This is a genomic window from Streptococcus sp. HCA-5024, from assembly GCF_037890265.1.
GTDB classification, from domain to species: domain Bacteria; phylum Bacillota; class Bacilli; order Lactobacillales; family Streptococcaceae; genus Streptococcus; species Streptococcus lingualis.
Map to the genome: position 1 here is coordinate 230687 of NZ_JBBKBR010000002.1, position 216462 is coordinate 447148.

General features: G+C 41.0%; 215 protein-coding genes, 5 tRNA genes, 1 other RNA gene, 3 pseudogenes, 1 CRISPR repeat array, 1 riboswitch and 1 other annotated feature (1 of these 227 running past the window's edge). Of the genes and pseudogenes, 197 read left to right on the top strand and 27 right to left on the bottom strand.

Going from position 1 to position 216462, the window contains the following annotated elements; translation table 11 throughout:
- The 5 genes from WKT08_RS04705 to WKT08_RS04725 form a co-directional block, all read left to right on the top strand.
- Positions 1-3, top strand: partial view of a M57 family metalloprotease gene (locus WKT08_RS04705; RefSeq protein ID WP_009732560.1) — the 3' end only. Its footprint begins 720 nt before the window's first position; the window shows 3 of its 723 coding nt (coding positions 721-723); its start codon lies off the left edge, out of view; its stop codon occupies positions 1-3.
- A gap of 103 nt (positions 4-106) precedes the next feature.
- Entirely contained in the window at positions 107-2014 is a 1908-nt protein-coding gene (locus WKT08_RS04710; RefSeq protein ID WP_287293712.1) for an ABC-F family ATP-binding cassette domain-containing protein, read from the top strand.
- Positions 2015-2890 carry an XRE/MutR family transcriptional regulator gene (locus tag WKT08_RS04715; RefSeq protein ID WP_223141206.1) on the top strand — a complete coding sequence of 292 codons (876 nt, stop codon included), beginning with the start codon at positions 2015-2017 and terminating at the stop codon, positions 2888-2890.
- A gap of 21 nt (positions 2891-2911) precedes the next feature.
- Positions 2912-4090, top strand: a complete 1179-nt coding sequence (locus WKT08_RS04720; protein ID WP_340280418.1) for an MFS transporter — start codon at positions 2912-2914, stop codon at positions 4088-4090.
- Positions 4091-4198: 108 nt separating this feature from the next.
- A complete protein-coding gene (locus tag WKT08_RS04725) occupies positions 4199-5377 on the top strand; it encodes an MFS transporter (RefSeq protein WP_070673846.1) in 1179 nt (392 codons plus the stop codon).
- 33 nt (positions 5378-5410) lie between these two features.
- Here WKT08_RS04725 and WKT08_RS04730 read toward each other — a convergent pair whose 3' ends face one another.
- Genes WKT08_RS04730 through murT form a run of 3 tightly spaced genes read right to left on the bottom strand, consistent with a single transcriptional unit; the run spans position 5411 to position 7837 of the window.
- The gene (locus WKT08_RS04730; RefSeq protein ID WP_024056107.1) at positions 5411-5695 is read right to left on the bottom strand and encodes a lipopolysaccharide assembly protein LapA domain-containing protein; all 285 of its coding nucleotides are present in this window, start codon (positions 5693-5695) and stop codon (positions 5411-5413) included.
- Between the two features lie 10 nt (positions 5696-5705).
- A complete protein-coding gene (gene gatD, locus WKT08_RS04735) occupies positions 5706-6494 on the bottom strand; it encodes a lipid II isoglutaminyl synthase subunit GatD (protein ID WP_070673847.1) in 789 nt (262 codons plus the stop codon).
- Positions 6494-7837, bottom strand: a complete 1344-nt coding sequence (murT, locus tag WKT08_RS04740) for a lipid II isoglutaminyl synthase subunit MurT (RefSeq protein ID WP_340280422.1) — start codon at positions 7835-7837, stop codon at positions 6494-6496. The genes gatD and murT overlap by 1 nt, the downstream gene beginning before the upstream one ends.
- A gap of 103 nt (positions 7838-7940) precedes the next feature.
- Between murT and cdaA the strand changes: the two genes are divergently transcribed.
- The 11 genes from cdaA to whiA all read left to right on the top strand — a co-directional run bounded on the left by cdaA (position 7941) and on the right by whiA (position 17350).
- Entirely contained in the window at positions 7941-8789 is an 849-nt protein-coding gene (cdaA, locus tag WKT08_RS04745; protein WP_061455438.1) for a diadenylate cyclase CdaA, read from the top strand.
- Positions 8786-9535 carry a CdaR family protein gene (locus WKT08_RS04750; protein WP_340280425.1) on the top strand — a complete coding sequence of 250 codons (750 nt, stop codon included), beginning with the start codon at positions 8786-8788 and terminating at the stop codon, positions 9533-9535. Before cdaA ends, WKT08_RS04750 begins: the two co-directional genes overlap by 4 nt.
- 22 nt (positions 9536-9557) lie before the next feature.
- The gene (glmM, locus tag WKT08_RS04755) at positions 9558-10907 is read left to right on the top strand and encodes a phosphoglucosamine mutase (protein WP_340280427.1); all 1350 of its coding nucleotides are present in this window, start codon (positions 9558-9560) and stop codon (positions 10905-10907) included.
- Between the two features lie 47 nt (positions 10908-10954).
- Positions 10955-12280 (top strand): Ig-like domain-containing protein, encoded by a 1326-nt coding sequence (locus WKT08_RS04760; protein ID WP_340280429.1) that lies wholly within the window; start codon positions 10955-10957, stop codon positions 12278-12280.
- A 117-nt stretch (positions 12281-12397) separates the two neighbouring features.
- Positions 12398-12529, top strand: a complete 132-nt coding sequence (locus WKT08_RS04765) for a DUF4044 domain-containing protein (protein ID WP_003011566.1) — start codon at positions 12398-12400, stop codon at positions 12527-12529.
- Between the two features lie 33 nt (positions 12530-12562).
- Positions 12563-13876 carry a GTPase ObgE gene (gene obgE, locus WKT08_RS04770; RefSeq protein ID WP_340280432.1) on the top strand — a complete coding sequence of 438 codons (1314 nt, stop codon included), beginning with the start codon at positions 12563-12565 and terminating at the stop codon, positions 13874-13876.
- 51 nt (positions 13877-13927) lie between these two features.
- Positions 13928-14092, top strand: coding sequence for a hypothetical protein (locus WKT08_RS04775; RefSeq protein WP_003006512.1), 165 nt, complete (start codon positions 13928-13930; stop codon positions 14090-14092).
- Between the two features lie 18 nt (positions 14093-14110).
- Positions 14111-14494, top strand: coding sequence for a RidA family protein (locus WKT08_RS04780; RefSeq protein ID WP_003006514.1), 384 nt, complete (start codon positions 14111-14113; stop codon positions 14492-14494).
- Between the two features lie 77 nt (positions 14495-14571).
- On the top strand, positions 14572-15462 hold the full coding sequence (gene rapZ, locus WKT08_RS04785) for an RNase adapter RapZ (protein WP_070660232.1): 891 nt from the start codon (positions 14572-14574) through the stop codon (positions 15460-15462).
- Positions 15459-16436, top strand: a complete 978-nt coding sequence (locus WKT08_RS04790; RefSeq protein WP_003017791.1) for a YvcK family protein — start codon at positions 15459-15461, stop codon at positions 16434-16436. The genes rapZ and WKT08_RS04790 overlap by 4 nt, the downstream gene beginning before the upstream one ends.
- Positions 16433-17350, top strand: coding sequence for a DNA-binding protein WhiA (gene whiA / locus WKT08_RS04795; RefSeq protein ID WP_003006525.1), 918 nt, complete (start codon positions 16433-16435; stop codon positions 17348-17350). The genes WKT08_RS04790 and whiA overlap by 4 nt, the downstream gene beginning before the upstream one ends.
- Positions 17351-17640: 290 nt before the next feature.
- On the opposite strand, the gene WKT08_RS04800 is transcribed toward whiA, so the two are convergent.
- Complete coding sequence (locus WKT08_RS04800; protein ID WP_151190988.1) at positions 17641-18609, bottom strand: NAD(P)/FAD-dependent oxidoreductase; 969 nt, start codon at positions 18607-18609, stop codon at positions 17641-17643.
- Between the two features lie 179 nt (positions 18610-18788).
- On the opposite strand from WKT08_RS04800, the gene rpsU reads away from it, so the two are divergent.
- Positions 18789-18965 carry a 30S ribosomal protein S21 gene (gene rpsU / locus WKT08_RS04805; protein WP_000048054.1) on the top strand — a complete coding sequence of 59 codons (177 nt, stop codon included), beginning with the start codon at positions 18789-18791 and terminating at the stop codon, positions 18963-18965.
- Between the two features lie 101 nt (positions 18966-19066).
- Here the strand turns inward: rpsU and mscL are convergent, their stop codons facing one another.
- A complete protein-coding gene (gene mscL / locus WKT08_RS04810) occupies positions 19067-19447 on the bottom strand; it encodes a large conductance mechanosensitive channel protein MscL (protein ID WP_031573326.1) in 381 nt (126 codons plus the stop codon).
- A 214-nt stretch (positions 19448-19661) separates the two neighbouring features.
- On the opposite strand from mscL, the gene dnaG reads away from it, so the two are divergent.
- The 12 genes and pseudogenes from dnaG to WKT08_RS04870 all read left to right on the top strand — a co-directional run.
- Complete coding sequence (dnaG, locus tag WKT08_RS04815) at positions 19662-21440, top strand: DNA primase (RefSeq protein ID WP_340280442.1); 1779 nt, start codon at positions 19662-19664, stop codon at positions 21438-21440.
- Between the two features lie 2 nt (positions 21441-21442).
- The gene (rpoD, locus tag WKT08_RS04820) at positions 21443-22552 is read left to right on the top strand and encodes an RNA polymerase sigma factor RpoD (protein ID WP_003003251.1); all 1110 of its coding nucleotides are present in this window, start codon (positions 21443-21445) and stop codon (positions 22550-22552) included.
- 171 nt (positions 22553-22723) lie between these two features.
- A complete protein-coding gene (locus WKT08_RS04825) occupies positions 22724-23053 on the top strand; it encodes a metal-sulfur cluster assembly factor (RefSeq protein ID WP_049486316.1) in 330 nt (109 codons plus the stop codon).
- A gap of 171 nt (positions 23054-23224) precedes the next feature.
- Entirely contained in the window at positions 23225-23932 is a 708-nt protein-coding gene (locus WKT08_RS04830; RefSeq protein ID WP_061455441.1) for an ABC transporter ATP-binding protein, read from the top strand.
- A 9-nt stretch (positions 23933-23941) separates the two neighbouring features.
- Positions 23942-24736, top strand: a complete 795-nt coding sequence (locus WKT08_RS04835) for a hypothetical protein (protein ID WP_340280446.1) — start codon at positions 23942-23944, stop codon at positions 24734-24736.
- 103 nt (positions 24737-24839) lie between these two features.
- Positions 24840-25188: a transfer-messenger RNA gene (ssrA, locus tag WKT08_RS04840) on the top strand.
- 10 nt (positions 25189-25198) lie between these two features.
- A tRNA-Ser gene (locus WKT08_RS04845) sits at positions 25199-25286 on the top strand.
- An 83-nt stretch (positions 25287-25369) separates the two neighbouring features.
- Positions 25370-28471 carry a DNA polymerase III subunit alpha gene (locus WKT08_RS04850; RefSeq protein ID WP_340280448.1) on the top strand — a complete coding sequence of 1034 codons (3102 nt, stop codon included), beginning with the start codon at positions 25370-25372 and terminating at the stop codon, positions 28469-28471.
- Between the two features lie 84 nt (positions 28472-28555).
- Complete coding sequence (gene pfkA, locus WKT08_RS04855) at positions 28556-29569, top strand: 6-phosphofructokinase (protein ID WP_021152956.1); 1014 nt, start codon at positions 28556-28558, stop codon at positions 29567-29569.
- 69 nt (positions 29570-29638) lie between these two features.
- Positions 29639-31144: a pyruvate kinase gene (pyk, locus tag WKT08_RS04860; RefSeq protein WP_013903352.1), complete on the top strand. Its 1506-nt coding sequence runs from the start codon at positions 29639-29641 to the stop codon at positions 31142-31144.
- Positions 31145-31309: 165 nt separating this feature from the next.
- Positions 31310-31870 carry a signal peptidase I gene (lepB, locus tag WKT08_RS04865; protein ID WP_003006560.1) on the top strand — a complete coding sequence of 187 codons (561 nt, stop codon included), beginning with the start codon at positions 31310-31312 and terminating at the stop codon, positions 31868-31870.
- A gap of 28 nt (positions 31871-31898) precedes the next feature.
- A pseudogene (locus WKT08_RS04870) lies at positions 31899-32297 on the top strand (transporter substrate-binding domain-containing protein); the annotation flags it as partial.
- Positions 32298-32478: 181 nt separating this feature from the next.
- Here WKT08_RS04870 and WKT08_RS04875 read toward each other — a convergent pair.
- A complete protein-coding gene (locus WKT08_RS04875) occupies positions 32479-33669 on the bottom strand; it encodes a cation diffusion facilitator family transporter (protein WP_340280452.1) in 1191 nt (396 codons plus the stop codon).
- A gap of 287 nt (positions 33670-33956) precedes the next feature.
- Here WKT08_RS04875 and WKT08_RS04880 point away from each other — a divergent pair, with 287 nt between their 5' ends.
- The 4 genes from WKT08_RS04880 to WKT08_RS04895 all read left to right on the top strand — a co-directional run bounded on the left by WKT08_RS04880 (position 33957) and on the right by WKT08_RS04895 (position 39187).
- Positions 33957-34268 carry a hypothetical protein gene (locus WKT08_RS04880; RefSeq protein ID WP_340280454.1) on the top strand — a complete coding sequence of 104 codons (312 nt, stop codon included), beginning with the start codon at positions 33957-33959 and terminating at the stop codon, positions 34266-34268.
- A gap of 66 nt (positions 34269-34334) precedes the next feature.
- Positions 34335-36620: a DNA helicase PcrA gene (gene pcrA / locus WKT08_RS04885; RefSeq protein WP_340280456.1), complete on the top strand. Its 2286-nt coding sequence runs from the start codon at positions 34335-34337 to the stop codon at positions 36618-36620.
- A gap of 488 nt (positions 36621-37108) precedes the next feature.
- On the top strand, positions 37109-38383 hold the full coding sequence (locus WKT08_RS04890) for a DUF2130 domain-containing protein (RefSeq protein WP_340280457.1): 1275 nt from the start codon (positions 37109-37111) through the stop codon (positions 38381-38383).
- 3 nt (positions 38384-38386) lie between these two features.
- Positions 38387-39187 carry an alpha/beta fold hydrolase gene (locus WKT08_RS04895; RefSeq protein WP_445330260.1) on the top strand — a complete coding sequence of 267 codons (801 nt, stop codon included), beginning with the start codon at positions 38387-38389 and terminating at the stop codon, positions 39185-39187.
- A gap of 192 nt (positions 39188-39379) precedes the next feature.
- Here the strand turns inward: WKT08_RS04895 and WKT08_RS04900 are convergent, their stop codons facing one another.
- A complete protein-coding gene (locus WKT08_RS04900) occupies positions 39380-40696 on the bottom strand; it encodes an FAD-containing oxidoreductase (protein WP_340280458.1) in 1317 nt (438 codons plus the stop codon).
- Between the two features lie 181 nt (positions 40697-40877).
- On the opposite strand from WKT08_RS04900, the gene truB reads away from it, so the two are divergent.
- From truB to WKT08_RS04965, 13 genes are all read left to right on the top strand, one after another.
- The gene (gene truB / locus WKT08_RS04905; protein WP_320909309.1) at positions 40878-41774 is read left to right on the top strand and encodes a tRNA pseudouridine(55) synthase TruB; all 897 of its coding nucleotides are present in this window, start codon (positions 40878-40880) and stop codon (positions 41772-41774) included.
- A gap of 4 nt (positions 41775-41778) precedes the next feature.
- Entirely contained in the window at positions 41779-42714 is a 936-nt protein-coding gene (locus WKT08_RS04910) for a bifunctional riboflavin kinase/FAD synthetase (RefSeq protein ID WP_340280461.1), read from the top strand.
- Between the two features lie 309 nt (positions 42715-43023).
- Entirely contained in the window at positions 43024-43425 is a 402-nt protein-coding gene (locus WKT08_RS04915; RefSeq protein WP_009732658.1) for a Spx/MgsR family RNA polymerase-binding regulatory protein, read from the top strand.
- A gap of 12 nt (positions 43426-43437) precedes the next feature.
- Positions 43438-43716 carry a UPF0223 family protein gene (locus WKT08_RS04920; protein WP_340280464.1) on the top strand — a complete coding sequence of 93 codons (279 nt, stop codon included), beginning with the start codon at positions 43438-43440 and terminating at the stop codon, positions 43714-43716.
- The gene (locus WKT08_RS04925) at positions 43706-44476 is read left to right on the top strand and encodes an inositol monophosphatase family protein (RefSeq protein ID WP_340280466.1); all 771 of its coding nucleotides are present in this window, start codon (positions 43706-43708) and stop codon (positions 44474-44476) included. The genes WKT08_RS04920 and WKT08_RS04925 overlap by 11 nt, the downstream gene beginning before the upstream one ends.
- Positions 44477-45781 carry an RsmF rRNA methyltransferase first C-terminal domain-containing protein gene (locus tag WKT08_RS04930; RefSeq protein WP_340280468.1) on the top strand — a complete coding sequence of 435 codons (1305 nt, stop codon included), beginning with the start codon at positions 44477-44479 and terminating at the stop codon, positions 45779-45781. It begins immediately after the preceding gene.
- Positions 45782-45888: 107 nt separating this feature from the next.
- Entirely contained in the window at positions 45889-46755 is an 867-nt protein-coding gene (locus WKT08_RS04935; protein ID WP_003017442.1) for a phosphate ABC transporter substrate-binding protein PstS family protein, read from the top strand.
- Positions 46756-46771: 16 nt separating this feature from the next.
- The gene (pstC, locus tag WKT08_RS04940) at positions 46772-47683 is read left to right on the top strand and encodes a phosphate ABC transporter permease subunit PstC (protein ID WP_340280470.1); all 912 of its coding nucleotides are present in this window, start codon (positions 46772-46774) and stop codon (positions 47681-47683) included.
- Positions 47673-48557: a phosphate ABC transporter permease PstA gene (gene pstA / locus WKT08_RS04945; RefSeq protein WP_003006597.1), complete on the top strand. Its 885-nt coding sequence runs from the start codon at positions 47673-47675 to the stop codon at positions 48555-48557. The genes pstC and pstA overlap by 11 nt, the downstream gene beginning before the upstream one ends.
- A 10-nt stretch (positions 48558-48567) precedes the next feature.
- On the top strand, positions 48568-49371 hold the full coding sequence (pstB, locus tag WKT08_RS04950; protein WP_003006600.1) for a phosphate ABC transporter ATP-binding protein PstB: 804 nt from the start codon (positions 48568-48570) through the stop codon (positions 49369-49371).
- Positions 49372-49400: 29 nt separating this feature from the next.
- Positions 49401-50159 carry a phosphate ABC transporter ATP-binding protein PstB gene (pstB, locus tag WKT08_RS04955; RefSeq protein ID WP_003003393.1) on the top strand — a complete coding sequence of 253 codons (759 nt, stop codon included), beginning with the start codon at positions 49401-49403 and terminating at the stop codon, positions 50157-50159.
- A 12-nt stretch (positions 50160-50171) separates the two neighbouring features.
- Positions 50172-50825: a phosphate signaling complex protein PhoU gene (gene phoU / locus WKT08_RS04960; protein ID WP_003006603.1), complete on the top strand. Its 654-nt coding sequence runs from the start codon at positions 50172-50174 to the stop codon at positions 50823-50825.
- Between the two features lie 130 nt (positions 50826-50955).
- Positions 50956-53499 (top strand): M1 family metallopeptidase, encoded by a 2544-nt coding sequence (locus tag WKT08_RS04965; RefSeq protein ID WP_340280475.1) that lies wholly within the window; start codon positions 50956-50958, stop codon positions 53497-53499.
- Between the two features lie 56 nt (positions 53500-53555).
- On the opposite strand, the gene WKT08_RS04970 is transcribed toward WKT08_RS04965, so the two are convergent.
- Positions 53556-54089: a biotin transporter BioY gene (locus WKT08_RS04970; protein ID WP_003006609.1), complete on the bottom strand. Its 534-nt coding sequence runs from the start codon at positions 54087-54089 to the stop codon at positions 53556-53558.
- Between the two features lie 205 nt (positions 54090-54294).
- Between WKT08_RS04970 and WKT08_RS04975 the strand changes: the two genes are divergently transcribed.
- From WKT08_RS04975 to WKT08_RS04995, 5 genes are all read left to right on the top strand, one after another.
- A complete protein-coding gene (locus WKT08_RS04975) occupies positions 54295-54801 on the top strand; it encodes a hypothetical protein (RefSeq protein ID WP_340280478.1) in 507 nt (168 codons plus the stop codon).
- A gap of 135 nt (positions 54802-54936) precedes the next feature.
- Positions 54937-55617 carry a response regulator transcription factor gene (locus WKT08_RS04980; protein WP_021152983.1) on the top strand — a complete coding sequence of 227 codons (681 nt, stop codon included), beginning with the start codon at positions 54937-54939 and terminating at the stop codon, positions 55615-55617.
- Positions 55601-56962 carry a sensor histidine kinase gene (locus WKT08_RS04985; protein WP_049482522.1) on the top strand — a complete coding sequence of 454 codons (1362 nt, stop codon included), beginning with the start codon at positions 55601-55603 and terminating at the stop codon, positions 56960-56962. Before WKT08_RS04980 ends, WKT08_RS04985 begins: the two co-directional genes overlap by 17 nt.
- Before the next feature lie 29 nt (positions 56963-56991).
- The gene (gene gloA / locus WKT08_RS04990) at positions 56992-57372 is read left to right on the top strand and encodes a lactoylglutathione lyase (protein ID WP_003006623.1); all 381 of its coding nucleotides are present in this window, start codon (positions 56992-56994) and stop codon (positions 57370-57372) included.
- 110 nt (positions 57373-57482) lie between these two features.
- A complete protein-coding gene (locus WKT08_RS04995; RefSeq protein WP_340280482.1) occupies positions 57483-58865 on the top strand; it encodes a polysaccharide deacetylase family protein in 1383 nt (460 codons plus the stop codon).
- Positions 58866-58907: 42 nt separating this feature from the next.
- Here the strand turns inward: WKT08_RS04995 and WKT08_RS05000 are convergent, their stop codons facing one another.
- Positions 58908-59993, bottom strand: coding sequence for a DEAD/DEAH box helicase (locus tag WKT08_RS05000; protein WP_340280484.1), 1086 nt, complete (start codon positions 59991-59993; stop codon positions 58908-58910).
- Positions 59990-60970, bottom strand: a complete 981-nt coding sequence (locus tag WKT08_RS05005) for a Gfo/Idh/MocA family protein (protein ID WP_254732587.1) — start codon at positions 60968-60970, stop codon at positions 59990-59992. Before WKT08_RS05005 ends, WKT08_RS05000 begins: the two co-directional genes overlap by 4 nt.
- Positions 60971-61091: 121 nt before the next feature.
- Between WKT08_RS05005 and WKT08_RS05010 the strand changes: the two genes are divergently transcribed.
- The 19 genes from WKT08_RS05010 to WKT08_RS05100 all read left to right on the top strand — a co-directional run bounded on the left by WKT08_RS05010 (position 61092) and on the right by WKT08_RS05100 (position 83423).
- The gene (locus tag WKT08_RS05010; protein WP_340280489.1) at positions 61092-62015 is read left to right on the top strand and encodes a glycosyltransferase family 2 protein; all 924 of its coding nucleotides are present in this window, start codon (positions 61092-61094) and stop codon (positions 62013-62015) included.
- 3 nt (positions 62016-62018) lie between these two features.
- Positions 62019-63494, top strand: a complete 1476-nt coding sequence (locus WKT08_RS05015) for a glucosyltransferase domain-containing protein (RefSeq protein ID WP_340280491.1) — start codon at positions 62019-62021, stop codon at positions 63492-63494.
- Between the two features lie 76 nt (positions 63495-63570).
- On the top strand, positions 63571-64422 hold the full coding sequence (gene rfbD / locus WKT08_RS05020; RefSeq protein ID WP_340280493.1) for a dTDP-4-dehydrorhamnose reductase: 852 nt from the start codon (positions 63571-63573) through the stop codon (positions 64420-64422).
- Between the two features lie 76 nt (positions 64423-64498).
- Complete coding sequence (locus WKT08_RS05025; RefSeq protein WP_340280495.1) at positions 64499-65785, top strand: oligosaccharide flippase family protein; 1287 nt, start codon at positions 64499-64501, stop codon at positions 65783-65785.
- Between the two features lie 5 nt (positions 65786-65790).
- Complete coding sequence (locus WKT08_RS05030) at positions 65791-66735, top strand: glycosyltransferase family 2 protein (RefSeq protein ID WP_340280497.1); 945 nt, start codon at positions 65791-65793, stop codon at positions 66733-66735.
- A 23-nt stretch (positions 66736-66758) separates the two neighbouring features.
- Positions 66759-67727 carry a glycosyltransferase family 2 protein gene (locus tag WKT08_RS05035; protein ID WP_340280499.1) on the top strand — a complete coding sequence of 323 codons (969 nt, stop codon included), beginning with the start codon at positions 66759-66761 and terminating at the stop codon, positions 67725-67727.
- Entirely contained in the window at positions 67728-68444 is a 717-nt protein-coding gene (locus WKT08_RS05040; RefSeq protein WP_070450529.1) for a glycosyltransferase family 2 protein, read from the top strand. It abuts the gene before it with no gap.
- Positions 68444-68800, top strand: a complete 357-nt coding sequence (locus tag WKT08_RS05045) for a DUF2304 domain-containing protein (RefSeq protein ID WP_070450533.1) — start codon at positions 68444-68446, stop codon at positions 68798-68800. The genes WKT08_RS05040 and WKT08_RS05045 overlap by 1 nt, the downstream gene beginning before the upstream one ends.
- Complete coding sequence (locus WKT08_RS05050; protein WP_129824188.1) at positions 68790-69566, top strand: glycosyltransferase family 2 protein; 777 nt, start codon at positions 68790-68792, stop codon at positions 69564-69566. Before WKT08_RS05045 ends, WKT08_RS05050 begins: the two co-directional genes overlap by 11 nt.
- 179 nt (positions 69567-69745) lie before the next feature.
- Entirely contained in the window at positions 69746-72697 is a 2952-nt protein-coding gene (locus WKT08_RS05055; RefSeq protein WP_340280501.1) for a rhamnan synthesis F family protein, read from the top strand.
- Positions 72684-73982, top strand: coding sequence for a DUF2142 domain-containing protein (locus tag WKT08_RS05060; RefSeq protein ID WP_129299368.1), 1299 nt, complete (start codon positions 72684-72686; stop codon positions 73980-73982). Before WKT08_RS05055 ends, WKT08_RS05060 begins: the two co-directional genes overlap by 14 nt.
- A gap of 9 nt (positions 73983-73991) precedes the next feature.
- Positions 73992-75239, top strand: coding sequence for a glycosyltransferase family 4 protein (locus WKT08_RS05065; protein WP_340280502.1), 1248 nt, complete (start codon positions 73992-73994; stop codon positions 75237-75239).
- Positions 75240-75382: 143 nt separating this feature from the next.
- Positions 75383-76531 (top strand): beta 1-4 rhamnosyltransferase Cps2T, encoded by a 1149-nt coding sequence (gene cps2T, locus WKT08_RS05070; RefSeq protein ID WP_340280503.1) that lies wholly within the window; start codon positions 75383-75385, stop codon positions 76529-76531.
- A complete protein-coding gene (locus WKT08_RS05075) occupies positions 76528-77469 on the top strand; it encodes a glycosyltransferase family 2 protein (protein WP_070673908.1) in 942 nt (313 codons plus the stop codon). The genes cps2T and WKT08_RS05075 overlap by 4 nt, the downstream gene beginning before the upstream one ends.
- The gene (locus WKT08_RS05080; RefSeq protein WP_340280504.1) at positions 77469-78278 is read left to right on the top strand and encodes an ABC transporter permease; all 810 of its coding nucleotides are present in this window, start codon (positions 77469-77471) and stop codon (positions 78276-78278) included. Before WKT08_RS05075 ends, WKT08_RS05080 begins: the two co-directional genes overlap by 1 nt.
- Positions 78278-79486: an ABC transporter ATP-binding protein gene (locus WKT08_RS05085; protein ID WP_340280505.1), complete on the top strand. Its 1209-nt coding sequence runs from the start codon at positions 78278-78280 to the stop codon at positions 79484-79486. The genes WKT08_RS05080 and WKT08_RS05085 overlap by 1 nt, the downstream gene beginning before the upstream one ends.
- A complete protein-coding gene (locus WKT08_RS05090; RefSeq protein WP_340280507.1) occupies positions 79479-80348 on the top strand; it encodes a rhamnan synthesis F family protein in 870 nt (289 codons plus the stop codon). The genes WKT08_RS05085 and WKT08_RS05090 overlap by 8 nt, the downstream gene beginning before the upstream one ends.
- Positions 80348-82852, top strand: coding sequence for an LTA synthase family protein (locus WKT08_RS05095; protein ID WP_445330261.1), 2505 nt, complete (start codon positions 80348-80350; stop codon positions 82850-82852). The genes WKT08_RS05090 and WKT08_RS05095 overlap by 1 nt, the downstream gene beginning before the upstream one ends.
- Positions 82853-82946: 94 nt before the next feature.
- Positions 82947-83423: an EbsA family protein gene (locus WKT08_RS05100; RefSeq protein ID WP_003003650.1), complete on the top strand. Its 477-nt coding sequence runs from the start codon at positions 82947-82949 to the stop codon at positions 83421-83423.
- Positions 83424-83432: 9 nt separating this feature from the next.
- Here WKT08_RS05100 and WKT08_RS05105 read toward each other — a convergent pair whose 3' ends face one another.
- Positions 83433-83633, bottom strand: a complete 201-nt coding sequence (locus WKT08_RS05105; protein ID WP_340280509.1) for a ferredoxin — start codon at positions 83631-83633, stop codon at positions 83433-83435.
- Positions 83634-83678: 45 nt separating this feature from the next.
- Between WKT08_RS05105 and WKT08_RS05110 the strand changes: the two genes are divergently transcribed.
- From WKT08_RS05110 to WKT08_RS05190, 17 genes are all read left to right on the top strand, one after another.
- Positions 83679-84134, top strand: coding sequence for an SAG1386/EF1546 family surface-associated protein (locus tag WKT08_RS05110; protein ID WP_003006692.1), 456 nt, complete (start codon positions 83679-83681; stop codon positions 84132-84134).
- 14 nt (positions 84135-84148) lie between these two features.
- Positions 84149-84829, top strand: coding sequence for a (d)CMP kinase (gene cmk, locus WKT08_RS05115; protein WP_340280512.1), 681 nt, complete (start codon positions 84149-84151; stop codon positions 84827-84829).
- Between the two features lie 23 nt (positions 84830-84852).
- Positions 84853-84981, top strand: a sequence feature (ribosomal protein L20 leader region).
- Between the two features lie 16 nt (positions 84982-84997).
- Positions 84998-85528 carry a translation initiation factor IF-3 gene (gene infC, locus WKT08_RS05120; protein WP_003003721.1) on the top strand — a complete coding sequence of 177 codons (531 nt, stop codon included), beginning with the start codon at positions 84998-85000 and terminating at the stop codon, positions 85526-85528.
- Between the two features lie 33 nt (positions 85529-85561).
- Positions 85562-85762 carry a 50S ribosomal protein L35 gene (gene rpmI / locus WKT08_RS05125; RefSeq protein ID WP_001125942.1) on the top strand — a complete coding sequence of 67 codons (201 nt, stop codon included), beginning with the start codon at positions 85562-85564 and terminating at the stop codon, positions 85760-85762.
- A 49-nt stretch (positions 85763-85811) separates the two neighbouring features.
- Positions 85812-86171 (top strand): 50S ribosomal protein L20, encoded by a 360-nt coding sequence (rplT, locus tag WKT08_RS05130; protein ID WP_000124830.1) that lies wholly within the window; start codon positions 85812-85814, stop codon positions 86169-86171.
- A 104-nt stretch (positions 86172-86275) separates the two neighbouring features.
- On the top strand, positions 86276-86743 hold the full coding sequence (locus WKT08_RS05135; protein WP_049490930.1) for a deoxycytidylate deaminase: 468 nt from the start codon (positions 86276-86278) through the stop codon (positions 86741-86743).
- A 168-nt stretch (positions 86744-86911) separates the two neighbouring features.
- Positions 86912-87346 carry a hypothetical protein gene (locus WKT08_RS05140; RefSeq protein ID WP_340280516.1) on the top strand — a complete coding sequence of 145 codons (435 nt, stop codon included), beginning with the start codon at positions 86912-86914 and terminating at the stop codon, positions 87344-87346.
- A 216-nt stretch (positions 87347-87562) separates the two neighbouring features.
- Positions 87563-87910, top strand: coding sequence for a hypothetical protein (locus WKT08_RS05145; protein ID WP_340280518.1), 348 nt, complete (start codon positions 87563-87565; stop codon positions 87908-87910).
- A 139-nt stretch (positions 87911-88049) separates the two neighbouring features.
- Positions 88050-89276 (top strand): ABC transporter permease, encoded by a 1227-nt coding sequence (locus WKT08_RS05150; protein ID WP_340280520.1) that lies wholly within the window; start codon positions 88050-88052, stop codon positions 89274-89276.
- A 399-nt stretch (positions 89277-89675) separates the two neighbouring features.
- The gene (gene metK / locus WKT08_RS05155; protein WP_340280522.1) at positions 89676-90866 is read left to right on the top strand and encodes a methionine adenosyltransferase; all 1191 of its coding nucleotides are present in this window, start codon (positions 89676-89678) and stop codon (positions 90864-90866) included.
- A gap of 192 nt (positions 90867-91058) precedes the next feature.
- Positions 91059-92318: a UDP-N-acetylglucosamine 1-carboxyvinyltransferase gene (locus tag WKT08_RS05160; RefSeq protein ID WP_340280524.1), complete on the top strand. Its 1260-nt coding sequence runs from the start codon at positions 91059-91061 to the stop codon at positions 92316-92318.
- Positions 92319-92374: 56 nt separating this feature from the next.
- A complete protein-coding gene (locus tag WKT08_RS05165; protein ID WP_003003737.1) occupies positions 92375-92926 on the top strand; it encodes a GNAT family N-acetyltransferase in 552 nt (183 codons plus the stop codon).
- Positions 92919-94196: a CBS-HotDog domain-containing transcription factor SpxR gene (gene spxR, locus WKT08_RS05170; RefSeq protein WP_340280526.1), complete on the top strand. Its 1278-nt coding sequence runs from the start codon at positions 92919-92921 to the stop codon at positions 94194-94196. The genes WKT08_RS05165 and spxR overlap by 8 nt, the downstream gene beginning before the upstream one ends.
- 21 nt (positions 94197-94217) lie before the next feature.
- Positions 94218-95078 carry a methionyl aminopeptidase gene (locus WKT08_RS05175; RefSeq protein ID WP_003015764.1) on the top strand — a complete coding sequence of 287 codons (861 nt, stop codon included), beginning with the start codon at positions 94218-94220 and terminating at the stop codon, positions 95076-95078.
- Positions 95079-95161: 83 nt separating this feature from the next.
- Positions 95162-96133: a YihY/virulence factor BrkB family protein gene (locus WKT08_RS05180; protein WP_155167791.1), complete on the top strand. Its 972-nt coding sequence runs from the start codon at positions 95162-95164 to the stop codon at positions 96131-96133.
- A 253-nt stretch (positions 96134-96386) separates the two neighbouring features.
- Complete coding sequence (locus tag WKT08_RS05185; RefSeq protein ID WP_070660317.1) at positions 96387-96851, top strand: MarR family winged helix-turn-helix transcriptional regulator; 465 nt, start codon at positions 96387-96389, stop codon at positions 96849-96851.
- Positions 96848-97555: a B3/B4 domain-containing protein gene (locus WKT08_RS05190; RefSeq protein WP_014713165.1), complete on the top strand. Its 708-nt coding sequence runs from the start codon at positions 96848-96850 to the stop codon at positions 97553-97555. The genes WKT08_RS05185 and WKT08_RS05190 overlap by 4 nt, the downstream gene beginning before the upstream one ends.
- A 24-nt stretch (positions 97556-97579) precedes the next feature.
- Here the strand turns inward: WKT08_RS05190 and WKT08_RS05195 are convergent, their stop codons facing one another.
- Complete coding sequence (locus WKT08_RS05195; protein WP_021153029.1) at positions 97580-98023, bottom strand: GtrA family protein; 444 nt, start codon at positions 98021-98023, stop codon at positions 97580-97582.
- 28 nt (positions 98024-98051) lie between these two features.
- Positions 98052-98158, top strand: a riboswitch (PreQ1 riboswitch).
- On the opposite strand from WKT08_RS05195, the gene WKT08_RS05200 reads away from it, so the two are divergent.
- From WKT08_RS05200 to pulA, 4 genes are all read left to right on the top strand, one after another.
- Complete coding sequence (locus WKT08_RS05200; protein ID WP_003006740.1) at positions 98156-98665, top strand: QueT transporter family protein; 510 nt, start codon at positions 98156-98158, stop codon at positions 98663-98665. (Overlaps the previous riboswitch by 3 nt.)
- A gap of 243 nt (positions 98666-98908) precedes the next feature.
- On the top strand, positions 98909-100867 hold the full coding sequence (gene ligA / locus WKT08_RS05205) for an NAD-dependent DNA ligase LigA (protein WP_340280533.1): 1959 nt from the start codon (positions 98909-98911) through the stop codon (positions 100865-100867).
- 9 nt (positions 100868-100876) lie between these two features.
- Entirely contained in the window at positions 100877-101839 is a 963-nt protein-coding gene (locus WKT08_RS05210; protein ID WP_003006748.1) for a diacylglycerol kinase family lipid kinase, read from the top strand.
- Positions 101840-101917: 78 nt separating this feature from the next.
- On the top strand, positions 101918-104227 hold the full coding sequence (gene pulA, locus WKT08_RS05215) for a type I pullulanase (protein WP_340280536.1): 2310 nt from the start codon (positions 101918-101920) through the stop codon (positions 104225-104227).
- Positions 104228-104278: 51 nt separating this feature from the next.
- Here the strand turns inward: pulA and WKT08_RS05220 are convergent, their stop codons facing one another.
- Positions 104279-106438, bottom strand: coding sequence for an LTA synthase family protein (locus WKT08_RS05220; protein WP_070586093.1), 2160 nt, complete (start codon positions 106436-106438; stop codon positions 104279-104281).
- Between the two features lie 230 nt (positions 106439-106668).
- Here WKT08_RS05220 and WKT08_RS05225 point away from each other — a divergent pair, with 230 nt between their 5' ends.
- The 15 genes from WKT08_RS05225 to msr(D) all read left to right on the top strand — a co-directional run bounded on the left by WKT08_RS05225 (position 106669) and on the right by msr(D) (position 122714).
- Positions 106669-107832 (top strand): class I SAM-dependent rRNA methyltransferase, encoded by a 1164-nt coding sequence (locus WKT08_RS05225; protein ID WP_340280538.1) that lies wholly within the window; start codon positions 106669-106671, stop codon positions 107830-107832.
- A complete protein-coding gene (aroD, locus tag WKT08_RS05230; RefSeq protein WP_003014374.1) occupies positions 107829-108506 on the top strand; it encodes a type I 3-dehydroquinate dehydratase in 678 nt (225 codons plus the stop codon). The genes WKT08_RS05225 and aroD overlap by 4 nt, the downstream gene beginning before the upstream one ends.
- Positions 108496-109368, top strand: a complete 873-nt coding sequence (gene aroE, locus WKT08_RS05235) for a shikimate dehydrogenase (protein ID WP_340280541.1) — start codon at positions 108496-108498, stop codon at positions 109366-109368. Before aroD ends, aroE begins: the two co-directional genes overlap by 11 nt.
- Positions 109369-109529: 161 nt before the next feature.
- A complete protein-coding gene (aroB, locus tag WKT08_RS05240) occupies positions 109530-110603 on the top strand; it encodes a 3-dehydroquinate synthase (protein ID WP_340280543.1) in 1074 nt (357 codons plus the stop codon).
- A 6-nt stretch (positions 110604-110609) separates the two neighbouring features.
- Positions 110610-111776, top strand: a complete 1167-nt coding sequence (gene aroC, locus WKT08_RS05245) for a chorismate synthase (protein WP_340280545.1) — start codon at positions 110610-110612, stop codon at positions 111774-111776.
- Between the two features lie 16 nt (positions 111777-111792).
- The gene (locus WKT08_RS05250; RefSeq protein ID WP_340280547.1) at positions 111793-112899 is read left to right on the top strand and encodes a prephenate dehydrogenase; all 1107 of its coding nucleotides are present in this window, start codon (positions 111793-111795) and stop codon (positions 112897-112899) included.
- A 100-nt stretch (positions 112900-112999) separates the two neighbouring features.
- Entirely contained in the window at positions 113000-113338 is a 339-nt protein-coding gene (locus WKT08_RS05255; RefSeq protein WP_003014453.1) for a YlbF/YmcA family competence regulator, read from the top strand.
- A 170-nt stretch (positions 113339-113508) separates the two neighbouring features.
- Entirely contained in the window at positions 113509-114792 is a 1284-nt protein-coding gene (gene aroA, locus WKT08_RS05260) for a 3-phosphoshikimate 1-carboxyvinyltransferase (RefSeq protein ID WP_340280549.1), read from the top strand.
- Complete coding sequence (locus WKT08_RS05265; RefSeq protein ID WP_340280551.1) at positions 114785-115270, top strand: shikimate kinase; 486 nt, start codon at positions 114785-114787, stop codon at positions 115268-115270. Before aroA ends, WKT08_RS05265 begins: the two co-directional genes overlap by 8 nt.
- Positions 115261-116115 carry a prephenate dehydratase gene (gene pheA / locus WKT08_RS05270; protein WP_340280553.1) on the top strand — a complete coding sequence of 285 codons (855 nt, stop codon included), beginning with the start codon at positions 115261-115263 and terminating at the stop codon, positions 116113-116115. The genes WKT08_RS05265 and pheA overlap by 10 nt, the downstream gene beginning before the upstream one ends.
- Positions 116112-117425: an LCP family protein gene (locus WKT08_RS05275; protein ID WP_049490723.1), complete on the top strand. Its 1314-nt coding sequence runs from the start codon at positions 116112-116114 to the stop codon at positions 117423-117425. The genes pheA and WKT08_RS05275 overlap by 4 nt, the downstream gene beginning before the upstream one ends.
- A 62-nt stretch (positions 117426-117487) precedes the next feature.
- The gene (gene rlmD / locus WKT08_RS05280; RefSeq protein ID WP_340280556.1) at positions 117488-118843 is read left to right on the top strand and encodes a 23S rRNA (uracil(1939)-C(5))-methyltransferase RlmD; all 1356 of its coding nucleotides are present in this window, start codon (positions 117488-117490) and stop codon (positions 118841-118843) included.
- A 514-nt stretch (positions 118844-119357) separates the two neighbouring features.
- A complete protein-coding gene (locus WKT08_RS05285; RefSeq protein ID WP_000873143.1) occupies positions 119358-119528 on the top strand; it encodes a hypothetical protein in 171 nt (56 codons plus the stop codon).
- 385 nt (positions 119529-119913) lie between these two features.
- Positions 119914-121131 (top strand): macrolide efflux MFS transporter Mef(A), encoded by a 1218-nt coding sequence (gene mef(A) / locus WKT08_RS05290; RefSeq protein WP_340280559.1) that lies wholly within the window; start codon positions 119914-119916, stop codon positions 121129-121131.
- A gap of 119 nt (positions 121132-121250) precedes the next feature.
- Positions 121251-122714 carry an ABC-F type ribosomal protection protein Msr(D) gene (gene msr(D) / locus WKT08_RS05295; RefSeq protein WP_000420313.1) on the top strand — a complete coding sequence of 488 codons (1464 nt, stop codon included), beginning with the start codon at positions 121251-121253 and terminating at the stop codon, positions 122712-122714.
- A 117-nt stretch (positions 122715-122831) separates the two neighbouring features.
- Here msr(D) and WKT08_RS05300 read toward each other — a convergent pair whose 3' ends face one another.
- From WKT08_RS05300 to WKT08_RS05315, 4 genes are read right to left on the bottom strand one after another with little or no spacing between them, the layout of a single operon-like run.
- On the bottom strand, positions 122832-123131 hold the full coding sequence (locus tag WKT08_RS05300) for a DUF5960 family protein (protein WP_001072467.1): 300 nt from the start codon (positions 123129-123131) through the stop codon (positions 122832-122834).
- Positions 123118-123486 (bottom strand): hypothetical protein, encoded by a 369-nt coding sequence (locus tag WKT08_RS05305; protein WP_000567222.1) that lies wholly within the window; start codon positions 123484-123486, stop codon positions 123118-123120. The genes WKT08_RS05300 and WKT08_RS05305 overlap by 14 nt, the downstream gene beginning before the upstream one ends.
- Before the next feature lie 12 nt (positions 123487-123498).
- Positions 123499-123834: a DinB/UmuC family translesion DNA polymerase gene (locus WKT08_RS05310; RefSeq protein ID WP_000806926.1), complete on the bottom strand. Its 336-nt coding sequence runs from the start codon at positions 123832-123834 to the stop codon at positions 123499-123501.
- A complete protein-coding gene (locus tag WKT08_RS05315; protein ID WP_001813542.1) occupies positions 123831-124076 on the bottom strand; it encodes a hypothetical protein in 246 nt (81 codons plus the stop codon). Before WKT08_RS05315 ends, WKT08_RS05310 begins: the two co-directional genes overlap by 4 nt.
- Before the next feature lie 423 nt (positions 124077-124499).
- Here WKT08_RS05315 and WKT08_RS05320 point away from each other — a divergent pair, with 423 nt between their 5' ends.
- From WKT08_RS05320 to WKT08_RS05355, 8 genes and pseudogenes are all read left to right on the top strand, one after another.
- Entirely contained in the window at positions 124500-125252 is a 753-nt protein-coding gene (locus WKT08_RS05320) for a CPBP family intramembrane glutamic endopeptidase (protein ID WP_340280567.1), read from the top strand.
- 88 nt (positions 125253-125340) lie between these two features.
- Positions 125341-125832, top strand: a complete 492-nt coding sequence (locus WKT08_RS05325) for a nucleotidyltransferase (RefSeq protein ID WP_340280569.1) — start codon at positions 125341-125343, stop codon at positions 125830-125832.
- A 93-nt stretch (positions 125833-125925) separates the two neighbouring features.
- Positions 125926-126087, top strand: a pseudogene (locus WKT08_RS05330) (VOC family protein); the annotation flags it as partial.
- A 21-nt stretch (positions 126088-126108) separates the two neighbouring features.
- Entirely contained in the window at positions 126109-126432 is a 324-nt protein-coding gene (locus WKT08_RS05335) for a TfoX/Sxy family protein (RefSeq protein ID WP_070665998.1), read from the top strand.
- 245 nt (positions 126433-126677) lie between these two features.
- On the top strand, positions 126678-127106 hold the full coding sequence (aac(6'), locus tag WKT08_RS05340) for an aminoglycoside 6'-N-acetyltransferase (RefSeq protein ID WP_340280572.1): 429 nt from the start codon (positions 126678-126680) through the stop codon (positions 127104-127106).
- 120 nt (positions 127107-127226) lie between these two features.
- On the top strand, positions 127227-128105 hold the full coding sequence (locus tag WKT08_RS05345; protein WP_340280574.1) for an aminoglycoside phosphotransferase family protein: 879 nt from the start codon (positions 127227-127229) through the stop codon (positions 128103-128105).
- A gap of 132 nt (positions 128106-128237) precedes the next feature.
- A complete protein-coding gene (locus tag WKT08_RS05350; RefSeq protein ID WP_340280576.1) occupies positions 128238-129023 on the top strand; it encodes an alpha/beta fold hydrolase in 786 nt (261 codons plus the stop codon).
- 21 nt (positions 129024-129044) lie between these two features.
- Positions 129045-129898 (top strand): annotated as a pseudogene (locus WKT08_RS05355) (ADP-ribosylglycohydrolase family protein).
- Positions 129899-130002: 104 nt separating this feature from the next.
- Here WKT08_RS05355 and WKT08_RS05360 read toward each other — a convergent pair.
- From WKT08_RS05360 to WKT08_RS05370, 3 genes are read right to left on the bottom strand one after another with little or no spacing between them, the layout of a single operon-like run.
- On the bottom strand, positions 130003-130719 hold the full coding sequence (locus WKT08_RS05360; RefSeq protein WP_340280578.1) for an ABC transporter permease: 717 nt from the start codon (positions 130717-130719) through the stop codon (positions 130003-130005).
- Complete coding sequence (locus WKT08_RS05365) at positions 130716-131531, bottom strand: ABC transporter ATP-binding protein (RefSeq protein ID WP_340280580.1); 816 nt, start codon at positions 131529-131531, stop codon at positions 130716-130718. The genes WKT08_RS05360 and WKT08_RS05365 overlap by 4 nt, the downstream gene beginning before the upstream one ends.
- Entirely contained in the window at positions 131528-132331 is an 804-nt protein-coding gene (locus tag WKT08_RS05370; protein ID WP_340280582.1) for a MerR family transcriptional regulator, read from the bottom strand. The genes WKT08_RS05365 and WKT08_RS05370 overlap by 4 nt, the downstream gene beginning before the upstream one ends.
- 435 nt (positions 132332-132766) lie before the next feature.
- Between WKT08_RS05370 and relB the strand changes: the two genes are divergently transcribed.
- From relB to WKT08_RS05470, 20 genes are all read left to right on the top strand, one after another.
- Positions 132767-133060 carry a type II toxin-antitoxin system RelB/ParD family antitoxin gene (gene relB, locus WKT08_RS05375; protein WP_049474732.1) on the top strand — a complete coding sequence of 98 codons (294 nt, stop codon included), beginning with the start codon at positions 132767-132769 and terminating at the stop codon, positions 133058-133060.
- Entirely contained in the window at positions 133053-133391 is a 339-nt protein-coding gene (locus WKT08_RS05380) for a type II toxin-antitoxin system RelE/ParE family toxin (RefSeq protein WP_070594508.1), read from the top strand. The genes relB and WKT08_RS05380 overlap by 8 nt, the downstream gene beginning before the upstream one ends.
- Before the next feature lie 12 nt (positions 133392-133403).
- The gene (locus WKT08_RS05385; protein WP_340280587.1) at positions 133404-133841 is read left to right on the top strand and encodes a hypothetical protein; all 438 of its coding nucleotides are present in this window, start codon (positions 133404-133406) and stop codon (positions 133839-133841) included.
- A 15-nt stretch (positions 133842-133856) separates the two neighbouring features.
- On the top strand, positions 133857-134300 hold the full coding sequence (locus WKT08_RS05390; RefSeq protein ID WP_445330262.1) for a GNAT family N-acetyltransferase: 444 nt from the start codon (positions 133857-133859) through the stop codon (positions 134298-134300).
- A 261-nt stretch (positions 134301-134561) separates the two neighbouring features.
- Complete coding sequence (locus WKT08_RS05395; RefSeq protein WP_129299338.1) at positions 134562-135581, top strand: DNA/RNA non-specific endonuclease; 1020 nt, start codon at positions 134562-134564, stop codon at positions 135579-135581.
- Between the two features lie 119 nt (positions 135582-135700).
- Positions 135701-135877, top strand: a complete 177-nt coding sequence (locus tag WKT08_RS05400; protein WP_003017298.1) for a hypothetical protein — start codon at positions 135701-135703, stop codon at positions 135875-135877.
- Positions 135877-136488 (top strand): Fic/DOC family protein, encoded by a 612-nt coding sequence (locus tag WKT08_RS05405; RefSeq protein WP_049474729.1) that lies wholly within the window; start codon positions 135877-135879, stop codon positions 136486-136488. Before WKT08_RS05400 ends, WKT08_RS05405 begins: the two co-directional genes overlap by 1 nt.
- A 254-nt stretch (positions 136489-136742) precedes the next feature.
- On the top strand, positions 136743-138491 hold the full coding sequence (locus tag WKT08_RS05410) for a glycoside hydrolase family 13 protein (RefSeq protein WP_340280593.1): 1749 nt from the start codon (positions 136743-136745) through the stop codon (positions 138489-138491).
- An 84-nt stretch (positions 138492-138575) separates the two neighbouring features.
- A complete protein-coding gene (locus WKT08_RS05415; protein ID WP_340280595.1) occupies positions 138576-139115 on the top strand; it encodes an RDD family protein in 540 nt (179 codons plus the stop codon).
- A gap of 391 nt (positions 139116-139506) precedes the next feature.
- Positions 139507-140094, top strand: a complete 588-nt coding sequence (locus tag WKT08_RS05420; protein WP_340280597.1) for an Ltp family lipoprotein — start codon at positions 139507-139509, stop codon at positions 140092-140094.
- The gene (locus tag WKT08_RS05425; RefSeq protein ID WP_003006842.1) at positions 140082-140417 is read left to right on the top strand and encodes a hypothetical protein; all 336 of its coding nucleotides are present in this window, start codon (positions 140082-140084) and stop codon (positions 140415-140417) included. The genes WKT08_RS05420 and WKT08_RS05425 overlap by 13 nt, the downstream gene beginning before the upstream one ends.
- Before the next feature lie 159 nt (positions 140418-140576).
- A complete protein-coding gene (locus WKT08_RS05430) occupies positions 140577-140888 on the top strand; it encodes a hypothetical protein (protein WP_277839351.1) in 312 nt (103 codons plus the stop codon).
- A 199-nt stretch (positions 140889-141087) separates the two neighbouring features.
- Complete coding sequence (locus WKT08_RS05435; RefSeq protein ID WP_340280604.1) at positions 141088-141864, top strand: Ltp family lipoprotein; 777 nt, start codon at positions 141088-141090, stop codon at positions 141862-141864.
- A gap of 201 nt (positions 141865-142065) precedes the next feature.
- Positions 142066-142953: a DUF4300 family protein gene (locus WKT08_RS05440; RefSeq protein ID WP_272143608.1), complete on the top strand. Its 888-nt coding sequence runs from the start codon at positions 142066-142068 to the stop codon at positions 142951-142953.
- 3 nt (positions 142954-142956) lie between these two features.
- Positions 142957-143373, top strand: coding sequence for a hypothetical protein (locus WKT08_RS05445; protein ID WP_272143606.1), 417 nt, complete (start codon positions 142957-142959; stop codon positions 143371-143373).
- Between the two features lie 22 nt (positions 143374-143395).
- Positions 143396-144151 (top strand): CPBP family intramembrane glutamic endopeptidase, encoded by a 756-nt coding sequence (locus WKT08_RS05450; RefSeq protein ID WP_272143604.1) that lies wholly within the window; start codon positions 143396-143398, stop codon positions 144149-144151.
- On the top strand, positions 144148-144903 hold the full coding sequence (locus WKT08_RS05455; RefSeq protein ID WP_272143602.1) for a CPBP family intramembrane glutamic endopeptidase: 756 nt from the start codon (positions 144148-144150) through the stop codon (positions 144901-144903). Before WKT08_RS05450 ends, WKT08_RS05455 begins: the two co-directional genes overlap by 4 nt.
- A gap of 157 nt (positions 144904-145060) precedes the next feature.
- A complete protein-coding gene (locus WKT08_RS05460) occupies positions 145061-145732 on the top strand; it encodes a hypothetical protein (RefSeq protein WP_070665947.1) in 672 nt (223 codons plus the stop codon).
- A 186-nt stretch (positions 145733-145918) separates the two neighbouring features.
- Positions 145919-147427 carry a glycerol kinase GlpK gene (gene glpK / locus WKT08_RS05465; protein WP_340280615.1) on the top strand — a complete coding sequence of 503 codons (1509 nt, stop codon included), beginning with the start codon at positions 145919-145921 and terminating at the stop codon, positions 147425-147427.
- A 483-nt stretch (positions 147428-147910) separates the two neighbouring features.
- The gene (locus tag WKT08_RS05470; RefSeq protein WP_021153076.1) at positions 147911-148675 is read left to right on the top strand and encodes a (S)-acetoin forming diacetyl reductase; all 765 of its coding nucleotides are present in this window, start codon (positions 147911-147913) and stop codon (positions 148673-148675) included.
- 114 nt (positions 148676-148789) lie between these two features.
- Here WKT08_RS05470 and WKT08_RS05475 read toward each other — a convergent pair whose 3' ends face one another.
- The 3 genes from WKT08_RS05475 to WKT08_RS05485 form a co-directional block, all read right to left on the bottom strand.
- A complete protein-coding gene (locus tag WKT08_RS05475) occupies positions 148790-149032 on the bottom strand; it encodes a type B 50S ribosomal protein L31 (protein ID WP_003016441.1) in 243 nt (80 codons plus the stop codon).
- Between the two features lie 161 nt (positions 149033-149193).
- The gene (locus WKT08_RS05480) at positions 149194-149778 is read right to left on the bottom strand and encodes a DUF5336 domain-containing protein (protein WP_049491167.1); all 585 of its coding nucleotides are present in this window, start codon (positions 149776-149778) and stop codon (positions 149194-149196) included.
- Between the two features lie 94 nt (positions 149779-149872).
- A complete protein-coding gene (locus WKT08_RS05485; RefSeq protein ID WP_049491165.1) occupies positions 149873-150817 on the bottom strand; it encodes a DHH family phosphoesterase in 945 nt (314 codons plus the stop codon).
- A gap of 76 nt (positions 150818-150893) precedes the next feature.
- On the opposite strand from WKT08_RS05485, the gene WKT08_RS05490 reads away from it, so the two are divergent.
- The 16 genes from WKT08_RS05490 (at position 150894) to WKT08_RS05565 (ending at position 167223) form a co-directional block, all read left to right on the top strand.
- Positions 150894-151631 carry a hypothetical protein gene (locus WKT08_RS05490; protein ID WP_256263232.1) on the top strand — a complete coding sequence of 246 codons (738 nt, stop codon included), beginning with the start codon at positions 150894-150896 and terminating at the stop codon, positions 151629-151631.
- A 116-nt stretch (positions 151632-151747) separates the two neighbouring features.
- Positions 151748-152191 (top strand): flavodoxin, encoded by a 444-nt coding sequence (locus WKT08_RS05495; protein ID WP_003007049.1) that lies wholly within the window; start codon positions 151748-151750, stop codon positions 152189-152191.
- 63 nt (positions 152192-152254) lie between these two features.
- A complete protein-coding gene (locus WKT08_RS05500; protein ID WP_003012298.1) occupies positions 152255-152527 on the top strand; it encodes a chorismate mutase in 273 nt (90 codons plus the stop codon).
- Positions 152528-152573: 46 nt separating this feature from the next.
- Entirely contained in the window at positions 152574-153737 is a 1164-nt protein-coding gene (locus tag WKT08_RS05505) for a chloride channel protein (protein WP_340280729.1), read from the top strand.
- A 123-nt stretch (positions 153738-153860) separates the two neighbouring features.
- On the top strand, positions 153861-154208 hold the full coding sequence (gene rplS / locus WKT08_RS05510; protein ID WP_003003254.1) for a 50S ribosomal protein L19: 348 nt from the start codon (positions 153861-153863) through the stop codon (positions 154206-154208).
- Positions 154209-154251: 43 nt separating this feature from the next.
- Positions 154252-154323 (top strand) — tRNA-Arg (locus tag WKT08_RS05515).
- Between the two features lie 156 nt (positions 154324-154479).
- A complete protein-coding gene (gene cas3, locus WKT08_RS05520) occupies positions 154480-156879 on the top strand; it encodes a CRISPR-associated helicase Cas3' (RefSeq protein ID WP_340280622.1) in 2400 nt (799 codons plus the stop codon).
- A 68-nt stretch (positions 156880-156947) separates the two neighbouring features.
- Positions 156948-157676, top strand: a complete 729-nt coding sequence (gene cas5c, locus WKT08_RS05525) for a type I-C CRISPR-associated protein Cas5c (RefSeq protein ID WP_061590884.1) — start codon at positions 156948-156950, stop codon at positions 157674-157676.
- A complete protein-coding gene (gene cas8c / locus WKT08_RS05530; RefSeq protein WP_340280626.1) occupies positions 157676-159568 on the top strand; it encodes a type I-C CRISPR-associated protein Cas8c/Csd1 in 1893 nt (630 codons plus the stop codon). The genes cas5c and cas8c overlap by 1 nt, the downstream gene beginning before the upstream one ends.
- A 3-nt stretch (positions 159569-159571) precedes the next feature.
- A complete protein-coding gene (gene cas7c, locus WKT08_RS05535) occupies positions 159572-160420 on the top strand; it encodes a type I-C CRISPR-associated protein Cas7/Csd2 (protein WP_061590882.1) in 849 nt (282 codons plus the stop codon).
- Between the two features lies 1 nt (position 160421).
- Positions 160422-161093 carry a CRISPR-associated protein Cas4 gene (gene cas4 / locus WKT08_RS05540; protein ID WP_061590881.1) on the top strand — a complete coding sequence of 224 codons (672 nt, stop codon included), beginning with the start codon at positions 160422-160424 and terminating at the stop codon, positions 161091-161093.
- A complete protein-coding gene (gene cas1c, locus WKT08_RS05545) occupies positions 161090-162115 on the top strand; it encodes a type I-C CRISPR-associated endonuclease Cas1c (protein ID WP_061590880.1) in 1026 nt (341 codons plus the stop codon). The genes cas4 and cas1c overlap by 4 nt, the downstream gene beginning before the upstream one ends.
- A 10-nt stretch (positions 162116-162125) precedes the next feature.
- On the top strand, positions 162126-162419 hold the full coding sequence (gene cas2, locus WKT08_RS05550) for a CRISPR-associated endonuclease Cas2 (protein WP_013903483.1): 294 nt from the start codon (positions 162126-162128) through the stop codon (positions 162417-162419).
- Positions 162420-162565: 146 nt separating this feature from the next.
- A CRISPR array of direct repeats spans positions 162566-164517; the repeat unit is 32 nt; unit sequence GTCGCTCCCTTCGCGGGGGCGTGGATTGAAAT.
- Between the two features lie 110 nt (positions 164518-164627).
- Positions 164628-165596: a DUF6287 domain-containing protein gene (locus tag WKT08_RS05555; protein ID WP_340280634.1), complete on the top strand. Its 969-nt coding sequence runs from the start codon at positions 164628-164630 to the stop codon at positions 165594-165596.
- Positions 165597-165765: 169 nt separating this feature from the next.
- Positions 165766-166257 carry a hypothetical protein gene (locus WKT08_RS05560; RefSeq protein ID WP_024055603.1) on the top strand — a complete coding sequence of 164 codons (492 nt, stop codon included), beginning with the start codon at positions 165766-165768 and terminating at the stop codon, positions 166255-166257.
- Positions 166258-166410: 153 nt separating this feature from the next.
- Entirely contained in the window at positions 166411-167223 is an 813-nt protein-coding gene (locus tag WKT08_RS05565; protein WP_340280637.1) for a PrsW family glutamic-type intramembrane protease, read from the top strand.
- 38 nt (positions 167224-167261) lie between these two features.
- Here WKT08_RS05565 and mnmE read toward each other — a convergent pair whose 3' ends face one another.
- Positions 167262-168635, bottom strand: coding sequence for a tRNA uridine-5-carboxymethylaminomethyl(34) synthesis GTPase MnmE (gene mnmE, locus WKT08_RS05570; protein ID WP_340280639.1), 1374 nt, complete (start codon positions 168633-168635; stop codon positions 167262-167264).
- 162 nt (positions 168636-168797) lie between these two features.
- Here mnmE and rpiA point away from each other — a divergent pair, with 162 nt between their 5' ends.
- From rpiA to WKT08_RS05635, 13 genes are all read left to right on the top strand, one after another.
- The gene (gene rpiA, locus WKT08_RS05575; RefSeq protein ID WP_045759368.1) at positions 168798-169469 is read left to right on the top strand and encodes a ribose-5-phosphate isomerase RpiA; all 672 of its coding nucleotides are present in this window, start codon (positions 168798-168800) and stop codon (positions 169467-169469) included.
- A gap of 248 nt (positions 169470-169717) precedes the next feature.
- Complete coding sequence (locus WKT08_RS05580) at positions 169718-170929, top strand: phosphopentomutase (RefSeq protein WP_003003757.1); 1212 nt, start codon at positions 169718-169720, stop codon at positions 170927-170929.
- A 1-nt stretch (position 170930) separates the two neighbouring features.
- Positions 170931-171476 (top strand): DUF1697 domain-containing protein, encoded by a 546-nt coding sequence (locus WKT08_RS05585; RefSeq protein WP_049491156.1) that lies wholly within the window; start codon positions 170931-170933, stop codon positions 171474-171476.
- 12 nt (positions 171477-171488) lie between these two features.
- Positions 171489-172298, top strand: a complete 810-nt coding sequence (locus WKT08_RS05590) for a purine-nucleoside phosphorylase (RefSeq protein ID WP_003007090.1) — start codon at positions 171489-171491, stop codon at positions 172296-172298.
- Between the two features lie 4 nt (positions 172299-172302).
- The gene (locus WKT08_RS05595; protein WP_340280644.1) at positions 172303-173535 is read left to right on the top strand and encodes a chloride channel protein; all 1233 of its coding nucleotides are present in this window, start codon (positions 172303-172305) and stop codon (positions 173533-173535) included.
- Positions 173532-174245 (top strand): type 1 glutamine amidotransferase, encoded by a 714-nt coding sequence (locus tag WKT08_RS05600; RefSeq protein ID WP_195423130.1) that lies wholly within the window; start codon positions 173532-173534, stop codon positions 174243-174245. The genes WKT08_RS05595 and WKT08_RS05600 overlap by 4 nt, the downstream gene beginning before the upstream one ends.
- Before the next feature lie 353 nt (positions 174246-174598).
- The gene (deoD, locus tag WKT08_RS05605) at positions 174599-175309 is read left to right on the top strand and encodes a purine-nucleoside phosphorylase (protein WP_003007097.1); all 711 of its coding nucleotides are present in this window, start codon (positions 174599-174601) and stop codon (positions 175307-175309) included.
- Positions 175309-176076, top strand: coding sequence for a hypothetical protein (locus WKT08_RS05610; RefSeq protein WP_340280648.1), 768 nt, complete (start codon positions 175309-175311; stop codon positions 176074-176076). Before deoD ends, WKT08_RS05610 begins: the two co-directional genes overlap by 1 nt.
- Complete coding sequence (locus WKT08_RS05615) at positions 176077-176808, top strand: NAD-dependent protein deacylase (protein WP_340280650.1); 732 nt, start codon at positions 176077-176079, stop codon at positions 176806-176808.
- A gap of 124 nt (positions 176809-176932) precedes the next feature.
- Complete coding sequence (locus tag WKT08_RS05620) at positions 176933-177904, top strand: hypothetical protein (RefSeq protein ID WP_049485769.1); 972 nt, start codon at positions 176933-176935, stop codon at positions 177902-177904.
- A gap of 144 nt (positions 177905-178048) precedes the next feature.
- Positions 178049-179062, top strand: coding sequence for a hypothetical protein (locus tag WKT08_RS05625; RefSeq protein ID WP_340280654.1), 1014 nt, complete (start codon positions 178049-178051; stop codon positions 179060-179062).
- A 54-nt stretch (positions 179063-179116) separates the two neighbouring features.
- Positions 179117-179443: a hypothetical protein gene (locus WKT08_RS05630; RefSeq protein WP_340280656.1), complete on the top strand. Its 327-nt coding sequence runs from the start codon at positions 179117-179119 to the stop codon at positions 179441-179443.
- A gap of 146 nt (positions 179444-179589) precedes the next feature.
- A complete protein-coding gene (locus tag WKT08_RS05635; RefSeq protein ID WP_049485766.1) occupies positions 179590-180063 on the top strand; it encodes a hypothetical protein in 474 nt (157 codons plus the stop codon).
- A 120-nt stretch (positions 180064-180183) separates the two neighbouring features.
- On the opposite strand, the gene WKT08_RS05640 is transcribed toward WKT08_RS05635, so the two are convergent.
- The gene (locus tag WKT08_RS05640; RefSeq protein ID WP_049485765.1) at positions 180184-181092 is read right to left on the bottom strand and encodes a LysR family transcriptional regulator; all 909 of its coding nucleotides are present in this window, start codon (positions 181090-181092) and stop codon (positions 180184-180186) included.
- Between the two features lie 242 nt (positions 181093-181334).
- Here WKT08_RS05640 and WKT08_RS05645 point away from each other — a divergent pair, with 242 nt between their 5' ends.
- From WKT08_RS05645 to WKT08_RS05750, 22 genes are all read left to right on the top strand, one after another.
- The gene (locus WKT08_RS05645; protein WP_340280660.1) at positions 181335-182759 is read left to right on the top strand and encodes a DUF6688 domain-containing protein; all 1425 of its coding nucleotides are present in this window, start codon (positions 181335-181337) and stop codon (positions 182757-182759) included.
- 185 nt (positions 182760-182944) lie between these two features.
- Complete coding sequence (locus WKT08_RS05650) at positions 182945-183751, top strand: dihydroorotate dehydrogenase electron transfer subunit (protein ID WP_340280662.1); 807 nt, start codon at positions 182945-182947, stop codon at positions 183749-183751.
- Positions 183752-183760: 9 nt separating this feature from the next.
- The gene (locus tag WKT08_RS05655; RefSeq protein WP_340280664.1) at positions 183761-184699 is read left to right on the top strand and encodes a dihydroorotate dehydrogenase; all 939 of its coding nucleotides are present in this window, start codon (positions 183761-183763) and stop codon (positions 184697-184699) included.
- A gap of 179 nt (positions 184700-184878) precedes the next feature.
- Positions 184879-185571: an orotidine-5'-phosphate decarboxylase gene (gene pyrF / locus WKT08_RS05660; RefSeq protein ID WP_003011715.1), complete on the top strand. Its 693-nt coding sequence runs from the start codon at positions 184879-184881 to the stop codon at positions 185569-185571.
- Positions 185572-185839: 268 nt separating this feature from the next.
- Positions 185840-186472: an orotate phosphoribosyltransferase gene (pyrE, locus tag WKT08_RS05665; protein ID WP_003003338.1), complete on the top strand. Its 633-nt coding sequence runs from the start codon at positions 185840-185842 to the stop codon at positions 186470-186472.
- A gap of 141 nt (positions 186473-186613) precedes the next feature.
- Positions 186614-187213 (top strand): hypothetical protein, encoded by a 600-nt coding sequence (locus tag WKT08_RS05670; RefSeq protein WP_340280669.1) that lies wholly within the window; start codon positions 186614-186616, stop codon positions 187211-187213.
- A 56-nt stretch (positions 187214-187269) separates the two neighbouring features.
- Complete coding sequence (locus WKT08_RS05675) at positions 187270-187761, top strand: DUF3592 domain-containing protein (RefSeq protein WP_340280670.1); 492 nt, start codon at positions 187270-187272, stop codon at positions 187759-187761.
- Between the two features lie 66 nt (positions 187762-187827).
- Positions 187828-188256 (top strand): hypothetical protein, encoded by a 429-nt coding sequence (locus tag WKT08_RS05680; protein ID WP_241767362.1) that lies wholly within the window; start codon positions 187828-187830, stop codon positions 188254-188256.
- A gap of 342 nt (positions 188257-188598) precedes the next feature.
- Positions 188599-190104 carry a glycosyltransferase family 39 protein gene (locus tag WKT08_RS05685; protein ID WP_340280673.1) on the top strand — a complete coding sequence of 502 codons (1506 nt, stop codon included), beginning with the start codon at positions 188599-188601 and terminating at the stop codon, positions 190102-190104.
- A 279-nt stretch (positions 190105-190383) separates the two neighbouring features.
- Complete coding sequence (locus tag WKT08_RS05690; RefSeq protein ID WP_049486212.1) at positions 190384-191037, top strand: uracil-DNA glycosylase; 654 nt, start codon at positions 190384-190386, stop codon at positions 191035-191037.
- 9 nt (positions 191038-191046) lie between these two features.
- A complete protein-coding gene (locus WKT08_RS05695; RefSeq protein ID WP_003003493.1) occupies positions 191047-191511 on the top strand; it encodes an NUDIX hydrolase in 465 nt (154 codons plus the stop codon).
- Between the two features lie 11 nt (positions 191512-191522).
- Positions 191523-192791: a dihydroorotase gene (locus tag WKT08_RS05700; RefSeq protein WP_340280677.1), complete on the top strand. Its 1269-nt coding sequence runs from the start codon at positions 191523-191525 to the stop codon at positions 192789-192791.
- Positions 192792-192805: 14 nt separating this feature from the next.
- The gene (locus WKT08_RS05705; protein ID WP_023917992.1) at positions 192806-193648 is read left to right on the top strand and encodes an SGNH/GDSL hydrolase family protein; all 843 of its coding nucleotides are present in this window, start codon (positions 192806-192808) and stop codon (positions 193646-193648) included.
- Positions 193617-194249 carry a YpmS family protein gene (locus tag WKT08_RS05710; protein ID WP_023917993.1) on the top strand — a complete coding sequence of 211 codons (633 nt, stop codon included), beginning with the start codon at positions 193617-193619 and terminating at the stop codon, positions 194247-194249. The genes WKT08_RS05705 and WKT08_RS05710 overlap by 32 nt, the downstream gene beginning before the upstream one ends.
- A 508-nt stretch (positions 194250-194757) precedes the next feature.
- Complete coding sequence (locus tag WKT08_RS05715; RefSeq protein WP_340280683.1) at positions 194758-196320, top strand: 2-isopropylmalate synthase; 1563 nt, start codon at positions 194758-194760, stop codon at positions 196318-196320.
- 12 nt (positions 196321-196332) lie between these two features.
- Positions 196333-197370 (top strand): 3-isopropylmalate dehydrogenase, encoded by a 1038-nt coding sequence (gene leuB, locus WKT08_RS05720; RefSeq protein ID WP_340280685.1) that lies wholly within the window; start codon positions 196333-196335, stop codon positions 197368-197370.
- A 1-nt stretch (position 197371) separates the two neighbouring features.
- Entirely contained in the window at positions 197372-197650 is a 279-nt protein-coding gene (locus tag WKT08_RS05725; RefSeq protein WP_340280687.1) for a DUF1294 domain-containing protein, read from the top strand.
- Positions 197651-197674: 24 nt separating this feature from the next.
- On the top strand, positions 197675-199057 hold the full coding sequence (leuC, locus tag WKT08_RS05730) for a 3-isopropylmalate dehydratase large subunit (RefSeq protein WP_340280689.1): 1383 nt from the start codon (positions 197675-197677) through the stop codon (positions 199055-199057).
- 11 nt (positions 199058-199068) lie between these two features.
- A complete protein-coding gene (leuD, locus tag WKT08_RS05735; RefSeq protein WP_031576981.1) occupies positions 199069-199659 on the top strand; it encodes a 3-isopropylmalate dehydratase small subunit in 591 nt (196 codons plus the stop codon).
- Between the two features lie 98 nt (positions 199660-199757).
- Positions 199758-200543 (top strand): L-threonylcarbamoyladenylate synthase, encoded by a 786-nt coding sequence (locus tag WKT08_RS05740; protein WP_003003291.1) that lies wholly within the window; start codon positions 199758-199760, stop codon positions 200541-200543.
- A gap of 378 nt (positions 200544-200921) precedes the next feature.
- Positions 200922-201287, top strand: a complete 366-nt coding sequence (locus WKT08_RS05745) for a hypothetical protein (protein WP_049506499.1) — start codon at positions 200922-200924, stop codon at positions 201285-201287.
- Positions 201288-201343: 56 nt separating this feature from the next.
- Entirely contained in the window at positions 201344-201754 is a 411-nt protein-coding gene (locus tag WKT08_RS05750) for a hypothetical protein (RefSeq protein ID WP_049506498.1), read from the top strand.
- A 57-nt stretch (positions 201755-201811) separates the two neighbouring features.
- Here the strand turns inward: WKT08_RS05750 and plsY are convergent, their stop codons facing one another.
- A complete protein-coding gene (gene plsY / locus WKT08_RS05755; RefSeq protein WP_049473029.1) occupies positions 201812-202456 on the bottom strand; it encodes a glycerol-3-phosphate 1-O-acyltransferase PlsY in 645 nt (214 codons plus the stop codon).
- Between the two features lie 187 nt (positions 202457-202643).
- On the opposite strand from plsY, the gene parE reads away from it, so the two are divergent.
- The 10 genes from parE to WKT08_RS05805 all read left to right on the top strand — a co-directional run bounded on the left by parE (position 202644) and on the right by WKT08_RS05805 (position 211998).
- A complete protein-coding gene (gene parE / locus WKT08_RS05760; protein ID WP_003007156.1) occupies positions 202644-204593 on the top strand; it encodes a DNA topoisomerase IV subunit B in 1950 nt (649 codons plus the stop codon).
- A gap of 55 nt (positions 204594-204648) precedes the next feature.
- A complete protein-coding gene (locus tag WKT08_RS05765; protein ID WP_340280696.1) occupies positions 204649-205467 on the top strand; it encodes an aminoglycoside 6-adenylyltransferase in 819 nt (272 codons plus the stop codon).
- A 171-nt stretch (positions 205468-205638) separates the two neighbouring features.
- Positions 205639-208092 carry a DNA topoisomerase IV subunit A gene (gene parC, locus WKT08_RS05770; protein ID WP_340280698.1) on the top strand — a complete coding sequence of 818 codons (2454 nt, stop codon included), beginning with the start codon at positions 205639-205641 and terminating at the stop codon, positions 208090-208092.
- A 175-nt stretch (positions 208093-208267) separates the two neighbouring features.
- Complete coding sequence (locus WKT08_RS05775) at positions 208268-209290, top strand: branched-chain amino acid aminotransferase (RefSeq protein WP_021153134.1); 1023 nt, start codon at positions 208268-208270, stop codon at positions 209288-209290.
- Between the two features lie 234 nt (positions 209291-209524).
- Entirely contained in the window at positions 209525-209755 is a 231-nt protein-coding gene (locus WKT08_RS05780; protein WP_023918020.1) for a DUF2969 domain-containing protein, read from the top strand.
- A gap of 52 nt (positions 209756-209807) precedes the next feature.
- Positions 209808-209888 (top strand) — tRNA-Tyr (locus tag WKT08_RS05785).
- A gap of 49 nt (positions 209889-209937) precedes the next feature.
- Positions 209938-210009 (top strand) — tRNA-Gln (locus WKT08_RS05790).
- 168 nt (positions 210010-210177) lie between these two features.
- The gene (gene rpsA / locus WKT08_RS05795; RefSeq protein WP_003011990.1) at positions 210178-211377 is read left to right on the top strand and encodes a 30S ribosomal protein S1; all 1200 of its coding nucleotides are present in this window, start codon (positions 210178-210180) and stop codon (positions 211375-211377) included.
- Positions 211378-211453: 76 nt separating this feature from the next.
- A tRNA-Arg gene (locus WKT08_RS05800) sits at positions 211454-211525 on the top strand.
- Positions 211526-211581: 56 nt separating this feature from the next.
- Complete coding sequence (locus tag WKT08_RS05805; protein WP_340280702.1) at positions 211582-211998, top strand: NUDIX hydrolase; 417 nt, start codon at positions 211582-211584, stop codon at positions 211996-211998.
- Between the two features lie 45 nt (positions 211999-212043).
- Here the strand turns inward: WKT08_RS05805 and WKT08_RS05810 are convergent, their stop codons facing one another.
- Complete coding sequence (locus WKT08_RS05810) at positions 212044-213030, bottom strand: L-lactate dehydrogenase (RefSeq protein WP_021153137.1); 987 nt, start codon at positions 213028-213030, stop codon at positions 212044-212046.
- A gap of 198 nt (positions 213031-213228) precedes the next feature.
- Here WKT08_RS05810 and gyrA point away from each other — a divergent pair, with 198 nt between their 5' ends.
- On the top strand, positions 213229-215685 hold the full coding sequence (gene gyrA / locus WKT08_RS05815; protein ID WP_340280706.1) for a DNA gyrase subunit A: 2457 nt from the start codon (positions 213229-213231) through the stop codon (positions 215683-215685).
- Positions 215686-215698: 13 nt separating this feature from the next.
- Complete coding sequence (locus WKT08_RS05820) at positions 215699-216442, top strand: class A sortase (protein ID WP_227038798.1); 744 nt, start codon at positions 215699-215701, stop codon at positions 216440-216442.
- Positions 216443-216462 lie beyond the last annotated feature (20 nt).

Genomic DNA, 216462 nt, shown 5'->3' on the forward strand with positions numbered 1-216462 from the left:
TAAAATACAATTTATCATTGAAAAGTTCTGGGCCCCAAGGGCTCAGGATTTTTTTGATGGCTCGTCTTTCCTTGTTTAATATGAAAAAAGATAGTAAAATAAGGACATGATTATTTTACAAGCCAACAAAATTGAACGCTCTTTTGCAGGGGAGGTTCTTTTTGATAATATCAGCCTGCAGGTGGATGAACGAGACCGGATTGCCCTGGTCGGAAAGAACGGAGCAGGTAAGTCTACGCTCTTGAAAATCTTGGTGGGGGAAGAAGAACCAACTTCTGGGGAAATCAATAAAAAGCGCGACCTTTCTCTCTCTTATTTAGCCCAGGATAGTCGCTTTGAGTCGTCCAATACTATCTACGATGAGATGCTCCACGTCTTTGACGATCTCCGTAAAACGGAGAAAACTTTGCGCCAGATGGAACTTGAGATGGGGGAAAAAACTGGGGCTGACTTAGAAAAACTCATGCAGGACTATGACCGTCTCTCGGAAGAATTCCGTCAGGCTGGTGGCTTCACCTATGAGGCAGATATCCGTGCGATTCTCAACGGCTTCAAGTTCGATGAGTCCATGTGGCAGATGAAGATTGAAGAGCTGTCTGGTGGGCAAAATACCCGTCTCGCTCTGGCCAAGATGCTCTTAGAAAAACCAAATCTCTTGGTACTGGACGAGCCAACCAACCACTTGGATATTGAGACCATCGCCTGGTTGGAAAATTACTTGGTTAATTATAGCGGAGCTCTTCTCATTGTCAGCCACGACCGGTATTTCCTGGATAAGGTCGCAACCATTACCTTGGACCTGACCAAGCATTCCTTGGACCGCTATGTCGGTAATTACTCTAGTTTTGTGGAGCAAAAGGAGCAAAAACTGCTGACCGAAGCCAAGAACTACGAGAAGCAACAAAAAGAAATAGCTGCTCTGGAAGACTTTGTTAATCGCAATTTGGTGCGGGCTTCGACTACCAAGCGGGCCCAGTCTCGGCGCAAGCAGTTGGAAAAAATGGAGCGCCTGGACAAGCCAGAAGCTGGGACCAAGTCTGCCCATATGACCTTCCATGCCGATAAGACTTCGGGAAATGTCGTCCTGACAGTAGAAGAGGCAGCCGTCGGCTATGACGATCAAATCCTGTCAGAGCCCATCAATCTGGATATCCGCAAGATGAATGCGGTCGCTATTGTGGGACCAAATGGGATCGGGAAATCGACCTTAATCAAGTCCATCGTCGGACAGATTCCTTTTATCAAGGGTGAAGCTCGTTTTGGAGCCAATGTCGAGGTGGGTTACTATGATCAGACCCAAAGTAAACTAACGCCTCACAACAGTGTCTTGGATGAGCTCTGGAATGACTTTAAACTGACGCCAGAAGTGGAAATTCGCAATCGCCTGGGAGCCTTTCTTTTCTCTGGGGATGATGTCAAGAAAACCGTCGGCATGCTGTCGGGTGGAGAGCGGGCCCGCTTGCTCTTGGCTAAACTATCCATGGAAAATAACAATTTCTTGATTCTCGATGAGCCGACCAACCACTTGGATATCGATAGCAAGGAAGTGCTGGAAAATGCCTTGATTGATTTTGATGGGACCTTGCTCTTTGTCAGTCACGACCGTTACTTTATCAACCGGGTGGCCACACAAGTCTTGGAACTCTCAGAAGAGGGCTCAACTCTTTATCTAGGAGACTACGACTATTATCTGGAGAAAAAAGCAGAGTTAGAGGCTCTTGCTGCAGCGCAAGCAGAAGCTGTGCCTGTTTCTTCGATGGAAGAAGTAGCAAGTAATGATTATCATCTGCAAAAGCAAAACCAAAAGGAACTCCGGAAAATCACTCGTCGCATTGAGCAATTGGAAGCGGAGATGGAAGAGCTGGATCAAAAAATCCAAGACATCACCGAAACCATGCATAGCACCAACGATGCAGCTGACTTGGTTCAACTGCAAAGCGAGCTGGATCAACTGACTGTCCAGCAGGAAGCAGTCATGGAAGAGTGGGCAGAACTGTCAGAGCAGGTGGAATAGATGGAAGATCTTGGAAAAGTTTTTCGTGAATTTCGAATCAGCAAAAATTATTCGTTAAAAGAAGCTGCAGGAGAAGCTTGCTCGACCTCCCAGTTATCCCGTTTTGAATTGGGGGAGTCGGATCTGGCTGCGTCGCGCTTCTTTGACATTTTGGACAATATCCATGTGACGATTGAGAATTTTATGGATAAGGCAAGAAATTTTCAACACCATGAGCATGTTGCTTTGATGGCCCAGATTATTCCACTTTACTATTCAAATGATATTGCGGGTTTTCAAAAGCTTCAAAGAGAACAACTTGAAAAAGCCAAACATTCCACCAATCCTCTCTATTTTGAGCTGAACTGGATCCTGCTACAAGGCCTGATTTGCCAGAGAGATGCTAGTTATACCATGAAGCAGCGTGATCTAGACAAGGTGGCAGATTACCTCTTTCAAACGGAAGAGTGGACCATGTATGAATTGATCCTCTTTGGCAATCTCTACAGCTTTTATGATGTGGACTATGTCACACGGCTTGGGAGAGAAGTGATGGAGCGTGAAGATTTCTACAAAGAAATTGGTCGCCATCGCAAACTGGTCTTGATTCTTGCTCTGAATTGCTACCAGCATTGTTTAGAACACTGTTCTTTTGAAAATGCCAGCTATTTTGAAGCCTATGTAGAAAAGATTATCGGGAAGAGCATCAAGCTATACGAACGCAATGTCTTTCATTATCTCAAGGGATTTGCCCTCTATCAGAAGGGGCAAACAGAAGAAGGGCGGCAGCAAATGAGGGAAGCCATGCACATTTTTGATGTGCTGGGACTGCCAGAGCAGGTGGCCTATTATCAAGAACACTTTGATAAATTTGTAAAAAATGAATGTTCTAAATAGGACAGTGATAAAGGAGATTTTATGAACCGACATGCGGTCCAATTAATTAGTCGTGGAGCTATTAACAAAATTGGAAATATGCTCTATGACTATGGAAATAGTGTCTGGCTAGCCTCGATGGGGACTATAGGAAAGACGGTATTAGGGATCTATCAAATTTCTGAGTTAGTGACAGGGATTCTCGTGAATCCTTTTGGAGGAGTGATTTCAGACCGTTTTTCTCGTCGCAAGATTTTGATGACGACCGACCTGGTTTGTGGACTCCTTTGTTTGGCGATTTCTTTTATCACAAATGATAGCTTGATGATTGCGGCTCTTATTTTTGCCAATATTGTTCAGGCCATTGCCTTTGGTTTTTCTCGACCTGCCAATAAAGCTATTATCACAGAGGTTGTTGAGAAAGATGAGATTGTGACCTATAATGCTCACTTGGAGTTGGTCTTACAGGTTGTTAGTGTCAGTTCACCTGTTTTTTCTTTCCTAGTTCTACAATTTGCCAGTCTTCATGCGACCCTCTTACTGGATGCGCTGACCTTTTTCATTGCCTTTGTTCTAGTGGCTTTCCTTCCGAAAGAAGAAGCTAAGGTGCAAGAGAGGAAACAGTTTACCGGGAAAGATATTTTTTCTGATATCAAGGATGGGTTAGACTATATCTGGCATCAGAAAGAGATTTTCTTTCTCTTATTAGTGGCTTCTAGCGTCAATTTCTTTTTTGCGGCTTTTGAGTTTTTACTTCCCTTCTCGAATCGTCTATACGGGGTTAAAGGAGCTTATGCGACCATTTTAACGCTGGGAGCTATTGGATCTATTCTAGGAGCACTTGTTGCCAATAAAATGAAATCAAGTATGAGAATTCTCCTGTTTTTACTGCTTTTGGCAGGGATAGGAGTGTTCATAATGGGCTTGCCCCTTCCACCTTATCTTTCCTTTTCAGGAAATCTGGTCTGTGAATTTTTTGTGACCATTTTCGACATCCACGTTTTTTCCCAAGTACAAACCAAGGTGGAAGATGATTATCTAGGTAGAGTATTGAGCACAATTTATACCTTGGCTGTTCTCTTTATGCCCATCGCCAAAGGGTTGATGACTTGGTTGCCAAGCGTCCGTATGGAATCATTTCTCTTGATTGGAGCTGGGGTTATTCTCTTTTCACTCTTGGCTCAGCTAGTAGCTAAGCAGCTTCAATCAAAAGAACAGTAGGCATCCTTCGATAAATTTGTAAAGCATTAATTTTCCCAAATAGGGGACAAAATGAAAACCTCTTTCATGAACTGATACAATAGTTTCAGAAAATGAAGGAGGTTTTTTATGAATCGACATGCTATCCAGCTGATTGCTCGTGGGGCAATCAATCGAATGGGAAATATGCTCTATGATTATGGGAATAGTGTTTGGCTGGCCTCGATGGGGACGGTGGGAAAGACGGTATTAGGGATTTATCAGATTTCTGAACTTGTCACCTCCATTCTAGTCAATCCATTTGGTGGCGTGATCTCAGACCGTTTTTCCCGACGCAAGATTTTGATGACAACCGACTTGGTTTGTGGTCTCCTTTGTTTGGGCATTTCTTTTATCAGGAACGATCGTTGGATGATTGCAGCCCTGATTGTTGCCAATATTGTTCAGGCCATTGCCTTTGCATTTTCTCGTACGGCCAACAAAGCCATTATCACTGAGGTCGTAGAGAAGGACGAGATTGTGACCTATAATGCCAGCTTGGAGCTGGTCTTACAGGTTGTTGGTGTTAGCTCACCTGTGTTCTCTTTCCTTGTTTTACAATTTGCCAGTCTCCATGCGACCCTCTTACTGGATGCACTGACCTTTTTCATCGCCTTTGTCCTAGTGGCATTCCTTCCCAAAGAAGAAGCCAAAGTTCAAGAAAAGAAACGGTTTACGGGAAAAGATATTTTTTCGGATATCAAGGATGGACTGCACTATATCTGGCATCAGAAAGAGATTTTCTTCCTTCTATTGGTGGCTTCCAGCGTCAATTTCTTTTTTGCGGCTTTTGAGTTTTTACTTCCCTTTTCCAATCGCCTTTACGGGGTCAAAGGAGCCTATGCGACCATCTTAACCTTGGGGGCTATTGGCTCCATCATCGGAGCCTTGATTGCTAATAAATTTAAATCAAGCATGGAGATGCTTCTCTTCTTATTGATTTTAACAGGAGTGGGAGTGTTCATGATGGGCTTGCCTCTTCCTCACCTTCTTTCCTTTTCTGGAAATTTAGTCTGTGAACTCTTTATGACGATTTTTAATATTCACTTTTTTACCCAAGTGCAAACCAAGGTAGAAGGAGACTACCTGGGCAGGGTCTTAAGCACCATTTTTACCTTGGCCATTCTCTTTATGCCTGTGGCTAAAGGCTTGATGACCTGGTTACCAAGCGTCCGAGTAGAATCCTTTCTCCTGATCGGAGCTGGTGTCATTCTCTTTTCACTCATAGCTCAAGTAGTCGCCAAGCACCTACAAGCAAAAAATCATTAGAACAACATGAAAAAAGCACCGAATGGTGCTTTTTTAGTTGTTATTTTTTTCTTCTATTTTAACTTCTTTCTTTTCTTCCTCCAGTTGCTTTTGAGTGCTCTTGAGTTCTTTTTTTAGGGAGAAGCCCTTTGAAAAATTAACCAAGGTCATGACAAATGCACCCAAGAGGACACAGAGCAAGATCAGAATGATCAAGGGCAATTTAAATTGGACCAAGAGGAAATTCACAGTGACTGATTGCATGTTTGCAAGGGAAATACCAGCAATCAATAAAATTAAAAGTAATAAAGCAATGTAGTGTAGATTATTTTTGTTCATCATTATCTCCTTATTGTTCAGCAGGGGCCTTGCTTTTCACATCAGCGTACTCTTCCGGTTGCTCTAGGCTTAGAATATCCTCATAAGCCGGTAGGGAAAGGTCCTTGCCATATTTATTTTTTAAAGCAGTGCTCACTAGACGATAGGCCAAATTGGCATTTCGGGACAAGATAGGACCGTGGAAGTAGCTTCCAAAGACGTTCTTGTAATGAACCCCTTCGCACCCATCTTCTTTGTTGTTCCCATTTCCATAGACGACCTTACCCAGCGGTTTTTCATCCTCTGCCAAGAAGGTCCGACCTTGGTGGTTTTCAAAACCATAATAGGTTTCGTTAAATTCTTCGTTATGGATCTTGATATCACCGATATAGCGGTTGTTGACTTGGTTGAGCGTATAGTGGCCCATAATACCGAGCCCTTCAATGCGTTTGCCAGAAGCTTCAATGTAGTACTGACCCAGAAGCTGAAAGCCACCACAGATAGCAAGGACCACACCATCGTCATGAATGAAGCGTTCAAGATCTTCTTTTTTATCTGGTAGATCTTCTGATACAATGGTCTGTTCGTAGTCTTGGCCGCCACCGAAAAAGGCGATATCATAGGCATCAGGGTCGAACCGGTCTTTGAGAGAGACGATATCCACTGTGACATGGGCTCCAAGTTTTTCAGCAACGTACTTGAGCATGAGGATATTTCCATTGTCTCCGTAGGTATTCATCAGATTCCCGTAGAGATGGGCAATGCGCAGGCTGTAGGGATACTGTGCCTGATCAGAAGATTCTAGGGAAGTATAAGTCATTAGTGCATCTCCTTTTCAATCAGGTGTTCTTGGGCCAAGAGTTCACGGAATTCTAGCATGGCTGTATAGGTAGCTAAAATGTAAGCATGAGGGGTTTCCTGTTGCTGGATACGTTGGAAGACCTCTTTTAATTCAGCCATTTCAGTGATCTGGTCAGCAGGATAGCCAGTGACCCGGAGTCGCCGAGCGATCTCAGAGTGGCGTACTCCTCCGGCGTTAATCTCTGGGATGTCCATCTGGGTGATTTGCTCAAAGTCCGCATCCCAGATCCAGCTGGTGTCGATCCCATCTGCATAATTCGCGTTGAGAAGCACCGACAAGCTGAAGGAATACGGCGCTAGTTTGATCATTTCAATAGCCTGAGTAGCTCCAACTGGATTTTTGATCAGGACTAGGGTACATTCCTTATCCCCAATCTTAAAGGTTTCCTGACGACCGAAGACAGCGCGGCTGCGATCAAATCCTTGCTTAATCACTTCAGGTTGAACCCCAAAGAATCCAGCAACAGAGACAGCTGCTAAGGCATTGTAGATGTTGTAGAGACCACCGATATTGATGTGGTAATCTTGCCCTTGGATCCGGAATTGGGAAGAGCGATGGGTTAAAGAGAGGAGGTCCGATACGGCATAGGTCAAAGGGGGCCGGTGGAACCCACAGTGTTCACAAACATAGTCGCCAAGATTAGCATAGGTATTGAGCTTGTACTTGAGGATGTTGTGGCAATGCGGACAGAGGATTCCTTCCGTATTGTAATGAGCTTGTTGTGGCTTTGATTTGTCAGTATCAAAACCATAATATTGGATCGGATTAGATAAGGTCTGACTATTAAAGAGCGGACTATCACCATTTAACAAGACTGTTGCAGTTGGGACCTTGTGAATGGCATCCAAAATCATTTGGTAGGTCGTATAGATCTCTCCATAGCGGTCCATCTGGTCCCGGAAAATATTAGTGACCACAAAAAGGATGGGTTTAATATAATCACAAATCCGAGAGAGGCTGGCCTCGTCAATTTCAAGTACCGCAATCGGTCGATTTGATTTCGAATGCTTAGCCCGTAAGAAGGTCGTTGTAATCCCAGAGATCATATTGGCCCCACTTGGATTGGTCAAAATAGGTCCAAAAGCTTCTTGGAGAATACCTACTGTTAGCGCAGTGGTCAGGGTTTTTCCATTTGTCCCTGTAATCACAACAATCTCATAGTTTTTTGCCAGTTGACTGAGAATATCTTTATCAAATTTGAGGGCTACTTTACCTGGTAGGGTTGATCCCCGCCCCATTTTTTCTAGAATAGAGCCGGAAAGCTTTCCTGCCAGAAGGCCCAAGGTTGTATTTATCTTCATAAATCATATTTTATCATAAAAAGCATCAGAAGGTTACAGAAAAATCTGTTGAAACGTGATATAATAAGATGATGTCTTTTAGAGAAGTGGTAGGTATGAGAATATGAATATTCAACAGTTTTCAAATCCACAATTTTGGACCAGTTTGTTCCCGAATTGGTGGAGTGTTATTATCAATATCATCGATATTGCCCTGGTGGCTTGGTTGTTGTATTTTTTGATCAAGGCCATCGTCGGGACCAAGATCATGATTTTGGTGCGTGGGGTCATTATCTTTTTCTTGGCTCAATTTTTAGCCAATTTTTTGGGTTTAACGACTATTTCTTGGCTGATCAATCAAGTGATTACCTATGGGGTTATCGCGCTGGTTGTGATTTTCTCCCCTGAAATTCGGATTGGCTTAGAGCGTTTAGGTCGGGCGACAGAATTTTTTACGACGAGTGAAGTCAGTCAGGAAGAGAAAATGGTACAGGCCTATGTTAAGGCAGTGGCTTATATGAGCCCACGTAAGATTGGTGCTTTGGTAGCTATTCAAGGGGCCAGAACCCTTCAGGAATACATTTCCACAGGGATTCCACTAGATGCGGAAATTTCAGGAGAATTGCTGATTAATATCTTCATTCCTAATACTCCCTTACACGATGGTGCCGTCATTGTTCGCAATGATAAAATCGCTGTTTCTTGTGCCTACCTGCCCTTGACAGAAAACACAGGAATTTCAAAAGAGTTTGGAACGCGTCACCGCGCAGCCATTGGTTTATCTGAAGTTTCTGATGCCTTTACTTTTGTGGTATCCGAAGAAACGGGCGGAATCTCTGTGACTTACAATGGAACTTTCCGACACGATTTAACTTTAGAAGAGTTCGAGGCAGAATTGAGAGCCTTCTTGGTTCCTGAAGAGAATAAAACGATTAGTTGGAAAGAGCGTCTATTTGGGAGAGTAACAAAATGAGATCGAAAAAAGAATTTCTTTATGTTTTAGCCTCCGTCTTATTGTCCTTTATCTTGTTTATCAATGCGTCATCCTTTAATTTTCAAAATAATAGCAGCGCTAGACAAGTGAGTTCAGAGACCTACACCAATACCTTGACCAATATTCCAATTGATGCCAAGTACAATGACAAGACATACTTTGTCAGTGGGTTAACATCAGAGCTAACGGTCTTTCTAAAGGGTTCAAACCGGGTCGCTCTAGCAAGCGAAATGCAGCCAGGAACGCGAAAATTTCGCGTGGTAGCCGATCTTCGTAAGGCCAAGGAAGGTACCGTCGAAGTACCGTTGATTGTAGAAGATCTTCCGGCTGGTTTGACCGCAACCGTAGAGCCTCAGAAAGTTTCTGTAAAAATCGGGAAGAAAGCGAAAAAATCGTTTTCGGTCAGGGCTACGATCCCGGACAATCAAATTGTGGATGGAATAACGGTTTCGGATATTTCTCTTGAAACCACCAAGGTAGAAGTGACCAGCGATCAAGAAACCTTGAGTCGCATTGATCATGTCCAAGCGGTCTTCCCATCCAGTGAGATCATTAGTGGAAATTATAGCGGAACTATTTCCTTAAATGCAGTAGATGCCCAAGGAAATGTTCTACCAGGTCTGGTCAAGCCGAGTGAAACACGGATTCAAGTGACCACAAAGAGTAGCTCGTCTACGTCAAGCTCAAGCAGCTCGTCGTCGACCTCCTCCAGTTCAAGTAATTAGAAAGTAAAAAAGGTAATGAAGAATGGGTAAATATTTTGGGACGGACGGTGTCCGTGGAGAAGCAAATGTAGAATTAACGCCAGAATTGGCTTTTAAACTAGGCCGTTTCGGTGGCTATGTCTTGAGCCAACATGAAGAAGAAACACCCTTGGTATTTGTTGGACGTGATACGCGTATTTCTGGTGAAATGTTAGAGCATGCCTTAATTGCTGGCCTCTTATCTGTTGGGATTCGTGTCTACAAGTTGGGTGTGATTGCAACACCAGGTGTTGCTTATCTAGTTCGTACGGAAAAAGCCAGCGCCGGAGTGATGATTTCTGCTAGCCACAATCCAGCCTTGGACAATGGCATCAAATTCTTTGGTGGTGATGGTTTCAAATTGGATGACGATCGCGAACTTGAAATTGAAGCCTTGCTTGATGCGGCTGAAGATACGCTTCCACGTCCAAGTGCCCAAGGTTTAGGAACGGTCATGGAATATCCGGAAGGCTTGCGTAAGTATCAAGAATTCCTTGTATCGACAGGTGTCCAACTCGAGGGTATGCACGTAGTCTTAGATACAGCAAATGGTGCAGCCTCTACTAGTGCCCGTCAAATCTTTGCAGATTTGGGAGCTCAATTGACCGTCATCGGTGAAAACCCAGATGGTTTGAACATCAATGATGGGGTTGGTTCTACTCACCCAGAGCATTTGCAAGAGAAGGTGAAAGAAGTAGGTGCAGCGATTGGTCTTGCCTTTGACGGAGACAGCGATCGCTTGATTGCTGTTGATGAAAATGGAGAGATTGTAGACGGAGATAAGATCATGTACATCATCGGTTCTTATCTTTCAAGCAAAGGCTTGCTCGAAAAAAATACGATCGTCACAACCGTCATGTCTAATCTCGGCTTCCACAAGGCATTGGATGCGAAGGGGATTCAAAAAGAAATCACAGCTGTTGGAGATCGTTATGTGGTCGAAGAGATGCGCAAATCAGGATACAATCTTGGTGGTGAACAATCTGGTCACGTAGTCATCATGGATTACAATACAACTGGTGATGGTCAATTAACAGGCGTTCAATTGACAAAAATCATGCAAGAAACCGGCAAGAAATTATCTGAATTGGCTGCTGAAGTAACCATTTATCCACAAAAACTGGTCAATATCCGGGTTGAAAATAGTATGAAAGACAAGGCGATGGAAGTACCCGCTATCCGTGAAATCATTGAAAAAATGGAAGCGGAAATGGCAGGAAATGGCCGCATCCTCGTGCGTCCAAGTGGAACTGAACCCCTCCTTCGTGTGATGGCAGAAGCACCAACCAATGAAGAAGTGGACTACTATGTGGATACCATTGCTGCAGTTGTCCAAGCTGAAATTGGACTTTAACCTTGTAAAAAACATGGCTCGCAAATAGGCGAGCAGAGGAGGTATATATGAAACAGGTTCGTCAAATTGTATGGGCACTTGCCTTAGTGCTAACGATTCTATTCACAGCTGGTTTGACTAAAACAATTCATGCTGCAGAAGTCTCATCATATACACAGACAGCACGTCTAACGAAAGACGGTAACACGCTAACAAATGGGAGCAAGGTGTTGACAAATGAAAAATTGTCAGCAAGTATTTATTTAGCCTTTCCAGATTCGCAAACTATTCAAGCTGGTGATACCTTAACTCTTAGTTTGCCAAAAGAATTAGCCCTCTACACAGCACTGGAATTTAATGTTCTTGAGGAAGGTCAATCAAATGGTCAGACGGTAGGAAAAGCTGTCGTTGATACAGCAAAGAAAACAGTAACTGTCACCTTTAATGATTATTTCGCATCTCATCCACTCAACAAACGAGTTGCTCTTCATTTTGATGTAAAAGTAGACTCAGAAGTAGTTACAAAAACATCTCCAATCCAGTTTAAACTAGGAAATACAGATTTTTCATTGAATTATGAAAAAACAGCTGGAGAAGCTGGAGACTATGAGATGAAATACGGTTACCAAGATAAGTCTGATCCAACCATTATCAAATGGCGGATTCTCTTAAATGCTCGCCAAGATATGCTTCGTGGAATGGTCATTAAAGACCAATTCGGAGATGGCTTAACATTGGTTGAAGGTAGCTTACGCGCTGTTCGTTATGCTCCTGTACAAGGTGGGATTAAGAACGAAGCTCAGATATTAAGTCTCCCAGTTCTGGATAACTTTACTAAAAAAGCTGTTTTCAATAAGAATGCAGATGGAAAGACCACTGGTTTTACAATTGAATTTGGTGATAACTACAATTGGCCAATGTATATTGAATATTCTACGAAAGTGGCACCTGGAACGAAAGTAGGCGATATTGTCCATAATACGTTAACATGGACAGCAACCAATTTCCCAGCACCTCGTACCTTGACCCGTGAGGTGAGATTGGAAACAGGATCTGGAGAGGGATTAGGTGAGAAAGAACAAACACCACCGACACCTAGCTCAACCTCCTCAACGAGTTCTAGTTCTTCATCAAGCTCATCATCTTCAACGAGTTCTAGTTCTTCATCAAGCTCATCATCTTCATCGAGTTCTGGTTCTACATCGAACTCAACATCCACATCAAGTTCTTCATTGAAATCATCTTCATCTTCTGTTAAAGAAGAAACTCCAAAACCTGGTAAGAAAAAAGTTCTTCCAAGTACAGGTGAAAAGATGACACCGGTAGTTCTTGTCATGGGTGTCTTCCTAGCAATTCTATCGGTTGGTGTTTTACGTGTAAGAAAAGATTCTTAATATGATCAATGAAAGATCAGACTTCTGTCTGGTCTTTTTGTGTAGGCTCGATTTGAAAAATCCCCTATTTCGTGGTAAAATAGGGCTAATGAATTTATAGTAATCGAGGTATTAAAAGTGGCTTTTGGAGATAACGGAAAACGTAAAAAAACACCATTTGAAATGATCACGATGGTGGTCATTGTGATTATGTTGATTGTAACGGTTGGTGCAATCTTTGCAACCGCAATTGGTGCTCTTTCTTACTAAGACGCACACAGAAATAAAGGAAATCATCTATTTATGAGTATGTTTTTAGATACAGCCAAGATTAAGGTCAAGGCTGGAAATGGTGGCGATGGCATGGTGGCCTTTCGCCGCGAAAAATATGTCCCTAATGGCGGACCTTGGGGTGGTGATGGAGGTCGTGGTGGCAATGTCATCTTCGTAGTAGACGAAGGCTTGCGCACCTTGATGGACTTCCGTTATAACCGGCATTTCAAAGCCCAAAATGGGGAAAAAGGAATGACCAAAGGGATGCACGGACGGGGAGCAGAAGATCTCTATGTTCGGGTTCCTCAAGGAACGACCGTCCGAGATGCCGAGACTGGCAAGGTCATTACAGACCTAGTTGAAAATGGACAAGAGTACATTGTCGCCCACGGTGGCCGTGGCGGACGTGGAAACATTCGTTTTGCTACTCCAAAGAATCCAGCTCCAGAGATTTCTGAGAACGGAGAACCTGGTCAGGAACGCGAACTCGAATTAGAACTCAAGGTCTTGGCAGACGTTGGTTTGGTTGGCTTCCCTTCTGTTGGGAAATCAACTCTTCTCAGTGTCATCACTTCAGCCAAACCAAAGATTGGAGCTTATCATTTCACTACCATCGTTCCAAATTTGGGAATGGTTCGGACGCCATCAGGTGAATCGTTTGCAATCGCAGACCTTCCTGGATTGATTGAAGGAGCTAGCCAAGGAGTCGGACTAGGAACCCAGTTCCTTCGCCACATCGAGCGCACACGAGTTATCTTGCATGTTATTGATATGTCAGCGAGTGAAGGACGCGATCCTTACGAAGATTATGTTCAAATCAATAAAGAGCTTGAAACTTATAATCTTCGTTTGATGGAGCGACCTCAGATTATCGTGGCAAATAAAATGGATATGCCAGAAAGTCAAGAAAACTTGAAAGAGTTCAAGAAGAAATTGGCAGCCAATTACGATGAGTTTGATGAACTGCCACAGATCTTCCCGATCTCTAGTTTGGCGCATCAAGGTTTGGATAACTTGTTAGAAGCAACGGCAGAATTGTTAGATAAAACGCCAGAATTCCTCTTGTATTCAGAAGACGAAATGGCTCAAGAAGAAGTCTACTATGGCTTTGATGAAGACCAGCCAGCCTTTGATATCAGTCGGGATGACGATGCCGCTTGGGTCTTGTCTGGCGAAAAACTTGAAAAACTCTTTAATATGACGAATTTCGATCGGGATGAAGCGGTCATGAAATTTGCTCGTCAATTACGTGGCATGGGGGTTGATGAAGCTCTCCGTGCGCGTGGGGCAAAAGATGGCGATATTGTCCGGATCGGTAAATTTGAATTTGAGTTTGTAGATTAGGATAGATCCCCAGCGGATCAAGGATTCCAAATAAGAAGTGAGGCTTTTTCAGTGGGAGATAAACCAATATCTTTTCGAGATGAAAATGGAAATTTTGTTTCAGCAGCCGATGTTTGGAATGCTGAAAAACTTGAAGAACTCTTTAATACGTTAAACCCTAAGCGCAAATTGCGCTTACAAAGGGAAAAATTAGCAAAAGAAAACCAGCAGAAGTAAATAGACTTGGAGAATACTATGGCAAAAACAATTCATACAGATAAAGCACCCGCAGCAATTGGACCTTATGTTCAAGGGAAAATCGTAGGCAATCTTCTCTTTGCAAGCGGACAAGTTCCCTTGTCACCTGAAACAGGCGAAATCATTGGCGAAACCATCCAAGAACAAACAGAGCAAGTCTTAAAGAACATTGGGGCTATTTTGGAAGAGGCTGGGACAGACTTCGACCATGTGGTGAAAACCACTTGTTTCTTAAGTGATATGAATGACTTTGTACCTTTTAATGAGGTCTATAAAACAGTCTTTACTACAGAGTTTCCAGCTCGATCTGCTGTTGAAGTAGCACGCCTGCCACGTGATGTGAAGGTTGAAATTGAAGTTATTGCGGAAATTAAGGCCTAATAACCATTCAAAGACAAAAAGACAGAGTGGAGAGCAGGAAACTGTAGGCCACTCTGTTTTATTTATGGGAGGAGAAAATGACAGAAAGTAAGATTCAACTGGTCATGGTAACCGGGATGAGCGGTGCAGGCAAGACCGTCGCTATCCAATCGTTTGAGGATTTGGGTTACTTTACCATCGATAATATGCCACCGGCGCTCTTGCTGAAATTTATTGAGCTCATGCGCCACAGTCCGGATAACAATAAATTAGCCGTTGTTGTGGACATGCGGAGCCGTTCTTTTTTCAATGAAATTCGCACTATTTTGGATGAATTGGACAACCAAGAAGACCTCGATTTCAAGGTCTTGTTCTTGGATGCTACTGACAGTGAGTTGGTAGCACGTTACAAGGAAACACGTCGTAGCCACCCACTAGCGGCAGATGGCCGTGTCTTGGATGGGATTACCCTAGAGCGCGAACTCTTGTCCCCTTTAAAAAATATCAGTCAAAATGTGGTGGACACGACTGAGTTGACACCTCGTAATCTGAGAAAAACGATCGCAGAACAATTTGCCAGTCAAGATAATCAGCCAGATTTTCGGGTTGAGGTCATGTCATTTGGGTTTAAATATGGCCTTCCGATCGATGCTGACCTTGTCTTTGACGTGCGTTTTCTTCCAAACCCCTACTACAAATTGGAACTTCGGAATTTAACCGGTCAAGATCCAGCTGTCTATGATTACGTCATGGATCACCCTGAATCAGAGGAGTTTTACGGTCATCTTCATGACTTGATCGTTCCTATTTTACCGTCTTATAAACGGGAGGGTAAATCCGTTCTCACCATCGCTATGGGCTGTACCGGTGGGCAACACCGTTCAGTAGCCTTTGCAGAGCGCTTAGCGCATGATTTAGAAAAAAATTGGCAGGTCAATTGCAGTCATAGAGACAAGGACAGACGGAAAGAAACGGTGAATCGCTCATGAGAAAACCTAAAGTAACCGTTATTGGAGGAGGAACAGGGATTTCTGTTATTCTCGATAGTCTGAGAAAGAAACCGGTCGATATTACTGCTATTGTAACCGTTGCGGATGATGGCGGTAGTTCAGGTGAATTGCGGAAGAACATCCAAAAATTGACACCACCTGGGGATCTTCGAAATGTGCTGGTTGCCATGTCAGATATGCCTCGTTTTTATGAAAAGGTCTTTCAATACCGCTTTGCTGACGATGATGGCCCTTTGGCTGGCCACCCTTTGGGAAACTTGATCATTGCAGGGATTTCAGAGATGCAAGGCTCGACCTATAATGCCATGCAGTTGTTAACCAAGTTCTTTCATACGACCGGCAAGATCTATCCTTCCAGTGATAGTCCCTTGACCCTTCATGCCGTCTTTCAAGATGGAAAAGAAGTGGTAGGAGAAAGCCACATTGCTAACTACACTGGCATGATTGATCATGTCTATGTGACCAATACCTTCGATCAAGAGCGGCCAAAAGCTAGTAAGAAAGTGGTGGAAGCTATTCTTGAAAGTGATATGGTTGTCTTGGGTCCTGGTTCGCTCTTTACCTCGATCCTTCCTAATTTGATGATCGATGAGATTGGGAAAGCCATCCTTGAAACCAAGGCTCAGGTAGCCTATGTTTGTAACATCATGACCCAAAGAGGAGAAACCGAGCATTTCACAGACAGTGACCACGTTGCCGTTCTCCATAAACATTTGGGAGAGAAGTTCATCGATACCGTCCTTGTCAATATCAATCAGGTTCCCGCAGCTTACATGAACAGCAATAAATTTGATGAATACTTGGTGCAGGTAGAGCACGATTTTAAGGGGCTGCACTCGCAAGTTCCCCAAGTGATTTCTTCTGATTTCTTGAAGCTGGTCAATGGAGGAGCCTTTCATGATGGTGAAAAAGTGGTCGAAGAGTTGATGCAGATCGTGCAGGTGAGAAAATGAGTTTTACGGTTCGTGTCAAAGAAGAATTATTGTCTCTCAAGCGATTTGAAAAGAGTGAATTGGCTGCCATTATCAAGATGTCTGGAAGTCTTGGAATTTCAATGGGGGGCTTGACGCTATCGGTGACGACAGAAAATGCCAAGATCGCTCGCCATATCTATGAATTGTTGCATCATTTCTATGAGGCCAAATCGGATATTCGCCACCACCAAAAAACCAATTTGAAAAAAAATCGTGTCTACACAGTATTCTTGGATGAAAAGGTGGAAGAGATTCTTGCTGACTTACACTTGGCAGATGCCTTTTTTGGGATTGAGACAGGCATTGATGCCAGTGTTTTAGAAGATGAAGTAGCCAGTCGTGCTTATCTTCGGGGGGCTTTTCTGTCGAGTGGTTCCATCAAGGATCCTGAAAAAGGAAAGTACCAGTTGGAAATTCATTCTGTTTATACAGACCACGCGGAAGGAATTGCCCTTCTTATGCAAGGATTTTTACTAGATGCGAAGACCATCGAGCGAAAAAAAGGAGTGGTAACCTATCTGCAACGAGCGGAAGATATTATTGATTTTCTAATTGTGGTAGAGGCCATGCAAGCCATGCAGGAATTTGAGTCTATCAAGGTCATGAGAGAAACGCGCAATGACCTCAACCGGGCCAATAATGCCGAGATGGCCAATATCCAGCGCACAGTCACAGCTAGCATGAAAACCATTAATAATATTAGTAAAATTGTGGATACGGTCGGCCTAGGTAGTTTACCAAGTGACTTGCAAGAAGTTGCCTATATCCGGATGAACCATCCAGATTATTCCATCCAGCAAATCGCAGATAGCTTGCAACAACCTATTTCAAAAAGCGGCGTTAACCACCGTTTGCGTAAGATCAATAAGATCGCAGACGATTTAGACAAATAAAAAAGGCCAAAGGTCTTTCATAATGAGGATAAAGTCTTTTTAAAAACTTTCCTTAGGTGAGTACGGACGTCAGCGAACTTCATAGAAGTTCCATGACTTAGTTTTGAGCCTAATGTCTCAAAACTCCCGAGTGCCTGAAACGTATTGTTTCAGGCACTTTTCTCACAGCGGAAAGTTTTTGTATTTTCTTGATTCAAACTAAAAATAGGAACTCATTTTTACTTCTTTGCAGAATCGATTAACTTAAAATAGTTTGACTTCAATTTAAAAAAGGCCGAAGGCCTTTTTTATTATAAACTGGTTGAGTGGGTTGGTTGGACTTTCTTATCTGGATAGATGTAGTTGATGGCATTGTTTACGGCTGTTGGAGCTTCCCCCAGACCTGTAGCGATGAGATCAATCTTTCCTTCGTAGAAGCAGCAGTCTCCACAGGCATAAATTCCAGGAAGGCTGGTTTCTTGTTTTTGGTTCACCTTGATTTTATGGCGTTGCAATTCTACACCCCATTCTTTCAAGTTTCCGATGGAAGATTTAAAGCCATAGTTGACAAATAAGTGATCAATCGGGAGGAGTTCAGTTTCATTGGATTTTACTTTTGTGATTTCAAGGTGTGTGGCATGACCATTTTCGCCAATCAAGCGGCTAGGAACAAATGGTGTTTTGATGCTGACAGAAGATTGCTTGAGTTCTTCTACACTATGTTCCAAGGCACGGAAGTTGTCCCGACGGTGAACGATTGTAGTTGGAGCAATCTTGTCAAAAGCAAGAGCCCAGTCCACAGCAGAGTCCCCCCCACCAAGGACGGTCACCTGCTGTCCTTCATATTGTTGGATATTTGATACGTGGTAGTGGACGTTATCAAAGTCTTCAGCCCCCTCGATCTCAAGAGCACGTGGTTTAAAGGCACCGCCACCCATGGCAATGATGACTGCTTTAGACTGATGCACTTGGCGAGAAGTAGTGATCGTGAAGAGGTCACCCTCTTTTTGAATATCCTCTACAGTTTCATTGAGGAAGATCGGTGTATCGAATCGTTTGACTTGCTCGATCAAGCGGTTGCTCAATTCTTCACCTGTTAAATTGGTAAATCCGGGTACATCGAGGATACTTTTTTCTGGATAGAGAATGGCTGGTTGCCCTCCAAGTTGAGGCAAGGAATCAATCAGTTTGACTTTAACTTGGCGCATATTGCCATAAAAAGCAGCAAACAGACCAACTGGTCCGCCCCCAACAATCGTAATATCATAAATTTCTGACATGGTATCTCCTTCAGGGTTTTCTATGTTTCCATTGTATCATAAAATAGAAAGAATGAAAAAGTCGGAAAAAAGAAATGGCATGAAGGCTAGGAAGGCTAGAAAAGTTTTAAAAGATCTTGACAGCGTCCTTAAAGTGTGATAAAATGATTAAGATTTTAGGCTTGAAGGGAGTGAAAAATATGTCAAAAACAGTAGTACGTAAGAATGAATCTCTTGACGATGCTCTTCGTCGTTTCAAACGTGCGGTTACTAAAGCTGGTACTCTTCAAGAAACACGCAAACGTGAATTCTATGAAAAACCTTCTGTAAAACGTAAACGTAAATCAGAAGCAGCTCGTAAACGTAAAAAATTCTAATTGAATACAGAAACAGACTTCGGTCTGTTTTTTGTTTTTTCTCATCCATCAAAGACAAAAAAACCGACCTTCCAGCTAGAAGATCGGATCTTTTTATCTGATTATTTGTTTGCAAGCAAGTCGCGGATTTCAGCAAGCAACTCTTCTTGAGTAGGAGCAGCAGCTTCTTCTTCGACAGCTTCTTCTTTTTTACCAAGGTTTTGAGCTTTTTCAGCAGCTTTCACTACGAAGAAAAGAACAGTACCAACAACAAGGAAGTTGATCACAGCGCTCAAGAAGCTACCGTATGCAACACCGTTCCATGACAATTGTGCAATATTTTCAACATGAGCAGCTTTCAAAGCTGGTTTCAAAATAAGTGGAGTGATGATATCGTTAACAAATGATGTTACGATAGCTCCGAATGCAGCTCCGATAACGACTGCAACAGCAAGGTCAACAACGTTTCCACGAAGGAGAAAAGCTTTCAAATCTTTTAACATATCCTATATATGTCCTTTCATAATAATTTTTTACTATGATAGTATAACGGAAAAATATGTGACTGACAAGAAATATGCCCAATTTTTTTAAATTAGTGATAAAGGTTGAAAATCTTTTCTTTTCTGTGTGAAATCGGTAGGAAAAAATTTACTTTTACTAACTTTTAGTATAAAATATAAAGTGATAATCTATGGTAAAATGGAGGCACTGTTTATGGTTGATAAAGAGCTGATTGCAGAGATTAAAAACAGTGTAAACATTGTTGAAGTCATTGGAGAAGTTGTTTCTTTGACCAAGGCGGGCCGTAACTTTTTAGGCCTCTGTCCTTTTCATGGTGAAAAGACTCCTTCCTTTAATGTCGTTGAAGACAAGCAGTTTTACCATTGTTTCGGATGTGGTCGCTCTGGAGATGTCTTTAAGTTTATTGAGGACTACCGTGGAGTCGCCTTTATGGATGCGGTCCAGATCGTAGCAGAAAAAGCTGGCATTGCGCTTCAGTACCAAGTAAGGCCGGCTCAACCAACGTCTATCAATCCCAACCAAGAACTTTATGAGATTCATCAGGAAGCTAGTAAGTTTTATCAGGCGATTTTGATGACGACTAAGATGGGGGAAGAAGCGCGACACTATCTGCATGAACGTGGTCTGACGGATGAAGTCATCCGACATTTTCAATTGGGCTTAGCCCCTGCAGAAGGAAATTACCTCTATCGCAATCTCTCTGAGAAATTCTCTGAGAAAGTGATTACCGATTCGGGTTTGTTTACAATATCAGATGCTGGAACGGTTTTTGATGCTTTTCAGGATCGGATCATGTTTCCCTTGACAGATGATAGTGGACGTGTCATTGCCTTTTCTGGTAGGCTGTGGAAAATGACGGATGATGGCAGTCATCAAGCCAAGTACAAGAATAGTCGTAGTACCCGTCTATTTAATAAAAGTTATGAACTCTATCATTTGGATCAAGCCAAGACGAGCGCCAAAAAGCAACATGAAATGTATATCATGGAAGGCTTTATGGATGTCATTGCGGCATATCGAGCTGGGATTGAAAATGCGGTCGCCTCTATGGGGACAGCCTTGACACCAGAGCATGTCCAGCACCTGTCTCATTTTACCAAAAAAGTCATCTTGACCTATGATGGGGATAAGGCAGGACTTGAAGCAACAGCTAAGGCCTTGGATGTTTTGCAGGATCTGGAGTTGGAGATCGTCCGTATCCCCGATCAGATGGACCCCGATGAGTACCTCAAAAAGACGTCCCCAGAAGATCTAGCTACCCTCTTGAAGAATTCTCGGATCAGTAAGGTTGAATTCTTGATGCACTACTGGAAACCCCAGTATATTGAGAACTTGCAAGCGCAAATTGAGTTTGTCGAAAAGCTGGCACCGATGATCACCCAGACGCGCTCCATTACAGCGCAAAACACTTATATTTATAAGTTGGCCGATTTATTGCCGGACTTTGATTACTTGCAGATTGAGCAGATTGTCAATAATAGTCGCTTGCATCAACGGCAAGAAGCGCAAGAAGGTGGACGATCAAAAACGTCGAATTTTTCAGTGGAGCTCTTGCCGAATCGTGGGATGACGCGCTTGATCAAGGCGGAAAATCATTTGTTAAGTAGGATGAAGGATTTTCCAATGGTGCTCAATGATTACCGGTTGCGACCTGATTTTGCCTTTGACACGCCGGAGTTACAGATCTTGTATCAATTGCTCTGTCAAAATGGAGAAGTCACCTCTCAGGATTTATCTGAGCAGCCTGAAGGGGTCCAGCACGCCTGGTACCGCATGTTAGAAGAAGATTTACCAGATGAGATAGCAGATGGTGAGTTAGAAGAAGTAGAAGCGACACGGAATCGTGAGCTTCTTCGCAAAGAAAGTCAACAAATTGGAAATAAAGTGAAGGAAGCTTCCTCAATAGGGGATGCGGAAAAAGCTTTATTGGAACTCGAGCGTTTAATCGCTCAAAAAAGAAGAATGGAGTAAGAATGGCTAAAGAACAAAAAGATATTACAACATTGGACGTTCAAATTGCAGAATTTATTCGCAGCCACAAGAAAAGCGGAACTGCAACAGATGATGAAATTAATGACCAATTGGTTATTCCATTCACGCTAGATGCAGATGGGATTGAAGATCTTTTGCAACGTATTCAAGATGCAGGGATTTCGATCACTGATAAAGATGGCAACCCAAGTGCGCGTGTGTTGAACAATGAGGAAGAGCCAGAATTGTCAGATGAAGAACTGCTTGGAAGCAATTCTGCTAAGGTCAATGACCCAGTACGGATGTACTTGAAAGAAATTGGGGTTGTTCCACTTTTGACCAATGAAGAAGAACAAGAATTGGCTATCTTGGTGGAACAAGGTGACTTGGAAGCTAAGCAACGTCTAGCAGAAGCTAACCTTCGTTTGGTTGTTTCCATTGCGAAGCGCTATGTTGGTCGTGGGATGCAATTCTTGGATTTGATCCAAGAAGGAAACATGGGCTTGATGAAGGCGGTTGATAAGTTTGACTATACCAAAGGGTTCAAGTTCTCTACTTATGCTACTTGGTGGATCCGTCAGGCCATCACTCGTGCCATTGCAGACCAAGCCCGTACCATTCGGATCCCTGTTCACATGGTGGAAACCATTAACAAGTTGGTTCGTGAACAACGCAATCTCTTGCAAGAATTGGGACAAGATCCAACACCAGAACAAATCGCTGAACGTATGGATATGACACCAGACAAGGTGCGTGAAATCTTGAAGATTGCGCAAGAGCCTGTTTCTCTTGAAACTCCAATCGGGGAAGAAGACGATAGCCATTTGGGCGATTTTATCGAAGATGAAGTGATTGAAAATCCAGTAGACTACACCACTCGTGTGGTTCTACGCGAACAATTGGATGAAGTCCTCGATACCCTGACAGACCGGGAAGAAAATGTTTTGCGTCTTCGTTTTGGTCTCGATGATGGAAAAATGCGGACTTTGGAAGATGTGGGGAAAGTCTTCAACGTGACTCGTGAACGGATCCGTCAGATCGAAGCCAAAGCCCTTCGCAAACTTCGCCACCCAAGCAGAAGCAAACCATTGCGTGATTTTATTGAGGATTAAAAATGTCCGGGGGACATTTTTAACGGTCGCCAAGAAATGAAAAAGCGACCTAGGTCCGGGGGACATTTTTAACCCGGGCTGATAAATTCGGAAGCGAGGAATGTCCGGGGGACATTTTTAACCCGAGCTAAGCAATTCTATCGAGAGTAAAATAGCACAAAAGGAAGTCATATGGCATATACAACTGAGCAAATTGAAGAAATTAAAAATAAAATCTTAAATGCTTTGGAAGAGGTAATTGATCCTGAGCTTGGGATTGACATAGTTAATTTAGGTCTTGTTTACGAGATCCATTTTGATGGTGAAACTGGAGCGACCGTTATTGATATGACGCTAACGACCATGGGATGTCCATTAGCGGATCTTCTGACAGATCAGATTCATGATGTTTTAGCGGAAGTAGAAGAAGTGACATCTGTGGATGTGAAGTTGGTCTGGTACCCTGCTTGGACGGTTGAAAAGATGAGCCGTTATGCACGGATCGCACTTGGAATTAGTTAAACATTCTATGCATCAAAATAAATCAGAGGTTGGGGTTTCCCTAACCTCTGATTTATTTATCCCTATTTTTTTGAACAAGTATTTACAAATTCTTAGCAAATTTTCAGATAAAGTTGCAATCATCAAGGGGACAGGGTATAATAGCATAAATAGAAAATAAAGGAGATTTACATGAATCAGTATCCTTTGGTCTACTTGGACCATGTGACAAAGAATTATGGGCATGAAGTTGCTCTCATGGATGTTAGTTTGAACATCCAACCTGGCCGTATTATTGGCCTTTTGGGGCCTAATGGTAGTGGGAAAACAACCATCATTAAATTGATTAATGGTTTGTTGCAACCAAGCCTTGGAAATATCTATATTCATGGGCAATTACCATCCCCAGCTTCTAAAAAAGTTGTTTCCTATTTGCCGGATACGACTTATCTGAATGAAAATATAAAAATTAGTGATGCTATTAGCTATTTCCAAGATTTTTATTCAGATTTTAATGTCCAACGAGCTTACCAATTGCTCAACGACTTGCATTTGCATCCAAATCAAAAATTGAACAGCCTTTCAAAAGGGAACAAGGAAAAAGTGCAATTGATTTTGGTGATGAGTCGTGAAGCTGACTTGTATGTTCTTGATGAACCAATCGGTGGGGTTGACCCAGCGGCGCGTGATTATATTTTGCGGACCATTATTCAAAATAGACGTCCAAACTCTTCTGTCTTGATTTCCACTCACTTGATTGCTGATATTGAGCAAGTTTTGGATGAGGCTATTTTCATCAACCAAGGAAGAATCCTCTTGCATGAAAATACGACTGTTTTACGCAATCAACACGGAAAATCAATCGATGAAATCTTCCGTGATCAATTCCGTGTTTATTAGGAGGACCCCATGTTTGGTAAATTATTAAAATATGAATTTAAATCAACAGCGAAATGGTATCTGTTGATTACTTTGATCGCACTAGGTTTGTCAGTAATTACAGGTGTTATCGGTGGAAGTGCTACAAACGGTTTTGTGAATATGGAAACCAATAGTATGCAAATCATAACGGGGACTCTTGGGATTCTCATTTTTGGAGGAGTCATCGGTCTTTATCTTAGCAACTACTATATTATTATCCGTCGTTTCTATTCTAACTTATACGGACGTGAGGGATATTTGACTTGGACCCTTCCAGCAAGTCCCCATGCGATTCTCTTGTCTAAATTTGTGGGAGCTTTAGTAGCGAGTCTTTACTGCCTATTCCTTCTATTTTTGAGTGGTTTTATTACAATACTTGTGATGGGCGCTGTCATTGGACAAGACCTCTCTCCTGTATTTAGTATTATTGCTGAGGCTTTTAGTCATTCTATTGCTTATTGGATTATCATCTGGTGGATTTTTACCACAGCTTCAGGAATCTTACTATTTTATGTATCAATCGCACTTGGCCAACTGTTCCAAAATCGTCGTGGATTGAAGGCTATTCTGTTTTTCTTTCTCTTGTGTATTGTGTTAAGTATCATCGGTACAGCAGTCAATCCATTAAAAGATTCATATGCTGTCGGATATGCATTAGTTTATGGAAATATTGATGATTTTGGACCAAACTTCATCCCAGGTCTCATTTATGAAGTTATTAAGATTGTTTCTATGTACTTCACCATTCACTACATCAGCAAGTACAAGTTGAATCTTCAATAATAACAGCAAATTGAGCAAGGAGCTTCCCAGCGGAAGCCTTCTTGTTCAATTTTTTTCTTTTGCATTTTTAGCTACATTTTGATATACTAAATGTATTCGTTTTGGGGTCGTTACGGATTCGACAGGCATTATGAGGTATATTTTGCAACTCATCTAGCGGATGTAAAACGCCAGTTAAATATAACTGCAAAAAATAATAATTCTTACGCTTTAGCTGCCTAAACACCAGCAGGCGTGACCCGATTCAAATCGCTCGTGTTTGATGACAGGTCTTAATTTTAGCGAGATACGATCTAACTTTGTCTAGGAGTTAGATAAGAGATTGATAGACTCGCAGGTACAGGGTTTGAGTTATGTGTCATGTAGCTGTTAAACTAAGACATAACCTATGGTTGTAGACAAATATGCTGGCAGGTGTTTGGACGTGGGTTCGACTCCCACCGGCTCCATATTTTTATTCATGGAAGATTACTCAAGAGGCTTAAGAGGCCGTGTTGGAAACGCGGTAGGCGTGTAATAGCGTGCGTGGGTTCGAATCCCATGTCTTCCGTTGTTGAGACATCATTGTGTAGCAGTGGTGTTTTTTTGTACAAAAAAGAGTTCCAGAAATAGACAAGTGAGGGAGGAGAAAAAGTGATTGCACAGCTAGATACCAAATCAGTCTATACCTTTATGGAAAGCCTTGTGACTATAAAAGACTATGTTCAAGTGGCTAAAAGCATGGGGTATGGCGCATTGGGAATCATGGATATAGATAATTTATATGGTGCTTATGAATTTATCGAAGCCTGTCAGGCCCACAAGCTCAGCCCCTTGGTCGGTTTAGAAATTGGACTAGAGGTAGACAATGAAACAATTCCGTTTCGGATGATCGCTCTGTCAACGAAGGGCTACCAGAATCTGATGAAGATGTCGACCGTCAAAATGATGGGGAAGAGCAATTGGGAGGATGTGAAGCACCTAACAGAAGGAGTAGCAGTTATTGTCCCAGCGCCTTTTGCTAGTGGAGACTTTCCTCTTGGTCTAGATTACTTCATCGGAGTTTTTGCGGATACGCCGGTCCAAGAGTTTAGCCACCCTGTGCTCCCTCTTCATACTGTGCGTTTCTTTGAGTCGGAAGATGTGGAAGCCATGCAGATGCTGGCAGCCATCAAGGACAATCAAAGCTTGACAGAAACAGGGCCAATTGATCCTACAACAGTCCTAAAAACTCCTCAGGATTTAAAGAATGATTTTGCAGAGCGATTTCCTCAAGCCATCACAAATCTGGAAAAACTAGTCCAAGGGATTCAATACGATATTGATACTCAGTTGAAATTGCCTCGCTTCAATCCCCAGAAATCAGCAGTTGAGGAACTGAGAGAATTAGCCCAAGCGGGTCTTCTTCGAAAGAACTTGACCAGTCCGGTCTATCAAGAACGTCTGGAGTATGAATTAGACATTATTCACCAAATGGGCTTTGATGATTATTTCTTGATTGTCTGGGACCTTCTTCGTTTCGGACGGAGTCAAGGTTATTATATGGGAATGGGACGTGGGTCTGCTGTAGGCTCACTGGTAGCCTATTCCCTAGGGATTACAGGGATTGATCCTGTGGAGAAGAACCTCCTCTTTGAGCGCTTTTTAAATGTGGAGCGCTACACCATGCCGGATATTGATATTGATATTCCTGATATCTATCGTCCAGAATTTATCCGCTATGTGCGAGACCGTTACGGGAGTTACCATGCAGCTCAGATCGTGACCTTTTCAACCTTTGGGGCCAAACAAGCCATTCGAGATGTCTTCAAACGTTTTGGGGTACCTGAGTATGAATTGACCTCCATTACCAAGCGGATTGGCTTTAGGGATACACTGACGACAGCTTATGAACAGAATCTAGCTTTTCGACAAGTGATTCATAGCCGAGCAGAATTTGAGCGTGGCTTTGAAATTGCTAAAAGAATTGAAGGCCAACCAAGGCAGACATCTATCCACGCGGCTGGGGTTGTGATGAGTGACCAGGATTTGACGGATCACATTCCTCTCAAGTACGGAGAAGACATGTTTGTCACCCAGTACGATGCTCATGCGGTTGAAGCCAATGGTCTGTTGAAGATGGACTTTTTGGGTCTGCGAAATTTAACCTTTGTTCAGAAAATGAAGGAAGCGGTCTATGAAAAGTACCAAGAAGAGATCGTGATTGAAGCCATTGATTTAGAAGATCCAGAAACCTTGGCCTTGTTTGCTGCTGGGGATACCAAGGGGATTTTCCAATTTGAACAGGCTGGAGCCATTCGCCTCTTGAGACGAGTGAGACCCAATCATTTCGAAGAAGTGGTAGCGACCACCTCTCTCAATCGTCCAGGGGCTAGTGATTACATTGATAATTTCGTCAAAAGAAAGCACGGCCAAGAAAAAGTTGAGATTTTAGATCCAGCTATTGAAGAAATCTTAAGGCCCACTTATGGGATCATGCTCTACCAAGAGCAGGTCATGCAGGTTGCCCAGCGTTTTGCAGGCTTTAGTCTAGGGAAAGCCGATATTTTACGTCGGGCTATGGGCAAAAAAAATGCAGCTGAAATGCATCAGATGGAAGACGATTTTGTCTCAGGTGCTCTTAAACTTGGGCATACGGAAGAAAAAGCCAAAGAGGTCTTTGCGATCATGGAAAAATTCGCAGGCTATGGGTTTAACCGTTCCCATGCCTACGCCTATTCTGCCTTGGCCTTTCAGATGGCCTATTTCAAGGTCCATTATCCAGATGTTTTCTTTGATGTCATGCTCAATTATTCGAGTAGCGATTATCTGACAGATGCTCTCCAGTTTGATTTTAAAGTCGCGCCATTATCCATCAACACCATCCCTTACAGAGATAAGTTCCAGGATCGAAAAATTTACTTGGGAATGAAAAATATCAAGGGACTCCCAAGAGATTTCGCGTATTGGATCATTGATAATCGTCCCTTTGAAAGTGTCGAAGATTTTATTTTACGCCTCCCCAATCAGTATCATAAATTACCTCTGTTAACACCTTTAGTGGAGCTTGGATTGTTTGATATTTTTGAAAAAAATAGACGCAAGGTGCTTCACAATTTGCCGAATTTGTTTGTCTTTGCTGATGAGCTAGGCAGTTTGTTTGCAGATTCTAACTATTCCTGGACAGAAGCGGAGGACTTTAGCCAGGCTGAAAAATATGAGAAGGAAGAGGCCATTATTGGTGTCGGACTCAGTACTCACCCATTGGTTGCGATTGCGCAAACGAGTCCCTACGAGATCCAACCAATTTCTCAACTCATACAAGGAGAGCAGGCACGCATTCTCATTGAGGTACAAAACATTCGAACCATTCGAACCAAGTCAGGTGATCTCATGGCTTTCTTACAAGTCAGTGATACCAAGAAAAAATTGGATGTGACCCTTTTCCCTGAAACCTACAATCGATTTTCCTCCTTGATAAAAGAAGGTGGCTTTTATTACTTGACAGGCAAGATACAAGATCGTGATGGGCGCTTGCAGATGATTCTAGCAGAGGCACAACTAGCGACCAATGAAAAGTTCTGGATCCAGTTGCTCGATCATCGTCAGGATAAAACAATTCTTTCTATCTTGAAAAAATATCCGGGCCCATATCCTGTGATATTACGCTATGAAGACGAGAAAAAAACTCTTCAATTGAAGGGCTATACCGTCCAGAAAAACAAAGAATTGGAAGATGAATTAAAGAATCTCGTTATGAAAACGATTTATCGGTAAAAACTGCGAAAAATACGAGAATTTTAGTCTTCTTTGTGTTATAATTACGTAGAATGTAAAAGAAAAAAAGGAGCAAACAACGAAATGAAACGTATTGCTGTTTTAACTAGTGGTGGAGATGCCCCTGGTATGAATGCTGCCATCCGTGCAGTTGTTCGTCAAGCAATTTCAGAAGGAATGGAAGTTTTCGGTATCTATGATGGATATGCGGGAATGGTTGCTGGTAAAATTCAGCCCCTTGACGCCTCATCTGTTGGAGATATTATTTCCCGTGGTGGTACCTTCCTTCATTCAGCTCGTTACCCTGAATTCGCACAACGCGAAGGTCAATTAAAAGGGATCGAGCAATTGAAGAAACACGGGATTGAAGGTGTTGTCGTTATTGGTGGAGATGGTTCTTACCATGGTGCGATGCGCTTGACTGAGCTTGGATTCCCAGCTGTGGGTCTTCCTGGTACGATCGACAACGATATCGTCGGAACTGACTTTACAATTGGTTTTGATACGGCAGTCACAACTGCAATGGACGCGATCGATAAGATCCGTGATACTTCATCTAGTCACCACCGTACTTTCGTTATCGAAGTGATGGGACGTAACGCTGGAGATATCGCTCTTTGGGCAGGGATTGCATCTGGTGCAGATGAAATCATCATCCCTGAAGAAGGATTCAAGATCGAAGATGTTGTTGAGAGCATCAAAGAAGGTTACGCAAAAGGTCGTACCCACAACATCATCATCTTGGCTGAAGGCGTGATGTCTGCAGATGAATTTGGTAAAGCTTTGAAAGAAGCTGGTGATGAAAGTGACCTTCGTGTGACTGAGCTTGGCCACATCCAACGTGGTGGTTCACCTACTGCGCGTGACCGTGTTCTTGCTTCACGTATGGGAGCACACGCTGTTAAATTGTTGAAACAAGGAATCGGTGGTGTAGCCGTTGGTATCCGTAATGAAAAAATGGTTGAAAACCCAATCCTTGGTAAAGCAGAAGAAGGAGCCCTCTTTAGCTTGACAGAAGATGGTAAGATTGTGGTAAACAATCCACATAAAGCTGATCTTGGTCTTGCCGAGTTGAACCGTAGCTTGTCTTCAATCTAATTTTATTTCATAAATTCGTTAACCTTGTCTTAAAAAGACAGATATATTTAAAAAGGAGTCATATATATCATGAACAAACGTGTAAAAATCGTTGCAACTTTAGGTCCTGCGGTAGAAATCCGTGGCGGTAAAAAATTCGGTGAAGATGGATACTGGGCTGAAAAACTTGACGTTGAAGCTTCAGCACAAAACATTGCTAAATTGATCGAAGCTGGCGCTAACACTTTCCGTTTCAACTTCTCACACGGTGACCACCAAGAACAAGGTGAACGTATGGCGACTGTTAAACGTGCAGAAGAAATCGCTGGTAAAAAAGTTGGTTACCTTCTTGATACAAAAGGTCCTGAAATCCGTACTGAATTGTTCGAAGGCGAAGCTAAAGAATATTCATACAAGACTGGTGAACGTATCCGCGTTGCTACAAAACAAGGTATTAAATCAACTCGTGAAGTGATTGCTTTGAACGTTGCTGGTGCGCTTGACATCTTTGATGACGTTGAAGTTGGACACCAAGTATTGGTTGACGATGGTAAATTGGGTCTTCGCGTTGTAGAAAAAGACGCTGCAAAACGTGAATTTGTTGTTGAAGTTGAAAACGATGGTATCATCGCTAAACAAAAAGGTGTAAACATCCCTAACACTAAGATTCCTTTCCCAGCACTTGCTGAACGCGATAACGACGATATCCGCTTCGGTTTGGAACAAGGTATCAACTTCATCGCGATCTCATTCGTACGTACTGCAAAAGACGTTCAAGAAGTTCGTGCTATCTGTGAAGAAACTGGTAACAGCCACGTTCAATTGTTTGCGAAAATCGAAAACCAACAAGGTATCGAAAACTTGGATGAAATCATCGAAGTTACTGATGGTATCATGATCGCTCGTGGTGACATGGGTATTGAAGTACCATTCGAAATGGTTCCAGTTTACCAAAAAATGATTACTTCTAAAGTAAATGCTGCTGGTAAAGTTGTTATCACTGCAACAAACATGCTTGAAACAATGACTGAAAAACCACGTGCTACTCGTTCTGAAGTATCTGACGTCTTCAACGCTGTTATCGATGGTACTGATGCTACAATGCTTTCAGGTGAATCTGCAAACGGTAAATACCCACTTGAATCTGTAGCTACAATGGCGAAAATCGACATGAACGCTCAAACACTTTTGAAAGAATATGGTCGTTTGAACCCAGCTTCATTCGAACGTAACTCTAAGACAGAAGTTATGGCTTCAGCTGTTAAAGATGCTACAAACTCAATGGATATCAAATTGGTTGTAACATTGACTAAGACAGGTCACACTGCACGTTTGATCTCTAAATACCGTCCAGATGCTGATATCTTGGCATTGACATTTGACGAATTGACTGAACGTGGATTGATGTTGAACTGGGGTGTTATCCCAATGTTGACAGATGCTCCTTCATCAACTGACGATATGTTCGAAATTGCTGAACGTAAAGCAGTTGAAGCTGGTCTTGTTAAATCTGGTGATGATATCGTTATCGTTGCTGGTGTACCAGTTGGAGAAGCTGTTCGTACAAACACAATGCGTATCCGTACAGTACGTTAATAGAAAATTATATCTAAAAGCCTTGCTGGTTGGTCCGAAAGGATTGACCGCGAGGTTTTTCTTTTTCTTCTGGTGTGTGTTGATAAGAATTCTCACTAATGCTTACTTTCTCTTTTTTAAAGATCAAAAACATGGTATAATAAATAAAAAGGAAGGGAGACATACATGCCAAGGAGAGATTTAATTAGAAATGTCATCATTGTCGGTGTACTGGTTTTGGCACTGATTTTGCTTCGAATCTTTGTATTTCATCCATTTAGTATCAATGATAAAATGGCTAATGCTTCTGTGAAAACTGGAGATCTTGTGGTAGCGACTAGAAATGCTCAGGTAGATCGCAGTGATTTGGTCTTATACAAGGTCGGTGGAAAAGAATACCTTGGACGTGTCATTGCCAAAGAAAACGACGAAGTCAGCTACGTAGATGACGTCCTCTATTTGAATGGACAGGCAACACCAGAACCTTACCTGAATAAAATGCTGAACAAACACCTAGCTGCTCCAACGAGTAATGGGTATTATACGGATGATTTCTTCTTATCAGAGTTAAAAGGGACCAAGGCTGGTCGTGTACCATCCGATACTTATCTGGTCTTAAATGATAACCGTGGAGATACAGAAGATAGTCGTGAGTTTGGTTATATCCATAAAAATCAGATCGAAGGAGTCGTGAATCTACGTCTCTATCCTCTCAATAAATTTGGATTTATAAAAGTAGAAGAATAGCCGAAAGGCTATTTTTTTTATAAATATCAAAGAGAAACGATTAGATGCCCAGACCGGATCGTCTGGCTATATGGATTTTGAAGCTAATCCTAAAATCTTAAAAAATAAGGTTAAAAATCAAAAGGCTACCCAATACCAGAGTTTCAACGAGGCGCTGATCGATCTTCAGAATGATCGGATCGATGGGCTCCTAATCGACCGTGTCTATGCCAACTATTATTTGCAAACGGAAGGAATTTTAAAAGACTACAATGTCTTTCCTGTCGGTTTTGAAACTGAATCCTTTGCGGTAGGGGTGCGCAAGGCGGATAAAACCTTGAAGAAAAAAATTGATGAAGCCTTCGTAAAACTCTATCAAAAGGGCCAGTTCCAAAAGATCTCTAAGAAGTGGTTCGGAACGGATGTAGCAACAGACGATATCAAGTAAAAAAGAGAGTGGGACAGAAATCGGTAATTCGTTAGAATTCGATTTCGTCGTCCCACCTCCGCACAGTTGAGTAGGGCTGTAAAAGCTGATGAAATCAGCGTAGTAGAGCCCACTCAACCACTGCGTCTTGCTCGACAATCCAAAAAAAATTGAGAGGCTAGGACTTTTGTCCCAGCCTCTTTTAGTCGGTTTTATTAGTGATTTGATGGAAAATCTTTTGCCAAGTTTCGTGGCGACGCCAGAGACTGGTATGGATTTGACCGTCTAGTTCATAGCGTATGAGTTTGGTTTTTTGACTGATGGACTCCAGTTCAAAGTTTTGGAATTGAACTTGGTCGCTTGCGAGAGCCTCTATTAATTCTGCCTTGTTGTGTTCGTGACCGGTATTGTCAATCAAGGTATAATTATCCGCTAGCAATGTATCAAACTCTTGCTTAGCATAGAGGCGTTTTTCGTAGGTCAAGAGTTTCTTTTCAACGTTTTCGATCAGCTCATCTTCAGGAATTGAGCTAGGTTCTACATGGACGTCAATGTCAAAGACTCCAAATTCTTCTTTCAGGAGATCCTCGACTTCTTCTGTGATCGCATGGCTTTCATAGACGGAAAGGTCGGGATTCATCTCCAAGACAACGTCCAGATAGATATTGCTTCCGTAGGTCCGTCCGCGTTGGTATTTCACACGCGCAATCTTAGGGAGTTTTAAAATAGCTTTTTCGTAATCTTCGAGGAGACTATCGTCAAAGCCATCTGAAAGACTAAAGGAAGATTCCATAAAAATATCGTAGGCTGTTTTGAGGATAAAGAAGGTGATGATGATGGCTACGATTTTATCGACAATTGGATAGTTAAAAGCACTAGCAGCGATCGCGATCGACGTTCCAAGAGATGTGACGACGTCTGAAAGATTGTCTTTTGCGGCTGCTTTTAAGGCTTTTGATTTGGCCCGTTTGGCTAAGCGAAGATTGTAGAAATAAACGCCTAGCATGACAAGAGCTGAAACCACTCCGACACCAGCACCGAGTGGATCAATGCTAACTGTTTCATTGCTGAAGATCTTTTGGAGGGTATCGCGTAAGACATCAAAACCGACATAAAACATAATGATGGAGGTGACTAGACTAGCTAGATCCTCAATTTTCCAGTGACCAAACTTGTGATCACGGTCAGCTGGTTGGCGAGCGAGACGAATCCCGATGAGCAGGGCAGCATTGCTGATAATATCTGATAAGTTGTTAAATCCATCGGCTACCAAACTAGAGGAGTGAAGCAGATGGCCAGTAGCTAATTTTGCTGAAGAAAGTAGTAAATAGGCTAAAATACTGATGATGGCACCACGTTCGGCCAGTTTTAAGTTACTGTATGGTTTTTCCAAAATTTCCTCCTACAACCTCGGATATGAACCTGTTTTCTTTAAGCTACTATTATATCGTTTTTGGAAGGGAAATTCAAATGAGTCCTTTTTTAAAAGAAGCTAGGCAGGTTTTGTGGTATAATGGTCATTTAGAAAGCCAGCTTTCCACTGATGAAATTTACTTATCAGGTGATGTTAGTTTATTTGATGTTTCCAGCATGTATTTCACAAAAACGAATCTACAAAAGAACAGATAAAGTCTTTAAAGTTTTTTGGAATCAAAGGATACACGAAAGGAAGTTGTCAATTTGTTGAAATTAAATAAAGTAATTGGAATAGATGATTCTAAAAATAGCATATTAGTCACTTTAGAAGATGGCCGTTGCGCTCTAGTTGATAGAGAAAAAAGAGGCTACGTTGTAGAGATTCTTTTAGATTCGTTTTATAAATGGATGTCATTTTCTAAAGAAGTTACAAAGTCGGACGAAGACGATGCACGAGAGATTTTAAATCATCCTAATGGTGTAGCGTTTGGTCCTCTTTCTGAAAGATACTTGAGCGATCCAAAATTGAAACAAAAATTCGATGAAATCAAAGCAGAATTAGGTTATTCATATTAGTTTTAGTCGTATTTTACGGCTTTTTTTGTGGTATAATAGAACGATTGAATGAATGAGGAGTATGAGATGAATCCTTTATTGAATGGTATGAATGATCGCCAAGCAGAGGCGGTCCAAACGACAGAAGGTCCCCTCTTGATCATGGCGGGGGCTGGTTCTGGTAAGACACGTGTCTTGACCCACCGCATTGCTTACTTGATCGATGAAAAAATGGTCAATCCTTGGAATATTTTGGCCATTACCTTTACCAATAAAGCCGCTCGGGAGATGAAGGAGCGGGCTTATCAGTTGAATCCAGCGACCCAAGATTGCTTGATTGCCACCTTCCACTCCATGTGTGTGCGCATCCTTCGCCGAGATGCGGATCATATTGGCTACAATCGCAACTTTACCATTGTCGATCCAGGAGAACAACGGACCTTGATGAAGCGGATCTTGAAGTCTTTGAATTTGGATCCTAAGAAATGGAATGAACGGACCATATTGGGGACTATTTCCAATGCTAAAAATGACTTGATCGATGAAGTGGCCTATGCTGCCCAAGCGGGGGATATGTATACCCAGATCGTCGCCAAGTGTTATGAGGCTTACCAAAAGGAACTCCGTCAGTCAGAAGCGGTAGACTTTGATGATTTGATTATGCTGACCTTGCGTCTTTTTGACCAGCATCCAGATGTGCTGACCTATTACCAGCAGAAGTTCCAATACATCCACGTGGATGAGTACCAAGATACCAACCATGCCCAATACCAGCTGGTCAAACTCTTGGCTTCACGCTTTAAAAATATCTGTGTCGTTGGGGATGCGGACCAGTCTATTTATGGTTGGCGGGGAGCGGATATGCAGAATATCCTGGACTTTGAAAAGGATTATCCTGATGCCAAGGTCGTTTTGTTGGAGGAAAATTATCGTTCCACTAAAACTATCCTGCAAGCAGCCAATGATGTCATTAAAAACAATCGCCACCGCCGTCCGAAAAATCTCTGGACACAAAATGAAGACGGGGAAGAGATTGTTTATTATCGGGCTAATGATGAGCAGGATGAAGCAGTCTTTGTTGCTAAAACCATTGAAGAGCTCAGTCGCGAAGCTGGCTACAAACACCGTGATTTTGCCGTTCTCTACCGGACCAATGCCCAGTCCCGGACCATTGAAGAAGCGCTGCTCAAGTCTAACATTCCCTATACCATGGTAGGGGGCACCAAGTTCTACAGCCGGAAGGAAATTCGGGATGTCATTGCTTATCTGAACTTGATTGCCAACCTCAGTGACAATATCAGTTTTGAGCGCATTATCAATGAACCCAAGCGGGGAATCGGGCCAGGTACAGTGGATAAGATTCGCGACTTTGCTCAAATGCAAGAGTCCTCACTCCTGGATGCTTCAGCCAATATCATGCTCTCTGGCATCAAAGGAAAAGCAGCCCAAGCCATCTGGGACTTTGCCAATCTCATTCTTGATTTGAGAGAAAGATTGGACCAGCTGACCATTACAGAGTTGGTCGAAGAAGTCCTTGACAAGACAGGTTATATGACAGCCCTAACCAATCAGGGAAATTTGGAAAGTCAGGCCCGCATCGAGAATATCCAAGAGTTCCTATCTGTTACTAAGAATTTTGATGAAAACGGGGAAACCCTCGAAGACGAAACAGGTGTGGAGACCTTGAGTCGTTTCTTGAACGATTTGGCTTTGATTGCCGATACAGACGATGGGGCCCAAGAAACTTCAGAAGTTACCTTGATGACCCTTCACGCAGCCAAAGGATTGGAGTTCCCAGTTGTCTTCTTGATTGGGATGGAAGAAAATGTCTTTCCTCTTAGTCGAGCAGCTGAGGATCCGGATGAATTGGAAGAAGAGCGTCGCCTAGCATATGTGGGGATCACGCGGGCAGAGAAAGTTCTCTTCTTGACCAATGCCAACTCACGTTTGCTCTTTGGACGGACCAGCTACAACCGCCCGACGCGTTTCATCAATGAAATTAGCTCGGATTTATTGACCTACCAAGGATTAGCTCGTCCAGCCAACACTAGCTTTAAGGCTTCTTATAGCAATGGAGGCGGAACGACCTTTGGAAAAGGCATGAGCCTGTCACAAGCCCTTCAAGAGCGCAAGAGACAAGCAGCTCCAAGTGCCCTCACGTCATCAAGCCTCCCCTTTGGCAATAGCAACCGTTCTAGCGCCAAAGAGAGCGTCGCTTGGTCCATTGGCGACATTGCCCTTCACAAGAAGTGGGGTGAAGGAACCGTGCTTGAAGTATCTGGTAGTGGTAGTACCCAAGAACTCAAGATCAACTTCCCAGAAGTGGGGCTAAAGAAACTCTTAGCCAGTGTCGCGCCAATTGAGAAGAAATAAACTGAAACCAGTAAGCTTAGCTTGCTGGTTTTGTCCTTTTATCAACTTCCCTTAGGTGAGGGCGGACGGTAGCGACTCCCTTTGGGATTCCATACCTTAGATTTGAGACTAACGTCTCAAATCTACCGAGCAGAGGCTGGGAAAAAAGTCCTAGCCTCTCAATTATTTTTGGATTGTCGAGCAAGACGCAGTGGTTGAGTGGGCTCTACTACGCTGATTTCATCAGCTTTTACAGCCCTACTCAACTATGCGGAGGTGGGACGACGAAATCGAATTCTAACGAATTACCAATTTCTGTCCCACTCTCGCTTTTCTCACGGCGGGAAGTTTTAATGGTCATCGTTCTGTTTTTCAAATCCTCTCAGTTACTCTATTCACAGTCATAAACTAAATTGTGAAGAGAAATAGTAGGAGCAAGCCTCGTTTGCTGGTTTTGATTTTACTGGTGGCATGGTATAATATACTAAGAATAGAGAAAGAGGCATGCTATGAACGAAATCAAGTGCCCCAACTGTGGGGAAGTCTTTACAGTCAACGAAAGTCAATACAGCGAACTCTTGTCACAGGTACGGACAGCAGAGTTTGACAAAGAAATTCATGAGCGAATTCGGCAGGAGTTGGCTTTAGCTGAACAAAAGGCCCTTAATGAGCAGCAAGAGAAGTTAGCTAAGAAGGACAAAGAAATTGCCCAGTTACAAAACCAGATTCAACAGTTTGATACTGAAAAAGAATTGGCCAAAAAAGAGGTGGAGCAAACAGCTAGCCAAAGCCTGCTAGAGAAAGAAAAAGAAGTGCAAGCACTGGAGAATCAATTGGCCACCTTGCGCTTGGAGCATGAGAACCAGCTGCAAAAAACACTGTCTGATCTAGAGAAAGAAAGGGATCAGGTACAAAACCAATTGCTCCTTCAAGAGAAGGAAAATGAACTGTCCCTAGCTTCTGTCAAGCAAAACTACGAAGCCCAGCTTAAGGCGGCCAATGAACAGGTCGAGTTCTACAAGAATTTTAAGGCCCAACAGTCAACCAAGGCCATCGGTGAAAGTCTGGAACAGTATGCGGAAAGTGAATTCAACAAGGTTCGCAGTTTTGCCTTCCCAAATGCCTATTTTGAAAAGGACAACAAGGTCTCTGCACGTGGGTCTAAAGGCGACTTTATTTTCCGCGAGTGCTGTGAAAATGGGGTAGAAATTATCTCCATTATGTTTGAGATGAAGAATGAAGCTGACGGTACGGAGAAGAAGCATAAGAATGCGGATTTCTACAAGGAATTGGACAAGGACCGTCGAGAAAAGAACTGTGAATATGCTGTATTAGTATCGATGTTAGAAGCCGATAATGACTACTTTAACACTGGGATTGTTGATGTCAGTCATGAGTATGAGAAGATGTATGTGGTCCGTCCTCAGTTCTTTATCCAGATCATTGGGCTCCTGCGCAATGCGGCCCTCAATTCCCTTAAATACAAGCAGGAATTGGCGCTTGTTCGTGAACAAAATATCGACATCACCCACTTTGAAGAAGACCTGGATGCTTTCAAAGTTGCCTTTGCTAAGAACTACAATTCGGCTTCTGTCAACTTTGGCAAGGCCATCGATGAAATCGACAAAGCCATCAAGCGGATGGAAGAAGTCAAGAAATTCCTCACCACATCAGAAAACCAACTCCGCCTCGCTAACAACAAGTTGGATGATGTTTCCGTTAAAAAATTGACACGGAAAAATCCAACCATGAAAGCTAAGTTTGATGCTCTGAAAGGAGAATAATCTTTGTATTCAGCTAAGAACGCTACCTTGTCCATGAATGGGAAAACCATGGACTATGTAACATTTGGAAAAGGTAAACAGCCATTAGTAATCATACCAGGCTTGGGGGATGGGCTTCAGACCGTTAAAGGAAAGGCCCAGCTCTTTTCTCTCTCGTATCGTCTACTTGCTAAGCGTTATAAAATCTATGTTTTTTCTCGAATCAATGAGTTGAGGCAGGGCTATACGACGCGGGATATGGCAGCAGATGTAGCAGAAGCAATGGAGGCAATGACCTTAGATACCGCTTATGTTATGGGGATTTCACAAGGTGGAATGATTGCCCAATGGCTAGCTGCGGATTTCCCTGAAAAGGTTCAAAAGCTCATTTTAGCCGTGACCACTGCAAAACCTAGTCAACTTGCTAGAGAACGAATTGAGCATTGGCAAAAACTTAGTCAATCTGGAAATTTTAAGCATCTCATGCTGGATATTGCAAAGCATTCCTACACGCAAAAGAGCTATCAAAAGTGTCGGTTGCTTTATAATATCATGGGTCGCTTGGGGCGAATCAAAGATGAAAATAGAATAGCCATTCAGTCTCAGTCTTGCCTCACTCACGATAGCCTTGAGGTCTTAAAAGAAATTCATTGTCCGACTTTGGTTCTTGGTGCCCTTGAAGATGATGTGGTCGGTGTGGACGGATCCAAGGAACTGGCAAAAGCGATTTTGGGGTGTCAACTCCTCATTCTTAAGCACTCTGGGCATGCTCTTTATGAAGAAAATAAAGCATTTCAAGAGGTTGTCCGTGAATTCTTAAACTAAAAAAGAGAGTGGGACAGAAATCGGTAATTCGTTAGAATTCGATTTCGTCGTCCCACCTCCGCACAGTTGAGTAGGGCTGTAAAAGCTGATGAAATCAGCGTAGTAGAGCCCACTCAACTACTGCGTCTTGCTCGACAATCCAAAAATAATTGAGAGGCTAGGACTTTTGTCCCAGCCTCTTTTTTATGTTAGTTAAATCGCAAAGAGATCGTTTAGGTTTTCTGCCATGGTTGGGTGGGTAAAGATTTGTTTTGCGATGTAAGTATAAGGGATCTTGTTGTCCATCGCCATGGTAATCAGGTTGATGATTTCGCCTGCAGCTTCTCCAAAGAGCGTCACTCCAAGAATTTCTTTGGTTTCTGGGTTAACCACGGCTTTGAAGGCACCTCGAAGGTCTGCATTGACATGGCCACGTGGCATGGCAGCAACTGGTAATTCTTTGACAGCCACTGGAAGTCCTTTGTCGCGTGCTTCTTGCTCAGTCAAGCCGACTTGGGCCAATGGAGGAGCAATGAAGAGTGTTGTCGCATAGTTTCCGCGTGTTTCGAGATTGTAGCTACCATCTCCTGTAAGGTAGTTGAAGACGATGCGGAAGTCATCGAGGGACATATAGGTGAACTGAGGACCACCATTGACATCCCCAACTGCAAAGACACCAGGGACGCTGGTTTCCAAATGACGGTTGACTTGAATCGCTCCACGATCAGTAACTTGGATATCTGTGTTCTCAAGACCAAGACCAGCTGTATTTGGCTTACGTCCTGTTGCGTAGAGGAGGATATCGAATTCGAAGTCGCCTTTATCGGTTACAAGGGTTAAGCTAGCTTCACCATCTTTGATTTCTTGGGTGTGAACGCCTTGCAAGAATTGAATGCCATCTTCTTCAAGGTAGCCTTTTGCAAGAGCTGCAATGCTTGGCTCGATCCGTGGCAAGAATGCTTCAGAAGCGTCTAGTACCGTTACTTGGCTACCCAGGGTATTGTAGAGATGGGCAAATTCCAATCCGATTGGTCCACCACCAAGGACGCCGAGGCGTTTAGGTAGGTTTTCCAAACGTTGAATACCGGTTGAATCCACTGCAAATTTACTTTCAGCCAAACCTGGAATCGGAAGGACATTTGGCACAGCACCAGTATTAATAATAATGGTTTCAGCTGTCAATTCTTCCTTTTCATCTCCAGCTTGAATTTCGATGACCTTGTTAGAAACGAAACGAGCCGTCGCATCGATAATGTCTACGCCGGTTCCAGCAATGGTTGCGTAGTTCTTGCCGTTGAGACGAGTAGTGACCGCATTTTTCTCATTCATGGCTTGGTCAAAATCCAAGCCTTTTTCTGCGGCAACAATCAAGGTCTTGGTTGGAATACAAGCGATATTGATACAAGTACCACCGTACATAGACTTGCTCTTTTCAATCAGAGCAACTTTTTTTCCTTGGCTTGATAATTTCGCTGCGAGTGTTTTACCAGCTTTACCAAATCCAATCACAATAACATCATACATTAACATATGTTACACCTTCTTTCGCTTTCTATTGTATCAAACCCATTTTAAAAAGTCTGAAATCTGCTACGGGATTTTTTAGGAGTTCATGGGAAGGGGGAAAGAGGGACAAGAAGTCTTGTTTCATGGTATAATAAAGGGTCGGTGGACCGGATGGTCACACAATCAGTTAGAAAGAGCAAATCAGATGGACGGAATTATCAATGTAAAAAAAGAAGCAGGCATGACCTCACATGATGTGGTCTTTAAACTGCGAAAAATTTTAGGAACTAAGAAGATCGGCCATGGGGGAACGCTGGATCCGGATGTGGTGGGAGTGCTTCCGATAGCAGTTGGAAAGGCGACCCGGATGGTCGAATTCATGCAAGATGAAGGCAAGGTCTATGAAGGAGAAATCACTTTGGGATTTTCTACCACGACGGAGGATGCCAGCGGGGAAGTCGTAGAGCGGACCCCAGTGGAAGCACCTTTAGATGCAGGAGAGGTCGATCGCATGATTGCCCAAATGGTGGGAAAAATGGAGCAAGTACCACCTATGTATTCCGCTGTCAAGGTCAATGGACGTAAGCTCTATGAATATGCGCGGGCAGGAGAAGAAGTGGAACGCCCTGTCCGACAGGTAACCATTTATGAATTCACGCGCACTAGTGAGATTGGCTATGAAGAAGGCCTGGCCCGTTTTCGTTTCCGGGTCAAATGCAGCAAGGGCACCTATATCCGGACCTTGTCGGTGGATTTGGGTCAAAAACTGGGCTACGCAGCGCATATGTCCCATCTGACACGGACCAGTGCTGCCGGTTTGTCACTAGAAGATGCCCTGACCTTAGAAGAAGTGGCTGAAAAAGTAGCACAAGGAGATTTGAGCTTCCTTCACCCACTTGAAATTGGCACCGGGGATCTGGAAAAAGTAGAGCTGACAGTAGAAGAGGTTGGCGAAGTCCAAGTGGGACGCTTTATTCCAGTTGAGAGTGACTCCAAAGAGTTAGCTGCTTTTTACCAAGGAAAATTGGTAGCCATTTTAGAAAAAAGAGAAGAACTTTACAAACCTCGAAAAGTCTTTCTCACAGAAAGTGTGTTACAATAAATTCATGAATATTCGTACGATAACTACTGCTAACCAGATCCATTTGGAGAATGAGACAGTTTTGGTTCTGGGCTACTTTGATGGCCTGCATCTGGGGCATCAAGAACTCTTTAAAAAGGCGCGTCAGATAGCGGATGAAAAAGGCTTGAAGGTCGCTTTGTTAACCTTTCCTGAATCTCCTAAGTTAGCCTTTGTTCGCTACCAACCAGAATTACTACTCCATTTGCAGAGCCCTGAGGATCGGTTCCAAAAATTAAACGAACTAGGTGTGGATGAACTCTTCCTCATTGATTTTACGACCGATTTTTCTTCTAAAACAGCCAAAGAATTTGTCGATCAATTTGTCAAAGCCTTGAGAGCCCGAGTTTTAATTGCTGGATTTGATTATAGTTTTGGCTCTGATAAGAAAAAGGCCTCTGACTTAGCTGCTTATTTTGATGGTCAAGTGGAAGTCATTTCTCCTGTATTGGATCAGGGTGAAAAGATTAGTTCGACCCGCATTCGTCAAGCTATCCTAGAAGGATGCGTCCAAGAAGCTGCCCGTCTACTTGGTCACCCTTTATCCAGTCGAGGAATCGTCGTGCATGGGGATGCGCGTGGTCGCACTATTGGCTATCCTACCGCCAATCTAGCGCCGATTGACCGGACCTATCTACCATCAGATGGGGTTTATGTAGTTGATGTCGATTTTAAAGGGCAGATCTACCGTGGCATGGCTTCTGTTGGGAAAAATGTCACCTTTGATGGAAAAGAGCTTCGTTTCGAAGTCAATCTCTTTGATTTTACAGGAGATATCTACGGTCATACCCTGACCATTCATTGGTTAGATAAGATTCGAGAAATGGTCAAATTCGATGGGATCGATCAACTAGTGGCGCAACTAGAAGAAGATGAAGCAGTTTCACGAAACTGGACCAAGGGAGTGGGACAAAAGTCCTAGCCTCTCAATTGTTTTTGGATTGTCGAGCAAGACGCAGTGGTTGAGTGGGCTCTACTACGCTGATTTCATCAGCTTTTACAGCCCTACTCAACTGTGCGGAGGTGGGACGACGAAATCGAATTCTAACGAATTACCGATTTCTGTCCCACTCTCTTTTTTCGGGCCTCTTCTTGGGAAAAATGAAAGGGATTTCTTTTTTCCACTGAAATTCAGAAAAATCGTCTAGAAATCAAAAAAGCGCTTTTCAAGCACCTATTTTTTTTGTATAATAGAGTCAGATAGTTATATATAAAAAAAGAAGTGAACCACATGATTACATTATTTTTATCGCCGAGTTGTACATCATGTCGAAAAGCTCGGGCTTGGTTAAAAAAGCACGATGTTCCATTTAAAGAACACAATATTATGACAAGTCCTTTGAGCAAACAGGAGTTGACAAGTATATTGGCCTTGACCGAAAACGGAACAGACGACATTATTTCAACTCGTTCAAAAATTTTTCAAAAATTGGATGTTGATGTTGAAGATTTATCCATCTCAGCCTTGATCCATCTGATTGAGGAAAATCCAAGTCTCTTGCGGAGACCGATTATTTTAGATAACAAACGCATGCAGATTGGCTTTAACGAAGATGAAATTCGGGCCTTCTTGCCACGGAGTTATCGCAAACAAGAGTTACGCTCTGCCACTCTAAGAGCAGAAATAAACTAAGAAGTATGTCGAATGCAAAAAAATTATAGTTACCCACTGGACTTATCGTGGAGCACTGAAGAGCTTGCTTCAGTGCTTTCTTTTTTCAATAAAGTTGAAGAAGCCTATGAAAGTAAGGTAAAAGCCAAAGAATACATGGAAGCCTACCGCGCTTTTAAGAAGGTCGTGCCTAGTATCGGAGAAGAAAAGCGTCTTGGACGGGAGTTCGAAGAAGTGAGCGGTTATTCTCTCTATCGTGCGACCCAGGCTGCAAAGCAAAAAGAGGAAGGATGGTTTTCTCTTGAAGAATAAATTAGAGTTTGCCAAACAAATCGTTTTAGAGGCTGGAGACTACTTGCGTCTTCATCTCCATGATGACTTGATGATCTCAAAAAAGACTGGGCCGACAGATTTAGTCACCCAGATGGACCAACAGGTTCAAAAGGATTTGGTTGAAAAAATCACACATCGCTACCCAGATGATCGGATTTTTGCGGAGGAAGATGGCCTTCGCTCCCCAATTTCAGAAGGATCCGTTTGGGTGATTGATCCTATTGATGGGACCAATAATTTTGTGACCCAAAAGGAAGATTTTGCGGTGATGGTGGCCTATTTTGAAGACGGAATTGGTCAGTTTGGCCTGATCTACGATGTGATGCGGGATCACCTTTTTTACGGGGGTGGAGGATTCCCTGTTTATCGCAATGAGGTTGAACTGACGCCCTTTGTGGACCAACCTCTGGAAAACCTTTTGATTGCTTCAAATGTCGGCATGCTTGAGAAAAATGACTGGGGCATGGCCGATCTTGGCATGGATTCTCTTGGAATTCGTGTCTACGGAAGTGCCGGTATTAGTTTTTCAAAAATTCTCTCAGGTGGGATTCTAGCTTATTTTAGCTACATCTGGCCCTGGGATTATGCCGCAGCTGCGATCATGGGAGAACGGTTAGGTTATACCGTTTTAAATCTAAATGGAGATAAACCCAATTACCAGACAGTGGAACCCATTATGATGGTTCCAAAAGTGAAGTTAACAGAAATTCAAACCTATCTTAAGAAAGGGAGAAGTTAAATGAATTTTCCCAATGGTTTTAAAGAAAAATACCAGCATCTTCTAGGTGAGGATGCTGCTGCTTTTTTTGCGACCTTTGAGCAAGAAGCAGTATCGGCCTTTCGCACTAATCCCTTGAAAGAAGCTCAAAAAGCATTTGATGATCCGATTCCCAATACCCCTTGGGGCCATTATGGAAAGGTCTCAGGAAAATCCATTGAGCACGCAACGGGCTTGGTCTATTCGCAAGAGCCAGCAGCTCAGATAGTGGCCCAAGTCGCTCAGCCGAAGCCAGGGATGAAGGTCTTAGACTTGGCCGCAGCTCCTGGCGGAAAGACGACCCAACTCTTGTCTTATTTGGACAATCAGGGACTCTTGGTCTCCAATGAGATCCACAAGGGCCGCTCGAAAATTCTTGTAGAGAATGTCGAACGCTTTGGTGCGCGAAATGTGCTAGTAACCAATGAGTCTGCCGATCGTCTAGCAAAGGTTTTCTCAGGCTTTTTTGATCTGATTGTACTAGACGCCCCTTGTTCAGGTGAGGGGATGTTCCGCAAGCAACCAGATGCCATGGACTATTGGTCCATCGATTATCCTCGAGAGTGTAGTCTTCTTCAAAGAGAAATTCTAGAGGATGCTCTCAAGATGTTGGTTCCAGGTGGTTCCTTGGTTTATTCAACCTGTACCTGGGCTCCCGAGGAAAATGAAGAGATCGTATCCTGGCTTTTGGAAAATTATGATCTGGAGCTGGAAACGATCGAGAAGATCAATGGTATGGCAGAAGGCATTGACTATCCAGAAACCGCGCGTATGTATCCTCATCATTTTAAAGGGGAGGGCCAATTTGTTGCTAAGTTCCGTTATCTAGGAGAGAATCGACTTGCCAAAATCCCTTCCAAAAAGGACCAATTATCTGCAGAACAAAAGAAATGGTGGCAGGAATTTGCCAAGAAACACTTGAAGATCACTCTAGAAGGAATCCTTGAAACCTTTGGAGACGAACTGTACTTGGTTCCACTTGGTTTACCAGATTTGCGCAAAGTAAAAATCGCCCGAAATGGCTTGCATCTAGGCACCTTCAAGAAAAATCGATTTGAACCTAGTTTTGCCCTTGGCCTTGCTCTAAAACCGAGTGAGGTCAAAGAGACCGTTTCGATCACGCCTGAAGACTTTGTTCATTATGTGGCGGGAGAGACGGTTCAATTAAAGGAAACGCATCCAAATGGATGGTACCAGGTCCTGGTTGAAGGCAATGGTTTGGGCTTTGCCAAAGTGACCGGCCAGACCCTGAAAAATTTCTATCCAAAGGGGCTTCGTTTTAGGTAAAATGCTGGGCAAAGAACCCGTTCTATGATATAGTGGAAGTACAGGTTTTTTTGAAAAAAACTTGTCAAAATCATAAGTGAAATAGTGAAATATCAAGGAGACATGATTTGAAAAAGTCTAAAAAGCTGATCCTAGGACTAGCGACGATCGCATTAGCAGGAAGTTTATCTGCTTGTGCTTCTTGGATCAATCGCGGAGAATCCATCACTGCTGTTGGATCGACTGCCTTACAACCCTTGGTTGAAGGAGTAGTAGATCGCTACATTGAAGAACATCCTGGTAAGATTGTAAATGTTCAAGGAGGAGGTTCTGGTACAGGACTTTCACAAGTTCAATCAGGAGCTGTAGATATCGGAAATAGTGACCTCTTTGCAGAGGAAAAATCGGGGATTGATGCCTCTAGTCTGGTCGATCATCAGGTAGCCGTAGCAGGGACAGCCATCATTGCCAATAAAAATATCTCAATCGACAATTTGACAACAGAGCAATTGCGAAAGATCTTTACGGGTGAATATACCAACTGGAAGCAATTGGGAGGTCCAGATCTTGAAATCACGATTGTGAACCGGGCGGTTGGTTCTGGTAGTCGAGCTGTCTTTGATGCCATTATCATGGATGGCAAACAACCCAAGCAGGCTCAAGAGCAAGACTCTAATGGAATGGTGAAAAACATCGTTTCTCAAACGCCAGGAGCCATCTCTTATCTAGCCTTTACCTACTTGGATAGCAGTGTCAAAACCATGAAGCTTAATGGCTATCAACCAACTAAAGCCAATGTCGTCAACAATAACTGGCCAATCTGGTCCTACGAACACATGTATACTAAGGGAAAACCTAATGAGTTGTCTAAAAAATTCATTGACTACATGATGACCGATGAGGTTCAGCAAAAAGTTGTTGGTAAGATGGGTTATATCCCGATCAATGACATGAAAGTAACCCGTGACTTAAAAGGGAATGTGACAAAAAAATAAAAGAATTAGGTAAAAAATGAACGAAGTAGCAAAAAAAATGCTGACGAAATCAAAAAACTCCCGCCTAGAAAAATTTGGGAAAACCATTACTTTTCTATGCATGAGTTTGATTGTCGTGGTCGTTGTCATGATTTTGATTTTCGTGGCCCAAAAAGGTTTATCGACTTTCTTTGTCAATAAAGTCAATATCTTTAGTTTTCTATTTGGGAGCTCTTGGAATCCTGCTGCAAAGGAATTCGGAGCCTTACCAATGATTCTAGGTTCCTTTATTGTAACCTTGCTTTCTGCCCTCTTGGCAACGCCATTTGCCATTGGTGCAGCAGTTTTCATGACAGAAGTCTCTCCTAAAGGAGCTCGTTTCTTGCAACCAGCGATTGAGCTCTTAGTGGGGATTCCTTCAGTTGTTTACGGATTCATTGGCCTTCAAGTGGTCGTTCCATTTACGCGTAGTCTCTTTGGAGGGACTGGTTTTGGGATCCTCTCAGGGGTCTTTGTCCTCTTTGTTATGATCTTGCCAACTGTCACCTTTATGACGACCGATAGCCTCCGAGCTGTGCCTCGTCATTATCGGGAAGCTAGTATGGCCATGGGTGCGACACGCTGGCAAACCATTTGGCATGTCACACTTAAGGCAGCCCGCTCAGGAATTTTTACAGCGGTTGTCTTTGGTATGGCGCGTGCCTTCGGGGAAGCCTTGGCGATCCAGATGGTGGTCGGAAACTCGGCAGTGGTACCAACCTCGCTCACAACACCAGCTTCCACCCTCACCTCTATTTTGACCATGGGAATCGGAAATACCGTCATGGGTACGGTCAATAACAATGTTCTTTGGTCACTCGCCTTGGTATTGCTCCTCATGAGTCTTGCCTTTAACAGTGTGATTAAACTGATTACGAAAGAAAGAGGTAAGAAGAACTATGCACGCTAAACGAATGGATAAAATTGCCACAGGAGTGCTGTATGCTATTTCAGGAATCATCGTTGCGATTCTTGCCTCATTGATCCTTTATATCTTGGTCCGTGGCTTGCCCCATGTATCTTGGCACTTCTTGACTGGGAAATCTTCTTCTTACCAAGCAGGAGGAGGGATCGGAATTCAATTGTATAATTCCTTCTTCCTCTTGGTCATTACCTTGGTGATTTCCTTCCCACTTTCTCTTGGAGCTGGGATTTACCTCTCTGAGTACGCTAAAAAAGGTCGCTTGACCAATTTGGTTCGTACCTGTATTGAGATCTTGTCTTCTTTGCCATCTGTCGTTGTAGGTCTCTTTGGTTACTTGGTCTTCGTTGTCCAGTTCAAATACGGATTTTCGATCATTTCAGGGGCCTTGGCCTTGACCGTCTTTAACCTGCCACAGATGACTCGCAATATCGAAGATAGCTTGCAGCACGTCCACCATACACAGCGCGAAGCAGGTCTAGCTCTGGGCTTATCTCGCTGGGAAACTGTGATCCATGTCGTGGTTCCAGAAGCTCTTCCAAGTATTATCACTGGGGTTGTCTTAGCCTCTGGACGGATCTTTGGGGAAGCTGCAGCCTTGATCTATACAGCAGGTCAATCGGCTCCAGCCCTTGATTGGTCAAACTGGAATATCTTTAGTGTGACCAGTCCAATTTCGATCTTCCGTCAGGCTGAAACCTTGGCCGTCCATATCTGGAAGGTCAACAGTGAAGGAACTATTCCAGACTCGATCGAAGTCTCAGCCGGTTCTGCCGCCGTTCTTTTGATCTTTATCTTGATCTTTAACTTTGGAGCGCGCAAACTCGGAAGTTACCTCCATAAAAAACTAACATCTGCTTAAAGGAGAAGAAATGTCAAAATACAATTGGGATGAGAGACACATTATTACTTTTCCTGAAGAAAAGGTGGTCCTATCGACCAAAGATTTGCATGTCTATTATGGAACGAACGAGTCCATCAAAGGCGTTGACATGCAGTTTGAAAAGAATAAGATTACAGCCTTGATCGGTCCTTCAGGATCTGGAAAATCAACCTACCTTCGTAGTTTGAACCGGATGAACGATACCATTGATATTGCGCGTGTAACGGGTGAAATTTGGTATGAAGGAATCGATGTCAATCGTCCAGATATCAATGTTTATGAAATGCGCAAGCACATTGGGATGGTTTTCCAACGGCCCAATCCTTTTGCCAAATCGATTTATAAAAACATCACCTTCCCGCATGAACGCGCTGGGGTGAAAGACAAGAAGATTTTGGACGAATTGGTCGAAACTTCTTTGAAACAGGCAGCTCTATGGGATCAGGTCAAGGATGACCTTCATAAATCAGCTTTGACACTTTCAGGTGGCCAACAGCAACGACTTTGTATCGCGCGGGCCATCTCTGTGAAGCCAGATATCTTACTCATGGATGAGCCTGCTTCAGCGCTTGATCCGATCGCGACAGCTCAATTAGAAGAAACCATGCTGGAGTTGAAGAAGGATTACACGATTGTCATCGTGACCCACAGCATGCAACAAGCAGCCCGTGCTAGTGATTATACTGGTTTCTTCTACCTTGGAAACCTCATCGAGTACGATAAGACTTCGAATATTTTCCAAAATGCGAAATTGCAATCGACCAACGATTATGTATCGGGTCACTTTGGATAAAGTAAAATGACAACAAAAAGGAAAATAGAATGACAGAACCAATTTTGCAAGTCAAGGACTTGTCGGTTTATTACAATAAAAAGAAGGCTCTAAATAGCGTCTCCTTGGACTTTGCTCCAAAGGAAATTACAGCCTTGATTGGTCCTTCAGGATCAGGGAAATCTACCCTTTTAAAAGCCATTAACCGCATGGGCGACCTCAACCATGAGGTCACCACCACAGGAACCATCCTCTACAATGGACATAATATCTACGGACCACGGACCGATACGGTCGAATTGCGTAAGGAAATCGGAATGGTCTTCCAACAGCCCAATCCTTTCCCAATGTCCATTTATGATAATGTGACCTATGGATTGATGATTAATGGTGTCAAGGACAAGGCTGTCTTGGATGAAGCAGTTGAAACCTCTCTGAAACGCGCTTCCATCTGGGATGAAGTCAAGGATCGCCTGCATGATTCGGCTATCGGACTTTCCGGTGGTCAGCAACAGCGGGTCTGTGTGGCGCGGGTTCTTGCGACCAGTCCAAAGATTATTCTTTTGGATGAGCCAACTTCAGCGCTGGACCCGATTTCAGCTGGCAAAATTGAAGAAACCTTGTATGGACTAAAAGACCGCTACACCATGCTCTTGGTGACACGCTCCATGCAACAAGCAAGTCGGATTTCCGATAAAACTGCCTTTTTCTTGGATGGCGATTTGATTGAGTACAATGATACCAATGAAATGTTCTTGAACCCAGCTAAGAAAGAAACAGAAGACTATGTCTCTGGTAAATTTGGATAGGAAGAAAATAAAATGTTACGAGTTCAATTTGAAGAAGATTTAGAGAAGTTGCATAACCAGTTTTATGCAATGGGAAATGAAGTGTTGAGTCAGATCAACCGTACGGTCCGCGCTTTCGTGACCCATGACCGTGAATTGGCCCGTCAGGTCATCGAAGATGATGCGGAGATCAACGAATACGAAGTGAAGCTTGAGCGCAAATCTTTTGAGATTATTGCTCTTCAACAGCCGGTTTCACAAGACCTTCGTGTCGTGATGACCGTCTTAAAAGCAGTTTCTGACTTGGAGCGGATGGGGGACCACGCTGTATCGATTGCCAAGGCAACGATTCGCATGAAAGGGGAAGTCCGTATCCAATCTGTTGAGGAAGAAATCAGCAAGATGGGCCGTGAAGTCAAAGATTTTGTCGAAGCGACACTAGATGTTTACCTCAAAGGCGATGTGGATTTGGCCTATGAAGTTGCTTCACGAGATGAAGTCATCAACCATTATTTCGATAGCATCCAAGAATTAGCAACAGAAGAAATTCGGAAAAATCCAGAGTCCATCGTGACTGGTCGTGATTATTTCCAAGTGATCAACTTCTTGGAACGCATCGGAGATTATGCAAAAAATATCTGTGAATGGGTAGTTTACTTTGAAACAGGTAAAATTATCGAAATGTAAGATCATGGAGTCTTTTCGATCTCAGACAGGCATTGTCATGCTTGTCTTTTCTTTTATCCCAACTTTGTGATAAAATAGTTTTATTAGGGCTTTTGATTGGAAAAGCGTGAAACATTTAAAGGAGGAAATTATGCAAGCAGTTGCACATTTTGTAGAAACATTCGTTCCAGAACATTACGAAGTGTTTTTGGATTTAAGTCGTAAAACCAAGACTTTTAGCGGTCGTGTGGTGATCACAGGTCAAGCCAAGGCGGACAAAATCTCGCTTCACCAAAAGGATTTGACCATCGAAACAGTAGAAGTAGCAGGTCAAGCCCGTCCATTTACGGTTGATGATGCCAATGAAGCAGTTTATGTTGAATTGGAAGGCACAGGTCAAGTGACAGTTACCCTGACCTATTCTGGTAAGATCACAGATAATATGACAGGGATTTACCCATCTTACTACAGCATTGATGGTGTGAAGAAGGAAGTCCTTTCTACTCAGTTTGAGAGCCATTTTGCGCGTGAAGCTTTTCCAAGTGTGGACGAGCCTGAAGCCAAAGCAACGTTTGATCTTTCTTTGAAATTTGACCAAGAAGAAGGTGAAATTGCCCTCTCAAATATGCCTGAAATCGATGTGGAAAACCGCAAAGAAACAGGAATTTGGAAATTTGCTACGACTCCGCGGATGTCTTCTTACCTCCTTGCCTTTGCTGCCGGAGATCTTCAAGGGATCACGGCCAAAACAAAAAATGGCACTCTCGTAGGTATCTATTCAACCAAGGCCCATCCGTTGAAAAACTTAGAATTTTCTCTTGATGTCGCTGTACGAGTCATCGAATTTTATGAAGACTATTATGGCGTGAAGTATCCAATTCCTCAATCCCTTCATGTAGCGCTTCCTGACTTCTCAGCTGGAGCCATGGAAAACTGGGGCTTGGTGACTTACCGTGAAGTCTATCTCCTTGTAGATGAAAACTCAACTGCAGTTAGCCGTCAACAAGTTGCTCTTGTAGTCGCTCACGAATTGGCTCACCAATGGTTTGGTAACCTAGTAACTATGAAGTGGTGGGATGACCTCTGGTTGAACGAAAGTTTTGCCAACATGATGGAATATGTATCTGTCAATGCCATCGAACCAAGCTGGAATATCTTCGAAGACTTCCAAACAACAGGTGTTCCATTGGCCTTGAAACGCGATGCAACCGATGGAGTTCAATCTGTCCATGTGGAAGTTAAACACCCTGATGAAATCAATACTCTTTTTGACCCAGCTATCGTCTACGCTAAAGGTAGCCGTCTCATGCATATGCTCCGCCGCTGGTTAGGGGATGATGCTTTCCGTAAAGGTCTTAAAGCTTACTTTGAAAAACACCAATACGGCAATACCATCGGTCGTGACCTTTGGAATGCCCTAGGTGATGCATCTGGCCGTGATGTAGCAGCCTTCATGGATTCTTGGTTGGAACAACCTGGTTATCCAGTTCTTACAGCAGTGGTAGAAAATGATACCTTGAAGATCAGCCAAAAACAATTCTTCATTGGGGAACATGAAGACCAAGGCCGTCAATGGGTTGTGCCATTGAACAGCAACTGGTCTGGTATTCCAGATACACTTGAAACAGAAACGCTTGAAATCTCAGGTTATGCTGCCCTTGCTGCTGCAAATAGTGAACCGCTTCGTTTCAATACGGAAAATACAGCTCACTACATTACCGATTACCAAGGAGAACTCTTGGATGCGATTGTAGACAACATGGCTTCATTGGATAACTTGAGCAAGCAACAAATCCTTCAAGAACGCCGTCTCTTGGCAGAAAGTGGTGTCATCTCTTATGCAAGCCTCTTGCCAGTCATCGAGAAATTGACCCAAGAAAGCTCTTATTTGGTTGTATCTGCAGTTTCATCAATCCTTCAAGGTCTCAGCCTCTTTGTGGATGAAGGAACTGAAGTAGAAGCAGCTTATAAGAAGTTGCTCGTGACCTTCAACCAATTCAACTTTGAACGCCTTGGCTTTGAACCAAAAGCTGGAGAAGCAGATGAGGATGAAATGGTTCGTCAATTGGTTATTTCAAATATGATCAAGGGTGATGATGCCAAAGCAAGCGCCAAAGCAAGTGAAATCTATGCAGCCCATGCTGAGGATATCAGCAAGCTTCCAGCCGCTATTCGTTTGCAAATCTTGATTAACCAAATCAAACACCATGAAAGCAAAGAATTGACTGATTTGTACTTGAACACTTATGCTCAAGCGACAGATGGTAACTTCAAGCGTCAATTGTCTACAGCTCTGGCTTATACAACCGATGCAGACACAGTTGAAAAGATTTTGACAGAGTGGAAGAACAAGGATGTTGTGAAACCACAAGACTTAGCAATGAGTTGGTATTTCACCTTCTTACATCATGAGTTCACTCAAGAATCTGCCTGGACTTGGGCGCGTGAAAATTGGGAATGGGTCAAAGCAGCCCTTGGCGGAGACATGAGCTTTGACAAGTTTGTCATCTACCCAGCCAATACCTTCAAAACAGCAGAGCGCTTAGCAGAATTCAAAGCCTTCTTTGAACCACAATTGTCTGATATGGCTATCAGCCGAAACATCAGCATGGGAATCAAGGAAATCGCAGCGCGTGTGGATTTGATTCAACGGGAAAAAGCAGCAGTAGAAGCCGCTATCCTTGCGACAAAATAGATTTAAAAAAATCGATACAGAAATTTCTGTATCGATTTTTTAGCGTCCTTTGAATCTTATTTGAAATACCAGTGGTGTTTGAGGCTGGCAAAAATCGCCTTGCTGGTGATAGTGATGATGACCAGTTTGATGAGGTCGGCAAGGATAAAGGGAGCAACGACCAAAGTAAATGCTTTTTGGAGATCGGTATGCGTGACCAGCATAAAGCCGATAGCTCCTGACACAAAGAGGAGAGCACTACTGAGGAGATTGGCCAAAAAGATAGTGACAAGGCTGGATTTAGCACTCGTGAACAGAGACGTGATCCATGCTCGGAATGGGAAGAAGAGGAGGAAACCAGCAGTAGGACCAAGGAAATGCGAAGCGCCACCAGCACCGCCGGCAAATACTGGAAAACCTAAGAAGCCTAAAAGTAGGTAGAGACAGACTGTGACAAAGGCATGGCTGGGTTTATAGATGGTCCCGATGATCCCGATCATGAGTGTCTGCAGGGTCAAAGGAATTGGACCAAAGGGAATGGTGAATTGAGATAGGACGGAGATCATGGCCACTCCAATGGAGATGAGAACTAAGGGAAAGATTTTCTTCATAACAGTTAACCTCGTATTTATTTTATGGTAACTATTCTACAATAAGGGGTTCATCCTGTCAATAGCCTACGCTTGTTTTAGGATTTTTTAAGTAAAAATTTAGGCAGGCTTAAGACTCCTGAAGTATAATCGCCTTACTAAAGGATCGAGCTCCCTTTAAATTATAAAAGACAAGTACTTGTACAAAAAGATAAAAGGTAAAAAGATGAATCAAAAAGAAACAAAACAAGTAGTAGAAACGCAAGAATCCAAAGAAAAAATGGTTGTCCTAAAACGAAGTCCTAAGTGGTGGATTGGCATGGCAGCAGTTGGTGGATTGTTAGTTGGTGCTGGAAGCGGCTTTGGTGTCGGTGTCATCGCCTCTCAATCCTCCAATAACCAACAATTTTCTCAACCGGTCCAAACGGGTCAGAACCAAGGATCCAATCAGCAACAAAATAGTCAAAATGGCCATGCTACACAAGGAAACCAGCAAAATGGTGGCCCACAGGACGGCGGTCCTCAAGGTGGTCCGCAAGGTGGCGGACCTGGTCAGATGCCACAAGAAGGCAATGGTGGCCCACAAGGGAATGGTCCAGATAATGGCATGAACCAATCTAGCGGACAAGAAGGGAACCAGGGTTCCTCTAAAAAGTCCAATAAGAAGAATTCAAAAAATAAAAATAAGACGAGTGATAGTCAAAGTAACAAAGAAAACACGACAAATTCATAGAATTAGCCTTCCTCAGGCAGGCTGAGTTTGATCATAAAACCAGGTTCTAAACTATAGGAAATGAAGGCAAGTCGTGTTATAATGGTTAAGAATAGATTAGAAAGACTCACTCACGAAAGAGAAGAGGATACGACGATGATTAAAATTCTATTGGTCGAAGATGACCTTGGTTTGTCAAATTCAGTATTTGATTTTTTAGATGATTTTGCGGATGTCATGCAGGTCTTTGACGGAGAAGAAGGTCTTTACGAAGCAGAAAGCGGGATCTATGATTTGATTTTGCTGGACCTGATGCTTCCTGAAAAAGACGGTTTCCATGTCTTGAAAGAATTGCGTGAAAAAGGCGTGACAACCCCTGTTTTGATCATGACAGCTAAAGAAAGTCTGGATGACAAAGGGCACGGCTTTGAGCTAGGGGCAGACGATTACCTCACCAAGCCTTTCTACCTAGAAGAGCTTAAGATGCGGATTCAAGCTCTCTTGAAGCGCTCAGGAAAGGTCAATGAAAACACCCTTAATTATGGCAATTTGAAGGTCAATTTATCTACCAATTCGACTTATGTGGATGGGAAAGAAGTGGAACTTCTTGGGAAGGAATTTGATCTTTTGGTCTATTTCCTTCAAAACCAAAATGTCATCCTTCCAAAGACCCAGATCTTCGATCGTCTCTGGGGCTTTGATAGTGACACAACCATCTCAGTGGTTGAAGTCTATGTTTCAAAAATCCGTAAGAAATTAAAAGGTACTGATTTCGTTGAGAACTTGCAAACATTGCGCAGTGTGGGGTATATCTTAAAAGATGCTAACCAGAATTAAGAAAACCGTCGGGGAAGATGATTTTTCCTACTTCATCCGATATTTTGGGCTCTTTACTTTGATATTCTCAGCCATGACCCTGATTATCATTCAGGTCATGCGCTCGAGTCTCTATACAACGGTCGATGAGAACCTCAAGACTCTCAGTCAGGATCCCTACTCGCTTGTAGCGATTGCTTATCGAGACCAGCGACAGTCAAATACCAAAGGAGATGATAATGATCATGAGATGATGATCCCAGATCATGATAAATCAGAACCTAAAGGGGATGTCACATCCAATACCACTGTTGTTTTGCTCAATAAAAAATATGAAAACTTGACAACCGGTAATGGGTTTTTAAACTTCAAAACAGTGACGTTTGGTCGAAAGCTCCTCAACAAGGTTTCCCAGCTTCAAATTACAAACAGCTATGGGAAAAAAGAAAGTTACAGGGCCTATATGGCAGAGTTGAGTTTATCTGATGATGAAAGTGATAGTGATATCAAGTATGCGGTTGTCATGACCAATATCAGTCAGCTAGAGCAGACCAGTGAAGAGCACGAAAGCCAAATCGCCCTTGTCATGATCTGCTTCTGGGGAATCTCGTTATTTGCTAGTCTCTTCTTAGCACGTCTCAGCGTCAAGCCCCTTCTTGAGAGTATGCAAAAGCAAAAGGCTTTCGTGGAAAATGCTTCCCATGAGTTGCGGACGCCTTTAGCAGTCCTGCAAAATCGCCTCGAAACGCTTTTTAGAAAGCCTGAAGCGACCATTATGGAATCGAGCGAGAGCATTGCATCTAGCTTAGATGAAGTTCGAAATATGAAGCTCTTGACCACCAACCTTCTCAATATCGCCCGAAGAGATGATGGCTTGAAGCCGGAGATGGAAGATATCGAACCAAGCTTTTTCGATCAGACCTTCTCGAATTTTGAGATCATTGCGGAAGAAAATGATAAAATCTTCCGAGGAGACAATCAGGTGGACAAAGTCATTTGTTCTGATAGAACGCTCCTCAAGCAGTTGATGACCATTCTCTATGACAATGCCTTGAAGTATACCGATGAAGATGGCGAGATCCAGTTTGAAGTCCAGTTGAAGGATAAAAATCTTCTTTTGAGAGTGCTGGATAATGGTCCAGGGATTCGAGATGAGGATAAGAAACGGATCTTTGATCGTTTTTACCGGGTCGACAAGGCCAGAACCCGTCAAAAAGGTGGATTTGGTTTGGGGTTATCCCTCGCTAAGCAGATCGTAGAAGCTTTCAAAGGGACCATTCAAGTCAAAGATAATAAACCAAAAGGGACCATCTTTGAAGTGAAATTATCCATTAAGACGGAAAGTCGTAAAAAAAATCGTTCATAATCTTTAAAAAATAGAAAAGAGGAAAACCTATGAGTTCAAAAATGTTGCACACTTGCCTTCGTGTAGAAAACTTAGAAAAATCAATTGCTTTTTACCAAGATGCTTTTGGTTTTGAAGAAAAACGTCGGAAAGATTTCCCAGACTACAAGTTCACGATTGTTTATTTGGCCTTGCCTGGAGATGACTATGAGCTGGAATTGACTTACAATTATGATCATGGTCCATATGTCATCGGAGATGGCTATGCTCACGTTGCCTTGAGTACTCCTGATCTAGAAGGTTTGAATGCGGAACACAAGGCTAAAGGCTATGAAGTGACAGAACCAAAAGGTCTTCCAGGGACGCAACCGAATTACTATTTCGTTGTAGATCCGGATGGGTATAAAGTAGAAGTCATTCGCGAAAAATAAGAGGGATTAACAATAAGGGCCGCTGTCGGCTACGACAGTCGCCCTCTTTTTTATGAAACCATTTACAAAAAAGGAATGTTTTTTCGAGAGAAATTTGCTATAATAAAGTTATGAGATTCAAACACACGAAAACTATTTTATTAATCATTACAAATCTCCTTTTACTGAGTCTTTTGTATATCGGCTATCAAAAGATTCAAAGGGTTCGTGAACAAAAAGCCTATCAGGATCAGTTTGCTAAGGTTACCCAACTTGAGAAAAGCTCTGAAAAAGGGAAAGATGTTCAAGTTCAGGAAGGGATTTTAGGGACTTCTTATGTGACGGCTTATTATCCTACTAAAGATGGACAGCCTGTTGAGATTGTGAAAGAGAAGATCCAAGAAGACCTTCAGCGTCTAGGAACCGATGAGAAAACCAAAGAGCCTAAGCATCTGACCTTCTACCATAGTGAAGAAGCAGAAGCACCTTTTGTTGGTTATCATCCTATCCAAATCAAACGGGCTGAATACCAGTACAAAAAAGGGAAATTCATCAAAGATGAGACGGTGAAGTTGCCCCTCTTTTACTTGGATGATGAGAACAATCCTCTGACCCTGAGCCAGGTTTTTGCGGATCCAGATGGAGCCAAGCAGATCTTTTTGGAGGAACTACGAGGAAATCTAGCCTTTCGTCAGCTGGATGAGGAAAGCATTGATCAAATGGTTGCCCACTTCTCAGAGTTGGATTTGAGCCAATGGGAATTCCAATATGAAAAAGGAAATTTCACCATTCCATTTCCAACCAAGGTTAAGGGAGATGATACCTTCACTGTTCCCTTGTCTAAATTCTATGACGTGATTGATACAGAGCGCTTGCTTCCTGATGATCTAGCTTCTTACGAATCCTATATTGAAGAACGCCACCGTAAGATGATTGCTCTGACCTTTGATGATGGACCAGATCCAACCACGACTCCTCAGGCACTAGCCATCTTAAAGAAATACAATGCCAAAGCTACCTTCTTTATGGTCGGAAAAAATGTCAGTGCGAATCCAGATATTGCTAAGCAAGTCCGCAAAGAAGGTCATCAAATCGGGAACCATACCTGGGATCATCCTCAGTTGCCAAAATTGAGCTTGGATAATGCTAAAAAAGAGATCTTGGATACCCAAGAAGCTATTCAAAAAGCGACAGGTGTGCAGACCAAGATTACCCGTCCTCCGTATGGAGCCATCAATAGTGCCATCCAATACGGTGTCGACCAATCCTTCATCATGTGGGATGTGGATAGCCTAGATTGGAAGACGCATAATACGACGGCTATTCTCAATGAAGTGAAAAAAGAAGTCAAACCGGGTTCGATTATCCTCATGCATGATATCCATCAAACCACGATTGATGCTCTACCGACCGTCCTTGACTACCTCAAATCACAAGGCTATACCTTTGTAACGGTGGATGAGTTGTTGGATTATCAACTTGAAAGCCATCGCATCTATTACAATGGAAATTAACATAAAAATCCTCTGCAGTTCATTCACTAGCAGAGGATTTTCTTATTCATTTAAAAAGAGTTCGGAATTTTTTAAAACCAGTTCACGGACAGAAGCGTATTTTTTCAAGGCTTTGAGTTCTTCTGGGTGGGTGATAAAGGTGATCACATAGCCATCACGCCCCATTCGTCCTGTTCGACCGGCACGGTGGGTATAGGTCTCCACATCACGAGGAATATCGTAGTTAATCACACACTCAAGATGTTCAATATCGATTCCACGAGCGACCAAATCGGTGGCCAGCAAGAGGGTCAGCTGATGGTCTTTGAAGCGTTCCAGAATGACCTTGCGGTATTTGACATTGACATCACTGGCGAGCGATACAGCCTCAACACCACGGTATTGTAGTTTTTCTTCAGCACTACCCAGATCAGACAGGCTATTGAAAAAAGCCAGACCACGAAAATCTTCGACGTAGGCGAGTTTGCGGAGCAATTCAACCTTGTCCCGCTTATCCACTTGCATATAAAAATGTTGGATATTATCCAAAGAAACTCCATCAACCGTAACGCGAAGAGTATTTTCCTCTAGTTGGTCAGGATCGACCTTGGCTGTGGCGCTCATATAGATATATTGGTGGTCACGGGGAGCATAGTGGCTGATTTTGTCGACGAAGTGGTACTGAGAATCGCTCAGTAATTGGTCGAATTCATCTAAAATGATGGTTTCTACATTCATCATTTTGATCTTTTTCAGCTTGATCAGTTCAAAGATCCGACCAGGCGTCCCAACCAGGATTTCGGGTCCTTTTTTGAGGCGTTCGATTTGCCGTTTTTGACTAGATCCTGAAAGGAAGAGTTGTGTCTGGAGACCGAGAGGCTCTGCCCATTGTTTGGTGACATCAAAAATTTGTCCTGCTAATTCTGTATTAGGAGCCAAAATCAAGAGTTGTTGGGCCTTCTTCGGTTTGAGTTTGAGCAAGCTCGGAAAGAGGTAGGCGAGTGTCTTACCAGTACCGGTAGGACTGATCCCGAGGACATTTTCTCCTTCATAGATAGGGGAGAAGATCTGTTCCTGAATTTCAGTGAATGTATCAAATCCGAGTGTTTCTAACTGGTCTTTCCAGCTTTGTGGAAATTGTTCTTTCATTCTTTTTCATCCTTAAATTGTATTCCAGCGCTTTGACGCATCTGGTAGAGGGTTTCATGGACCTGCTCAGCTGTTTGTAACCATTCAAGATAAGCAGCTGGCTTTTGATGAGCGATGGCAAGGGCAAAGGCTTCCGCCTCTTCTTGCATTTGGTGTGGGCAGGACTGGATCGGAAGGTCGATGACTTCCCCAGAATGGCTGACGAAGCGAGCCTGGTTGATGGCTGCTACAGCATTGAGAGTTAGTGTTCCAGTCTTGGTGTAGATTTCAGCAGGTAGATGGCTGGTGATATTTTTCCCTGCCTGAATGGCAACCTGAAACTCTGGATAAATCAAGACACCTTGACCATAGAGATCAACCGAATTGGGTAATTGCTGAGCGGTGTAGTGGCTGGAGATCGGTTCTCCAAAGAAGCCGATCGCCAAGTAGAGGCAGTAGACTCCCAGATCCATCAAGGCTCCACCTGCATAGACATCTGAGAAAATATTGGGCATCTCACCTGCAAGAAGGGCAGGCAATTTAGAAGAATATTTGGCAAAGGTGAAGTTGGCGCCCAGTATTTCCTGGTTAGAGAGGAAGTTTTTAACTACTTGAAAGGCTTCTTCTTGGTAATTTCTGGCAGCTTCAAAGAGATAGACCTGATGCTCATTAGCGAGCTTGACCAGCTCCTTCCATTCAGAAGGGGTGGTCACAGCGGGTTTTTCAATGATGACATGCTTCTTGGCCAGAATAGCAAGCTTGGCCTGAGCGAAATGAAGAGAATTAGGGCTAGCAATGTAGATCACATCCAGTTCACTGTCTAAGAAGTCGATGAAATCCGTGTAGCAAGAGATCGCTCCATAAGGCTCACAAAACTCTTGAGCAGTCTTCATCTTTCTCGAATACACAGCCTGCAAGTGATAGTGACCTGTCTGATGAGCAGCTGTAATAAATTCGTGTGAAATCCAACTCGTACCAATAATTCCCAGCTTTAACATAAGGTGTCCTTCCGTCATCGATTCACTCTATTATACCATGAAAAGGGGGAGGGGTGAAAAATACTAGGGTTTATGAGAGTTTTTTGTTACAATAGAAAGTGAATAAGCCAAGGAGTAAGAGATGACCATATCAGTTGTAGTCCCATGTTTTAACGAAGAAGAATCGATTCCATTATTTTATCAAGCGATGGAACGTGTTAGGATGGAGATGGGAGAAAAGTTTGAATATATTTTTATAAATGATGGCTCCTCAGATGGTACGCTATCCGTTCTTCGAAAGCTACATGTTACGGATTCAAATGCGCATTACCTTTCTTTTTCTCGAAATTTCGGAAAAGAAGCAGCACTCTATGCTGGACTTGAGCGTGCTAATGGTGAATTCGTCACAGTTATGGATGTAGATCTACAGGATCCTCCAGAGTTATTGCTTCAAATGAAGAAAAAATTGGATGAAAATTCAGAATTAGACTGTGTCGGTACCCGACGCGTAACTCGGGATGGCGAACCACCAATTCGATCCTTCTTTGCACGCATGTTTTATAAATTGATCAATCATATCAGTCAAGTAGAAATGGTCGACGGTGCGCGTGATTTCCGTTTGATGCGCCGTCCCATGGTCGATGCGATTCTAGAGTTATCAGAATACAATCGCTTTTCAAAAGGAATTTTTGCCTGGGTAGGATTTGAGACAGAGTACCTCGAATATAAAAATGTTGAGCGCGTGGCAGGAGAGACGTCTTGGAATTTTTGGTCCCTCTTCAAATACTCGATCGAAGGAATTGTCAATTTTTCTGATGCTCCACTAAATATTGCCTTTATTGGTGGACTGTTGTCTTGGATTTTGGCCTTTATCATGGTGATTTTGATTGTGATCCGTACCCTAGTGTTTGGAGATCCCACTTCTGGATGGCCATCCCTCATGACAGTGATTCTTTTCCTAGGAGGCTTCCAATTACTAACCATCGGGATTTTAGGTAAATATGTTGGTAAAATATTTATGGAAACTAAGAAACGGCCAGTTTATGTTGTGAAAGATGAGGAATAAAGAATGGTTGATGATTGTAAATCAATATTTCAGAATCTTTTTGAGTATATAAAAAGAAATAGAGCTGCGTGTTACCTCATTTTTGTTATCTATTTACTTGTAAATATAAATATTAGTTTAGCAGAATTTCCTTATATTGACGATATTGGTCGACAACTTCAAGGCTACACAGGATTTTCTGAACATTATTCCCGATATTTTAGTGAAATAACATCTCGTTTTATTCAGGGTGGAACCCACTTAACTGACCCTGGTTTGACAACAAATATTATTTCGTCTATTGTTTTAAGTATTACAAGTATTTTATTATTATTTATCTTATTTCCCTATAAGAAGATAGATTGGTTCACTGCACTATCATCAACTATTGTCGGTTTAAATCCTTGGTTCTTGGAGCCATTGAGTTTTAGATTCGATAATCCTTTCATGTCCTTGAGTGTATTTGTGTCTATCTTGCCATTCATTTTTTTGAAGTCCAACAAATTGTTTAGTTTGAGCTCGATATTATGTATTTTTCTAATGTGTAATTCTTATCAAGCATCTTCAGGGATTTATATTTTGGTTGTCCTAACCTTAGTATTTTTAGAATTTCTAAATGATAATAAATTGAATATTCAAAGGATTATTATATCATCCGTATCGTATATTCTAGGTATGATTTTATATAAAGTTCAAATTACAATTAAGCCACCAATTTTCGCAGACCAAGGTAGGATTCCTGGATTGTTAGATATTCCAGCTACGTTATTTAATAACGCAAAGGGGTATTTAAAAAATATTTACAATCAAAGTTCGAATATTTGGATAGTTCTTGCTGCTATTTTAATTATTTTTTTAATTATATCTGTTTATTTGATAAGTAAAGAAAAGAAATTGACAAAAACAGTTTTAGCAATTTCCTGGTTATGTTTAGGCTGTATCTTTAGTTATGGTTCTTACCTAATTCTTTTAGAAAAGTTCTATCTTTTAAGACCTAGATATGAATATGGATTGGGAATCTTCTCATCAATCATTTTGATTGTAACCTTAGGGATTTCGACTAAATTTCATTTCTTTGAAATATCAAAAAAATTCTTAATATTATTGAGTGTATACTATGTGTTGTCATTCTCGTTCATTTATGTTGATAGTTTAAAGCAACAAAATAAAACATTCGAAACACAGAGTGTCATGTTAGGCAGTACACTTAATAAGTATGTTTCAGCGGAAAATAGGGTGGTTAATATTAATAGGTTTATATCAAATTCACCTATATACGAAAATTCAGCTCTTGTTTACCCCATGATTAGTAGCCTAATTATGCCAAATACAAATATCTCCTGGGATATGACGATGCGATTTAATAGCTTAACGAAACTAGATGTTGATTTTAAAATGTTTGATATAAATCAGATAGATTCTAGTTATAGAAAAGTTGAAACTACAAAATTATACGATATTTTATCTAAAGATGATCAATTATTTGTTATAATGAAATAGAATTTAGTTTGCTAATGAACAATAAATACACTAAATTTTAACGAATGTTAAAATAAATTTTTAAGGAGATTTTACCATGATTTTAATTACAGGTGCAAATGGTCAACTTGGGACAGAGCTTCGCCATTTGTTGGATGAACGAAATGAAGAATATGTAGCTGTTGATGTGGCTGAAATGGATATCACAGATGCAGAAAAAGTAGATGAGGTTTTCGCAGAAGTGAAACCAACCTTGGTTTATCACTGTGCTGCCTATACAGCTGTTGATGCTGCTGAAGATGAAGGAAAAGAGTTGGACTATGCCATCAACGTGACTGGTACGGAAAATGTAGCAAAGGCATCTGAAAAGTACGGTGCAACCTTGGTCTATATCTCAACGGACTACGTTTTTGATGGTAAAAAACCAGTGGGACAAGAATGGGAAGTAGACGATCAACCAGATCCTCAAACAGAGTACGGTCGTACCAAACGTATGGGGGAAGAATTGGTTGAGAAGTATGTGTCTAACTTCTATATCATTCGTACAGCTTGGGTCTTTGGAAATTACGGTAAGAACTTTGTCTTCACCATGCAAAACCTTGCCAAGACTCACAAAATACTTACAGTTGTTAATGACCAACACGGTCGTCCAACCTGGACCCGTACCCTTGCAGAGTTTATGACTTATTTGGCTGAAAACCGTAAGGAATATGGTTATTACCACCTATCAAATGATGCTGAAGAAGATACAACTTGGTATGACTTTGCTGTTGAAATCCTCAAAGATACGGATGTTGAAGTGAAACCAGTGGATTCTAGCCAATTCCCAGCTAAAGCGAAACGTCCACTTAACTCAACGATGAGCTTGGCTAAGGCTAAGGCTACAGGGTTCGTCATTCCAACTTGGCAAGATGCCTTGAAAGAGTTTTACAAACAAAAAGTGAAATAAGAATACTTTATGAGCTAAGAGGGAGGACGTGTGTCATGCTGTTCTCTCTTTTTTTATTTAGAATATGATATAATTAATGGAATATAGTTTTCGAAAGAGAGTGAAATATTTGAAAAAAGTAACTGCTCAAAAGGTTTTTTTCTGGAATATTTTAGGAAGTATGTCTTCAGCTGCTGTTTCAGTTATACTTCTTTTTATTGTTACACGGGCTTTAAATAGTGCTTCAGCGGATATCTATAGTTTTGCTTATGCAATTGCGAATCTCTTTGTTATTGTAGCAAGTTTTCAAGTCAGAGATTTTCAAGCAACAGATATAAGAGAAAAGTATTCTTTTGATACCTATTTTGTCACAAGAATCATTTCTAATGTTGTTATGGTTCTTCTTTTAGTGACGTATTTAATTTTTAATACTAATACTCACTCAAATCTAGGAATAATTTTTTGGGTCTCTTTTTTCCGAGTTAGTGAAGCCTTATCAGATGTTTTTCAAGGATTGTTTCAGCAGAAAGAACGTCTGGATATTGCAGGGAAGTCCCTTTTCCTGAGAAATAACATTTCAACAATCGTATTTGCTTTAACTTTAGTTATCTCTAAAAATCTATTGTGGTCTGTTATCGCACAAACCATCAGTTCATTTGTTTTTATTGCTCTATTTGATTATCCTCATTCAAAAGTCTTCCATCGCTTAAATCTTAAGAGTGTTAGGTTGAGTAATATTATCAATGTATTGAAAGATTGTTTACCTTTATTTATTAATGCTTTTTTGTTGGTCTCAATTTATAATCAGCCTAAATATGCTTTGAATGATATTTTTAATCAAGGTTTGATTGGAAATGGTGTTCAGCGAGATTTTAGTATTTTGTTTACACCAATTTTTGCCATGAATCTTATGATTGTGTTTCTTAGACCAATGATTACACAACTTGCAGTCTTTTTAGAAGAAAAGAAGATTTCTCATTTTGTCACTTACAAGAATAATCTCTTCAAGATTTTATTTGTTACTTGTACATTAATATTTTTAATTGGTGCTTTTATAGCCATCCCAGCTTTGGATATTGTATATGGGACTAACCTTAAACAGTATCAGACGAGTTTTATCGTCTTGTTGCTTGGAGGAATTGCAAGTACTTTTTCAACTGTATGTGATAATATTTTGACAATATTTAGGAAGCAACATTTTTTGGTTATTTCCTTTATTGTTGGTTATATTGTCTCAATCTTAACTGCCAAGCCTCTAGTGTCAAAATTTGAAATTTTTGGGGCCTCATTATCATTTCTTTGTGCAATGATCGCATGGCTTCTTGCTTCCCTAGTAATTTATTTTGTAACAAACCCATATACAATCTTTAGAAGGAAAAAATAATTGACATGAAATTTTCAATCATTATTCCAGCATATAATGTAGCAAATTATCTAGAAAACTGTGTAGAAAGTATTCTTAAACAAACATATGATAATTATGAAATTATAATTGTAGATGATGGTTCAACTGATGAGACAGGTAAAATAGCAGATGAACTATTGACACGATCTATGCAAATTAATGTAGTTCACCAATCTAACGGTGGTGCTTCGAAGGCGCGTAATACTGGAATGAAGAAAGCTACGGGGGATTATATTTTGTTTTTAGATGGCGATGATTTTTGGAGCGATAGTCATTTTTTAAAACAGATTGCTAGTGAGCTTACTATAGAACATGTAGATGTTATTATTTTCGGTTATAGTTATTATTACGATAACGAAATTAAAGAATCTACGATATCTCGGTTAAAAGACTTAGGTGAAGCTACTAATTTTGGTTTATTTAATGGCCCTAATTGGAATAAATGTATTTCTAAGGAATTAATTAATAAGGGTTTAAGTTTTCCTGAGGATTTAGTCTCTGAAGATAGTCTGTACTGTTCATCAATAATGAAAATGATGGAAAGTTTTTCTGTAATTACTAGCACTCAGTATATGTATCGTCAGAACAGAGCTGGAAGTTTAACAAATGTAGTGAAAGAAAGAAATGTTTTAGATACTCTTGTGGGAATTAGTAGAGGTTTATCTGATGAAAAGTCACTTTCTGAAGTTAAACGTAAAGCCTTAAATACTTATTTTACAATTTCTTATATTTCGATTTTACCTTATGTTAAGCCATATCTATTTAATCAAGAAATACGCGACTTACTAACTCAATATAAGTATTTGTTGAAAAATTCAAGTCATATAAATAACAAATCATTTAAAATAACAGGTATCTTTACTTCGATTTTTGGAATTAATATCTCAACAAGGTTATTTTCTTACCTTCTGAAATTTTATAAAAAATAGTAGATAGAAAGTAAAAGTATAATATGTCTAATCCAACCGTTTCAGTCATAATTCCTGTATATAACGCACAAGAGGGAATTAGACAATGTATAGATTCTCTTCTGAATCAGTCATTTACAGATTTTGAAATTATTCTTATAAATGATGGCTCTACTGATAATAGTTTAGAAGTTATTAAAGAGTATGCGGATGCTAATGATTTTATCCGAGTAATAGATAAAGAAAATGAGGGAGTTGCTAAAACTAGAAATAAGGGTATACAACTTGCTAAAGGGAAATATGTTGTCTTTATCGATAATGATGACTTTGTTGATTCGGATTATTTAGAGCGTTTTTATAATGAAATAGACCAAGAACAACTAGATATTGTTCTTGGTGGTTATAAGCGCGTTAATCAGGAAATGAAGACACTTTTTAAGCAAGATTTAACACAATCTGAATGGTCTAAGTATATAGTCGTTGCACCTTGGGCACGTATTTATCGAACTTCGTTTTTAACAGATAATAATATCCAGTTCTTTGATTATCCAATAGGTGAAGATGTTATCTTTACTTTGACTGCTTACAATTTAACAGAAAAAATTAAAATAATTGATTATAATGGCTATAATTGGTTTTTTAACGAGAAGAGTATCTCAAACACATCTCAAAGAGGCTTTAATCCGAATATAGATATTGTGTATTTCCTGAGTCACTTGCTTCAAGTTGCTGGCGATTCAAAATATATTCGCTATTTTATTAAACGATATTACATTTGGTATTTACTCTTTTCTGGAAGAGCCGCTTCAAGCTCGTCATTTATGGATCAATATAGAAAAATTAAACAATGGGTTTCTAAAGAAAATATTGATTCAAATTTAACCCCATTATCATCTGAGATAACTGGGGAACGAGTTCAAACAGTTATTTCTGTAATTGCTTTTAGAACTTTTGAACATTTGAGATTAGTTTCACTGTTTTCGAGGTTTTACTGTAAAGGGAAGGAGAAGTAGTTGAGAGTTTTAATGATAATTCCTGCCTACAATGAGGAGGAAAGTATTTTCGATACAGTAACAAGTATTGTGAATTACCGCAAGAAAGTTGATTTTGATTTGGACTATGTTGTGATCAATGACGGATCAACGGATAAGACAAAACAAATTTTGGAAGAGAATCATTTTAACGCTGTTCATCTTGTGATGAATCTTGGGATTGGCGGTGCGGTTCAAACAGGATATAAATATGCACTAGAGAATGATTATGATGTAGCGGTTCAATTTGATGGCGATGGTCAGCATGATATTGAATCCTTATCAGATTTGCTAGAACCAATTCAAAAAAATGAAGCAGACCTAGTAATTGGTTCTCGTTTTGTTGGTGATGTTAAGTCTGAATTTCAGACGACTTTTATGCGACGTTTTGGTATTAGCGTCATTTCTAATCTGATTAAATGGACAACTGGACAAAGAGTTTTAGATACGACATCGGGCTATCGTTTAGCTGATAAAGCTGTTATTAAACAGTTCGCTATGCGTTATCCAATCAAGTATCCTGAACCAGAAACTATTGTTCACATTTTGAAACGTAAATATAAGGTTGTGGAAAAACCTGCTAATATGTTTGAACGTACAGGTGGAGTATCCTCCATCACCCCTATCAAGTCTATTCGTTACATGATAGAAGTATGTTCATCAATTCTTATCGCAGCCTTTATGAAGGAGAGTGAATAATGTCAGTTTTATCTATTGTGATGTTGATAGCTTCGATCTTTTTCCTTTATTTAGTCATTAGAAATATCAACAAAAATAATATCTTATTTGAACAGGCATTCATGTGGATTGTTATCAGTCTTGTCATGATTGTAATTTCAGTGTTTGATTCTATTCCTGGATACTTTGCTAAATTACTTGGATTTGAATTGACCTCCAATTTTCTATTGTCTCTTACTATTTTTTTCCTGTTGGTCATTGGATTTTTGCAAACCATGACTTTGTCAAAACAAAAAGAACAGATAAAGCATTTAGTTCAAGAATTATCTATTTTAAAAAGTCAAGTAGAAACGAAAGAGGAGAATGATGAACAGTAATCATACCTGGGTGATCTGTGCTTATGGAGAGAGCGAATACTTGGAAGCTTGTATTCAGTCTTTGAAGAATCAAACTCTCCAATCACAGATTATCTGTTATAGTTCAACACCACTGGACTCGATCAAAGAACTTTGTAAGCGTTATGCTATTCCATTTTACACCAAGCAGGGTGGTGGGATTGGTAAGGATTGGAACAATGCCATGTCTTTTGTAGAGACGAAGTATGCTACCATCGCCCATCAGGATGATTATTATGAGCCGGACTATGCTGAGAAAGTTTTGGCTAAGATGGAAAAAAATCAAGATGTGTTGATTGGGTATTCTGATTATTTTGAAGAAAAAGATGGCCATAAAATTCCTGCGAATACAAATCTGAAGATCAAAACCTTGATGTTAAAAACCATGAATCTTTTTCCTGCTAGTCACTTTTGGCGAAACCGTGTGATGGCTTTTGGGAATCCGATTTGTTGTCCAGCTGTCACCTATAATCGTGAAAATTTGAAGAATTTCTATTTTGATGAAGGGATGAGAGTGAGTTTGGATTGGTACGCATGGTATAAGATCAGCGAGTATAAAGGTCGTTTCGCTTATGTATCTGACAAGCTCATGTGCCACCGTATCCATGGAGAGTCTGAAACATCAAAAACCATTGCAGACAATACGCGTAGTAAAGAAGATCTATACATGTATGAACTCTTCTGGCCCAAATGGATGGCCAAGTTGCTGATGAGACAATATGTGAAGAGTCAGAAGACGAATAATTAATTTTTGTATTTTGAAAAATAGAAGTAGCTGTAGAGCTGCTTTTCTTTTTTGGTTAAAATATAGTATAATTAATTTGATTATACTTTTAAAGATTGCTAAAAGGCAATCCTCGAAGTACAGTAGTATTAGTAATTATCATATACTAATTGATGTTTTATTAAACAAATTGGACGGAAATAATGAAAAATTTAATCTCTGTGATTGTAACTTGTTATAATCACGAAAAGTATATTGAGCAATGCTTACGAAGTGTTTTTAAACAGACTTATCAAAATATCGAACTAATTGTTCTGGACGATGGGTCTACAGATGGATCTAAGCAGATTATTCTTAAGACTTTAAAGGATTCGCCTTTCGAGGTAAAGTTTGAATCTCATAAGAATATGGGGGTTGTAAAAACAAGGAATAAGGGTATAGAACTGATTAATGGAAAATATTTTCTCTTTGTTGATAGTGATGATTATTTGCCAGATGACTATGTTGAAGAACTTTATTCATGTGCAATAAATCAACAGGCGGATATTGTTTATTGTGATTTGTTTGATTTTGAAAAAGATGAAATTTATTTAAAAGCTAGAAATTTTGAAATATATAGCTTTTTGACGGCAAATTATATTTCCAATTGTTCGTTAGTTAGAAAAGATATTCTTGGTGAAATCAGATACGATGAACATTTATCAGGAAAAAAATTGGAAGATTATGATTTTTTCTTGAATCTTGTAATTAATAGAAATGCTAAAGCTTGTTACCAACCAAATACAAAGTTATTTTATCGAGTATTTGAAACAGGATCTATTTCTTTACGTAATTCAGTCAAATATCATTATGAAATATATCTTGAGATCCTTGAGAAGTATTTGGATAAACTTCCTCATGAGGTTTATAAAGCAGTTTGTGATAATCTCATGACTTTAGAAGATCGTTTAGAAAGTTTAATAAGTCACCATAATGATGTTTCTGAATATGTAAAAGAATTACAAAGAAAGCAGAAACAACTTTATCGTAAGAGTCAAACGCAAGTAGTAGAATTGAAAGAGGCTCGTAAAGAGATACAACTGATTCGAAGTTCTCTTTCGTATCGTATTGGGAATTCTCTGATTAAACCTATTAAAATCACGAAGGTTTTATTAAAAAATCCACGAAAAATCAAGTCTTATTTAAATGCTACAAAGGAGAAAATTGTTAGATTACGTCGTCATGTGACCCCACTTAAGGTTCATCGGTTACGTCGTCTTAGAAATAGTCAACGGTCTGCTCTGTCATTTTCTGGTAAAAGAGCACTAGTCTATGTCATTTTCGAATCTGAAAATCGGTTGCAAGAATACAAATTACGTTTTTTACAGGCCTTGTCCCCGTTGATGGATGATGTCATTGTTGTTGTAAACGGTCAGCTTCATGTTGAAGATATCAATACACTTGAACCCTATGGACAGGTTTTGACTCGTGATAATAAGGGATATGACACAGCAGCCTTTAGAGAGGGGATCTTTGCTCTTGGTAAAGATAAGCTTAAAGATTACGATCAACTGTTCTTGGTCAATGATACCAATATTGGACCGATGAGGGATCTGTCTCAGGTTTGTCAAGAGATGACTGATAAGCATCTTGATTTCTGGGGTATTTCATTTGGAGAAGAGCAAGAAGATGTTACGAAGGAGAACCCATACGGCTATATTCCTAAGCACCTTCAGTCGTATTTTCTAGTTATTGAAAAGCTCATGTTAAATGATGATGCTTTTTATGAATATTGGACACATTTGACAGACACAGATTCTCGCGATAAGGCTATTGGTCGACATGAGACACGTTTTACCAAGTATTTTTCTGATTTAGGTTATCGTTTCGATGCTGTGGTGCAAGAATACGAAGATTCTGCTATGTATATTCACCCGTTGAGGATGCTTAAAGCAGGTAGCCCTTTGGTCAAATACACAGCTTTGAAAAATTATGATGAGGATCAATTCTTGTGGCAAGGTCTTGAGCGTGAGTCAGAAGTTCCGGATTTGCTAGAGTATGTTGCTGAGAAGACAGATTACCCAGTGTCAATTTTGCAAGATATTGTCAATAAATTCAAAGCTGTTCCTCGTGAACAATATATTTTATTGATTGATGGTGTTGAAAATATTATTCCACAATGTACGCGCTATCGTGTTTTAAATAAAGCAGAGCAATTACGGAAACATGGATTTAAAGTTAAGGTAGTAAATTTATCAGAATTCGAATTGACTCAAGCTCAAAATGCAAGTCATATTATCATATATCGGTCACCAATTTCTCCTGAACTACTCCGTCTTTGCCATTTGGCAAAGGACTATGGAAAACCAATTTTCTTTGATATTGATGATTTGGTGTTTGATACGCTATATACTGATCAATTGAGTTATACTAAAGGATTACCACACCATGAGAAGGAAAATTATGATGCTAATGTTCGAAACTATGGTTACATGCTAGAGAACTGTGACGGTGCTATTACTTCAACGAATCAGTTGCAAAAAGAGTTGAAGAAGTATCAAAGCAAGGTTTTGCTGAATCGTAATCTAGCCTCTGATGAGTTAATCTCTATCAGTAGTCAATTTCTTAAGGACTATTCTCAAGTCTCAGACGTGGTTAAGATTGGTTATTTTTCTGGTTCAATAAGTCATAATGAGAATTTTGAATTGATTAAACCAGCAATTAAGCAACTGCTTAAAAAAAACAGTAATGTTCAATTACATATTGTCGGAATTCTTGATATTCCAAAAGATATGAAGCCCTTTGAAAATCAAATTGTCACTCACGATTATGTGGGCTGGGACAAATTACCTGTATTGATTAGCGAGGTTGATATTAACCTGGCACCGCTTGTGGATTCTATCTTTAATCGTGCCAAATCTGAGATTAAGTGGATTGAAGCTGCTTTGGTGAAAGTACCAACAGTAGCAAGCAAGATAGGAGCTTTCTCGGATATGGTTATTGATGGTGAAACAGGTCTGTTAGTTACTGATGATCAGTGGTTTGACAAGCTAGAAGCTTTAGTTTTATCTCCAGAATTAAGGCAAAACTTAGCAGAATCAGCATACCGAGCAGTCCTTGAAAATTGTACCTTAAGCAAGAAAGATGAAATGGTGACTTATTTTGAACAGAATTAAACAGATAAAAGTTGAAAATTTATTTTTCATATTAGCAACGATTTTTATTTTCTCATTTATGTTTCTGTTTCCGATTAATCGTGTGCCAGATGAAATGAACCACGCGCGTATGACTTGGGAGACTTTCCACAAACCAACGGAGAATTCCTTTAAGTGGATGGATGAGATACCAAGTAATGATAAGGTTAAACCAAAGGAATATAAACAACTTCTAGCACGCAAAATTGAAATGAAGAATGAGCCATTTAAATTTGGTATTAGTCTAAAAACGATTTCTTTTTTACCTCAATTAATTGGGATGACGATAGGAAGTTGGATTAGTCCCTCGGTTGGGATGATCATTTATATGGGGCGTATCTTTAATGCATTAGCTTATATACTTGGGTTATACTTTTTAATACGTTATTTTAAGTATGGAAAGACAGCCTTGATGTTTATATCACTATTACCAATTATGGTCCAACAAGCTTCATCTCTTTCTTATGATGTGATGAATTACTTGGAAGTGATGTTGGCTTTTGGTTTTATAACGAATCTCGCCTATTCGAAACGATTTACCAATCGTAATTTTGTTCAAGTGATCGGCCTTGCGATTTTGCTTCTAGCAACAAAACCAAATAATATTTTGTTATTAGGTTTGATACCTTTTGTATCATTTGAATTTAAGGGTGTATTAAAAGTTTTAAATAGACCGTTTAAGTCATTAAAGATTATAGTTTCTAGATATAAGTTTGTCTTTTATCTTTTACTACTTATAACAATAGGTTTCATTTTACAATTTTTAATGAGAAATGAAGGTGGTCTCGTCCATTATATTCATGTCCTTTTAAATACACTTGTAAATGCAAGGCAAAATGGAGATTTAAATTCTATTCTCACAATAGGAGTTTTTGGTTATTTAGGAAACTTTACATTGCAGTTACCTCTATGGCTGATTTTTATAGATATAGCAGTATTGGTTTTAATTTTCTTAGCTAATGAAAAAGATTTCTTTTCAAAAGATTTTTCAATTTTTGCAGCCTGGTTGTTTCCAATTCAAGTTCTAGCTACTGTAACAGTTATGTACCTTCAATGGACACCGATTGTTCTTGGACACGGGGCTTCTGTTTCAGTTGGTTCTCAAGGGAGATATTTTACACCATTTTTAATCCTCTTTTTACCTTTAGTGGCAAATTTAGGAAATTTTGAAATCTCGCAAAATAAAGTTTTAAAAATTTCAACCATAACACTACTACTAAATTTTCTAATTTCCATTTTTTTGATAATTCCATTCTATTGGATGTAGGAGAAAATTATGGCCAAAACAATTCTATTCATTTCACCAACAGGAACGTTGGATAATGGTGCTGAAATTTCAATTGTGAATCTGATGGAATTTCTTGTGAAAAAAGGTTATCGTGTATTAAACGTTTTTCCTGATTATAAAGTTCCATCTCAAGAAGAGTATCAAGTAGGACTTCAGAAAAAAGGGATTGAGACCTATGGTCTTTCAGCTGTCAAATGGTGGTGGGAAGAAGCACCGGGTGGTTTGCCGGCTAATCATTTTATACGAGTGAATTCTTATAATAAAAATGTCAAAGATATTCAAAATATTATTGTAGATAACAAGGTGGAACTTGTCATCAGTAATACAGTCAACGTCTTTCAAGGAGCACTTGCTGCCGCTTTTGAGAATGTCAAACATTTTTGGTTGATTCATGAATTTCCTGAGGGGGAGTTCGGTTACTACAAAGAAAAACTAGACTTTATAGATAAGTTTTCTGATGAAATATTTGCTGTAACAGGAGCTTTAACTGAGGATTTAGAAAAGTATTTTCCAAATAGGAAGATTTATTCCTTTGCACCTTATACTCAAATTGAACCAAAAGAAGATGTAAAAACTGAATCTAATGACCAACATCGTATTGTTTCGGTTGGTCGCTTGACTCAGAGAAAGAATCAGCTTGAGTTAATTAAAGCTTTTCAGATGCTTAATCGAGCAGGAACCGAACTTGTATTTTTAGGCGCATGGGATGAGGATTACAAACAACTCTGCGATGATTATATAGCAGAGCAAGATTTGAAAAATATCTCATTTTTTGGGTATTTAGATGATCCTTGGTCGGAGATTACTGATAAGGATTTAGCTGTTTTTCCATCTAGTATGGAGACGTTTGGTCTTGTTTATGTTGAGTCTGTTTTAAATGGTATTCCAACAATTTTATCAGATAATGCGGGGCATAAATCTGCTTTTGAATATATGAATGAGCAAGGTCGTATCTACCCTTTGGGTGATTTAAATGCTTTAACTAGAATGATCTCAGAGGTCCTTGATGGATTTGATCAAGAGAAATTTGAAGCAGTACAATCTGTTCCAAGTTTAAAAGAGAGATATTCTCTTGAGAGAGTTTATGCTAATATTACTGAAAAGATTGAGGTTGATGAATTGTGTCATAAAAAAGTAAATCAGAAAGATACGGATTTTTTAAACAGCCGAAAAGCTCTAATAAAGAGTGTAAAATCTGCTTTTAAAAAAATATTTCGACTGAAGAAACTGGGTTAGAATTCTTTATCACAGTGGGAGTATAACGGAAGGAATTTTATTTAAAGCTCCTTCTGTGACACTCCCTTTTCTGTTTGGATTAGGCAAAAAGGCTAGAAAATGGTATAATTGAATAGACTGTGAATGATTTGAAAGGGAACTCTATGCAACATGTTTTTATTATCGGAAGTCGTGGACTTCCGGCTCAATATGGCGGTTTTGAGACTTTTGTGGACCAATTGGTTTCGCATCAAGTGTCTCCAGATATCCAGTACCATGTTGCTTGCCTTTCTAATGATCAAGCTTATCAACATTTTGACTACAAGGGTGTCGATTGTTTTACCATTAAAGCCCCTAAGCTTGGGCCTGCGCGTGTCATTGCTTATGATATGATGGCCATCAACTATGCCTTGAAGCTTATTAAGAAACAAGGAATTGAACAGCCGATTTTTTACGTCTTGGGCAATACAATTGGAGCCTTTGTGGCGCCTTTTGCGCGCAAGATCCATAAGATAGGCGGACGATTTTATATCAATCCAGATGGACTAGAGTGGAAGCGGGCCAAGTGGGCCAAGCCGATCCAAGCCTATCTCAAGTATTCTGAAAAGATCATGACGCGCCATGCTGACTTGGTTATTTCTGACAACCCAGGTATTGAGTCTTATATCAAGGAAGCCTATCCTTGGTCCAAGACGACCTATATTGCCTATGGGACGGACTTGTCTCCAACCAGCCTAAGCAGTCAGGATAATAAGGTCCGAGAATTCTATCAGAAATGGCAGACTCAGGAGAAAAACTATTACCTAATTTTGGGCCGCTTTGTTCCAGAAAATAATTATGAGACCGCCATTCGTGAATTTATGGCCTCTTCCACCAAACGGGATTTGGTGATCATTTGTAACCAGGAAGGCAATCCTTATTTTGAGGAGCTCCGAGCTCGAACTGGATTTGATCAGGATCCTCGTGTTAAGTTTGTAGGAACGGTCTATGATCAAGACCTGTTGAAGTATATCCGTAAAGAAGCCTTTGCCTATATCCATGGTCATGAAGTGGGCGGAACTAATCCTGGGCTCCTAGAGGCTCTCGCTCATACGGATCTGAATTTAGTTTTAGGAGTCTCCTTTAACCAAACGGTTGCAAAGGATACGGCTCACTATTGGACTAAAGAAACTGGGAATTTGGCACATTTAATTAACCAGGTCGATCCTTTAGAAGATGTATCTGAATGGGGGCAACGTGCCAAGGCTAATATGAAGCAAAACTTTACCTGGGAAAAAATTGTAGGTGAGTACGAGGAATTATTCTTATTATGAAAGTAAATATCTTGTTGTCCACCTATAATGGTGAACAGTATCTAAAAGAGCAGGTCAAAAGTATCCAAGACCAGACCTATCAAGACTGGCAACTCTTGATCCGAGATGATGGATCGACAGATGGTACGGTGGAGATCATTCAAGAGTTGGTGGCCCAGGATGAGCGCATTCGCTTTATCAACCAAGGAGCTATCGAAAATCTCGGTGTTATCAAGAGCTTCCATGCCCTCTTGAAGTATGAGAAAGCAGATCTTTATTGCTTCAGTGACCAAGATGATGTCTGGCTTCCTGAAAAAATTGCTCTTCAAGTAGCAGAAGCCGAGAAGCATCCTCAAGAAGTGCCTTTGCTGGTCTACACAGATTTAAAAGTGGTCGATGAAAACTTGAATGTGCAGCATGAGAGTATGATTCGCACCCAGTCTGATCATGCCAATACCGAACTGATTCAAGAGTTGACGGAAAATACGGTAACTGGCGGAGTTGCCATGATTAACCACGCTCTGGCTGACTTATGGACGGGTCAAGAAAAACATGCCCTCCTTATGCATGACTGGTACTTGGCCTTGTTGGCAACTGCCTTTGGGAAGCTCATCTATATCGATCAGCCGACAGAATTGTACCGTCAGCACAGTAGCAATGTTCTGGGAGCTCGTACCCTTAGAAAACGGGTCAAAAACTGGGTTCGCCCTCATGTTCTGTTTGCTAAATATTGGAATCTCATCGAGTCCAGTCAAGAACAAGCAAAAAATTTATTGGATCTGCCTGTCAGTTCACAAACTAAAGAAATCATTGAAAACTTTGTCACCATTATGGATGTTCCACTAAAAGAACGTTTGAGACGGATTCGTCAGTATGGTTACCGGAAGAACCGGGCTTTTCATACGGTTGTGTTTACCAGCTTGATTCTGACAAAGTTTGCATATCGAGGTAAAAAATAATGTTTGACGTTTTTAGTCAGAAAAATCGAATTTTATTACGAGAGTTAATCAAAACAGACTTTAAATTACGCTACCAAGGATCAGCGATCGGTTATCTTTGGTCTATTTTAAAGCCCCTGATGATGTTTAGTATCATGTATGTGGTATTTGTTCGCTTTTTAAGATTTGATGATGGAACACCGCATTATGCTGTTGGATTGCTTTTATCAATGATCTTTTGGACGTTCTTTACGGAAGCAACAAATATGGGAATGTTGTCTATTGTTTCAAGAGGAGATTTGCTACGCAAATTGAATTTTCCTAAGCAAACAATTGTTGTCTCTTCAGTTTTTGGAGCTGCAATTAATTTTTCTATTAATCTTTTAGTAGTATTTGTATTTGCTCTCATAAATAATGTTTCATTTGGTATTCATTCTCTAATAATTATTCCTTTATTTATTGAGATGTTAATCTTAGCTATTGGGTGTGCATTTATCCTATCGGCCTTATTTGTTAAATATCGAGATATTGGTCCGGTTTGGGAAGTTGTTCTTCAAGCAGGTATGTACGCCAGTCCTATTATTTATTCGATTACCTATTTATTGCAACGAAATCATTTGGCAGTTGCTAAAATGTTGATGATGAATCCAATAGCTCAAATGCTACAAGATATGCGTCATTTTATTATTGATCCAGTTAATCCACGTGGTTGGGATATCTTTGATAATAAAATGATAGCTTGTATTCCATATTGTATTCCAGTATTCATTTTTGTGATTGGTTTGATTGTATTCAATAAAAATTCGAAACGATTTGCGGAGATTTTATAATGTCAAGTAATGTAGCAGTTAAGGTAGACCATGTCAGTAAATACTTTAAGTTACCAACTGAATCAACCCAAAGTTTACGAACAACTTTAGTAAACCGTTTTAGGGGGATTAAGGGTTACAAGAAACAAGAAGTTTTACGTGATATATCTTTTGAGGTTGAAAAAGGTGATTTTTATGGTATCGTAGGTCGAAATGGTTCTGGAAAATCGACTCTCTTAAAAATTATCTCAGAAATCTATGTGCCGGAAAAAGGTTCCGTCACGATTGATGGGAAACTGGTATCCTTTATCGAACTTGGTGTCGGTTTTAACCCCGAGCTGACAGGCCGTGAAAATGTCTACATGAATGGGGCAATGCTTGGTTTTTCAACAGCTGAGATTGATGCCATGTATGAAGATATCGTAGAGTTTGCTGAGTTGCATGAATTCATGAACCAAAAACTCAAGAACTACTCATCAGGCATGCAGGTTCGTCTAGCTTTTTCGGTCGCGATTAAGGCCCAAGGCGATATCTTGATTTTGGACGAGGTCCTCGCAGTAGGAGATGAGGCCTTCCAACGCAAGTGTAATGATTACTTTATGGAACGTAAAAAATCAGGTAAGACGACGATTCTTGTTACCCATGATATGAATGCCGTAAAAAAATATTGTAATAAAGCTGTTTTAATTGAAAATGGCTTGGTTAAAGTAGTTGGAAACCCTGACGATGTTGCAAATCAATATAGTTATGATAATGCATCAAATCAAAGGGTTTCGAATGATGATGTTACAGTTGAGGATTCAGCTGTAAGCAATTTAAATATAAAATTGCTTTCGAATAAAATGTCAAGTCCTGAAGTTCCCATTGAGTTCGAGGTGTCATATGATGTTAATCAGGAAATTAAAACTTACATAGCTTTCTCACTAACTGAAATTGACCGCGGACTTTGGGTATATAACGATAATTCTTTAGATTTTTTGACAGCTGGAAAAGGGAGAAAGAATTTCCGTTACTCATGTAGTTTATCAAGCTTGAATGATATCAAATTAAAACTTCAAGTTTCTGTACGAGATAGTTCGAATACAATGCTTGCATTTGCAAAGGGAGATAATTCACCTATAATTTTGTTAAATCGAACAGATATTTCTGATGATGATATTTCTGCAAAAGACTCTGCTACTGGATTGATTCAGAGGAATGGTCATTGGGAGACTTTAGTTGATGAATAGAATTCTTTTGTACATTCATTATAATAAATTTGATGAGGTCAGTGAGCATGTTCTTTATCAGTTAGAGAAAATAAAACCACTTTTTTCTCGTGTAATTTTAATATCCAACAGTCATTTAGAAAAGAATTACATGAGAAAATTAGAAATGATTGGAATAACTGAAATTATTCAAAGAGCAAATATTGGATTTGATTTTGCAGCTTGGCGAGATGGAATGGAATACGTTGGTTTTGATCATTTGGAAAAGTATGATTCTGTGACATTGATGAATGACACTTGTATAGGTCCTCTTTGGCCATTAGAACCTTATTTTAGATCATTTGAATCCGCTATAGATTGTGATTTTTGGGGAATGACAAACTTTAAAAAAACAAAATATTTTCGAGAACATGTGCAAAGTTATTTTGTATCTTATTCTCAAGCGGTAGTATCATCTAAGGTTTTTCAAAAATTTTGGATGAGTATCAAAAATTTTGAAAATGTTAGACAAGTAATTGATCGCTATGAAACTAAATTGACATCTAAATTAAAAAAATCAGGTTTTAACTATCAAGTGGTTTTTAATACTTTGCACGAAAATTCTGATGAAATGGTTCATCCTGATTTTTCTTACTATAAACCTTTTAAAATATTAGAACATCGTGTTCCAGTTTTAAAAGTTAAAGCAATTCAGGCGCATCCTCTTCAAGCTGATCAGTTAAAAAATAAAATAAGGGAAGTTTCAGAATTTCCAATTGAAATTTTAAATAGTGTCTATTCTTCAATAGAATTTTTTTCTGTTGAAAATGAACAAACAGAAAGATACACTTTATTAAAAAAAGTGCGAAACAAAATTAAAAGAACAATAGGAAGAAAAGGATAATGGATTTAAATAAGATTTATAGCTTTTATAATAACTATCTTAAAAAACGTATTCTAAAAATTATTCTATTCTCTCTTGCGTTTGCATTATTAATTTTAAATGTTATTAATATGCAGTTTACAGTAAAGTCACATTATCGTATACAAGAGGTTTCTTATTTTAATATTTCAATATTATTAATCGGTATTTCTAGTCTCTATTTGGGAATGATATTGTCAAAAATTTGGAATAAGAAATTTTTTATTAAATTAGGAGTGATCTATGGATTGTATTTATTATTTTCATATATACTTGATGCTAGTCTAAGAGTAAATGAAAAACAGTTTAATTTTTTTAAGAGCTTGCAATCCTCTTTTCTTCAAACAGATTTCATATTTTATATTGCTTTAATTTTTATATTCGCTTTTGTCTATCATTATTTGATTTCTGTATTTTTCCCATTGTTTGAAAAATATCTAATTCCAATTTCGAATGATCGAGAAATATATACATTTATTTTCTATGCATTTTCTTTAACAGCTTTTTGTTTTACTGATAGTAAATTTTTTAACGCCGTAATGGGGAGTAATTTCATTACTCAATTTCTTGAAAATAATATTATAAAACTTACGATTCCTACTTTAATAGAACTAGATAAACTGATTTTAACCTTGGTTATCATTGTTTTCTTTATTTCTTGTTATATTGTAAAAGGGATAAATGAATTAGAAAATAATAAACCGGGATTTGGCTTGGTGGTTCTTACGAGTGTTGTTTTTTCTATACTATTAAATTATTTTCTTCAATATAGTATACGAACAGATGTAATCGTAATGGAAAAACACATTTTTCCTGGGGCTACACTGTTTCAAATTAGCATTTTTTTTGCTGTGTTTTTGTTTCTGTACTCTATTATCAACGAGTATCTGTTGACCACCATCATAAATATATTGCTTATTATTGGAATTTCAATTTCAAGTTATTTAAAATATCAGTTCCGCCAAGAACCATTGTTACCAAGTGATTTAAGTTGGTTGAAAAATCCAGGATCACTTTTAGGATTTGTTGGATCAAGTTCTTATTTATATGTTTTTGTATTAATAGTTTTCTTTTCATTAATTTATTGGTTTTTTAAAGATATTTTTCTTTATGGTAAAATATTTAAAGCACAATTGGTTAGATTTGTAACAATTCTTTTTATTCTATTTTTCTTTACTACTGTCTACTATTCCTTTAAAAATAGGCAAGATGGTAAAATGAGTGAACATATTCCAGTATTAGCAAACTTAAATAATCGGTATGATATTGCATGGTTTGGAAATACAGTTAATGCGCAAATGAAATCAAATAGCTATGTATGGTTTTCTCAGATGACATCCGATATTATGCATAAACCTGAAAAGTACAGTAAAACTTCTATTAAAAAGATTGAAGAAAAGTACCATTTAAAATCAGTAGAAATAAATAAATATCGAAATCAATTCATCAATGAACAAACTGTAATTTATGTATTAAGTGAAAGTTTTTCAGATCCATCAAGAATAGAAAAAGTTCAAGTTTCATCAAATCCAATTCCTAAAATTCAAGGAATCAAGAGCAGAACAACTAGTGGATTGATGAAATCTGATGGGTATGGAGGTGGGACTGCTAATATGGAATTTCAAACGTTAACAGGATTGCCAATGTACAACCTTTCTCCAAGCATTTCTATTCTATATACTCAAGTAGCACCTAATATGAAATATTTTCCGTCTATAAGTAATTATTTTGAACCTAAGAATCGAGATGTTATTCATATTGCAAGCCCTAGTAATTATTCAAGAAATGTAATATATGGGAATTTAAAATTTAATAAATTTATACATTATGGAAACAAAGGAAATAAAGGATATAATGTTGGTGGGAATTATAGTGATGATTCAACTTATCACTTAATTGAAGAAAATCTGAATAAGAATAGTCAATTTTTCTCTGTGATTACAATGCAGAACCATACTCCGTGGACTGAACCGAATCCCATAGATATGAATGCAAGTTATCCAGGTTTTTCGGATGGACAAAACAAATCTTTATCATCGTATGTGAGAATGCTTTCACAAACTGACACCGCCACCCAATCCTTCTTGGAAAGTCTTTCTAAAATAGATAAGAAGATTACAGTGGTATTTTATGGGGATCACTTGCCAGGTCTCTATCCTGAGTCCGCCTTTAAGAATAATCCGGAGAGTCAGTATCAGACAGATTACTTCATTTGGAGTAATTTTGATGCTCCAAAATTGAATTATCCTTTGGTCAATTCAAGTGATTTCTCTGCTATGGTTTTTGAACAGACCAATTCAAAAGTTTCGCCTTACTATGCTTTGTTGACAGAAGTATTGAAAAAAGCAAGTGTCGATAAAAAGGCCTTAGAAGGAGAAGCGCAAGAAATTGCAGAGGATTTGAAAATGGTTGAATACGACTTGATTAGTGGAAAAGGTTACCTTTCTAAAGACTTCTTTAAAGTTCCAACTGATAAATCCAATTAAAAGGAGAGCTAGCAGGTAAAAATCTTTGTGATTTTGGCTGTCTGGCTCCCTTTTTTTTGTTTTTTATGCTAAACTATTAGATGGGGGTACGCTCATGATTAAGATATTTGGAAAGGTCCATTATCATTGGCAACCGGACTTATCTATTCTTGTGACTTATTGGTCCATTGCAGTGATTCCGGTCTTTATTGGACTGGCCTTGATGTATGAGAGCTCTAGTGTGCCAACGCTAGTTTTGTTTTCGTTCTTTTTATTTATGGTCTTGCTTGCGATTGGGGTCCATCGTTACTTCACGATCTATGAGGATGGGATCTTGCGGATTATTACAGCTAATCCTTTTACTCCAATCAAGGTGAAGATTGACTCGATTGAAAAGGTCGAAGTAAATAAGAAATCGATCAAGCTCATATTTAATGATGGTTCGCGCAGTCGGACATTCTGTATGCGTAAATGGCCGAAAAAATACTTTATCAATGCGCTTGCCTTAAATCCTTATTTTAAGGGAGAAGTAATCCTGACGGACAATTTCATCCATGTGGATTACTACGAGATGTATTATGCAGACAAATAAAAAGCCCTCTTAATCTTTTAAGAGAGCATGAGTGGGGCATTCTTTGATAGCCTCGAGAACATCGTTTGTGACAGGAACTTCCTTTTCAAGGAGGTTGTCCTCTTCAGCAGCAAATTTAACGATGCCATTGTCATGGTAATCAAATAATTCAGAATAGGTCTGACAGAGACCGCAAGCGATGCAACGATCTGGAATTAACGTAACTTTCATACTTCTATTGTAATGATTTTTACGAGAAAAAACAAGGAGGAAGTCATGGCAAAAGAACCATGGGAAGAAGATATTTACGATGATGGAGAAGAAACATTGAAAAGAACGAGTAAGTTAAACGGAATCAAGGCAGATCGTCTATTGACGATTTTAGCGATTATTTTCTTTGTAGTAGTAGTAGCGATGGTCTGCTTGTTGATTTTCCTTTCAACAGGTGGCAGCAATAAATCAAAACAAATGTCTGGTTTCTACAATGGAGAGACTAAGGTTGAACAGAAATCATCAGCCCCTGCAGCACAAACTGACCAAGCGGCTAAAGACGATAGTTCAAAAGATGAGAACTCTGAAGAAGGTACAATCACTGTTCAAGCAGGTGAAGGGGAAGCAGCGATTGCTGCGCGTGCTGGTATTTCCATTGCCCAATTGGAACAGTTAAATCCATCTCACATGTCTACAGGATCATGGTATGCCAATCCTGGTGATGTCGTTAAAATTCAGTAGGAGTTGAGGACAGCATGAAACAAATTCAAATTGCCATTGATGGACCGGCTTCTAGTGGAAAATCTACAGTTGCAAAGATCATTGCCAAGGATCTAGGCTATACGTATCTAGACACAGGAGCTATGTACCGTGCAGCGACTTACCTAGCTTTGCAAAATAATCTGACAGCTGAACAGGTTGATGACCTCTTAGCCCTTTTGGATCAGTATCCAATTAGTTTCGGTCGTTCAGAAGAAGGAGAGCAGCTTGTCTTTGTAGCAGATGTGGATATTACCCACCCAATTCGCGATAACCAAGTGACCAACAATGTTTCATGGGTTGCAGCACTTGCGCCAGTCCGTGAAAAACTTGTCGCTCTACAGCAAGAAATTGCAGCAGAGGGGGGCATCGTTATGGATGGTCGCGATATTGGGACGGTCGTCCTTCCACATGCAGAGTTGAAGATCTTTTTGGTCGCTTCGGTAGAGGAGCGGGCAGAACGTCGTTATAAGGAAAATGTTGAAAAGGGCATCACAGCGGATCTTGAATTGTTGAAAAAAGAAATCGCTGAGCGTGACTATAAGGACAGCCACCGTACCGTTTCTCCTTTGAAACCTGCAGCTGATGCCATTCATTTTGACACAACGGGTGTTGGAATTGCAGATGTTGTTGCCTTTATTGAAGAAAAAGCAAAAAAACTTCTTGACAAAGAATAAAAAACTTGATATCATATAAAAGTTGAGAAAAGCAGAAGTGAGAACTTCTCGCCTTGTGACGCAAGTTGCCTGGCCCCTACGGATCAAGTTTCAGTAATGAAATACATCATGTAGTTCGGGCCTGTTTTGCAGGTCCGTTCTTTGTTTTTCTCGAATAATAAAAAAGAGGTGAAAACCATAGCAAAGCAAGACTTATTCATCAATGATGAAATTCGTGTACGTGAAGTTCGCTTAATCGGTCTTGAAGGTGAGCAATTGGGTATCAAACCACTTAGCGAAGCGCAAGCACTTGCGGACGACGCTAATGTTGACTTGGTTCTCATTCAACCTCAAGCTAAACCTCCTGTTGCGAAAATTATGGACTACGGTAAGTTCAAATTTGAGTATCAGAAGAAGCAAAAAGAACAACGCAAAAAACAAAGCGTTGTGACCGTAAAAGAAGTTCGTTTGAGCCCAGTGATTGACAAGGGTGATTTCGATACAAAACTTCGCAATGCTCGCAAATTCCTTGAAAAAGGAAATAAAGTGAAGGTATCCATTCGCTTTAAGGGTCGTATGATTACCCACAAAGAGATTGGTGCTAAAGTTTTAGCCGACTTCGCTGAAGCGACACAAGATGTGGCAATCATCGAACAACGAGCTAAGATGGATGGACGTCAAATGTTCATGCAATTGGCGCCAGCAACTGACAAGAAATAATCTGTCAGAAAGTTAAAAAAAGGAGAAAATATCATGCCAAAACAAAAAACACACCGCGCATCAGCTAAACGTTTCAAACGTACAGGTTCTGGTGGACTTAAACGTTTCCGTGCTTACACTTCTCACCGTTTCCACGGAAAAACTAAGAAACAACGTCGTCATCTTCGTAAAGCATCTATGGTGCATTCAGGAGATTTCAAACGTATCAAAGCAATGCTTACTCGCTTGAAATAATCGCGTATTCGTAAGTAAAGAATTCTAGGAAATATTGGAGGAAATATAAATGGCACGTGTTAAAGGTGGCGTTGTATCACGCAAACGTCGTAAACGTATTCTTAAATTAGCTAAAGGTTACTATGGAGCTAAACATATCTTGTTCCGTACTGCAAAAGAACAAGTAATGAACTCTTACTACTATGCATACCGTGACCGTCGTCAAAAGAAACGTGACTTCCGTAAATTGTGGATCACACGTATCAATGCGGCAGCTCGTTTGAACGGACTTTCATACTCACAATTGATGCATGGTTTGAAATTGGCTGAGATCGAAGTTAACCGTAAAATGCTTGCTGACTTGGCTGTTAACGATGCAGCAGCTTTCACAGCTCTTGCAGATGCAGCTAAAGCAAAACTTGGTAAATAATGTTTACAAGGCTGAGGAGTTTTCCTCAGCCTTTTTTTCTTGCTGATTTCATGCTATAATGAAAATAATCGTAACCGATATGAGGAGAGATGGAGGATATAAAGGTGACACACAATCGACTAGCATGGGATGAATATTTTGCAGCACAGGCCTTACTGATTTCGAATCGTGCGACATGTAATCGAGCTAAGGTTGGGGCTGTACTGGTAAAGGATAATAAGGTCATTGCAACAGGTTATAATGGGTCCGTTTCTGGGACAGATCATTGTCTAGAGGATGGCTGCCTCATGGTCGAGGGACATTGTGTCCGGACGATTCATGCGGAAGTCAATGCTATTTTGCAAGGAGCTGAACGTGGGATTCCCAAAGGCTTTACAGCTTATGTGACGCATTTTCCTTGCCTCAATTGCACCAAGCAGTTGCTTCAAGTCGGTTGCAAGCGAGTCGTTTATATCCATCAATACCGCATCGATGAATATGCCGAATACCTATACCGTGAAAAAGAAGTAGAACTGGTCAATTTACCAATTGAAGAAGTGAAAAGAGCTATTGCAGAGGCTGATTTTATTTAGGGAAGATTTCCAGCCTATTTCATGATATGTTAGCAATCTAATTGGAAACCTGTCCAAATTAATGTTTAAGAGATAGCATTGAATAGATGGCTATCATGAAAAGAATAATGGAATCAAGTATAATGGTGTTAAAGGAAAAACATAAAAATATAAGAAAGGTAGGAGAAAATGATGACAAACCAAGAGAAACATCTTGAGGAAAATAAAGAACATAGTAAGATCAGTGAAGATTATCCCAATTCTGTATCTGTTCAGAATCCTCCAAAAGAAAATAGCTTACATTCTATTCTTCTTTCAGTGACATTTTACTTATCCATTATCTATCTTGTATTGTTTGTCTTTTTCTTTAATATTTTGGGATTTTTCATGTTGTTGATTTTTCTAACACCAAACTTCTTAGGTGTTGCTATTGGAACCATTTTACTTGGACTAGGGATGAAGAAGGGGAATAAAAGCCTCCTCTATACGAGTGTTGGACTCTATCTGCTGTCTATCATCTTGGGTTTTGAACTAGATTGGGAAATTTTTCGAATCGCTCCGTTACTGCTAGGTATTCTGGTTTTAATTGGAACACTCTTAGTTGAAGAAGAGAAAAGCTCTTAATTAAAAAATGGGTATGGTCAACTCTACTCAATAAAAAGTATTCGGGTCGATCAAAGAGATAGTTAAATCAGTTCTTCCGCTCTATTTTTAAGCGCTATTATTTGAAAGAATAACTAAAAATGTTAGGAGAAAGTTGACAGATCAACAAAAAAATCCTGAAGTAGATAAAAAAATGAGGCATATGCTTCAGATGAAAGTCTTTTTCCGAACAATGAAATGAAGCCAGAGAAGAGAATTGGAAATTCTGTAATCCTTTCTATTGCTTTGTTCTTGGCCATTGTTTATACAATTTTACTTTTATTAGGTCTCTTTTCAATGGGAGCGTGGGCTGGTGGCTTTTTGTACTTTTTGGGAATCCATATGATTAGTTTTGTGATTGCAACCATCCTGCTTTGGAATGGAATAGTGAATGCCAATAAAGCAACTCTTTTTATAGCAGTAGCTATTTATGTTTTTTCATTTATTGCTGCGGGTGATCCGGATTGGGTGATTAATCATATACCACCGCTTGTGGTAGAAGTGCTGGTATTGATTGGAACTGTATTGTTAAAAAATGAAGAGTGATGATAGGAGGTAGGGTGTTCAATCCTATCTTTTTTATTTATTTAGTACTGATAACGCACGAAGAAAACGGTTACAAATTGTGTTATAATTTAAATAAATGAATCGTTAAATACTGTTCTTAGAAAGTGGAGGAGAATCTATGTCTAGAAAAAAATGGTATGGTATACTGTTAATTTTTGAAGCAATTCTTTATCTTGTTTCTTATGGTAGTAGTATAGTAGTGAACTATAGTCCCCAAAATTTAAATGGAAATACACCACTGTTCACTGTCTCTAGTATTTTTTCTATATGGAATGGAATGATTATTTGCTGGGTAATTTGGAGAATCATGAATCAGCGTTTAAATGTTGAAGGATTGATAGCTGCTCTTCTCCTCTCAATTACCCAACTACTGATGTTTTTTTTACCACCTTTCTCCCCAACAAATCTGATGAACATTTCCTTTGTGCTAAATATCATTTGTTTAATATGGATTTGCTTGCTTATAAAGAATGTAGAAATGAGGGAGCTTTTAAACAATTGGAAAAGTAAAGATGGTTGGAAATCATCGATAGCTTATTTAGTACTATTTGTTTCCTCTACAAATATTTCTCCACTATTTATATTGATTGGTATGGATAGAACGAGTGATATTTACGCTTTTACACTTCGATACAGTGTAATGGAGTTAATGTTTTTACTTCTGATTAATGTTATGATCACAAGTACAAGTGAGAAACTTCAGAAAGTCTCTTCTCTTTTACTCATTTTATCTTCCCTTGTTGAAATAGGTATAGTATACTCTTTCATCTCTCGTATAAGCTTTTACGGTCTCTTTTATCTTCTCCTATCGATTTATATTGTTTGTCGTGTTTTTGGTTTGCTTGAGAAAGTTGCAGATGGCTGGGAGTCCAAGGTGAAAGTACAAGATCTATCATCTATTGAAACTAAACCAGAGATGGAATACCCTCAAGTAGAAGGAGACATAGATGTACACGATCAGTTGAATGCTGAGATACGATCAAACAATGATGAAGAAAATTCGCCAAAAAGAATTATTCTTCAGTCGCCTTGGTTATGGAGCGCCCTTATAATAGCAGTCTGCCACCTTGGTATTATGATTTTTCCTTTATTTTTAGGAAACCCCATGTATCTACTGATCTTATATATTGGTGCCATCCATTATATTTGTTTTATGATTGCGACTTTCATCCTTTTCATAGCTATGAGGAATGGAAATGTGGGTCTCTTAAATACATCAGCCGTCTTATTTATTGTTTCCATCATAGGTACGCTAGATCCTTATTGGACAGGTCCAAATATTTTATCCTTGGTTTTAGGAGTCCTGGTATTTATTGGAGGTATATTATTTAAAAATGGAGACTGATTAAAGTAGATAGGGTTGAAAATTTTTAAAGAACTGTTATCATTTAAGTAGGTGGTAGGTTTTCGAGTACCCATTGGTACGCGGACGCCTACCATTTTTGAAGATAAAAAAAGCACCGTGTGAGAGTGCTAGATCTTGCCTGCTGAACTCGTCAATTGATAGATATCCTACGGGGTATTTTTTGTGAACTTTTTAGGAACTTTGAGGAATGTTTAAGTCAGTTTAACTAGGTAGTGCATAGACCGAAAAAGCTGATTTAATGGGCTTTTTGAAAAATCATTTTCCATATCATATGTAATGTGTTATAATGAAGTGTTATATGGTCCCGATAAGGTGGTAGAAATCTTCTATCAGTACTTTGTAACTCTATAACAATATTTTTTAAGGGGGGACATTTTTATGTCAGAACGTAAACTTTTCACGTCTGAATCTGTATCTGAGGGGCATCCAGATAAGATTGCAGACCAAATTTCAGATGCTATTTTAGATGCTATTTTAGAGCAAGATCCAGAAGCTCACGTGGCTGCGGAAACAGCTGTTTATACTGGTTCCGTGCATGTCTTTGGTGAGATTTCAACGACTGCTTATGTGGATATTAACCGTGTGGTTCGTGATACCATTGCAGAGATTGGTTATACCAATACGGAATATGGATTCTCAGCTGAAACTGTAGGAGTACACCCATCTTTGGTGGAACAATCTCCTGATATTGCCCAAGGGGTTAATGAAGCCTTGGAAGTACGTGGAAATGCAGATCAAGATCCACTTGATTTGATCGGAGCAGGAGACCAAGGTCTCATGTTTGGTTTTGCGGTGGATGAAACAGAAGAACTCATGCCATTACCAATTTCACTCAGTCACAAGTTGGTTCGTCGTTTGGCAGAGCTTCGTAAGTCTGGTGAAATCAGCTATCTTCGTCCGGATGCCAAGTCACAAGTTACGGTTGAGTACGATGAAAACGACCGCCCAGTACGCGTGGATACGGTTGTTATTTCAACTCAACACGATCCAGAAGTGAGCAATGAGCAAATCCATGAAGATGTGATTAACAAGGTTATCAAAGAAGTCATTCCAGCTTCTTACCTGGATGATGAGACTAAATTCTTCATCAATCCAACAGGTCGTTTCGTTATCGGAGGACCTCAAGGAGACTCAGGTTTGACTGGTCGTAAAATCATCGTGGATACCTATGGTGGTTATTCACGTCACGGTGGTGGTGCCTTCTCTGGTAAGGATGCGACTAAGATGGACCGTTCAGCTTCTTATGCAGCTCGCTACATTGCCAAAAACATCGTAGCGGCAGGTCTTGCTAAGAAAGCAGAAGTGCAATTGGCTTATGCCATTGGGGTGGCTCAACCTGTCTCTGTTCGGATCGATACCTTCGGTACGGGAACAGTTGCTGAAAGCAAATTAGAAGCAGCAGCGCGTCAAATCTTTGACCTTCGTCCTGCAGGGATTATCCAAATGCTGGATTTGAAACGTCCAATCTATCGTCAAACAGCGGCTTATGGCCATATGGGACGGACAGATATCGACCTTCCATGGGAACGTTTGGACAAGGTGGAAGCCTTGAAAGATGCTGTAAAATAATTCGTTGAAATGGAAAAGTTAGGGTCAAGATGATCCTAGCTTTTTTTCGTGTTGAAAATTCCTACAGATGGAAAAATAGGGCGATCTGTGGTATAATAGATGCAGTATTTTAAATACGTTGTCCCTTTTATTTCCGTTGAAAATAACGATAGTAAAAGGAAAAAGACTTGAAAGAGCTAATGAATTATTAAGATGAAAAAAATTGTAATAAATGGTGGTCGCCCTCTAAAAGGAGAGGTGACCATTAGTGGTGCAAAAAACAGCGTAGTGGCCCTGATTCCTGCAACCATTCTGGCGGATGATATTGTGACCCTTGATGGGGTGCCAGATATCTCAGATGTGGCAAGTTTGATTGACATCATGACCATCATGGGCGCTAAGATCGAGCGCAAAGAAGACAGTTTGATCATTGATCCTCGTGGGGTGAAGGATATGCCCATGCCATTTGGAAAGATCAATAGTCTCCGTGCCTCCTATTATTTCTATGGCAGTTTATTAGGGCGCTACGGTCAAGCAACGGTTGGACTACCTGGCGGGTGTGATCTTGGCCCGCGTCCGATCGATTTGCATTTGAAGGCCTTTGAAGCGATGGGAGCTGCTATGACCATGGATGGCTCTAGTATGAAGCTTGCGACAGACGGCAAGCCTCTCCAAGGAGCGAATATCTACATGGACACTGTTAGTGTTGGTGCAACGATCAATACGATTTTGGCGGCGGTCAAGGCTGAAGGTCGGACAGTGATCGAAAATGCTGCTCGTGAACCTGAAATTATCGATGTGGTAACCTTGCTTAACAATATGGGAGCCCATATTCGGGGAGCAGGGACGGATATCATTATCGTTGATGGTGTTCCGCATTTGCATGGGACGAGACATCAGGTTATTCCTGATCGCATCGAAGCAGGAACCTATATTTCGCTTGCGGCTGCTATCGGAGAAGGCATCCAGATCAATAATGTCTTGTACGAGCATTTAGAGAGCTATATTGCCAAGTTAGAGGAAATGGGTGTGCGCATGACCATTTCTGAAGATAGCATCTTTGTGGAAAAACAAACAGGCTTGAAGGCGATCCAGATCAAAACTTCTCCTTATCCTGGTTTTGCGACTGATTTACAGCAACCGATCACACCTTTGCTCTTAACTGCTACAGGACGTGGTCGAATTGTTGATACTATTTATGAAAAGCGGGTCAACCATGTGCCAGAATTGGCTAAAATGGGGGCTGCTATTTCGACCTTGAACGACCACATTATCTATGAAGGGCCAAATCAATTGACAGGATCCAGTGTGAAAGCGACGGATCTTCGAGCTGGTGCGGCTTTAGTGATCGCAGGTCTCATGGCTTCTGGAACAACAGAAATTACAAATGTGGAATACATCCTTCGCGGGTATTCAGATATTATTCATAAATTGACCCAACTTGGAGCAAATATCCAGTTGGTAGAGGAATAGTGACAGAGCTAGGGATCTGATAGTGGCAGCTGGATACACGAACAATGGAGTTTGAGATGAATATTTGGACGCACTTAGCTGCCTATTCACTAATTGAAACACAAAGGTTGTATTTACGACCTTTTCTCTTTGAGGATGCGGAAGATTTTTATAAGATTGCTTCGAATCCTGATAACCTACAATTTATCTTTCCTGCACAAGCCGATCTTGCTGAAACCCAGTATGTACTAGCCAACTATTTCATGAAAAATCCTTTGGGGGTTTGGGCCATCTGTGATAAGGAAACCAATCAGATGATCGGCTCCATCAAATTTGAAAAGTTGGATGAAATCAAGGGTGAGGCTGAGTTAGGCTACTTTTTACGCAAAGATTTTTGGGGAAAGGGCCTCATGACTGAAGCGGTCAAAGAGTTGGTTTATCTCTCATTTGAGAAATTTCAACTGAAGGAGCTTAAGATTGTCACCCATGTTGAAAATGCAGGGAGTCAAAAGGTCGCTTTAAAGGCTGGCTTTCGTCTCTTTCGTCAATTTAAGGGGAGTGACCGTTATACGCGTAAAATGCGCGATTATTATGATTTCCGCCTAGGTAGAGGGGACTTCTATGAGTAAACACCAAGAGATTTTAGACTATCTCGAAAAATTACCGATTGGAAAACGGGTCAGTGTCCGCAGTATCTCCAATTTTTTGAATGTCAGTGATGGGACGGCCTATCGTGCCATTAAAGAAGCTGAAAATCAAGGAATTGTCGAAACGCGTCCTAGAAGCGGGACCATCCGTGTCAAATCGCAAAAAGCTGTCCTAGAGCATTTGACCTATCGGGAAATTTTAGAAATCACCGGCTCTGAAATATTAGCAGGTGAAGAGGGACTCGAAAAAGAATTTAATAAATTTTACATCGGTGCCATGACAGAAAAGCACGTCCTAGACTATGTGTCTGAAGGTGGGCTTTTGATCGTGGGTGACCGTACTAGCATCCAACGATTGGCTCTTAAACATGACAATGCGGTCTTAGTGACAGGTGGCTTTGAAGTGAGTGAGGATGTGATTGATCTGGCCAATCAGGTACAAATCCCAGTCATCCGAACTTCACACGATACCTATACCGTCGCGACTATGATCAATAAGGCCTTGTCTAATATGCAGATCAAGACGGATATCTTGACAGTCGAGCAGGTCTATCGGCCCTTCCATGAGTACGGCTATCTTTCTGAGACGGATACGGTCCGGGATTATTTAGATTTGGTTCGAAAGAATCGCTTTAGTCGTTTTCCGGTTGTCAATCAGCACCAGATGGTAGTGGGCGTCGTAACCATGAGAGATGCTGGAGATAAGGCGCCTCAGACGACCCTTGATAAGGTGATGTCACGGACCATTTTTACCACTAATTTGTCCACCAGCATTGCGACGATTAGCCAACGGATGATCGCTGAAGATTATGAAATGATTCCTGTTGTTCGTAATAACCAGACCTTGCTGGGGGTTATTACGCGTCGGGATGTCATGGATCGGATTAGCAAGGTGCAGTTTTCGAGCTTACCAACCTTTAGTGAGCAGATCGGTCAAAAGATTCAGACAGAGAACGACCATTACCAATTCACAGTGGAGCCAAGTATGCTGGAGAAAAGCGGTGTTTTGGCCAATGGGGTCATGATCGAAGTGCTGATGAAGATTATTCGCAAGATGATGCAACACAGTGGGCGTAGCTTGATTGTCGAACAGTTGATCATCAATTTTTTACAGGCTGTGCAGGTGGATGATGTGATCCGCATTGAACCACAACTTGTTCGGAGAACCAGACGTTCGGCCTTGGTTGATTTTAGCTTGTATTTAGATATGCAGCTAGTTGCGAAAGCAACCATTACAATTAAGATTAATTAAACAAAAAGAAATGAGGAGACAATGATTACATTAAAATCACAACGTGAAATTGAAGCCATGGATCGTGCAGGTGATTTCCTTGCCAGTATCCATATTGGATTACGTGACTTGATCAAGCCAGGGCTTGACCTATGGGAAGTAGAAGAATATGTCCGTCGTCGCTGTAAAGAAGCCAATGTCTTGCCGCTTCAAATCGGTGTAGAAGGTAGTCTCATGGACTATCCTTATGCGACTTGCTGTGGTTTGAATGACGAAGTAGCCCATGCTTTTCCACGTCACGTCATTCTCAAAGATGGTGATCTCCTCAAGGTAGACATGGTCTTGTCTGAACCGCTGGATAAGTCTGTTTTAGATGTTTCAAAATTGGATTTTGATAATGTGGCGCAAGTGAAAAAATATACAGAGTCCTATACCGGTGGTTTAGCTGATTCATGCTGGGCTTATGCGGTTGGAAATGTTTCGCAAGAAGTCAAAGATTTGATGGACGTGACCAAAGAATGTCTCTATAAGGGAATTGAGAAAGCGGTCGTAGGTAATCGCTTGGGAGATATTGGCGCAGCGATTCAAGAGTATGCGGAAAGCAAAGGCTATGGCGTGGTGCGTGATTTGGTCGGACACGGTGTCGGGCCTACCATGCATGAAGAACCAATGGTCCCACATTATGGTCGTGCTGGACGCGGTCTTCGCTTACGTGAAGGGATGGTCTTGACGATTGAGCCAATGATTAATACCGGTACTTGGGAGATTGATACAGATATGGAAACTGGTTGGGCCCATAAGACCCTTGACGGTGGCCTTTCTTGTCAATACGAGCATCAATTTGTGATTACAAAAGATGGTCCAGTGATCTTGACTAGTCAAGGTGAAGAAGGAACATACTAAAAAATAGAGAGGAAAGAATGGAGCTGAAGGCAAGTGTCTGGTTTCGCTCTTTGCTCTTTTTTAGTAAAATGGGGAGGTGACGAATGAAAAAGGTCCTACAAAAAATACTGGGACAGCCATTTATAAAAGGCTTCGTGCGATTTTATCAGAGTGCAGAGTCTGATATCACTAGCATTGCGGTTGCCTATTATTTGCTGATCTCCATTTTCCCTTTGATGCTGATTGCAGCCAATATTCTGCCTTACTTTCATATTCGTCCAACTCAGATTCTTTTAAGCTTACAGAAAGTTTTGCCATCCTCCTTATATCGAATAGTGGCACAGATGATTTCGAGTGTCTTGACCAAACCTTCGACAGGCTTACTGAGTTTCTCGATTATTTCTGCTTTGTGGATCTTCTCTCAGAGCATTGCCTACCTCCAAAAAGCCTATAACAAGAGTTATGGGGTGGAAAAGGAGCGTGGTATTATCTGGGGGCGACTCTTTAGCTTTCTGATCAGTTTTGCCTTGCAGGGCTTGTTTGGACTCTCGCTGATCCTTTCCATGTTTGGGAAAATGATCGTTCGTTATCTCTATAAGACCTTTTCATTTGATCGGACGATTTATGTGCGCTTACTGAATTTGACAGAGCCGACCATCTATCTCTTGCTTTTTGTTAGTCTGGTCTTGCTCTATTACACCCTTCCAAATGTCAAAATTCCGAAATTTAGATATGTATTGCCAGGGGCGACCTTTGTTGTTGCTGTCCTGTATGCGATCTTGAATATCTTTTGGAAATATGTGGATCGTTATGTGAGTCATTTCTTAGATGCTCGTTTCTTCGGTTCGGTCGTCCTAGCGGTCATCATGTTCTGGTTTATCTTGGTGGCAAAAATCATGATTATTGGTTGTATTTTAAATGCCAGTATCCAATTTGCTAGAGAAGCAAAGTTCCAAACGCGCAGTGGAGAAATTGTCTCTAAGTTAAAATCAGAAGAAGTGGACTTTCGGCATAGAGAAGTTTCACAAAAATTAAAGCTTCGGTTACGCTTGATAAAAAAAGAAAAAACGGAATAAGGGAGAGTGGGACAGAAATCGGTAATTCGTTAGAATTCGATTTCGTCGTCCCACCTCCGCACAGTTGAGTAGGGCTGTAAAAGCTGATGGAATCAGCGTAGTAGAGCCCACTCAACGACTGCGTCTTGCTCGACAATTCAAAAATAATTGAGAGGCTAGGACTTTTGTCCCAGCCTCTTTTTTTCTTATCTATCTTTATTGCATTTGCAACAAAAATGTGTTATGCTATTGTCAATAGGAAAGGAGGAGTAAGATGAGTATTTTGCGTGAGATTGGCATCATTGCGAGAGCACTGGATTCTATAGCAAATATTGAATTTCGAGATTTGGATCTGGCGCGTGGTCAATACCTCTACCTGGTGCGAATTGCCGAGCAACCTGGAATGATTCAGGAAGAACTCTCTGAAGTCTTGAAAGTAGATCGATCCACCGTTGCAAGGTCTGTAAAAAAACTAGAAGAACGAGGACTGATTCAGCAGCGTCCAAGGGGTGAAAACCTTAAAATCAAGGAATGGGAATTAACTGAAAAAGGTAAGCAGATTTACCCCTTCATTTTAGGGGAGCATCTTTACTCTGAAAAAACTGCCTTAAAAGGATTTTCCAAAGAAGAAGTCGCACAGTTAGAGGAGTATCTCATCCGAGTTCGTGAGAATATCACCTTGGATTGGGAGCTAGTCAAAAAAGGTCAAAAAAGAAATTATAGTGAGGTAAAGCAATGAAAGTGACAGTCGATCAAGCATTTTGGGATTTATTTCCAACAGCTAGAATTACAGTGATGTCCTTGTATGGTATTGATAATACAGTAGATGAAGCCAAGGATCCTTATTTCAAAGAATTGTTGGACAAGGGTACCAAGAGAGCATGGGAATTTATTGATGAAGAAAACTATACCCAGAGTGAGTTCGTTCAAGAGTGGCGCCAAGCTTTTAGCAAGTTTAAAACAAAAAAAGGAGCCCGATCTTCCATCGAAGCACTCTTAAAACGGGTTCACCAGGGACGTGAATTCTATCCGATTAATCCTTTGGTGGATCTTTACAATAGCGTGTCGATGGCTTATGCCCTTCCTTGTGGGGGAGAAGATATGGATAAATTGGTGGGTGGACTCTCTCTAGGACAAGCGAAAGGAGGCGAACCTTTCTTTCCATTAGGTGCTGAAGAAGATGCGCCAGCTTTGGAAGGGGAGATCATCTACTACGATCAAGAAGGAGCTGTTTGCCGTTGTTTGAATTGGCGTGAGGCTCAAAGAACCATGTTAACAGAAGATACCAAGGACGCTATTTTGGTGATTGAAGCCATCAATGAGGAGCAGGCCAAACGAGCCCAAACAGCTATGCAGGAATTGAAAGATCTAGCCAAGGATTATTTTGGGGTTGAAGGCACCATCTATCAATTAAGTGCAGAGCATGCAAGTATAGAAGTTTAAAAGAATAAGGCTGAAACAATCGTTTCAAGCCTTGTTTTTATTTTTAAAGACAAAGAGTTTACTAAAGACGTAATTGAGGACCACAATGGCCACTTGTGCAAAGAGGGTTTCAATCAGATTGATCTGGCTTTTGTTATTGTGGACAAATTGCCCGATAATTCCTGGGAATTGCTTGACAAAAATCTCGGTCAAGGCCATATCCAGTATAAAGGTCCCAGAGCGCGCAATTGCAAATCGGATCAAGCGCTGAAACCAGCCCTTTCTTTCTTGTTTAAAGACAATGGTATCGTTGGTCGCAAAGGCAAAGAGGATCCCAGCAATGTTTCCAATAGCTGTCGCTAATCGTTCATCACGAGACACATGATAGATGAAGAGACGGGTTCCGACAGAAACAATGGTTGTGGCAACTCCAAAAAATAGATAGGATAAAATCTCATTATCAAAAAATTTTTTAATTAGCGTTTTCATAAATTCAGTCTACCATAAAACCTCAAAATATGCTATACTTGAAAGGTTGAAGAAATCAAACCTTCAACCCTTGGTGCTTAAGATCCTTTCGCCAAGCATATTACACGCGGGAAAACCGCTAAAGGAGAATAAATGAAACAGTTAACTGCTCGTGATATGGCACAAATTGCCATTGTTGCTGCGATTTATATCGTATTGACCATTACCCCACCTCTCAACGCTATGGCCTACTATGGCTATCAATTCCGTGTTTCGGAAATGATGAATTTCTTAGCTTTTTACAATAAGAAGTACTTGATTGCGGTGACGCTTGGTTGTATGATTGCTAACTTATTTAGTTTTGGATGGATCGATGTCTTTGTCGGTGGAGGTTCAACCTTTGTCTTCTTAGGACTTGGACTCATTCTATTTGGTCGATTCAAAAACAAGTTCTTGTTTGACGGTCTTATTCGCTTGGACCATTTCTTGTTTGCGATTTTCTTTTCCATCTCCATGTTTACGATTGCCTTGGAACTATACTACCTTCAAGGCCAACCATTCTTCTATAACTGGTTGACTATGGGATTGGGTGAATTCGCATCCTTGATTTTTGGAGCGATTGTGATCAATCAACTTTCTAAACGGATCGATTTTACAAAATAAGAAGAGAGTGGGACAGAAATCGGTAATTCCTTAGAATTCGATTTCGTCGTCTCACCTCCGCACAGTTGAGTAGGGCTGTAAAAGCTGATGAAATCAGCGTAGTAGAGCCCACTCAACCACTGCGTCTTGCTCGACAATCTAAAAATAATTGAGAGGCTAGGACTTTTGTCCCAGCCCCTTTTTTTAATGCTAAGAATGCAGTAAATTCAAGGCTAAATTAAGATTTTATGATAAAATAAGAACATGAAAACCAGAATGAAAGAATTAGTGGAATTACTCAATCGATATGCTTACGAGTATTACACAAAAGACGCTCCATCTGTTTCAGATAGTGAATATGATCAATTATATCGGGAGTTGGTGGAACTAGAAACCGCTCATCCTGATGAGATCTTACCAGAGAGTCCAACTCACCGTGTAGGTGGGGTGGTTTTAAAAGGCTTTACCAAATACCAGCACCAGTATCCCCTTTATAGTTTGCAGGATGCTTTTTCGCGTGAAGAATTAGAAGCCTTTGATCAGCGTGTCCGTAAGGAATTTCCTTCTATCAGCTATGTATGTGAGCTGAAAATCGATGGCTTGTCCATTTCCCTCACCTATGAAAATGGTGTCCTTGTAACAGGAGCGACACGTGGGGATGGTTCTGTCGGTGAGGATATTACAGAGAACCTCAAGCGGGTCAAGGATATTCCTTTGGTGTTACCAGAGCCAGTGAACATCACGGTTCGAGGCGAGTGCTATATGCCACAGGCTTCCTTTGATCGGGTCAATCAGATCCGTCAAGAAAACGGCGAGCCGGAGTTTGCTAATCCGCGGAATGCTGCTGCAGGAACGCTTCGCCAATTGGATACGAAAATCGTGGCCAAGCGAAATCTCGCAACCTTCTTGTATCAAGAAGTGAGTCCAACTGATCAAAGCAGTCAGGAAGGCGTGCTTGAGAAATTAGCCCGCTTAGGCTTTGTCGTGAACCAAGAGCGAGTGCTGGCTGAGGATATGGAGCAAATTTGGGACTTCATCCAAAAAGTAGCTCAGCTTCGAGAGGATCTTCCCTACGATATCGATGGGATCGTCATCAAGGTCAATGACCTAGCTGTTCAAGAAGAACTAGGCTTTACCGTAAAAGCTCCTAAATGGGCTGTCGCCTATAAGTTTCCAGCTGAAGAAAAAGAAGCAAAAATTTTATCAGTCGATTGGACGGTTGGACGGACCGGAGTCGTGACGCCAACTGCCAATCTAACTCCAGTCCAGCTAGCCGGAACCACTGTTAGTCGGGCAACCTTACACAATGTGGACTATATTGCCGAAAAAGATATTCATCAGGATGATACCGTCATTGTCTACAAGGCTGGTGATATCATTCCTGCGGTCTTGCGTGTTGTTAAAGATAAGCGAGTCTCTGATCAAGCATTAGCCATTCCAACTCATTGTCCGAGCTGCCAGAGTGAGTTGCTTCATTTTGAGGATGAGGTGGCCCTTCGCTGTATCAATCCACTCTGTCCAGCGCAGATCAAGGAAGGATTGAACCACTTTGCAAGTCGGGATGCTATGAATATCACAGGCTTGGGTCCAGCTGTCGTAGAGAAACTCTTCGCAGCACAGTTGGTAGAGGATGTAGCTGGGATCTATCGTCTGACAGTCGAGGACCTATTGACCTTGGAAGGCTTTAAAGAAAAATCTGCTGAAAAACTCTATGAAGCCATTCAAGCTTCAAAAGAGAACTCAGCTGAGAAATTACTCTTTGGTTTGGGGATCCGCCATGTCGGAAGCAAGGTCAGTCAAATCTTACTCCAAGAATTCCATGACCTCGATCAACTGGCTACAGCTGATCCAGAACGGATTGCAGGTATTGATAGTCTCGGTATGGTCGTGGCTGAAAGCCTCAAGTCTTATTTTGCACAAGAAGGATCCAAGCGCCTATTGCAAGAGCTTAAAGAAGCTGGTGTCAATATGGCTTATCTTGGTGAGAAAGTCGCTGCTGATGCAGCCCTATCAGGAATGACAGTCGTTTTGACTGGGAAGCTAGAGCGACTCACACGTTCAGAAGCAAAGGCAAAATTAGAAAGTCTGGGCGCTAAGGTAACTGGATCGGTTTCCAAAAAAACAGATTTGGTCGTTGCAGGTAGTGACGCTGGTAGCAAGTTAACCAAAGCACAAGAATTAGGAATCCAGGTAGAAGATGAGGCCTGGCTTGAAAGTTTATAGAGGATCTTTATGGTAGAACGAATCAAAAAAGCCCGTTTAATTTATAATCCGACCTCTGGGCAAGAAATTATCAAGAAAAATATTGCGGAAGTCTTGGACGTACTCGAAGACGTGGGCTATGAAACCAGCGCTTATCAAACGACTCCAGAACCATTTTCTGCCCAAAATGAGGCAGAAAGAGCCGCTAAAGCAGGCTTTGATTTAATCATTGCTGCTGGTGGAGATGGTACGATTAACGAAGTGGTCAATGGGGTTGCAGGTCTGGAAAATCGTCCGCAGATGGCCTTTATCCCGACCGGTACAACCAATGACTATGCGCGTGCCTTGAAGATCCCGATGGGAGATCCTGTGGCGGCTGCTCGCATTATCGAAAAGAATCAAACCATTCAGATGGATATTGGTCGTGCCTATGGCAGCAAGTATTTCATCAATATTGCTGCAGCAGGAACCATGACAGAATTGACCTTCAGTGTTCCAAGTAGTGTTAAATCTCGCTTGGGTTACTTTGCCTATGTGGCTGAAGCAGCTAAAATGTTGCCGCGAAACAAGGCTCGTAAGGTGCGGATTGAGCACGACAATGGTGTCTTTGAAGGGCCAGCGTCTATGATTTTTGTGGCTTTGACCAACTCGATTGCTGGCTTTGAAAGTGTCGCACCAGATGCTAAGCTTGATGATGGGAACTTTACCTTGATTATCGTAAAAACTGCTAAGCTCTTTAACATGTTGTCCTTGATGATTCAGGCCATTAATGGAGGCAAGCATGTGCACGATGAAAATGTAGAATATCTCAAGACCAAGAAGTTGACGATCGAAATGCTAGGGAAAAATGCTCAACCATTCCGCATCAATCTAGATGGGGAATACGGGGGAGATACGCCGGTTGAATTGGAAGTCTTCCATAATCACTTGGAATTCTTTGCAAATATTGATGAAATCAACAACGATGCTTTGGTTCACCCATCTGAAGAATAAAAACAAATAGTTGGAGTCCATTACGTGTTTTACAAGCGGATGGTTCCTTCGGTATTAAATTGGAAATAGGAAAATGTTATGCGACAATACCATGTAAAGCTTCATTTTCATAAGCAAAAAGGAAATTATTTTGCCTATGATATGTGGCAGTGGCAGGATCAAGTAGAAGGAAAATCAGTCTCTTTCTCCAAGTTGGATTATTTTGGAGTGGAGGGAAATCTGGTATACGAGAGTGAGCATGCCTTGAACCGGGGCCATGTCCTGGTTAAAGAAGGGGATTGGCTCACCAAGACCCGTGATTTTGAAATCGAACTCTTACCAGAAGGGCATGTTCGAGAAGTGTGGATTCTTGATGGAGACGATACAGTCTATTATTCTTTGCAAGCTGCTTTGACGAGTCATGCATACAGCCATCGTCAGCCTCATGCCTACGATATGGCGATGCACCCTAGAGAGTTTGATGCTAAATGGGCGTATCAAGGCTGGCTCGGTCATCGGGAGGAAGAAGGGGAGCATTGTTTTAAACTATGGGCACCAACGGCTAAGAAAGTTGAATTGTTGCTTTATCAATCAACTGAGCTGGATGCACCTGTTTGGAAGAGTATTCCGATGACGCGTGGCAAACAAGAGTCTAGCTACCACCCAGAAAATACCCATGGTGTTTGGATTTTAGATTTTCTAGGAAATTTAAGTGGCATGGCCTATCAATATCGTGTGCATTTTGAACACCATACTCAAGTAACGCGCGATCCTTATAGCATTGCAACGACAGCCGACGGGATGCGCTCAGCCATTCTTTCAAGGGCAGATCGTCAGTTTGATTGGGGCACTAAAAAAGGTGCAGATGCGACTCCTTGGCGCTTGGACAATCCATGTCAAGCAGTGATCTATGAGATGCACCTTCGGGATTTGACCAAGTCACCGACATCAGGTGTGGACGAGTCTTTGCGTGGGACCTATCTGGGGGCTTGCCAAGAAGGAACCGTCAATAGCCATGGTGATGCAACTGCCTTTGATTATATCCGTCAGTTAGGGGTCAATGTCGTGCAACTGCAGCCCATCTCTGATCGTTTTAAACAGTACGACGAAGAAGGCCGTGTGACCTACAATTGGGGTTACGACGTTCAGAATTATTCTGCACCAGAAACCAGTTTTTCAACGGATCCATCCAATCCGAAACAAACCATGAAAGAGCTCAAAACTATGATCCGAGCTTATCATGAGGCAGGAATTTCTGTGGTCATGGATGTGGTCTACAATCATATCTACTCGACCGAACATGGTCCTTTCCAAAATACAGTACCCGATTATTATTACCGGATGGAGCCAGATGGTCGCTTCCAAAATGGGACAGGTGTTGGGAATGAAACGGCTAGTGAGCATGAAATGTACCGCAAGTACATGATTGATTCCCTCACGCATTGGGTCAAAGAGTACCAGATCGATGGCTTCCGATTTGATTTGATGGGCATTCACGATGTAAGGACGATGAATGCTATTCGGGAGGCAATGGACGCTCTGGATCCTCGGATTCTTCTTTACGGAGAAGGCTGGGACATGGGAACCGGTCTCGCACCAGAAGACAAGGCTAAGAAAGACAATGCAGCGCAATTGCCACGAATTGGATTCTTTAATGATACGGAGCGCGATGCCATTAAAGGGGCTGAGGTTTATGGTTCCATCAAACGTGGCTTCGTCAGCAGAAAATCAACAGAGTATATCGTTGCGCGTGCTGTTTTAGGTAGTGCAGAGCTTGGCAATTATTTAAGTCCCAATCAGGTCTTGAATTATGTGGAGGCTCATGACAATTATAATCTCTATGACTTGCTTCAGACTCTTCATCCGAATGAAAAAGTAGCAGGATTGGTCAAGCGCTCAGAGTTGGCTACGGCCATGAATCTGCTCTTTCAGGGCATGACCTTTATGCAATTGGGTCAAGAGTTCATGAGGACCAAATTGGTAGCGACAGGTCCTGATGGAGAAATCACTCCTTTGGATCGTGAACGGGCCATGAATTCCTACAATGCTCCAGATTTTGTGAATCAGGTCAACTGGGATCTGGTCAGTCAAAACAAGGAATCAATTGCCTATATCCGAAGCTTGATCAATTTGAAGACAAGTCTTCCTGTCTTAGGGCTTGAAAGCTATGATAAAATCTACCAACAAGTCTTTATCCAATCTGCAACTGATTGTAGTGGACTTCTGATATTTGAACTAACAGGAGACAAGAAGTACTTGGTCATCTTCAACGCCAGCGGGCTTCCATATTACCTCCAAAATTCAGATAAATTGAAATTAATGGTTGGTAATAGTCGCCATAAACGTCCCTTCTATGTGGAGAATTTAACAGCTTCTATTTTTGAAGTCTTAGATAAAAGTAAGGTATGATACTTCTTTAAGAAATCGCAAAACCCCTGAGTTTTTACTCAGGGATTCTTTTTATTTAGAAGAACTGCTACTGGTCTCTGTTGAGGAAGAACTATCGTCTTCTGGGTGCAATTCTTTATAAGTTGGTGCCTTGAAGAGATCAACTGTGGACTGGTTGCCACGTTGGTTATAAAGGCTGGTTGATTTGTCACCTTTTTCCTTTTCAATCTTCTTCAATGCCTTGAAGGAATTGGTGTAGGAATAATCTTCTGGATTGACTTTTCCAAGATCATTGCCCTTGAAGAAGCGAAGGAGATCACCGGTCTGGATGCTATCACTAATCTTCAATTGAAGGTTAGCAGCTTCCCTAATCTTGTCCAGTTCTTCCTTGGTTTTTTCGTCTGGGTTCGTGATTTCCTCACCTGTTTTTGTATAGTAGGTCCGGCCACTATAGCTTGTATACTCAGGAGTTACAAAGTAGTTAGCAGAGCGGAAGGCGACGATTTGATCATGATCTGGTGAGAGCATATCTTGACCAACTTGGAGGAATTTGTTGGATTCAATACCTAGCAAATGTTCCAAGGTTGGGAGCATATCAATTTCACCACCATAGGTATCAATGATGCCACCCTTATCCATACCTGGAATGACTACCATATAAGGTACGCGTTGCAACATGGCATTGTCATAGCTTGACCACGTTTCAGAGTTCTTACCAAGTAGAGGAGCAAGAGCTGGGTTGCGGGAGTTTGAAATTCCGTAGTGGTCCCCATAGAGAACGATGATGGAATTTTTGTAAAGACCAGATTCTTTCAGGTAATCAAAGAAGGCTTTGATCGAAGAATCTAGATAGTTAGCGGTCGCAAAATAGCCATTAATGGTTTCGTCCTGAGTCTTAGCTAGAGGGAAGCCGAGATCATCTCCTGACAAGCTGGTCGTATAAGGATAATGGTTTGAAACCGTAATGAACTTCGTATAGAAAGGCTGTTGCAATCTTTCAAGGTATTTAATGGAATCCTTGAGCATGTATTTGTCATTAAGACCATACTGGAAGGAATTGCTGCTGTTTTGTTTGGTGAAGTAGCTGGCATCAAAGAAGTAATTGTAGCCCCATTGTTTATAGGCGGTATTTCGATTCCAGAAACTTCCAGCATTCCCGTGGAAAACAGCGCTCGAGTTGTACCCATTTTTTGAAAGAATAAATGGTGCAGCCTGTTGGGTATTGGTTCCACCATAGTTCACCATAAAGGAACCTTGGTTGAGTCCGAAGAGGCCTGTTTCAATCATGGTCTCAGCATCAGACGTTTTCCCTGCCTTGACTTGGTTAAAGACGTTTGAAAAGGCAAAGGTTTCTTTCGAGTGGTAAAGTGAGTTTAAGAAAGGTGTCACTTCATATTCTTTATCGTCTACTTTCAACTTGTAATCGATCAAGAATTGTTGGAAACTTTCCAAGTGAATGTAGATGACATTACGGCCTTTGGCCATTCCAAAGTACTCAGGATTAGGCTTGGCATAATGCTGTTGGATATATTCTTCCACCGGTTTTAAATCTGCTTCGGAGGCTTTGGAACGTTCTTTGTTGGCAGCATAGGTCTGGTTAGCACTGTAACCTAGAAAGGCTGGTAAGCCTAGGGCACGAACGACATAGTAGTTTGAGAACCCACGAGTCAATAGCTCAGGTCGGTCAATTTCTGCAAGGAAAAGGTTGGCCGAAAAGAGCATAGCTGATAAGGATGTAACCGCAAAACTAGCGCGTTTATTGAAGGGACGATTGTCCATTCGAATCCATTTCTTAAAGAAGAAGAAAGCTAGAATGGGGAAATCTAGAATGTAGATCACATCCCAAGGGCGGAACAATTCTAAAGCAGCAGCTCCGAGACCGGCAGAAACCTTGCTGGAAGCCAACATGGTATTGACCGTTACGAAGTCTGTAAACTCTCGATAATAGATGGAGTTGGAAATCAACCAAATAAATAAGAGAAGGTAGATCCCAAAGGCCAAACTATAAAAGAGCTTGGTTCGTTTGATATAAAGTGCTAGACCGATGAAGAGCAGACTGATCGGCAATGGGTTGATCACTGCTAGAAAAATCTGATAGGGTCCCTGAATGTCTAAATTAAAATCAACTGAATAGGCCCACATGGTTTTGAACCAGTAGAGCAACAGAAGGGTCAAGACAAATCCTAGTCTGGTACTCATGAAATTGAGTATCGAATTCGTAATTTTTTTCACAAAATGTTACTTCCTTGTCTTATTTCCTAAAAATTTTCATATACAAGTATACCACAATTTTATGGAGAAAGAAAAAAATGACTGTAAAGGAGAGGAAAGAAATAAGAAAGATCCGGCATTTTATATCATTTGAAGCTAAATGATGAGAGCTAGGATAAAATGGTAAAAAAAGTTCCAGTAAATAAAGCCTCTCTTTGTGAAAACTGCAGACTTTTGCTATAATAGAGGGTATGAAAAAACTCACAGTCAGTCGCCAAGTCGCAACAAAAATCAAACAAGGGCAATCTCTTCTTGAAAAGCAAGATTTTGACTCACTTCCTGCTTTGGATCAAGCGGTTCAATTACTTTCAGGAGATGGACAATCCCTCGGAGTCGGATACTTATCTGAACAAAATAAAGGGATTGGATGGTTTGTTTCGCAAGAGTTGGTCGCTTTTGATCAAGACTTTTTTAAAAAGCTTTTCGTCAAAGCTAAGCAATACCGTCGTTCTTATTATGCGGATGCAACGACGACAGCCTTTCGTCTCTTTAACCAAGAGGGAGATGGTTTTGGTGGTTTCACGGTTGACTTATATGGTGAGTTTGTTGTCTTTTCTTGGTACAATCCCTTCGTATTTCAGATCAAGGAAACCATTCTAGAGGCTTTTCAAGAAGCTTTTCCAGAAGTCCGAGGCGGCTATGAAAAGATTCGCTTTAAAGGCTTGGACTATGAATCGGCTCATGTCTATGGAGAAGAAGCTCCGCAAGAATTTTTGATTCTTGAGAATGGGGTCTCTTACCAAGTCTTTCTCAATGATGGCTTGATGACGGGGATCTTTTTGGACCAGCATGAAGTCCGAGGAAGTTTAGTTGAGGGGCTTGCTGCTGGTAAGTTCTTGCTCAATATGTTCTCTTATACAGCTGCTTTTTCTGTTGCAGCTGCCATGGGTGGAGCAGTTGAGACAACATCGGTCGATCTGGCTAAGAGAAGTAGAGAATTATCAGAAGCGCATTTTGTGGCAAATGGCTTGGCGCTGGATGCTCATCGTTTTGTCGTGATGGATGTCTTTGACTATTACAAATATGCCAAACGCCATGACCTAAGCTATGATGTGATCGTGCTTGATCCGCCTAGCTTTGCGCGGAATAAAAAACGGACATTTTCAGTCGCTAAAGATTACCATCGATTGGTCAGCGAGGCACTCGAGATTTTAAATCCAGGTGGGATCTTGATTCTCAGTACCAATGCGGCAAATGTGACCAAAGAAAAATTTAAAAAACAAATCGAAAAGGGATTTCAAGGCCGTAAGCATCGCTATCTAGCGGAATACGGACTTCCGGGAGATTTTCGATGGAACAAGAAAGAAGAAAGTAGTAATTACTTAAAAGTATTTACGATTAGGGTGGATGTATGAAATTAGTTGTTTCGATTATGCCTCGCTCCTTAGAAGAGGCGCAACAACTAGATAGTTCGCGTTACGAGGATGCAGATGTTATTGAGTGGCGTGCGGACTTTTTAGAAAAAAGCGAGATCTTAACCGTCGCTCCTGCAGTTTTTGAAAAATTTGCTGGACGCGAAATTTTATTCACCTTGCGGACTCGAGCTGAAGGTGGAGAGATGGAGCTGACCAACGAGGAATATGTTGGAATCCTGAAAGATATTCAATCCATCTATCATCCGGATTATATCGATTTCGAGTATTATAGTCACCGTGAAGTCTTTGAAGAAATGTTGGAATTTTCAAATCTTGTTCTCAGCTATCACAATTTCCAAGAGACACCGGAAAATATGATGGAGATCTTATCGGAATTGACCAGCTTTTCTCCAAAATTGGTCAAGGTATCCGTTATGGCCCACAATGAACAAGATGTTCTTGACTTGATGAATTATACGCGTGGTTTCAAGACGCTGAATCCTGAGCAAGAATATGTAACCATTTCCATGGGCAAGGTCGGGAAGATTTCGCGCTTGACAGCTGATTTGACAGGTTCTTCCTGGTCTTATGCTAGAGTCGGAGATGAAAGTGCCCCAGGTCAAATTCCCCTTGAAAATATGAGAAGAATTCGGGAGTTATTGAATGAAGATTGACGGATATACTCGGATGGCAGCAGTCATTGCCCATCCCATTCGTCATAGTATCTCTCCTTTCATCCATAATCTAGCCTATGAATTAACAGCGACCAATGCTGCTTATCTAGCTTGGGATATTGCTGAAGAAGACTTAGAAAGCACCATCAGCCAAATTCGCAAGTTAGATATGATTGGCGCCAATATTTCCATGCCTTTTAAGCAGAAGGTCTTTCCTTACTTAGATGAAGTAGATGGGATGGCCCTAAAGATCGGTTCTGTCAATACCATTGTTCACCGCGATGGCAAGCTTAAAGGCTACAATACGGATGGAATTGGTTTCTTTCGTAGTTTGCCTCCTGCTTTCTCCATTAAGGGAAAAACAATGGTTCTCTTAGGCGCAGGTGGTGCAGCTTTAGCGATTATTGCACAGGCGATTCATCTAGGTGTAAAACGTATCCTTGTCTTTGTGAGAGAGGAGAGATTGGTTCATTATCGTTCAATAGTTCAGTTGATTGAAGATGGCTTTGATTTCTTGATAGAATTGTATGCGATTGAGAAAGATGAAGATGTTCAAAACTCTTTTAATCAAGCCGATCTCATCTTAAATGCCACTGGTGTAGGCATGGATGGTCATTCTCTTCCGATAGCGAGTTACTTGACCTTTCCCCTACATGCCTTAATCGTAGAGATGGCCTACTATCCGGCAGTGACCCCCTTTCTGCAATTAGCAGTGAATCAAGGAAACCAGAGGGTAAATGGGCTGGGAATGCTCTTTTATCAAGCTGAAGCAGCCTTTGAATTAATGACTGGGAAAGTATTTCCTACAGAGTCTGTATGGGAAGCATTGACAACAGAATATCGTCAATTTGTATGTGACTAAGAGAGAGTTTTACCTTTCCCTATTGAAAAAGCTTTATGAGATTAGAACAGGAACTGATTTTTAAAAAACAGTCTTGCTCTAGTCTCTTTTTCATTTTGATTGAGACATGTGCCCTATTTCATGATAAGATAGAATCAAAGAAAAACGCGAAGGAGATTGCTATGAACGTATCGGTACCTATTCCAGGACATTCCTATGATATTGTGATTGAAAGAGGTGGTCTCAACCAGGTTGGAGATTGGTTGCGCACTCTTTGGGGCGATAAAAAAGTCGCCATTATTTCCGATAACCGCGTGGCTAAGCTATATGCCTCTATCGTAGAGAAGAGCCTTGAGAAAGCTGGTTTTCAAGTGGTGCGCTTTGAGTTTCTTCAAGGGGAAGCTAGTAAGAATCTAACCACTGTTTCAAAAGTTTATGACTTTCTAGCTACCCAGGGTATGACACGTAGTGATGGAATCGTCGCTCTTGGTGGTGGCGTAGTTGGTGATTTAGCTGGCTTTGCGGCCTCTACCTATATGCGGGGAATTTCCTTTGTTCAGATTCCGACTAGCTTAACCGCACAGGTGGACTCTTCTATCGGTGGAAAGACTGGAGTCAACACAACACTTGCTAAAAACATGGTAGGGACCTTTGCTCAACCAGATGGTGTGTTTATTGATCCTGAAGTGTTGAGCACTTTGGGGCAACGTGAATTGATCGAGGGGATGGGCGAAGTCATCAAGTACGGCCTCATCCAAGATACTGAACTCTGGGAAGAATTGGAAGCCATGGATGGTTCTGTCCAGAGTATTTTAGAGCATGCAGAGAGCATCATTTCTCATTCTTGTCTGGTCAAGCGAGACCATGTTGTGGCAGATGAGCTGGACAATGGTATTCGACTGTATCTCAATTTTGGGCATACCATTGGGCATGCCATTGAAGCGACAGCTGGTTATGGGCAGGTTATGCATGGAGAAGCTGTCAGTATGGGTATGGTGCAGCTGTCCCGAGTTGCAGAAGAAAAGGGCCTGATGCCAAAAGGAATCACTCAAAAAATTGAAGAAATGTGCCGGAAATTTGGCCTTCCGGTGACCTATGAGAACTGGGATAAAGAAGCCCTTTATCAAGCCTTGACCCATGACAAAAAAGCGCGTGGGACTAGCTTGAAATTAGTCATTGTTCCAGAGTTGGGGCAAGCAGCGATTCATCAAATCCCTCTTCAAGAAATGAAGGACTTTTTAGAAAGAAAGGAATAAGGTCGTATGAGATATTTAACAGCAGGAGAGTCCCATGGACCTCGACTAACAGCCATCATCGAGGGGGTTCCGGCAGGCCTTCCTTTATCTGAAGAGGATATTAATAAAGAGCTCAAACGTCGACAAGGTGGCTATGGTCGTGGTGCTCGGATGAAAATCGAGAGTGACCGTGTTGAGATCACATCAGGGGTCCGTCATGGCTTGACTATAGGAGGTCCGATTACTCTGAATGTGACCAATCTGGATCACCAAAAATGGCTGGAAATCATGAATGTAGCACCGGTCGAAGAGAAAAAGAAAGATTTGCGCAAGATTACTAAACCGCGTCCTGGCCATGCTGACCTAGTCGGAGGAATCAAATACCGTTTTGACGATCTCCGTAATTCGCTCGAACGTTCTTCTGCCCGTGAGACGACCATGCGCGTAGCCGTTGGTGCGGTTGCTAAACGGATTTTAGAAGAGATTGACGTGGAAGTGGCCAGCCACATTGTCAATTTTGGGGGAATCGAGATTGCAATTCCCGAGAATCTAACCGTTTCAGAAATCAAGGAAAAGGCATCTAAGTCGGAAGTTTCGATTGTTGTCCCAGAACAAGAAGAAGCCGTTAAGTCTTACATTGACCAGGTGAAAAAAGATGGTGATACCATCGGGGGAATTGTGGAGACCCTAGTTGGCGGTGTTCCTGTTGGGCTAGGATCCTACGTGCAATGGGACAAGAAATTGGATGCCAAAATTGCTCAAGGAGTGGTCTCTATCAATGCCTTTAAGGGAGTTGAGTTCGGTCTTGGTTTTGAAGCAGGCCGCCTAAAAGGTAGTCAAGTCATGGATGAAATCGTCTGGTCTGAAGAAGCTGGCTATACCCGTCGTACTAATAATCTTGGTGGTTTTGAAGGGGGCATGACTAACGGAGAGCCGATTCTGGTTCGTGGCGTGATGAAGCCTATTCCAACGCTTTACAAACCCTTGATGAGTGTGGATATCGAAACCCATGAGCCTTATAAGGCAACAGTTGAGCGTAGCGATCCAACAGCTCTACCAGCTGCAGGTGTCGTGATGGAAGCAGTGGTCGCAACGGTCCTTGCTACAGAAGTGCTTGAAAAATTCTCATCCGATAACATGGAAGAATTGAAAGAGGCCGTTGCTAAGCACCGGGACTTTACTAAGAATTTTTAAGAGAAAGAGTTTTCCTTTGGAGAAGAAAGTTGTCTATATTGCAGGGTTGGGCTTGATTGGTGCTTCCCTCGCGCTAGGGATTAAAAGGGCCCACCCAAATGTGACCATTCTTGGTTACAATCGTAGTGAAGCCTCTCGAACCATCGCCCTTGAAAGAGGAATGGTGGATCAGGTGACGGATGATTTCGCAGCCTTTGCCCCTTTAGCAGATATCATTATTTTAGCGCTTCCGATTAAGCAAACCAAGTCTTACTTAGAAACCTTAGCTGGCCTGAATTTGAAGAACCAGGTACTAGTGACAGATGCAGGCTCTACCAAGGCAGCAATTGTCGCACAAGCTGAAAAGGTGTTTAAAGATAAGGCCGTGCGCTTTGTGGGAGGGCATCCCATGGCTGGTAGTCATAAGACAGGTGCAGCTTCAGCGGATGCCACCTTATTTGAAAACGCTTATTATATTTTTACCCCTTCCAGCTTGACCACAGGAAGTGCCATGGAAGAGTTGAAAGAGCTTCTGAGTGGATTGGGATCCCGCTTTATCGAAATCGATGCCGAGGAACACGATCGGGTAACCTCCCAGATCAGTCATTTTCCTCATATTTTAGCATCGACCTTGGTCGAGCAGGCCGTAGCTTATGGAGAAGAGCATGAAATGACCCGACGTTTTGCAGCTGGTGGCTTTCGGGATATGACACGGATTGCGGAAAGTGAGCCAGGCATGTGGACTTCTATTCTCTTGTCCAACCCTCAAGCGATATTAGAACGGATTGCAGATTTCAAAGAGCGTTTGGATCAAGTGGCTGAAACCATCCAAGCAGATAACGAGGAGGCCATTTGGTCTTTTTTCCAAGAAGGGCGGAAGCACCGAAAAGAAATGCAGATCCATCAGCGTGCTGGACGCGATAGTGCCTATGATCTCTTTATCGATGTTCCTGATAAGGAAGGTGTGATCCTCGAAATCTTACAACTTCTACAAGGGATTTCCTTGGTTAATATTCACATCAATGAAGAGAATCGTGAAGATATCCACGGGATTTTGCAGCTGACCTTTAAAAATGCAGAGGATCAAGAGCGGGCTCAAACATTGATCAGCCAGGCGACGTCTTATACTGTCCTTGCTCGCTAGGTCTAAAGAAGGATTTGCGTCAAAATCCCTGCTTCATTTTAGGAATATTGAAGGAAAAGCAGTATAATAGAAGTATCTTATCAGTAAAGGAGCCTAGAAAATGGCAAATATTTATGATGTAGCAAATGAACTCTCTCGGACCCTGCGAGACCTTCCTGAATACAAGGCTGTTGTAGAAAGCAAGCAAGCGATCGAGGCAAATCCAGAAGCGAAAACCTTGTTTGACGAATACGTCGCTTTTCAAAATCAACTGCAAGGCTTGATGCAATCCGGTCAACTTCCAACAGAAGCTGTGCAACAAGAAATGAAGGATTATATGGAAAAAATCCAAGCAAGTCCGATTGTGAATGAATTTTTCACCAAACAACAACAATTATCTATTTATCTTGCGGATCTCGAAAAGATCATCTTTGAGCCAATTCAAGATTTATACAAATAGGAATGCTACCAGAGTTATAATTTCAACTCTGGTATTTTCGTTCGCCAGTAGAAGAAAAGAAGCTCAAAAAAAGCTAGGAAACATTCGTTTTTTGTTCCAAATTTTTGATCAAAAATTGAATTCATACCTTAATTATGATAGAATATGAGGAAAAGCATCTGGAGAAGGCAATGAAATTAAGAACCAATAGCAAGGGTCTCAGGGGCACCATTCGTGTGCCTGGTGATAAATCCATTAGTCACCGATCCATTATTTTTGGGAGTCTCGCAACAGGTGAAACCAAGGTCTATGATATCTTGCGAGGCGAAGATGTGCTCTCTACAATCCAGGTGTTTCGAGATTTAGGAGTCTCCATCCAGGATGACGGGGATGTGATTCGGATTCAAGGGGTAGGCTTTCAGGGTCTTCAAGCTCCGACCGCTCCCCTTGATATGGGTAATTCAGGGACTTCTATTCGTTTGATATCAGGTGTCCTAGCGGGCCAGGATTTTTCAGTGACCATGGTCGGAGACGATAGTCTTTCAAAACGGCCTATGGATCGTGTCGCTCTTCCACTGTGTCAGATGGGAGTAGAAATTGCTGGTCAGGGAGAGCGTGATTGCCCGCCTTTGCATGAAAAAGGAACCCATCAGCTACAACCGATTCATTACCGTTTGCCAGTCGCATCGGCTCAAGTCAAGTCGGCTCTTATCTTTGCTGCTCTACAGGCTGAGGGTGAATCGACGATTATCGAGAAGGAAAAGACCCGTGACCATACAGAGGATATGATTCGCCAATTTGGTGGGGAGATCCAGGTAGACGGAAAAACTATCCACATCCAGGGTGGACAAGAGTTCAAAGGTCAAACAGTCATTGTTCCTGGAGATATTTCCAGTGGGGCCTTTTGGTTAGTGGCTGGCCTCATTCTTCCAGAGAGTGTGATCAAGATTGAAAATGTTGGCATCAACCAAACGCGGACAGGGATTCTCGATGTGATCCAGGAAATGGGGGGAGATCTCACCATTGACGATCGCGATGAAAAAGCGGTTTCTGCGAGTCTCACTGTCAAGACTTCGTCTTTAAAAGGAATTCGGATTGATGGGGAGTTGATTCCACGCTTGATTGATGAATTGCCGATTATTGCTTTACTAGCGACACAAGCAAATGGTCAGACCGTGATTGCGGATGCTGAAGAGCTTCGTGTGAAAGAAACGGACCGCATCCAGGTCGTAGCAGATAGCCTCAATGCCATGGGAGCTAATGTCGTGCCAACGGAAGACGGCATGATCATCACTGGACCGACACCCCTACATGGAGCAGACTTAGAGACCTTTGGTGATCACCGGATTGGGATGATGGCTGCCATTGCTGCCTTATTGGTGAGAGATGGAAATGTGGTGTTGGATCGGGCAGAGGCCATCAACACCAGTTACCCTAGTTTTTTTGAAGATTTGGAGACCTTACTGCATGGCTAAAATTTTACTTGGTTTTATGGGAACAGGTAAAACGACCGTTGGTCGCATTCTTGATCCAAAGTTCCATGATATGGATGAATTAATTGTTGAAGAGATCGGTATGTCAATCAATGACTATTTCGAAGTGGAAGGAGAAGCTGCCTTTCGTCGTCGCGAGGCTGAAATGCTGGAGCGTTTATTGGAAAATGAATCGGCCATCATCTCCCCTGGAGGTGGGATTGTGGTCAACCCTCATAACCGTGCACTCTTGGAAAAAAATCCTCACAACATTTATCTGCGGGTAGATTTTGAAACCTTGTACAGCCGCATTCAAAATGACAAAGCCATGCAACGCCCCGTCTTTTTGAACCACACCAAAGAAGAATTCAAAAAGATTTTTGATGGACGTTTGCCTTTGTATGAGGATATTGCTACCCATATTGTGGATGTCGAGGACAAAACACCTGAAGAAATTGCGGAGATCATTCGATGCTTGTAGGCTATCTTGGTCCCAAGGGATCTTTTACCCATGATGTGGCGACTCATAGCTTTCCAACTTCTGAACGCATTGCCTATCGGACGATCACAGATGTCATCAAGGCTTATGAGAATCACGAGATCGATTTTGCGGTTGTCCCAGTTGAAAACTCGATTGAAGGTAGTGTCCATGAGACCATTGATTACCTCTTTCATCAAGGGACCATTCAGGCCGTTGCAGAAGTGGTCTATCCCATCAAGCAACAGCTCTTGGTGGCTAAAAAAGACCGCCCCATTCGAACGGTCTATTCGCATCCACAGGCCTTGGCCCAAGGGAAGGCTTTTCTAAGGGCCCATTATCCGGATGTGGCCATGGAAATGACGGCTTCAACAGCTTATGCGGCTCGCTATGTAGCAGAGCATCCAGACTTGGAAATTGCAGCGATTGCCCCTCTGGCAGCAGCCAGTGAGTATGGCTTGGAAGTCCAGGCCAAAGACATCCAAGAAATCGAGGACAATTATACACGTTTTTGGATTTTAGGGGCAACAGAGCCAGCGATCTCAAAAACTTTAAGTCCGGCCCTTCAAAAAGTTAGCTTGGCCTTGACTTTGCCAAGTAACTTGGCAGGAGCCCTCTATAAAGGCTTGTCAACCTTTGCTTGGCGGGGGATCAATTTAACCAAGATTGAAAGTCGACCCCTAAAAACAGCTTTAGGAGAATACTTTTTCATTATTGACCTCCTAAACGAAGCGCCTGATCTTTTGCAATTTGCCTATCAAGAATTAGACAGTTTGGGCATTCAGACAAAAGTCTTGGGTCAGTATCAGGTCTATACCTTAAAAGATAACGGAATGGAGAAAAGATGAGTAACGAATCCAACTTTCTATCTCACCACGAGCGAAAGCGATTAGAGTACTTATACTCAAATTTTCATTATTTGAATGAACGAGAACAACTAGAATACAATTACCTGCTCAAGAAGAGCCAAGGAGCTTATGAGGAAGCAGAAGCCCTTCAACCTGAGGTAGACGCTACAGAAGAAGTGCAAGGTGAGATTGCTGAACCGATTGGGGATCTCCCTGTTTACCAATCACGTAGCAAAAAGTCTAAGAAAAAAGCAGTTGCTGCGACGAGCGATATACCTAAGAAACCACGGAAAAAGATCCGCGTCAAGCGGATCCTCAAGTGGCTTGCTCTCTTTTTCTTGCTCATTATTGGCGGCATGGTCTTCATGTTTGTGAAAGGTCTCAACAGCAAGCCGACAGGTCCAGATGCCAAACCGGCTGTCGTTGAGAAATTTAACGGCAAGAAGTCGCGAGATGGGGTCAATATCCTGATTTTGGGGACAGATGGTCGGATCGGTGAGAAGTCAGATGAGACACGGACAGACTCCATCATGGTGGTCAATGTCAATAACAAAGAAGGCAAGATCAAGATGGTCAGCTTCATGCGGGATACACTGGTCCATATCGATGGAGTGAGCCAGCAAAATATTCCTGAATATGATGGCTACTACGACCAGAAGCTCAATACGGCCTTCACCATCGGGGAGCAAAATAACAACCAAGGGGCTGAATTGGTGCGTCAGATGCTCAAAGACAACTTTGACATTGACATCCAATATTACGCTATGGTCGATTTTAAGACCTTTGCGACAGCGATCGATACCCTCTTCCCAAATGGGGTCGAGATGAATGCGCAATTTTCAACGGTTGATGGCGAAAAAGTCAGTGAAGTAGAAGTACCAGACGATTTGAACATGAAAGACGGTGTCGTTCCGCAGCAAACCATCAAGGTTGGAAAACAACGGATGGATGGCCGGACCCTTCTCAATTACTCGCGTTTCCGTAAGGATGATGAAGGAGACTTTGGTCGGACCCGTCGCCAGCAAGAGGTCATGTCCGCTATCATGCATCAGATCAAGGATCCAACCAAACTCTTTACGGGATCAGAAGCCCTAGGGAAAGTCTTTGCCATGACGTCTACCAATGTTCCTTTCTCCTTCCTATTGACCAATGGACTTGGACTAGTCGGAAGTGCTGGAAAAGGAATTGAACGAGTGACCATCCCAGAAAATGGGGATTGGGTCGATGCCTACGATATGTACGGTGGCCAAGGCTTGCTCGTTGATTTTGATGCTTATAAAAAGAAATTGTACCAAATGGGACTGAGATGATATAATAAGGGGATAGGAGTTTTGGACTCCACCCCTTTTAATTTGTAGAAAGATAGAAAACGATGTTAAAGAAAAATGAAATTGTAACCGTTGAGATTGTCGATTTGACCCACGAAGGAGCAGGAGTGGCTAAGGTCGATGGCCTAGTCTTTTTTGTGGAGAATGCCCTGCCAGGAGAAGTTGTCCGCATGCGCGTGCTTAAAGTCAACAAAAAGATCGGCTACGGAAAAGTAGAGGAGTACATAGAAAAATCGCCTCACCGCAATGAAGAGCTGGATCTTGCCTATTTACGAAGCGGAATCGCCGACTTGGGGCACCTGGCTTATCCCGAGCAACTGAAATTCAAGGCCAAGCAGGTCAAGGATAGTCTATATAAAATGGCAGGAATCTCTGATATCGAAGTACCCCTGACCTTGGGAATGGACCATCCTGTCCAATATCGCAACAAGGCCCAAGTCCCTGTTCGTCGGGTCAATGGCCAGGTCGAAACAGGCTTCTTTCGCAAGAACTCTCATGATTTGATGCCGATTGAAGACTTTTATATCCAAGATCCCGTCATTGATCAAGTGGTCTTGGCGCTTCGAGATTTGATTCGTCGTTTTGACCTCAAGCCTTATGATGAGAAGGAACAGTCTGGCTTGATTCGTAACCTTGTGGTTCGTCGAGGACATCATTCTGGAGAAATCATGGTCATTTTGGTCACCACTCGTCCTAAGGTGTTTCGTGTGGACCAGTTGATCGAGCAGCTGATCAAGCAATTCCCAGCTATCAAATCTGTTATGCAAAATATTAATGACCAGAATACCAATGCCATTTTTGGAAAAGAATGGCGTACACTTTATGGTCAAGATTACATTACCGACCAAATGTTGGGCAATGATTTCCAAATCTCTGGACCAGCCTTTTACCAGGTCAATACAGAAATGGCAGAGAAGCTTTATCAGACAGCTATTGACTTTGCGGAGTTAAGTGAAGATGATGTGGTCATCGATGCCTACTCAGGAATTGGGACCATTGGACTATCCGTCGCTAAACATGTCAAGGAAGTCTATGGTGTAGAGGTCATTTCAGAAGCCGTGGAGAATAGCATTAAGAATGCAGAATTGAACGGTATCACCAATGCCCACTATGTCTGCGATACAGCTGAAAATGCCATGAAAAATTGGCTCAAGGAAGGCATCCAACCAACCGTGATCTTGGTTGACCCGCCACGCAAGGGCTTGACCGAAAGCTTCATCAAAGCAAGCGCCCAAACAGGAGCAGACCGCATCGCTTATATTTCATGTAATGTCGCCACCATGGCGCGTGATATCAAATTCTACCAAGAGCTAGGCTACGAATTGAAGAAAGTCCAGCCGGTGGACCTATTTCCGCAAACGCATCATGTTGAGGCGGTAAGTTTGCTAGTCAAGGAGTAAAACGACGAAGATTAGCATTTACTTCCGCCCATGCGATAGCTGTCCGTGATTGACAAGTGCTAGCACGCAGACAGAACGGAGATAGCGAACCGCTGAGTGTGTCGCTCTGCTCGTAAAAGCTTAGAAACCTTTGAACGAAAGGGATAATGAAAGCCTTGATTGCAAGGCTTTTTGCTTTATGGTGGGTAAGTATCAGAGTGAGAAAATTTTTGGAATGAGTAGAAGTGATAGCTAGAAATTATCAGTTTCTATTTCCATTTACCCTGTGGGTACGTGTTTGTTTCCATTGACAAGGAGTTTGTGGGAATAGAAATGTACCCACCTTGTTTGAATCAAGTGAAGTGTAGTTGAAGGAAATCTGTTGAAAGCAATACTTCATTTTACCGAATAAGTAATAATTTAGGCAACTTCAAATCGATTAAAAAAAACTATTTTAAAGGTTAAGAGTAGACAAAAATTGTCCACTCTTTTTTGCAAACTCAATTTATCAATAAATGAAATGAGGGAATGTAAAATGAAATATTTTGAGGTTGAGTTAGAAAATCCTGATGAATTTTTAAAACTACAAACAGAAGATTTTGTGAAAGCTAATCGCTTGCTACTAAGGAAGATAATCCAGAGCGTTACAGTCTATGAAGAAAACTTCGTCATATCCTTTAAATCTGGCATCGAATTGGAAGTATGAGTCTCATTCCATAACTTTTATATTGAACATATCATCTTGTTGTGTTATACTATAAATTGATATAAACAAAGATGTAGGAGGAACCGAAACTATGACAGCCTCAATGCGTTTAAGATAAGCTGGCAATAAAAAAAGCAGAATCTATACCCGATGATAGGCTTTTTTGTTGTGCTTATTTATACGATATTGAGCATTCATTAGTTACGGTGAGGATATTGGTTATTTAACTATACCTTTATTTAACTATGTCTTTAATATGAATGTTTCCAAATTGTATGTATGCAGACCAAAAGCCACATTGTGGGGTTTGGCCTGCATTTTTTATTGCCTAGAATGCTATTCAAAATAGAAATTCAAGCAAAATAATATGCAGGAGATAATATAAATGGAAAAATACAACAATTGGAAACGAAAATTTTATGCAATATGGGCAGGGCAAGCAGTATCATTAATCACTAGTGCCATCCTGCAAATGGCGATTATTTTTTACCTTACAGAAAAAACAGGATCTGCGATGGTCTTGTCTATGGCTTCATTAGTAGGTTTTTTACCCTATGCGATTTTGGGACCTGCCATTGGTGTGCTAGTGGATCGTCATGATAAGAAGAAGATAATGATTGGTGCCGATTTAATTATCGCAGCAGCTGGTGCAGTGCTTGCTATTGTTGCATTCTGTATGGAGCTACCTGTCTGGATGATTATGATAGTATTGTTTATCCGTAGCATTGGAACAGCTTTTCATACCCCAGCACTCAATGCGGTTACACCACTTTTAGTACCAGAAGAACAGCTAACGAAATGCGCAGGCTATAGTCAGTCTTTGCAGTCTATAAGCTATATTGTTAGTCCGGCAGTTGCAGCACTCTTATACTCCGTTTGGGATTTAAATGCTATTATTGCCATCGACGTATTGGGTGCTGTGATTGCATCTATTACGGTAGCAATTGTACGTATACCTAAGCTGGGTAATCAAGTGCAAAGTTTAGAACCAAATTTCATAAGGGAGATGAAAGAAGGAGTTGTGGTTCTGAGACAAAACAAAGGATTGTTTGCCTTATTACTCTTAGGAACACTATATACTTTTGTTTATATGCCAATCAATGCACTATTTCCTTTAATAAGCATGGAACACTTTAATGGAACGCCTGTGCATATTTCTATTACGGAAATTTCCTTTGCATTTGGGATGCTAGCAGGAGGCTTATTATTAGGAAGATTAGGGGGCTTCGAAAAGCATGTATTACTAATAACAAGTTCATTTTTTATAATGGGGACCAGTTTAGCCGTTTCGGGAATACTTCCTCCAAATGGATTTGTAATATTCGTAGTTTGCTGTGCAATAATGGGGCTTTCGGTGCCATTTTATAGCGGTGTGCAAACAGCTCTTTTTCAGGAGAAAATTAAGCCTGAATATTTAGGACGTGTATTTTCTTTGATCGGAAGTATCATGTCACTTGCTATGCCAATTGGGTTAATTCTTTCTGGATTCTTTGCTGATAAAATCGGTGTAAATCATTGGTTTTTACTATCAGGTATTTTAATTATTGGCATTGCTATAGTTTGCCAAATGATAACTGAGGTTAGAAAATTAGATTTAAAATAAACAATATTGGAGGAATATTTATGTATCTTATTTTCATGTAACTCTTCCTGCTAAAATCGCAGGGTTTTCCCTGCATACAAGCAAATGAAAGCATGCGATTATAGACAGGAGGAAATGTTATGGAATTAATATTAAAAGCAAAAGACATTCGTGTGGAATTCAAAGGACGCGATGTTTTAGATATAAATGAATTAGAAGTATATGATTATGACCGTATTGGTTTAGTAGGAGCAAATGGTGCTGGAAAAAGCACTTTACTCAGGGTACTTTTAGGAGAATTAACTCCCCCAGGATGTAAAATGAATCGTCTGGGTGAACTTGCCTATATTCCCCAGTTGGACGAAGTAACTCTGCAGGAGGAAAAAGATTTTGCACTTGTAGGCAAGCTAGGTGTTGAGCAATTAAATATACAGACTATGAGCGGTGGTGAAGAAACAAGGCTTAAAATAGCACAGGCCTTATCGGCACAGGTTCATGGTATTTTAGCGGATGAACCTACGAGCCATTTAGACCGTGAAGGAATTGATTTTCTAATAGGACAGCTAAAATATTTTACAGGTGCACTGTTAGTTATTAGCCATGACCGCTATTTTCTTGATGAAATAGTAGATAAAATATGGGAACTGAAAGATGGCAAAATCACTGAGTATTGGGGAAACTATTCTGATTATCTTCGTCAGAAAGAGGAAGAACGTAAGAGCCAAGCTGCAGAATACGAACAATTTATTGCGGAACGTGCCCGATTGGAAAGGGCTGCGGAGGAAAAGCGAAAACAGGCTCGTAAAATAGAACAGAAGGCAAAAGGTTCTTCAAAGAAAAAAAGTACTGAAGACGGAGGGCGTTTAGCTCATCAAAAATCAATAGGAAGTAAGGAAAAAAAGATGTATAATGCTGCTAAAACCCTAGAGCACAGGATTGCGGCCTTAGGAAAAGTAGAAGCTCCGGAAGGCATTCGCAGAATTCGTTTCAGGCAAAGTAAAGCATTGGAGCTCCATAATCCATACCCTATAGTCGGTGCAGAAATTAATAAAGTATTTGGGGATAAGGCTCTGTTTGAAAATGCATCTTTTCAAATTCCGTTAGGAGCAAAAGTGGCGTTAACTGGTGGTAATGGAATCGGAAAAACAACTTTAATCCAAATGATCTTAAACCATGAAGAAGGAATTTCTATTTCGCCTAAGGCAAAAATAGGTTACTTTGCACAGAATGGTTACAAGTACAACAGTAATCAGAATGTTATGGAGTTTATGCAGAAGGATTGTGACTACAATATATCAGAAATTCGTTCAGTGCTAGCATCTATGGGGTTCAAACAGAACGATATTGGAAAAAGTTTATCTGTTTTAAGCGGTGGAGAAATTATAAAATTGTTGCTTGCTAAAATGCTCATGGGTAGATATAACATCCTAATAATGGATGAACCCAGTAACTTCCTTGACATACCAAGTTTAGAGGCTTTGGAAATACTAATGAAGGAGTACACCGGAACTATCGTGTTTATCACCCACGATAAACGATTACTCGAAAATGTAGCAGATGTAGTTTATGAAATTAGAGATAAGAAAATAAATCTGAAACATTAAATTTAAGGTAGTCGCTGGTCAGTATAGTCTGTTCTGGTTGGCGACTCCATTGTTAAAGAGTATAAAGACTTTAGATTTTATGAATATTAAAAATAGGAACAGTCAATTGAACTGCTCCTATTTTTCTGCTAAATATATTGTAGTTTTCTTATATGTATAATGATAGATTAGCGGATTCTCATCTACGGTACTTACTTCAAATATGAAGAAGTGATCGCGGTTATCTCTGGACTTTTCCTTATTGAGGACAAAGTAATTCTTACGTGAAGTCGCCATTGTTTTTAGGATATCATCAGTTAGGAAGGTCAATGGAATATTCATGTTAGAGTAGCGGTAGAAGTCACGTTCAAAATCTTGGTAGCTCTCGCTATAATAGTCCATTTGTAGGTGATTACGCTGAAACTCAAGCTGATTCATAGAGCACCTCCTCGACAAGTTCAATACTAATAATGTCTTTTAATTTCAAATTGATGTGACCTGTTGTAGTTTTTATCAAAATGAAATCTTTGGTCAGACTTGGTATTGTTCCAGTGTAGGAAACACGCTTGTTTTTTTCAATCACTTGAATGCGTGTGCGTAGCTGCCCGGCGTATACTTGACTGAGGAGTAATAATTTCTTCTCTAGTGATAAGTCAGACATGTACGTTACTTTGTTTGTATCATCAGAGAGTGCTGATGCATGTTCAGATAGGAAAAAGCCCATCCATTTTTGCATCTTTGTATCCTGGTACTCTCTTGCTGATTGAAATGGTAAATATGAACGGTCAATCATATCAAATCCTTTCTATGCAGAGGCAAGGGTATTTTTATCAAATTGAATCGTAAAACCTTGAATTCCCCCACCTGTGTAACATTCTTTAAAGCGATTGATTACCTCAGTATAGATTATCACAGATGAGCTTGTTGGCTTAATGCTAAATGTAAATTCCAATGGTAATCGGTTTTCAGATTTAGCATGTACTAGTCGTATCGATATTTCAGTTGTTTTGAGTTTTCTCTGACGAAGTTTTGAAGTTGCTGTTTCAACGATTCCATGTAAAAATCTTTCAAGCATTTCAATATCATTACATCCTTTGCTACGGATTTCTGAAAATTGTACTGTATTTTTTTCTTGTTTCATTTTAATCCCTCCAATCCACCCGCGGAATGACCACCGATAAGTTTACTGCGTTCAATATTTCTGGAACCTTCAGTTAGGACGGTTCCTTTTTGTATGGCTAAAAAACCAAACTGTTCTCTGACAACATCAATAGCTGTCTGAAGTCTATTATCTTTTTCAATTTGTTCTACATCATCAAAGAGTGATAGTAGAGTATAGCTTTCATCTACGAAGCCACTATAAGATACACCAATTTGTCTCACTGCACCAGAGGTGTATTTTTTCGGAATAATACAAGTACATGACTCACCATTGTTTTGGGGAGATTTGCGGGTTCAATTTTATTCTGAGCATTTATAGATTTTTTCATCTCAGTCCTAGAATAGCCAATATGAATAGAAACGACAGTAGTCAATACTAGGGCTACTGTTCCGTTCCACAGTATCATTTAAAAATCATTTTCACACCCTTTCGTCTATTAGTATAGAAGAAAGCTCTCAGCACATGTTGAGTGTGTAGCTCTGCTCGTAAAAGACTAGAAACTCTTGAACGAAAGGGATACTGAAAAGCCTTGATTGTAAGGCTTTTTTTGTATTTTTGTGATAAAATATAGGTGGTTATAATCAAGACCAACTAATAAGCAGTAACAAATATTACATTTAAAATAATCAAGATATGGAAATGAAATGACAGAAATTGATAAAAGGAATTTAAAAAATTATCTTTATATTACATTTGGAATTACTTATATAACTTGGGGGCTTCTTGCTATAATTACGCAATCACATATTTTTGAATTAGAAACGATTATAGGTAGAACATTACATATAGTAGGTGCACTTGGACCAGCTATTGCAAGTGGCTTTTATTTGAAAAGGAATAATATAAAATTTAAACATTTTCTATTTAGTAAGAAAGAAAATAGTAGTATTTATTTCATTATTCATTTGTTAGCAATTTTGATACTATTTTCTGTATCTTCCTTAGAATTAAACGGAGTATCAATTTACCTGATGCCACTATTCTTTATTCAATTAATCTTTTTTGGTGGTGGTCACGAAGAATTAGGATGGAGAGGCATACTACAACCCTTACTTGATAAAAAATTTACTTATTGGAAATCTAATTTGATTGTAGGATCAATTTGGGGGATATGGCATCTGCCTTTATGGTTTATTGTTGGAGAAAGTCATCAAGGATTTCCTTTTATTTTATTTTTTATATATACGTTATTTTTAAGTTTTGTTTTAGGGCTTCTTTACCGTCAAACGCAATCTGTGGGGTATTGTATTTTATTTCATGCGTTCGCAAATTTGTTAAATCTCTATTTTGTGTTGAAGATTAATCTTACTTTTATTATCATTTTTATAGCTTATTTAATTTATACTATATTAGCGAGTAATAGAATTAGTAAGGAAAAGAATTTGTATCCAAAATAACTGGCTATACTCTAGAAAATGAAGATGATTTTGTTCAAGGTAATAAAGTAGAAATAACGAACATTTATATGAAAGGTTTAGAGTATACATGAGTCTCTTATTTGAAGAATTTAAAACCATTTGTTTCCATTTAAATCGAGTTGGAATTGCACCAACACTGATGGGTTCTTTGGGATTGGAGTATAGAACGAAAGAAAATTGGGAGCCGTCTGACATTGACATTCATGTGCCTGGTGACCCTAGAGGTTGGGAAGCACCTGATTATCTCAGAATTTATGACTGGGATAAGATAATGAAAGTGATGAAAGACTTAGGCTACGTCTTAATAGATATTCATGAGCATGAATTCAAAAAGGATCGAGTGAGTATTGAATTTGGAAGTATCGATTCCTTACCTGATTTTGCAGGAGTCTCGGAATCGGATATAGAGCTTATTCACATTGAAGGCATCACTTTTCGTCTTCCAAGTCTGGAGCAGTATCTAAGTATTTACAAAGCTTCTTCTCAAGACTCCTATCGAAATGATCACAATAACAATAAGGATTTTAAAAAGATCGAGTGGCTGGAAAGACATTTGTAAATTATCATATGAAAAGTAGTAAGTTGTAAGACTGGCTGCTATGTTATTTTTATTATCATTTTATTGCTTATTTAATTTATACTATATTGGCTAGTAATAGAATTAGTAAAATCAGGTGGAAAAATTGTAAAAGAGCCACAGGGACTTTTCTGGGGTAGATATCAAGCATATTTTTCGGATTTAGATGGATATTATTGGGAAGTTTCTTGGGGACCCAATTTTCAATTTGATGAAAATGGACTATTGAAATTTTAGTAATTAAGTGAGATAGCAAAAATGGCTTCAAGTAAAGAATATTTAGATTTCATTTTAGAACAATTGTCTGAGTTGGAAGAAATATCATATAGAGCAATGATGGGTGAATATATAATTTATTATCAAGGGAAAATCATGGGTGGGATTTATGATGATAGATTTTTAGTGAAGCCTGTCAAAACTGCAATAGCGTATATGCCGAATGTAGAATACGAATTGCCGTATGAAGGTGCAAAGGAAATGCTATTGGTAGATGATGTTGACAACAAAGAATATTTAACCGGCTTATTTAATTCAATGTATGATGAGTTACCTGCACCAAAACCAAAGAAAAAGAAATTATGAAATCTCAGTTTATCTAGGTTATACCATTTAACGATAACCTTATGCTATCGTTAAAAAGTTTATAGAACAGACAAGACTATCTAGCATAATTAGTGTTCACTCGTTTCATGTTGAGGTCGTACCACTGCTCTTCCAATCTGAGACAGTCGAAAAGTAGAAGGGGATGGTATTGGTATCAATCAATGAGTAACAAAGTAACAGCATGATTCGTAACATTTGCTTGTAATTTGCGGAGGAACATCAGTATGGATGGAATAACAAAAGATTCTATAAAAACGGCTAAACTAATGAAACAATTATGGCCCCAATTGACCGATAAAGAAGCTATTGATGAAGTAAAAAAATATACGAATGGCAAAAATACTGCAATCTTTAATGAAGTTGAAGGCGACACAATTGTAGGTCTAGCACTATGTTCACTCAGATTTGATTATGTTGAAGGTTGTAAATATAGTCCTGTTGGATTCTTGGAAGGGATTATTGTCGACGAGGAATATCGTTTAAAGGATATTGCTAAAAATCTCTGTACAAAATGTGAGGAATGGGCGAAAAATAAAGGATGTAAGGAATTTGCAAGTGACTGTACTTTAACGAATACGGATTCTATAAGATTTCATCTCAATATTGGATTTCAGGAGGCAAATAGAATTATTCACTTTAAGAAGAAATTATAATTTCAGAACGTGGTCAAAATTTATGTATCTATAGGAAGTGTAAAAGAATGGACGGACTACGAATTACTTTTCATTAGTTAAGAATATAGTAATGTTGTAAAGTTAATCGAGGAGTTATTGATGGATTATAGTAGTAAGATAGCCATAAATAAAGGCTGGTCAGATGATAAAAAATATTGTGTGACAGATCAAAAACAGCAAAAATATTTCTTGCGTGTTTCTGATAAGGAGAAGTTAGATTCTAAAAGATTTGAATTTGATATGATGGAGAAAGTAGCTTCTCTTGGAGTCCCGATGTGTAAACCGATTAGCATAGAACTCTGCGATGACGAAGTACATTCTTTACACGAATGGATAGACGGGAAAGATGCTCGAGAAACCATTTTAACTGTTTCAAAAGAACAACAATATACTTATGGAGTAGAAGCAGGAAGAATCCTTCGAAAAATTCATTCATTCCCAGTTACAGAAGTTCGAGAAGATTGGGAGGTCTTTTATAATCGAAAAATTGATGATAAAATCTCCAAATACAAAGAATGTCCCGTTCAATATGAAAATGGTCAGATCTTTATTGATTTTTTAAATGCAAATCGAGAATTGTTAAAAGATAGACCTCAGGTTTTCCAACATGGAGATTATCATATAGGAAATTTCATGATTGGTGAAGATCGTAAAATTTATGTCATTGACTTTGATCGATTTGATCTTGGAGATCCTTGGGAGGAATTCAATCGTATTGTATGGTCTGCTCAAGTCTCTCCCTCTTTTGCGTCTGGTATGATAGATGGATATTTTGATCATAAGGTTCCGGATTTTTTTTGGAAGCTTCTCGCTATCTATATTCTAAATAACATAGTTGGTGCTCTGCCATGGTCTGTTCCATACGGAGTTGAAGAAATATCAGTAATGCAACATCAAGCTAAGGAAATTTTGGAATGGTATGATGATATGAAGCAAATCATTCCTAGTTGGTATTCGAACAAGAAGAAGATAGAATAATATAAACGTTGGAATATCAATTTGGGGAAAATATGCCACTTTTGTTTGCTCAAATTTAAACACATCTAACTATTTTTAACATAGATAGTTTTTATCACTACAAGTTAAAGTGGTACAGTAAGGAGTTTAAACATGAAATTCCATGAATTTGGGGATAAGAATTTGCCTCCTATCTTACTGATACATGGCGGTGGCAGTTCTTGGTGGAATTACCTTCGTCAAGCACGGATCTTATCAAAAGACTACCATGTTATTTTGCCTACTTTGAATGGCCACGGTGAAGAATATCAACTAGATTATGTTTCTACTGAAGATTCTGCTTTGGAGATCCTAGACTATGTCAAAGCAAACTGTGGTGGAAAGGTGTTTGCGATCGGTGGCGTTTCACTTGGTGGTCAAATTGCCATGGAACTTTTGTCATTAGACAGCGAGATAGCTGAGAAGGCTATCATAGATGGAAGCATCTGTATTCCTCAACCAAGGTTGGCTAAAATCAGCATCTTTCTAGTAGCTCTATTTGGTAAATTGATGTTCAGTAAATTCTCTTGCAAACTTCAATTAAGCATGATGAAGAAACTCTATCCTAACCTGGCTTATCCAGAGGAAATAAAAGCTTATTATTTGGAGGATTTGCCAAGGACGCCTACCAAAACATTGGTGACCATTTACAAAACTTATATGGGGCGATACAGGCTCAAGGACACGATTTCTGCTAGTAAGGCGCAGGTTCTGTATATCTATGGTGAAAAAGAATTAAACTGTGTGAAAGCATCAGCGAAATTATTTCAGCAGCTACATCCCAACACGATCCTGTATGAAGCAAAGGGATATAACCATGGCTATTTATCAGCTTACCTGCCTCAAGAATGGATTGATTTGGTTGAGCCGTTTTTAAAGAGTGATCCATTGGAAATCTGATATGCTGTAAGGAGGATTCTTATGTTAGGAGCAATAGTAGGAGACATTGTAGGTTCTGTTTACGAATGGGGCAATATTAAAACGAAAGACTTCCCATTATTTCGTGAGGATTGTTTTTTCACGGACGATACGGTTATGACCTGTGCTGTTGCTGAAGCAATTCTAAATGGTGGTCAGAAGGATGACTTTATTGATGCCATGAAGAAATATGGCAGAATGTATCCCGATGCTGGGTACGGGCCTAGATTTAATACATGGATTCAAAGCAATGATTGTTCCCCTTATAATAGCTTTGGCAATGGCTCTGCCATGCGTGTTTCTCCTTGTGCTTGGGTGATGGATTGTGGTTTCTGTGCAAGAACAGGTACTTGGCCATCTAGTAGAAATCTTGCGAGAATTTCTGCAGAGGTGACTCATAACCATCCAGAGGGTATCAAAGGAGCTATGGCGACGTCTGATGCTATCTTTATGTGTCGTTATTACTTTGGAGGTTACTGTGGCGACTACGAGCAACCAATCAATGATGATCCGGCAGAATGTAAGAGACGCATCAGGGAATACATAGAGAAAGAGTACGGATATAACCTTTCTCAATCACTCGATGACATTCGTCCTAACTATCATTTCAACGCAACCTGTCAGGATACGGTACCTCAAGCCATCATTGCTTTTCTTGAAAGTACAGATTTTGAAGATGCAATTCGAAATGCCATCTCTCTTGGCGGGGACAGTGATACTCTTGCTGCCATCACAGGGAGTATAGCAGAAGCAGCTTATGGAATCCCTGACTGGATTAAGGATAAGGTCTATACCTATCTAGATGAGCCTTTAAAAATGTGCTTAGCCGATGGGAGCAAGAAGTTTCAATAACATAACAGAGATTAGATAAAGACAACCAAAAACACTAAAGCGACGAGATAAGTAACAATCTCGTCGCTTTTGCTTAAAAGTTAATGTTGCTATGGATTTATTCAGGCACCTAGTTAGATTTTTGCTGATTCAAGAGGAGGATACAAGTCATTACTGAGATACAGGATACAAGAATCAGATACCAAAGATTTTCAAGACCAAAACCATGATCTAGCATCAAGCGGTATCCCCAAGAAGCGGGGAAAAGACGCCCGATTGCTTGAAGAAAATCAGGTAGTAAGATGCTAGGAAACATGATTCCTGAGAGCATAATTGAGGGTAAAAAGACAAGTTGCGCTATCATGGTAAGCTTTGCTTGATTTTTTACAGTAAGGCCCAGTATACTTCCGATACTTAACGATACGAAAATGTAGATGGCCAGTGCGAGAAAGAATAGGGGAAGTTGATTCGGTAGACTTGCTTTAAATAAAATTGGAGCAAGTAGTAGGATCACTATGCAAGTCATTATCAAATGAACAAAGGCAGAGAGAACCATGGTCACCAATCCTAAGTGAATAGGCACACCATTTGCTTTATAAATCTTTTTTATGTCGCTTCCGTATGTTTCAATCAAGGAAGGCGGTAAGCCGAGAAAGGCCCCCATGGAAACACTCATGACAATCATTGACTGTATGAGTGTACTACCCATTTCAGGCATAACGGAAGTAAAAATACCACCCATGAGAAGAAAGAAAATAAGCGGTACAATATAGTAAGTAACCAAGAGAGACTTACTTCGTATGTCCAATTTCCACTGTAATGCTAGGCTATATAAGAATCCATTCATTCCGATCCCCTCCTTGCCATTTCGATGAAATGCTGCTCCAGTGTACCACGATCAACCTTAATATCCAATACCTGGATATTTTTCTCTTTGCATTCTTCCAATAATGAAATCAAAGTGTCCTCGATCGTACCTGTTTCAAAAGATTCCTCTCCGTCCTGGGTCTTTAAATGGATGAAATATTTTCTTCCCAACCTGTCTGTCAGTTCTGAAGGAGTACCACAAAAGACAATCTTTCCACTATTCAAAATAGCAATGCGGTCACATAAGGTTTCAACTTCGGCCATATCGTGGCTTGCCAAAACAATTGTCTTGCCCTGTGATTTGAGCTTTCGGATTTGTTCATGGAGGGATAGTCTTCCTTCAACATCAAGTCCCGCTGTCGGTTCATCGAGAAAAATAATATCCGGATTACTGATAAGTGCAAGAGCAAGATGTAATCTTCTTTTTTGACCGGTGGATAATTCTATGTATTGCGACTCCTTCATTTCTTTTATGCCAAGGGCCTTTAGCATAGCATCATCAATGTATGTATGATTCCATTTTGCAAAGAGCTTTATGGCTTCCATCGGTTTGATGTGGATGGGTAGAGAGGAGGACTGTAGTTGAATTCCGGTTTTCCCGTTTACAATTATAGTGCCTTCATCATATTTTCTCAGACCTTCGATACATTCAAGCGTGGTTGTTTTACCAGCTCCGTTCACTCCGAGCAGAGCAAAGATTTCTCCTTGTTTGATTTGAAAATTGAGACCTCTAAGAACCATATTGCTACCATAACTTTTCTTTAATCCAGAAACTTCTATTGCGTCTTTCATGGTTCTACCTCCTCAAGGGGATTGATTTCAAGTCTTGAAAAATAGACTTGTAAAGCAGGTCCTAAATAATCATTAACGATTTTTTGCTTTTCTTCCCAAGCGTTTGTAGCGATGCCGATATTCCCGACCTCCATTAACTTCGGAAGCATGCTCATATCACCATTTGTAAACTCCATAATCAAGCTCCAGTATTCTTGCACAACCTGTTGGCATTGTTCGCTTTCAGCTGGCACGTTTTCTTTTTGAAGCTCCACGATTTGATCACTTAGGCGGTTCAACCTATCCATAAAATCTTGTCCGCTTTTCTTGTCAAATCGACTGCGTATCTGGTCGAGCGTATCATCATCAAAGCGCTTAATGAGAGAGTAGGAGTCATTCTTCATCTGTAGATTGACGATAATATCTGCATACTTCTTAAAATTGACCATTTGTATTTGCAAAACTTCTGCCTTTAACTGCTCTATTGCGATCAAAGAATTCTTAAGTTGTTCTATATTTTTACGAAGAACATCTGCCTGCTCTGTAAGAGCCTTAGCAACATCATCAGGTGTTTTTAAAGAGATCAAAAGGCTCTTTATATCCTTGAGAGAAAAGCCTAGTGATTTTAAAGATAGAATCTGATGGAGTAGCACTATATCTTTATCGGTATAAAGCCTGCGACCTCCCTCACTTTCTGCCGATGGGGAAAGCACCCCTTCTTTATCATAGTATTGTAAAGTACGGACGGTAACCCCCATTTTCTTAGCAAGTTGCCCAACTGTCATAAATCCTTCCGGAATTGCTCTATATTTAGCCATCATTACCCACCTCCTCATACTTATTATACATCGTTACGTAAGGTCATGAACAAGATTATTTTTAAAAAATTTCCTTGACAAAAACTTTTTTATTTTCGAGAAAAGAAAGAGACTTCAGAGAAAAAAGAAGCATGTGACATAATAAGTCCTAAATATTGACGTAATTCCGACCCTTTAGAATATTATGGATCTGTATGTGTCATGATTTAGAAAAGCAAAGCACAAGTACAAGATAATCAATAGCAAACACAAGGTGATAGACAGAACAATCTATCACCTTTTTCCGTTTTAAAACTATTTGTCACCAGTTACGCACTCAAATTTCTTATCTCTTACAACTTTTATTTAGTGAAAGAGGAATCCTTTTTTCACTTGAATCCCTTCTCTTATGTATGGTAGAATGTATATACAAATTGTATGTACAAAGGAGAGGTAGAAATGGCAAACACGAAAGCAGTGAATTTTCGAGCAGATGAGATGTTTTACCAGAAAACAAAAGAGGTACTTGCTGATGAAAAAATTTCTGTGTCAGATGTCCTAAATGCAGCACTTCGAAAAATTGCTAACGGGACTGTGGATCCAAGAGAATTTGTTTCAAGTGATTTGCAGAACACGCAGTATCAAGTGGCCTTTGAGGATTTGAAGAAGGAGATTTTAGTTGGGCACCAGGAAATTGCTCAAGGGAAAGTCACTTCTGTAGCCGATGTGAGAAAGGAATTTGGTCTTGACTAAGTTGAAACGCTATCAGGTCTTTCTTGCAGATCAGGCTAAGCAGGACTTGCGTGGCATTCACGACTATATTCTTGTGAATTTTTATAGCCAGCAAGCTGCAGATGGCAAAGTTGATTTGCTATTAAGTGCTCTTGAGACCCTAGAACTGTTTCCAGAAGCCTGTCCTCTGGTATCAAGCCGGGGCTATGGTGAGATGACGAATGATGGGAAACCCTATCGTTATATGCCAATAGAGAACTATCTCGCATTTTATTATATTGAGAAGCATACAGTGTATGTTGCTCGTATACTCAGTGCAAAGCAGGATTGGGTCAAGATTTTTTATAAGTAGGATGAGGACCCCATGTTAAAATCCAATAAGCTAATCATTTTTTTAATTTCTCTACCTTTTCTGATGGTCCTTGTTTTCTATTCGCTCAATGGGCATCCTGGATATAGTGATGATAGTAATTTCATCAGAAGTCACGAATCTGCTATTAAGCGTGAGATCATCGCAAACTTAGCTCGGGAAAAGCAGGGCATAGAATCTGTGACCTTATTACCAAATACTGCTAGGGGCGAGTATGATAATGGTGGTGATGTGAGTGGACATTACCATATCTATTTTACAGCCTACGTCAATCATAATCGCGAGCGAACGATAAGCATAGAACTATTCTTCCCAGATGCCAGCATCCCCCCTTTCACCTTGTTTCCTCCCAACCCTTATAAAGACAAAGGCAAAAAGATGTCCAATTGGGTGATGGGGAATATTGAAGTATCGGAAGAAAGCTCTAAATAGAAATAAGAACAATTCATGATGAATAGAATAGTAGACGATCAGATCACTCTTATTCCTTATTATAGGAATGATGAGATCTCCCTTCTTTGGTATCAAGATAGTGAGGTTTGCAAACAGGTGGATAATACTGATCAGATTTACGATGTAACAAAACTTCAAAAAATGTATGATTACCTATCTTCACATGGTTCTTGCTATTATATCCAATATGAGGGAGTGTTAGTTGGAGATGTGACACTTCAAGATAATTCAGAGCTTTCTATAGTGATCAGCAAAGAGTATCAGAATTTACAGATCGGAAGACGGTGTATTTCTGAAATGATACAGTTGGCCAAAGAGAAAAAAATGGTTAAGGTAACTGCTCAAATTTATCATTTTAATACTCAAAGTCAAAGAATGTTTTTGGCTTTGGGATTTCAGAAAGTAGACGAAGAGTGGTATGAATATAAGTTGATTTAGGATTGTTGTAGATCATTTTATATATTTAAATACTGGTCCGTATTTTGTATATCAAAGAACATCAAATTGAAAATTAACTCATTAAAAACATATAATTGAAAGATGAAGCTGGTATAAATGTAGACTTGCTGTAAAAACTTGGTATAGGGGATCCATCGTTATATTTGGTAAAACTAAAAATCGAAATCTAAACAGATCTTCTATGTTTGTAACCGCTTTTTTCTGCTATAATAATACTAGATAGTAATACGGGAGTTTATTATGGTTACAAAACGATTTTTGAAAAATGTCATCGTTGGGATAGTCGCGGTTTTCATGACCTTAACTTTTGTTCATGGGGTTCAAGCTCAGCAAACGGGACTCGATTACCAAAGTCTCAACCTGCTAGCTTTTACTGGTAACAAGCAGCTCGTTTTAGGTGAGTTTGATCATTTAGGTCGTGCGACTTCAGCTCATATACAGTTACAGGACAAGGATGAACCAAAGCAGAAAAGAGAGCCACGGCTGACCTACAATCCAGTCGGCTGGCATAATTATAAGCTGTCCTATGGAAACAAAGGGAAGAAGGCCTGGTTGTTCCATAGAGGGCATCTGGTCGGCTATCAATTTAGTGGTCTGACCAATGAAGGGAAAAATTTAGTTCCCTTAACTGCATGGACCAATAGTGGAAATTATAGAGGAACCGCTGATCGTAATGATGAGGGGATGCTCTACTATGAAAAGCGCTTGGATAGTTGGTTAGCCACTCACCCTCATTACTGGTTAGACTACAAGGTGACCCCGGTTTATGCGGGTGATGAATTAATTCCGAGACAAGTAATCTTGCAGTATGTTGGGATTGATCAAGAAGGAAATCTACTCCGTATAAACTTAGGAAGTCCGAAAGAATCTGTAGATGCTTATGGGATTACCACCGTTACCTTGGACAACTACTCTAAGAATGCAGCCATTGACTATCTGAAGGGAACCGCCAAACCATCCTTAGTGCCAACGGAACCAAGTAGTCAAGCACAACCATCCAGTCCTTCTATAGAGACCCAACCAAGTCAAGCTCCTCAACCGAGTCAATCAGTAGAAGCCGCCCAACCAGTTCAACCTGTGGAGCCTACAGAACCTAGTCCTCAATTGGCTCCAGTAGTATATGTGGCAAGAAATGGGAGTGCGGATGTTTATTGGTATTCTTTAGACAATATGCCTCGCAATACTAATTTTTCTAAGGTTGTTCAGATGTCAGAAGAGCAAGCGCTGAATCTTGGAAAGAGGCATACGAGTAAAGAATGAGTATCAGTTATTTTGATACTGAGAAAGCCCAATTTCTGGGCTTTTTGTGTAGGGTAAGTACTAAATAGGAGAACTAAAATGATTGAAAATATGCTATAATAATAGGACGGAGGTAGAATATGACCTTAGATGTAGATAAAGAAAAAATGATGATTATGGGTGTGATTTTTGATAACAAAAAGGTTTTTAAGAGCGTCTGGTTTGCTCTGAGCACCAATATGATTGAAGGATGGCATCCCACGGTAGAAGATGTGGAGCGACTGAGAGAAGAGGCAGTTGCACTAGGAGTTGGATAATGGTTAGAAAAATATATGATGGGTATGATTATATAGACCCTGATAATTTATACACCTATCCCCATTCACCTGTTCTCATAAATAAATTTAATGAGAAAAATGATAATAAAGCACGAGAATTAGAATATCGTTTAGTAGCAAGCCAAAGTTTAAAACTGTTTATTAATCCAATTGAAGTAAATACTGTTTCAGATATTTTAAAGATTCATAAGTTTCTTTTTGAAGGAATGTATACTTGGGCAGGTCAATACCGTCAAGTAAATATCTCTAAAAGTGGAAATGCTTTTATGCCAGTTCAGTCTTTTGATATGGCAGAAAAATTTTTAAATACTTTGCTTTCAAACTATCTACTTAACGCAAATAATAAAATTGAGATTTGTAAAAGTTTAGCTGAGATATTAGATAATCTAAATTATTTTCATCCATTTCGAGAAGGAAACGGTCGTACTCAACGAGAAGTTATCCGTTCTTTAGCTTTGATGAAAGGCTATGAATGTGAAATTTCAATTGGTTTAGATGATGATATCTATCACTTATATATGGATGGAACAGTTTATGGAGATACTAGTAAGCTCGAACAACTGTTCAATAAACTCTTAACAGAATTATAGGCCTGTAGTATATTTTTGTAGGAAACAGTATAAAGTGATGCTTATAAGGTAAAGTCACTGCTTTAATAAAGGTCTTTAAGCCCAATTGCTGGGCTTTTTGTGTTGAATGACAATCTTAAAAAGTGAGTAGTCTAAAATAATCTCTCAGAATCTTGCAAACGTTTTTATAAAGTAGTATACTAGAATGAGTTTTGTGTAATCGTTTGCATAAATTGGTAAATGATGAAAAGAAAGGAAAGTAGGAGACGAGACAGATGGAATTAACAGCGATTTACCACCGGCCTGAATCGGAGTACGCCTATCTTTATAAGGACGGCCAGCTTCACATTCGCATCCGGACCAAGAAAGAGGATATCAAACGGATTGTCTTGCACTATGGGGATCCCTTTATTTTTATAGAGGATCTATATGAGGCAACCAAGGAAATGGACAAGGTGACGACCGACGATCTCTTTGATTATTGGCAAGTGTCGGTATCTGTTGGCCATGCCCGGATCCAGTACCTCTTTGAATTAGAGGACACAGTGGGAGAGAAGACCTTGTACGGGGACCGAGGTGTAGCAGCCTACACCAAGGAGAACCTGGACTTCGTCATGAACGGTTTTAAGCTTCCCTTTATCCATGAGATTGATGGGTGTGCTGTTCCGGATTGGGTGGCGCAGACGGTTTGGTATCAGATTTTTCCTGAGCGCTTTGCCAATGGGAATCCAGCCATTTCACCAGAAGGCGTTCGCCCTTGGGATGCCTCTATTGCCCCTCAAATCTTGGATTTCTTTGGTGGAGATTTACAAGGGATTATTGATCACCTAGATTACTTGCAGGAGTTAGGGATCACAGGGCTCTACCTTTGCCCGATTTTTGAATCGCCGAGCAACCATAAGTACGATACTATTGATTATTTTGAAATTGATCGACATTTTGGTGATAAGGACACCTTCCGCCAGCTAGTGAAAGAGGCTCATGCGCGTGGGATGAAGATCATGCTGGATGCCGTCTTCAACCATATTGGTTATGATTCACCCCAATGGCAGGATGTGGTCAAACACGGGGAGGATTCGATTTACAAGGACTGGTTCCATATCAAAGAGTTCCCTGTCTCCTCAGAAAATCTGTGGAATAGTCGCGACTTGTCTTACCATGCTTTTGCCTTTGCAGGCTATATGCCTAAGCTCAATACGGCTAATCCTGAGGTGAAGGCCCATCTCTTGAAGGTTGCGACATACTGGATTGAAGAGTTTGATATTGATGCTTGGCGACTGGATGTGGCCAATGAAATTGATCATCAATTCTGGCGTGATTTCCGTAAGGCGGTCTTGGCCAAGAAGCCAGACCTCTATATCCTCGGGGAAATCTGGCATTCGTCCCAACCATGGCTCAATGGTGATGAGTTTCATGCGGTGATGAACTATCCTCTCTCTGAAAGTATCAAGGATTATTTCCTGAGAGGGCATAAGGAGACGCAACGTTTCATTTGGGAGATCAATAGCCAGTCTATGTACTACAGGCAGCAGATCTCTGAGGTTATGTTCAACCTCTTAGACTCCCATGATACAGAGCGCATTCTAACGACGGCCAAAGGCGATCTTCAGTCTGTCAAGTCTGCCCTCGCCTTCCTCTATCTGCAACGGGGAACGCCATGTATCTATTATGGAACAGAGCTAGCCCTCATCGGCGGCCCAGACCCAGATTGCCGCCGTGTCATGCCTTGGGAGCGCGTGTCAGCGGACAATGACATGCTGAACTTTATGAAGGACTTGATCCAACTCCGAAAAGAAGTGGTGGGCATGATTCAGTATGGTAAAGTGAGTCTGAAAGAAGTAGAGCCAGATGTAGTGGCAGTAGAATGGCAGCATGAAGGTCACATTCTCAAAGCCTACTTTAACCACTCTAAGAAAGAATTTGTATTAGAAAGAAGACAAGCAGATCTGATCAGCCATGGGACCATTTCCGATGATCGATTGATCATCCAACCAAATGGATTTGTTATTTATAGAGAAGATTAGTAAGAAAGAAGCCTGGAATCGAGAGATTGCGGGCTTCTTTTTATAAATAGTATCTTTATTCGCACCCTTATATTATAATAGGAGATGAGAAGGGGGGAGACGGTGATGAAGATGTTAGCAATCAATCCTATTTCGTTAAAAAAAAGAATGACAGAATTTCTGTTTGATTATCTTTTCATTTTAGCTTACCTAGTTCTTCTGTTTTTAGGTTCGATGCTTATTTACATCATCTTTTTTAATGGTGTCCCAGAGTTTACAGAAATTCAGTCGCAGTGGCTTGTATTTTTAACCTCTATTTTGCCAATCACGCTTCTTTTCACATTCTTGGATTATAAAAATGATGGCAGTTTTGGGAAGGTAAAAGCGGGACTTGAACTGGTCTACCAGAAAAAAACAGTGCAGGCAAGCTTAATCAGAAACACCATTAAATTTTTACCTTGGCAAATCGGTCATATGGGCACGATTCATGGTTTCTATAGTGAGTTTGATGGGTTATCCATTAGCCTCTCTATTTCGGCGACTCTCCTCGCAGTTTTGCTACTGGCAATGACAATGTTTAGAAATGATAAGAGGCATCTAGGAGACCTGCTAGCCCATACGCAAGTGCAACTAAAAGGTGACTAGGATGAAATGTTAGGCTGTCGATAAGAAAAAATGGAAACATAGCTAGGAAATAGGGCTATAAATGAGACTCTAGAATTCACAAATCTTTGTATGGTAAGAGACGGCGATAGAGTTCTTGTTATGGATCGTGAGAAAGAGTCTAGGCAAGGAATGACATTGCCTGGTGGTCCTGTCACAAATGTTGAGTCTTTTATGGAACCAACTCATTTTTTAACATCATTAAGAATGAGTTGCTATATTTAAACAAGGATTAATAAAACCGTTATTGAAGGATTCTATAGGAATTGTTTTGAGTGACTGGAGAAGTTAATTCTCCTAGTGTTGAGTGACAATATTGTTTTATTAAGCACAAAATAACAAATTAGACTAAAAACAAGTAAAGGTATACATTATGAAAAAATTTTTTATATTTATTTTTGCGATGTTTGGATTGATGTTAGGAATGTTAGCTATGATGTATAATGAATATATTCGAGCTTATGAAGCGGCTCATCATAGATCAAGCTTTCCAGAACCGAAAGAAAATTTACTAGTACCAGTAAGTACAAGGGCATATGCAAAAGCTAAATCTTGGTCAGAGAAATCTCCTTTATCGAAGCAACAAATTAAAATTTATCTTACTAAGTATGGCATGTATTCAGAGTATATTTCCCAGTCCGCTGTCAATAAGCTTAATATAGACTGGAAAGAGCAGGCTGTTTTAAGAGCAAAATCATATCAAAAGTTTCATTATTCAAAAGAAAAGTTAGTTGGGCAACTTGTAAATGTTGATCTATTTACTCCAGAAGAGGCTGATTATGCTATAGAAAAAGTTCATTTCGATTGGAAAGAGGAAGCTGTGAAAGAAGCGGAATCTTCTGCAAACGGTGGCAAGATTTCGAAAGAACGGTTATTAGAAATACTTGTTGAAAATAGAAAATTTACTCAAGAGGAAGCGGAGTACGCAATAGAACATGCTCAAGTAGATTGGTTAAATTAAACAATAATTTTACTATTGATTTGAAGAACTTAAAAGAGGCTGATGAATCTAAAATAGCTACGATAGAAAGTAATGAAAAGTGGCATAATGAAAATAAGGACACAATTTCTATTTATGATCGCTATTTGAACAGTGATGATTACAAAACAAGTCCAATGAAAAATATTCAAGATCAACTGAAAACATTTTTGATGGACCATCACTACTATGAGGTCGCTATTCCGCTGATTAGACAATTTAGTAAGAGTTACGATCATTATTATAAAAAACTAACTGAGGCAAGTGACTATTACTTAAAGCAAAAGGGTGATGCTCCACAGTAAATCGGAAATTAATATCCTTCATAAGATTTTACGATTAAGAGATAGAGTGAGGGATGACTTGCCCTTGCTCTATTTTTCGGTTCCTTTAGTTGTAGTTTTCACTACATAAGTGTATAATGTGCTCTTAGATAAACAAAATAGGAGAATGAGGAGTTTACTATGGAATTAAAAGATTTTACAGAAAAAGAACAAGAACAAATCAAGCAAGGATTGAGCACGGCTGAGATTTCTGATAAGGAGGCAGCAAAGAAATTACTCGCTCTTGTACCTCAAGAATGGATCAAACGCATTCCTTTCTTTGTCAGAGGGCATGCGACGACTAAGACAGTTGAGCGTGTAGCCAAGCAATACCCTGAACTCTATGCGGTGGCGAAACGTCAAGGGGACCTTCCTCAAAAAGAAGGAGAAGAGCTCCGAAAGATTATGACAGCCATCTTTGAAGAAAAGATGAACAAACATAAGATTAAATAATCTTTTATAATACTTTTGTTATTTTTTATCTCACAAATGAACGAGTGATTGCAGTTGAAATGCAGTCACTTTTTAATTTGCTAGCATAGAGACTTTTACACTAGTAAATAAAAATGAACAATATTTCATGATATAATACTAATGAAAGCAGTTCCAGAGGGATGAAAATTTCATTGGAGAAAAACAAGTAAAGGTAGTCATGATGAAAAAGTTTTTGATATTTATTTTTACAATTTTTGGATTATTTGCAGGAATGCTAGCTCTTATAGTAATTGATTATGAAATAAATTATAATAAATGGATAAATTCACGTTCAGGATCACAGTTGACTAATCCTGTACAAAAATACTCTTCTTCAAGTGATGGAAATAAGGATGATTTTGAATCATCAAAACAAGAATACGCTACTTCAAGTTCTAGTACGCAGAATTATGATTATAAAAAATACTCTTCTTCAAGTGATGGAAATGAGGACGATTTAGAATTATTATTTAATTTGCTTGTGAAAAAACTTTTTCATCCAACTTTAGTAGAAGAAGAATTTAAAAGGGCATATGCAACAGCTAAGCAACTGTCAAAGGATTCTCCTATTTCGAAGCAGGCTATCAAAAATAAAATAAAGATTTATAATTATTCAGAAGGAGCTAACCAGTACGCTATATATAAGCTTAATATGGACTGGAAAGAGCAGGCTGTTTTAGCAGCAAAATCACTTCAAAGGTATCGTTATTCAAAAGAAAAATTAGTTTGGCAACTTATAAATGTTGAACTATTTACTCCAGAAGAGGCTGACTATGCTGTAGAACATGTTAATTTCGATTGGAAGGAGGACGCTGTGAAAGAAGCGGAATCTTATGCAAACGGTCGCAAGATTACGAAAGAAAAGATATTAGAAATACTTGTTGAAAAAAGAAAATTTACTCAAGAAGAAGCTGAGTACGCAATAGAGCATGCAAAAATAGATTGGGTGAATTAAACAATAATTTAAATTTTGATTTTTGTAACATATTGAAGAGCTGGACAGTTTGCCAGCTCTTTTTTGCTGCTCATAAACTTTTCTCATTTCGTAAAAAATAGTTGGAGCTAACCTAGTTTTAAACTATAATAGAGGAGAAGGATTATCAATATGAAAAATTTATGGTACAAACATTTTAATCAATAGAGAAGGAACCAGTTTATGAAACCATCTAAAAAAATCATGCTCCTTACTAGCTGTGCCTTGGCGCTCTTTGCTTTAGCGGCTTGTGGTAGCAACCAAAAGCAATCCAAGGAAAAGCAGGCAAGTTCCACTGTGCAGAAATCTAGTTCAGATAAGGAGCGCTACAAGGGAAGCTATAGCAACCTCAACAGCAAGGCGAGTGTCGAAGAAGTGCGGGCTCTCTTGTCTGCTTATTTGGATCGGGAAAGTGTAGACAAGTTTCTGGGTCTAGTAACGGACTACGATAGCATTGTCGGCTCGGTCGGCTTAACGGGTGACTTCAGCACCTTCAAGAAAACAGACTACAATGTTGAGAAGATCAGTGACTTGTGGACCAAGAAAAAGGGCGATTTCGTCGGGACCAACTGCCGGATCAATAGTTATACTCTTCTGAAGAATCGCATCGAGATTCCTAAGATGAAAGCGGATAGTGAACTTTTATTTGTGGACAATGATGCGATTGACAAAGGGAAGATCTTCGGTGAGGCAGACAAGGAAGCCTTTAACATTCTGTATTCACGGGTTCCGACAGAGGCGACAACGGATGTCAAGGTCCATGCCAAGAAGATGGAAGAGTATTTTTCTCACTTCAAGTTCAATGAAAATGCGCGCATGCTTTCTGTTATCGTTCATGATAACCTGGATGGAAATACCCTTTTTGTCGGCCATGTCGGCGTTTTAGTTCCTGCAAAGGACGGCTATCTCTTTGTCGAAAAGCTGACCTTTGAAGAACCCTATCAAGCCATCAAGTTTACGACCAAGGAAGATGTCTACAAATACTTGGAGACCAAGTACCAAGACTACACAGGCGAAGGTCTGGCTAAGCCCTTTATCATGGATAATGAAAAATGGGTTGAGATGAAGTAGAGGATGAAAGACAGCGTGTTAGAATTTAGAAAGATAATGGAGTATGCTCCGATTCTATATGTGCTCATTTTCTTGCTCGTTTTCACTGTTCTCCTTTTCCTGAGAAGAAGGGCAATTGTGAGACGTAGTGGAGGTCCCTTCTTTGCTCCTTTCCATATTAGCTATGGAATCTTCTATATCCATGTCGCTCTGTGTTTCAGTCGTCGCAGGATCCCGCTGAAAGAGATCAAGCAAATCACCTATGCAATTTTTCGTGGACGATCTGGTGGCGGGGCTCGCTATGCTTTCTATATCGAGCTTAGAAACGGAAAGACTATTCCCTTCTTTTTTGGAAAAAGTAAGCGGAATGAAGCTCTGGTTGAGAAGCTCAAACGAAATGCTGGCAGGTATGGGTTTAAGGTAGATAGCACTGGAAATTAATTGAAAGAAAAAGGAATCACGAATGAATAGAAAGCAAGCCCTATCTATGTATTTGTTAGGGACCTTTGGTCAAGTATTAGGAGTCTGCCTTCTGGTTTGGTTTTTAAGAGCAGGAGGAGTCAAAGTTGATTTTACATCATCATTTGGGATCATCGCTATTATTGTAGGTGGCTTGTCATCAGCTTTGTGGGGCAGTCTTGCAAGCATTATTTACCATCAATCTAGTTTCAAACAAATTCTAAAAGATTTTTTTCAAGTCAAAGACAGTTTGGCAAATTATTGCTTAGTGCTCTTTTTCTTGTTGCTTGACTTTTTCCCATTTATCTTAGGTGGTAAGATCACCACTCAATCGTTGGTCTTGCCAGTAGTACTTTTTTTCAAGGCTCTTCTTTTCGGTGGGATTGAAGAAATTGGCTGGCGTTATTTCTTTCAGCCAACTTTGCAGGAAAAAATACCTTATCTTTCAGCTACTTTGATCACCTTTTCAGCCTGGTCTAGTTGGCATCTACTATACTTTTATATTGATGGTTCTTTAGGTGTCATTCAATTGTTTCCGTTTCTAGTAGGTCTGCTAACTAACTGCTTTATCTTATCGGCCTTGTATCATAAAACGGAAAATTTATGGATCTGTGTCATGACTCATGCCTGTATCAATGCCTTGTCTCAGATGATAGTGAATGAAGAGGTATGGCTATCTATCGTTAGTAAAATTCTTATTATTAGTTTAGCAATCATGATTGCAAGAAAGAAGTATGTAACTGTAAAGGAGGAAAAATGAACAAATTTATTTCAAAACAATCAGTTGCTATCTGGTATGCATTGACTGCCCTCCTTGCTACATTTCTAGTAGGGCAAGTGATCCTTTGGTTTTTCCCAGATGGAAGTAGTATGGGGACCTCACTACTGTTTATCCTAATGAACTTGATTCCTATGATTGTGGCTGCTGTCTTTTCTCTGGTGTTGAGTGAAGTCAACTCCTTGGGTGAATTTTTCAAAAAGGTCTTTCTTCAAAAAGAAAGTTCCCTATCTTGGATCCTAGCTTTCTTCATCCCCGTCATCTATTATGGGATTTCCATCCTGCTTATGAACGTTCGCTTTACTGGGAACTCCCTCTTGGCCTTCTTCCTTTATTTCCCCTGGACCTTATTATATGGAGGCCTAGAAGAAGTCGGTTGGCGTTGGTTTTTACAAGATCATCTTTCCTTTAGTAAGCACTTTATACCTAAAATGATGGTTCTTTCCATTGTCTGGTTCCTCTGGCATATTCCTATCTATCAACTCCCTTGGATTACAGCTGGCTCGTCCAACTATCTCATCTTTTACCTGATGATTTTAGGGAATACCTTCCTATTTGGAGCGCTCAAGGAGTACTCGAAAGGAGCTGTCCCTTGTATCATCGCTCATATGCTAATTGATAGTCTGGCTGTCCTTATGCTGGTTCAAAGTTCTCTTCCTCAGATTATCCTTCTAGTTATTTTCGAAATCCTAGTAGCCTCTTGGCTAGTGGCTGCACGAAAATCAGAGAAATAGAGTTGTACCTCTTCGGTGGGAGTCTGTCATCTTTACCCTTTAGGACTTAAATGTAGAGTCCATAAAATGCTATAATCAGTTTAACGAAGAACCTAGCGATAGGATCAAAGTATCAACACAGTGTTATTCTTATCTATAATGAGAGAGGGGGAAAACCATGCAAAAAACCTTTCAGTTGTTGCGAAGAGGAGATCTAGAGGGAGTTCGTCAGATATTGGATAAAAAGCCTGAAGAAGTCAATGCTGTTTCGGGTGACAAACCTAAAAGAGATCAGGGACAGTCGCTCCTTCAAGTCGCTATCAAATCGGGACATTTAGATATTGCAGACTTACTCATTGATAGAGGGGCAGATCTTAACTTTATCGAAGAGCCGACAGAGCTGAATCCGTTTTGTCAACCAGTCCTCCAAACAGCGGGTGGTAGAGCTGTATTTGACTGCAGGCGCATGATCAAACGTTGGAATGGCCAATATGAGATGTATTCGTCTAAGGAAAAAGCTGACAAGTCTTTCAAGGTTTTTGAGAAAATGTTGGAACTTGGGGCCGATATCTCTCAGAAGGACAGCCATGGTGGGACTTTGTTGCAAACTATTTTAATTGAAACCAAGGAAGTGCTGCCATCTTATTATTGGAAAACAAAAGAAACAAGCGATAATGTCCTCATAACGGATGAATTACGTCATGATTTAAATCGTATTTATGATCTATTAATTCGTTACGGTGTGACTGCGGACGAAATAGCGGTCTATCAGAACATTCCTCTTAAAGAACTTTACCAAGACAGCCCTACCATGGAGTTCTTAAATCGGTTAGATCAGAGCAGATCTTGATAAGCATTTGAACTACTAGTTAAAAGAGCCTCAGGGCTCTTTTAACTTTGTCTGATAGAGCTAGAAGCAGTAGAAAATTTTAGACCGGATTTTCTTTAAAAAATGGATACAAATCCATGATGAAATAGAGTATACTAGTTTATGAAAGAACAAGATTTTTAAGTATCGAATTCAGGAGGGCAGTTTATGTCTCAAGAAACTTACATCATGGCGATTGACCAGGGAACCACTAGTTCGCGAGCTATCATTTTTAATAAAAAAGGCGAGCAAGTCAGCTCTAGTCAAAAGGAATTCACTCAGATTTTTCCGCAGGCTGGCTGGGTGGAGCACAATGCCAATGAGATTTGGAACACGGTTCAGTCGGTGATTGCTGAGGTTTTTATTGAAAGTGGCATCAAGCCCAATCAAATAGAGGCAATCGGCATTACCAATCAGCGAGAAACGACAGTTGTTTGGGATAAGAACACGGGGCTTCCTATTTACAATGCCATTGTCTGGCAATCACGGCAAACTGCTCCAATGGCTGAGGAACTTAAAAACCAAGGCTATGTAGAAACCTTCCATCAAAAGACAGGTCTAGTTATCGATGCCTACTTTTCAGCGACTAAAGTTCGTTGGATTTTGGACCATGTAGAAGGTGCGCAAGAAAGAGCTGAAAAAGGCGACTTACTCTTTGGTACCATTGATACTTGGCTGGTCTGGAAGCTGACGGATGGAGCTGCTCACGTGACAGACTATTCCAATGCTGCCCGTACCATGCTCTACAATATCAAGGAACTGAAATGGGACGATGAAATCTTAGAAATCCTCAACATTCCTAAAGCCATGCTTCCTGAAGTGCGTTCAAACTCTGAAATTTATGGCAAGACAGCACCTTTCCATTTCTACGGTGGACAAGTGCCGATTGCAGGGATGGCAGGAGACCAGCAAGCGGCCCTCTTTGGCCAATTGGCTTTTGAACCTGGTATGGTCAAGAATACTTATGGAACTGGATCTTTCATCATTATGAATACGGGTGAAGAGATGCAGTTATCAGAAAATAACCTGCTGACGACTATCGGATATGGGATCAATGGCAAGGTCTACTATGCCCTTGAAGGATCTATCTTTATCGCTGGGAGTGCCATTCAGTGGCTTCGCGACGGTCTGCGTATGATAGACAATTCACCTGAATCTGAAGCCTATGCTCTGAAGTCCCAGAACCAAGATGAAATCTATGTGGTCCCTGCCTTTACTGGTCTTGGAGCCCCATACTGGAATCAAGAGGCGCGTGGTTCTGTCTTTGGACTTACCCGGGGAACGAGCAAGGAAGACTTTATCAAAGCAACCCTTCAATCTATTGCCTATCAAGTACGCGATATCATCGACACCATGCAGGTAGATGCCAAAACCCCTATCCCTGTCCTAAAAGTAGACGGAGGGGCAGCGAAAAATGATTTCTTAATGCAGTTTCAGGCAGATATTCTTGGGATTGCGATTGCTCGTGCCAAAAACTTGGAGACGACGGCTTTAGGAGCAGCCTTCCTAGCAGGTCTGACAGTAGGCTATTGGAAGGATTTAGATGAATTAAAATCTCTTCATGGAGCAGCTCAAATCTTTGAACCCAAGATGGATGAAGCTCGCAAAGAGAAATTGTACAAGGGGTGGAAGAAAGCAGTCAAAGCCACTCAAGTATTTGCAGAGTCTGATGACTAAAGGGACTCATCAAATGAATAGTTTATGAGAGAGAGTGGGACAGAAATCCTAGCCTCTCAATTGTCTTTGGATTGTCGAGCAAGACGCAGTGGTTGAGTGGGCTCTACTACGCTGATTTCATCAGCTTTTACAGCCCTACTCAACTGTGCGGAGGTGGGACGACGAAATCGAATTCTAACGAATGACCGATTTCTGTCCCACTCTCTTTTTATGTAGCTTTTACAGAATAGAATAGTGATCCGTAGTGGATAAAAGCCATATTCTATTTCACGCTTTTGTTCATTTATCACTAAATAAAAATATCATATCAATAAACTTTTTTTAAAAATAACAGGCCAGAGTTTGACACTTTTTTCACAAAGGAGTATACTGTTAGCATAGTTTTGGAAGGAACTGATGATAGATTCACCCAAAACTAGTTGTCAACCCTTGCTGTTCTTCTATGAACGTTTGCTGGTATCGTTGATACCAAGGAGGAATCATATGTCTAAAGTAGCTATTGTCACAGGTGCTGGTCAAGGAATCGGTTTTGCAATCGCAAAACGTTTGGTGCAAGATGGCTTCAAGGTCGGAGTATTGGACTACAATGCTGAAACAGCTGAAAAAGCAGTTGCTGAGTTATCAGCAGATAATGCTTTTGCAGTCGTAGCTGATGTGTCTAAACAAGAAGAAGTGGCTGCAGCTTTCCAAAAGGTTGTTGACCATTTTGGAGATTTGAATGTTGTCGTAAACAATGCAGGTGTTGCGCCAACTACACCACTTGATACAATTACTGAAGAACAATTTACACGTACGTTTGCTATTAACGTTGGTGGTGTGATTTGGGGTGCACAAGCAGCTCAAGCTCAGTTCAAAGCACTCGGTCATGGTGGAAAGATCATCAATGCGACTTCACAAGCAGGGGTTGTAGGAAATCCAAACTTGACTATTTATGGTGGGACTAAGTTTGCTGTTCGTGGGATTACGCAAACCTTGGCGCGTGACTTGGCGGATTCAGGCATCACCGTCAATGCTTATGCACCAGGTATCGTGAAAACTCCAATGATGTTTGACATTGCTCATGAAGTTGGGAAGAACGCGGGCAAAGACGACGAATGGGGTATGCAAACATTCGCTAAAGATATCACATTGAAACGTCTTTCAGAACCAGAAGATGTAGCAGCAGCGGTCAGCTTCCTTGCTGGACCAGATTCAAACTACATCACAGGACAAACCATTATCGTAGATGGTGGAATGCAGTTCCATTAAGATGAAAAAAGAGGTTGGGATCAACATCCTAACCTCTTATTTTGTGCGTTCACAATAAAAGAAACAGATATCAAAAAAACCACTCCCGAAAGGGAAGTGGTTCTGTGTTGGTTCTTATTTGAGACCGTATTTTTTGTTGAAACGATCCACACGTCCATCTGCTTGAGTGAACTTTTGACGTCCAGTGTAGAATGGGTGTGAGTCTGATGAAATTTCAACACGGATCAATGGGTAAGTTTCACCTTCAAATTCAACTGTTTCGCTAGAGTACTTAGTTGAACCGCTGAGGAACTTGTAACCAGTAGTAGTGTCCATGAAGACAACAGGGCGATATTCTGGATGGATATCTTTTTTCATTTTGCAATATTTCCTTTCTGCCATGGTCTCTTTCCGAGCCATAGATTGTTACTAAGCTAGTTTACCAAATTTCCAGGATCTTGACAAGTATTTTCACTAATTTTATTTAAATTAATGATCAAAAAAATCACCCTGGCTAAGCCAAGGTGAATCAAATCTTATTATTGTTCAGATTGATTTGGATCTTTTGGTGCTTCAACTGGTTGATCAGCTTGTCCTTCAGTGTGTTCGTGTGTTTCTTTTTTGATTTCATTTACAGCAGTTTTTACAGTAGAAGTTGTCACGCGTCCAACAGATTGGGCAAATCCTTTACCAGATTCAGCAAGTTCTTCGAATGTTCCTTTAGTGATTTTACCACCTGACATCGCCAAGAGACCAGTTACAACAATAGCGATTGATGCGATTAAAGCAAGGATCAAACCAAAGCCAATTGAAACGCCATAACCATTGAAGTCAACAGCATATTTGTTTACACCAAATAGATCGATCAATGTTACGATAGTTGAGAGAGCTCCTGCTACGATAACACCAATTGCAAAACTTTTTGGTAGTGAAGATTTCACATCGTTCAAGCAAGCAAGGACAATCGCAACGACTGCGAAGATAATAACGAACCATCCATCTCCGCGAAGGCCATTCCAGCTGTATGAACCAAAGGCACCAGCATTAAGGCTTGCCCATGGCAAGAAAGAGCTAAGAATCGCTACCGCAGCAGAGATAATGATAAACAAACGATTTTTTTCCATAATAAGTCTCCTTAAAATTTATTAGCTTTATTTTACCATAAGAAAGATCAAATGAAAACCCCGTGACCAAGATAAAAAGGCTGAGGATCCGTTCTCAGCCTTCGTTTTTGCGAGCCACTTCTTGTAGCTCTTTGTAGATTTCGTCGTTTTCCTCAAGAGAGTAGGAGTTGGCTCCACTCGCAAGTGGATGGCCACCACCATTATGACGTTTGGCAATTTCGTTGATCACTTTTCGTTTGCTACGCATCCGGACACGGAAGTGACCGTCGGCCTGCTCGACAAAGATAGCCCAAACAGACACGGTATCAATGCGCCCAGGTGCCCCAACAATTGCAGCAGTCTCTGAATCACGTAGATCGAATTTCTTTAAGAGTTCTTGTGTCAAGGTCACACGCGCAGCGCCATGTTCATCGATCTCAAGATGGTCATAGACATAGCCTTGAAGCTTAGCTGTCTTAAGGTTGATCGTATCCATCTGCCGAGCAAGTGCTGTAAAATCAAAGGGAATGCTTCGAAGAGTTGCAGCGATCTCAAAGGTCCGAGTCGAAGTAGCAGGATAAAGGAAGCGACCTGTATCGCCGACAATCCCAGCATAGAGAAGACGCGCAGCACTAACTGGAAGTTCAAGATCCAATTCCTTAGCAAAAAGTGCAATTAACTCACTGGTAGAGCTAGACTCAGTATCGACCCAGAGCAGATCGCCATAAGCATCGTCATTTGGGTGGTGGTCGATCTTGATCAGGAAATCACCATTCGTATAGCGCTTGTCATCGATGCGGGGAGTATTGGCCGTGTCACAGACAATCACCAAAGCTCCATCATAATCCTCATCGCTGACAGTATCCATCTCAGCAAGCCAAGTCAAGGTCGGCTCGTCATAGCCAGTTGCCAAGACCCGCTTTTGAGGGAAGTGCGCACGCAGGAGATCCCGCAAGCCCACCTGGCTACCAATCGCATCCGGATCCGGATTCTGATGACGGTGGATAATAATCGTGTCATAAGCTTGAATTTTTTCAAGAATTTCATTCATTACGTTCATACATTACCTCATTTTCTCTGTCAATTTTAACATAAGAAAGGCCCATCCAGCAAGCATTTATCACTAATTAGGAGCTATGGAAGCGGTTTTACATTGGTTAGATATTTTGTTAGAATGGATGAATATGATGAAAGAAATGAAACAATCAACTAAAAGAAAACGATGGTTAGAATTTCCAAAAACAATTGTGGTAGTGTTGATCGTAATGCTTATTGCAGTATTCCTAAGTAGTTGTAGTAACAATCAACCGGCATTGAATGTTTTAAAGAAAAAGCAATTTGTTATGATCAAAATGGGAGATTCTACCGAAGACCATTTTGAGGTTGGGTTGGACCTTGAGAAAAAGGAATATTACTATAATGATGAGACCGCAGTGAAAGATGATACAGTTTATGGTGGTTATAAAACGGACTGGGATCGTAATCAGTATTACAAATCTGCAGTAAATAACGAATTATCATCGGTTCTATTATGTAAGAAAATTACTACTGATGAAATTAAGAAATCCAGCTATCAAATTACTAGTTCACCGAAAAGATTTGTGGATGATAAATTAATGAAAGAGGAATATCCTCCGGAATTTGAAACGATTTATTTGAAGAAAAATCGTCAATTTTCTAAGGTTCGAATTTCCTACAACAAAGAGTTTCTGCCTACTAAAATTGAGTGGTATTATAAAGATAAGGAAGGGCTAAAATGGTATACTTGGCGCACCTATTCGTATCCCTTCAAAAATAAGTCTGATTTTGATAAAAAGCTGGATGAAGAAATTAAAACTATTAAAGCAATTCAAGAAGAAAACGAGGGCGATTAGGTTGAATCGGTCCAAATTCTTGAAACGTGTCCCTTCTTTCAGCTTATCGGGAAAGGTTTCGTGCAAAATGCTTGAAAAAGTGGTATAATACGGGAAATAGCTTTTGGGAGGAAATTATGACTGTAGCGAAGATTGTTTTTGCTAGTATGACTGGAAATACTGAAGAAATTGCGGATATTGTAGCGGACAAATTCCGTGATCTTGGTGTCGAAGTAGATGTGGATGAGTGTACAACTGTGGATGCGGAGGACTTCCTTGATGCGGATATCGCAGTGGTAGCGACCTATACATACGGCGATGGAGAGCTTCCAGATGAGATCCAAGATTTCTACGAAGATTTGGCTGGCCTTGATCTCAAAGGCAAACTTTACGGTGTGGTAGGATCAGGTGATACCTTCTACGATGAATTCTGTAAAGCAGTTGATGATTTCGACCGTTGCTTCGCTGCGACTGGTGCTGAAAAAGGTTCTGAGTGTGTCAAAGTTGATTTGTCTGCAGAAGACGAAGACATTGAAAAATTAGAAGCCTTTGCAGAAGAACTTGTAGCAAAAGCAAATTAATGACAAAGAGACTGGATCGATGGATTACAGCCTCGATTTATATCCAAAATAAAGAGGAGACACATGGATTTAGATCAGATTCGTAAGGACATTGACCAAATCGATCAAGAGCTTGTAGCCTTGCTGGAAAGACGGATGGTCTGTGTCGGTCAGATTGTAGAATATAAGGAGCAGCAGGGTTTACCTGTGCTCGATCAAGGAAGGGAAAGAGAGGTGCTTGAGAAAGTCGGCTCTCTCGTGACGGAGGAGCAGTATCGTGCGACCATTCAAGCTCAGTTTCAAGATATGATGAAGCGCTCGAGAGACTTCCAAGAGGAGGTGAGGGCGCGTGACTAGTCTATCGATCAAGCAAAAAGCACAACAGTATGTGGTCCTAACAGGGATGGCGCTTTTCATTGGTCTCTTGGTTGGTGCCATTGACATGATTTTTGGTCAAGGTCTTCTCCTGATTGGAGATGTCCGAAGCCAGCATTGGCCCTTGATTCTTTTTCTGGCCCTAGCGGGGCTTGTCATCGTTTATCTTTATAAACGTTTTGGTGGCAAGGCTTCAAAAGGGATGGGCCTCATCTTTGATGTCGGACACGCGCGTGAGGAGAAAATCCCCTTGGTCTTGGTGCCTTTGATCATGCTGACGACCTGGATGAGCCATCTCTTTGGCGGTTCGGTTGGTCGGGAAGGTGTAGCAGTCCAAATCGGAGCGACCCTTTCGCATCGTTTTGCGCGTTACATCAAGATTCCGGATGCTTCGCGTATTTTTCTCATGACTGGGATGGCAGCTGGTTTTGCAGGGCTCTTTCAGACGCCACTCGCAGCAACCTTCTTTGCCCTTGAGGTCTTGACAGTTGGGGAGTTGCAGTTGATGGCTCTCTATCCTGCGCTTATCTCTTCGATCGTGGCTAGCTTCACTTCGCATGCCCTTGGTTTAGAGAAATTTGCTGTGCCACTAAGAGAAACGCTGAGCTGGACACCAGAGACCTTGATTAAAGTCGCCCTTCTTGGCCTGGCTTTTGGACTCGCTGGGAAACTCTTTGCAGTTAGCCTTTCCTGGTTGAAGAAAACAGTCGCTCAAGTCTTGCCTAATCCCTATATCCGGATTGCCCTTATAGGGGCTGGACTCAGCTTGGTCCTCTTGACTCTCCAGCTGACCAAGGTCGGAACTTATAGTGGACTTGGAACCAATCTGATTGATGTGGCTTTTCATCAGGGTAGTGCGCAGAGTTATGACTGGATCTTGAAGCTCCTCTTTACCGTGGTGACCATCTCTGCTGGATACCAAGGAGGAGAAGTGACCCCGCTCTTTGCGATCGGAGCTACGCTTGGAGTCTTTCTTGCTCCTATGCTGGGCTTACCAGTCTTAGTCGTGGCCGCTATTGGTTATGCAAGTGTCTTTGGCAGTGCGACGACGACCTTGCTCGCACCGATCTTGATCGGAGGAGAAGTCTTTGGTTATGCTAATCTTCCTTTCTTTGTCATCGCTTGTGCCATCGCCTATTGCCTACCAAAAGGGTGGAGTATTTATTCCGGTCAAAAAGTTGCGAAAAAGTAGAGAAAAGAGCTTTACAAACCTGAAATTATCTGATATGATAGTTTTTGTGCGTAATGGAAGCACAAAAATACAGTTTATCCGCTGAGGGAGGTCCCTCAAGATTGACGAAGATAGGAGAATAAAATGAATCCATTAATCCAAAGCTTGACTGAAGGTCAACTTCGTACTGATATCCCTGCATTCCGTCCTGGTGACACTGTTCGTGTACACGCGAAAGTTGTCGAAGGATCTCGTGAACGTATCCAGATCTTTGAAGGCGTTGTTATCGCTCGTAAAGGTCAAGGACACACTGAAATGTACACTGTTCGTAAAATCTCTAACGGTGTCGGTGTTGAACGTACATTCCCAGTACACACTCCACGTGTAGAAAAGATTGAAGTTGTACGTTACGGTAAAGTACGTCGTGCGAAATTGTACTACCTTCGTGCATTGCAAGGTAAAGCAGCTCGTATTAAAGAAATCCGTCGTTAAGACGAACAAGGAGGCGGGAGTGATCTCGCTTCTTTTTTTATCGGTCCCCTTAGTTCAATGGATATAACAACTCCCTCCTAAGGAGTAGTTGCTGGTTCGATTCCGGCAGGGGACATAAAGAAAAAGGAACTCGTGTATGCGAGTTCCTTTTTGTGTGTAAGAAAGAAGTTAAAAATAGATGGAATATCTCCATATAATGAATTGATTTTTGAGGAAAGTAGGAGTAAAATAAAGTTAATATTATAACATCTAGAATTTTGCGAGGTTTGTTATGATTTTAGCTCATAAGGATAATAATGGGAATGTTCAATCCCTTCAAGATCATTCTTTTAATGTTGCGACTAAGGCACGAGAAGATGCGAACGTTATTGATCAAGGAGACATTCTATTTTTATTGGGCTTGTATCATGATTTAGGGAAAGCTAATCAAGAGTTTCAAGATAAACTCTTATTGCATCCTAATAAGCATGTTGATCACTCCTCGGCTGGAGCAAGGTATCTTTTCCAAAAGATACAAGTCTGTTTGAAAAGTTTAAATGTAGAGAAAACAGATAGAGAGTTTTTTCAAGAAATATGTGCTTACGTTATATCATCACATCATGGGATGTATGATATTTTACTCCAAGATGAAACAATAAATGCCTCTCAATATACATACAACAGGCTACGGTATAGAATAATTGAAGGAACTGAAAGCAGTCGTTATCAAGAAGATATTGAACCTTTTGCACAAAAGTTAGAAAGTCAATTACCTTATTATGGATATAGCTCCTTAGATAATTTAATTAAAAAAGCATTCGAAAATTATCAACAAGCTTGGACTACTTTAAAATGGATTAATGAAAGTGAAAAAGATTTTTATTCAAGTTGTTTTATTAGGCTTTATTTATCGTTACTAAAAAATGCAGATATATTAGACACTATCAATGCTTACGGTATAATTGTTCAACCTTTAAAATCTAAAGAAAGGGAAGAATTAAATCGTTCCTATTTAAGTGCTATTGAAGAAAAATATAGAGGTTTTGGCAAGCCTACGACACGGCTAAATGAAATTCGTTTACAAATTAGTGAGAGAGTAAAGGAAAGAGGAGAAAACGATTCAGCTGGAATCTATCGATTAGATTTACCAACTGGAGCAGGTAAAACAAATCTCAGTATGCGATATGCTTTCCATCAACTTGTAAAGCAGAAAAAATCAAGATTCTTTTACATTACTCCCTTTTTATCAGTCTTAGAGCAGAATGCTTCTGAGATCAAAAAAATAACAGGTGATGCTGGGGTATTAGAACATCATTCAAATGTAATTCACCAAAATGATGATAATGATGATAAAAACACATTGATGTTAGATTATTTAATTGATAGTTGGGATAGTCAAATTATTCTCACGTCTATGGTTCAATTTTTTCAAACGTTATTTAAGACAAAATCATCTAATATTAGACGTTTTTCAAATTTAGCGAATAGTGTTTTAATCTTAGATGAAGTCCAATCCTTACCTATTGAAGTCACAACTTTGTTTAATTTAACAATGAACTTCTTAAATAAAGTCATGAACACGACGATAATCCTCTGTACTGCAACGCAACCTGCCTATGATTCAACCTCAATAACTCATCGTCTAGATTATGGTGGGAAGAACGGCGAATGTTCTGATATAGTTGAGTTAACTCATGATGAAACAGAAGTGTTTGCAAGAACAGAACTTAGAAAATTTAATGAAGAGAATCAATATACAAACCTAGCAGAATTAGTTGACTTTGTTTTAGATAATAATGAGTCCATACTTGCAATTTTTAACACCAAAAAAACAGTTGATAAGTTCTATACAATGCTTGAAGAACTGACAGATCGTCCTCTCTATCAATTATCAACAAATATGTGTGCTCAGCATAGATTTGATATGATATCAGAAATAAAGCAGCATTTAAAAGATAGTGTACCAATTATTTGTATTAGTACGCAATTAATTGAAGCAGGAGTGGACGTTGATTTTAATCAAGTTATTCGTTCTTATGCTGGAATCGATTCAATTGTTCAGGCTAGTGGACGTTGTAACCGTGAAGGGAAGCGTCAAAAAGGGCAAGTTACATTAGTGAACCTTATGAATGAGGAGGAGAATATATCACGACTTAAAGAAATCAAAAATAAGAAAGAAGCAACAGAGTTCATACTACATAAAAATTCATCTCCAATTGATACTTCACTTTTAAATAAAGATTTCTTTGAATATTACTATGCAAATAATCAATCTTCAATGAATTATCCATTATCACATGGGGAGTCAGTTTTTGATTATTTAAGTATAAATAAATACCAATTAAGACCTAACTTTAAAGGAAGAATGAAGCAAGCATTTAAAACAGCCGGACAAAAGATGAACTTGATCAATAATGAGACAATAGGAGTTTTAGTTCCATACGGTGATGCAATAGAAAAGATATCTCGGTTGGAAGAGCTGTGTGAGTCTGATTATCCTTCAGAAGGAGAATTTCAGATTATAAAAAACTTCTTAAAGGAATTGCAATCTTATACTGTAAATGTGCGTGAGCATGATCCTATTTTAGAAGCAACAAAATCGTATCTAAATGGAAATGTACTAGTGTTATCAGATGGGTATTATCATGAAAAGAAAGGAATTACCATAGAGATGCAAAACTTTATTATGTAAACAAGTTAGGTTTTTTTCTATAGCAAGATTAAAATAGCAATATAAAAGAACAGAAGGAGGGTTTTACCTTGTATAGATCAAGAAATTTCTATGCTAGAATTCGTGGCGATAGGGCATTATTTACGAATCCAGCAACTAAAGGTGGGAGTGAAAGATCGTCGTATTCGGTTCCGACTCGGCAGGCTTTACAAGGAATAGTTGACGGGATTTATCATAAACCTACATTTACAAATGTTATAACTGAAGTTAAGGTCGTTAATCAAATACAAACAGAGTTGCACGGTGTTCGTGCTTTGTTACACGATTACAGTGCTGACCTGAGCTATGTTTCTTATTTGAGTGATGTAGAGTATCTTGTAAAGTTTCATTTTGTTTGGAATGAGAATCGCGAAGATTTGATACAGGATAGACAGGCAAATAAACACGAAGCGATTATGGAGCGGTCTATTCGAAAAGGTGGAAGACGGGATGTTTTTCTTGGAACAAGGGAGTGCTTTGCCTTGGTGGATGAAATTAATCAAGAAGAATATGAGAACTGCCCATCCTATTATGATGGATTCTCCATCGATTTAGGAATTATGTTTCATTCCTTTGCCTACCCAACAGATAAAAAAACACCATTGAAATCTTATTTCGCAAAAACAGTTATGGAGGATGGCATTATTAAATTTAAGTCACAGAAGGAATGTGAAATAGTTAATACTTTATCCAGCTATGCTTTTAAGCTACCTGGTCAAATTAAATCAGTTGATGATGAGTTTAACGAATATGAAGAGATGGAGAAAGGAGAAAGCTAATGGATTTTTTTACTTCTCTATTAAATGCATATGAAAAAGCAGAGGAGATTGGATTAGTAGATCAACAAACAGGTGATAATGATCCTGTATTGCTTCCACTATACCATACCAGTCTGAAATCGAATGGCAATAATATAATTCTCATCAAATTGAATAAAGATGGTACCTTTTATAAAGCGGAATTCATGCCAGATAATCAATCGATTATTTTTCCAGTAACGAGCAATTCTGTTGCAAGGTCTGGTAGCAATCCGGCACCACATCCTTTGGTAGATAAACTATCTTATTATGTTCAAGAAGTTAGTCAATCTCAATACGAAGAATTCCATAATCAACTTGCTAATTGGGTCTGCTTTTGTAAGGAAGAAGAGGTTAAAGATTATTTAGAAAAGATTCAGAGGTTTATACTTAGAGCGGATTTTTTAAATATCGTTTTAAATTCTCTGTTTGGTGAATCCTATCAAAGAGAAAATTTGAAGGTAACCTATCAAGATTCGAATGAAAAAAGTAAAACGATTGATTTATCTGCTTGTTTCATTGAGTTTTCGATTGTACAATACCATGATTTCAAAGATGAATCTGTAACGACATACAAAGAATTACATCAATCCTTTATATCATTTGTAAGAGCATTTCAAGATAATATGGGAGTGTGTAATATAAGCGGACGCAATGAGACAATCACAAATAAGCATAGAGGATTGATGGGAAATGCTAAAATCATTTCTGTTAGTAATAAAGGCGAAGCTTATAAAGGACGTTTTAAAGAACGCGAAGATGTTTTTAGTGTAGGTTATGAAACCTCTGAAAAAATCCATTTGATGATTAAGTATTTGCTTGAAAATAATAACAGTAGTACATGGTTGGGATCATCACAGTATCTTATTAACTGGTTTAGTGATGATTTGGCAAATAAAAGTCAATTAGATATTGTTAAACCGGAGTTTGATAGCCTATTTGAGGATGAAGATGATGATATAGAAGAACGTCATCAATTGATTAGACCAAATGCTGAGAATAAAGAGATTGGATCTTCGTTTATTAAGGGACGAAAATTATTTGGAAATGATGCTACATATTATATTGCAATATTAAACAAAACAAGTAATGGCCGTATCGCTCTAAAATATTTCCGTCAACTTCAAGTATCTCAGTTATTAAAAAATCTGGAGAATTGGCAAGATACTTATTCTTGGGAAGCGAGAACAAAATCAGGAATATATAAACAAAAAACACCAAATTTTAATGAGATTATTAATGCGGCCTATGGTGTAGATAGAGGACGTTATCTAGAATTAGACAATGATAGTTTTCGAAGTGATCAATATCAGCAATTAGTGACAGCCTTAATTGATGGGAAATCCATTCCAAATACAATCGTTAAAAAACTTGAAGCTAATATTAAACATCGGCAAAATTATCCTAAATGTTGGCATTCATTGCAACAAGTTAGTTTAGCAGTTCTACATAAACAATATGGAAGGGAGTTTAATCCAATGGTAGACCATGAAAACACTAATCGTTCTTATCTATTTGGACGATTACTAGCTATTTTTGAGTTAATGGAAGCTCAGAGATATCGTATAGAAGGTGGTAATCAAGAAAGGATAACAAATGCTGAAAGGTATTGGAATGCCTATACGAGCCAACCAGCTAAGTTGATGATGAACCTCGCAAATAAAGTTAAACCTTATGAAGAGACAGTCAAATTAAACTCTAGAGGAATCTATAATAAATTGGAAAAAGAGCGAGAAGAAATCATTTCTCTATTAAGTCCTTTAATGACGAATAAAGATATAAATGATCCTTTAGATTATCAATTTATTTTTGGTTATTATAGCGAAAAACAATATTTTTATACTAAAAAAGAAAAAAACGAAAGTGAGAACTAGCTTATGTTAGAAAATAAAATTGACTTTATGGTAACAATTGAGGTACGAGAAGCAAATGCTAACGGAGATCCATTATCGGGTAATATGCCAAGAACAGATGCTAAGGGACATGGCTTAATTTCTGATGTGGCGATTAAGCGCAAAATTAGAAATCGTATGCAAGACTTTGGTCATCCAACTTTTGTTCAAGCTGGAGACCGTATTGAAGATGAGTTTCGTTCACTTGAAAAACGTTTTTCTAATCAATTTAATGCAAAAGATTCTGATGAAGATATTGAAGAAAAAGCTAATAAATTGTGGTTAGATGTTCGTTCATTTGGTCAAGTTTTTACTTATTTGAAAAAATCAATTGGTGTTCGTGGACCAGTTTCTATAAATATGGCTAAATCGTTGGAACCAATCGTAATCTCTAGTTTACAGATTACAAGAAGTACAAATGGGATGGAAGCTAAAAATGAAAGTGGACGTTCATCCGATACTATGGGAATGAAATATTTTGTTGATTACGGAGTTTATTTGTTGAAGGGATCTATTAATCCAAATTTTGCTGAAAAAACTGGATTTTCTACGGAAGACGTAGAGGTGATTAAGCAAGCACTAGTAAGTCTTTTCGAAAATGATGCCTCTTCTGCACGTCCTGAAGGATCAATGCGTGTAAGGGAAGTCTTCTGGTTTACTCATTCTAATAAGTTAGGAAATATTTCTAGTGCGCGTGTTTTTGACTTGTTTGAATTTGACAAAGAAAACCAAGAAAAGAATACTTATGAAGATTATGGTATTCATCTTAATCAAGAGAAGTTAGCAGAATATGAAAATAAAGGATTGAAAGTTGATATTCTAGAAGGACTATAAAATGGTCTACGCAGAAAATGACTATTTGATGTTATCTGGTATCCAGCATTTCCAATTTTGTAAACGGCAATGGAGTCTAATTCATATTGAACAACAATGGTCTGATAATGAGGCGACAGCTCATGGACAGATTTTACACAAAAAAGCGGACGATCCTTATGTAAAAGAGAAACGTAATGATGTTATTATCTCACGAGCAATGCATGTATCCTCAAAAGAGCTAGGGCTCTATGGGATATTAGATGTTGTTGAGTTTCATAAAGATGAAAGAGGAATTGAGCTTAAAGGTAGAAGTGGCAAGTGGCTACCAATTATCGTGGAATATAAGCGAGGAAAAGACAAAAAAGATATTTACGATATTGTTCAATTAGTTGCTCAAGCTATTTGCCTTGAAGAGACTCTTGGGTGTACAATCGAGTATAGCTATCTATATTATCATCGTGTCAATCAAAAGAAACGAATAGAAATTACTCCTGAATTACGAAAAGAAGTAGTTTCTTTAGCCTCTCAAATGCACGAATATTATGAGCATAAAGTAGTTCCGAAAGCTGAGTATTTTAAAAATTGTCAATTATGTTCTTTGGTTGATATTTGTATGCCACGCTTAAGCAAGAAGAATCGCAATATTGATAATTATATTTTTCATGCTCTAAAAAGTGAGGATGGCTTATGAAAAAGCTTCTTAATACATTATATTTAACGCAAGATAACTTTTATTTGACTCGAGAAAGAGATAATATCGTCATAAAACAAGAAGGAAAAGTCATCAGTCGTTTCCCGTATAGAATTATTGATGGTATTGTATGTTTTTCTTACCTGGGAGCATCTCCATCTTTAATTGAGTTGTGCGCTGAAAATCAGATTAATTTATCTTTTCATACTCCTCAGGGGCGTTTTTGCGGTCGATTTGTTGGAGCCACAAATGGGAATGTTCTACTTAGAAGGCAACAGTATCGTTTAGCAGATGCAGAACTGTCATTAGAATATGCGCAAAGATTCATTCTTGCAAAAATCTCTAATTCCAGGAAATATCTTCTCCGTTTTAAGCGAGATCATAGAGATCGAATCGATACTCATCTCTTCGAAGAAGTAAACACAGAGTTGACTTGGGCGTTGGAACAGGTTCAGTCAGTTGAGGATAAAAATTCCCTTCTGGGAATTGAAGGACAAGCTGCAAACCAATATTTTAGAATTTTTAATGATTTTATCCTAAATGATAAAGAGACGTTCCAGTTTAACGGTCGTACTAGACGGCCACCGTTAGATTGTGTGAATGCTTTATTATCGTTTGGATACAGTTTATTAACTTACGAATGCCAATCTGCGTTGGAAGCAGTGGGACTAGATAGTTACGTTGGTTTCTTTCATACCGATAGGCCGGGTCGTGCTAGTTTAGCTTTAGATTTAGTAGAGGAGTTTCGTTCCTTTATTGTAGATAGATTTGTATTTTCTCTGATAAATAAAGGTCAAATATCGAAAAAAGACTTTGAATTTAAAGAAAACGGTAGTGTTTTTCTATCAGAAAAAGGACGTGCCACGTTTCTAGAACTGTGGCAGAAAAGAAAACATATGGAAGTTGAACATCCATATACTAAAGAAAAGGTGAAAATGATGCTCTTACCTTATGTTCAAGCCCAATTATTAGCAAAAGCTATTCGTGGGGAATTTGAGTCATATCCTCCATTTATGGTATAGGAGTTTATATATGATGGTACTGGTGACATATGATGTCAATACTGAAACAGCAAAAGGAAGGAAGCGTCTGCGCCATGTTGCAAAACTGTGTGTTGATTACGGCCAACGTGTTCAAAATTCAGTATTTGAATGTTCAGTAGCTCCCGCAGAATTTGTGGAAATAAAGTCTAAGTTACTAGATATTATTGACCCTGATTCCGACAGTATTCGATTTTATTTTCTTGGGAAAAATTGGCAAAATCGAGTGGAGACTATTGGACGAGATACAAGTTATGATCCTGATATAGGAGTATTAATACTTTAAAACGAGGAGTGCGAATCGAAGTTGCTCATAAAATAGCAGGGGTTTCGCGCAAAAAATTAGAAAAATTAATGGCAAAATTGAATTTTAGGGAATAATAATTCCCTTGTATTAATCAATTTTAGCCATAAACGGTGCAACTTTGCGCTGTCGCTCCCTTCGCGGGGGCGTGGATTGAAATCGTTATTTCCGCGAATAATACCACCTTCGAAAGTGTCGCTCCCTTCGCGGGGGCGTGGATTGAAATAAACGCTGTTTCGTTTGCGTTGTATAGTATAGGCCTGTCGCTCCCTTCGCGGGGGCGTGGATTGAAATATGGCTGAGCTTACAGCTTTAAAGGCTACCGCCCCGTCGCTCCCTTCGCGGGGGCGTGGATTGAAATTTCTTGCTGTCAAGGACAAAGGCATCGTAACGGAGTCGCTCCCTTCGCGGGGGCGTGGATTGAAATCTTAGAAAGTTTTATCTCTTGACCGCTTGGAGTTCGTCGCTCCCTTCGCGGGGGCGTGGATTGAAATGGATTACCTTCTCCACGGTCGTTTACTCCCAAGGCGTCGCTCCCTTCGCGGGGGCGTGGATTGAAATATGGAAATAGCTACCTGTCTGCGCTTTGAAATGTGTCGCTCCCTTCGCGGGGGCGTGGATTGAAATTTCGCCATCTCGGCAAAGCCGTTTGTACCCTTGTGTCGCTCCCTTCGCGGGGGCGTGGATTGAAATAAGACAATTGAAGATTATAGCCAAAGAATTGAAAGGTCGCTCCCTTCGCGGGGGCGTGGATTGAAATAAAGAGCCTATCTTGGTACGTGGGTCAAGCACAGGGTCGCTCCCTTCGCGGGGGCGTGGATTGAAATTGCTTTGGCCTTGAGGTACTTCAATCCCAGCTCGTCGCTCCCTTCGCGGGGGCGTGGATTGAAATATAGTCCCGTCAGCGTTTAACTGGCCGAAATTAGTGTCGCTCCCTTCGCGGGGGCGTGGATTGAAATTTTGACTACTATCATTGAGGACGTGGAAGAGTTGTCGCTCCCTTCGCGGGGGCGTGGATTGAAATATCAATGATGCGGCACCAACCGCTACCTGCTGACCGTCGCTCCCTTCGCGGGGGCGTGGATTGAAATAAGGAGCAGTAGATGGCCTTAAGAATGCCTCTCGTCGCTCCCTTCGCGGGGGCGTGGATTGAAATGCGTAAATCTGCGAGCATTTTGACTGAAGGCGTTGTCGCTCCCTTCGCGGGGGCGTGGATTGAAATGATACCGTGTATCATTCTGCGACCAATTGTCCCGTCGCTCCCTTCGCGGGGGCGTGGATTGAAATATTGTTGACTTTGCTGCTTATCGCTATGAAGGTGGTCGCTCCCTTCGCGGGGGCGTGGATTGAAATCCGTGAGATATTGCGGGAAGATAAGTAATCCTCGTCGCTCCCTTCGCGGGGGCGTGGATTGAAATCAGAATATCTGTAAGTTCCATCTTAATTGTGTCGTCGCTCCCTTCGCGGGGGCGTGGATTGAAATTACCATACCCAGTATTTCGTTGGTAGATGTACCTGTCGCTCCCTTCGCGGGGGCGTGGATTGAAATATAGACGTTTTGCTCTGGGTCAAATTCGCGCGTGGTCGCTCCCTTCGCGGGGGCGTGGATTGAAATAACAAAGAAGACAAGGCTAAAATATTAGAAATCAAGTCGCTCCCTTCGCGGGGGCGTGGATTGAAATAAAGAGGTTGATATTATACGCTTGCACGAAGCTCGCGTCGCTCCCTTCGCGGGAGCGTGGATTGAAATAAGAATATTGATGGATTTGAGCCTTCACCAAAAGGTCGCTCCCTTCGCGGGAGCGTGGATTGAAATCCGTAACCTTTTATAGTCACCGTATAGCGCCCTTGTCGCTCCCTTCGCGGGAGCGTGGATTGAAATCTGTAAAAGTTGATTGGGAATTGTGTAAAGGTTGTCGCTCCCTTCGCGGGAGCGTGGATTGAAATACAGATAGCATTATCTGTTTGCAACTCCCTGCTGATCGCTCCCTTCGCGGGAGCGTGGATTGAAATTGGTGTAAAGTGGATCATAGATCACGCCCCTCTCGGTCGCTCCCTTCACTGGAACGTGTAGTGAAATTCATTAGCAAAAAGTTTTGATATTACAGATCAGCTCTATAGATCTCCACTTTTTCTTTGACGTTCCTTTCTTATTTTTCTAAAATAGTAGGTGTGTGAAGGGAGATTGATATGAAAAAAGGTTTTTTGATTATGCTTTCTGCTTTGGTCTTGGCTTCGTGTGGTCGTCCTCAGAAGACGGTGACGCCTAAGAGTTCGGATACCCAGCAGTCCAGCACTTCAGAAAAAAAACAGTCTGGTATGGATTTGAAAGCCATTAAGGCTAAGGACTATTCGAGTATCAAGGGGACTTGGATCGATGGTCGTGGCAATGAGCTGGTATTTGATGACAAGGGTTTGGTCAGCGAGGATGTTGAGCTTGATGTATCGAGCTTTAAGCAGAAGGACCAGGTCGCTGAGATGACGGTTAGTGCCAAGTCGGGTGTTGGAGGCTATGGTCTCTTGCTCCTTCCAAAAGGTCAGAAAGCGGGCAAAGACGATGCTTCGGATAAGTCCAAGGATAGGATCTGGGCTGGTCAGTCACCGGCTTATGGCGATGATGACAATTTCTACTATCGCAAGAAAGAGCAACCGAAAGATCGGGAGCAAGCTGATACAGACGATAGCAGTAGTACATCTAAGACGAGTAAGGCCAAGAAGTGGAATACTCGATCGGATAGCGAGGTAAAGTCTTCGAAGAAGGCTGATCAGAATGATTATCCAGGCTACACCGATGCTCAGGTCGAAGCTGCGCGTGTCTGGGCTTATGTGATTAAGAACGTTCCTTCCAAGTTAAATATTTCAAATAGTGCAGCTGGAACCAAGATTTATAATGGTGGCTTGGGCGTTGATTATCCAAAAGATGTGCGTCATCTGTTTGGTTCTTATTCAGCTGAAGGAAATATCACTTATGCATCCAACGGTGATGGAACAGTCACGATCTACCCTGTACCGAGCCACTGGCAACAGTCTGCGGATGAACTCAATAGTGAGGAGTTTATGACGCAATTTACCCAAGGGATTTTGGACCATGCTGAAACGGTGACATTGCCATCTGGGGATCCAGACATGATTCGTCAGATTCTTGCAGTACTGAAGTAAGAGTGATTATGCTAAAATAATAATAGATAAAAATTTTTTAAACTATTAAAGTTCTAATGACCTATTTGGTTATAAGATTAAAGGTTTGGAATATCTTTTACAGGAAGCTTATGCAATTTTGGTCAATTACAGGTCGTTTTCTACTTGTCAAAACAAAAGGAGAAAATCTATGAAAAAAACTATGTTTGCTACAATGACCATTCTATCGCTATTTCTGTCATCGTGCGTGCAAAAAGAAGTGAAGAATGAAGACAAAAAAGAGCAGTCTACTGAACAGAATGTAAAAGATTCTACAAAGGAAAGTAAAGAATCAGTGGTCAAAGGGATGAATCAAGCACCTACCTCATTGGTTGGAAATGAAAAACCTAATGTAGTATTTGCTTATATGCTTCAAAATCAAATCAATGGCGAAATTGAGATGGCGAAAGTGTATTATAATGAAGAGTATGTGATCCTTGTCTTCTCTGTATCAGAAAATATGCTATCTTTAGCAAATATAAATCCAAAAGATTATTGTAAGACGCTTTTTGATTTAAAAGAAGAGATAGTAAAGCAATACAATGCAACTCAAAACAAACCGAGCAGTATAAAACTTAAAATATATGATAAAGATGAGAAGCTCTTGGCGACGGAGGAAAATGGAGCGTTGGTGATTAAGTAACTAAATTTAGTCAACCATTTGTCGCCATCTACGTTTTATATTTTTCTCACTAATCCACATTTATTGTTTTTTTAAGCTGATCCTGTTACAATGATAGTACTCGGAAAAGACTGGGCTTCCAGCCTTTTTCATTTCACTTTAGAAAGGTCTTTTATGAAACGCAAATCGATTTTGTTTCTCTATTTACTCTTGCTAGCGATCGGCCTAGCCTATGAGACCCAGTCACTGACAGAAGGCTGGATGTCTGGTAGTCAGTATGGGATTGTGGGACTTTCTACCCTGATCCTTTTGGTCTATGCGCTTCCTGCTGTCTGGGCCCTCTTTCATTTTGCTAAGAAGTGGAAGTTGTCTTGGGTACCGGTTCTCTTTTCTCTATTAGGTGGGGGCTTTGTTGCCGGTTGGTTGTCTAGCTTTGCCAATACCTATTTCCATGACATGATTCAAGCGATCGCTCCAAATAGCGACTTTTGGAACCAGTACGAGAGTGCCATTGCTGCGCCTCTCTTTGAGGAACCCTTTAAGTTGATTCCGATCTTCTTTGTCCTCTATTTGTTCAGTGTTCGTCGCATCAAGTCGATCTTCCTCTTGGCGATTGCCTCTGGTCTTGGTTTCCAGATCGTGGAGGATTTTGCCTATATCCGTCAGGATCTGCCGGAAGGTTTCTCTTACACGGTGTCAGGGATTCTCGGCCGTGTGGCCAATGCACCCATGTCTCACTGGGTTTACACAGTCCTTGTCATGCTGGGGCTCTTCCTAATTGTCCAAGCAAGCAGAGGACGCAAGGATCTACGTCTAGCAGGCTGGGGATATTTAGTAGCTGGGTTTGGACTCCATTTTGTTGGCAATTCACCCTTCTCACAAATCGTGACCGAGTTGCCGATTGCGATTCCAGTCTTGAATGCTACTGGGCTCTTCCTAATCTACCAAGCTTATCAAACCGTCGAGCGATTAGAACAAGGAAAATAAAAAAATAATGCGTATGTTTGCACACATACGCATTTTTGTTATTTTCCAAGACAGAACTGGCTGAAGAGTTGGGTAATGAGCTCATCTGGAGCAGCATCCCCTGTGATTTCTCCGAGGATTTCCCAAGTTCGGGTGAGATCGACTTGGAGCAGGTCGACCGGCATACCGAGGGCCAAGCCTTCGTTGACCGCTTGCAGACTTTCAACAGCTTTCTCGATGAGAGAGATGTGGCGGGCATTTGAGAGATAAGTAGCATCTTGCTCGACCAGTCCAGCATTCTCGAAGAAGAGGGCGTTAATCCGGTCTTCGATCTGGTTGATATTTTGGTTTTTCAGGACAGAAATTTTGATATGATCGGCAGGAATCTCGTCCAACTCGATTTGCTGCGGGAGATCGACCTTATTGAGGAGAATGATGCGGTTACTATCTTGAGAGATTTCAAGGAGTTGGCGATCTTGATCGGTCAAGGGCTCGCTAGCATTGAGAACCAGAAGAACCAGATCAGCTTCCTTGAGGGCTTTTTTCGACCGTTCGACACCGATCTGCTCAACGATGTCTTCGGTTTCCCGGATACCAGCTGTATCGACTAGTTTGAGGGGAACCCCATTGATGTTGACGTATTCCTCGATAACGTCACGGGTGGTTCCTTCGATATCGGTCACGATGGCTTTTTCTTCACGAAGAAGATTATTGAGGAGGCTGGACTTGCCGACGTTTGGACGACCGATGATAGCAGTAGAAATCCCTTCACGCAAGATCTTACCGCGACGGGCAGTCTTGAGGAGGTTGGTCAAGAGGGCTTCAAATTCACTGGTCTTTTCACGGATGATCTCAGTGGTTGCTTCTTCAACATCATCGTACTCAGGATAGTCGATATTGACTTCGACCTGAGCCAGAGTATTGAGGATCTCTTGGCGGGTGTTGTTGATGAGGTCAGACAGGGAACCATCTAGTTGCTTAACGGCGATGTTCATAGCCTTGTCGGTCTTGGCGCGAATGATGTCCATGACGGCTTCGGCCTGTGTTAAATCGACCCGACCGTTCAGAAAGGCCCGCTTGGTAAACTCACCAGGTTCTGCCAGACGAGCGCCTTCACGGATCACCAATTGCAGGATTTCATTGGTCACAGCAATCCCGCCGTGGGTATTGATCTCGATGATGTCTTCACGGGTGAAGGTCTTCGGCGAGCGCATGGCTCCAACCATGACTTCGTCGAGAATCTCGTTCTTATCTGGATCTACGATATGGCCGTAGTTGAGCGTGTGGCTAGCCACGCTGCTTAAATCTTTTCCCTTAAAGATCTTTTGCGCGATGGCAAAACTGTCTGTCCCACTTAAGCGGACGATCCCGATCGCCCCCTCACCAAGAGGTGTCGAGATGGCAGCAATGGTATCAAATTCTTTAGTAATCATGTCATTTCTCTTTTCCTGTATATTCATCTCTATTCTATCGTAAAGTCAGCAGACGGGCAAGGTTTTGCTTTTAGAACTAAAAGCTGGAAAGGTTTTCAATTAATTAGTGAAATCTCTTTCAGAATATGCTATACTGTAAGAGAATATAAAAGGAGGTCTATGATGGTAAACCTAAAAGAACAGGTAGGAATTAAAGCGGCTGAGTTTGTCAAAGACGGCATGATTGTCGGTCTCGGTACAGGGTCAACTGCTTATTATTTTGTGGCTGAATTGGGTCGTCGCATCAAAGAAGAAGGCTTGGAGATCACAGCTGTCACAACGTCGAGTGTGACCTATGATCAGGCTGAAAGTTTAGGCATTCCGCTCAAGGCTATCGACGATGTTGAAGTGGTCGATGTAACAGTGGATGGCGCAGATGAAGTGGATCCTCAATTGAACGGGATCAAAGGTGGCGGTGGTGCTCTCCTCATGGAAAAGATCGTCGCAACCAATTCAAAAGATTGCATTTGGATCGTGGATGAATCCAAACAAGTCGCAACTCTTGGGGCTTTCAAACTTCCAGTGGAAGTAGTGCAATACGGGGCTGAAAATCTCTTCCGTCACTTTGAGCAAAAAGGTTACCATCCTGCTTTCCGTCTCGCGGATGATCAACGATTCGTCACTGACCAAGGCAACTTCATCATTGACTTGGATCTCAATGTGATCGAGGATGCAGAAGCTCTAGCCAATGAACTGGATCACACCGTCGGGGTTGTCGAGCACGGTTTATTCTTGAACATGATTTCAAAAGTGATTGTAGGGACACCAGATGGCCCTGTCATCATCGAAAAATAGAGAGTGGGACAGAAATCGGTAATTCGTTAGAATTCGATTTCGTCGTCCCACCTCCGCACAGTTGAGTAGGGCTGTAAAAGCTGATGAAATCAGCGTAGTAGAGCCCACTCAACCACTGCGTCTTGCTCGACAATCCAAAAATAATTGAGAGGCTAGGACTTTTGTCCCAGCCTCGGATCTATCAACGGCTCTCTTCTTATAGGGATATGGTATAATATAGCTAGTTTAATAAAGGAAAGAGGCAGTATATGTCAAAATTTAAACGCATGCACTTAGTTGTGCTGGATTCAGTTGGGATCGGTGCTGCACCAGATGCCAATAACTTTGTCAATGCAGGAGTTCCAGATGGAGCATCTGATACATTGGGCCACATCTCTAAAACCGTCGGTTTGAATGTACCAAACATGGCCAAAATCGGTCTTGGAAATATTCCTCGTGAAGTACCATTGAAGACTGTGCCAGCTGAAAGTAACCCAACTGGTTATGCGACAAAATTGCAAGAAGTCTCTCTTGGGAAAGACACCATGACAGGTCACTGGGAAATCATGGGTCTTAATATTACAGAACCTTTTGATACTTTCTGGAATGGTTTCCCTGAAGAAATTTTGACTAAAATTGAAGAATTCTCAGGACGTAAGGTCATCCGCGAAGCTAACAAACCATATTCTGGTACAGCGGTCATCGATGACTTTGGACCACGTCAAATGGAGACGGGTGAGTTGATCATTTATACATCAGCAGACCCTGTCCTTCAAATCGCAGCTCACGAAGACATCATTCCTTTGGATGAACTATACCGTATCTGTGAATACGCTCGTTCCATCACTTTGGAACGTCCAGCTCTTCTAGGACGTATCATTGCCCGCCCTTATGTTGGGGAACCAGGTAACTTCACACGGACAGCTAACCGTCGTGACTTGGCTGTTTCACCATTTGCGCCAACTGTTTTGGACAAGTTGAACGAAGCAGGTATTGATACCTATGCAGTTGGTAAGATCAACGATATCTTCAACGGTGCTGGTATCAACCACGATATGGGCCACAACAAATCAAATAGCCATGGTATGGATACCTTGATTAAGACCATGGGACTTCCTGAGTTCCAAGAAGGCTTCTCATTTACCAACTTGGTAGACTTTGATGCTCTTTATGGTCACCGCCGCAATGCTCACGGCTACCGCGATTGCTTGCACGAATTTGATGAACGCTTGCCAGAAATCATTGCAGCTATGCGTGAAGATGACCTCTTGATGATCACTGCAGACCACGGGAATGACCCAACCTACGCTGGTACAGACCATACTCGTGAATACATCCCATTCTTGGCTTATAGCCCATCCTTCAAGGGCAATGGTGTGATTCCAGTTGGACATTTCTCTGATATTTCTGCAACGATTGCAGAGAACTTTGGTGTTGAAAAAGCCATGATCGGTGAAAGCTTCTTAGACAAATTGAACTAAGATGACACGCTTCGCTCTCCTCGTAAGAGGGATCAATGTTGGCGGGAAAAACAAGGTCGTGATGGCAGAACTTCGAGAGGAGCTTCAAACGATCGGGCTGGATGGGGTAGAGACCTACATCAATAGTGGCAATATCTTCTTTGAATCAGCAGGTTCTAAAGAAGAATTGGTAGATTTGCTGGGACATTTCTTTCGTGATCACTATCCCTTTATCCAGTCTTTTTCTCTCTTTTCAGCTGAGGACTATGCGCGAGATCTCGCTGCTCTACCAGCCTGGTGGCAGGAGAATCTGGCCCGCAAGGATGTTCTCTTTTACACAGAAGGCCTCAATCAGGATGCTGTCTGGGAGTTGGTCTCCTCTTTTTCGCTCGGTGATGAAATCATCCATCGTGGAAGACTTGGGATCTACTGGGGCAAATACTCAGAAGAGACCTATACAAAGACCGCTTACCACAAACAAGTCCTCAAGATGCCGGATTACCGTCTGTTGACCATTCGCAATGCCAATACATTTGACAAAATTGGCCAATTTTTAAGGAAATCATAAAGGAGATATGCAATGACATTATTAGCAAAAATCAATGAAACAGCTGCTTTTTTGAAAGGCAAAGGAATGGAAGCACCTGAGTTTGGCTTGATCCTTGGATCAGGTCTTGGAGAACTGGCTGAAGAAATCGAAAATCCAGTCGTAGTAGACTACTCTGAAATTCCAAACTGGGGTCGTTCAACGGTTGTCGGCCATGCGGGTAAATTGGTTTATGGTGATCTTGCTGGACGCAAGGTTTTGGCCCTTCAAGGACGTTTCCACTTCTACGAAGGAAACCCACTAGAAGTAGTGACTTTCCCAGTTCGTGTCATGAAAGTTTTGGGATGTGAAGGGGTTCTTGTCACCAACGCTGCCGGTGGTATCGGCTTTGGTCCTGGTACTTTGATGGCCATCACAGACCACATCAATATGACTGGTCAAAACCCATTGATCGGTGAAAACTTGGATGACTTTGGTCCACGTTTCCCAGATATGTCAAAAGCCTACACTCCAGAATATCGTGAGACTGCTCATAAAGTAGCAGACAAATTGGGTATCAAATTGGATGATGGGGTTTATATCGGTGTGACTGGTCCAACTTATGAAACTCCAGCTGAAATCCGTGCGTTTAAGACACTTGGCGCAGATGCTGTCGGAATGTCAACCGTTCCGGAAGTCATCATTGCAGCACACTCTGGTTTGAAGGTTCTTGGTATTTCATGTATTACCAACTTTGCGGCTGGTTTCCAAGAAGAGCTCAACCACGAAGAAGTGGTAGAAGTGACAGAGCGCGTCAAAGGCGACTTCAAAGGATTGCTGAAAGCGATTCTTGCTGAACTCTAATCCAATGAAAGTACGACTCCAAAGTCTGCCCTACGGACTGAGGTTACTTCTAGCTACTTTATCCTTGGGAATAGGAACAGGTCTGGTCGGAATTGCCTGTCATTATCTACTAGAAGGAGTGCAGGGACTGGCCTTTGGCCAAGCTAGTTCCGATTTACTCCATCAATTCCAAGAAGCTGGAGGTCTCCGTAGATTTCTGGTCTTGTGTGTGACTGGGTGCTTGGCAGCTGGCTTCTGGTATCTCCTGCAAAGGCGTTATCAGATCCTGTCTATTCGCCAGCAAATGGACTTACCTGGAGACAGGGAACCAGCGCCCTTAGCCCACCTCCTTCATGCAGGGATGCAGGTGGCAATTGTTGGAGCAGGCGCATCGGTCGGAAAAGAAGGAGCCCCACGTGAGGTCGGGGCTCTTCTAGCTGGTCGCTTGGCGAAGGGATTCTCACTAGCTCTCAAAGAGCGAAAAGTCTTGATTGCCTGTGGTGCTGGAGCTGGTTTAGCTGCGGTCTATCAGGTCCCCTTTGCCAGTAGCTTGTTCGTCTTTGAGACCTTAGGACTCGCCTACAGTTGGCAGAATTTTCTACTGGTTTTGACCAGTACTTATCTGGCCACCTGGGTTGCTCAGTCCATCGTTGGTCAGGAGGCTGTTTATCACCTGTCCGCAGTCTCATGGTCGTCTAGCAGCTTCTTACAGGCTATTGTGATTGCTTTCTTGGTCACTCCCTTGGCTCTGGTCTTTGCTTTCCTTGCCAAGCGGGCTAGTCACAAAAGGCGGAAGGATGGGACGATTCTTTGGGCTCTTCCTCTAGCCTTTCTAGTGCTGGGGAGCCTAGTAGCCTTTTTCCCTATCTTTATGGGAAACGGCCAGGTACTAGCACAAGCCCTCTTGTCTAGTCAGCCGATTCCTTATCTTCCACTGACTCTTGCAGTGAAGGGGCTTATAGTTTACCTCCTCTTGCGCAATGGTGCCTATGGGGGTACCTTGACACCATCATTTGCCCTTGGGATTGGTTCTGGCTACCTAGTGACCTTGCTTTTGAAAGTCCTTGGGATTCATCTGGATCCTGCTCTAGGGATGTTACTAGGAGCGACCGTCTTTTTAGGGACGACCCTAGAAGCTCCTCTGACAGCCATTGCCCTGAGCCTTGGATTTACAGGCCAAACTTGGAATTTGACTATTCCGCTTGTACTTGCGGCTGGTCTGTCATACGTGATTCGAAAGAGATGGGAGAAGAAATGATGAAGGTACATTTTGTACTGCATGAAACCTTTGAAGTGCCGGGCGCTTATCTAAAATGGGCACAGGAGCGTGGTCATCAAGTGACCACGACTAAAGTCTATGAGAATGAAATCTTACCAGAGTCAGTGGATGAGATTGACTTTTTGATCGTCATGGGAGGACCTCAATCGCCAGATGAAGATCGAGAAGCTTTTCCATACTACGATCCTCAGGCAGAGATCGAGCTAATTCAAAAGGCCATGAAGGCTGATCGTTATATTGTTGGGGTCTGTCTTGGTGCCCAGCTCCTGTCTGTTGCCTATGGTGCAAAGTATGAACACAGTCCTGAGCGCGAAATTGGGGTTTATCCTGTGACCTTGACGCCTGAAGGACTGACAGATCCACATGTCGGTGAGTTTGGAAAAACTCTTGAAACTGGTCACTGGCATGGTGATATGCCCGGATTGACAGAAGATGCTGTTGTTCTTGCGACCAGTCAAGGGTGTCCACGTCAGATGATTCGCTTCAGTCCGAAACACTATGCCTTCCAAGCCCACTTGGAATTTGATCCAGAAGCAGTCGATCTCTTGATTGCTGCTGACGGTGAAGATGTTTTGGAAGAACAAAGTCAAAAATTGACCTTTGTTCAAAAACCTGAAGCCATTCGTGCTTACGATTATCGAGAAATGAATGCCAAACTCTACGCATTTTTGGATTCATTAACAAAATAAATTAAAAAGAAAGGTAGAGCATGTGTTCTGATTTGAACACGAGCGGAAAGCTCTCCTAATTACTCAATAAAAAAAGAAAGGATGGGTTTACCGTATTCGCTGAACTGAATACGGGCGGAGAACTGTGTAAAAAAGATAAACTGTCTAGCATCTGCGATGCGTCGTCAGTTTCCTATTTTTACTTTGCCTCTTTAACGCCTATTCTAAAAAATAAAAAAGAAAGGTAGAGCATGTGTTCTGATTTGAACACGAGCGGAAAGCTCGGAAAATAGATAATCTGACTGAGAAATCAGGATTTCTCGTCAGATTCCTAATTTTCAGTCGCTTTCTGGTCGCTCTTTGTATCATAAACTATGTCTATCCATATTGCTGCTAAGCAGGGTGAAATTGCTGATAAAATTCTTCTTCCTGGGGATCCTCTTCGTGCGAAATTTATTGCTGAGAATTTCCTTGAAGACGCTGTTTGCTTCAACGAGGTCCGTAACATGTTTGGTTACACGGGTACTTATAAAGGTCATCGTGTTTCTGTCATGGGGACTGGAATGGGGATGCCATCAATCTCCATCTATGCGCGTGAGTTGATTGTCGACTACGGCGTGAAGAAATTGATCCGTGTGGGAACGGCTGGTTCTTTGAATGAGGATGTGCATGTTCGTGAATTGGTCTTGGCACAAGCTGCTGCAACCAACTCAAATATCATCCGCAACGACTGGCCTCAATACGATTTCCCACAAATCGCTAGCTTTGATCTTTTAGACAAGGCTTACCACATTGCCAAAGACCTTGGTATGACGACCCACGTCGGCAATGTCTTGTCATCAGATGTCTTCTATTCAAACTATGGTGAAAAGAACATCGAGCTTGGTAAATGGGGTGTCAAAGCTGTAGAAATGGAAGCAGCAGCCCTTTACTATCTTGCTGCTCAACACCATGTGGATGCCCTTGCTATCATGACGATTTCAGATAGTTTGGTCAATCCAGATGAGGACACAACTGCTGAAGAACGTCAAAATACTTTCACAGACATGATGAAAGTTGGTCTTGAGACCTTGATTGCAGACTAATGGCAAAATTCCTTCATGATGAATGGCTCTACGATCTCCAAAATTATCACTACAGTCGGGCTCTGCGCTCTATCAAGCAGCAGGAAGAAGTACCGGATTTGTTGGTGAGCTTACTACAGTTAATGGCGGAGCGTCGAGAGCTTAATATCCAACCCGTCATGAATCAAAAGTTGAGAACCGAGTTGCTAGAAGCTACTGGTTTTCAACTTTTTTGGCATGAAGATCCAGAAGATGAGCAGTTGGCCAACTACCTCTATGACCTCGAAGCGAAGCTGCGAAATGAGCAGATTATTGACTTTGTTCGTGCCGTCAGCCCAGCCATCTATCGGATCTTTATGAGATTGATTCAGTTGAAAATTCCTGATATTACAAACTATATTCATAACTCCAAAGAGTCCAGTTATGACCGTTGGAAGTTTGAGAGCCTGCATGCGTCCGACAATCCTATCCTGCAGCAATTCCACAGCGAAAGTGTGGTCAATTCGTCCAGTTTGACGGAGTTGATTGTGCAGTTGGATTTGCCAGATAGCGTCAAAGTTGCGGCCCAACAATTGCGGGAGTTAGAAAAATCAGTTCGCAATCCCTTGGCCCACTTGATCAAGCCCTTTGATGAAGAAGAGCTCCATCGGACGACGGGTTTCTCTTCTCAGGATTTTATGAAGAATTTGGTTGACCTTGCAAGCTACACAGGCATTCATTACGATCAAGTTAACTTTTATTTTGATCAGGCCAATGCTGTGATGGAAGAGCTACTAAAGGAGAAGTAGATGGATAAGATTGCTCAACTACAGGAGATGATTGATCAGAGTCATCGGATCGTGTTTTTCGGTGGGGCAGGAGTTTCCACGGAGTCAAATATTCCGGATTTTCGAAGCTCAGACGGTGTCTATAGCGTTCAGGTAGGACGGCATTTGACAGCCGAGCAATTGGTCTCCCATACCATGTTTGAGCGCTATCCAGAGGACTTTTTCGACTTCTATAAGAAATACCTACTCTACCCAGATGCCAAGCCCAATGCTGCCCATCGCTATCTCGCGTGGCTTGAAGAGACTGGTAAGTTCAAGGCGGTGGTGACACAAAATATCGATAGTCTCCACGAAATGGCTGGTTCTAAAAAAGTCTTGAAGCTCCACGGCAGTGCCGACCGCAATTACTGTACGGGTTGCCAGCGATTTTATGATTTGGAGGCCTTTCTAGCTTTGGAAGGCCCGGTTCCACACTGTCTGGACTGTGGCAAGGTTGTCAAGCCGGATGTGACCCTCTACGAGGAGTCCCTTGATATGGACGTCTTTAGCCAAGCAGCCCAAGCCATCCAAGAGGCTGATCTCCTGATTATCGGCGGTACCTCCCTTGTGGTCTACCCAGCAGCCAGCTTGATCCAGTATTTCCAAGGGAAGAAGCTGGTTGTCATCAATAAAACCAGTATCCCACAAGACAAGCAAGCAGACCTAGTTATTGAAGGAAAAATTGGCCAAGTATTTTCACAATTAAGACAATAAAAGAACACCTGAGAGAAGTGGAAATCCACTTGTTTCAGGTGTTTTTATGTCTCCCTTTTGACTAGCGCTATAAGAATGTATCTGATTATGATATAATGAAATAGATTTTCTTAAGGAGGTGAGTATGAAGAAGTTGAGGATGAAGAGAAAATTTGTATTTCTTGCTTTAGTGAGTCTGTTTATTGGCTACATCGGTCTTCGGTATTATATTAAGCCAGATTGGTTTGATTCAGAGTATACTTATCATAAGGTCTATCAATACAAAGTTAGTAAAATAAAACCACAGAAAAAGATTATCAAAGATATTAACATCGAAATTATCCATGATAAAAATGAGCAAAGGCCTACAGATGGAAAATGGAAAGAGACCATACGAACAGATATTGATAGATATCGTAATGACCCAATATTACATGTGACTTTTACTGATAACAGTAAGGCGGATATTCCCTTAAAAACAGATTCAATTGGTCCGTCATTTAGTTGGAAAAATTTGGATGATGAATTATATAAAAAATTATCGTCTCGTTTCCCGTTAGTAGAACCCATTGATGTTGTTCAATATCATTCTTTAGAATCTGTTCTAATGCTCTATCAGGGAGATACCTTATTTCAAATTCCAGAGAAACAAACAGTGATTCAATTCCAGGTGAAAAATCCAAATAATGGTAAGCTCCAAACTTACTATCAATATGGTTCAGAACCTAAATTTAATTATTTTCGACCAGTATTCTTTTTACAAAACAAAGCACACTTATATAATGAAAAACCAGAATTTTTTAATGCTTATAACCAATCTAGTAAAAAAAATTATTGGGATAGAGATTTCGAATTTAGACATGCTAATTTATCAATTTCGCAAGGGTATCGTTACTATCGTTTATTTTATTCCGATCGATTAAGCAATCAGCCGGTTGGAATTAGCCCTACGGGACATACATTTAAAACAACGATTACAGATACCTATATTTTACCAAATGAAGATCAGGATAGCGAGGGTGAAAAAGTTACTTCAAAATCGAAAACTTACACTGATCAAACTGAATACACGTATGAAATTCTTGACAGAAAAAAACCAAAAATCATAGTAGAATAATACAAGCTGGAGTTTAGTTTATTTCAATTCTAGAGTGAAACACTTCAACATTTTTATGGATTATATTTATATTAGGACAATAGGTTAGATTGTTCGGGTTTCTTCCTTATATTATAATGTATTAAATTTTCCTAGGAGGCGTGCATGAAGAAGTTAAAAAAGAAATTGCCACTTGTTTTAGTAGCTTTAGGATTATTCTTCTTTGGACTTTATCAATATTTGAAAAATTATGTTGATCCTGGTTTATTTGATAAGGACTATCAATATACCAGAGTTTATAACTACAAAGCAGAGAAGATCGAGCCCAAAAAAGCAAAAGTAAAAGAGATCAATCTTGAATTTATTTATTATGAAAAATCAGTGGTTCCTCAAGGGTTAACTTGGTCGGAAGAAACTCGGTCTGATCTTGGCCTTTTTAATGGTGGGGATGTCATTTTACATGCCACGTTAGAAGATGGTTCAAAAATTAGAATTCCCCTAGAAAAGACGATTCGAATGGGTCCAACCTTCAGTCGTAAATTACTATATGATAAAAAATTAGAACAAGAAATGCTCCGAAGATTTCCAAATGTGATCACAGAGAAAAATAGTGGTTTCAAAATTGCCTTTTTAGCTGGAATGATGTATGTAGGGGATACTCTCTATCAAGTTCCAGAAATAGAAGCTGTTACGCGTTTTGACCTAAAGAATCCAAAAAATGGAAAGTTGCAAACTTATTATGAATATGGAAATTTGCCGGAGAAAACCAATACACCTGTGTTTTTAAAAACTAAAAAAGATGTGAATCAAGCAGACATGCAATCTTTTTATGATGATTACCATAACAGTTGGAAGGGTTACTGGGACAGGGGAGCCGATACCATTTCTAAAGAATTGTCAAATACCTATCAATATAAATTTTATTACGATACTTGGTATTATTCAGATTCTTTATCTAACCTTCCCATTAATATAAATCCTACAGGATCGAAATTTAAATTAACAGTTACCCGTACACAACTGATAAAGCGTGATCAAAATGATCGGATGAAAGTACAGACTACACAAAAGATCTATACAGAAAACAATAAAGAGGAGTATGAAAAAGAAGTCCTCAACGAACTGAGAAATTATTATGATGATAGTGAAAGAGCAAGAAAAAAAATATTTCGTAAGTAAGAAACAAGAGGTTTCAATCTTGTTACTAGAGTCCATCTTTAGGAGGTGAAGAAGTTGGAAATTAAGAAGAAACATATCTACCTGGCTTTATTTGGTGTATTCATCGGTTATATTGCCCTACGTTATTATTTAAAACCTGAGTTATTTGAGCCAGGAGCGATTTATTATGATGTGTACAATTACAAAACCAGTAAAATTAAGCCACAGAAAAAGATTATCAAAGACATCAATTTCGAATTTATTCATGATGACATAGAAATGAAACCATCTAATGGACAATGGAAAGAATCTATCCGAACAGACATAGATGAATATGGTAGTCACAGAATAATACATGTGACCTTTACTGATAAAAGTAAAGCGGACATTCTTTTGATGTAGGATCAATTGGTCCTGCATTTAGCGAGAGAATTTTAGATAATGAACTTCTTACGAAACTATCTAACCGTTTTCCAAATCTAAAAAAGGTAGAACACAGGTATATTTATAGAACTGATTTAGTTTTAATGCTCTACCAAGGGGATACTTTGGTTCAAATACCAGAATATCCATATGAGATTAGATTTCAAGTTAGAAATCCAAAGAGTGGAAAACTACAAACTTACTACCAATATGGTACGGAACCAGAATTTACTTTTTTCCGCCCAGTATTCTTTCGGCAATCTGTTATGAATACAGCAGAAAGGAATCAAAGGTTTTTTGATGCTTATGATCAGTCAAAATCACACAATTATTGGGATACACGGTTTGATCATGGTGGAAATAGTTTAAATATTGGTCAAGAAAAATTTTCTGTTTATTTATTTTATTCTGATCGATTTACTAATCAACCGGTTGGAATTCGTATGACAGGAAATTCATTTAAAACTACTATAACAGATACATATATCATGAAAGACCGAAGCAAGAACATTAAAGGTTTTAGAGTTTTATCACAATCGAAAACATACACAGATAAAAATGAATACACAACTGAAATACTTAGTAAAAATGTTAACTAATTTCAGAAATTATGGATGTTGGAATGATTTTGTGAATACAAGTTGTTGACCCATATTGATTTCTAAATATAGAGATGACCATAAAAAATATCTGAGTGAAGATGAACACTCAGATATTTTTTATTTTTCAAACTTCACTTCCTCAAGCAAGTACTCGATGAATTTTTCTCCCATTTTTGAGAGGGCTGTTTTTTCATGTTTGATGTAGACCAGCTCGATCGGGTCTTCGATATCAAGGGGAATGGAGACGATGTTATTTCCGTTGAGATTGCTGTTGAGAATCCCGGTCGCAATGGTGTAGCCATCCAGACCAATCAAGAGATTAAAGAGGGTCGCCCGGTCACTGACGACGATGGATTTCTTATGATGCTCTTGAGAGAGGATCTCTTCTGAGAAGTAGAAGGAGTTGTGGGTTCCTTGGTCATAGCTAAGGTATGGGAAATCTTCCAGATCTGACAAGTGAACGATCTCCTTCTTGGCAAGAGGATTGGTCTTGCTGACAAAGATATGAGGTTGCGCTGTAAAGAGGTGGGTAGCAATCAGGTGATTATCATCCAGCATCTTAGAGAGGACATCCCGGTTGTAGCTATTCAAAAAGAGTACGCCAACCTCGCTTCGGAAGTTCTTGACGTCATCGATGATCTCCCAAGTCCGCGTCTCCCGTAGGAAGAGCTCGTATTTTTCCATGTCGCTTTTCTTGAGGAGAGAAACGAAGGCCTCAACCACGAAGGCGTAGTGCTGTGAAGAGACGCTGAAAAGCTCACGAGAACCCACGGGATTTTTATAGCGCTCGGACAAGAGGTCAATCTGCTCCACCACCTGGCGGGCATAAGAGAGGAACTCCATCCCATCGCGGGTCAATGTGATTCCTTTAGGATTACGGATAAAGATTTCAATTCCCATCTCATTTTCCAAGTCCTTGACGGCATTGGAAAGGCTAGGTTGCGTAATGAAGAGTTGTTTTGCGGCCTCATTCATAGAGCCGGTTTCGACGATTTTGATAATGTATTGTAATTGTTGTATTCTCATGCTTTTATTTTAACATAAAAATACGCGTTTTTCCCGTAAAATGTGGTCTTTCAAGGACTGTATCATAGAATAAGACAGGCTGAGGTAGGTAATAGGAAGTAGGCTAGATCGAATAATTTAAAATAGAAAATTGGTAACAAAATCTCCATCTGGGGACTGATTTTGATGGAAAAATACAGTTTTGCCTTGCTGAAGGTAAGATCTGATTGATAGAATGGTAAAAAATTGATTGAGGAGATCTTATGAAAAAACTCGTTTCCTGGTATAAGAAAAAGGATAAGGAATTGGAAACCCATTTCACAGCCGGTCTGTTGCAGATCAATTTTGTGACCAATGCACTGATTCTATTAGCCTTTTACATTTATTTTGTTGTTAGTGAGTCGATTTATGCAATTAAGGATCCATTCATTCAATTTAGTTTTCTTGCTATAGTGTCCTTTACGATGGAGGTTTTGCCCTATGGTGTGACCTTAGCCCTTTTTGTTCCCAATATTTTTGTCATTATCTATGGGATCGGTCGGTGGTCCAGCCTCCAGTTCAAAGAAGCAGAGGAAGAAGCTCTCAACGATCCGGATTTGTTTGAAGATAGAGGGCCAGTGAAGGGCGAAGAAGTGATAGAAGAGGATACATTCACAATTGAATCACCTAGTCCTAATCCTACCAAAAAGAAAAAGCAACAGCCTACAATTGTTCTTTGGTTTGGTCTCTTTGGTTGCTTTCTCGAAGCGATTTTTATTTTCATCGTCAAGGATATGACCTTTTACGAATGGAATGAGCCCTTGATCAATTCTCAGAAACATGCCTTGATCTGGTCTGGCGCCTATCCGACCTTCTTTACACTGGCAGCTCTTACTTTACTAGCCTTGATCATTTATTCCTACCGGGATGCGAATTCACTCTCGCCGTTAGCAAATGTCTTCTGCATCAGTGGCATTCTAGGAGGAGTGGTTCTTCTCTTAGTTTTTGATAATCAACTGCAGGTAGCAAGTTTTCACACCTTTTTCTTACTGATCTATTCCATCCATCTCTTATGGGTTCGCATCAAGGAGTGGCAGGAAGATCGAACAGAGATGGCCTATGAGAATCGTCTACTTCAATGGTTCCATCAGCTCTTAAACCAGTCGCGTAACTGGCCTTGGCTAGCGGTCCTAATCGCTCTTCCAACCCTTGCCCTTGTTGTCCTTGTTCTCATGCTCTTTGGGCAGCAACCGGATTCCATGATCAAGGCCTGGACCAATACGGCAGACTGGGCCTTCTCACAGAAGATCCCTCCTCAGAATCTTATCATTGATGAGCACTATCTCTGTACGGTTGCGGCTGGTGGTCATGAAAAAGTTGTCAAGCCCCAGCGGATGGGCGTGCGCCACGGTCATCCAGTCGTTGTCAATCGCCAGCTTTGTATTGCCAATGCCTTTGAGCAGGTGCTAGAAGAAAAGACGCCACGATTCCATCGCTTCTTGCGTCGCAATTATGACCGCTATGGCTATCCCTTTGCTAAACACATCAAGAAGAAATGGGCTATGGACCTGATTTACTACCTAATGAAACCCTTGGAATGGCTCTTTTTACTTGTTCTTTATCTAGTTGATCGTAAGCCTGAAAATCGAATTGCCATGCAATACATCAAACCGATCCCAGAAGATTTTGACCCCAAGAAAGCTTCGTAAGCTACCGATTTCTACTTGACAAGCGAGAAGGAGCGCGATATAATGAGACAAATTTAACCTTTAAGAGGTCCAGAGAGGCCTGCAAGGAAAGACAGAAAAAAGATCAGCGGACGGAGTCTAGCTGATCATTTGTGGGACCTTGCTTTTGCGAGGTCTTTTTTGCTGGAAGAAAGAAGAGGAAACCAATGGTCAGTGACAGTTGTAAAAAACGCTTTGGAAAAATCATGATGGAGGAGATGGAGCTAGTCGCTCAAGAAGAGATCGCTCCCCGCATCTATTCTATGATCTTAAAGGGGGAAATGGTGGCGCAGATGCTGCCAGGTCAATTCCTTCATATCCGCGTCCCTGATGGGTCCAAGCTCCTTCGCCGTCCGATTTCAATTTCTGAGATTGACCGTAAGACACAGACTTGTCGCTTGATCTACCGCATCGAAGGTGGGGGCACAACTATCTTTTCCCAATTGCCAATCGGTAGCAAACTCAGTGTCATGGGGCCTCAGGGAAATGGCTTTGATCTCACCGATCTCGGCCAAGGTCAGAAAGCCTTGATTATTGGAGGTGGGATCGGTGTTCCTCCTTTGGTCCAAGTGGCCAAACAACTCCATGAGCAAGGCGTGGAAGTTGAAGTGGTTGTCGGCTTTGCGACCAAAGAAGCCGTCATTTTGGAAGAAGAGCTTTCTCAGGTTGCACATGTCACTGTAACGACAGACGATGGGACTTATGGCACTAAGGGCTATGTTTCTACGGTCATTGATCAGATGGACCAGAAGTTTGACGCTATCTATTCTTGTGGAGCACCTGGCATGCTCAAATATGTCAATACCAAATTCCATGATCATCCCCGCGCCTACATTTCTATGGAATCGCGTATGGCCTGTGGGATGGGTGCTTGCTATGCCTGTGTAGTGCATTTAGAAAATGAAAGTCAATCAGCCAATAAGCGCGTGTGTGAAGACGGACCGGTCTTTGAAACCGGTACGATTGTGATGTAGGAGGACCTTATGACAGCAAATCGACTAGCCGTATCCTTACCTGGTTTAGACTTGAAAAACCCGATTATTCCGGCATCTGGCTGTTTTGGCTTTGGTCAAGAATATGCCAAATACTATGACTTAGACCTGCTTGGATCCATCATGATCAAGGCGACAACTTCTGAGGCTCGCTTCGGAAATCCGACTCCACGAGTTGCTGAGACGCCTGCAGGCATGCTCAATGCCATTGGACTCCAAAATCCAGGTGTAGATGTGGTTCTAGCGGAAAAACTCCCTTGGTTGGCCCAACATTATCCAGAGCTTCCAATTATTGCCAATGTAGCTGGCTTCTCCAACGAAGAGTATGCGACGGTATCAGGCAAGATCTCGCAAGCGCCAAATGTCAAGGCCATCGAGCTCAATATCTCTTGTCCCAACGTAGACCATGGCAACAATGGCCTCTTAATCGGGCAGGTTCCTGAGTTGGCCTATGCGGCTGTGAAAGCAGCGGTAGAAGCATCCTCAGTCCCTGTCTATGTCAAGTTAACGCCTAGTGTAGCAGACATCACGCAGGTCGCAAAAGCAGCAGAAGACGCAGGTGCAACTGGTTTGACCATGATCAATACCTTGGTCGGCATGCGCTTTGACCTCAAGACTGGTAAGCCCATCATTGCCAATGGAACCGGAGGTATGTCTGGTCCAGCCGTTTTCCCAGTTGCATTAAAACTCATCCGCCAGGTTGCCCAATCCACTAAACTTCCGATTATCGGAATGGGAGGTGTGGATTCAGCAGAAGCAGCCATTGAAATGATGATTGCAGGAGCCTCTGCGATTGGAGTTGGAACCGCTAATTTCACCGATCCTTATGCTTGTCCAACCATCATCGAAGATCTGCCACAGGTCATGGATCGCTATGGTATTGACACCCTTGAGAACTTCCGAAAACATGTACGGGAAAATCTACTGTAAATCCTTGACTTTTCCCAAATATCGTACTACAATAAATAAAAACCTTTAAAGCAGTCCAGAGAGGCTCCTAAGGTCTAGACGGTGAATCATGGTAGTTGTTCCTACCTAATTTTCGTGTAACCTTGCCTCGGGCAAGGTTTTTTTGTAGATAAAATGATCAATCAAAAAAGGAGTAATCCATGCGTGAAGAACGTCCTATTATCGCCCTTGACTTCCCAGCTTTCGAGGATGTCAAACACTTTTTAGAGCATTTTCCAGAAGACGAAAAATTATTTGTAAAAATCGGAATGGAATTTTTCTATGCAGTTGGTCCTGAAATTGTACATTACCTCAAAGGGCTTGGACACAGTATTTTCCTTGATTTGAAATTGCATGATATCCCAAATACAGTCAAATCAGCCATGTCCGTACTGGGGACCTTCGGAGTAGATATGGTGACGGTCCACGCAGCCGGTGGTGTAGAGATGATGCGCGAAGCAAAGGCAGCTCTTGGTGAAGGGGCTAAGTTGGTAGCCGTGACCCAGTTGACTTCTACTAGTGAAGAAGACATGCGTGATTGCCAAAATATCCAAACAACGGTCCAAGAGTCTGTAGTTAATTATGCTCGCAAGGCCCAAGAAGCAGGCTTGGATGGCGTTGTCTGTTCAGCCCATGAAGTAGCCTTGATCAAGGATGCCACTTCATCAGACTTTGTCTGTGTAACACCAGGGATTCGTCCTGCTGGAGCTGAAATCGGCGACCAAAAACGGGTCATGACGCCACAAGAAGCTCATAAAATTGGCTCTGACTATATTGTCGTTGGACGCCCAATCATCCAAGCAGAAAACCCATGGGACGCTTACCATGAAATTAAGAGACAGTGGAATAGTTAAGAACGTCTAAGAAGCTGTGCTTCAAGACGTTCTACGGGAAGCCCGATAGGGCCTTCCTTAAACTATTCACTAGATTTAGAGGATAAAAATAATCGTTTTATCCTTTAAATCGTCGGAACACTTATCGCTACTAAAAGTGAAACTTTTGTAGCTCTACGGGAAGTCCTACGGGACCTTTCCTAACGCATTCACTAACCTGTAATGTTGTTGTTTGAATCAATTATTGATTTAATTCGTATATGATTAAAATCGTAATAAAGGAGTCGTCATGTCATTAGCTAAAGATATTGCTAGCCATCTTTTGAAAATCGAAGCGGTTTATTTGAAACCAGAAGAACCTTTTACTTGGGCATCTGGGATCAAGTCCCCTATTTATACAGATAACCGTGTAACCCTCGCTTATCCTGAAACTCGTACCTTGATCGAAAATGGATTTGTAGATAAAATCAAGGAAGCTTTCCCTGAAGTAGAAGTAATTGCAGGGACAGCAACTGCAGGGATTCCTCACGGAGCCATTATTGCGGACAAGATGAATTTGCCATTTGCCTACATCCGTAGCAAACCAAAAGACCATGGTGCTGGAAACCAAATCGAAGGCCGTGTACCTCAAGGTCAAAAGATGGTCGTAGTGGAAGATTTGATTTCTACTGGTGGATCTGTCTTGGATGCTGTCGCAGCTGCCAAGCGTGAAGGAGCGGACGTTCTTGGTGTGGTAGCTATCTTCACCTACCAATTGGAGAAAGCTGATAAGAAATTTGCGGAAGCTGGCGTTCAACTTGAAACCTTGTCTAACTATACAGAATTGATTCATTTGGCAGAAGAACAAGGTTACATCACTTCTGAAGGTTTAGAGTTGTTGCACCGTTTTAAGGAAAACCAAGAAACTTGGCAAAATAAATAAAACAACTGAAGCGTTTTTAACGCTTTTTTTTATACTCTTTTCACTAGTTGGTGATTAACTTGATTCTCAAAGTAAAATCCGGTATGATAGTAGTAATTGTTTTTATGGATGAAGGAAAAACTATTTTTAAGGGAGAATAAGATGTCAAAAGAAGATTATTTGCAAACGAAGAAGGAATTTAAAATTAGATTTACAATTATTATCGTCCTAGGTATAATTGCTAGTGTATTTTATATTCAGATATTGCTTAGCCACTCTCGTGAAGTGCCCTTTTTTATAACCTGTCTTGGAACTCTCACCTTCATCAATCAGTCATTGATTGCACCTGTCTTTTATGAGAAAAAAGCAGCTGAGAAGGAACATCCAGAATGGAAGAATTTATCAACAAAAGGAGTAGAAATTCCTCAGGAAGAAATTCAAAAACGAAATGGGATATCGATTCTATCTTTCATCATTGTAATTATTGGTTTCTTCATGTTCTATCGTCCTCTTCCGACAACAGACGCAGGAACTGAAGTGATCAAAACCTATCGCGAGATCCAGTCTGTGCCAGAAAATTCAACAGAAAAAAGATCTAGCACAGTCTCTAATTTAACTCCGAAAGACGTTCAAACCTTGCAAGAATTGAAAGAAGAAATCGAATCCAATGCCCCATCAGATTCAAATTCACTGGATCTTAATAAAGCAAAAGATCTTGCAGAAAAAGCACAGCAACAGAATTGGTTGAAAAGAGGAGAGTAAGATGACTTTTCAAGTGGTTTGAATTCAACTAGTTTATGTGAAAGGGTAAAAAACAAATGACAGTAACAACATTCTGGCTTAGTTTGGGAATCTTGACCCTTGTTTTCTTGATCATGCTGCTTATCTTTTACACCTTGTATCGCCGTGAAATAAAAGTGAAAACAGAATCAACCGCAAAAGTTCTGGGAGAAGTAGTTGCTTTTGATTCCAAAAATCAACTGCTTATTTCTCTGCCTGTGGTGGAGTATCAAGTCGAGGGTGAAAGATACCAAAAGACCTTTACCTACGCTAATTTCAGAGAGACTTCTTCTAAGTCAAGACAAACCAATGTTTTCGATAGAACCTATGTTCTTGGGGCAGGTAAAAATCTGGATTTGCGGATGATATTCCCAATTGGGTTTCCTATGACAGTCTTTTATAATCCAGTCGACCCACAGATTGGTTTTGTCGAACGGTATGCCGGCTTAGTCGGTTTCTATAAAATCGGAATGACTCTAACGGTTGGAATTTATCTTGGGTTAGTATGCATTCTAGCTTTGTTAGGTTGAATTGTTCGGACCCATCTTAAATAAAAAGCACATTCATATATATTTGGTTGAATGAGAGGATTTTCAATGCTCACAAAAGGAACATGTTTTAATATCAGTTTGAATGGGAAAAGGCCTCTCTGGGGCTACTTTTTGTTGGTAACAGATCAAGGGGAAGAATTTATTATCAAACGCAATAGTAAAATCCCTTTCGACAGATACCGAAAAGTGTACCAGACCAGTTATTCGTTTAAAGATCAAATTTTTTCAAAGAAAGCACCAGCAAATGTTTCTTCTTTGATTGGTGTTCCATTAGGTTTATTATTAGCAAGGACATATAGAAAGATCCTTCCCATGGATCTTTTCTTTGGGAAAGCAAATCTTGATTTGAATGTTAGAGAAGGAGCGATAAATGTCCTTTTGTTTCTCTTTGCAGTTATGATCACTTTATGGTTGGTCACTATTGCCAGATATGTGCAGTTGAAATGGTTTGTTGAAAAAATGGAGCAGAACTAGCATTAGTTGGTCAGATAAAGCCTACAGAGTATCTTCAAAAAACAGCAAATGGAACCGAGGTGTGGTGAATGCGAAAAATGAGAAAACGTCAATTGTTTGCCCTGATTTGTTTAAGCATGATAGTCCTGTTTTTAGCATATTTTGTTCAAATGCGCTTGTTTTTGGGATTGATTTTATATTTGTTGGTCGTTCTCTTTTATAGGGGCCTTGAATTCACAGAGCCTCGGGAAATAGAGTTTGATTTTAAGGATGATCGAAAATAACAATGATATTTCCCTGAACTGAATGATTTCGTACCACCCCATAACAGCAGAAATGCTGTTTTTTTGATATAATGAACCTATGTTATCGAAAAGTAAACGTATTCTATTTGGGATGCTTCATGTTGTCATGTTGCTAGTGATGGTCCACTGGTTCTTGATCAGTGTGACCTATCTGAGAGAGATTTCATGGCTAGCCATTTTAGGTGCTGGATTGCTATTTCTGCTAGCCTGGCTGAAACGCGATGGGCTAAAGAGTGCCTTTGCTTGGTTGACCCGGCATAAAAAAGGCTTCTTGTATGGAGCAGTTGTCTTTCAGTTGATTGTTATGGTCTGTGCGGAGCTCTTTATCCGTCGGGATGCTGCGGTTGTTTTCAAAGGGGCTTTTGATCTTCTTAAGCAATCCTCTATCACCAACTACCTCAGTCGCAATCCCAATAACATTCCGCTCTTTCTTTACGAGAAGTTTTTCTATGTCTTATTTGGCTCTAGCGGTCTGTGGGTCATGCAGGCTCTCAATATCCTCTATGTCAATCTGGGTGCAGTCCTCTTGTACAAGCTGTCCCAGAAGCATTTCAATCAAAAAACGGCTGATCTAGTCTATCTCTTCTATGTGAGCTTGATCTGTTACTCGCCGTATTTCTATTCCATGTACACGGACATTCCGCCGCTTCCTTTGATCGCTCTTCAGTTATGGTGGGCCTTGGATCTCTTGAAGGAAGACCAAGCAAGCATCTCTTGGAAGAAGATAGTTGGCTTGGGCATCTTATCTGGCCTATCCATGTTGATCCGTCCAACGACCATTATTGTCATGATTGCCTTTTGGGCTGTACTCTTCTTCAGAGGAAATTGGAAGGCCTTTGGCAAGATTGCTACGGTGACCGTGATTATGACGGGATTTGTCTTTGCAGGATTGAATACAGCGGTTAATCATCAAAGAGTTGTGCCGATCTTGAAACAAGAAGGGCTGGCTAAAGGACCACTCTTGTTTATCAATCTGGGCTTGACAGATATGGGGCACAACCAAGAAGATATGAAAGAAGGCTTGCTAGCCTATATTGATGAGGATAAGCGATCGGATTACAACAATGGCCTCTTTAAAAAAGAAAATGTGATCAAAGAAATCAAGCGCCGTCTCAAGGAGTACGGACCGTTCGGTTTGATCGGGCATATCTACTACAAGCAATCCTTGACGGTAGCAGAAGGAACCCTGGGCTGGCTCTACCGAGATGTAGAGTATGAGAAGACGCCTTTTATCAATCCTCTCTATGCACCCCTGACTAAAAATAATGGTCTTGCAAAATGGGTGCGGACCTATTTCCTTAGTATTGATCGCCCGCAGTACAGGTATTATGAATTTGTCAAGCAGCTGATCTGGATCGTCCTATCAGCTGGTTTGGTTGGAGCTTATCTCAAACGTCGAGATACAGATGACTTTAACTTCCTTTCCTTAGCGGTTTTTGGTGGCTTGCTCTTCTTAACCATCTTTGAAGGAGGGAAGACCCGCTACCTCATCCAATTCTTACCGCAAATTTTACTAGTCGCTTCGATCGGTCTAGCAGGATTTACCAAGAAAGAAAATACCTAAAAGCTCTGGCTTGTTTGACAGGCAGAAACAGAGAGTGGGACAGAAATCGGTAATTCGTTAGAATTCGATTTCGTCGTCCCACCTCCGCACAGTTGAGTAGGGCTGTAAAAGCTGATGAAATCAGCGTAGTAGAGCCCACTCAACCACTGCGTCTTGCTCGACAATCCAAAAATAATTGAGAGGCTAGGACTTTTGTCCCAGCCTCTTTTTTATCCAGTGGATCTGCGCCAAATGTGGTATAATGGAAGGTAAGAATTTATTGGATAGCGGAGAGTTTCCATGCAGCATTCACCCTGGCATGAAGCCATCAAATCCCATCTTCCAGAAGGGTATTTTCACCAGATCAATGACTTTATGAATGAAGTCTACAGCAAAGGAGTGGTTTATCCACCGCGTGACAAGGTCTTTAAGGCCTTGCAGATGACAGAGATGGATCATGTCAAGGTCTTGATCTTAGGGCAAGATCCCTACCATGGACCGGATCAAGCGCAGGGCTTAAGTTTTTCTGTTCCAGATCATGTACCAGCGCCGCCCTCTTTGCAAAATATTCTCAAAGAATTGCGCTCAGATATCGGAGAGAAGCGTTCCCATGATCTGACCTCTTGGGCAGAGCAAGGCGTGCTCTTGCTCAATGCCTGCTTGACGGTGCCTGCTGGTCAGGCCAATGGCCATGCAGGACAAATTTGGGAGCCTTTCACAGATGCTGTGATCAAGGTGGTCAATGAGTTGGAGGAGCCTGTTGTCTTTATCCTCTGGGGATCTTATGCCCGTAAGAAAAAGCCTCTGATTACCAACGATCGACATTTGGTCCTTGAATCAGCTCACCCAAGTCCTTTATCGGCCTACCGAGGATTCTTTGGTTCCCAACCCTTTTCAAAAACCAATCAATTTTTGAAAGAGACGGGACGCGAGCCGATTGATTGGTTAAGATAGGAGAAAGAAATGCCACAATTAGCAACGATTTGTTACATTGACAATGGGAAAGAATTTCTCATGCTGCATCGCAATAAAAAGCCCAATGATGTCCATGAAGGCAAATGGATCGGAGTTGGTGGGAAATTAGAACGCGGGGAAACCCCACAGGAGTGTGCTGCGCGTGAGATTTTTGAGGAGACGGGCCTTAGAGCAAAGCCAGTTTTGAAAGGGATTATTACCTTTCCGGAGTTTACTCCAGATTTGGACTGGTACACCTATGTCTTCAAGGTAACAGATTTTGAGGGAGAACTGATCGAGTGTAACGAAGGAACCTTGGAGTGGGTGCCTTATGATCAAGTCCTCTCAAAACCAACCTGGGAAGGGGACCACACCTTTGTCGAGTGGTTGTTGGAGGATAAACCCTTCTTTTCAGCAATGTTTCGCTATGACGGCGACCGCTTGTTAGAGTCGCATGTAGATTTTTATGAATAAAGGAGAATGCAATGGTTGTCATTAAAAATGGTCGCGTAATGGATCCCAAGACAGGTTTGGATCAAGTCTGTGATCTTCGTATCGAAGGAAAGAAAATCGTAGAGATCGCTGAAAACCTCCCAACGGATGGACAAGAAGTCCTTGATGCTACTGGTCTGGTTGTAGCTCCTGGATTGATCGATGTACACGTCCATTTCCGTGAACCTGGTCAAACTCATAAAGAAGACATCCATACGGGTGCCTTAGCCGCAGCTGCGGGTGGTTTTACTCGAGTGGTCATGATGGCCAATACCAATCCTACCATTTCAGATATTGCTACCTTAGAAGAAGTCTTAGCTTCTGCAGCCAAGGAAAATCTTCACATTCATACGGTTGCGACAGTGACTAAGAACTTTGACGGTCAACACCTGACAGATTTTGAAGGACTGCTTAAGGCTGGTGCAGTAGGATTTTCAGATGATGGGATTCCCCTTCAAAGCACAAAGGTTGTCCGTGAAGCCTTGGAAGAAGCTAAGCGTCTAGGGACCTTTATTAGTCTTCATGAAGAAGACCCTGAGTTGAATGGCATTCTTGGTTTGAATGAGAATATTGCTAAGGAACACTTCCATGTCTGTGGTGCGACAGGTGTAGCCGAATATTCAATGGCTGCGCGTGATGCCATGATTGCTCATGCGACTGGGGCTCACCTCCATATCCAACACCTTTCCAAGGAAGAAAGTGTCAAGGTGGTGGAATTTGCCCAAGGATTAGGAGCTCATGTGACGGCAGAAGTGGCACCTCAACACTTTTCGAAAACAGAAAATCTGCTCTTGACTAAAGGAAGCAATGCTAAGATGAATCCACCTCTTCGCTTGGAATCTGACCGTCTAGCAGTGATTGAAGGCTTGAAATCAGGCGTTATCTCTGTGATTGCGACGGACCACGCGCCTCACCATGCGGATGAGAAGAATGTTCCTGATATTACCAAAGCACCATCTGGAATGACTGGGCTTGAAACTTCGCTTTCTCTTGGTTTGACCTACTTGGTGCATGCAGGCCATTTAAGCCTGATGCAATTGCTTGAAAAGATGTCCTATAATCCAGCCCGTCTCTATGATTTTGATGCCGGCTATATCGCAGTGGGTGGACCGGCAGATTTGACCATCTTTGATCCAGAAGCAGATCGTCTGGTATCGGATCATTTCGCTTCAAAAGCAGGCAATTCACCATTTGTGGGTGAAACATTAAAAGGGAAAGTTGCTTATACAATCTGTGATGGACAAGTGATTTTTCAAGGATAAGCGATCGTATTTATATGAATCTTAAAAAAATGATGCAAGGCTTGGTTTTCTTTTTAACCAGCCTTCTTGTCTTTGTCTTTCTATTTCGTGCTTTGCTACCAACTGCATCTCTTCGCATGACCAAGCCCAAAACAGCTGCGAAAGAAATCACCTATACTTATGTAGCTCTAGGAGATTCACTAACCGAAGGAGTAGGAGATAGCACCAAGCAAGGGGGCTTTGTGCCCATCCTTGCCCAAAGCCTGTCCAATGAAAATGACGGCCAGTACCAACCTGTCAACTATGGAGTAGCTGGAAATACAAGCGCTCAGATCTTAGATCGGCTTAAGAAGCAAACAGATCTTCAGAAGGATCTCAAAAAGGCGCGTGTCATGACCTTAACAGTTGGCGGAAATGATCTGCGCAAAGTCGTTGTCGATCATCTGAGTGATTTTTCTCTATCAGATATCCAAAAGCCACTCAAGAGTTATACAGCGAACCTCAAAGAAATTATTACAAAGGCCAGAAAGGACAATCCCCATCTTCCCATTTATGTAGTGGGGATCTACAATCCTCTTTACCTGAATTTTCCTGAATTAACCAGTATCCAGACGGCAGTAGATCGTTGGAATGAGACGACGGAAGAAACCATCGCGCAATTTGATCAGGTCTATTTCGTTCCGATCAATGATCTGCTCTATAAAGGAATTGATGGCCAAATGGGCGTATCAGAAATCAGTGACGGGAAGACAACCGTTATCAATGATGCCCTGTATGAAGAGGATAGTTTTCACCCTAACAATACGGGCTATGAAAAGATGAAACAAGCAATATTGGAGAAAATCAATGCCACGAAGAAAACTTGGAGTCAAAAATAATCCCATCAAAGAGAAGGTCCCCTTCCTTCAAAAAATCAATATTTGGAAATGGTTGTTTTTAGGCTTGGTCAGCCTTCTCTTAGCCTTTGCTTTAGTCGTGCAAGGACGCTTAGCGACGCCAAGAGAAGATGTTAGTCAGCTTCATCAAGCAGTTGGAACCAAAGATGTCAAAGTTGGAACCATGACAACGACTCGGGATCAACTCAATGATACTATCAAATCGCTACTGAAAAAATATAAGCTGTCCGACTACAAGGTCTATGCGGACAATCAGCAAATCCTATTAGAAGGGCAGTTGAGTCTCTTAGGAAAGGAGTATCCCTTATATATTTACTTTCAACCATCCAAATTGGAAAACGGGAATATTCTCTTGACGGTGAAGGATTTTTCAGTCGGAACCTTTCAAATTCCACAAAAGATGGTTTTGCGACTTTTAAGCAAAAATAAAAATATCCCAGATTTTATCCAGATTTCTCCAAAGGAGTCTACCATTACCATTGTACTACCAAAAATTGACAATGATTTTGGAATTTACGTCAAGGCCAATACCATTGATCTCTATAATGACAAGATCGTTTTTGATTTGTATCAGAAGAAGTAGGGCGAAAGAGGCTATTCAAATTGAATTCACAATCATCTTAAAAAATTTCCTTAGGTTCAATAATTCCGAGTGCTAGAAACAATAGTGTTTCTAGCACTTTTCTCATGACGGGAAGTTTCATTATATGATGTGTTTAAATGATCCTAATTGTTTATATCATTATAATTTTTTAAGAGCATCTCGGTTTTCTTATGTAAAAACAGGCTGTCTATAGTCTAATTAGAATTGAAAACTCTATTTTGTTTCTATTCAAAAAATTCAGAATATTGTAGAAAATTCTTGACATTGCTTTTTCCCTATGCTAAAATACTAAACAAGACATTGAACAAAGGAGAAAGTCAAACATGAAAACAGCTAAGTTTATTCAATTTGCTTTGTTGTTGAGGTATAAGGGCTAGTGCAGAAGCATTAGTCCTGTTTGGCTTACCAAGCGGGCAAAAACATCTCGCTTGGTTAACCGAGTGAGATGTTTTTCTTTATATCCACTACATAGAAATGAGGAGACCCTATGCGTAAAGTTGAATTTTTAGATACCAGCCTTCGGGATGGCGAACAGACTCCAGGAGTTAATTTCTCTATCAAAGAAAAGATTGCCATTGCTAAACAATTGGAAAAGTGGGGCATTTCTGCTATTGAAGCAGGTTTTCCTGCAGCTAGTCCTGATTCCTTCACAGCTGTTCAAGAGATTGCCAAGGTCTTGATCAAGACAGCCGTGACAGGTTTGGCCCGTTCTGTCAAATCAGATATTGATGCTTGTTATGAAGCCTTGAAGGATGCTAAGTATCCACAAATTCACGTCTTTATCGCAACCAGTCCGATTCACCGGGAGTTTAAACTCAACAAGACAAAGGAAGAAATCCTTGAAACGATCAAAGAGCACGTTTCTTACGCTCGCTCAAAATTTGAGATTGTTGAATTCTCACCAGAAGATGCGACCCGGACAGAATTGGATTTCCTCTTGCAAGTCGTACAGACTGCAGTTGATGCTGGTGCTAGCTACATCAACATTCCTGATACAGTCGGTTTCACGACACCAGCGGAGTACGGTGCCATTTTCAAATACTTGATTGACCATGTCAAGACAGATCGCGAGATTATCTATTCCCCTCATTGCCATGATGACCTAGGAATGGCCGTGGCGAATAGCCTCGCTGCTGTTAAAAATGGTGCCCGTCGTGTCGAAGGAACCATTAATGGGATCGGCGAACGGGCAGGAAATGCGGCACTTGAAGAAGTAGCAGTAGCTCTCAATATCCGTGAAGACTATTACCAAGTGGAGAGTCCGATTGTCCTCAATGAAACCATCAACACTTCTGAGTTGGTCTCTCGTTACTCTGGGATTCCAATTCCTAAAAACAAGGCGGTTGTTGGTGGCAATGCCTTCTCACACGAGTCTGGGATCCACCAAGACGGAGTTCTTAAAAACCCTCTTACCTATGAAATCATCACCCCTGAGTTGGTGGGTGTCAAGAGCAATAGCCTCCCTCTTGGAAAATTGTCTGGTCGCCATGCCTTTGTCGAAAAACTGCATGAGCTGGGACTGGAATTTACAGAAGAAGACATCAAGCCATTGTTTGCGAAGTTCAAATCTCTGGCAGACAAGAAACACGAGATCACAGATGCCGATATCCGCGCCCTTGTTGCCGGTACAGCAGTGGAAAATCCAGAAGGATTCCAATTTAACGATCTTCGCTTGACAACCAATGCAGACGAAACGATTACAGCAGCGGTTAGCCTCCGCAATGAAGAAGGGGAAGTGCTTGAGTTCCTTGCCAATGGCCAAGGGTCGGTTGAAGCCATCTTTAATGCGATTGATAAATTCTTCAACCAAACCGTTCGCTTGACATCATACAATATCGATGCTGTGACAGATGGGATCGATGCCCAAGCCCGCGTCTTGGTATCCGTGGAAAATGTCGATACAGATACGATTTTCAATGCCTCTGGTTTGGACTTCGACGTATTGAAAGCCTCTGCTATCGCTTATATCAATGCTAATACGCTGGTTCAAAAAGAGAATGCGGGTGAGATGGGACGAGCTGTCTCCTACCGTGATCTTCCACAAGCCTAAGAGGAAATAAACATGACAAAGAAAATTGTAACACTTGCAGGAGATGGGATTGGCCCTGAGATCATGGCAGCTGGACTAGAGGTCCTCGCAGCCGTCGCTCCAAAAATTGGCTTTGATTATAGTCTAGAAGATAAACCTTTTGGGGGTGCTGGGATTGATGCCGCTGGCCACCCACTTCCCCAAGATACTCTAAAAGCAGCTAAAGGAGCGGATGCTATTCTTCTCGCAGCTATCGGAAGTCCTGAGTATAATAATGCTCCTGTTCGTCCAGAACAAGGCTTGCTCGCTATTCGCAAGGAATTAAATCTCTTTGCCAATATTCGTCCTGTACGGATTTTTGACGCCTTGAAACACTTGTCTCCTTTGAAACCAGAGCGTATCGAGGGTGTCGACTTCGTGGTCGTGCGTGAATTGACAGGTGGGATTTATTTTGGAGAGCATATCTTGAAAGAAGATACAGCGCGCGATATCAATGATTACAGTGCAGAAGAAATCCGTCGGATTATGCGCCAAGCCTTCAAGATTGCCCAAGGACGTGGCAAGAAAGTGACCAGTATCGATAAGCAAAATGTCCTTGCAACTTCTAAATTGTGGCGCCAAGTGGCAGAAGAAGTTGCCAAAGAATTTCCAGATGTGATCTTAGAGCACCAGCTTGTCGATAGTGCGGCCATGATCATGATTACCAATCCAGCCCGCTTTGATGTTGTAGTGACAGAGAATCTATTCGGAGATATCTTATCTGATGAATCGAGCGTCCTTCCAGGAACACTAGGCGTGATGCCGTCTGCCAGTCATTCTGACCAAGGACCAAGCATGTACGAACCGATTCATGGTTCAGCACCTGATATTGCAGGTCAAGGCATTGCCAATCCGATTTCCATGATTCTGTCCGTTGCCATGATGCTTCGAGACAGTTTTGGAGAAACAGCAGGTGCAGAAATGATCGAAGAAGCTGTCAATCAAACCTTGAATCAAGGAATCTTGACACGGGATCTAGGTGGTCAGGCTTCTACTGCAGAGATGACTGCAGCCATTATTGGGAATCTCTAAGATGACTTGGAGAGATCGCTGTTTAGTTGTTATTGCTATTTGGAATAGTATCGTATTTCTGACCTATGGTTTAGATAAACGAAAAGCTATCCAAAAGAGGTGGCGGATTTCTGAAAAGGTCCTGTTACTCGAGAGCTGGCTACTTGGTGGATTCGGAGCTCTACTAGGTGGATATCTCTTTCACCACAAGGTGCGGAAATGGTATTTTCAAGCCACCTGGTGGGGCAGTAGCCTTCTTTTAGCAGGTGCCCTCTTTCTAATCCTTCAATGGATTTCCTAACAACAAGATAAATGGAGAAAGACGATGAGTGGAAAATCAATCTTTGATAAACTTTGGGACCGCCACGTGATTACAGGAGTGGAAGGGCAACCCCAACTCATGTATGTGGACCAACACTACATCCACGAAGTGACGAGTCCGCAAGCCTTTCAAGGATTACGGGACGCAGGACGCAAGGTCCGACGACCTGATTTAACCTTTGGAACCTTTGATCACAATGTTCCAACGGTCAATATTTTTGATATTCGAGATGTGATTTCAAAAGTCCAGATTGATAAATTAGCTGAGAATGTGGTGGACTTTGGGATTGATCATGCTGCCCATGGTTCTGCTAAGCAAGGAATCGTTCATATGGTGGGCCCTGAAACCGGTCGGACCCAGCCTGGAAAATTTATTGTCTGTGGAGACAGCCATACCGCAACCCACGGAGCCTTTGGTGCCATTGCCTTTGGGATTGGAACCAGTGAAGTGGAGCATGTCTTTGCCACCCAAACCATCTGGCAAGTCAAACCAAAGAAAATGTTGGTTGAATTCACCGGAACCCCACAAAAAGGGATCTATTCAAAGGATTACATCCTAGCTTTGATAGCGCGCTACGGTGTTGCTTGTGGAGTTGGCTATGTCGTAGAGTATCGGGGAGAAGCAATTGATCGCTTGACCATGGAAGAACGCATGACCATCTGTAACATGTCGATCGAGTTCGGGTCCAAAATGGGGATCATGAATCCAGATGAGACGACCTTTGACTACCTCCGGGGACGCGAATGTGTGCCAGATGATTTTGAGGCTGCAGTAGCTGATTGGAAGACTCTGGTCAGTGATGACGATGCCGTTTATGATGAGGTCATCCGTATGGATGTATCTGATCTTGCTCCAATGGTGACTTGGGGGACCAATCCTTCTATGGGAGTGGACTTCGAGACTCCTTTTCCAGAGATTCGCGACATGAATGATGAACGGGCTTATCATTATATGGATCTAGAACCTGGCCAAAAACCAGCAGACATTGAATTAGGCTATATCTTTATCGGTTCTTGTACCAATGCGCGTCTCAGCGATTTGGAATTGGCGGCCAAGTTTGTGAAAGGCAAAAAAATTGCGCCAAACTTAACTGCTATTGTGGTACCTGGCTCTCGTCCGGTTAAGCAAGCCGCTGAAAAATTAGGCTTAGACAAGATCTTCATGGATGCGGGCTTTGAATGGCGTGATCCTGGATGCTCCATGTGTCTAGGAATGAACCCAGACAAGGTTCCAGATGGCGTCCACTGTGCCTCTACTAGCAACCGGAACTTCGAAGACCGCCAAGGATTTGGGGCTAAGACCCATCTCTGTAGCCCAGCAATGGCCGCTGCAGCAGCAATAGCTGGTCGTTTTGTCGACGTGCGCCAAATGCCAGAAGTCGAGTAAAAGGAGGAAGCATGGAGAAATTTACCATTTATACAGGAACAACAGTTCCTTTGATGAACGATAATATTGATACCGACCAAATCCTCCCCAAGCAATTCTTAAAGTTGATTGATAAAAAAGGTTTTGGGAAATACCTCATGTATGCTTGGCGCTATTTGGATGACCAGTATACTGAGGATCCAGATTTTATCTTTAACAAGCCAGAATACCGCAAGGCGACCATTTTGATTACTGGTGACAATTTTGGGGCTGGTTCCTCTCGGGAGCACGCAGCCTGGGCTTTAGCTGATTATGGCTTTAAAGTCGTTATCGCTGGATCTTTTGGAGATATCCATTACAATAATGAGCTTAATAATGGCATGCTGCCGATTGTTCAACCGCTAGAGGTTCGTCAACAATTGGCAAGTTTGAAGCCAACAGATGAGGTAACAGTGGATTTGGAAGAGCAGAAGATCATCTCGCCTGTTGGAGAATTTCGCTTTGAGATCGATCAAGATTGGAAGCACAAATTGCTCAACGGCTTGGATGATATCGGGATTACGCTTCAGTACGAAGACTTGATCGCAGCTTATGAGAAGAATCGGCCAGCCTACTGGCAATGATAAAATTGTATATCGAATTACGAATTTTCTGAAAATATATTGAATTTGAGACTATTTTTTGATACAATACTAAAAAGAATAGAAAAGGAAAGAGACTTATGACAAAACACATTCAATGGGACGGACAACTTTCACAAGAAGGATTTGATATTCTTAAAGGAGAGGGTGGCTGTATCGTCTGCCCTACCAAAGTTGGCTACATCATCATGACCAGTGACAAGGCTGGCTTGGAACGGAAATTCGAAGCCAAAGAACGCAACCGCAACAAACCAGGTGTGGTTCTCTGCGGAAGTATGGATGAACTTCGTGCTCTTGCGCAATTGAATCCTGAAATTGAAGCCTTCTACCAAAAACATTGGGATGAAGATATCTTGCTTGGTTGTATCCTTCCTTGGCGTGAAGATGCCTATGCAAAATTGCAAGCTTTCGGAGATGGACGTGAAGAACTCATGACAGACGTTCGTGGAACTTCATGCTTTGTCATCAAATTTGGTAAAGCTGGTGAGCAAATCGCCAAAGAAATGTGGGAAAAAGAAGGCAAAATGGTTTACGCTTCTTCAGCCAACCCTTCCGGTAAAGGTAACCGCGGGAAGGTCGAAGGAATCGGTGAGCGCATCGAAGGTGCCGTGGACTTGGTTATCGAAGCCGATGATTATGTAGCTTCTATCCAACCAGACAAGACCATTGAAACGCGCTATGAACAAGGTGTGATGGTCTCTATGGTTGATGCGGAAGGAAAACTCATCCCAGAACAAGGAGCAGGTAGCCGTTCTGTCAATACTTGTCCAGTTGTGATCCGTAAAGGATTGGATATCGATAAGATCATGATGCACTTATCCGATCATTTCAACTCTTGGAACTACCGCCAAGGGGAATACTATTAAGAAACAGAATAAAGCATTCCATTTGGAATGCTAAGATTGAAGACAAAGTTATCTTAGAAACTTTCCTTAGGTGAATACGGACGTCAGCGAACTTCTATGAAGTTCCATGACTTAGTTTTGGACCTAAGGTTCCAAAACTCCCGAGTGCTAGAAACAATTTTGTTTCTAGCACTTTTCTCACGGCGGAAAGTTTCAGTGTCTATTGTATGAACTTGATGTTATTTATCATTTTAATTTTTTTTAGCATTCCTTAACCTGTCTTATGTAAAAATCATATTGTCAAAATTCTAAAGCATTCCATTTGGAATGCTTTTTTTGTGAAAGGATAAAAGATGGTATAATAGAGTCAAACGATGATCCAATAGAAGGGGAAGTGGTATGGTCTCCAGAAAAGCATTTATCGATAAAGCCAATCAGGAAGGTTTTTCCTTTAACATCCAAATCCCATGGTGGCGGTACAATAACTTCAAGTCATTGGTTTGGAGAAAAAGGCTCTCTGAGGAGCAACTCTATCAGATCTTTCTTTTACTTTGTAGAGAGGTAGAAGACCGGCAAATGCAGGCAGTAGCGGATAAGAGAAAGTATCAGACCGGATTTTATGTAGCCGCATGTAATGGTCGGGAGTTTCGCTTTGAGTTTGCTTTTAAAAAGAACCAAGAACTAAGAGTTTTTAATCTATTTGAGACTGTCAATGGTCGTAAGAAACTCACCCTGATGGATCTGCTTGATTACATAATGGATTGACTATGAATAGAAACAATCATTGTTTACGTTAGATTGACAAAAGAAAGAGTGGTTCTATGATTTCAAGAGATGCATTTTTAGAAAGAATCAATCAGGAGGGCTTCTCATTTAGCATTGAAATTTCTCGCAGAAGTTTTTCGGATTTTACATCATTAGTTCGGAGAAGAAGAATTTCAGAAGAAGACCTCTATCAGCTGTTTTATAACTATTGTCAAGAACTAGAAAACTGTTTGAAAGAAGCAGGGGAGAAACGACGCTTACTCTTCAATAAATTTCCAGTTAGCCCCGTTCATGATAAATATAAAACGAAATTTGATACAGTGGCACCCAACGGACGCGAATTCCGCTTTGAGTTTGTCTTTAGCAATGACAATCGTTTAAAAGTTTATCACATGATCGAAACTGTTAATGGTCGTAGGAAAAAAACTCCTATGGAAATACTGATGGACCTAGTCGATGCTTTATAATGAGGATCTGTTCAAAAGTATAAGGGGGATCAAATCAAAAAAACTAGAGCGCTTGCTCTAGTTTTTTGGTTGTTGATGGGTGATGTTTTTTCCCCATGGGATGAGATTTTCTTTTTTCTCCTTGATCCGTTGGATATTGTCCTTGTGACGAAGAATGATCAAGGTTGCTAGGGCCAAGACAATGACTGTAAAAAGCGGATCATAGCTGTGCAAGATCCATCCAGTCAAAGGGAGAAGGAGGACCGAAAGAATGGCGAGTAGCGCAACGGTAACACTCGAAAACGAAATCATACTGGTTAAATAAAGGCTGGCTACAAAATAAACAGCTAAAATGAGAAGCAGGATAGGCGAGAAACCAAGTAAGACACCAGCACTCGTCGCCACTGCCTTTCCACCCTTAAATCCAGCAAAAATTGGGAAAGTGTGTCCCAAAACGGCTAAGAGACCAAAGACCATCGGAGAGATCCCCTGAATTCCAAAGAAAGTCGGAAGGAGAACGGCCAAAGTTCCCTTCAAGAAATCAATCGCAAAGACGATGATCCCAGCTTTCTTCCCTAAAATCCGAAAGGTATTGGTCGTTCCTGTATTGCCCGAGCCATGTTCCCGTAAATTAATATGGAAAAAGATTTTCCCAATCCATAATCCCGAAGGAATGGAGCCTAACAGATAGGCTAAAATTAAAACACTTATTTCTTTTATCATAGTTTCATTATATCAAAAAGCCATCGATAGAAAAAGCAATTTCTGGAGTTCAAGTGTGACATCTGAAGAAAGTGCTTAGCTAACATTTTTTACTGTGATATAGAAATCTCCATATAAAGAGAAAAAATTTTGCAAAATTTCCTAAAAAACTGTAATATAGAAAAGATGAACAAACAGGAGGTTCCTTGTGGCAAAAAAGGAAATCAATATTAATAATTATAATGACGATGCCATTCAGGTACTAGAAGGGTTGGATGCGGTCCGTAAACGTCCAGGGATGTATATCGGATCGACCGATGGAAATGGCTTGCATCACATGGTCTGGGAGATCGTGGATAATGCGGTCGATGAAGCCTTGTCTGGCTTTGGCTCACAAATCGATGTAACGATTAATAAAGATGGTTCTCTATCGGTAGAAGACCAGGGACGTGGAATGCCGACCGGGATGCATGCTATGGGCAAACCAACCGTTGAGGTGATCTTTACGGTCCTCCACGCCGGAGGGAAGTTTGGTCAAGGAGGCTATAAGACATCTGGAGGTCTTCACGGAGTGGGATCTTCTGTCGTCAATGCCCTTTCTAGCTGGCTAGAGGTAGAAATTACTCGTGATGGAGCTGTCTACAAGCAACGTTTTGAAGATGGTGGAAAACCAGTTACAACACTCGAGAAGATTGGCTCTGCTCCCAAGTCTAAGACAGGGACCAAGGTCACCTTCATGCCAGATCCAACCATCTTTTCAACGACGGATTTCAAATTTAATACCATTGCTGAGCGAATCAAAGAATCAGCCTTCTTGCTGAAGGATGTGACGCTGACGCTGACTGATCTTCGCAAGGAAGAAGACAACCATGTGGCCTTTCATTATGAAAATGGTGTCCAAGATTTCGTAGAGTACTTGAACGAAGACAAGGAAACTTTGACACCTGTTCTCTACTTTAGTGGCGAATCAGATGGTTTTCAGGTAGAAGTGGCCATGCAATACAATGATGGCTACTCAGATAATATCTTGTCCTTCGTTAATAATGTCCGCACTAAAGATGGGGGAACCCACGAGACGGGTCTGAAGACAGCCATTACCAAGGCTATGAACGACTATGCAAGAAAGACAGGACTTCTCAAAGAAAAAGACAAGAATCTGGAAGGATCAGACTACCGTGAAGGTTTATCTGCTGTTCTCTCGATCCTGGTTCCAGAAGCCCATTTGCAGTTTGAAGGACAAACCAAAGACAAATTAGGAAGTCCCTTGGCTCGTCCAGTCGTCGATAGCATTGTTTCTGATAAATTGACCTTCTTCCTCATGGAAAATGGGGAGTTGGCTTCCAATCTCATTCGTAAGGCTATTAAGGCCCGGGATGCGCGTGAAGCCGCTCGTAAAGCGCGGGATGAAAGCCGAAATGGCAAGAAGAGCAAAAAAGACAAAGGACTTTTATCTGGTAAATTGACACCAGCCCAGTCTAAAAATCCTAAGAAAAACGAACTCTATCTGGTCGAAGGAGACTCAGCCGGCGGTTCTGCCAAACAAGGACGGGACCGGAAGTTCCAAGCGATTCTTCCACTTCGTGGGAAGGTGCTTAATACTGAGAAGGCCAATATGAGTGATATCCTCAAAAACGAGGAAATCAACACCATGATCTACACCATTGGTGCTGGAGTTGGTGCAGATTTCTCAGTGGAAGATGCTAACTACGATAAGATCATCATCATGACCGATGCGGATACGGATGGTGCCCACATTCAAACCCTCCTCTTAACCTTCTTCTATCGTTATATGCGCCCTTTGGTAGAAGCAGGGCATGTCTACATTGCACTTCCTCCTCTTTATAAGATGTCGAAAGGCAAAGGCAAGAAAGAAGAAGTAGCCTATGCTTGGACAGATAGCGAATTAGAAGAGTTGCGTCGGACCTTTGGCCGTGGCGCAACCCTCCAACGTTACAAAGGGTTGGGGGAAATGAATGCGGATCAGCTTTGGGAAACCACCATGAATCCAGAAACTCGTACCTTGATCCGTGTCACCATTGATGATTTAGCGCGTGCAGAACGCCGTGTCTCCGTCCTAATGGGAGATAAGGCTGCACCACGTCGTCAATGGATTGAAGACAATGTTAAGTTTACCTTGGAAGAAAATACGGTATTTTAATCACTTTCTACTATAAAGTAAATAAGCTGGGATGTAGAAATGGTAAGGAATCGACATGAGAACTGATACAGAAATGATGAATCTAATTTTGCAAATAGCTGATACTCTAGAAGTAGAAGCAATTGCTTTATCCGGATCACGAACGAATCCTCAGGTCCCCAAAGATGAGTTTCAAGATTATGATGTGGTCTATATTGTTGAGAATCTGAACGACTTGTTATCTGATTTATCTTGGCTAGACCAGTTTGGAATGCGTCTGATTGAACAGCACAATGTCCTTGGACACCGTCGTCTGTATCTCATGCTTTTTGAAGATGGGAATCGTATTGATTTAACCCTCTGCCCCATGGAGTCTATCCAAGAGTGGGTGGACAGCGAAGCAAATTTTGAAGTTATAAAAGACGTCAAAGGCTTGTTTGAAGCCTATCAGCCTAATTCCAAGCGCTATTGGACCGCTCCACCTACTGAAGAGGAATTTGCAGCATCCTGCAATGAATTTTGGTGGGTATCGGCTTATGTTGTTAAGGCCATTCGAAGAAATCAGCTTATCTATGCGACCGACCACCTCTATGGCATTTGCCAGCAAGAACTCCTCAAGGTCTTAGCTTGGCTGGTGACAAGCGAAAGGGGATCAGTTGATATCGGAAAGAACTACAAGTACCTTTTCAAGTATCTATCAGATGAGCAAGAGAAGGAGTTCTCAGCTTTGCTAGATCTATCTAGTTTAGAGAAGAACAGTCAATCCTTATTTGCTACCATGAATTTCTTTCATAGAGAAGCGTCAGTTCTAGCTCAAAAGATGGGGTTTGCTTACGATAAGGAAGTGGCTGAGAAGTTGATAGCTTATGCTAAAGAGAAACTTTCTAATCATTAATGAATCTATTTTAAACATCAGAAAGGAACGTTTGGTTACTTGGTGTAACTGAATTTCTTTTTCGTAAAAAAATATTCAACATTCTTTGAAAGGAGTTGAACACGCCCTGAGTACTGTGTGAAAAAGATAAATTTCTTATTTTCACTATGTATTTTACGGGCTTTGTATCTTATGTCTAATATTCAAAATATGTCCTTGGAGGACATCATGGGGGAGCGCTTTGGTCGCTACTCCAAATACATTATTCAAGAACGGGCTCTTCCTGATATTCGGGATGGCTTGAAACCTGTTCAACGGCGGATTCTTTATTCTATGAATAAGGATGGTAATACCCATGACAAGGGCTACCGCAAGTCTGCCAAGTCTGTCGGTAATATCATGGGGAATTTCCACCCTCACGGGGACAGTTCTATCTATGATGCCATGGTCCGCATGTCTCAGGACTGGAAAAATCGTGAGATTCTAGTCGAAATGCACGGAAACAATGGTTCCATGGACGGTGATCCACCTGCGGCCATGCGTTATACCGAGGCGCGTTTATCTGAAATTGCTGGTTATCTTTTGCAAGATATCGAAAAGAACACAGTGCCATTTGCCTGGAACTTTGATGATACGGAAAAAGAGCCAACAGTTTTGCCTGCCGCTTTTCCAAATCTCTTGGTCAATGGGGCAACAGGGATTTCGGCTGGTTACGCGACTGATATTCCGCCACATAACCTTGCTGAAGTCATCGATGCCGTAGTCTACATGATTGATCATCCATCTGCCAAGGTAGAGAAACTCATGGAGTTTCTACCTGGACCTGATTTCCCAACGGGTGCCATTATCCAAGGGCGTGATGAGATCAAGAAAGCTTATGAAACAGGTAAGGGACGGGTAGTTGTCCGCTCTAAAACCGAGATTGAGCAGCTCAAAGGAGGCAAGCAGCAAATTGTTGTTACCGAGATCCCTTATGAGATCAACAAGGCTGTTTTGGTCAAGAAGATCGACGATGTTCGTGTTAACAACAAGGTTGCAGGTATCGCTGAGGTTCGGGATGAGTCTGACCGAGATGGTCTTCGTATTGCCATTGAGCTCAAAAAAGATGCCAATGCAGATTTGATTTTGAACTACTTGTTCAAGTATACGGATTTGCAGGTCAACTACAACTTCAATATGGTAGCGATTGACAATTATACCCCTCGTCAAGTGGGGATTGTACCGATTCTCTCTAGCTACATTGCTCACCGTCGGGATATCATTGTCGCTCGCTCGCGCTTTGATAAGGAAAAGGCCGAACGGCGTCTCCATATCGTAGAAGGCTTGATTCGCGTCATTTCCATCCTTGATGAAGTGATTGCTTTGATCCGGGCTTCTGATAATAAGGCAGATGCCAAAGAAAACCTCAAGGTCAGCTACGATTTCACGGAAGAACAAGCTGAAGCTATCGTTACCTTGCAATTGTACCGCTTGACCAATACGGATATTGTCACCTTGGAAGAAGAGCATGCTAGTCTCAAGGAGCAAATCGCGACCTTGGCAGCCATCATTGGGGATGAACGGACTATGTTTAACCTTATGAAGAAGGAGTTGCGTGAAGTCAAGAAGCTCTTTGGGAATCAGCGTCGCAGTGAATTGCAAGACACTGCTAAAACGATCGAGATTGATACAGCCAGTCTCATTGTTGAAGAGGAAACCTTTGTCAGCGTAACCCGTGCTGGTTATATTAAACGGACCTCGCCTCGTTCTTTCAATGCCTCAACACTGGAAGAAGTCGGTAAGCGAGACGATGACGAGTTGATTTTTGTAGAGCCTGCTAAGACCACTCAGCATCTCTTACTCTTTACCAACTTGGGGAATGCCATTTATCGACCAATTCACGAATTGACAGATACCAAGTGGAAGGATATCGGAGAGCACCTCAGTCAGACCTTGACCAATTTTGAGCAAGAGGAAGAAATTCTCTTTGCGGAGATTGTGGATCAGTTTGAGGGAGTAACCTACTTTGCGGCAACTCAACAAGGACAAATCAAGCGTTTTGAACGAAAAGAATTGAGCCCATGGCGGACTTATCGTTCTAAATCGACTAAGTATGCTAAGCTAAAAGACCAAGACGACCGTATTGTAGCAGTAGCACCAGTTGTACTGGAAGATATCATGATCATTACTAAAAATGGTTATGGGTTGCGCTTCAATATTGAGGAGGTACCCGTCGTAGGAGCCAAAGCAGCAGGGGTCAAAGCCATTAACCTCAAAGACGGAGATCAAGTTGCTGCCGCCTTTAAGTCAACGACTCCAAGCATGTACATTCTGACTCAACGAGGTAGTCTCAAACGGATGTTACAAGACGATATTCCTGTGACCAGTCGGGCTAAACGGGGACTACAGGTCTTGCGTGAGTTGAAAAATAAACCACACCTCGTCTTCAAGGCAGGTCCAGTCTTCACTGACCAGGGAGATTTTGATCTCTTTACGAGCCAAGATGAAGTGGCAGAACAAGATCAAATTCTTCAGATCACTTCTACAACAGGGCAGGTGACAGAAATTGATTTGACGCAATTAAGCATTTCTGAAAGAACAAGCAATGGATCCTTTGTCAACGATACCATTTCGGATCAAGAAGTTTTTTCAGCTACCATCAAATAAAAGAAAGCGTCGGTCCATTCTAGGACTGACTTTCTTTAAAAATAAATTTTCTGAAAATTGAAAATTTCGCTTGAAATTCTCATGAAATGGTGTACAATAGTGTACATAGATTGAGAAACTGAATCGACCTGCATCAGATCGACTAGGAATAGAAAGAATTAAAAGGAGCATTATCATGACAGTATCACTTGATTGGGAAAACCTTGGCTTTTCATATATGAAATTACCTTATCGCTATTTGGCATATTATCGCAATGGAGCTTGGGAAAAAGGGGAATTGACAGAAGATGCGACTTTGCATTTGTCCGAATCTTCTCCAAGTTTGCATTACGGTCAGCAAGCCTTTGAAGGGTTGAAAGCCTACCGTACAAAAGATGGAAGCGTCCAATTGTTCCGTCCAGATCAAAACGCTAAACGTTTGCAACGCACAGCAGATCGGTTGCTGATGCCTCAAGTACCTGTTGACATGTTTGTAGATGCTTGTAAGGCAGTGGTAAAAGCCAATGAAGAGTATGTTCCACCATATGGTACAGGAGCTACCCTTTACCTTCGTCCACTTTTGATTGGGGTTGGTGATATTATTGGTGTGCATCCAGCAGATGAGTATATCTTTACCATCTTTGCCATGCCTGTCGGTAACTATTTTAAAGGTGGTTTGGTCCCAACGAACTTCTTGATTCAAGATGAGTATGACCGTGCTGCACCACATGGTACAGGGGCTGCAAAAGTTGGTGGGAACTACGCAGCTAGTATGTTGCCAGGTAAGATTGCGCATGATCGTAACTTCTCTGACGTGATTTACCTCGATCCAGCGACTCACACCAAGATTGAAGAAGTTGGTTCTGCAAACTTCTTTGGTATCACTGCTAATAACGAATTTGTGACGCCATTGAGTCCGTCTATTTTGCCATCGATCACCAAGTACTCTTTGCTTTACTTGGCAGAACACCGTCTTGGTATGACACCAATTGAAGGGGATGTCTTTATTAATGAGCTGGATCGCTTTGTAGAAGCAGGAGCTTGTGGTACCGCAGCTGTCATCTCTCCGATCGGAGGTGTTCAACACGGTGATGACTTCCATGTCTTCTATTCTGAAACAGAAGTAGGTCCTATCACACGTAAGCTCTATGACGAGTTGACCGGTATCCAATTTGGCGATGTCGAAGCGCCAGAAGGATGGATTGTCAAAGTCGATTAAACCGAAAGCATCTGAGATAAAAGTGTCCAGGCTTCAATGAGAACGAGTCTTAACGAAGGACGTAGTAGCTAAAGTTTCTCTTCATTCGCTTTTAGGCTCAAAAGAGTGCCGAATGACCTTTTCGGGGGTGGGAGAAAGAAGGAATTTCTAACTAAATTCTTTCTGCCCACTCCCTTTTCTCTTGCGTCATCAAGAGAATTTTTGTAAAATAGAAAAAGTGAAAAGAGGGTTGAAATGAGTAAAAAAGATAAGAAAATTGAGATTCAAATCGTTGATAGTAAAGTAACCGTCGGAAAAGACACTTTTGATGGTTTCACTTTGTCCATTGGAAAGAAAACGATTGGTGAAATTGCAGATATGGCTGGTCAATATGCCATTATCAAAAATGGAAATGTGGATTCTCTTTACAAAAAACTTGAAAAAGCCGTTGAAATTTTGATAGAAAATTATAATTTGAATAAATAAGGGCTTGCAATCATAATAAATCAATGGTATAATAGATCCTGTTGATTTATATGGAGAGATAGCGAAGAGGCTAAACGCGGCGGACTGTAAATCCGCTCCTTCGGGTTCGGGGGTTCGAATCCCTCTCTCTCCATTAGCGTTCATTGTGACGATGATAAAGTGACTAATGTCAGCGCTCTTTTTGGGGTATAGCCAAGCGGTAAGGCAAGGGACTTTGACTCCCTCATGCGTTGGTTCGAATCCAGCTACCCCAGTTCTTAGGTAATATCAGATGAGTGATAAAATATCTATCCAGGTATTTTATTTCTTTATAGGATGAGTCGTTAAAGATTGTAGTTGATCTCATTGCGAGTGCTTGCTTAGGAAAAATAATTATAAGTATGTCAAGTTTTAGAAAACTTGATTGTTGGAGGATTTTTTAGATGAATGAATTTGAAGATTTGCTAAACAGTGTTAGCCAAGTTGAACCAGGTGACGTTGTTACTGCTGAAGTATTGACAGTTGACGCGAACCAAGCTAACGTTGCAATCTCTGGAACTGGTGTCGAAGGTGTCTTGACTCTTCGCGAATTGACAAACGATCGTGATGCTGACATCAACGACTTGGTAAAACCAGGTGAAACACTTGAATTGCTTGTTCTTCGTCAAGTAGTTGGTAAAGATACTGATACAGTAACTTACCTTGTATCTAAAAAACGTTTGGAAGCTCGCAAAGCATGGGACAAATTGGTTGGACGTGAAGAAGAAGTTGTTACAGTTAAAGGAACTCGCGCTGTTAAAGGCGGACTTTCAGTAGAATTTGAAGGACTTCGTGGATTTATTCCAGCTTCAATGCTTGATACTCGTTTTGTACGTAACACTGAACGTTTCGTAGGTCAAGAATTTGATGCTAAAATCAAAGAAGTAGATCCAAAAGAAAACCGCTTTATCCTTTCACGTCGTGAAGTTGTTGAAGCTGAATCAGCTGCAGCACGCGCAGAAGTATTTGGTAAATTGAACGTTGGTGATGTCGTAACTGGTAAAGTTGCACGTATCACAAGCTTCGGTGCTTTCATCGACCTTGGTGGTGTTGATGGATTGGTTCACTTGACAGAATTGTCACACGAACGCAACGTATCACCTAAATCAGTTGTAACTGTTGGTGAAGAAATCCAAGTGAAAGTTCTTGACTTGAACGAAGAAGAAGGTCGTGTATCACTTTCATTGAAAGCTACAACACCTGGACCTTGGGATGGCGTTGAACAAAAATTGGCTGCTGGTGATGTTATCGAAGGAACTGTTAAACGTTTGACTGACTTCGGTGCATTCGTTGAGGTATTGCCAGGTATCGACGGACTTGTACACATCTCACAAATTTCACACAAACGTGTTGAAAATCCAAAAGATGTTCTTAAAGTTGGACAAGAAGTAACTGTTAAAGTTCTTGAAGTAAATGCTGCAGATGAACGTGTATCACTTTCTATCAAAGCTCTTGAAGAACGTCCAGCTCAAGAAGAAGGCGAAAAACAAGAAAAACGTCAATCTCGCCCACGTCGTCCAAAACAAGAAAAACGCGACTTTGATCTTCCAGAAACTCAAACTGGATTCTCAATGGCTGACTTGTTTGGCGATATCGAATTGTAATATTCAAAAAGCTTACCTCTCGGTAAGCTTTTTTTACTTGTAAAATTCTCGAGAATTTGATATACTATAACAGTTGCCACCCTTAGTGTAATGGATATCACGTAAGATTCCGGTTCTTGAGATGGGGGTTCGATTCCCTCAGGGTGGATGATTCATAACGAGGCTCCTCGGAGTCTTTTTTGCTCTTTCTTGGAGGAACATGCAATGACAGTAAAATTAATCGCCCATACCTTGATTGAGAAAGACGGGAAGTATCTGCTTATCAAACGCTCGAAAATAAAGCGAGGTCTCCCTAATGTCTATCCATCTTATTGGGATATTCCAGGTGGAAGTGTAGAAGAGAATGAATTGCCCAGAGAGGCTGCTCTACATGAGGCTATGGAGGAGGTTAATCAAAAGCTTCGGATTAATAAGATTATCCACGAAGATAGTCAATTTGATGCCAGCAAAGATACTGTCTTTACACGCCTAGTTTATGCTGGCGAGATTTTGGAAGAGCGTGATTTTATATTAGATCCAGAAGAGCATACAGACTTTAAATGGATTTCTTCTTTGAAAGACATAGAGAGCAATCTCGTTGTGCCTTATTTGCTTGAAATCCTTGCTGACAAATCCAAATAAAGCAGCTAAAAAACATCCCCTTTTTAATAAGGAGATGTTTTTTTCTTAGTTTTTAGAAGCTTCTTGGAATTCAGGGTTTTTCCATGCTTCATCAATGATTGCTTGCAATTCATCAGCAGAAGCTTTCATTTTTTGTTGTTCCGCATCGTTCAATGGGATGTTCACTGGACGTACAATACCGTGTGCACCTACGATGGCAGGTTGACCGATAAAGACGTTGCTAACACCATATTGACCTTCTTGGAATACAGAAAGTGGAAGTACTGCATTTTCGTCATCAAGGATTGCTTTAGTGATACGAGCAAGGGCAACAGCGATACCGTAGTATGTAGCACCTTTTTTATTGATGATGGTGTAAGCAGCATCACGAACACCTTCGAACAATTCGATCAATTCAGTTTCTTGAACGTTTTGAGTGTCTTTAAGGAATTCTTCAAGGTTTACACCAGCGATGTTAGCGTGTGACCATACAGCGAATTCTGAGTCTCCATGTTCACCCATGATGTAGGCGTGCACTGAACGAGCATCAACGTCCAATTTTTCAGCAAGTGCTTGACGGAAACGAGCTGAGTCAAGAGAAGTACCAGAACCGATAACGCGTTCTTTAGGGAATCCTGAGAATTTCCATGTAGAGTATGTCAAAACGTCAACTGGGTTAGCAGCTACAAGGAAGATACCGTTAAATCCTGATTCAATAACTTGTGTTACGATTGATTTGTTAATGGCAAGGTTTTTACCAACAAGATCAAGGCGAGTTTCACCTGGTTTTTGAGGAGCACCTGCAGTAATTACAACAAGGTCAGCATCCGCACAGTCAGCGTACTCAGCCGCATAGATCTTCTTAGGTGAAGTGAAGGCAAGGGCGTGGCTAAGGTCAAGCGCATCTCCGACAGCTTTTTCGTGCAATTGAGGAATTTCGATAATTCCAAGCTCTTGTGCAATTCCTTGGTTGACAAGTGCAAATGCATAAGATGAACCTACGGCACCGTCACCGACAAGGATAACTTTTTTGTGTTGTTTAGTCAAATCCATGAGTCTAAACGTCTCCTTCATTTTTTTTTGAGATAGATTCTCATACGACTTCATTCTACCACTTTTGAAAGTCTTTGTCATCTGAAACAGTATGAATCCTTGATGTAAACGTTTTTACGTTTGTGTTCCTAAGAAGAAAAATAGGCTAAAATGTGTTATAATAGTATGGTGAATTAAGTAAAGAGAGGCATTTTTTGAATGCAGGATAATAATCTAATTGATGTGAATTTAACATCAGAAATGAAGACGAGTTTTATCGATTATGCGATGAGTGTTATCGTAGCTCGTGCCCTACCTGATGTTCGGGATGGTTTAAAACCCGTTCACCGTCGTATTTTGTATGGTATGAATGAATTGGGTGTTACGCCAGATAAACCACATAAGAAGTCAGCCCGTATCACAGGGGATGTTATGGGTAAATACCACCCACACGGGGATTCCTCTATTTATGAAGCCATGGTTCGGATGGCGCAATGGTGGAGCTATCGCTATATGCTAGTGGACGGCCATGGGAACTTTGGTTCTATGGACGGAGATGGGGCCGCTGCACAACGGTATACCGAAGCCCGTATGAGCAAGATCGCACTTGAGATGTTGCGGGATATCAATAAGAATACAGTTGATTTTGCAGATAACTATGATGCCAGTGAGCGGGAGCCCATGGTGCTACCAGCACGCTTCCCTAACCTTCTTGTGAATGGAGCTACAGGGATTGCTGTAGGTATGGCTACCAATATTCCACCTCATAATCTCGGTGAAACAATAGATGCCGTCAAATTGATGATGGACAATCCTGAAGTGACCACTCGTGAACTCATGGAAGTGCTGCCTGGTCCAGATTTTCCAACTGGAGCCTTGGTCATGGGGAAATCAGGTATTCATAAGGCCTATGAAACAGGGAAAGGTTCAATTGTTCTTCGCTCTCGTACAGAGATTGAAGTGACCAAGAGTGGTCGTGAACGGATTGTCGTTACCGAGTTCCCTTATATGGTCAATAAAACCAAGGTTCACGAGCACATCGTTCGCTTGGTACAAGAAAAACGAATCGAAGGGATTACAGCTGTACGTGATGAGTCAAACCGTGAAGGGGTTCGTTTTGTCATTGAGGTCCGCCGAGATGCTTCGGCTAACGTTATTTTGAATAACCTCTTTAAGATGACACAAATGCAAACCAATTTTGGTTTCAATATGTTGGCGATCCAAAATGGCGTTCCAAAGATCCTTTCTCTTCGCCAAATTTTAGGTGCTTATATTGAGCACCAGAAAGAAGTGGTGACTCGACGGACCATCTTTGATAAAGAAAAAGCGGAAGCACGTGCCCATATCTTAGAAGGTTTACTCATTGCCTTGGATCACATCGATGAAGTGATCCGGATTATCCGCAATAGCCGGACAGACTCTGAAGCACAAGCTGAATTGATGTCTAAATTTAAGCTTTCTGAACGTCAAAGTCAAGCCATTTTGGACATGCGTCTTCGTCGTTTGACCGGTTTGGAACGAGACAAGATCCAAAGTGAATATGATGATTTGGTTGCCTTGATTGCTGATTTGGCTGATATTTTGGCGAAACCAGAGCGTGTGGCCACCATCATCAAGGAAGAATTGGAAGAAGTCAAACGCAAGTTTGGCGATGCTCGCCGAACTGAGTTGATGATCGGAGAAGTCCTTTCTCTTGAAGATGAGGACTTGATTGAAGAAACAGATGTCTTGATCACCCTTTCTAACAAAGGCTACATCAAACGTTTGGATCAAGCAGAATTTACGGCTCAAAAACGTGGTGGACGTGGGGTTCAAGGAACTGGTGTCAAAGATGATGACTTTGTCCGTGAATTGGTCTCTACGAGCACCCATGATCATTTGCTCTTCTTTACCAATAAGGGGCGTGTCTATCGTCTGAAAGGTTATGAGATTCCAGAATATGGCCGGACAGCCAAAGGATTGCCAATCGTCAACCTCTTAAAATTGGACGAAGGTGAATCGATTCAAACCATTATCAATGTGGAGCAAGACCGCGGTGACGAAGCTTATCTCTTCTTTACGACGCGACAAGGTTTGGTCAAACGGACCAATGTTGCTGAATTTTCGAATATTCGTCAGAACGGTCTCAAAGCTCTGAATCTGCGTGATGAGGATGAATTGATCAATGTCTTCCTTACAGATGGCAATGCTGACGTCATTATCGGTACCAAGTATGGTTACTCTGTTCGCTTTAATGAGGCTGTAGTCCGCAATATGGGGCGTTCTGCCACAGGTGTACGTGGTGTGAATCTCCGTGAAGGAGACAAGGTTGTAGGTGCTAGTGTCGTTACGGACCAAGATGAAGTATTGATCATCACTGAAAAAGGGTATGGTAAGCGGACAATGGCTAGCGAATACCCAACCAAAGGCCGTGGCGGTAAAGGAATCAAAACAGCCAATATCACAGAGAAAAATGGTCCCTTAGCTGGTCTTTTAACCGTTAAAGGGGATGAAGATCTGATGATCATTACCGATACAGGAGTCATGATCCGTACAAGTGTTGGGAATATCTCTCAAACTGGTCGTTCAACCCAGGGTGTGAAAGTCATGAGACTGGATCAGGATGCGAAAATTGTAACCTTTACAACAGTCCAGCCTGATGAAAAAGATGAAGAAGTAGTGGAAGAAAACGAATAGATAAGGGGACAGCATGTCACGCAAAAGAAAAAAGAAAAAGAGTTTACGCAATACTCTTATCAACATCCTTGCAACACTTTTGATTATTCTCTCACTTCTCTTAATATTCAATGCTCCGATCCGCAATATGATCATGGTTTGGCATACCAACCAATACCAGGTTAGCAAGGTCGATAAAAAGACTATTGATAAAAACAAAGAAGTGAAGACGAGCTTTGATTTCAAACATGTCCAGTCACTCTCGACGGAAGCCGTGATCAATGCCCAATGGCAGGCTCAAAAACTTCCTGTAATTGGGGGGATTTCGATTCCTGAATTGAACATGAACCTTCCAATTTTTAAAGGACTCGAAAACGTAGCCCTTTACTATGGAGCAGGGACTATGAAGGAAAACCAAGTCATGGGACAAGGCAATTATTCTCTTGCTAGTCACCACGTATTTGGCCTTACTGGAGCAAATGCCATGCTGTTCTCACCATTAGAGAAAGCCAAGGCTGGTATGAAGATCTACATCACGGACAAAGAAAAAATCTATACTTATGTCATCTCGTCTGTTGAGACAGTGACTCCAGACCGTGTAGATGTCATTCAAGATCGTGAAGGTGTTAATGAAATCACCTTGGTGACCTGTGAGGATGCTGCAGCGACTTACCGTACGATTGTAAAAGGAAACTTGGAAACCTCTGTTGACTATGACAAGGCTCCAAAGGACATCCTGGATTCATTCAGCAAGTCTTATAATCAAATGCAACTTTAAGAAATAAAGCCCGAGGCAGA

Excerpts from the sequence above, each read along its gene's own strand:
- WKT08_RS04710 (WP_287293712.1), top strand. The coding sequence starts at position 107 with ATGATTATTTTACAAGCCAACAAAATTGAACGCTCTTTTGCAGGGGAG.
- WKT08_RS04715 (WP_223141206.1), top strand. The coding sequence starts at position 2,015 with ATGGAAGATCTTGGAAAAGTTTTTCGTGAATTTCGAATCAGCAAAAAT.
- WKT08_RS04720 (WP_340280418.1), top strand. The coding sequence starts at position 2,912 with ATGAACCGACATGCGGTCCAATTAATTAGTCGTGGAGCTATTAACAAA.
- WKT08_RS04725 (WP_070673846.1), top strand. The coding sequence starts at position 4,199 with ATGAATCGACATGCTATCCAGCTGATTGCTCGTGGGGCAATCAATCGA.
- WKT08_RS04730 (WP_024056107.1), bottom strand. The coding sequence starts at position 5,695 with ATGAACAAAAATAATCTACACTACATTGCTTTATTACTTTTAATTTTA.
- gatD (WP_070673847.1), bottom strand. The coding sequence starts at position 6,494 with ATGACTTATACTTCCCTAGAATCTTCTGATCAGGCACAGTATCCCTAC.
- murT (WP_340280422.1), bottom strand. The coding sequence starts at position 7,837 with ATGAAGATAAATACAACCTTGGGCCTTCTGGCAGGAAAGCTTTCCGGC.
- cdaA (WP_061455438.1), top strand. The coding sequence starts at position 7,941 with ATGAATATTCAACAGTTTTCAAATCCACAATTTTGGACCAGTTTGTTC.
- WKT08_RS04750 (WP_340280425.1), top strand. The coding sequence starts at position 8,786 with ATGAGATCGAAAAAAGAATTTCTTTATGTTTTAGCCTCCGTCTTATTG.
- glmM (WP_340280427.1), top strand. The coding sequence starts at position 9,558 with ATGGGTAAATATTTTGGGACGGACGGTGTCCGTGGAGAAGCAAATGTA.
- WKT08_RS04760 (WP_340280429.1), top strand. The coding sequence starts at position 10,955 with ATGAAACAGGTTCGTCAAATTGTATGGGCACTTGCCTTAGTGCTAACG.
- obgE (WP_340280432.1), top strand. The coding sequence starts at position 12,563 with ATGAGTATGTTTTTAGATACAGCCAAGATTAAGGTCAAGGCTGGAAAT.
- WKT08_RS04780 (WP_003006514.1), top strand. The coding sequence starts at position 14,111 with ATGGCAAAAACAATTCATACAGATAAAGCACCCGCAGCAATTGGACCT.
- rapZ (WP_070660232.1), top strand. The coding sequence starts at position 14,572 with ATGACAGAAAGTAAGATTCAACTGGTCATGGTAACCGGGATGAGCGGT.
- WKT08_RS04790 (WP_003017791.1), top strand. The coding sequence starts at position 15,459 with ATGAGAAAACCTAAAGTAACCGTTATTGGAGGAGGAACAGGGATTTCT.
- whiA (WP_003006525.1), top strand. The coding sequence starts at position 16,433 with ATGAGTTTTACGGTTCGTGTCAAAGAAGAATTATTGTCTCTCAAGCGA.
- WKT08_RS04800 (WP_151190988.1), bottom strand. The coding sequence starts at position 18,609 with ATGTCAGAAATTTATGATATTACGATTGTTGGGGGCGGACCAGTTGGT.
- rpsU (WP_000048054.1), top strand. The coding sequence starts at position 18,789 with ATGTCAAAAACAGTAGTACGTAAGAATGAATCTCTTGACGATGCTCTT.
- mscL (WP_031573326.1), bottom strand. The coding sequence starts at position 19,447 with ATGTTAAAAGATTTGAAAGCTTTTCTCCTTCGTGGAAACGTTGTTGAC.
- dnaG (WP_340280442.1), top strand. The coding sequence starts at position 19,662 with ATGGTTGATAAAGAGCTGATTGCAGAGATTAAAAACAGTGTAAACATT.
- rpoD (WP_003003251.1), top strand. The coding sequence starts at position 21,443 with ATGGCTAAAGAACAAAAAGATATTACAACATTGGACGTTCAAATTGCA.
- WKT08_RS04825 (WP_049486316.1), top strand. The coding sequence starts at position 22,724 with ATGGCATATACAACTGAGCAAATTGAAGAAATTAAAAATAAAATCTTA.
- WKT08_RS04830 (WP_061455441.1), top strand. The coding sequence starts at position 23,225 with ATGAATCAGTATCCTTTGGTCTACTTGGACCATGTGACAAAGAATTAT.
- WKT08_RS04835 (WP_340280446.1), top strand. The coding sequence starts at position 23,942 with ATGTTTGGTAAATTATTAAAATATGAATTTAAATCAACAGCGAAATGG.
- pfkA (WP_021152956.1), top strand. The coding sequence starts at position 28,556 with ATGAAACGTATTGCTGTTTTAACTAGTGGTGGAGATGCCCCTGGTATG.
- pyk (WP_013903352.1), top strand. The coding sequence starts at position 29,639 with ATGAACAAACGTGTAAAAATCGTTGCAACTTTAGGTCCTGCGGTAGAA.
- lepB (WP_003006560.1), top strand. The coding sequence starts at position 31,310 with ATGCCAAGGAGAGATTTAATTAGAAATGTCATCATTGTCGGTGTACTG.
- pcrA (WP_340280456.1), top strand. The coding sequence starts at position 34,335 with ATGAATCCTTTATTGAATGGTATGAATGATCGCCAAGCAGAGGCGGTC.
- WKT08_RS04890 (WP_340280457.1), top strand. The coding sequence starts at position 37,109 with ATGAACGAAATCAAGTGCCCCAACTGTGGGGAAGTCTTTACAGTCAAC.
- WKT08_RS04900 (WP_340280458.1), bottom strand. The coding sequence starts at position 40,696 with ATGTTAATGTATGATGTTATTGTGATTGGATTTGGTAAAGCTGGTAAA.
- truB (WP_320909309.1), top strand. The coding sequence starts at position 40,878 with ATGGACGGAATTATCAATGTAAAAAAAGAAGCAGGCATGACCTCACAT.
- WKT08_RS04910 (WP_340280461.1), top strand. The coding sequence starts at position 41,779 with ATGAATATTCGTACGATAACTACTGCTAACCAGATCCATTTGGAGAAT.
- WKT08_RS04915 (WP_009732658.1), top strand. The coding sequence starts at position 43,024 with ATGATTACATTATTTTTATCGCCGAGTTGTACATCATGTCGAAAAGCT.
- WKT08_RS04920 (WP_340280464.1), top strand. The coding sequence starts at position 43,438 with ATGCAAAAAAATTATAGTTACCCACTGGACTTATCGTGGAGCACTGAA.
- WKT08_RS04930 (WP_340280468.1), top strand. The coding sequence starts at position 44,477 with ATGAATTTTCCCAATGGTTTTAAAGAAAAATACCAGCATCTTCTAGGT.
- pstC (WP_340280470.1), top strand. The coding sequence starts at position 46,772 with ATGAACGAAGTAGCAAAAAAAATGCTGACGAAATCAAAAAACTCCCGC.
- pstA (WP_003006597.1), top strand. The coding sequence starts at position 47,673 with ATGCACGCTAAACGAATGGATAAAATTGCCACAGGAGTGCTGTATGCT.
- pstB (WP_003006600.1), top strand. The coding sequence starts at position 48,568 with ATGTCAAAATACAATTGGGATGAGAGACACATTATTACTTTTCCTGAA.
- pstB (WP_003003393.1), top strand. The coding sequence starts at position 49,401 with ATGACAGAACCAATTTTGCAAGTCAAGGACTTGTCGGTTTATTACAAT.
- phoU (WP_003006603.1), top strand. The coding sequence starts at position 50,172 with ATGTTACGAGTTCAATTTGAAGAAGATTTAGAGAAGTTGCATAACCAG.
- WKT08_RS04965 (WP_340280475.1), top strand. The coding sequence starts at position 50,956 with ATGCAAGCAGTTGCACATTTTGTAGAAACATTCGTTCCAGAACATTAC.
- WKT08_RS04970 (WP_003006609.1), bottom strand. The coding sequence starts at position 54,089 with ATGAAGAAAATCTTTCCCTTAGTTCTCATCTCCATTGGAGTGGCCATG.
- WKT08_RS04975 (WP_340280478.1), top strand. The coding sequence starts at position 54,295 with ATGAATCAAAAAGAAACAAAACAAGTAGTAGAAACGCAAGAATCCAAA.
- WKT08_RS04980 (WP_021152983.1), top strand. The coding sequence starts at position 54,937 with ATGATTAAAATTCTATTGGTCGAAGATGACCTTGGTTTGTCAAATTCA.
- WKT08_RS04985 (WP_049482522.1), top strand. The coding sequence starts at position 55,601 with ATGCTAACCAGAATTAAGAAAACCGTCGGGGAAGATGATTTTTCCTAC.
- gloA (WP_003006623.1), top strand. The coding sequence starts at position 56,992 with ATGAGTTCAAAAATGTTGCACACTTGCCTTCGTGTAGAAAACTTAGAA.
- WKT08_RS04995 (WP_340280482.1), top strand. The coding sequence starts at position 57,483 with ATGAGATTCAAACACACGAAAACTATTTTATTAATCATTACAAATCTC.
- WKT08_RS05000 (WP_340280484.1), bottom strand. The coding sequence starts at position 59,993 with ATGAAAGAACAATTTCCACAAAGCTGGAAAGACCAGTTAGAAACACTC.
- WKT08_RS05005 (WP_254732587.1), bottom strand. The coding sequence starts at position 60,970 with ATGTTAAAGCTGGGAATTATTGGTACGAGTTGGATTTCACACGAATTT.
- WKT08_RS05010 (WP_340280489.1), top strand. The coding sequence starts at position 61,092 with ATGACCATATCAGTTGTAGTCCCATGTTTTAACGAAGAAGAATCGATT.
- WKT08_RS05015 (WP_340280491.1), top strand. The coding sequence starts at position 62,019 with ATGGTTGATGATTGTAAATCAATATTTCAGAATCTTTTTGAGTATATA.
- rfbD (WP_340280493.1), top strand. The coding sequence starts at position 63,571 with ATGATTTTAATTACAGGTGCAAATGGTCAACTTGGGACAGAGCTTCGC.
- WKT08_RS05025 (WP_340280495.1), top strand. The coding sequence starts at position 64,499 with ATGGAATATAGTTTTCGAAAGAGAGTGAAATATTTGAAAAAAGTAACT.
- WKT08_RS05030 (WP_340280497.1), top strand. The coding sequence starts at position 65,791 with ATGAAATTTTCAATCATTATTCCAGCATATAATGTAGCAAATTATCTA.
- WKT08_RS05035 (WP_340280499.1), top strand. The coding sequence starts at position 66,759 with ATGTCTAATCCAACCGTTTCAGTCATAATTCCTGTATATAACGCACAA.
- WKT08_RS05045 (WP_070450533.1), top strand. The coding sequence starts at position 68,444 with ATGTCAGTTTTATCTATTGTGATGTTGATAGCTTCGATCTTTTTCCTT.
- WKT08_RS05050 (WP_129824188.1), top strand. The coding sequence starts at position 68,790 with ATGAACAGTAATCATACCTGGGTGATCTGTGCTTATGGAGAGAGCGAA.
- WKT08_RS05055 (WP_340280501.1), top strand. The coding sequence starts at position 69,746 with ATGAAAAATTTAATCTCTGTGATTGTAACTTGTTATAATCACGAAAAG.
- WKT08_RS05065 (WP_340280502.1), top strand. The coding sequence starts at position 73,992 with ATGGCCAAAACAATTCTATTCATTTCACCAACAGGAACGTTGGATAAT.
- cps2T (WP_340280503.1), top strand. The coding sequence starts at position 75,383 with ATGCAACATGTTTTTATTATCGGAAGTCGTGGACTTCCGGCTCAATAT.
- WKT08_RS05075 (WP_070673908.1), top strand. The coding sequence starts at position 76,528 with ATGAAAGTAAATATCTTGTTGTCCACCTATAATGGTGAACAGTATCTA.
- WKT08_RS05080 (WP_340280504.1), top strand. The coding sequence starts at position 77,469 with ATGTTTGACGTTTTTAGTCAGAAAAATCGAATTTTATTACGAGAGTTA.
- WKT08_RS05085 (WP_340280505.1), top strand. The coding sequence starts at position 78,278 with ATGTCAAGTAATGTAGCAGTTAAGGTAGACCATGTCAGTAAATACTTT.
- WKT08_RS05090 (WP_340280507.1), top strand. The coding sequence starts at position 79,479 with ATGAATAGAATTCTTTTGTACATTCATTATAATAAATTTGATGAGGTC.
- WKT08_RS05095 (WP_445330261.1), top strand. The coding sequence starts at position 80,348 with ATGGATTTAAATAAGATTTATAGCTTTTATAATAACTATCTTAAAAAA.
- WKT08_RS05100 (WP_003003650.1), top strand. The coding sequence starts at position 82,947 with ATGATTAAGATATTTGGAAAGGTCCATTATCATTGGCAACCGGACTTA.
- WKT08_RS05105 (WP_340280509.1), bottom strand. The coding sequence starts at position 83,633 with ATGAAAGTTACGTTAATTCCAGATCGTTGCATCGCTTGCGGTCTCTGT.
- WKT08_RS05110 (WP_003006692.1), top strand. The coding sequence starts at position 83,679 with ATGGCAAAAGAACCATGGGAAGAAGATATTTACGATGATGGAGAAGAA.
- cmk (WP_340280512.1), top strand. The coding sequence starts at position 84,149 with ATGAAACAAATTCAAATTGCCATTGATGGACCGGCTTCTAGTGGAAAA.
- rpmI (WP_001125942.1), top strand. The coding sequence starts at position 85,562 with ATGCCAAAACAAAAAACACACCGCGCATCAGCTAAACGTTTCAAACGT.
- rplT (WP_000124830.1), top strand. The coding sequence starts at position 85,812 with ATGGCACGTGTTAAAGGTGGCGTTGTATCACGCAAACGTCGTAAACGT.
- WKT08_RS05140 (WP_340280516.1), top strand. The coding sequence starts at position 86,912 with ATGATGACAAACCAAGAGAAACATCTTGAGGAAAATAAAGAACATAGT.
- WKT08_RS05145 (WP_340280518.1), top strand. The coding sequence starts at position 87,563 with ATGAAGCCAGAGAAGAGAATTGGAAATTCTGTAATCCTTTCTATTGCT.
- WKT08_RS05150 (WP_340280520.1), top strand. The coding sequence starts at position 88,050 with ATGTCTAGAAAAAAATGGTATGGTATACTGTTAATTTTTGAAGCAATT.
- metK (WP_340280522.1), top strand. The coding sequence starts at position 89,676 with ATGTCAGAACGTAAACTTTTCACGTCTGAATCTGTATCTGAGGGGCAT.
- WKT08_RS05160 (WP_340280524.1), top strand. The coding sequence starts at position 91,059 with ATGAAAAAAATTGTAATAAATGGTGGTCGCCCTCTAAAAGGAGAGGTG.
- WKT08_RS05165 (WP_003003737.1), top strand. The coding sequence starts at position 92,375 with ATGAATATTTGGACGCACTTAGCTGCCTATTCACTAATTGAAACACAA.
- spxR (WP_340280526.1), top strand. The coding sequence starts at position 92,919 with ATGAGTAAACACCAAGAGATTTTAGACTATCTCGAAAAATTACCGATT.
- WKT08_RS05175 (WP_003015764.1), top strand. The coding sequence starts at position 94,218 with ATGATTACATTAAAATCACAACGTGAAATTGAAGCCATGGATCGTGCA.
- WKT08_RS05180 (WP_155167791.1), top strand. The coding sequence starts at position 95,162 with ATGAAAAAGGTCCTACAAAAAATACTGGGACAGCCATTTATAAAAGGC.
- WKT08_RS05185 (WP_070660317.1), top strand. The coding sequence starts at position 96,387 with ATGAGTATTTTGCGTGAGATTGGCATCATTGCGAGAGCACTGGATTCT.
- WKT08_RS05190 (WP_014713165.1), top strand. The coding sequence starts at position 96,848 with ATGAAAGTGACAGTCGATCAAGCATTTTGGGATTTATTTCCAACAGCT.
- WKT08_RS05195 (WP_021153029.1), bottom strand. The coding sequence starts at position 98,023 with ATGAAAACGCTAATTAAAAAATTTTTTGATAATGAGATTTTATCCTAT.
- WKT08_RS05200 (WP_003006740.1), top strand. The coding sequence starts at position 98,156 with ATGAAACAGTTAACTGCTCGTGATATGGCACAAATTGCCATTGTTGCT.
- ligA (WP_340280533.1), top strand. The coding sequence starts at position 98,909 with ATGAAAACCAGAATGAAAGAATTAGTGGAATTACTCAATCGATATGCT.
- WKT08_RS05210 (WP_003006748.1), top strand. The coding sequence starts at position 100,877 with ATGGTAGAACGAATCAAAAAAGCCCGTTTAATTTATAATCCGACCTCT.
- pulA (WP_340280536.1), top strand. The coding sequence starts at position 101,918 with ATGCGACAATACCATGTAAAGCTTCATTTTCATAAGCAAAAAGGAAAT.
- WKT08_RS05225 (WP_340280538.1), top strand. The coding sequence starts at position 106,669 with ATGAAAAAACTCACAGTCAGTCGCCAAGTCGCAACAAAAATCAAACAA.
- aroD (WP_003014374.1), top strand. The coding sequence starts at position 107,829 with ATGAAATTAGTTGTTTCGATTATGCCTCGCTCCTTAGAAGAGGCGCAA.
- aroE (WP_340280541.1), top strand. The coding sequence starts at position 108,496 with ATGAAGATTGACGGATATACTCGGATGGCAGCAGTCATTGCCCATCCC.
- aroB (WP_340280543.1), top strand. The coding sequence starts at position 109,530 with ATGAACGTATCGGTACCTATTCCAGGACATTCCTATGATATTGTGATT.
- aroC (WP_340280545.1), top strand. The coding sequence starts at position 110,610 with ATGAGATATTTAACAGCAGGAGAGTCCCATGGACCTCGACTAACAGCC.
- WKT08_RS05255 (WP_003014453.1), top strand. The coding sequence starts at position 113,000 with ATGGCAAATATTTATGATGTAGCAAATGAACTCTCTCGGACCCTGCGA.
- aroA (WP_340280549.1), top strand. The coding sequence starts at position 113,509 with ATGAAATTAAGAACCAATAGCAAGGGTCTCAGGGGCACCATTCGTGTG.
- WKT08_RS05265 (WP_340280551.1), top strand. The coding sequence starts at position 114,785 with ATGGCTAAAATTTTACTTGGTTTTATGGGAACAGGTAAAACGACCGTT.
- pheA (WP_340280553.1), top strand. The coding sequence starts at position 115,261 with ATGCTTGTAGGCTATCTTGGTCCCAAGGGATCTTTTACCCATGATGTG.
- WKT08_RS05275 (WP_049490723.1), top strand. The coding sequence starts at position 116,112 with ATGAGTAACGAATCCAACTTTCTATCTCACCACGAGCGAAAGCGATTA.
- rlmD (WP_340280556.1), top strand. The coding sequence starts at position 117,488 with ATGTTAAAGAAAAATGAAATTGTAACCGTTGAGATTGTCGATTTGACC.
- WKT08_RS05285 (WP_000873143.1), top strand. The coding sequence starts at position 119,358 with ATGAAATATTTTGAGGTTGAGTTAGAAAATCCTGATGAATTTTTAAAA.
- WKT08_RS05300 (WP_001072467.1), bottom strand. The coding sequence starts at position 123,131 with ATGAATCAGCTTGAGTTTCAGCGTAATCACCTACAAATGGACTATTAT.
- WKT08_RS05305 (WP_000567222.1), bottom strand. The coding sequence starts at position 123,486 with ATGATTGACCGTTCATATTTACCATTTCAATCAGCAAGAGAGTACCAG.
- WKT08_RS05310 (WP_000806926.1), bottom strand. The coding sequence starts at position 123,834 with ATGAAACAAGAAAAAAATACAGTACAATTTTCAGAAATCCGTAGCAAA.
- WKT08_RS05320 (WP_340280567.1), top strand. The coding sequence starts at position 124,500 with ATGACAGAAATTGATAAAAGGAATTTAAAAAATTATCTTTATATTACA.
- WKT08_RS05325 (WP_340280569.1), top strand. The coding sequence starts at position 125,341 with ATGAGTCTCTTATTTGAAGAATTTAAAACCATTTGTTTCCATTTAAAT.
- WKT08_RS05335 (WP_070665998.1), top strand. The coding sequence starts at position 126,109 with ATGGCTTCAAGTAAAGAATATTTAGATTTCATTTTAGAACAATTGTCT.
- WKT08_RS05345 (WP_340280574.1), top strand. The coding sequence starts at position 127,227 with ATGGATTATAGTAGTAAGATAGCCATAAATAAAGGCTGGTCAGATGAT.
- WKT08_RS05350 (WP_340280576.1), top strand. The coding sequence starts at position 128,238 with ATGAAATTCCATGAATTTGGGGATAAGAATTTGCCTCCTATCTTACTG.
- WKT08_RS05360 (WP_340280578.1), bottom strand. The coding sequence starts at position 130,719 with ATGAATGGATTCTTATATAGCCTAGCATTACAGTGGAAATTGGACATA.
- WKT08_RS05365 (WP_340280580.1), bottom strand. The coding sequence starts at position 131,531 with ATGAAAGACGCAATAGAAGTTTCTGGATTAAAGAAAAGTTATGGTAGC.
- WKT08_RS05370 (WP_340280582.1), bottom strand. The coding sequence starts at position 132,331 with ATGATGGCTAAATATAGAGCAATTCCGGAAGGATTTATGACAGTTGGG.
- relB (WP_049474732.1), top strand. The coding sequence starts at position 132,767 with ATGGCAAACACGAAAGCAGTGAATTTTCGAGCAGATGAGATGTTTTAC.
- WKT08_RS05385 (WP_340280587.1), top strand. The coding sequence starts at position 133,404 with ATGTTAAAATCCAATAAGCTAATCATTTTTTTAATTTCTCTACCTTTT.
- WKT08_RS05390 (WP_445330262.1), top strand. The coding sequence starts at position 133,857 with ATGATGAATAGAATAGTAGACGATCAGATCACTCTTATTCCTTATTAT.
- WKT08_RS05395 (WP_129299338.1), top strand. The coding sequence starts at position 134,562 with ATGGTTACAAAACGATTTTTGAAAAATGTCATCGTTGGGATAGTCGCG.
- WKT08_RS05400 (WP_003017298.1), top strand. The coding sequence starts at position 135,701 with ATGACCTTAGATGTAGATAAAGAAAAAATGATGATTATGGGTGTGATT.
- WKT08_RS05405 (WP_049474729.1), top strand. The coding sequence starts at position 135,877 with ATGGTTAGAAAAATATATGATGGGTATGATTATATAGACCCTGATAAT.
- WKT08_RS05410 (WP_340280593.1), top strand. The coding sequence starts at position 136,743 with ATGGAATTAACAGCGATTTACCACCGGCCTGAATCGGAGTACGCCTAT.
- WKT08_RS05415 (WP_340280595.1), top strand. The coding sequence starts at position 138,576 with ATGAGAAGGGGGGAGACGGTGATGAAGATGTTAGCAATCAATCCTATT.
- WKT08_RS05420 (WP_340280597.1), top strand. The coding sequence starts at position 139,507 with ATGAAAAAATTTTTTATATTTATTTTTGCGATGTTTGGATTGATGTTA.
- WKT08_RS05430 (WP_277839351.1), top strand. The coding sequence starts at position 140,577 with ATGGAATTAAAAGATTTTACAGAAAAAGAACAAGAACAAATCAAGCAA.
- WKT08_RS05435 (WP_340280604.1), top strand. The coding sequence starts at position 141,088 with ATGATGAAAAAGTTTTTGATATTTATTTTTACAATTTTTGGATTATTT.
- WKT08_RS05440 (WP_272143608.1), top strand. The coding sequence starts at position 142,066 with ATGAAACCATCTAAAAAAATCATGCTCCTTACTAGCTGTGCCTTGGCG.
- WKT08_RS05445 (WP_272143606.1), top strand. The coding sequence starts at position 142,957 with ATGAAAGACAGCGTGTTAGAATTTAGAAAGATAATGGAGTATGCTCCG.
- WKT08_RS05450 (WP_272143604.1), top strand. The coding sequence starts at position 143,396 with ATGAATAGAAAGCAAGCCCTATCTATGTATTTGTTAGGGACCTTTGGT.
- WKT08_RS05455 (WP_272143602.1), top strand. The coding sequence starts at position 144,148 with ATGAACAAATTTATTTCAAAACAATCAGTTGCTATCTGGTATGCATTG.
- WKT08_RS05460 (WP_070665947.1), top strand. The coding sequence starts at position 145,061 with ATGCAAAAAACCTTTCAGTTGTTGCGAAGAGGAGATCTAGAGGGAGTT.
- glpK (WP_340280615.1), top strand. The coding sequence starts at position 145,919 with ATGTCTCAAGAAACTTACATCATGGCGATTGACCAGGGAACCACTAGT.
- WKT08_RS05470 (WP_021153076.1), top strand. The coding sequence starts at position 147,911 with ATGTCTAAAGTAGCTATTGTCACAGGTGCTGGTCAAGGAATCGGTTTT.
- WKT08_RS05475 (WP_003016441.1), bottom strand. The coding sequence starts at position 149,032 with ATGAAAAAAGATATCCATCCAGAATATCGCCCTGTTGTCTTCATGGAC.
- WKT08_RS05480 (WP_049491167.1), bottom strand. The coding sequence starts at position 149,778 with ATGGAAAAAAATCGTTTGTTTATCATTATCTCTGCTGCGGTAGCGATT.
- WKT08_RS05485 (WP_049491165.1), bottom strand. The coding sequence starts at position 150,817 with ATGAACGTAATGAATGAAATTCTTGAAAAAATTCAAGCTTATGACACG.
- WKT08_RS05490 (WP_256263232.1), top strand. The coding sequence starts at position 150,894 with ATGGAAGCGGTTTTACATTGGTTAGATATTTTGTTAGAATGGATGAAT.
- WKT08_RS05495 (WP_003007049.1), top strand. The coding sequence starts at position 151,748 with ATGACTGTAGCGAAGATTGTTTTTGCTAGTATGACTGGAAATACTGAA.
- WKT08_RS05500 (WP_003012298.1), top strand. The coding sequence starts at position 152,255 with ATGGATTTAGATCAGATTCGTAAGGACATTGACCAAATCGATCAAGAG.
- WKT08_RS05505 (WP_340280729.1), top strand. The coding sequence starts at position 152,574 with ATGGCGCTTTTCATTGGTCTCTTGGTTGGTGCCATTGACATGATTTTT.
- rplS (WP_003003254.1), top strand. The coding sequence starts at position 153,861 with ATGAATCCATTAATCCAAAGCTTGACTGAAGGTCAACTTCGTACTGAT.
- cas3 (WP_340280622.1), top strand. The coding sequence starts at position 154,480 with ATGATTTTAGCTCATAAGGATAATAATGGGAATGTTCAATCCCTTCAA.
- cas8c (WP_340280626.1), top strand. The coding sequence starts at position 157,676 with ATGGATTTTTTTACTTCTCTATTAAATGCATATGAAAAAGCAGAGGAG.
- cas7c (WP_061590882.1), top strand. The coding sequence starts at position 159,572 with ATGTTAGAAAATAAAATTGACTTTATGGTAACAATTGAGGTACGAGAA.
- cas4 (WP_061590881.1), top strand. The coding sequence starts at position 160,422 with ATGGTCTACGCAGAAAATGACTATTTGATGTTATCTGGTATCCAGCAT.
- cas1c (WP_061590880.1), top strand. The coding sequence starts at position 161,090 with ATGAAAAAGCTTCTTAATACATTATATTTAACGCAAGATAACTTTTAT.
- cas2 (WP_013903483.1), top strand. The coding sequence starts at position 162,126 with ATGATGGTACTGGTGACATATGATGTCAATACTGAAACAGCAAAAGGA.
- WKT08_RS05555 (WP_340280634.1), top strand. The coding sequence starts at position 164,628 with ATGAAAAAAGGTTTTTTGATTATGCTTTCTGCTTTGGTCTTGGCTTCG.
- WKT08_RS05560 (WP_024055603.1), top strand. The coding sequence starts at position 165,766 with ATGAAAAAAACTATGTTTGCTACAATGACCATTCTATCGCTATTTCTG.
- WKT08_RS05565 (WP_340280637.1), top strand. The coding sequence starts at position 166,411 with ATGAAACGCAAATCGATTTTGTTTCTCTATTTACTCTTGCTAGCGATC.
- mnmE (WP_340280639.1), bottom strand. The coding sequence starts at position 168,635 with ATGATTACTAAAGAATTTGATACCATTGCTGCCATCTCGACACCTCTT.
- rpiA (WP_045759368.1), top strand. The coding sequence starts at position 168,798 with ATGGTAAACCTAAAAGAACAGGTAGGAATTAAAGCGGCTGAGTTTGTC.
- WKT08_RS05580 (WP_003003757.1), top strand. The coding sequence starts at position 169,718 with ATGTCAAAATTTAAACGCATGCACTTAGTTGTGCTGGATTCAGTTGGG.
- WKT08_RS05585 (WP_049491156.1), top strand. The coding sequence starts at position 170,931 with ATGACACGCTTCGCTCTCCTCGTAAGAGGGATCAATGTTGGCGGGAAA.
- WKT08_RS05590 (WP_003007090.1), top strand. The coding sequence starts at position 171,489 with ATGACATTATTAGCAAAAATCAATGAAACAGCTGCTTTTTTGAAAGGC.
- WKT08_RS05595 (WP_340280644.1), top strand. The coding sequence starts at position 172,303 with ATGAAAGTACGACTCCAAAGTCTGCCCTACGGACTGAGGTTACTTCTA.
- WKT08_RS05600 (WP_195423130.1), top strand. The coding sequence starts at position 173,532 with ATGATGAAGGTACATTTTGTACTGCATGAAACCTTTGAAGTGCCGGGC.
- deoD (WP_003007097.1), top strand. The coding sequence starts at position 174,599 with ATGTCTATCCATATTGCTGCTAAGCAGGGTGAAATTGCTGATAAAATT.
- WKT08_RS05610 (WP_340280648.1), top strand. The coding sequence starts at position 175,309 with ATGGCAAAATTCCTTCATGATGAATGGCTCTACGATCTCCAAAATTAT.
- WKT08_RS05615 (WP_340280650.1), top strand. The coding sequence starts at position 176,077 with ATGGATAAGATTGCTCAACTACAGGAGATGATTGATCAGAGTCATCGG.
- WKT08_RS05620 (WP_049485769.1), top strand. The coding sequence starts at position 176,933 with ATGAAGAAGTTGAGGATGAAGAGAAAATTTGTATTTCTTGCTTTAGTG.
- WKT08_RS05625 (WP_340280654.1), top strand. The coding sequence starts at position 178,049 with ATGAAGAAGTTAAAAAAGAAATTGCCACTTGTTTTAGTAGCTTTAGGA.
- WKT08_RS05640 (WP_049485765.1), bottom strand. The coding sequence starts at position 181,092 with ATGAGAATACAACAATTACAATACATTATCAAAATCGTCGAAACCGGC.
- WKT08_RS05645 (WP_340280660.1), top strand. The coding sequence starts at position 181,335 with ATGAAAAAACTCGTTTCCTGGTATAAGAAAAAGGATAAGGAATTGGAA.
- WKT08_RS05650 (WP_340280662.1), top strand. The coding sequence starts at position 182,945 with ATGGTCAGTGACAGTTGTAAAAAACGCTTTGGAAAAATCATGATGGAG.
- WKT08_RS05655 (WP_340280664.1), top strand. The coding sequence starts at position 183,761 with ATGACAGCAAATCGACTAGCCGTATCCTTACCTGGTTTAGACTTGAAA.
- pyrF (WP_003011715.1), top strand. The coding sequence starts at position 184,879 with ATGCGTGAAGAACGTCCTATTATCGCCCTTGACTTCCCAGCTTTCGAG.
- pyrE (WP_003003338.1), top strand. The coding sequence starts at position 185,840 with ATGTCATTAGCTAAAGATATTGCTAGCCATCTTTTGAAAATCGAAGCG.
- WKT08_RS05670 (WP_340280669.1), top strand. The coding sequence starts at position 186,614 with ATGTCAAAAGAAGATTATTTGCAAACGAAGAAGGAATTTAAAATTAGA.
- WKT08_RS05675 (WP_340280670.1), top strand. The coding sequence starts at position 187,270 with ATGACAGTAACAACATTCTGGCTTAGTTTGGGAATCTTGACCCTTGTT.
- WKT08_RS05680 (WP_241767362.1), top strand. The coding sequence starts at position 187,828 with ATGCTCACAAAAGGAACATGTTTTAATATCAGTTTGAATGGGAAAAGG.
- WKT08_RS05685 (WP_340280673.1), top strand. The coding sequence starts at position 188,599 with ATGTTATCGAAAAGTAAACGTATTCTATTTGGGATGCTTCATGTTGTC.
- WKT08_RS05690 (WP_049486212.1), top strand. The coding sequence starts at position 190,384 with ATGCAGCATTCACCCTGGCATGAAGCCATCAAATCCCATCTTCCAGAA.
- WKT08_RS05695 (WP_003003493.1), top strand. The coding sequence starts at position 191,047 with ATGCCACAATTAGCAACGATTTGTTACATTGACAATGGGAAAGAATTT.
- WKT08_RS05700 (WP_340280677.1), top strand. The coding sequence starts at position 191,523 with ATGGTTGTCATTAAAAATGGTCGCGTAATGGATCCCAAGACAGGTTTG.
- WKT08_RS05705 (WP_023917992.1), top strand. The coding sequence starts at position 192,806 with ATGAATCTTAAAAAAATGATGCAAGGCTTGGTTTTCTTTTTAACCAGC.
- WKT08_RS05710 (WP_023917993.1), top strand. The coding sequence starts at position 193,617 with ATGCCACGAAGAAAACTTGGAGTCAAAAATAATCCCATCAAAGAGAAG.
- WKT08_RS05715 (WP_340280683.1), top strand. The coding sequence starts at position 194,758 with ATGCGTAAAGTTGAATTTTTAGATACCAGCCTTCGGGATGGCGAACAG.
- leuB (WP_340280685.1), top strand. The coding sequence starts at position 196,333 with ATGACAAAGAAAATTGTAACACTTGCAGGAGATGGGATTGGCCCTGAG.
- WKT08_RS05725 (WP_340280687.1), top strand. The coding sequence starts at position 197,372 with ATGACTTGGAGAGATCGCTGTTTAGTTGTTATTGCTATTTGGAATAGT.
- leuC (WP_340280689.1), top strand. The coding sequence starts at position 197,675 with ATGAGTGGAAAATCAATCTTTGATAAACTTTGGGACCGCCACGTGATT.
- leuD (WP_031576981.1), top strand. The coding sequence starts at position 199,069 with ATGGAGAAATTTACCATTTATACAGGAACAACAGTTCCTTTGATGAAC.
- WKT08_RS05740 (WP_003003291.1), top strand. The coding sequence starts at position 199,758 with ATGACAAAACACATTCAATGGGACGGACAACTTTCACAAGAAGGATTT.
- WKT08_RS05745 (WP_049506499.1), top strand. The coding sequence starts at position 200,922 with ATGGTCTCCAGAAAAGCATTTATCGATAAAGCCAATCAGGAAGGTTTT.
- WKT08_RS05750 (WP_049506498.1), top strand. The coding sequence starts at position 201,344 with ATGATTTCAAGAGATGCATTTTTAGAAAGAATCAATCAGGAGGGCTTC.
- plsY (WP_049473029.1), bottom strand. The coding sequence starts at position 202,456 with ATGATAAAAGAAATAAGTGTTTTAATTTTAGCCTATCTGTTAGGCTCC.
- WKT08_RS05765 (WP_340280696.1), top strand. The coding sequence starts at position 204,649 with ATGAGAACTGATACAGAAATGATGAATCTAATTTTGCAAATAGCTGAT.
- parC (WP_340280698.1), top strand. The coding sequence starts at position 205,639 with ATGTCTAATATTCAAAATATGTCCTTGGAGGACATCATGGGGGAGCGC.
- WKT08_RS05775 (WP_021153134.1), top strand. The coding sequence starts at position 208,268 with ATGACAGTATCACTTGATTGGGAAAACCTTGGCTTTTCATATATGAAA.
- WKT08_RS05780 (WP_023918020.1), top strand. The coding sequence starts at position 209,525 with ATGAGTAAAAAAGATAAGAAAATTGAGATTCAAATCGTTGATAGTAAA.
- rpsA (WP_003011990.1), top strand. The coding sequence starts at position 210,178 with ATGAATGAATTTGAAGATTTGCTAAACAGTGTTAGCCAAGTTGAACCA.
- WKT08_RS05805 (WP_340280702.1), top strand. The coding sequence starts at position 211,582 with ATGACAGTAAAATTAATCGCCCATACCTTGATTGAGAAAGACGGGAAG.
- WKT08_RS05810 (WP_021153137.1), bottom strand. The coding sequence starts at position 213,030 with ATGGATTTGACTAAACAACACAAAAAAGTTATCCTTGTCGGTGACGGT.
- gyrA (WP_340280706.1), top strand. The coding sequence starts at position 213,229 with ATGCAGGATAATAATCTAATTGATGTGAATTTAACATCAGAAATGAAG.
- WKT08_RS05820 (WP_227038798.1), top strand. The coding sequence starts at position 215,699 with ATGTCACGCAAAAGAAAAAAGAAAAAGAGTTTACGCAATACTCTTATC.